This is a genomic window from Bradyrhizobium sp. LTSPM299, from assembly GCF_000938235.1.
Classification (GTDB): Bacteria; Pseudomonadota; Alphaproteobacteria; order Rhizobiales; family Xanthobacteraceae; genus Bradyrhizobium.
This window is the reverse complement of sequence record NZ_JYMU01000006.1, coordinates 225,077-450,293: the sequence shown is the minus strand read 5'-3', so window position 1 is coordinate 450,293 and position 225,217 is coordinate 225,077. Positions and strand designations below refer to the sequence as shown.

The window sequence follows — 225,217 nt, the reverse complement described above, 5'->3', positions numbered from 1 at the left end:
CGAGCGTGCCCACCGGCTCGCTTTGCTGCCAGCGCTCGGTCGAGGCCTTCGCGACCTTGCGTGCTCCGTCGGGGTCGTAGAGGTACAGCGCCTTGATGTGCGGCTCCCACGCCGCAACATGGGTGATGACCTCTTCCAGGACCTCCGACGGCGAGAACTGTTTGGCACGATAGCCGGCCAGAAGGTCGACGGCAGAGAGATCGTGCAGCGACGTGATGGTGTCCTGTTTGGCCTTATGCATGGGCACCTACCGGCATGCGTTTCTCGATGATGCGGGCGAACATGCTGGCGCCGATCGGCAGGATCTTGTCGTCGAGAACGTAACCGGGATTGTGCACGGGGACTGAGCCGTCATGGCCGACCCAGAAATAGGCGCCGGGAACGGCCTGCATCATGTCGGCGAAATCCTCGCTGCCCATCTTTGGGGTAGTGCGGGTCATCACCTTGGCGGGATCGACGACGGTGCGCGCGACTTCCTCGACCACGCGGGACTGCTCTTCCTGGTTCACCAGCACGCTGAACGTATCGCGGATGTCGACCTCGATCTCGACGTCGAAGGTCGCGGCGATGCCGGCGCAGACCGTACGCATCCGCTTGGCGATCAGCTTGCGGATATCGTCTGAGAAGGTGCGCACGGTGCCGCACAGCCAGGCTTCGCCGGGAATAACGTTATAGGCCGAGCCGGAGTGGATCTGCGTGATTGACAGCACCGCCGCCTGCAGCGGATCGACGTTGCGGCTGACGATGGTCTGCAGTGCCTGGGCGACGGTGGTCGCGATCACGACCGCGTCCTTGGAGCGCTCCGGCATCGCACCATGCGCGCCATAGCCGTGAATCTTGATATCGAAGAAGTCGGCGGCGGCCATCGCCGGGCCGGGCAGGATCGCGACCTCGCCGTGATTGAGGTCGGGGGCATTGTGCAGGCCGTAGACCTCGTCGCAGGGAAATTTCTCGAACAGGCCGTCCTTGATCATCTCCCGTGCGCCGCCGAGGCCTTCCTCGGCCGGCTGGAAGATGAAATGCACGGTGCCGTCGAAATTGCGGGTTTCGGCGAGATAGCGCGCCGTGCCGAGCAACATCGTGGTGTGACCGTCATGGCCGCAGCCGTGGAAGCGGCCGGGAATGGTCGAACGCCACTTCAGATTGGTGTTCTCCTCCATCGGCAGCGCGTCCATGTCGGCGCGCAGGCCGATCCGCTTGGTACCGTTGCCCTGGCCTTTCAGAACCCCGACCACGCCAGTGCGGCCGAGGCCGCGATGCACCTCGATGCCCCAACTCGTCAGCTTGTCGGCGACGATGCCCGAGGTACGAACCTCCTCAAACCCGATCTCCGGATGCGCATGCAGGTCCCGCCTGATGGCGGTGAGTTCGTCAGCAAAGCCGTCGATACGGTCAATGGTTGGCATGGTCTCTATCCGTTTGTGCGTGAGGAGGAGGTGGGTGTGAAAGCAGGGCCGTTCGGCTTGATGCGGATGCCTGGCCGCAAATGCTTCCAGGGCAGCGAGGCGGTATCCGCGGGCATGGCGCCGGGTGCGGCACAGATCAGGAGCTTTGCCGCGATCGGCTCGAAATCGGCGCGGAAATGCACCGAACTCTTGTTGACGAGGATTTTCTCAGTCGTGGGCTCGATGCCGACGTAACGATACATCGCCTGATCGGCGAGCTGGGCCTTGTAGGAGCCGACGACGACGCGCACGTCGCCGATGCGCAGGCAGGCTGATGGCCCCATATCCATGTCGCGCCCACCATAGAAGGGACCCGGCGCAAGGAACTTGCCGTCCGAAAGCTGTTCGACGACGAAGGTTTCCCGGTACGGCGCGTCGCCGGCAATGCCGGACTTGCCGCCGAGATCGAGCGTGACGGTGGCGCCGACGCCGGCCGCATGCGCCGCCTTCGCCGATTGCGGATCGAAGATTACGCCGGTGGCGGCGCTGGCCTTGTTGCGCACCAGCGCCCGCAGCATGCCCGTGGTGTCGGACGTGCCGCCGGCGCCGGGATTGTCCTGGGTGTCGGCGATGACGATCGGCTTCTTTGCCGATTTCGCCAGCTCCATCGCCAGCCGCACGCCCTCGTCGGGCGAATAAATCCGGCCATCGAAATCGTCTTCATGGCTTTCGACCAGCGCGACGACCTTGTCGGCGGCGGTATCAGCATCGACCTGGGTGCGGCCGTAGGCGAACACGCTCGGCCCGCAATCGCGGAAATCGGCGGCCGGGAATCCGAACGCAAACGACAGCGTCGGTACCGCGTCGCTCTCGAGCGCCGCAACCTTCTGGTAGATCTCCTTGGCTGGCTGGTCGTTGGTGCATTGCCAGCTGATCGGGATCAGGAACGGCAGTTGCCGGAAGGCTTTTGCCAGGCGCTGCCTGGTCTTCAGCAACAACGCCAGATGCCTCGCGCAGGCGCGGCCGGTGTCGGCCATGTCGACATGCGGATAGGTCCGATAGGCGATCAGCGCATCGGCATGCGCGATCATCTCGGGCGAGACATTGGCATGCAGGTCGAGGCTTGCGACCAGCAGCACGTCGTTGCCGATCACCTTGCGCACCCGGGCGAGGATTTCGCCTTCGCCATCGTTGAAGTGCTCCGTCACCATCGCGCCGTGCAGGTCGAGATAGACCGCATCGATCGGCCCGGCGGCGGCCAGACGATCGGCCATCTCCTTGACGATCCGCTCGAAAGCGTTCCTTGTCACATGCGCCGACGGGGTCGCGCCGGCCGCAACCGTCGGAACCAGATCCCAGCCATTGGCCTCGGCGGCCTCGACGAAACCGGCGAGGCCGGCATTGATCCGGCGCATGACCTTCAGCACGTCGGCGCCATGCGTCATCGATGGCCAGCCGCCGCCATGCACGAAATCGTCATAGGTCGCCTTCGTCGGCGCGAAGGTGTTGGTCTCGTGCAGGAAGCCGCCAACGGCGATGCGGGTCATCAAGTCGGTCTCGACGTGTTCTTAGCGCGCGACGTTAAGCGTGTCGTCGCGCCAAGCGCAAGCCATCGAGCACTTCCGGATTTGCATGCCCTCAACGCAGTCCGTCATTGCGAGCGGAGCGGCTGCGTAGCCCGGATGGAGCGAAGCGCAATCCGGGTCTCCGGGCGGCTGAGCTTCTCCCGGATTTCGCTTCGCTCCATCCGGGCTACGTATTTACGCGGTTGCCACAATGCCTTGCGAAACCGGGCGGAAATTCGCAAAGTCCCAGCCGCGTCCGGGGGCCGCTTCGAGAAGTGCGCGGGTGTAGGCCTGTTGTGGATTGGTCAGCACCTCGGCCGCCGGTCCCTGTTCCACGACACGGCCATGCTGCATCACGACGACCTCGTCGCAGATTTGCGCGGCGACGCGCAGATCGTGGGTGATGAACAAGAGCGCGATGCCGAGCCGCTTCTGGATTTCGTCGAGCAGGTCCAGCACCTGTGCCTGCACCGACACGTCGAGCGCGGACACCGCTTCGTCCGCGACCAGCACGTCCGGATCGAGCGCCAGGGCGCGGGCGATCGCGATGCGCTGGCGCTGGCCGCCGGAGAACTGGTGCGGAAAGCGCGAGATGGCGTCGGGCGGCAGGTGGACCAGCTCGAGCAGCTCGCGCGCCCTGGCCAACGCGTCCTTGCGCGGCGTGCCGTAGTTGATCGGGCCTTCCGCGATGCTCTCGCCGATCGTGACGCGGGGATTGAGGGAGCGGTAGGGGTCCTGGAAGATGATCTGGATCTTCTTGCGATGCGGCTGCAGCAGCCGCCGCGACAATTCGGAGATTTCGCGGCCGACCAGCCGCACGCCGCCGGAGGTCGGGTCGATCAGGCGGACGATGCAGCGCGCCACCGTCGATTTGCCGGAGCCGCTTTCGCCGACGATGCCGAGCGTGCGGCCCTTGCGCAAGGTGAGGGTGACGTTCTGCGCGGCGGCGACCTCGCGGGCTTTGCCGAACAGGGATCGCTCCCGGTAGACCTTGCCGAGCTCGTTGGCCTCCAGCACCACCGGCTCGCTCGTTGCCTGCCGCGGCGCGCGCGGCACGAGGCTCGGCACCGCGGACAGCAGGTTGCGGGTGTAATCCATCTGGGGCGTGCGCAAGATATCGTCGAGCCGGCCCGTCTCGACCAGCCGGCCATGCCGCATCACCGCGACGCGGTCGGCGATCTCGGCGACCACGCCCATGTCGTGGGTGATGAACAGCACCGCGGTACCGTGGTCACGCTGCAGGTCGCGGATCAAGGCGAGAATCTGCTTCTGCGTGGTGACGTCAAGCGCCGTGGTCGGTTCGTCCGCGATCAGGAGCTTTGGCTCCAGCACCAGCGCCATCGCAATCATGATGCGCTGGCGTTGCCCACCCGAGAGGCGGTGCGGGAACGAGGAGAAGATGCGCTCCACGTCCGGCAGCCGGACGTGCTCCATCATTGCCAGGATCTTCTGCCGCCGCGCGCGGGCATCGAGATCGGTGTGGGTGCGCAACACCTCGTCGATCTGGCGGCCGACCGGAACCACCGGATTGAGCGCGGTCATCGGCTCCTGGAAGATCATCGCCATCCGCGTGGCACGCAACTGGCGCAGCCGCCGGTCGTTGGCCCCTAACAGTTCTTCGCCGACCAGTTTGACGCTGCCGCCTAATGGCACCAGCATGCCCTTCTGCAGCAGGCCCATCACCGTCAGCGAGGTCACGGATTTGCCGGATCCGCTTTCACCGACGAGGCACAGCGTCTCGCCTTCGTGCACCTGCACCGAGAGATCGTCGATGATGCGCGGACTGCCCGACCTCTTGCCGAGACCGACGACGAGATTGTTGATGTCGAGGACGACGTTGTTCATCGGATCGGCTGCGGTCACTTGCCCTCACGCTGTTTCATACGGGGATCGAGCGCGTCGCGAGCGGCGTCGCCGATCAGGTTGATGCTGAGGATGGCGATCGAGAGCAGAAGCCCCGGCCAGAAGATCAGTGACGGCTTGATCTGAAAATAGGAGCGGCCTTCGGCCATGATGTTGCCCCAGGTCGGCGTTTCCGGCGAAATGCCGGCGCCGAGGAACGACAGGATCGCCTCGGTGAGGATCGCCGACGCGCAGACATAGGTGCCCTGCACAATCAGGGGCGCGATCGTGTTCGGCATCAGGTGCCGCCACATGATCTTGGGCAGGCTGGAGCCGACCGAGATCGCAGCCTCGACATAGGGCTCCTCGCGCGCGGTCAGCACCACCGAGCGCACCAGCCGCGCCACGCGCGGGATTTCGGGGATCGTGATCGCGATCATCACGGTCCAGATGCTGGCGCCCGACAGCGACACCACGGCGATCGCAAGCAGGACAGCGGGAATCGCCATCAAGCCGTCCATCACGCGCATCATCACGGCGTCGACCCATCTGAAGAAACCGGCGACGAGGCCGATCAGGAGTCCGACGCCGACCGAGCAGACGGCGCTGCCGAGCCCGATCAGGAGCGAAATCCGCGCGCCATAGATGATGCGCGACAGCACGTCGCGGCCATAGGCGTCGGTGCCGAGCAGGAATTGCGCGCTTGAGGGCTTCAGCCGCTGCGCCGGCGCCAGCAGCAGCGGATCGTGCGGGGCCAGCAGCGGCGCGAAGATCGCCATCAGGATGACGAGGGTGAGGCAGACCGTCGCAACCGCGATGATCGGCGTTGCCGTGAGGAAACCGAATTTCACCCGGAACGGACGGGTGACCGGAATCGAGGACTCGGGGAGGGTTTCGATCACCATCAATCAGTACCGGATACGAGGATCGAGCAGGACGTAGGAGAGGTCGATCAGGAGATTGACCGCGACATAGATACCTGATGTCAGCAGGATCATCGCCTGGATCACGGGATAATCGCGCGCCAGCACCGCATCGACGGTGAGGCGGCCGATGCCGGGCAAATTGAACACGCTCTCGGTGACGACGACGCCGGAGATCAGCAGCGCGAAGCCGGAGCCGATCACGGTGATGACGGGCACGGCGGCGTTGCGCAAGGCGTGACGTAGCAGCACGCCGGACTCGCCGATGCCCTTCGCGCGCGCAGTGCGCACATAGTCTTCGCCCAGCACGTCGAGCATCGAGGCTCGCGTCATGCGCGCGATCAGCGCGACATAGATGAAGGACAGCGTGCAGGTCGGCAGGATGATGCGCTCGAAGAACGGGCCGAAGCCGGCCGAGATGCTCTTGAAGCCCTGCACCGGCACCCAGCGCAGATCGATCGCAAAGACCTGGATCAGCACGTAGCCGATCACGAACACCGGCACGGAGAAGCCGAGCACCGACAGACCCATCACGAAGCGGTCGATCCAGGTGCCGTGCTTCCATGCCGCGATCACGCCAAGCGGCACCGCGACCAGGATCGACAGCACCATGGTGGTCAGCGCGACCGAGATCGACGGCTCGACGCGCTGGCTGATCATCTTCAGCACTGGCACGTTTGATATCAGCGAGACGCCGAGATCGCCGTGCAGCAGTTTGGCGACCCAGGTGTAGAACTGGATGTAGATCGGCTCGTTCAGCCCGAGCGAGGTCCTGATACGCTCGAGTTGCTCGGGCGTTGCATTGTCACCGGCGAGGATCGCGGCGGGATCGCCTGGCGTCAGCCGCAACAGGAGGAATACGAACAGCGCCACCACGCCCATCACGGGAATGGCAGCGAGAATACGGCGAATGAGATAGCCGAGCATCGAGCTATCTCCTGTCGACAGACGCTGCGAAGCGAAGGCTGGGCCGCATCATACTCATGGTGTCCCCGTGATGTGTGTCATGCGCTTCTGCGTCGTTGCGCTGGAGCCGAGCGCGGAAGTGATGAATTTGCAGGCAAATACTGTGCCAATGGCGGCGTTATATCAAGGTGCGGTTCAGGCCGCTTGAAGCCCGGCGAGGGCGAGGTGGCGCCCGTACCCAGGCCGTCTCGACGGGTGCTAATCGTGTTCTCCCTCCGATCTGAAGCTGCGCTCTCGCATTGCACATCCTGTATTGGACCATCTGTATTGGACCATCGACCTGAAACGATAGGCCCGTTCACATTCTCATCACGCCGCACCAGTTGGCGATGAATAGCGCGATGCTCTGCGTTGTCTTGCGAAGGCTATCGAGCTCGACACGTTCGTTGAACGCATGTGGGCCGATCCCGTAAGGACCATAGCAAAGTGCAGGGATGCCGTAGTCGACGCAATAGTAGCGCGTGTCGTTGACGGCTGTGGACAGGCGCTCCTGCATCGGAACCCGGAAGACGGACTGATGGGCGGCGGACAGAGCCGCTTCCGCCTCGCTGCCGGGTTCGCACACGGCTGGGTCTGCCTGAAAACCACTCCACACGAGTTCGGCCGGATTGTCGGACAGGAAGTCGTCGGCCTTGTGCGCCTCGACCAGGCATTCCTCGATGCCATGCATCGCCTCTCGCGGCGTCTCGCCCGGCAGGAGACCGAGCCGGCAATCCAGCTCGCACCAGGCCGCGGTCGAGCTTGCCCAGTCGCCGCCCTTGATGATGCCGACGTTGAACTTGATCGGATTTTTGACGCCGCGGAACCAGCTGTTGTCGAGCGCCCGCGCGTTGAGGGTTTTGGTGTAATCCTGGAACGCGCGCACCAGATGCATCGCCGACAGGATGGCGCTGGTGCCGTTCTCGGAATAGGCGACATGCACCGGCGTGCCGCGCACGCGCAGGCGAAACCAGATGGCGCCGACCTGGGCGCGTGTGATCGTGTGTCCGGTAGGTTCGGGAATCAGGCAGGCGTCGGCACGATAGCCGCGCATCAGGGTCGACAGTGCGCCGTTGCCGGTGCTCTCTTCCTCGGTCACGGTCTGCAGATGGACGCGCCCGTTTGGCGCATATCCGGCGCCTCTGATAGCATCGAGCGCGAAGATCATGGCCGAGACACCGGCCTTCATGTCCTGCGCGCCGCGCCCGAACATCCAGCCGTCGCGCACGGCGGCCGCGAACGGCGGCTGGTCCCAAAGGTCGGCGGGGCCTTCCGGCACCACGTCGATATGACCTTGCAGGATCAGGCTGCGCCCGCTGCCTTTACTGTTGATCGTAGCGACAACCTGCTGCGATCCGGTAAGATCGATGCCGTCCATCGGTGCAGCCTTCGGATGGCTCATCAGGTTGACGTCCGCGAGGCTGAACGTATCGACGTCGTAGCCGCGTTTTGCGAATTGCTCGGCCAGCCATCGCTGTTGCGGCGCTTCCTGTCCGCGCAAGCTGCGGAACTGCACCATGCGTGACAGGAACGCGATCTGATCGTCGAAGTTTTGGTCGACGGCTGCACTCAGTTCTCTGGCAATCTGATCCGACTTGGTCAACGTCTCAGTTGTCATGTCTTGCCTTTTCTGGAGCCCTGTACGGAAGCTTGGCGATCTCTGTATGGACGGCCATGTCATGCGCGTGCGCCAGCGCAATGCGCATTGTCCGCTCCTGAGATGGCTCGCTTCTCCCCAGCATAAAGCTAATCCTTGTCACGCGGTGGTTCTCGGCGAATCCTGACTTGGCCACATGCAACTACGCTCATATTCTTCCCCTTCGGCCGGATAATTAGAGGAAAGCAGCGTGGGTGGTCTCAGTCGTACCGACCTGCGACGGCACCATTGAGGGCGCGCTGAGGTCGCGCCAGCCATCAATGGCCTCGGCGATTATCTGCGCTGTTGCGGCCGACAGGGTCCAGCCGAGATGGCCGTGACCGGTGTTGTAGAACACGCCCGGAATCCGTCCGGCGCGCGCCACCGGCATCATGTTCGGCATCATCGGGCGCAGTCCCGCCCATGGCGTGACCTTCGACGTGTCGACCGCTGGGAAATGATGTCGCACCCAGTCCACCAACGGCTGGATACGGTCGGCGCGAATATCGCGGTTGAAGCCGTTGAACTCGGCCGTACCGGCGACGCGGAAGCGGTCGGCGCCGAGCCGGCTGGTGACGATCTTGGCGGCTTCATCGAGCAGGCTGACGGTCGGCGCAGCCTCCCGGCTTTGCGGCGCATCGAGCTGCACGGTGATCGAATAGCCCTTCACCGGATAGACGTTCACGCGCTCATTGAGCATCGCGGCGAGGTGGCGGCTCGCGACGCCGGCGCAGATGACGATGCCGTCCACCTGCAGGTCGTGTCGTGTCGGTGCCGCGGCATCCTGCGATGCGGTGTCGTTCCAGCCGATGCGGAAGCCCTCGCCGGTGCGGGAGATCGCATCGACATCGGCTTCGTGGATGAAGGTTGCGCCGCGGCGGATACAGGCGTCAGCCAGCCCGCGCGTGAACTTGTGGATATCGCCGGTCGCGTCCGACGGCGTGAAGAAACCGCCATAGCTGGCCGATTGCAGCGCAGGTTCGATGGCGCGGATTTCGTCTGATGTCACCGGCCGGCGGTCGAGGCCGCCTTGCTGGAGCAGCGTGTTGACACGCAGGCCCGCGTCGAAGCCGGCCTTGTCGTGATAGATGTGGAGAATACCGCGGCGCTCGAGATCGAAAGCGATGTTCTCGCGCTCGGCAATGGAAAACAGATGCTGCCGCGCTTCGATGGCGAGCCGCGTGGTCTCGATGGTGTTGGCGCGATAGCGGCCGATATTGCCGACGAACTCGCCGATCCAGGAATACTTGTGCCAGCTCGGCTTCGGATTCATCAACAGCGGCGCGTCGCTCCTGAGCATCCAGCGCAACCCCTTGAGGATGGTTGCGGCGCTGTTCCAGACTTCGGCGTTGCTGGCGGAGAGTTGTCCGCCATTGGCGAACGAGGTCTCCATCCCGGCGTAGCGATGCCTGTCGAGGACAGTCACCTGATAGCCGCGTTCGAGCAGGGCATAGGCCGTCGTCGCGCCGGTGATACCGGCGCCGATAATGGCAATGTGAGGCATGATGGTCTCTTGGCTCCCGTGCGTTAGAGTCGCCGATCCGCCGGTGAAAACCGGTGGCGGCGCCCCATCTGTCACGGTACCTGAGAGCTTGATCCGCATCGGGCCGAGACCCTACAACGGATTATCCCCTTCGGTGGACGTCACGGCCCACGATGTGCGGCCATGTCGCCTCTCTCCAGATCGTCCTGACGACACGGTTCTTTTGCCTGAGAGTTTCCGGGGCGGTTGCTCCGTCGGCGCCGAACACAAAAGCACGAATGCTCTTGCTTCAGTCTCTCCCGCATCATCGCGTTGGACGGCCGGACCCTAGGGTAAGCCTCAAAATTGGACAAGGCTAAATTTCGACCGGCTGTGCCAACGCGTTGTGCAGTGCAAATCAATGTCAGTTCAAGGTCGCCAGCAGTCCCGCCATCAGGCGGCCGCGCTCGGCGAGGCTGTCGACCTCGATATGTTCATTGAGCGTGTGCGCGTCAGCGCCGCGGACCCCGAGCCCATCGAGGGTGGGGATACCCATCGCGCCGGTGAAATTGCCGTCGGAGCCGCCGCCGGCGCTGCCATGCGGCAGATCGAGGCCCATCTCGCTCGCGATGCCCTTGGCCTTTTCATACAGCGCCATGGTGCCGGCATCCGGCTCCCAGACCGGGCGGGTGACGCCGCGCGTCACCTTGAACGTCACGTCGTTGGCCGTGCCCGACAGCGCCAGCATCCGCTCGACGCCACGGTCGAGATCGGCCTGGCGCTTGGCCATGCTGAGCGCTTCGCCGGTGCAGGTTGTGGCAACGCAATTGACCCATTGGCCGCCGTGGACGATGCCGACCGAGAACGTGCAATCCTCCGTGGTCATGCCGTCGATCGCGACGATTTGCCGTGCCATCTCGCGAATCGCGGAGCGTCCGGAGGACAGAGTCGCGCCAGCATGGCTCGGCTTGCCGGTTGCTTCAAGATTGAAGCGCGCGATCGCGTAGCGTCCGGTGACGACGCCGTTGTTCAGCCGGCCCGGCTCCGGCACCAGGACGTATTTGTTGCGCGCGGCTTCCGCTTCGATGATGTCGCGGGTCGACGGCGTGCCGACTTCCTCGTCGGGCGTGAACAGGACGGTGATCGGCAGCGGGGTCGTGAAGGAGGCGCGCGCCAGTTGCCGGATCGCCTCGATCGACAGATAGTTGCCGCCCTTCATGTCGAAGATGCCGGGGCCGAAGCATTTGTTGCCCTCGCGCCGCCATGTGAGCTTCTCGATGGTGCCGACCGGATGCACGGTGTCCAGATGTCCGGCGATCAGGATGCCGGGCTGGCCTTGCTTCGGGTGGGGAAAGCGGGCGCGGACGCAGCCGGCGAAACCTTGGCGCCCAGCGATGCGCTCAATCGTCGCGCCCATGATCGCCATCTCGCGCGCGGCGAGACCGAGCATCCGCTCGACGGCGACCGCATCCCAGGTCGGGCTTTCGCATTCCACCCAGCCGCGCAGGCCCTGGAGCATCGCTTCGGAGTCAAAGGGAAGATCGACTGGGTTCATGGCTTTCTCTCTTTGTTGTTTGTCCGCGCCGCGGGCCTACGAAAGTCGGTGGCGGCGATCTTGTAAGGTCAAACGCGCCGAGCCGCATCATTCATTTGCATACACTTGGTCTCGACCAAAACCGGATTGACGCGCATCGTGCTTGATGCAAGTCTCGATTTCGCACGCCGCACACCATGTTCGGTCGCCTAAATAACGAACCGCATGCATAACGAATAAGCCGGCTGTGATCAGTTACACGTCAGGAGAGATTGAATGTTCCACAAGTCGCGTTGGAAGCAACACACGATAGCGGCCGCGTTGTCGGCGCTCGCGCTGTCGTTTGCGCCGCAGGAATTATCCTTTGTGCCGCAGGCGCTGGCCGCGGGCAAGACCATCACCGCGGTGATGCATTCGGATCTGCGCATCATCGATCCGATCCTGACCACCGCCTACATCACGCGTGATCACGGCTACATGATCTACGACACGCTGATCGCGACGGATGCCAATTTCAAGATCCAGCCGCAGATGGCGGACTGGAAAGTCTCCGACGACAAGCTCACCTACACCTTCACGCTGCGCGACGGCCTGAAGTGGCATGACGGCACGCCGGTCACGGCGGAGGATTGCGTGGCCTCGCTCAAGCGCTGGGCCAAGGTCGACGGCATGGGCCAGAAGCTGATGGATTTCACCGCCAGCATCGAGGCCACCGACGCCAAGACCATCACGCTGAAGCTGAAGGAGCCCTACGGCCTCGTGCTCGATTCGATCGGCAAGCCGTCGTCGCGTGTGGCCTTCATGATGCCGAAGCGTCTTGCCGAGACGCCGCCGGACAAGCCGATTCCGGAGCAGATCGGATCCGGCCCCTTCAAGTTCGTCCAGGCCGAATTCCAGCCCGGCGTGAAGGCGGTATACGAGAAGAACAAGGACTACGTGCCGCGCAAGGAGCCGGCGAGCTGGACCGCGGGCGGCAAGGTCGTGAAGGTCGATCGCGTCGAGTGGGTCACGATGGCCGACGCGCAGACTGCGCTGAATGCGTTGCAGTCCGGCGATATCGATTTCCTGGAGAATCCGTCGTTCGACATGTTGCCGACCCTCGAAGGCGACAAGGACCTGAAGGTCGAGACGCTGAACAAGTTCGGCTTCCAGACGCTCGGCCGCATGAACTTCCTCTATCCGCCGTTCGACAACATCAAGGTTCGCCGCGCGGCGCTGCTGGCGATCAACCAGAAGGACGTGCTCGACGCGCTGGTCGGCAATCCCAAATATTACAAGGTCTGCGTCGCCTTCTTCATCTGCGACACGCCGTTCGCGACAGATGCCGGCGGAGAGACCTTGTTGAAGGGCGGCGACATGGCCGCGGCCAAGAAGGCGCTCGCTGAGTCCGGCTACGATGGCACGCCCGTCGTCATCATGGCGCCCGGCGACGTTACCACGCTGAAGGCGCAGCCGGTCGTCGTCGCCCAGCAGCTGCGCGATGCCGGCTTCAAGGTCGACCTGCAGGCGACCGACTGGCAGACCGTCGTGAGCCGGCGCGCCAGCCAGAAGCCACCGAAGGACGGCGGCTGGAACATGTTCTTCACCAACTGGGTGAGCGCCGACGTCTCCAACCCGATCACCAACCTCTCGATCGGCGGCCAGGGCAAGAACGGCGGCTGGTTCGGCTGGGCGGAAGACCCCAAGATCGAAGAGCTGAAGAATACCTTCGTTCATGCGACCTCGCTCGACGAGCAAAAGAAGATCGCGACCGAAATCCAGAAGGAAGCCTACGATCAGGTGATCTATGTCCCGCTCGGCCAGTATCAGGGACCGAGCGTGTGGCGGAAGTCGCTGACCGGCGTGCTCGATGGTCCGGCCACGCCGATCTTCTGGAATATCGACAAGTCGGAGTAAGGCAGCGTAACGGCGAACCTCTGTTCTCAACGCGCAAATGGCCGGGCTCAGTCCCGGCCATTTTTATGCATGCGTGCGAGCATTCGGCAGGTCTACCTTGCCTACAGGTCTGCCTTGCCTAGAAATGTGACTTTGCCCAATTGTCATCCGTCGATCTGGCCGGGCCGTGGGTCGACAGGCTGCTGAGTTCGACGGGACCGACGCGCGCGGTGCTGATCAGGGCAAGCGTGCCGGCGGCCAGCACCAGGACAGCGTACACGACAACCGTTCCGCGGATCCATCTCCGATAGGTCGTGCGCTCTTCCGGCGTGGCATCGCGGAATTTCTGCGCGTTCAATCCGTTGCTGCAGTGGCCAGCGTCGTCGCCGTAATCGCTCATGACGATCTCCGTGCGTTGCTTGGATGAAATGAGGCTTATGGAAACACGATCATCGACGCGATATCGCCGGATGCGGTGCCTGGCGACGTCGCGGCCCAATACAGCGCAAGCATGAAGATCGTCGAGGCGATCAGGTAGCCAGCCACGATCAGTGCATCGTGATCACGCGCATCGCCGCGCACGATCTGGGTTCGGTCGGTCATTGCCATGGTCTCATCTCCAAGTGAAAACAGGGACTGGGATGTGGCAGCCGCGCAATGTGCGGCCGTAGCTTCCGGCGTGCTGATGTTAGGATGAGAGGCCGCCGCGGCTTGTGAACCACGCCACAACCGGAAAACACGAGTCGGTGATGAATTCGCGATTGGAGCGCGCGAGTGCCCGCGTCGCAGGCAGCAGCGCGAGCGACTGGCATGCAAGCTCAACTGGGGTCGTTTGCCGCATTTCGACGTCGCTTGTATATTGTAAGCTTGATGTCAGCTTCGCGCCGTAATTTAGCTGGCCGCTTCAATGCACACCGCGACGAGTCGATGGAAGAAGACGATTTCAAGCCCGCGCCGATCGGCGCACCTCAGCCGTCAACCGAGGAGCAGCGTGCCGCGCCGCGCCGCCGGGTCCTCAAGAAGGGGACAATCGAGTTCGGCAGTGAAGCGATCCCATGCACGGTCCGAAGCGTCTCGGCCTCGGGGGCGGCCATCGAGGTCAATTCGCCGCTGTGGTTTCCCGACCGCTTCGTCCTCGCTGTGGATGGCGAGCGGCGTCCGTGCCGGATCGTGTGGAAAAAGGAGAGGCGGCTCGGACTGACGTTCGAGTGAAGCGGGTCGCCATCGCAGAGAGCCCGTGTTCGCCCGACGGGCTTCGGCGCGGCAGCCTTCGCTCACTTCGCTACGATCAGGTTTCCAGGCTTACCCAGCCGTAGCTCGCGAAGCGAGCGAAGGCTGGTGCGGGCGGTGGGACTCGAACCCACACGACGTTGCCATCGAGGGATTTTAAGTCCCTTGCGTCTACCAGTTCCGCCACGTCCGCATCTCGCCAGGCGCGCCGATATCTAGCGCGTTTGGTCGTTAAGTGGAATCCTCAATATTTCGCTCGAATAATTGCGCTTTCAATGGTTTAGCGCACCGGCCCACAATACCGTTTGATTTGTCCGCGGGGCGCGGATAAGGGCAGCGCGCCGCCGCGATCAAGCCTCAATCCGGACACCGGCGGCTGCTTTAGGCAATCTCAACACTGTCCGATTAAGAAAGCCGCATGTCCGCTCGTTTTTTACGCCGCCGAAACCCGTTACGCGCGGCCCTCGGCGTTGCGCTGCTCGCATTGGCGGCGGGCGCATCAGGCTGCGCGCAGATCGGCGAGAGCGTGCCGTCGGCATTCTCCGATCCCGCCAAATACGAGCTCTACGATTGCAAGCAGATCGAGACCGAGCGCAAGAGCCTCACCAGCCGCGCCGCGGAACAGGAGGGCTTGATGGCAAAGGCCCAAACCGGCGTCGGCGGCGCCGTGGTCTCCGAACTGGCCTATCGCAACGAGCTGATTTCGATCCGTTCCCAGCAGAAGCTCGCGGACGAAGCCTGGCGCCGCAACAAGTGCCATGAAGCGCCGCCGGCCAGCGCCGCCCCGGTGCCGGCGGCCACGCCCACACCCAGCCCGAAGGATTCGCGGCAGCCGCGTTCCCTGATCCACTGAAGATCGGTTGCGCTATCAGGCGCAAAGCGCTCACATCCGCCAGTCGTAGATCCAGTCCTGTCGCGCCAGCATGCGCTGCGGTCCGATCGCGCGGATAGCAAGATCGCGCGCGATCGCGGCCGGTCCGGTCAGGTGGTAGATGCGGCCCTGCTGCCGCGCCATGCGCTGCACCTTCAGCACGCGCGCGCGACGCATCCGCGTGTAGCGCTTCAGCGCGGCGGGAATCCCGGCATTGTTCTCGCCGGTGCTATCACTCAGGGCCTTTGCGAGCACGGCCGCATCCTCGATCGCCATGCCGGCGCCCTGCGCGGCAAATGGCAGCATCGCATGCGCGGCATCGCCGAGCAGCGCGACTGAGCCTGCGTTCCAGTCGCCGATATCGGGCAGGGTGAACAGCGCCCATTTGCGCCAGCCGTCGACCGCGCCGATCAGCATCCGCGCCGTCGCGGGCCAACTCGGCGTCGCGAATGCGGCCTTGATCTCGTTGGCGTCGCCGGGCGCGCTCCAGCCCGGCCTGTTCCAGGTGCCGGGTACGATCGCGACCACGTTGATCTGGCGCCCGGCCGAGATCGGGTAGGCCACCAGATGCGCATTCGGGCCCATCCAAAGCTGCACCCGCGGCGCGGTGTATTCGCGCGGCAACGCGTTGGCCTCGAGCGTGCCGCGCCAGGCGATCAGGCCGGAGAATTGCGGCTGCACATCCGGGAACAAGTGCCCGCGCACCGACGACCAGATGCCGTCGGCGCCGATCAGCGCCACCGCCAGTTCCTGCTGCCGCGTGGTGCCGCGGCGCTGGACCACGGTGAGTCCCTTGGCGTGCTTGGCCACGTCCTCGAACTGGCAGCCGAGGCGCAGATCGATGTCGGGATGGTCGTTGACCTCGGCCTGCAGTGCGGCCTGCAGGTCGGCGCGGTGGATCACCCAATAGGGTGCACCGGCCCGAAACGCTGCGGCCTCGCCGAGCGGCATCCGCGCGATCTCGCCGCCGGCCCGCGCGCTGATGATATTGACGGAGTCAGGCGTCACCGCCCGCGGCGCAAGCCGCGGCTTGAGCCCGAGCTCGACCAGGATCCGGCTGGCATTGGGGGAGAGCTGGATCCCGGCGCCGGCTTCCTCGAGCCGCTCGGCCTTCTCCAGCACAACGACGCGAAAGCCTTGCGCTGCCAGCGCCAGCGACGCGGTTAGTCCTCCGATCCCGGCGCCCGCAACGATGACGGTTCGCGTCAGCGCCACGGAGCGGTCAGGCGACCTTGTCTTTCAGGACGCATTCCGGCGGGCGCGCCTCGCCGGCGCCGAGGTCGGGCGCGAAGCGATAGAGCGTCGAGCAATACGGGCAGATGATTTCGTTGTCATTGCCAAGGTCGAGGAACACGTGCGGATGGTCGAACGGCGGGTTGGCGCCCACGCACATGAACTCCTGCGAGCCGATCTCGATCACCGAGACACCGGCATCGTTGTGGAAGTGCGGGACGACGTGGTCGGACATATTCTCACCTTGGATGGCAACGACGGGCGGACGCATTCAGCAGCGCGGCATCGCGAAATGCCGCGCACCATACTGGCGGGAACCATTGATTCCAAGTGGCCCCGACCGCGCATTTGCTCATGCAAATTCGACACAATGTTGTCGTCCCAGAGAAGCCCTCCTTTGGTCGCAGCCGTTGTGTCTCAAAAACGGCACACTATTTCCAAGGTGAAATTAAAAGGGCGAATTAGACTGGAGTTTTCGCGGAATGAACCGGGTGCGTCTCAGCCTCGCGGTGGCCGGCATGGCAGTAAGCGCTGCCGTGGCTGTGGCTGTTTGGCCGCACGCCCGTGATGCCGGCATTGTGCTGGCGGCGCGGGACGATCCGGCTGATCTAGCCGATATCAGGCTGAATTCGGTCCTGCGAAGCAACCCTGCGTTGCTATCTGACAATATCGAGGCGGCGCTTGCCTCTGGTGACGCCGACCTTGCGGAGAGTTTTGTGGCGCTCGCGCGTGCGAGGGACATCGCGCTCAGTGATGACCTCACAAAGCGCGTCAACGACGCGGTCACCGAGCAGGCGTCCACCGCACATTTTGCCAAAGGTTTCGCAACCGGCCTGGTGACCGGCAGTGCCGACGACGTCGCCAGCCTGTCGGGCACGGTTGCGGGTGATCTGTTCGTGTTCGGTGACGTCAGGGACGTCGTACGCGAGGGCAAGCACCTGGCGATGGGCGAGGAGACCGACCGTCTGGTGCTCGGACTTGCGGCTGCGGGGCTCGCGATAACCGCGGCGACCTATGTCTCGGTCGGCAGCGCCGGGCCGCTGCGCGCCGGACTGACGCTGGTCAAGGATACGCGCAAGGCGGGACGGCTCAGCGAAGGGCTGATCGAATGGGCCGGCCGCTCGACGCGCGACGTGGTCGACGGACCCGTCCTGCAAGAGGCTGTTGCAGCCGGCTCGGTGTTTCGGCCGGCGGAGACTGCAAGTGCGATCCGGGCCGCGTTCCGTGCCGACAAGGCCGGTGCGCTGGTTCGCGTCGCCAAGGACGTCGGACGCGTTGGCGAGGCGGCCGGTATTCGCGCCGCACGGGATACGCTGAAGGTCGCGGAGAATCCGACGGAGATTGCGCGCGCGGCCCGGATCGCGGAGGCGAAGGGCGGCCAGACCCGTGCGATCCTGAAGCTGCTCGGCCGCGGCGCGCTGTTGCTTGCGGCCGGCGCGTTCAACCTGTCGCTATGGCTGTTCGGCGCGCTGCTCACGCTGTTCGGCTTCCTGTCGTCGATCAAGGCGACCGCCGAGCGGGCGACCACATCATGGCTCGCGCGAAGCAAGGCGCGACGCCTGAAGCGGGCCGAGGTTGCGCTGGCAGGTCCTACCGCGCAGGGCTAAGCTTGCGATCGCCTTTCGATCGCCAATCCAAATCTCCCCAGAAGCAACGGAATTGAAGATGCCGAGTTTTCATCACGGCGATGTCCAGATTGCCTATCTCGACGAGGGCGAGGGCGAGCCGATCGTGCTCGTGCATGGATTTGCCTCCAGCAAGAACGTCAACTGGGTCTATCCAACCTGGGTGTCTGACCTGGTCAAGGCCGGCCGACGCGTCATCGCGCTCGACGATCGCGGCCACGGCGACTCCACGAAGCTCTATGATCCGGCTCAATACGAGATCGCGATCATGGCCAGCGACGTGATCGCGCTGATGGATCACCTCGGAATCGCGCGCGCGGACATCATGGGCTATTCGCTGGGCTCGCGGATGACGGCGGTCCTGGCACGTGAAGCGCCTGAGCGGCTGCGCTCGGCGATCCTGGGTGGCATCGGCATCGGATTGATCGAAGGCGGGGGGCCCGGCGAGAATGTCGCCGACGCGCTGGAGGCGGCCTCGCTCGACGACGTCACCGATCCGGTCGGCCGCACCTTCCGTGCCTTTGCCGACCAGACCCGTTCCGACCGCCGTGCGCTCGCTGCCTGCCTGCGCGGATCGCGGCGCCTGATGACGCGCGAGGAGGCTAGCCTCATTCGTGTGCCGGTTCTGATCGCGGTCGGCAGCAAGGATGAGATCGCTGGCTCGGCAGCCGCGCTTGGCGCAATCATTCCCGGCGCGGAAGTGCTCGATATCCCGAACCGGGATCATATGCGTGCGGTCGGCGACAAGGTCTACAAGACGGGCGTTGCCGACTTCCTCTCACGGCGCCCCTAGCTTGGTTCCGTTTGCCGCGAGCCCCCGTCTTGGGCCGGCCATGCCCAAAACCACCGTCGGGACGAAATTCGTCAATAGTTGCAGGTGCACGGCTTGATTTCGGCAAAATCCCGACCAATTGCCATAGACGCCCGCCGGGGGCGTTCGGTTGGGGTTTACCGTACCGAGCCGCTCCGGGACGCGTGCCATCCGCCGTGCTATAATGCACCACCGAACAACTGAATTGCGAGAGCAGCCCATGGCAGTTCATCAGGTCAACCCCCAGGGGGGAAAGCTTGCGGCGCTCGATCCGATCTGGGATCGCATCCGCGGCGAGGCCGAAGATATCGTCCGTCGCGAGCCCGAGCTTGCGTCCTTCATCTATGGGACCGTGCTGCATCATGAGCGCCTGGAAGATTCGGTGGTGCACCGCATCGCCGAACGGCTCGATCATGCCGCATTGTCGGGCGACCTGATCCGCCAGACCTATGACGAGGCGCTTCGCGACGCGCCCGATCTCGGCAACGCGTTCCGCGCCGATCTCGTCGCTGTCTACGATCGCGATCCCGCGACCGCGCGCTTCATCGATCCCTTGCTCTACTTCAAGGGCTTTCACGCGCTGCAGACCCATCGTCTCGCGCACTGGCTCTATCAGAAGGGCCGCAAGGATTTCGCCTATTACCTGCAGAGCCGCTCCTCGGCGGTGTTCCAGACCGACATCAACCCGGCCGCGAAGATCGGCCGCGGCATCTTCCTCGATCACGCCACCGGCTTCGTCTGCGGCGAGACCGCCGTGATCGAAGACGACGTCTCGATCCTGCACGGCGTGACCCTCGGCGGTACCGGCAAGGAGAACGAGGACCGCCATCCGAAGATCCGCCATGGCGTGCTGATCGGCGCTGGCGCCAAGATCCTCGGCAATATCGAGATCGGCCATTGCGCGCGCATTGCGGCGGGCTCCGTCGTGGTCAAGCCGGTGCCGCACAACGTCACGGTCGCAGGCGTGCCCGCAAAGATCGTCGGCGAGGCCGGCTGCGCCGAGCCGTCGCGCACCATGGACCAGATGATCAACGCCATCGGGCTTTGATTTCGTTCACTTTCTGACGGCGGTACGCTAACGGAAGGATCGCGTTGCCAGAGCCTGAAAAGGCGCTGGCGATCCTTGCCGTCTCGTTCTAAAACTTCTCGGAAAATCATCGACCCGATTGGAGAGTGCCGTGGACGTTCTGGAAGTCAGGAAGCTTGACGCGTATCTTAAGCGCGTATTTGGCAATCCCAAGATCCGCGTGTCGCCGCGGCCGAAGAAGGACGACTCAGCCGAGGTCTATATCGGCGACGAATTCATCGGTGTTTTGTTCGTCGATGACGAGGACGATGATCGCTCGTTCCAGTTCCAGATGGCGATCCTGGAAGAGGATCTGGCGGATCTGAGCGAGTAGCCGCTCGGCGGATTACCGTAGGCACGATGCCGTAGGATGGGCAAAGCGCAAGCGTGCGCACCATGGCAGGCGGAATCTAGATGGTGGGCACGGCGCTACGCGCCTTTGCCCACCCTAAGAAATCATCTCAGCCCTTCGCGCTGTGCATTTGCGCGGCGAGGCGATCCATTGCATTTGCGATGTCGCGCCATTGCGCGAGCCAGCTTCGTGGAAAACGGAACGTCAGGTCGGCGCCCTCGATGCGCCGCTCGCTCAGGCACATGCCGGGCGTGGTGGCGTCGCGGGTGCAGCGCGCGGCTAGCGCCGGCTCACCAGCGGTGACCAGGTCCTCGCCGGCATAGGGCGAGCCGTCGCGAAAGGCGCGCGTCGTCAGGCCGTCGTCGGTCGTTGCGGCCGCCTCGAGATAGCGCGGATAGATCGTGCGCAGCCGCATCTCGGGCGCGAGGGAATCGCGGTGCGCCGCGATCGACACGAAGATGCGGTCGATCGGCTGCACCTTGTCCTCGATCGTTTCGGCGCTGTAGTGCTTGGGCGCTGCGGGCGCCTCCAGCGACGGATAGAGGAAGTCGAGGTCGACGCGCTCCTGTGGCCCGGAATGGCGCTGGATCTTCATCCGCACCGCCAATGTCGGCACGTTGAACAGCGTGCCCCCGACGCTGACCGGCAGCCGTGACGGGTCGCTCGGCGGAGCCGTGGTGTAGGTCGGCCACAACAGATAGGCGACGAGCGTGATCGCGCCGGCCGCGATGACCGCTGACAGGATGATCGGGACCAGATGCGCGCGCGGGTTGCGGCGGGTGTCGCGTGCGAGATGCTGGGCCGTCGAGAGGAGCGTCATGGGCGAGGTGTCGGATCAGGGCAGAAGTGATCGAATCATCCGCCGAATATGCCACGCGGCGGCGGGTTTCCGTATGATTGCAAAGGAATCCGCAACCCGCGAGCCATGCGCAAACGAGGCGGCCGGCCCGGTGGATTAACCCTTTCTTAAGGATGATGTGGCGGCGAACCGGTAATTTTGCGATGCAGGGCAGCGGTTAGTTGCGTAGAGCGGAAGTTCCCATGTCGCCCGATACCCTCAATTCCCTGTTCTCGCTTTTCATTGGCTTTGCCTTCGCGGGCGCGTTGGCCAACGGCTATCAGGTGATGGCTGAGCGCCCGGCCGGGTTCGGGTTGCTGCAGGAGGGGGCGGTGCCGAAGACCTTCGCGGCGGTTCCGTTCCTGGTCTTCGCCGCGCCCTTCATCATTATGCGCAACACGCTGCGTGGCGCACGGATCGAGCGCCGCCGCTTCGAATTCGTAATGATGGCGACCGTGATCGCGGGCTTCTGGAGCCTGATGTCGGGCACCTTCTTCGTGATGACGCTGCGCGCCGCCGGCGTGCTGGCCTGACCCGATCATGATCCCTAGCTGATCATGATCTGCCTCGCTTGGGTGCTGGCCGCCGCAATGAAAATAGGCCGCCAACTGAGGCGGCCTTACTTCGACGGCAACTTCCGCAAGTCTCGATCTTTGGAAGGATAGTGGAATCCATCACCATGAGCCGCATGCAAGAATGGCTGGCACATGCTGCCCAGGAGCTTGGCGTTCGTGTAGTTATAGCTTATGTCGCCGTACTTTCTGACGGAAAGCAGATTTCGACTCAGGCACTATTTCCCGATCTTGGCGGTGCGTTCGGAACACTCGTATTTGCTTCAATGGATGTACTGGATCGGGAAGCGGAACGCGATTTGGTAGCCCACGGCTACTCAATATCGACGTTCTCCGAACCGCTACCGAAGGACGAGTTCGACCTTGAAAGCTATGCCGAAATGTTTTCGGAATGGGGTTGGACGAGCAACGAGATGCAGAAGCCTACCTGGATGTCTTGATCTCGTGTCGCATGGAGTGGGGGACGGCTTCTCTACCGCTTGACGCGCTCCCCATGTGCCGGGCGGGAGCGGAATAGCCACTGCAAATTAGGCCACTGAGGGTCGAAACAGGCCAGTACCCTCGCTTGAAACCACGTTGGCCGCTGTGCAAAGGTCGCCCCGACCAAGGAGACCTACATGGCGATCTATGAACTTGACGGGCAGGGACCCGATCTTCCCGCTGACGGCAATTACTTCATCGCTGACACCGCTGTTGTGATCGGCAAGGTGCGCCTTCAGCCTAAGGCGAGCGTCTGGTTCGGTGCCGTGCTGCGCGGCGACAATGAGTGGATCGAGGTCGGCGAGGGCTCCAACGTCCAGGACAATTCGACGCTCCACGTCGATCCCGGCTTTCCGCTCGTTATCGGCAAGGACGTCACCATCGGCCACAATGCGATCGTGCACGGTTGCACGCTGGAAGATGGCGTGCTGATCGGGATGGGATCGATCGTGATGAACGGCGCGCGTATCAGGCGCGGCAGCGTCGTCGGCGCCGGTTCGGTCATCACCGAAGGCAAGGAATTTCCGGAATACTCGCTGATCATCGGCGCGCCCGCGCGCGTGATCCGCACGCTCGAGGCCGCGCAGATCGAGACGATGACAAGGCCGGCCAAATCCTACGCCATCCGGGGACCGCAATACAAAGCCGGGCTGAAGAAGATCGGCTGATCCTGCGTCACGTCTTCCAGCCTCGCTTGCTTGCGCGCTTCGGCGTTGCGGGGCCTTGCTTCGGTGCGTGCTGAAACCTTGTGTCCTGAAGCCGTGTGCCCTGGAGTCTTGCGCTCTTGCGCAGCGCGTCCTTCAGGTCGATCGGGATACCGTGCTTCCTGAGCAGGTCGGCGAAGGCCTCGTCGGCTAGCTCCTGAAGGCTCGCCATCCGGTTGCGTCCAAGCTGCTTCAGCTTGCCGAAAGTGTCGTCGTCAAACTCGATCAGCTTGCGCAAATTGCATTGCTCCAATGCTGCCGGAACTGCGGCCTTGGGGAAATCGTTAGTCTCCGCAAGGGAGAACTTCCATGCGCAAATTATCCGCTACCACCGCACTCGCGACAATCACAATTCTGCTGGCGTCTCCGGCCGCCTTTGCCCAAGGCACGGGACAAGGCACCGGCAGCCCCTCGTCAGGCCGCACAGCATCTTCGCAACTCACGCCGCCGCCCGGCACCAACAGCGCCAGCACCGCGCAGCCCTCGGGAGGCAGGCTGAACACCGCTGAGGGCGTCACGACCGGCTCGGCGGCCAGCCTGAGCGTCGACCAGGCCATCGCCAACGAGAACAAGTCGATCGACAGTCGGCTGAAGGGCATCTGCCGCGGCTGCTAGAGTTTTCGGCCGCTGCCAGATGAACGCGGGTCGCGCAGAAGTGAGCGCGACACGCCGCGCGCGCGTGAAGTTGCGGTCCTACATTGGGTTAGCATGATCGGACGCAGGGACGCGTCGGAGGTATTTTTGAGAAGGAGTGACGGGTGATGTTGCGTAAAACGATGATTGCCTTGATGGCGACGGCCGCGGTCGGATTGCTTACGGTCGACGCCGCGTCCGCGCGCGGAGGTGGTGGCGGCGGAGGCGGCCACGGTGGTGGTGGCGGCTTCCATGGTGGCGGCGGTTTTGGCGGCGGCGGCTTTCGCGGTGGTGGCGGCTTCGGCGGCGCGGGCTTTCGGGCCGGAGGATTTGGCGGCGGCGTCCGATCGGCCGCGATCGGCGGTGGCGCGTTCGCCGGCCGCGGATGGCACGGCGGCTATTATCGCCATCGCGGCTATCCGTTCGCCGCAGCCGCGATCGGCTTCGGATTGGGCTACGGCGCCTACGGTTATTATGACGGCTACTATGGCGACCCCTACTACGCGGGCGCTGGCTACGATGACGGGTACGGCTATGGCGACGGCGGCTGCTACATCGTCCGCCACCGCATCATGACGCCGTATGGCTGGCAGGTCCGGCCTGTGCAAGTTTGCAACTGAGATCATCTTGCAAACGTCAGGATGCTCCGCCCAGGCTCTTGGACGACCCAACAAATAAACGCGCGCGACGAGGACGTCGCGTGCGTTTGTGTCGATGCATCTGGATGGGCCTCGTCAGCCCAGCACGCCGTATGTCTTCAGCCACGCCTGCATCCGGTTCCAGCCATCCTCGGCCGCTTCCTTGCGGTAGCTGGCGCGGTAGTCGGCGTGGAAGCCGTGCGGCGCGCCGGGATAGATCTTGAACTCGGCGGTCTTCTTGTTCGTAGCCAGCGCCTCCTTGAACGCTTCGACGCTCGCGACCGGAATGCCGGTATCGGCCTCGCCATAGAGGCCGAGCACGGGGGCCTTCATCTCGGGCGCGAGCTGCATCGGGCTCTTCGGCCAGAGCGGGTTCGGCGGATCGACCGGCGGGCCGTAAAAGGCGACGCCGGCTTTCAGCGTCGGAGAGTGCGCGGCGTATTCCCACACGGTGCGTCCGCCGCGGCAGAAGCCGATGATGCCGAGGCGGGAGGTGTCGCCGCCCTGCGATTTCGCCCAGGCCACTGTGCTGTCGAGGTCGCTCAAGAGCTCGGCATCGGGCTTTGCGTTGACGATCGGCAGCAGCTGCGGGATGTCGGTGATCTTGGTGAGGTCGGTGCCTTTGCGGAAATAGTAATCCGGGGCGACCGCCAAGGCGCCGAGCTTGGCAAGCCGCCGTGTCACGTCCTTGATGTATTCGTGCAGGCCGAAGATCTCCATCGCGACCAGCACGACCGGCGGATTGGTGACGCCGGCGGGCTTCGCGAAATAGCCGGGCATTTCACCGTCAGCGACCTTGATCTTGGTATCGCCGGCGGTGAGGCCGCCGGTGTCGGTTTTGATCACATCGGCCCGCACGGGGCCCGCGGCCAGCGTGTAGCCCGCGGCCACGGCGGCCGACGCCGTCATGAAGCCGCGGCGCGAAACCGGGGCGGGCTTGGTCAGTCCGACGACATCCTGGGTCAGAATCGGTTCGGCGCTCATCGACGTCCTCCTGTGGGATCAAGGAGGCGCATTCAGCAAACAAAGCCGGTGGGTGGCAAATCACCTGCCTGCGAGGGGGGCGAAGGAGCCAAAAAAACAAGGCCGTCGACGTAGTATACCGTCAACGACCTTGCCAGCCCCGGATATTGAAATCGGCTCACGCCATCCGGTGCTTGGAGGATGACTCGGATTCGAAGGCCGGTATGTGAACCAGTTCACATAGTCCGGGATTAATTCACGTTAGCGGGCGCTTGGGTTGGATCAAACGGCTTCTAACCCCGTGATTTCACGGGACTGCGCCGCCCGAACCCGCCGGATCAGCCGTGTGATCTGCCGCGCCTGCGGTGGGTGGTCCGCGTCGTGTCCGACCGCTTGCGCGGCGATGGCTCCGCGGCGGGGTCGCTGGTCTGGGAGCTCGCGAACGACTGCCGCAGGCTCTCGACCGCCTCGGTGAGCGCCGCGATCTGATCGGTGAGCTTCTTGGTGTCGGCCTGTTGCGCCGCGACTTGCCGGCGCATGGTCTGCAGTTGGTCCTGCACCTCCTGCAACTGATCGATCGATTCCTGCTGGGTCGTCTCGAGTCCCTTGGTCTTCTCGACCAAGGCCTCGGAGACCTGGGCGGTCCGCGCCTGCAACTGGCGCGTGGCGACGACGCGATCCGACTCGGGCGCGTTGCCGGTATAGCTGCGCCATAATGCGATCGAGCCGACCCCGAACACGATCAGCAGCAGCGCCACCGCACCCATCGCGATCGGCTGCACGCCCAGGACGCTGCTGGGTTCGGAATTCCGGGGAGCAAGTTCGATCATGCGACCAAAACCGGACATCAATGGAAAGGTTCCGCTTAGCACAACCTTGGCGGGGGAAAAACCCGGAGATTCAAGCAGATCGGGATAGAGGCAGCGAAAATTGCCGCAAAGTCGCGATTCCTGGGTCAAAATGGGACTGTTCGCAGGGTGTGGGCTGGCCGGGGTGGTCCGATCGCTTATCGGGAGGCAGGCGATGGCGTTCGCTATCAAGACCGAGGTTTCCGATGCGCGGGCGGTGGCGTTCACGTTCTCAGCCCAAAAGACCATGTATGGCGGCAAGCATATCGCGGCTGACGACGTCGTGTTCGTTTTCGCCAGCGAGAACGAGGGCGGCCTGGGCCTGATCGCGCGCGCGGTCGTCACGTCAGCCGAGCCGGTCGCGCGGAAGCCCGGCATCGCCAGGCAAACGCCGCGCGTAAGCATCAGTGTCAGGCGCGTTGCGTTGGCGCAGCGGCCGTTGGGGCGGGATCAACTCAAGCGCTTCAAGGACTGGAATGACGGCCGGCCCGAGACCGAGCTCAACTTCAAATTCTATCGCCAGGCCACCAACAAGATCGTCGGCATCTCGGGTGAGACCGCAGCATTTCTGGATGGCTTCTTCTAGCGCACTTCGCGTGACCGCTGCCGCTGCAAGAGCGAGCAATCACACTCCAATATTTCCGCGCCGAAACATTGCCGGAAAGTGATTCAAATCACGCGTTGGATGAGAGTTTAGTGATTGGATAATCGTCTCGGTCGATGTCAGAAGCGCGTGGCGCGGGGTTTGCATTACACAGCCAGCATCGCGATTGATCGAGAAGCTCAGGAATGAATGGGATTGTCAGAACTGCTTTGGCGCGGCCGTACACGTTTGTGGTGCTGGCCCTGTTGATTCTGATCATCGGGCCGCTCGCCGCGATGCGGACGCCGACCGACATCTTCCCGGAAATTCGCATTCCCGTGATCGGTGTGGTCTGGCAATACACCGGTCTGCCGCCGGATCAGATGTCCGGTCGCATCACGACGCCGTTCGAGCGCGCGCTGACCACCACGGTCAACGACGTCGAGCACATCGTCGCGAACTCCTATAACGGCATCGGCATCGTCAAGATCTTCTTCCAGCCCAATGTCGATATCCGCACCGCGAACGCCCAGGTCACAGCCATCTCGCAGACGCTGCTGAAGCAGCTGCCGCCCGGCGCCACTCCGCCGCTGATCCTGAACTACAACGCCTCGACCGTTCCGATCATCCAGCTCGCGCTGTCGGGGGAAGGGCTGACCGAACAAAACCTCGCCGATATCGGCATCAACCAGTTGCGCACGCCGCTGGTCACGGTGCCGGGTGCTGCGATCCCTTACCCCTATGGCGGCAAGCAGCGGCAGATCCAGATCGATCTCAATCCGACCGCGCTGCAGGCGCTCGGCCTGTCCGGCCAGGACGTCGCCAACACGCTGGCTGCGCAAAACCTGATCACGCCGGTGGGCACGGAAAAGATCGGCCAGTTCGAATATACCTTGCAGCTCAACAACTCGCCGCTGACGATCCAGGATTTCGGCGATCTCCCGATCAAGGCTGTCAATGGCGCGATGGTCTACCTGCGCGATGTCGCCACCATTCGCGACGGCAACCCGCCGCAGACCAACATCGTTCATGTCAACGGCAACCGCTCGGTGCTGATGATGGTGCTGAAGGCGGGCTCGATCTCGACGCTCGATATCATCGCCGGCATCAAGCAGAAGGTCGAGGAGTTCAAGTCGTCGCTGCCACCAGCGCTGAAGATCGATTTCGTCGGCGATCAGTCGGTCTTCGTCCGCGGCGCCATCACCGGCGTCGCCCGCGAAGGCATCATCGCGGCGTTGTTGACCAGCGTGATGATCCTCTTGTTCCTGGGCAGCTGGCGTTCGACCATCATCATCGCCACCTCGATTCCGCTCGCCGTGCTCGGCTCGATCATCATGCTGTCGATGATCGGCGAAACCCTGAACATCATGACGCTGGGTGGTCTTGCGCTCGCGGTCGGCATTCTCGTCGACGAAGCAACCGTCACGATCGAGAACATCAACTACCATCTCGAACAGGGCAAAGAAGTCGAACCCGCCATCCTCGATGGCGCCAACCAGATCGTGGTGCCGGCTTTCGTTTCGCTGTTGTGCATTTGCATCGTGTTCGTGCCGATGTTCTTCCTGCAGGGCGTGGCGCGCTTCCTGTTCGTGCCGATGGCGGAAGCGGTGATGTTTGCGATGGTGTGGTCGTTCATCCTGTCGCGCACGCTGGTGCCGACCATGGCGAAATACCTGCTGCATCCGCATGAGCACGGCGGGGTGCCGCCTTCGCGCAATCCGTTGGTGCGGTTTCAGCGCGGTTTCGAGGCCTCCTTCGAGCGCCTTCGCGCCAGCTACCGCGACCTGCTCGCGTTCGCGCTCGATCACAGGCCGACCTTCGTCACCGGCTTCATTTGCGTTGTCGCGCTGTCGTTCCTGCTGGTGCCCTATCTCGGCCGCAACTTCTTCCCTTCGGTGGATGCCGGCCAGATCCTGATGCATGTGCGAACCCAGGTCGGCACAAGGGTCGAGGACTCCGCCGATCAGTTCGCCCAGATTCAGAAAGCCATTCGCACGGTGATTCCGTCCGGCGAGATCGAGACCATGACCGACAACATCGGCGTGCCGATCAGCGGCATCAACATGACCTATAACAACACCGGCGTGATCGGCTCGCAAGACGGCGACATCCAGATCAAGCTGAAGGAGGGGCATGAACCGACCGATGCTTACGTCAAGCAACTGCGCGAAGAACTGCCGAGGCGCTTCCCCGGCGTGACCTTCGCGTTCCTGCCGGCCGACATCGTCAACCAGATCCTCAACTTCGGTGCTCCGGCGCCGATCGACATCGAGATTCGCGGCGCCAATCTGGGCGGCAATTTCACCTATGCCAACGGCTTGCTCGAAAAGCTTCGCCACATTCCCGGTGTTGCCGATGCCCGAATCCAGCAATCGGCGCGCAACCCGACCTTCAATGTCGATGTCGACCGCACGCGTGCCCAATATGTCGGTCTGACCGAGCGCGACGTCGCCAACAGCATGGTGGTGAATTTGGCGGGCAGCTCGCAAGTTGCGCCGACCTACTTCCTCGATCCGGGCAATGGCGTTTCCTATTCGATCGTGATGCAGACGCCGCAATATCAGCTCGACTCGCTCGGCTCGCTGGAAAACCTGCCGATGACCGGGCCCGGGACCGTCGGCCCAGTGCAACTCGGCGGTATCGCGAACATCACGCGGACGACGTCCAACGCCGTGGTGTCGCAGTACGACATCCAGTCGATGATCCAGATCTACGCCACGCCGCAGGGGCGCGACCTCGGCGCGCTTGCCGCTGATATCCGCGGATTATTGACGGAGACCGCCAGGGAGCTGCCGAAGGGCAGCACGGTTTCGCTGGTCGGCCAGGTGCAGACCATGGAGAGTGCGTTCTCCGGCTTGCTGTTCGGACTGCTCGGTGCGGTCGTGCTGATCTATCTGCTCATCGTGGTCAACTTCCAGTCCTGGTCGGATCCCTTCGTGATCATCACGGCTTTGCCGGCAGCATTGGCCGGCATTGTCTGGGTGCTGTTCACGACGCAGACCACGCTCTCGGTGCCGGCACTGACCGGCGCCATCATGTGCATGGGCGTCGCGACCGCCAACAGCGTGCTTGTGATCAGCTTCGCGCGCGAGCGCTATGAGGAACTCGGCGATCCCGTCGCGGCGGCGCTGGAGGCCGGCTTTGTCCGCATCCGTCCCGTCGTGATGACGGCGCTTGCGATGATCATCGGCATGCTGCCGATGGCGCTCGGCCTCGGCGAGGGCGGCGAGCAAAACGCGCCGCTCGGGCGCGCCGTGATCGGCGGCCTGATGTTCTCGACGATTGCCACCTTGATGTTCGTGCCTGTCGTCTTCAGCCTGGTGCACAAGAACCGGAATTCGTCGTCGGCTGAGCTGGTGGCGCTGGACGAGCACCGCGCGCAGGCCGCCGAGTAGGCGGACACACGCCTCTCGGCCGGCGCGTCGCGTCGGATCTACGACATCCTAGCCGGCTTTGCGCTTGACGATCCCGACAAGGGCTTTATCGATCCGGCTTTGCCATCCTGGTCCTGCCGCCTTGAAATGTTCGAGCACGGCAGGGCTAAGCCGCAGCGTCACCGAGGTCTTGGTCGGAGCCTTATTCGGGCCGCGTCCTTTGCGCATGGCGGGGAAGACCTCGTTGAACTGCTTTGCCTTCGCAAAATCGTTCTTGGTCCACTCGGGATTGTCGCTCACGGCGCGGATATCCTTTGCGGTATAGCCCTTCTTAGCGACGGTTCGCTTCATAGAGGACCCTTTCATCCTTGCTGGCGGGACGCATGCTGACGATGCTGATCGCTTCGTTGCCACGCGTGGCAAATATGACGGAGATGACGCCGCGAACGTTCACGCCGATCGCGCGCCATCTGTTGCGGTAGGTTGCGAGAACCAAAGCGGTGTCGAAGAACGTCTCATTCAGGTCAGCGAAGTCCATTCCGTGCTTCGCCAGATTGGCGAGACGCTTTGGTTCGTCCCAAATGATTTTCATCGATTATTTTGTAACTACAAAATATGGAAGTTCAAGGCCTTCCTTGCCTCAAAAAAAGTTGCGGCCACCCTTTGGGGGAAGGGTGGCCGCGCGCGAACCGGTCTGGGACGGGGAGGGGTGGGGATGTGACCGGGTCGCGGGTTCGAAAAATCCTTGTTGGCTCAGCGTGAGCTTGCGGTTGCAACGGCCGGGCGGTTGTCACCGAGCGAGACCCACACATTTGGATCGCTCTGCGACTGCCGCTTGACGAAGCGGTAGCCAGTCTCAGTCCAGGCGACGACGTTCTCGTTCTGGTTATCGAGCACGAACTCGCCCTTGTCGGTCTTCACCGTCAGCACCGCGTGGCCTTCGCCCTTCTTGTCGCGGACCACGGTGATCAACAGCGCCTCGCGCGGCCACCCGGCATCCATCAGCATCTTGCGCTTCAGGAGCACGTAGTCCTCGCAGTCGCCGTAGCCGTCTGTCGGCAACGACCATTTCTCGACAACGCCCCAATGATCCATATCGGTCATCGGCTTGATCGTCTCGTTGACCCACTTGTTGACCCGCGTGAGGTCTCGCCAAGCGGTCTGCGACAACACGATGTCGCGTGGTTGCGTCGCGCCGCCGCGGCACTCGCCCGGATTGTCGGCGCAGAATTCGACCCAGCCGATCGGTGAACGCGTGGTGTCACCCAGGCTGGCGTAGAGCACGTCGCCGGCCTTCGCCGAGACGCAAGTCGCAAACAGAATGGCGACAACCGCCAAACCTTTCCCCTGTCCCCTGAAACCAAACATTGTGGCCCCCGTTTTTCTTGTTGGGACCACCTTTGCCACAAAGGTTTTGCACCGCCGCTAAGTAGGCGAAGTAGATTTGACGCGAATACTGCTAAAAGCTGCGGCGAATTCAATCTATACTTGATTCAAACTCGCGTAAAATTTGAAACAACTGCAATTGACTCAAATTTTATGCATTAACGCGGCAAGCGCTGCTCCAGTGCGGTTTGCGCGCGCGAGTGTTCCCGCCGTTAACCGCGAAACGCGCGCGCCAAATGCATCAAAGGCGGCGTCCGGAGTACCGGAAGCCGCCTTTGAGGGCCGAAAATCGGGGGTTTTGAGCGGTCTGCCGCTTTACCTCGCGGTAACGCTCTCTTCGAGCGTTTCCGCGGACTGCTCGTGAACGAACTCGAGCGCGAAGCCTTCCTCGAGATTTCGCACCACGCGGGACTGCACCTTGCCGAGCATGACCAGCGATTTCAGCGGCGGGCGGTTCTCGGCGGCGATGGCCGCGCCCGACAGCGAGAGGTCCATGATCCGGCAGGTCATCCGCGTGCCGTCCTCCTGCGTGAGCAGGGCGATCGGGTTGCGCGGCACGATTCGGTCGTGGCGGCGATCCTCAGGCAGATTGAGGATGTCGCGGTTGGCGAGCCAGGTGAGCTGGGCGGCGAGCTTGTCGCGCTTGCGGGCGGTGGCGCCGACCGTCATCGCGAAGCCGTTGTCGATGATGCGGGTGATGCGGCCCTCGACCCGGCCGATATGGTCGAGATAGGCGATCACGCGGTCGCCGACATTGCCGATGCCCGGCGCCAGCAAGGCCAGCCCGCCTGGGGACATATTGATAATCTGGCAGGGAAACTCACGCCGATCGGGCAGCATGTAGCGGCCGAGCAGGTGGACTTTCACGCGCTGGAAGCGCCGCCGTTCCTCAGCAACCGGGACGACCGTAGTTCTCTTTTGTGCAAACGACATCACTGCAACCCGACAACCGGCCCTTCGGAGCTCGAATGACCCTAAGGCTGACAGGGTTAACGAGGCGTTAGCATAGGGTGCATGAAGAGTGGGCAGGGCGCTGCGGTTGAGCGACGCGGCGCAGTCCGGGCCGCGGCACCAGAGTCTCTGGCGTCTTGATGTTGCTTGCGAGCCCGGCGGCTTCGAACGTCCTGATCAGCCACCAGCCGAGATCGATCTGCCCCGGTGATAGACCCAGTTTCGCCGAACCGGGAAAGGCGTGGTGGTTGTTGTGCCAGCTTTCGCCCATGCTGATCAGTCCGGCGATGCCGACATTGAAACCTTGCGCGGCGACGCCCTCGATGATCCAGCTCTGCCCGCCCTTGCGATGCGAGTAATGGCCGATCAGCCAGTGGCCGGTCACGCAGACGCTGACCCGGACGGCAATGCCCCAGACCAGCCAGCTCCAGTCGCCGATCGCCAAAAACAAGACGGCCCAGGGCAGTTGCTGCCACATCCAGCTGCGTTCGATGAAGGCATAGAGGCGGTCGCCGGCCAGCCGCGGTTCAAACCTGAATTCCGGCGGATGCGTCAGCACGAGAGTACAGTGCAATTGCCACCAGGCATCGCGCCAGAAGCCGGCGCGGTGGCAGGAATAGTCGTGGCATGCCGCCTGGCGCTGAGCCCAGTCCCGAAAATCATGCAGCCGCACCATGCCGTAGGGGCCGGCCATGCCGACCAGCGTGCCAAGATAGACGCAGAGGTGCTCAAGCCACAGCGGACAGTCGAAGCTCGAATGGATCAGGCGCCGGTGCATGCCGACCGAGTGCCCGAAGCACAGCGTGGTCGCGCTGGTTACGATGAAGAGTGCGAAGGCACTCCACGAAAAGAATATTGGTCCGAGAATGATCGCGACCGCCGTCATGGTCCCGAGCCAGAGCGACTTTGCCGGCGCCCATTGCACGCGTCCGTCCAGCGGATTGGTCTTATCGTCCGCGAAGATACGCTCGGATCCGGGCTGCAGTTCCATTCCATCACCTGACGCCAGCGTCGCAGGCTGCGGTGGTTGTCGATTCCTGTCAATCGGTCGCGCGCCTCCGTCATGTCGCAGGTGACATTGGCATCGCCGTCCGCTTCACCTAGCCTGTCGCGGTGCTGGAACGGCTTGGTTCGAACGAGGCCGGCGGCGGGAGGATTTGGACGATGCACGCGAAACTGTGCCTTGCGCTGCTTGCAGCGGTCCTTGCCTGCGGCGGCCCCGCCGGTGCTGCCGAGATGCGGGTGACGCTGCTCGGCACGGGAACGCCGACGCCGCGGCTGTCCGCCTTCAGCGCCTCGACCCTGGTGGAAGCGGGGCCTGAGAAGCTGATCTTCGATTTCGGGCGCGGCTCCACGATCCGGCTGTTCCAGCAGAAGATCCCGATCGGCGCGATCACGGCGCATTTCATCACGCATCTGCATTCCGATCACGTCGTCGGCCTGCCGGACATGTGGCTCACGGGATGGATCGGCACGCCATACGGTTCGCGCAAGACGCCGATGCTGATCTTCGGGCCCAAAGGCACGGTGGCGATGACCGAAAACCTTACCAAGGCGTTTTCCGAGGACATCCGTATTCGAATCGCCGATGAGGATTATCCACCTGAGGGCGTCGCGTTTGCGGCAAAGGACATCGAGCCGGGCCCCGTCTACGAGAAGAACGGCGTCAAGGTCAGCGCGATCGAGGTCAATCACGGCGAGAAGATCAAGCCGGCGTTCGGCTATGTCGTCGAGTACGACGGGAAGAAGGTGGTGCTGTCCGGCGACACCAAGCCCGACGACCGCGTTGCGAAGGCGGCCGAGGGTGCAGACCTGCTGATCCACGAAGTCGCGGTCATCGACGCTGATTTGTTCAAGGCCTATCCGAACTATCGTGCGATCGAAAACCACCATACCTCGCCTGAAGAAACCGGCAAGATTTTCACGCAAGCCCGGCCGAAGCTTGCGGTCTATTCGCACATCGTGTTCGCAACGCAGCCGCCGACGCAGGACGTGCCCGAGGGTGCGCTGCTTCAGCGGACGCGCACGACCTATCAGGGCCCGCTGGTGATCGGGCGCGACCTGATGTCGTTTGTGATTTCCGATGAGGTCAATAGCTTTGCGCCCGACGGCAGCGCGATGAAGCCGTTCACGACGGACAAGTGAAGAGTACAGAAAACGCGATCAACAATAAGAACAGGGAGGACAGACCGATGCAGCAGATCCGCGTGTGCACCCATGAGGGGCCCGGCGCCAAGCCCGTGATCCGCACCGTGCCGTGGCCGAAGGTTGGCAACAAGGCGGCGCTGATCAAGGTCGGGGCCTGCGGCGTCTGCGGCACCGACCTGCATATCCTTAAGGGTCACTGGCCGAAGCCGCTCCCATGGCCGTTCACGCTTGGCCACGAACTCGGCGGCGTGATTGTCGAATGTGGGCCTGATTTCACCGAGGACTTCATGAGCAAGCCGCTTCAGGTCGGCTCGAAGGTGATGATTCCGCCGCTGATGCCGTGCGGCCGCTGCTACTACTGCATCCATTATCCGCAAAGCGCCAACAAGTGCCTGACGCCGGTCTATTACGGCCGCTATCTCGGCTTCGATAAACCTCCGCACATGTGGGGCGGCTGGGCTGAATATGTCTATGTCGATCTCGACATGCTGCCGGGCACCAAGATCTACAAGCTGCCCGACGACATGTCGCTGCGGTTAGGGGCGCTGTCGGAGCCGCTGACCTCCTGCATCCGCGCCTTCAACCGCGCGACGCGCGCCGGTGGCTTCACATGGGGCGACACCATCGTGATCCAGGGCTCAGGGCCGATCGGCATCCTCGCGGTCGCCGCCGCGCAGGAGATGGGGGCAGGGCGCGTGATCTGCGTTGGCGCGCCTGGAACGCCGCGGCTGGCGTTGGCGCGCAAATTCGGCGCGGAGGCGACCGTCGATATCGAGCAGCTCAAGACGCCGGAGGAGCGCATCGCAAAGGTCCGCGACATCGTCGGCGGCTTCGGCGCCGATCTGGTGATGGATTGCTCCGGTCATCCGACCGCGGGACCCGAAGGCATCGAGATGCTGCGCGACGGCGGCACCTATGTCGAGATGGGCCAGTTCACCGATGCCGGCTCGATCAACACGTCATGGCATCGCATCTGCACCAAGGACCTCAACGTGCTCGGCTCCTGGGGTTTTACCGGCAACGATCTGCCGCTCGGCGTCGACATGCTCTACCGCACCCGCGACAAATATCCTTGGCTCGACATGCAGACAATCTATCCTTTCACGGAGGAGGGCGTCGGTCAGGCGGTGGCCGACGCGATGGCGATGAAGACGGTGAAGTCGACCATCGTGCCGTGGCCTGAATTGGTGGAGTGAATCCCATCGACTGTGGCCCGGCAAATCGTGTTGCAGTGCGTCCAAAAATGAGTCGCTGCGGAAATGCCCCTTATATTACTCGCCGGGGCGGCTGCCCGGCGCTAACATCCGGGCATGTCATCGAACCGGGTGCCGCCCGCGCAGCCGACGAGCACGACATTTGCGTGGGGAAATGTGTCGGAGGACTTCGCGCTGTTCAAGACGCTCAGCGCGGAGCAGCGCCTGAGGGCCTTCGGTGCAATGACCCGCCAGGACCTCGTGCGCGGCCAGCTGCTGGTCGAGCAGGGCGGACCCTCGGACGCGTTGTTCCTGGTGCTGCACGGTGCGCTCGCAGTGCACCGGGCCGATCATCCTGAACCGATCAGCGAGCTTCGCGCCGGCGAACTGGTCGGCGAGATCGGATTCTTCGCCAACATCCCGCGCACCGCGAATGTGATTGCGATCAGAGATACCAGCGTGCTGGCGTTAACGCGTGCGGCCTACGCGACGCTTGCGCAGGAAGCGCCGGCCATTGTCGAGGCGTTGCTCGCCGCCCTTGCACGGCGATTTGCCCGCGAAACCGCGCGCCTGCTGCCCGTTCGCGCGTCGCCAAAGGCGCGGACCGTGGCCCTGATCGATGGCGGCGGCGAACCGGTGCCGTCAGCCTTTGAACAGCGGTTGCGCCAAGGTCTGGTTGCGGCCGGTGCCGAGATCGTCGACCTTGCGCGCCTTCAGGCGATCTTTCCCGGACGCACGCTGGACGCGTCCGAGATATCCGACTGGCTCAACCAGCTTGAATACAACGCGCCTCTGGTGGCTTATTTCGGCGGTCGTGACGCCTCGGAATGGGCGCGCAAGGCGGTCAGGCAGGCCGACCTCGTCGTGATCGTCTGCCGTGGCGATGCGCCCGCACCTGATCTGACTGACATCGAGAGCTTTGCCTGCAAGGTCCATCCCGTCTCGGCGCGGCGTCTCGTTCGCGTTCATGACCATCGACGCCATGAGGTCAGCGGCACCGCGGCGTGGCTCGCGCGGCTGCCCTGCTTCATGCATCACCACGTTGCACTTGAGGACCAGATCGATATCGACAGCATGATCCGCTTTCTGTGCGGTCGCGCCGTTGGATTTGTCGCCGGCGGCGGCGGCAGCCTCGGCACCGCGCATGTCGGAATCTACAAGGCCTTTCGCGAGCGCGGCGTGATGTTTGACATCTTTGTCGGCACCAGCGTCGGCTCAGCGATGGCGGCCGGCTTTGCCAAGAACTTCGATGCCGAGCATCTCGAACGGGGCACACATGATATCTTCGTCTCCAGCCGCAGCTTCCGCCGCCCGACCTGGCCGCGCTACGCCCTGCTGGATCATAAGGCCTTTGATGCCGCGCTTGCCGATCAATACGGCCACGACTGCCGGATCGAGGATTGCTGGCGGCCGTTCGCGGCGGTCGCGACCAACCTTTCGACGCATAGTCTCGAATTGATCCGGACCGGCCTGCTCTGGCAGGCGGTGCGCGCATCGAGCGCGATCCCAGGCCTGCTGCCGCCGTTCTACACGAAGGAGGGCGCGATGCTGGTCGATGGATGCCTCGTCGACAACGTTCCGCTGGCGCCGATGCAGCTGCTGAAGAGCGGTCCCAATCTGGTGGTCCATTTCGGCGAGCCGGCAACGGAGATGTTCGACGTCGACTATGCCGCGCTGCCCGGGCGTCTTGAACTGCTTGCGTCGATGCTGCTGCCGTTCCGCAAGACATTGCTCCCGGCCGCGCCCAGCGCCATTAACGTGTTGTGGCGAAGTCTCGTCGCACATCAACGCTACGACACCCTGCCGACCACGCCGCTCGATATGGTGATGCGCCCGCCAACGCCTGATGGCATCGACGTGACGGATTTCGACCGCCATCGGGAAATCTTCGAATCGTCCTACCTCTGGGCCCGCGAGACCATCGCGGCCCTGGAGGCCGCGCATCATCCGGCGGTTGCGGCCATCATCGGGCCGACCGATGGCGCGGACAGCGCGGCCGGGAGTGTCGCTTTCCCGCTCAGGGCTGGTGGCGCCGCGTGATTGCGACCTGTGCCGCCTGGCCGTAGAGACTCGTGACCATATCCATCTGGATGCTGGTCGTGGCCAGGTTCGCGGCACCGCCGTCGAGCGCGTCGAGCATCGGCGGCAGGGTTGTGGCGCGCAGTGCGGCATAGGCCTCGGTGACCTCGTGCCCGCTCTCGGTCGCGCGGTAGCGCGTCTCCTTGCGCGACGAGGAGCCCTCGGTCTCGATCAGGCCGGCGCGCACCAGCTTTCGCGTGGCGTATTGCATATTGGGGACATCGACGCGGTTGAGCAATTGTCCGATCTCGGACAGCCGCTTCGGCTCGTCACCCATCCGCACCACGTTGAGCACGGCAACATCGTCGCCGGTCAGCGGCACATCGCAGACGGCGGCAAGGCAGGCGGCCTTCCAGCGATAATAGGCCTGCGCCAGCCGCTCCAGCCTGAATTCGTAATCGGATAGCTGCCGCTCGGTCTCGGTGCGTGCGAGATGCCAGGATCCCGGCCGCTCGGCGGCCATTGGGCGCGTCTTGGGCTGCTTCTTTGGCTTGGCGGCGGCACCGCTTCGCCTCACGGCGGTCTTCCGGGTCGTCTTCAAAATGCTCTCCATATCAGGCCTGCGCCCAGGCTCTGGGCAAATTCTGCCCAATCTCTGCTATTTACAAGTTCGATTCTTACATTAAAAATACAATTAAGAACACATGATGAAAACGGCAAGCCCCCGGGCTCACAAGGGGCGTCCGATACGGAGGTCGATGCGATGACGGGCAAGTGGATCGACATTGCCGCAGCTGACGGCGGCACGTTCAAGGGATATCTCAGTGTCCCCGCGTCGGGTTCGGGCCCCGGCATCCTGCTGCTGCAGGAGATCTTCGGCGTCAACACATCGATGCGCGAGGTGGCCGACTATTACGCCGAGGAGGGCTACGTCGTGCTGGCGCCGGACTTGTTCTGGCGAATGGAGCCCGGCATCGAGCTCGGCTACAGCGAAGCCGATTTCGGCAAGGCGATGGGCTATTACCAGCGCTTCGATGCCGACCAGTCGATCAAGGATGCGGCCGATGCACTGAAGGTCCTGCGCGCGCGCCCCGAATGCAAGGGCAAGGTCGGCGCGCTGGGGTTCTGTCTGGGCGGCAAGCTCGCCTATCTCGTTGCCGCGCGCACCGACGTCGATTGCGCCGTCAGCTATTACGGTGTCGGCATCGAGGCCGATCTGGCTGAAGCCGGCAAGGTCAAGGGCCCGATGGTCCTCCACTTCGCCGAGCTCGACCGCTTCGCGCCGGCACCGGCGCGCGAGCAGATCAAGTCGGCCTTTGCCGGGCGTCCCGAGATCGAGTTCTATCTCTATCCCGGCTGCGACCACGCCTTCGCCGCGCCGGAGCGCGCCAGCTTCGACAAGCCGGCGACCCTGATGGCGCATAGCCGCTCGATCGCGCTGTTCCGCAAGGTGCTCGGTCCGCATTACGACCTCTCTACCCTGTGGGACCGGCATACCGAGCTGGAGTTCGGGACGCGCTCGGCAGAGCTGACTATGACGACGATGGTCGCCGAGCCCTATGTCAACCACATCCCGACCATGACCGGCGGTGTCGGTTATCGCGACCTGCTGCGGTTCTACAAAAACCACTTCATCCCGAAGACGCCACAGGACACCAAACTGGTGCCGATCTCGCGCACCATCGGCGCCGACCGCATCGTCGACGAGATGCTATTCTGCTTCACCCACGACATCGAGATCGACTGGATGCTGCCGGGCGTGGCGCCGACCGGCAAATATGTCGAGATCCCCTTGATCGCGATCGTCCGCTTCCGCGGCGACAAGCTCTACAACGAGCATATCTACTGGGATCAGGCCTCGGTGCTAGTGCAGGTCGGGTTGCTGGACCCGACAAAATTCCCGGTGGCGGGTATCGAGACCGCGAAAAAACTCGTCGATGAATCGCTGCCGTCGAACAGTTTGATGGCCCGCTGGTCCGAGAGCGCCGGCACATGATCTGAATTGGTGGACGGCGCCGCTTGCGGCGCCGTTCTCGCATCCGCTTTTCGCACGCTGCTTTTCGTACATGGCTCATCTGGTAGGGGTAATGAACATGTCTTCACTGTCTCGTCGTTCGATCCTGCAACTCGCCGGCGGTGCTGCGGCGCTGCCGCTCGCATCCGGTCTGCTCGGCGATGGTGCCGCGCAAGCGGCTGCGGCTGGCACGCTGACCATCGCCTACAACGTCAACCTGCCATCCTTCGATCCGACGATCGGCCTGTCGGCGGTCAATCCGACGATCCAGTCGATCTACCAGGCGATTTTTGATCCCTATATCGCCCAGGCGCCCGATCTCTCCTTCAAGCCCGGCCTGCTGACCAAATGGGGCTGGAACGAGGACCGCACCAAGGTCACGCTGGAGCTGCGCAAGGACGCAACCTGGCACGATGGTTCGCCAGTGACGCCGGAGGACGTGGTGTGGTCGTTGCAGCGAGCCGCCGATCCGCACAGCGGCAATCCGATTCAGTTCGTCTGGTCCAAGGTCGGCAACTACAAGATCGACGGCAACACCATCACCGGCGACGTGCTGGAGTTCGAGCCGACCCTGTTCAAGTGGATGGCGTTCCTCACCGGCTATGTGCTGCCGAAGGCCTATTACGAGAAGGTCGGTGCGGATGGGTTTGAGAAGGCGCCGATCGGCTCCGGCCCCTACAAGATCGACGCGTTCGAGCGCAACGCCTTCCTGCGGTTGAAGGCACATGCCGGCTATTGGGGCGGCAAGCCGGCCTTTGAGACCGTCGTTTTCAAGTTCGTCACCGATCCGACCAGCCGCGTCGCCGAGATGGAATCCGGCGGATCGGACCTCACCTTCGAAATCCCCTATGAGGAGTTCGATCGCCTGAAGGCCAAGCCGGGTCTGGTCGGTCAGACCAAGCCGGTGTCCGACATCGCGATGATCTTCATCACCGACGTCGATCCGATGCTCGACCGCAATGTCAGGCTGGCGGCCAGCCACGCCATCGACAAAAAGGCGATCGTCGATCGTCTGCTGAAGGGTTACGGCGTTCCGATCGCGACCCTGGAAGCGCCAGGCTATGCCGCCTTCGATCCGTCGATCAAGGTCGCCTACGATCCGGAACTGGCCAAGAGCCTGCTCGCCAAGAGCGGCTACTCGCCGGAGAAGCCGGTCAAGTTCACCATCCAGACCACGCGCGGCTTCAAGCCGAAGGATTACGAGATGATCCAGGCGATCGTCGGGATGTGGCGCAAGGTCGGAATCGAGGCGACGATCGAGGTGTACGAGATCGCGCAGCATTTCGAGCTGCGCGCACGCCATGCGCTGGCGCCGGCTGCGTTCTACAATTGGGGCAATGCGATCGGCGATCCCTCGACCTCGACCGGCTTTGCGATGTTCGGCCCATCGCCGCATTGCGCCTGGAAGGGCAAGGACCTCATCGAGCGCATCGGCCCGCTGTGGGGCGAGAAGGACGAAGCCAAGCGGATCGCCGGCTACAAGGCGGTCGACAAGTACATCGCCGAGGAGGGCGAGGTGATTCCGCTGTTCCAATATGTGCAGCCGATCATCCACAAGAAGGGGCTGAAGGTCGTGGCGCAGTCGAACGGCATGATCCTTCCGCAATTGATCACCCCGGTGTGAGGCGCATGCCTCATCACCCGGTCTGAGGCGCAGGCCTCATCACCCGGCGTGAGGCTCAAGCCGAGGCGAAACTTTGATGCGATGGGGCGAGATCATCAGGCGGCTGCTGCTGATTCCACCGACGCTGGCCGGCGTCGGCCTCATCGTGTTCGTCCTGCTGCGCGTCGTGCCCGGCGATCCCATCGCCATGATGATCCCGCCGGGTGCCTCGGCTGCCGATATCGCGCGGCTGCGCGCGCTGTACGGGCTCGATCAGCCCATCCTGCAACAGTTCGTCGCCTGGTCCGGCCAGGTGCTGACGGGTGATTTCGGCCGCTCGATCAGCCTGCACCAACGCGTCTTCGAGCTGGTGCTGGCGCGGTTGCCGGCGACGCTCGAATTGGCGCTGCTTGGGACGGTCATCGCCGTGCTGCTCGGAACATTCGTGGCGCTGATCGGCGCCTATCTGCGCGGCCGGCTTGCCGAATGGGCAATCGACGGCGGCGTCGGCCTGTTGCTCGCCATTCCCGATTTCCTCTGGGCGTTGATCCTGCTGTTGCTGCTCGGCGTGATATTGCCGATCTTGCCGATCTCGGGCCGCATCGATCCGCAGCTCGATATCGCCTTCGGGACCAACTTCTATCTGATCGAAAGCCTGCTGACCGGACGGCTCGACGTGGCGGTCGCGCTGCTGCAGCACATGATCCTGCCTGCACTGGCGCTCGCGCTGCCGTTTGCCGCCCTGGTGGCGCGGCTGTTGAAGGCGCAACTCACGGAAGCCGAGGATCAGGACTATGCGCAGGTCGCACGCGCCCGCGGGTTTTCGCGCCCGGCGATCCTGCTGCGCGACGTGCTGCCAAACGCGCTGATCCCGACCGTCGCGCTCGGCGGCGTCCAGATCACGCTGCTGCTCGGCGGCACCGTGCTGGTCGAGCGCATCTTCTCCTATGAGGGGATCGGCAACATGGCGATCGACGCGGTGATCAACCGCGACTTTCCGCTGATCCAGGGTCTTATCCTGACCTTTGCCGTCCTCTTCATCGCCCTCAATCTGGCGGTCGACCTGCTGGTCACGGTGCTCGACCCGAGGCTGCGCCATGGTTGACCTCGCGCTCAGTGGCGTGACCGAACGCCCCTCGCGCTGGCGTGTGGCGGTCGTCCGCGGCGGCGCGCGGCTCTGGCTCGGCGCCGGGCTGGTTGCCGTTCTGTTGTTGATCGCCATATTCGCCCCGCTGCTCGCCCCGCACGACCCCGTCGAGCAGGACCTGATGTCGGCGCAATTGCCGCCGGCATGGATGACGGGCGGCGAATGGGCCCATCCGCTCGGCACTGACAGTCTCGGCCGCTGCGTGCTGTCGCGCCTGATCTTCGCGGCACGGACGGCCGTCGAAGTGGCGGCGATCGCGGCCTCGCTTGCGGCGGCGATCGGGATCGCATTCGGTCTCCTCGCCGGCAGTTTCGGCGGCTGGATCGACCAAGGCGTGTCGCGCCTGATCGATGTCTGGATGGCATTTCCCCCGGTGTTGCTGTCGATCGTCTTGGCGGCGGTGATCGGTGCGGGACTGACCTCTGTTGTTGCCGCCATCGTCGTCGTCGACTGGACCCGCTTTGCGCGCGTGGTGCGCGCCGAGACGCTGTCGCAATTGCAACGCGACTACGCGGCGGCCGCGTGCGTGCTCGGCCTGACGCGGGGCCAGATCCTGCGGTTCGAGATCCTGCCCAATCTGGTTCCGCTGATCGTCACGCTGATCGCGGTCGAGATGGGAATAGCCGTTCTCGTCGAGGTGATCCTGTCCTTTGTCGGCATTTCGGTGGCCGGCGATACGCCGACCTGGGGCGGGATGATCGTCGAGGGGCGGCAGATCGTCTATCAGGCGCCGTGGATCATGGCGCTGCCGATTGTCTCGGTGATAGCAACCGTGATCGGCTTCAATCTCCTCGGCGACGGCCTGCGTGCCGCGCTCGACCCCGCGCACCGCCAATGACCGCGATCCTCGCCGTCCGCGATCTGCATGTTGCAATCATCAGGCGCGGCCACGCCGCCAATGTGTTGCGTGGCGCCAGCGTCGACGTCGAGCCAGGCGAGGTGAGGGGATTGGTCGGCGAATCCGGCGCCGGAAAATCGATGCTGGGACGCGCGATCCTCGGCCTGTTGCCGGCCAACGCGGTCATCACGGCGGGCACCATCGCGTTCGAAGGCCGCGATCTGCTGGCGATGCCGGAGCCGGAGCGGCGCAAGCTGCTCGGCCGCCGCATCGCGCTGATTCCGCAGGATCCGATGACCTCGCTCAACCCGGTCCGGCGCGTCGGCGTGCAGATCGCCGCCGTACTGTCGCATCACCTCGGGCTGTCGAAGCGCCAGGCGCGCGAGCGGGCGTGCGATCTGCTCGCCGAGGTCGCAATTCGCGAGCCGGGGCGCGTGCTCGATCTCTACCCGCACGAGATTTCCGGCGGCATGCGGCAGCGCGTCCTGATCGCGATGGCGTTCGCCTGCAATCCGAGCCTGATCATCGCCGACGAGCCGACCACCGCGCTCGACGTCACCGTGCAGCGCCAGGTCCTGCAGCTCGTCGAGCGGCTGCGGCAAAGCCACGGCGCGGCGATCCTGTTCGTCACGCACGATCTCGGCGTGGTTGCCAAGATCTGCCGGACCATGACCGTGCTGCACGCCGGCCGCGTGCTCGAGGACGGCATGACCGCCGACGTGCTGGCCAGGCCGCGCCATCCCTACACGCGCGCGCTGCTGTCAGCGACGCCGCGCGCCGACCGTCCCGCGGAAACGCTGCGTCCGGTGCCGCCGGCTCTGATCGAAAGCTTGTGGTCGGAGGCGCATCGGCTCGACCGGCTCGCCGACGCGGGGTTGCCGTCATGAGTGATATTCTGCTGCGAACCACCGGTCTGAGCTTCGCCTATCCGGAGCGCGGCTCGTCGCCGTTCGCCCGGCCGACGATGCGGCAGGTGGTCAAGGACGTCGACCTTGCCGTTCCGCGCGGCTCCGTGCTCGGCCTTGTCGGCGAATCCGGCTCGGGCAAGACCACGGTCGGCCGGCTGATAGTCCGCCTGCTGCAGCCGACCTCGGGCAGCATCCAGTTCGACGGCGCCGAGATCGGCCGTCTCGGCGAGGCCGAGATGCGGCCGTTGCGCGCGCGCATCCAGATGATTTTCCAGGATCCGCAATCCTCGCTGAATCCGCGCCTGCCGCTCGGCGTGACGCTGACGCGCCAGCTCAAGGTGTTCGGCCGCTTGAAGGGACGGCAGGACGCCCGCGATCGCGCAGCTGATCTGCTTGATCTGGTTGGGCTGCCGACGGACTTCGTCGACCGCTATCCGCATGAACTGTCCGGCGGCCAGCGCCAGCGCGCCGGCATTGCGCGTGCGCTGGCGTTGCAGCCGGATTTTATCGTCGCCGACGAGATCGTGTCCGGCCTCGACGTTTCGACACAGGCGCATGTCCTGCTGCTGCTCAAGGAATTGCGCGCGCGGCTCGGCCTCACCATGGTCTTCATCAGCCACGATCTCTCGGTCGTCCGCGTGCTCTGCGACGATGTTGCGATCCTAAAGGCTGGCGAGGTCGTTGAATCCGGGCCGGTCGAGCGGATATTCAGCGCGCCACAGCACGGTTACACGCGCAGCCTGCTCGCCGCGATTCCACTGCCCGACGTCGAGCCGGGCTGGCTGGACGACGCAGGCCCGGCGTCGATTCAGCACCTGCAGGGATCGGCCGCATGACCGGACGCATCAAGATATCTGCCGGAGTTTTCAGTTGTCGCGCACCAGAGGAAATGACCATGACAAAGTCCAGAGTCCTGCTTGCCTTCGCTGCATTGATGATCACTGCCTCCGTACCGCCGGCCTCGGCCGATTCCATCCCGGGGCTCCGCGGGCATGACCACACCGGCATCACGGTGCCCGATGTGAAGGCGGCGACGGCCTTCTTCACCGACGTGATCGGCTGCAAGCACGCGATGTCGTTCGGGCCGTTCTCGGATGACAAGGGGACGTTCATGCAGGACGTCGTCAACGTCAATCCGCGCGCGGTCATCGACGAGATCAGCATGGTCCGTTGCGGCTACGGCTCCAACATCGAGCTGTTCCAGTATCAATCGCCCGACCAGGCCAAGACGCTGCCGAAAAACAGCGATCTCGGCGGCCACCATATCGCGCTCTACGTCGACGACATCGACGCCGCGGCAGCCTATCTGAAATCGAAGGACGTCAAGACCATGCAAGGGCCGATTCCGCTCAAGGAAGGGCCTGCGGCCGGCCAGTCGATCCTTTATTTCCTGACGCCGTGGGGGTTGCAGATGGAGCTGATCAGCTACCCTAAGGGCATGGCCTACGAGAAGGGCGCCAGCACGGTGTTGTGGTCGACGACCGAGCCGACGAAATGAGGCGCGTGGCGCGGCTTCTAGCCCGCCAATTTGCGTAACCGGCGCAAAACTTGCTACAGGCGGCATCGTGTTTCGTACCATTCGGAGATGACGATGCCGTTTGAATTGATCCTGCGCGGCGGACGGGTGATCGACCCGTCCCAAAAACTCGACGCCGTGACGGATGTGGCTTTTGCGGGCGGCAAGGTGGCCGCGGTCGGACAGGGCCTGAAGGCCGATCCCGCGACCGAGGTCCGCGATGTGTCCAAATACATTGTCACACCGGGGATCATCGACCTGCACACCCATGTCTATTGGGGCGGCACCTCGCTCGGCATCGATGCCGAGGAGTTCTGCCGCGCTTCTGGCGTCACCACCTCGGTCGATACCGGTAGCGCCGGTCCCGGTAATTTTGCCGGCTTCCGCAAGCATGTGATCGAGCCGAGCCAGGTCCGCATCCTCGCCTATCTGCACGTCTCGCATGCCGGCATCTACGGCTTCTCCAACCGGGTGATGGTCGGCGAGAGCGAAGAGCTGCGGCTGATGAACCCGATCGACGCGGCGCGCGTCGCGGACGAGAACCGCGACCTCATCGTCGGGATCAAGGTGCGGGTCGGCCTCCACGCTTCGGGCAAATCGGGCATCGTGCCGCTCGAGATCGCGCTCGAGGTCGCCGAACAGGTCGGCATGCCCTTGATGGCGCATATCGACCACCCGCCGCCGAGCTATGAGGACGTGCTGTCGCGGTTGCGCCCGGGCGACGTGCTGACGCATGCGTTCCGCCCGTTCCCCAACACGCCGGCGACCGCGCAGGGCACGGTGAAGCAGGTCGTGCTGGAGGCGCGCGAGCGCGGCGTGCTGTTCGACATCGGTCACGGCAAGGGCTCGTTCGCCTTCAAGACCGCGCGCGCGATGCTCGCCAACGGCTTCTATCCGGACACCATCTCCTCCGACATCCATCTTCTGTGCATCGACGGTCCGGTCTTCGACCAGGTGACGACAATGTCGAAATTCCTCTGCATGGGGATGTCGCTGCCTGATGTCATCGCAGCCTCGACCGTCAATGCCGCGATGGCGCTACGGCGTCCGGAGCTGGGCAGCCTCAAGCCGGGCTGTGTCGGCGACGCCACGCTGATCTCGATTAGGGAAGGCCAGTTCGACTATGTCGACGTGGTCGGCGAGCACCTGATCGGCGATCGCAAGATCGTGTCCGAAGGCGTCGTGATCGGCGGCCGATGGTGGCATCCGAAATGATTGATGGGCTGCCGTCGCAGGGGCGCACTGCCAAAATATCGAAAACAACCCCATGCAAAGTAGCCGGCGGCTGCCGGCGCTCGATACGGCAACTTGACACGTCGGGCAACTCAGCGGCATTCTTCCATTATTCCGAAATCACGCAAGCGCTTTGCAAATGATGCGCAACTGCAGCAGCGCGATCGTCGCGCGATTCGTTGTGCGGTTCATCCTGTCATCAAAAAAAGATTGGCAGGGCGAACAATTTTCACCGCCTTGCGCCGCCACCGCCCCACACCACCTTTGTGCTCCGCAATTCTGGGATGTCGGTTTGGGCTCCCAAACCGCCCGGTTGCAAATTGTGGAGATGGACTATGGACTTCCTTGGTTTTCTTAATGGCTCTGGTTACCTCCAGCCCGCCATTTGGATCGCAGCAGCGGTCGCGTTTGTCATCCTGCTGCGGATATCGAACGTATTTCGTTACATTCCGAACAATCAGGTCGGCATCGTCGAAAAGCTGTGGACGACCAAAGGCTCGATCGAAGGTGGCTTCATCGCGCTGAACGGCGAGGCCGGCTACGAGCCCGAAGTGCTGCGCGGCGGCCTGCACGTGCTGTTCCCCTTCATGTACCGAATCCACAAATCGGATCTCGTCACCGTCGGCCAGGGCAAGATCGCCTATGTGTTCGCGCGCGACGGTGCGCCGCTCGAGCCATCGCAGGTGCTTGGCGCCAACGACAGCGAGGACAAGTCGGACTTCGGGAACGCGCGTCGCTTCCTGCTCGGCGGCGGCCAGAAGGGCCCGCAGCGCAAGGTCCTGCGCGAGGGCACCTATGCGATCAACACGACGCAGTTCGCCATCATCACCGACGATCGCGTCTTTGGCCACGCGCTGAGCCAGCAGGAGCGCGGCGTGCTCGAGGGCATGCAGCTCACGATCAGCGAACGCTGGGGCTTTGCACCGGTCGTGCTCGCGGCCGATCATGATCTGGTCGGTGTCGTCACCGTGCATGACGGTCCGTCGCTGCCATCGGGTGAAATCATCGCGCCCGAGGTCGGGACCGATCTCGGCGACGGGGCGGGCTTTCACAACAATTTCCAGGAGCCCGAGAAATTCCTGAGGGCTGGCGGCTATCGCGGCCGGCAGTTGCAGGTCATCGTCGAAGGCACCTGGTACATCAACCGTCTGTTCGCGACCGTCGAGGCGGTGCCGAAAACCGTGATCCCGGTCGGCAATGTCGGCGTCGTCATCTTCTACACCGGTCCGCGCACCGACGATGTGTCGGGTGAGCAGTATCGCCACGGCGAGCTCGTGCTCAACGGCAGCCGCGGCGTCTGGAAGGACCCGCTGTTGCCGGGCAAATACGCCTTCAATACCTATGCAGGCAAGATCGAGATCATCCCGACCGTCAACTTCATCCTGAAATGGGTGCGCGGCGAGGTCGGGTCGATGAAGCTCGACGAGAACCTGTCGGAGATATCGCTGATCACCAAGGACGCGTTTGAGCCGACGCTGCCGCTCTCGGTCGTGATGCATATCGACTACAAGAAGGCGCCGATGATCATCCAGCGCTTCGGCGACGTGAAGAAGCTGGTCGAGCAGACGCTCGACCCGATGGTCTCTGCGTTCTTCAAGAATATCGCCCAGAAGATGACGCTGATCGAATTGCTGCAGAACCGCGCCGCGATCCAGCAGGAATCGGCCGCCGAAATGAAGGCGAAATTCGAGGGTTATTCGCTCGACCTCCAGGAGGTCTTGATCGGCACGCCGCGGGCGGCGGCGGGCGACCATACGATCGAGAACATCCTGATCCAGCTCCGTTCGCGCCAGATCGCGCGCGAGCAGATCGAGACCTATCAGGAGCAGGAGAAGGCCGCGGTCCAGGAGCGCACGCTCAACGAGGCCAAGGCGACGGCGGCTGCGCAGTCGGCGCTGACGCAATCGCTGATCCAGGTCCGGGTCAACGAGAACGAGGGTGCCGCCGCGCTGGCGCGTGCGCAAAAGGACGCCGAGACCCGCAAGGTGACGGCAGCCGCGGTCGGCGAGCAGTCGCGGCTCGAGGGCCAGGGCGAAGCCGACCGGGTGCTGGCGATCGGTACTGCGAATGCGCAGGCGACCAAACTGTCGGTCGATGCCTATGGCGGACCGGAGTTCCGCCTGGCGGAGCAGAACTTCGCGAAGTTCGCGGATGCGCTGACCCGGATCAATCAGCCTCTGGTGCCGCAATTCCTGATGTCCGGCACGCAGGGGCAGGAGGGCAGCAACGCTGGCCTGATCCCGACCGCGATGCTGAGCTCGATGTTCGGGCAGATGATGCCCGGTGCGCTGGAGAAGCTGAAGGACGAGGCGCCGAAGGCCGCGCGCAGGCCCAACGGCCAGTGAAAACGCGATACTGCAAGGGGTGATCGGTGGCGCGTGAAAATCGCGCCGCCGTTTCTATTCGGTCTTGTCGACGTTCCAGAACACCGGCGGCGCCGGGCCCTCCAGCACCCCGGTCAGCGATTTGCGCCAGGCGCTCGGCGAGCGGAACTGGCCGAGCGGGATAAAGATCACCTGCTCGTAGGCTTCCTTCTGAATGTCGATCGCGAGCTTCTTCTGCTCCTCAGGCGAGGTCGCGCGCGCAAAGGCGTCGCGCATCTGCTCGAGCTTGGCATCCTCCGGCCAGCCGAACCAGGCACGCTTGCCGTTGGCTGCGATTTGGCCGTTGACGATCGGGTTCATCACTTCGGTGGCGCCCGTGAAGGTGAAGAACATGTTCCAGCCGCCTTCCTTCGGTGGCTTCATGCTGGCGCGGCGGCTGACCACGGTCTGCCAGTCGGTCACCTGCGCATCGACATTGAAGCCAGCGTCGCGCAGCCGCTGCGCCACGACGATCGGCGGCGACTTCAGGATCGCGTTATCGCCGGGAATCATGATCACGACGGGCGTGCCGTCATAGCCCGATTCAGCCAGCGCCTTCTTGGCCTCGGCCAAGCCGTTGCCCTTGATCAGCGTCTCGGCGCCGATGTCGCTGGCGAGTGGCGTGTCGCAGGCGAAATACGCGCCGCAGATCTCGTAATATTTCGGATTGCCGATGGTGGCGTCGAGCACATCCTTCTGGTTCAACGCGAGGAACGCCGCACGGCGGATTTTGACGTTGTCGAATGGCGGATGCAGGAAGTTCATCCGCCCCTCGATCTGGAAGCCGAACTTGTTCAGGACGGCGACGGTCAGATCGGGATTGGGCTCGAGCACCGGCAGCAGGTCGATCGGCGGCAGCTCGAGGAAATCGATATCGCCGGATTGCAGCGCGTTGACCGCGGTCTGCGCATCGGGCATCGTGATCCATTCGATGCGATCGACCTTCGCGACCTTGCCGCCGGAGGTCCAGTCCGGCTTCTCCTTGCGCGGGACGTAATCGGCATTCTTCTCGTAGATCGCCTTGACGCCCGGCTGGAATTCGGCCTGGACGAATTTGAACGGGCCCGAGCCGATCTGCTCGGCGATCTGCTTGCCCGGCGGGGTCTCCGCCAGCCGCTTCGGCATCATGAACGCGACATAGGAGGAGGGCTTTGCGATGCTCTCCAGCACGAGGCCATATGGCTCCTTGAGCTTGAGCACGATCGTCGTCGGTCCGGTGGCCTCGAGCGATGCCGTGAACTCGGCGAGCTTCTGCGCCATACCGTCGACTGTGCCCCAGCGCTTCAGCGAGGCGACGCAATCCTCTGCGGTGACGGGTGCGCCGTCATGCCATTTCAAGCCGTCGCGCAAGGTGAAGGTATAAGTGAGCTTGTCGTCGGAGATCGTCCACTCCGCCATCTGCGGCTGGACCTTGAAGCTGGCATCGATGCCGAGCAGCGTGTCGTAGACCATGTAGCCATGGTCGCGGGTGATGTAGGCCGTAGTGAAGACGGGATCGAGGATGCGCAGATCCGAGTGCATCACCGCGGTGATGGTCTTCCGCCCGCCGGCGGCGGAGGCCTGCGATGTCCATATCGCCGGGGCAGCGATCGCCGACGGCACTCCGGCCGCAAGCTTGAGCAGGGTCCGGCGCGAAACGTGGGGCATTCGCTGTCTCCTGATTGGCGCAGGCACGTCCTGCAGCGCGGGGCATGTTTCACCAATCCGATGCTTCAGGCAAGCGAGGGCTGCGCCGCCGCACAGGGAACACGCCTCACGGCTTCAGGGCGTAGCCGAGCAGGCGCTCGTTCGCGCCGAGCTTTTCGCAATCGGCCGCATTCGACGCGAAGTGCGATTGCTCACGCGCGTTGTAGCAGCGGTAGAGCGGAATCGTTCCGGGCTGCGCCTGCGCAGAGACCCAGCCAGCCGTGCGCAACCGCTGATAAGCGTGGGCTTCGCAAAATCCCTTCTCGGCGAGAAGATGATCGGGATGGCCGGGCCGCAGGCTGACGCAGTCTTCGAGCTCGACCGTGGGAGTCCCGGCGGTCGCGGCCGTCATCAGGTAGCCCGATTGCGCTTCGAGCCGGTAGGACGTGCCATTGCCGGGGACCGGCCCCGTCGTCGACCAGCGATCGTGCAGCGCTGAATTGTACCAGCGCGCGAGCTGCACGCCGACCTGCGGGGTCGCTTGCGTATCGCTGCGCGACACATCCACGGGCCGGACCACCAGATATTTGTCGGCGTGCCCACCGCCCGGCGGCCAGTAAGCGTAGACCAGCAGCCATGAATTCGACAGCTGGTTGCCGCCGGTCGCGGCGTCGAGCAGTACCGGATAGGTGACGAGTTCGGACGGTGCCGGGCGCTGCCAGACGCCGGGGTCGAGCACCAATAACGGCTCCGGCACTGCCTTGAGCGTCACGTGGTCGCGGGTCAGGAACAATCCAAGGCCGCCGGGCACCCAGCCCGTCAGCGCCAGCTCGCCGCTTGCCGTCCAGCGCGCGACGCTGCTGCCCGAGCCGTTCATCAAACGTGTGGCCTGGCCGCCGAGCCCGGGCTCGTCCCACTGCCCGTCGAAATATTTCTTCCATTGGCCGGGGCCGGGATCGGCGAGGGGCGCGCGCGCCGCGATCAGCGCCCCGTCCCGCGGACGGAAGCAGTAGAGGTAGTAGAAGCTGTCGCGACCATCGACGGCGGTGCAGTCACCTTCGCCGGTGTTCTTGCCCGGTGTCGGGCGGTCGGTGCCGGTGATGATCTGTCCGAGGTCGTGCCAGGTCAGGCCGTCGTCGGATGAGGTCGCAAGCGACATCGATTTGTGGGTCTGGCCCGCCGGATAGTTGCAGGCGGTCTCGTCATGGATGAAGCCGAGGAGCGTGGCGCCGGTGCGCTCCGCATGGTTCAGCCACTGGCCGCAGGAATCGACGCTGCCCGGCGGGCCCGGCCGCAGCACCACGCGGGCGGAGCCGCCCATGTCCGATGGCCTGATACCATCGATCGCCCGCGTCTCGGCATGGGCGTCGAAGCCGCGAAAGCGTCCGTTCGGAAGCGCGATCTCGCTGAACTTGTTGTCGGCAATGTCGGCGGCGGGTCCCCGCACGATGGTGGGAACGCCGACGCGAATGCGGATGCAGCTCGCGCAAACCTCGCCGTTGGCGGGCGCTGCGCCCGAGAATCCCGGCGCTGGCAACCAGAATGTCAGCGCCGCGGCGAGCGCCAGGACGCGGGATTTGTGACGATTGCGAACGAACGGCCGTCCGCCGCCCGAGGGACTATTCATCGTGCGATTATGGTTCGGAGCGGCGAGGGTTTTATGTAGCGCCGTCACACTATCGCGTGATTGCGCCGCCGCGGGGACTCTCACGATGTGAGATCGCCGGGTGCGGCAGACCCCACGCAAGTGCTTGTGCTGCATGGGAGCCCGCCGCTTCGCATGGGGCGGCGGAGGCTGTTCGGACCACCCTCCGCCGTGTAGGCTGTTGTTTCTGCCGGCCAAACCACAAGGTCACCCACGTACCAAGGGAACGAGCAGCCGAGGGAGAGCCAAACAACGACATGACCGATATCCGATACGTAGCACCGCGCTCGCTTGATGAAGCGATTGGCGCATTCGCTGCCGCCGGAAGTGCCGCCCGCATTATGGCAGGCGGCACCGATTTGTTGGTGCAAATGCGCTCCGGCCAGGTGCGGCCGGGATTGATCGTCGACATCAAGAAGATCGGCGAGCTGACTGAGATCGAGGAGACCGCCGATGGCGGCTTCCGCATCGGCGCCGCCGTTGCAGGCATGGCGCTGTTGGAACATAAGCGGTTCGGCAAGATCTGGCCCGGTGTGCTCGAAGCCGTCAACCTGATCGGCTCCAAGCAGGTGCAGGGCCGGGCGTCGGCCGGCGGCAATCTCTGCAACGGCTCGCCGGCGGGCGACAGCGTGCCGGCGATGATCGCGGCCGGTGCCGTCGTCACCGTGCAGGGCCCGAATGGCCGCCGCGAGATCAAGGTCGAGGACGTGCCGGCCGGACCCGGCCGCACCAATCTCAAGCCGGGCGAAATCCTCGTTAGTTTTGCGCTGCCGCCGCGCCCCGCGGGCTCCAGCGATGCTTATCTGCGGATGATCCCGCGCACCGAGATGGACATCGCGGTGGTCGGCCTCGCCGTCAGCCTCACCTTGAGGGACGGCGTCTGCACCGCGGCCCGTGTCGGGCTCGGCGCGGTGGCGCCGACCGCGCTGCTGGTCGAGCCGGCCGCAAAGGCGCTGATCGGCTCGAAGCTCGATGACACCGCGCTCGAAGCTGCCGCCGCTGCGTGCCGCGCGGCTTGCCGTCCGATCGACGACAAGCGCGGCACCATTGCCTACCGTACCAAAACCGCCGGCGTGCTGCTCAAGCGCACCGTTGCGATCGCAGCCCGGCGCGCCGGAGGAAACTGACACCATGGCGAAACTGCACGTCACCACCACAGTCAACGGCGAGCCGGTGGAATTCCTCTGCGAGCCCTACGAGACCATGCTCGACGCGCTGCGCGGGCAATTGGGCTTGACCGGCTCCAAGGAGGGCTGCTCCTCCGGCGATTGCGGCGCCTGTTCGATCACGCTCGACGATCGGCTGGTCTGCTCCTGCCTGATGCTCGCGGCCGAAGCCGAGGGACATGAGATCGGGACCATCGAGGGCATGGCCAGCGGCGAGAAGCTGCATCCCCTGCAACAGAAGTTTTTGGAACACGCTGCGCTCCAATGCGGCATCTGCACCTCGGGCATGCTGGTCGCATCCGCGGCCTTGCTGAAGAAGAGCCCCGATCCCAGCGAGGAGGAAGTCCGCTTCTGGCTCGCCGGCAACCTCTGCCGGTGCACCGGTTACGACAAGATCGTCCGCGCGGTGATGGAGACCGCAGCCGAAATGCGGCAAGGAATCCAGGAGGCAGCCCAATGAACGTCGTCGACAACAAATGGATCGGCCAGCGCACCATCAGGCCCGATGGCGTCGACAAGGTGACGGGCCGCGCAGCGTTCGCCGCCGACACCACCATGCCCGGCATGATCTGGGGCAAGGTGTTGCGCAGCCCGCATCCGCATGCGCGGATCAAGTCGATCGACACCGCGAAGGCTGAGGCCCTCCCCGGCGTCAAGGCGGTCGTCACCTCCAGCGACATCGTCGATTTCACGATTCCGAAGGGCGCGGTGATGCTCGGCATCCAGGACATGCGCTGGATGTGCCGCAACGTGATGGCGCGCGAGAAGGCGCTGTTCCCCGGCCACCCCATAGCTGCCGTGGCCGCGACCACGGAGGCGATCGCAGCCGAGGCCTGCAAGCTGATCGAGGTCGATTACGAGGTGCTGCCCTGGGCGATCGAGATCGACGACGCGCTGAAGGCCGACGCGCCGGTCCTGCATGAGTGGCACAAGTTCGACGGCAAGCCTTCGAACATCATGGCCCGGATCGAGGTCAAGAAGGGCGACATCACGCAAGGATTCAAGGACGCCGAGGTCGTGATCGAACGCTCCTTCGCCACGCGCCCGGTGCACCAGGGCTATATCGAGCCGCATGCCTGCCTGATCTCGGTCACAGCCGACGGCAAGACCACGATCTGGTCGTCGAGCCAGGGCCAGTTCATGGTCCGCGCGATGACCTCGATGCTGACGGGCATCCCGCAGAGCGACATCCGCGCCATCCCCGCCGAGATCGGCGGCGGCTTTGGCGGCAAGACCATCGTCTATCTCGAGCCGCTGGCGACGTTGCTGGCGAAGAAGTCCGGCCGCCCGGTGAAGATGGTGATGACGCGCGAGGAGGTGATGCGCGCGACCGGCCCGACCTCGGGCTCGAAGAGCACGGTGAAGATCGGCGCCCGGAAGGACGGCACCATCGTCGCCGCGCATGGCAGTTTCTATCTGCAGGCCGGCGCGTTCCCGGGCTCGCCGATCCGCGGCGCCGTCGGCTGCAGCTTTGCGCCCTACGATATCCCGCATGTGCTGTCGGAAGGCTTTGACGTCTGCTCCAACCGCTCCAAGGTCGCGGCCTATCGCGCCCCGGGCGCGCCGATCGGCGCCTATGCCGTGGAATGCGTGCTCGACGAACTCGCCGAGGCGCTGAAAATGGATCCACTGGAGCTGCGGCTGAAGAACGCGGCGAAGCAGGGGACCAAAGCCGCGCACGGCCCGGTATTCCCGCGCATCGGCTATATCGAGACGCTGGAGGCCGCGAAGACCCATCCGCATTACTCTGCGCCGCTCGGCAATTTGCAGGGCCGCGGCGTCGCATCCGGCTTCTGGTTCAACGCCGGCGGCGAATCCTCCGCCCAGCTCAACATCACCGAGGACGGCAACGTCGTCGTCACCACAGGCCATCCTGATATCGGTGGCTCCCGCGCCGGCATCGCCAATATCTGCGCCGAGCTGCTCGGCATCGACTACAAGCGCATCTCCGTGATCATCGGCGATACCCAGACGATCGGCTTCTCCAATCTCACCGGCGGCAGCCGCGTGCTGTTTGCGTCCGCGATGGTGGTGACGCAGGCCGCCGACAAGGTGATATCAACCTTGCGCGAGCGCGCCGCGAAAATCTGGGACATCGATCCCGACGCGGTGAAGTGGGAGAACGGCGCCGCGCACCCGGTGAGCCCGAATGCCGGCCAGTTCGAGCCGTTGACCTTGGCCGATCTGGCCGAAAAGGCGCCGTCGCAAGGCGGCCCGATCGGCGCCAGCGTGCAGCTCAACACCCAAGGTGCGGAAGGCGGCTTCGGCACGCACATCTGCGACGTCGAGGTCGACGTGGATCTCGGCATCGTGCGGGTGATCCGCTACACGGCGGTGCAGGATGTCGGCCGCGCCGTGCATCCGAGCTATGTCGAAGGCCAGCTCCAGGGCGGCGTCGCCCAGGGCATCGGCTGGGCGCTGAACGAGGAGTACATCTACAACAGGGATGGCAAGGTCGATAATCCCGGCTTCCTCGACTACCGCATGCCTGTCTGTTCCGACCTGCCGATGCTCGACACCGTGCTGGTCGAAGTGCCGAACCCGAAGCACCCGCAAGGCATCAAGGGCGTCGGCGAAGTGCCGCTGGTGCCGGTGATGGCGGCGGTTGCGAATGCCGTCCACAACGCGCTGGGCCGGCGCTTCTACAGCCTGCCGATGTCGCCGCCGAAGGTCTCGGCGGAGCTGGATGCGCCGGTGCAAAGGGCGGCGGAGTAGGGGCGTTCGACCGGTTCAGCCGTCATTGCGAGCCAACGGGTCGCGCGAATGCGCGCCCGATGACAGGCTCCGCGAAGCAATCCATCTTTCCACTTACGCGGAGTGATGGATTGCTTCGTCGCTTCGCTCCTCGCAATGACGGTTTGGCAGCCGAGCCAAGCGCCTCAGCGAAGCTCCTTCCCCAACGCCCGAAACACCGTCTCGCACGTCATCAAGTCCAGGTGCCCGCCACCGGCGTTCTTGAAGAAGGTGATATCGTCAGCTGACAGCCGGCCGGCGACCTTGCCGGTGGCGAGGTCGTAGTGATCGCCGAGCACGTCGTTTTCGCTGATCGCACCGCTTGCAATCGGCTGCAGGATGTCGCCGACGCCGTCGAAGGCGGATTCGCGGCGGTCGACGAAGATGCGCGAACATTTCGCCGCCTCGTCGTCGGCCTCGCGGGTCTCTGGCGTGAAGCCGCCGACGAGGTCGAGATGGCTGCCGGGGCGCAAGTTCGCGCCCTTGATCAGCGGCTGACGCGAGCGGGTGCAGGTGGTGATGATGTCGGCCTCGCCCGTGGCGGCGTCGAGATCGGTGACAACATCGGCGGCGATGCCTTCACGTTCCAGCACCGCGGCGAGTTCTTGTGCGCGCTCGATGGTCCGGTTCCAGATCTGCACGCGCCGCAGCGACGGCCGCACCGTGCGGTGCCCGCGCACCAGCCAATGCGCCATCTCGCCGGCGCCGACCACCAGCAGCGTCTCGGCGTCAGGCCGCGCGAGATGCTTGGCGCCGAGCGCGGAGTCCGCGGCCGTCTTCCAATGGGTGATCTCGGAGGCATCCATCACCGCCAGCGGCTGGCCGTTGGCGCCGTCGAACAGCACGCAGACCGCCTGCACGGCCGGCAGCTTGCCGTCGGCGAGATTGGCCGGGAAGCTGGTGTACAATTTGGTCATCATGAAGCGGCCGGCATCGACCGCGCTGCGGGTCACCAGCTGCTGGCCCTTGTCGTCGCCGAGATAGCCGTCGCGCACCGCGATCTTCGGCCGCCGGTGCGCGGCCTCGATCGCCTCGATCAGGATCGGGAAGGTCAGGACGCGGTTGACCTCGCTATCGTCGACAATATGCACGTCGTTCTCCTCATGGGCGCCCTTGCGCTCGGGGTGAACGCCTTCTCGCGAAGGCCTGTGACGCGATGGATAGCGTGTGGGGAGGGGTAGTCAACCGGGCATGCGCGCGCGGGCAGCTTGCTCAACGGAAGAGCCGCCGATAAATTCGGCGGCGCTTCGCTGCAATACCAGTTTAACCTAGCGGCCGCCGCCACCACCGCCGCCGCCACCACCACCTCCACCACCGCCACCACCTGCGTTCAGCATGCTCCCGCTGTAACGCGGATCGGACTGCTTCATGTAGGCCGGCGAGATGTCGCGGTTGCGCGCGCGCACCACATCGTTCGTCAGGGCAGGTTGCCCGCATCCTTCGTCGAAGAACGGGCTGCAGCGCTCGACAATGCGCGGCTGAAACGCATTGGCGGCTGTCGTCGTCAGGACCGTCGTTGCGATTGAAGTGACCAGCACTGCTGTGGTTGCGAGCGTGGTCGTGGTGGCGACAGCGATCAACGCTGCTGCTGATAATCTTGATCTGGTCGACATTGGAAATTCCATCCTTCGGTTGGCGAAACCGGAATGGCCCGCTCGCGAGATTGGACGGGGCCTGCTGGAAAGGGGTTCGAGCCGAAGGCAAGGATTTGGCAGCGCCCACACGACAACGTGAAGGCCCGGGCGGCCCGCGCCGGGCGTGAACCTGGCCCATGCCATAGGCGGGCGCCTCGACAAATACAGGCGCGGGGATGGCACCGAAGGCGACGCGGCACGTTAGCGTCCCGACGCCATCCCAGCGTCATCATCCAGGAGGTCACCATGCCCGCCAGCCACGACAAGGATCACGTCTACAAGATCCTGGAACTCGTCGGATCATCGGACAAGAGCATCGAAGCGGCGATCGACAACGCCGTCGTTCGCGCGTCAAAGACGATCCGGGACATGAAATGGTTCGAAGTCGTGCAGACGAGGGGCCACATCGAAGGCGGCAAGGTTGGCCACTATCAGGTGACGTTGCGGGTCGGGTTCACGCTGGAATAGGGGGGCTCCCCGAGCCAGCGACCAACAAACTCGGTGTCGTCCCGGCGAAAGCCGGGACGACAGTTGTGTGTGCGGCGATGCGAACCCATCACCGTCGCGACAGCGGTGCTGGCGGCGGCGGCTCGGTGGCCCCCGCGGCGAGCGAGCGTTGCATCATCACGCTGTCTGACCAGTGGCCGTGGCGATAGGCGACGCCGGGCAAATGGCCGACGCGGGCGAAGCCGAACCGCTCGTGCAGCGCCAGCGAGGCGGTATTGTCACTGTCGATATAGCCGATCATCTGGCGGAAGCCGGCCGCCGCACAGGTGTCGATCAATTCCTGCAGCAGCTTGCCGCCGACGCGCTGGCCGACATATTGGTGATGCACGTAGATCGAGTGCTTCACGGTGTAACGATAGGCCGGGCGCTTGCGGAACAGCACGACATAGGCGTAGCCGACCACCTCGCCATCGCAGATCGCGACCAGATGCGGCAGGCGGGTGTTGCGCAAATTCTTGCGGCGGTCGCGCAGATCGTCGGGCTCCGGCGTGCCGGAATCGTCGACGCTGTCCTCGACACCATGTCGGATGTGGCGGCGGTAGATCGCGAGCATCGCGTCGACGTCGCTGTCGCGCGAGGCGCGGACGGTGATCTCGGCGTGCGCTGCGCGCTTGGGATCATTCTCCATTGTGGGCAGTCCGTCCGCTTATGCCGCTACGACGTAAGTATAGAAGCGGACGCGGCCGGACGCATCGATTTCCTTGTAGACGCCCTGGATCTCGACCTCGAAGCCCGGGAACGTGTTGAAGCTCGCCTCGAACATCTTGAGATAATCGATCATCGGCTTGCTGCGTTCCGACAGCAGCTCGCCGGGCACGATGGTGGCGATGCCGGGCGGGTAGACCACGAACGGGGTTGCGGCGACGCGGCCAAAGATCTCGTCGATCGGCAGATAGTCGACGTCGTTGCGGATCAGGTAGCGCGCCGCCTCGCGCGGCGACATCGCGATCTCGGGCAGATGCTCCGGCAGGAATTGCTTGGCCTGCAACGTGCTGACGCCGGCGTCGCGGAAGAAGCGGTGCATGTCGCCGCAGAGATCGCGCAGCCGCACGCCGGCATAACGGCTCGGCCGCCGCCGGTAGAATTCGGGGATGGCGTCCTCGAGCAGCGCGTTCTCGTCATGCAGCTTCTTGAAAGCGACCAGCCCCGAGATCAACGTGCCGGCCTTGCTGGCCTCGACGCCCGGTGTCAGCAGGAACAGCAGCGAGTTGAGATCGTTCTTCTCGGCGACGATGCGGTTCTCGCGCAGATATTGCGCCACCACGGGCGCGGGGATGCCGTGGTCGGCATAAGCGCCGGTGGCATGATCGAAGCCCGGCGTCAGCAAGGTGAGCTTGTTCGGGTCGGTCATGGCAAAGCCCGCCGTCGTCTCGGCGAAGCCGTGCCAGGCCTCGCCGGGCTTGAGTTGCCAATAGGACGGGTTGGTCGCGAGCTGGTCGGTGGAGATGCTCTCCCAGGCGACATTGTGCACGCCGCCCTCGCGCGCGACATCCGGGATCATCACACGGTCAGGCACGAACGGCTCGAAGAACCAGCGCCGCTCAGCCCGCGTCTCCTTCTCCTCGAACTCGCGCTTGACCGCGCGGATCTTCTTGCGCAGTTCGATGCCGAGCCGGATCGTGTCGTCCCACAGGACTTCGCCGGAGCGGCCCTTCATCATCTGCGCGCCGACGTCGAGCGAGGCAAAGATCGGATAGAACGGCGAGGTCGAGGCGTGCTGCATGAAGCTTTCGTTGAAGCGGCGATGCTCGACGCGGCGCTTCTGGCCCTTGATGTGGCGGTCGCGGATGTGGATCTGCGAGGCCTGCGAGAAGCTCGCGAGCTGCTTGTGGGTCGATTGCGTTGCGATGATTCCGGGCGCCTCGGGGCCCAGATCAGAGAGGCCCATCGCGAAGCGGCCGGCATAAATCGGATGGAATTTCATGAAGCCGGCCCAGGCCTCGTCGAACAGGATGTAGTCGCAGAGATGGCCGATGCGCTTGAGGATCATCTCGGCAGAGTGGATGGTGCCGTCATAGGTGCACTGCTCGACCACCGCGACGCGGAACGGCCGCGGCTTCTTCCAGGCGTTCTCGTCCTTGACCAGCGGGTGCTTGCGGATGCCGTCGCGTAATGCGCCTTCCTCGAGCAGGTCCCAGCGCATCGGGCCGATCAGGCCCCAGGCGTTGCGCACCGTCGGCACATAGACCGGGATGCCGCCGCCGATCAGCAGCGCGCCATGGTGGGCGGCCTTGTGGTTGTTGCGGTCGAACAGTACGAGATCGCCGTCGGTGACCAGCGAGCCGAGCGCGACCTTGTTGGAGGTCGAGGTGCCGTTGAGCACAAAATAGGTCTTCTCGGCGCCGAAGATCTTGGCGGCCTCTTTTTGCGCCCGCAGCGCCGGCCCCTCATGGGTGAGGAGGTCGCCGAGGTCGAGCACGGAATTGTCGAGGTCGTCGCGAAAGACCGCTTCGCCGAGATGCTCAACGAACACCCGCCCGATCGGGCTGCGGCTGTAGAACACGCCGCCATTATGGCCCGGGCAGGTCCAGAGCTGGTTGCCTTCCTCGGCATAGTCGACCAGGGCGCCGAAGAACGGCGTCTTCAGATTCTCGGCATATTGCTTGAGCCTGGAGATCAGGTTCTTGGCGATGAAGGGCGGGGTCTCCTCGGACAGGAACACGTAGCCGTCGATGAAATCCAGCACCTCGACCGGCAAATCCTCGAACCGCTTGCGGCGGATCAAGAGGATGATCGGAAAATCGAGGCCGCGCCGCCGCATCAGATTGATCAGCGCCGCGGTCTTGCCCTCCAGTCCCTTCTTGCCCCAGTCGACCACCATGCAGCCGATCGCAGCATCGGTCTGCACGGCGATCTCGGCATCTTCCAGCTTGCGGGCCCGCACCACTTCGAAGCCGGAGCGCTCGATTTCGGCGATGATCTGGTTGAAGCGGATGCCTTCGAGGTCGTCGGATTCGAACACCGGCGCGGCGAACAGGAAGTTGAAGCGTTTGAAATAGTCCATGCGTGTTCTCGAACTGGTCCGGCAGAACCTGTCGGGATAATTCATGACAAAGAGATGACAGTGGAGGCGGGGCCGATGGTCGTCACCCCGAGCGGGATTTCGGGGCGGCGCGCGACGATTTTGGCAGCGGTCTCCACCCGAGAGCCTGAGGCGGCGCGGGAGAGACCGTTGCCTGCACCCCTGTGTTGCGTCCTGGCCGCCGCTGAGTGGCAGGTTCTGCCGGCAACGCACGACGGCCGACCCGGAGCCGTCCACGGCCTGGGGCCAAGCGCCGGAGGCGATAACGTGGTCGGTTTTTAACTTGAGTTTGAACGCAACCTGTTATTGTATCTCGCAATCGATGCTCGCTGGCCATTTGGCGGATCGTGCCGAAACCGCAGATTTTGAATTGCTGAAAACTCCATATACGAGGAGGGAGCCATGTCCCGCGCGTTCGGAGATCCCGATCTAACTCCTGATAATTTCAGCAGCTTCAGCAAGCAGCAAATCGACGCCGACTCGGCGGCCAAAGGCCTCGAGCAACTCGAACCATTCCCGGCGGCCAGAAGCACCACTCCGATGGAGCTGTCGTCGGTGATCGGTGCCGACCTCGTGCAGAAAATCGAGAAGGCCGGCAAGATCACCTTTCATTCGGTAGGTGATACCGGCGGAATTCACAGCCCGGAATTCCAGTTTGCCGTGGCCGACGCAATGGCCGAAGACCTCTCAGGCGGAGCCGCCTTCTGGTATCATTTGGGCGACGTGGTCTATTATTTCGGTGAGGACCAATACTACTTCTCGCAGTTCTACGATCCATACCGCAATTACAATGCGCCGATCTTTGCCGTTCCAGGCAATCACGATGGAGCCATCTACACGGGCGAAACCGCCAAGTCACTGGCGCCCTTCATCGCCAACTTCTGCACCAGCCAACCCACGCGAAGTTCGGATAGCCAGGGCGCGGTTCGAACCACCATGGATCAACCGGGGGTGTACTTCACCCTGAACGCTCCTTTCGTGAAGTTCATCGGTCTCTATTCGAATACGAGCGAGGGCGGCACCGAGGGCGTCATTGCAAATCCAAAGGTCGGCAACGCCCAGTTGACGTTCTTGAAGCAGCAGCTGGCCGCCGCGAAAGCCGAACGAGATAAAAACCAGGGGCGCGCGCTGGTCATCGTGACGCACCACCCACCATTTACAGGCAGTCCCACGCATGTGCCGAGTCCGGCCATGCTCAAGCAAATCGACGACGCCTGCGAGGCTGCCGGAATTCAGCCGGACTTGTATCTCTCCGGCCACGCCCATCTGTATGAGCGATACACCCGAACGGTTGGTAAGAAGCAGATCCCCTATCTCGTCGCCGGAATGGGGGGCTACTACAATTTACCGGGTTTGAAGCCGCCGAACCGTCGTCCGCCTTCACAGACGACTCCGCAATCCGGCACTGATGCGAGCGGCAATCCGCTCAGGCTGGACGTCTACAACGACAACACCTTCGGGTTTCTGCGTTTGACCGTGTCGCCGACCTCGATAGCCGGTGTGTTTGTGACCGTGGACCCGCCGTCAGGCAAAACCGGCGTTGGCGACAGCTTCACGGTCAACTTGCAGGCCAACACCGTTTCTAACGGTGGATCAAGCGGGACGTCGAGCACGCAAGCAGGAAAGCCTTCGGCATCCTCCAAGGCCAAACGCACTCCTGCCAAGCCAGCACGGAAGGCCGGCGTCAAAGCTGCGAAAGCGAAGCCCAAGCCGCACGCCGCGAAGAAACGGAGGCGCTGACGTCGCTTCTAAATCAGCGGAACCGGAGCGGCGAGGGTCAGATAGCCATTGTCACCCCGCCACCGGCACCAGCCCGTGGCGCAGCATCGTCTCCTTCATCCTGGCCGGACGGGCGCGCCGGCGGCCATCAGTGCCGCGATCTCCCTGAAGTATTGCGGCCCGAGCACTCCGGGGCTCAGCATGCACAGGCAGGTCGCCGGACCGTCCGAGCGGTTGGTGAAGCCATGGACGATGCCGCGCTTGATGAAGGCGGTTTCGCCGGGGCCGAGGTCGATGTCCTGGCCATCGACCCGCCAGGTCGAGACGCCGGATAGCCCATAGATCGTCTCATCCCAGCTCTCGTGATAATGCGGGATCGGCATCCGCGCATTCGGCTGCAGCGTCATCTCGAACAGATCGATGCTGCCGCCGGTCGTCTCCTTGCTCTGCAGGAATTTGAGTCGCAGGGTGGCGATTTCGATCAATTCGGACATGGTGGCCTCGCGAGATTCGCGTGCCACCGTAGCGGATGGCACGCGGCGAGGCCAACGGCTTAAGCAGCAGGGCTGCTGTCAGTAGACGAGCCCGGTGCCCGGCGGTTTTTCGAGCGCCGCCGCCAGCGTCCGATACTCGGTGCAGTCGGTGCCACAGATCGCAGCGATCCGGCTCAGATGGTATTGCGCCTGATCGCGGTTGCCCTGTTCGATCTGCCACAGGCCGTAATAGTTCCACGTCAGCACGTGGTTCGGATCGGCCTTCAGTGCGCGCTCGTACCAGACCTGCGACTGCTTGTAGTTGCCGAGCTTGCGATAGGAGTAGCCGATCAGATTGGCGACGTTCGGATGGTCGTCGTTCCCGAGCGCATGGAGCTGATCGATCCCGACGGCATAGTCGTTGCGCTCGTAGATCGTGGCATAGGCCGCGCGGTAGCCCTCGCGGAACGCCGGATCTGCCAAGCCCTGCTTGCTGGGCTTCTTCGTTCTTGTGATCCTCTTGTCCTTCTGCTGGGGCGGGGAGGGCGCCGGGGTGCTGTAGTCCGCGCCTCCACCTCCGCCTCCACCTCCACCTCCGCCTCCGGCCGCTATGGCGATCTGCGGTGAGGACAGGATGAGCGGCACCGCGAGGGTCGCCGCAAGCGTTGCAAGCTTCATCAGGGACTTGATCATGCAAACCTCTCGATTTCGAACCGGGGCAGTCGTGGGTCTGAAGCAATAACTCCCCGTCATCGCAGACATTCCCCTCGATCGGAAAAATTGTTTGCGGCAACGGGGTCGAAACCTAACTTTGGTGTCAGAATCGCGATGGGGGCGGACCAGCCGGACGGCACGGCGGCATCGGGGCGGGCGGGAACGGAGTCGATGTCCGGGATATTGTTTGGCTGGGCGGGAGCTGACTGCCCAGCTTGACGAAGGTCGCGGAAGCACAGGTGCAAGACCATGAACGAGACGGATCTCGCCGACATCTACCGACACTACATTGCCTGCCTGAATCGGCAGGACTGGCCGCGGCTTGGGCAGTTTGTTGACGCTGACGTGCACCACAACGGCCGGCCGCTCGGCCTGTCAGGTTATCGCGCAATGCTAGAGCAAGATTTTCGCGACATACCGGACCTTCGTTTCAACATCGATCTGTTGGTGTGCGATACGGCTCACGTCGCAAGCCGGCTCGCGTTCGACTGCTCGCCAAGGGACGAATTCCTCGGCCTCGATGTCAACGGGAGGCGGGTTTCGTTTACCGAGAACGTGTTCTACGAATTTCGCGGCGGCAAGATCGTGCAGGTATGGTCGGTAATCGACAAAGTGGCGATCGAAGCCCAGCTGTAGCGGGCCGTGAACCGTATCTACTTGTGCTCCAGATGCCAGGCGCCGTCCCAATCCGCCGCGGGAGGGGTCTCTCTGAATGCCTCGACGCGCGCCTTGAATGCGATCGACGGGCCATCGCCCGGCACAACGTTCAGCGCCGCCGCGAATGCACGCTCCGCATCGTCCCAGCGCTGCTCGCGATAGGCCGCGAGGCCAACGGCATAGTGCTGCCGCAACTCTGTCTGAACCGGCGTCAACGCGCCCGACGTGCCCATGATCTCGAACACTGTTTGCGGCTGGGACTGGCCGACCACGACCAGCCGGTCGATTTCGCGCAGCTCGATCGTATCAGCGCAGGATGCGGCGGTCGCCTCCGAGATCAGGGAGCGGCTGCCGTAGAACTTGTTGGCGCCCTCCAGCCGCGAGGCGAGGTTCACGGTGTCGCCGAGCACGGTGTAGCTCATCATGAATTCGGAGCCGATGCTGCCGACCAGCACCTCGCCGGTGGCGATACCGATGCGGATGTCGCAGTCGGCCGGGATCGCGCGCACGCCGAGCAGCTCGGGCAGGTCCTTGCGCAGCTGGGCGACGCGCCCGGTCATGTCGATCGCGGCCAGCGCCGCGAGATGGGTCTGCTCGGCCTCCTCGACAAAGGGCGCGCCCCAATAGGCCATGATGGCGTCGCCGATATATTTGTCGATGATTCCGTTATGGGTATGGACCGGCGCCGACATGGTCGAGAGATAGAGGTTCATGATCTTGACCAGGCCGCGCGGCGTCACGCCTTCGCTCAGGGACGTAAAGCCCTTCATGTCGCAGAACATCACCGTCATGACGCGGCGCTGCCCCTCGGTGGCGGCGAGCGCCGGCTGCTCCAGCAGGCCCTCGGCGATCCGCGGATTGATGTAGCGGCCGAAGGTTTCGCGGATCCGCTGATTGTGGCGCAGGGTCTCGATCATGCGGTTGAAGGCGGCCGAGAGCTGGCCGATTTCGTCCTGCGTCGTGATCGTGATCGCGCCGTCGAGGCGGCCGGCCTCGACCTCGCGGGTGCCTTCCAGCAGTCGCATCACCGGGCGCGTGATGCCGCTGCCGACCAGCATCGCGAACACGAAGCCCAGCACCGCGGCGATCACGGTGACGATGCCCGAGACGATGATGGCGCGCTGCTGGGCAGCCATCACGGTCTTGGCGCTGGCGCCGACCTGGGCCAGCATGTCGGCCCGAATGCCTTCGATCCTGGCATTGAAGTCGTCGCGCAGGGCCTCGGCGTGGAGCATCGTCTTTCTGGCGGAAGCGAAATCCTTGGCGTCGAGTTGATCGATGATGGTCTTGTTTTCGGTATTCAGCCGGACCAGCAGGTCGTTGAGGGCATTGTCGATCCGGTCGTCGATGCGGCCGAGGGCGGCGTTGTCGGAGGGGGTCGAGGCATCCTCGATGATCGCGCCGATCAATTTGCGCGCGGCATCGGCCTCCTGGTTGATCACCGGATTGATCTCGTCGAAGGTCTTGTGCGCGGCTGCGTAGTTTTCGTCTTCCGTCGGTCCCTGCATCTTCGCCATCATCATCCGCCGCATGGCGAGCGACCGCTCGAGCGAACGGACATTGACGCGGGCGAGATGGGCGTAGGCGGGGATGTAGCGGTTGGTGAGCTCGTCGAGCAGGTGACCGACCTGGCCCGCCATCACCATCGACAGCACAGACGTGATCACCGCGAGGACAATCAGTCCCGCAGCGATGCCGACGATCTTCTGCCTGATCGAGCTCCGAAACATGCCCTGTGCTCAGCCCCCGAAGCGGCAATCCGTCATCGCGGCGAAACAGCTAATAGAGTTCCATGGCGCCGGGCGCAAGCCGGGGAGGGCGGTCTGCGGCCAGGGGTTTTTCTCCCAACGCAGGCCTTCTTAAACTACCAGGCCGCGGGCAAGGGGTGCAGTCCAGCACTGTCACCGTAACTCACCGCATGCGCGGGTGATGACATTGAACAAGGTATGATGCTGACGTGCAGGCGGTTAGACTAACGCAGGCCTTCGTAGACCATCAGGCCGCGGGCGATTGCGAGCTTTCGCAGCGCACGCGGCACGAATCGCTCCGGCGGGTGCAGATAGCGCCACGAGGTCAGCGCCAGGTCGCTCAGTTTCGTGGCGTTGTCCTCGAAGGGGGCCAGCAGCCCGGTGAGGCTCGCGGGCACGTGCACGCGGGCCGTGAAGGGCAGCAGCAGCAGTTCGAGATGCGCGCGCTCGCCGGTCTCGGTGGTTGCGGTGACGCCTGCGATCGCAGGCAGCGTCTCCTCGGCGACGGCGCTCATGATCTCCTCGATCTCGCTGCGGCTTCCGCCGGTGAACAGCGCGGAAAAGCTCCGATCCTTAAGGTCGCAGCCGAGCAGGGCCGAGGTGCGGGTGCCGGCGACGCGGAAGGGATAGCCGGCCTCATTGTCATAGGACAGCACGAAAATGTCGGCCAGCAGCTCACGCACCGCGGACGGCTCGAACTCGCTCCGGTCAGGTGCGCGCGCATTGCCGCGCTTCGCATTCCAATAAGCGAAGAACTCGCGGCTCGACTTGTGTTTCATCCGAAGAACCCTGCCCGGCGCATGTTTCAGCGGGACACATCTGTCCCGGTTTCGTGCACGCGCCTTCCCTTTCTCTGTTGTGCAGGGAAGGCTTTGCAGCGTCCATGCCGGGGCCGCGTTTTGGGCGGTTTATCGACGTCTTTGCGTCGTTAACGTAAATTTAACTATACGCTTGGCAGCCGCGGCGGGTCCGCGTAAGGTTCCGCCATTCCCGTTTGCGCCGGTTGCCTCCAAGGGCCGGCGGCTTACGTCTACAGGTGGCGTCAAACAGTTTGGTCGTCGCGCGGGGAGGGGTGGGGATGAACCCCCGATCCTTCTGGGGCGCGAGAAGATCAGCCGAATGAGGGAGGGTGTTCTCAGCACCCTCCCTTTTTAGTTTAGAAATGTCTCGTGTCCCGGACGCGGTGCAGCGCGCAGCGGTGCACCGCAGAGCCGGACCCATGCCAGACCCGTTCACGAATTCAGCTGATCGGCCAGATCCCGCCAATCTGGATTGAGCTCTTCGATCAGCTTGATCTTCCATGCCCGCCGCCATCGCTTCAGGGAATGCTCCCGTGCGCGTGCTTCCAAGATGGAGTCGAGCGCCTCGAAATAGACCAGCTGGTCGACATTGTATTGTCGCGTGAAGCCTGGAACGAGCTTGGCCTTGTGCTCGGTTATCCGGCGCGCAAGGTTGTTGGTTACGCCGGCGTAGAGGGTCCCATTACGTCCGCTGGCGAGGATGTAAACGAAGAACTGCGTGCTCATTTCTGGATCAGACGGCTGCAGGAAGCCCTCAATTTCGCAAGTTCAGCAAGCGTTGCCAATTCCCGTGGGTCCCGGCTCTGCGACGCGTCCGGGACACGGAGAGTTGCCCGATCAGCCGATTGTGTACTTGCACTGTGCCGCGTAAGCCGCCTATCTGAGGCTCAACCGCCGTATTCGAGGTCGTCGACCCCCTTGGACTCCCCACCCGAATCCCCGCTCATGCCGCCGCCGGAGGCGCCGCGCGAGCCGATCCTGACGCTGCCGCCGGCGCTCACCGCCTACATCGTGCTGATCGCGGTGATCCACCTGCGGGTGCTGCTGCCGCCGGAGCTGGAAAACTGGACGGTCGACGTCTTCGGCTTCATCCCCAAGCGCTACGACTCGACGCTGCTCGACATCACCTTCCCGGGCGGGGCCGGCGCCAAGGTCTGGACCTTCGTCAGCTATTCGCTGCTGCACGCCAATCTCACCCATATCGGTTTCAACGTGCTGTGGCTGTTGCCGTTCGGCAGCGCGCTGGCGCGGCGCTTCGGTGCTATCAGGTTCTTTGTTTTCATGGCGGTGACGGCGGCCGCAGGCGCCCTCGCGCATCTCGTGACCCACGAGCACGCGATTGCGCCGATGATCGGTGCATCGGCGTCGGTGTCGGGGACGATGGCGGCGGCGATCCGCTTCGCTTTCGTGAAGGGCAGCTTCCTCTCGTTCAGCCGGGGCGACGCCGAGGCTGCGGCCAAGGTGCCGGCGCTGCCGCTGTTGCGCGCGCTGCGCGACCGGCGCGTGCTCGGATTCCTGGCGGTCTGGTTTGCCGTTAACATCGTGTTCGGGGTCGGCTCGCTTGCGATCGGTGTCGGCGATGCTCCGAGCGTTGCCTGGCAGGCCCATATCGGCGGCTTTCTCGCCGGCCTGCTGCTGTTCTCGCTGTTCGATCCGATCCCGCGCGCGCGAGACGATGCTGCAGATGCGTCGTCGGTGGACCAGTCCGGCCGCGTCTGATCGCCGCTTGCGGGAGGGGGCGAATTCCTCCATCATCTTCACGACGAAGGCAGCCGGGCTGACAAAATACAGCCGCGCTATTGTCCGCGCCCTGGAACCGAAATCGGCGCGGACCTGTTGATTGAAGGCTCAACGAACAGGCTCGATCCCCGTTCAAGGGGACGCGAACGGATTCAGGGAGGCGACAATGACGGTACGTTCCATTCTCGATGCCAAGGGCCACCAGATATTGAGCGTCGAGCCCGACGCGAAGCTGGCGGCCGCGGTCAAGCTGCTCGGCGAGCGCAAGATCGGCGCGGTGCTGGTGATGAGCCAGGGCCGGATGGAAGGCATCCTGTCGGAGCGCGACATCGTGCGCGTGATCGGTGAGCGCGGCGCTGCCGCGCTGGATGAGCCGATCAGCGCGGTGATGACCAAGAAGGTCGTCAGCTGCCGCCAGTCCGACACGGTCAGCGGGATCATGGAGATGATGACGACGGGCAAGTTCCGCCACCTGCCTGTTGTCGAGGACGGCAAGGTGGTCGGGTTGATCTCGATCGGCGATATCGTCAAGCGCCGCGTGCAGGAATACGAGCACGAGCAGGAAGCGCTGCGCGACTATATCAAGACGGCCTGAGCGCTATTTGCCCGTGGTGCCGTTGCCGGTCGACGGCACCAGGATATCGATCGCTTCCTCGATCGCGCCGATCGCGCGCTCGGCGGCACGGATGCCGTGTGCGATCAGGTCGTCGGCGCGGTGGAAGTCGAACCAGCCGATCTGGCCGACGCGCGGCGAAATCAGCATGTCCGGCGGATCGCCGGCGAGGCGCGCGCGGGTAATGCGGTCCTGCATGATGTTGAAAGCGTCCACCATGACGCTCGAGATGCCCGGCCGGGTCGCGCTGCCGAAGAATTCACGCTTCACGGTGCGCTCTGCGGAGAAGAAGCCACCGAAGCGGCGCTTCGGTGGCTCGGGGTCGGGCGCGGCCTCGGCGGTCACCGCCACCGTCACCTCGGGCGCGGCGGCTGCGCCATGATTGTAGATCGTGGTCGAGTGCGCGAACACATCGCTGGAGAGGTTGGCTGCAATCACGATCTCGGCGCCGAGCGCGCGCGCCGCCGACACCGGCACCGGGTTGACCAGCGCGCCGTCGACCAGCCAGCGATCGCCGATCAGGACCGGCGCGAAGATGCCTGGCAGGGCGTAGGAGGCGCGCATGGCGTCGACCATGCTGCCATGGGTCAGCCAGATCTCATGGCCGGTGCGCACTTCGGTCGCGACGCTGGCGAATTTGACCGCGAGGTCCTCGATCATGACCTTGCCCAGCGCTGCTTCGATCTCGGCGGCCAGCTTGGTGCCACCGATCAGGCCGGAACCGTTGAGGCGGATGTCGAGGTAGCTGAGCACGCTGCGCGGCTGCAGGCCGCGGGCCCATTGCTCCAGTGTCTCGATATGCCCGGCCGCATAGGCGCCACCGACCACGGCGCCGATCGAGGTGCCGACCACGACGTTGGGGACGATGCCGTGGGCCAGCAGGGTCTTGATGATGCCGATATGGGCAAAACCGCGTGCGGCCCCGCCACCCAGGGCAAGCCCGATCACGGGACGGCGAACCGTTCCCAATCCTACCTTGTCGGGTCCATCGGAGCCCCTATGGCCTCGACCCATCCAGCTATCCAGCACGACAGCATCTCCTTCGGGGCGGGAGACTAGGCCCCGTGGCACGGCTCCGCCAGAATCGTCATTATCCATGGTTTACATGCATGGTTTATGCCCGGCGGCGTCGCCGTAGCCAGAGATTACGACTTGACCGCGACGCTTTGACTAACGTCGGCTGGAACGGCCGGGTTCCAATCGGGGACGGTGCCGTCTTGAGCGATCGGAAGGCTTGAATTTGCCGCGGTTTCGTTGAAAAGCATGGCGATGACTTTGAGGCGCAATGGCATCGGCAGATGCGGGTGGGGCAGGTGCCTCCTCCCGCTGCTGGTGCTTGCCGCCATCGCAACCGCCGTGATTCCCGGTCCCGTCTCGGCCCAGTTGTTCGGCGATCGGCCGCCGCCGGTGCCGCCGGCCTCGGTCCCGGATGTACCGTCCGGCCCGGCGCTCAATCTGGCGCCGCCCTCCGGGGCTGGCTCCGGACCGGTCCTGCCAGGGCCGCTGACCCAGCCAACCATCGTCCAACCGTCGATCGCGACTGTTCCGCCGGTGGTGCCCCCGCCGGGCGCTTCGACCGCGGGTCAGGCGGTGCTCTCGCTGACGGCACGGTACGGCAAGGACCTTCCCGTCATCAACAGCGGGTTGGTGTGGCGGGTGTTTTCCGACAAGCCCGATGACAACGGCACGTTCAAGCTGGTCCGCGAGGAGCGCGGGCCGACCCCCAACATCGTGTTGCCGCCGGGCAATTATGTCGTCCACGTCGCGCTCGGCCTCGTTAGCGCAGTGCGCGCGGTCAATTTGAAATCGGAGACCGACCGTGAATCTTTCGTCCTGCCGGCCGGTGGCCTGCGGATCGAGGGCCGCGTCGGCACCAGCAAGATCCCCGCCAACCAGATTTCGTTCGGGATCTTCAAGGGCAGCCAGTTCGACGGCTCGGATCGCGGTGCGCTGGTGCCAAACGTCGCCGCCGGCGACGTCGCGCTGCTGCCGGAGGGGACCTATTACATCGTCTCCAACTATGGTGACGCCAACTCGGTGGTGCGCTCGGATATCCGCGTCCAGGCCGGCAAGCTGACCGACGTCACCGTCACCCATCGCGCCGCCGTGATCACGCTCAAGCTCGTCAGCGACAAGGGCGGCGAGGCGCTTGCCAACACCGCATGGTCGGTGATCACGCCGGGTGGCGACGTCATCAAGGAATCGATCGGCGCATTCCCGCGCGTCGTGCTCTCCGAAGGCGAATATCGTGCGATCGCCAAGAACGAGGGCAAGGTGTTCGAGCGCCCCTTCAACGTCGTCAACGGCGTCGATGGCGAGGTCGAGGTCGTCGCGCGCTGACGGCTGACGCAGTCGCGTTTCATGCAACCGTCATAGTCTCTAAATCGCACTAACCATCGCGCGACTTTAAGCCGTCATAATCGCCGCGACGGCTGGCCATTTCCGCATTTTTTACACGGCGTTAAGCGCCGCTGACTTGGATGCTCGCGGGGACAAGCGTTTGCGTGAGTGGGGCGTGCCGTGGTCGTGGCCAACAAAAAACCGGAAAAGACATCAGCCAAGTTCAGCAGCGAGATGTTCGCCGACGTTGCGGTCCTGCAGCGCAAATGGCAGGCGGCCGTCAGCCCGGGCGAAAAGCTGCCGCGCTATGAAGACGTGATGCTCGGCAGCCTCGGCCGGCTCGCGGATCACATCGCGCTGCTGCGCAATGACGATGGCGCGTTGCGTGTCTCCCACACCGGCCGCTACATCCAGACATGGCTGAACGATGAGCGCTGGGATATCCCGCTCAGCGCACTGCCGCCGGATTGCGCGACCGCGCTCGGCGAAGCCGCGGCGAGCGCGCACGCGAACGGCCGTCCCTATCTCGCGTCGGCACATTGCGTGCGTGACGGCCTGGTGCGAACCTATGACGTGCTGGCGCTGCCGACGCGATCGCGCTGGGGGGGCACGCTGGTCGGCGTCTACGTCAACGAACGCGATGCGCAGTACAATCTGCTGGATACGATTTTCTCCGCCACCGATGAGGGCGTGCTGTCGCTTGCCGCGATCCGCGATCCACGCGGCGAGCCGTCCGATTTCCAGGTCGTGCATCTCAACCAGGGGGCCGCAAGGCTCTTGATGCAGCCCGCGACCGACTTGCTGTGGCGCCGGCTCAGCGCGGGCGGCAACCCGCTTGCCGCGCCGGAGGTCATCGGCCGGCTGCGCGAATTCGTCAGACGAGTCGGCGGTGGGCAGTTCGAGATCGACAGCGGCGATCGCTGCCTTCGGCTCGGCGTCACGGCATTCGGCGATATGCTGTCGCTGACGGTCTCCGATGTCACCGCGATGAAGCGGCGCGAGGACTCATTCCGCCTGCTGTTCGAGAACAACCCGATGCCGATGTGGGTGTTCGACGCCGCCACGATGGAGTTCCTCAGCGTCAACGACGCCGCAGTTCAGCACTATGGATATGCCCGCAAAAAATTCCTCGGCATGACGCTGCGCGAGATCTGGCCGCAGGATGAATGGGCCCTCCACAGCGAGGCATTGCGCGAGATCGGCGACGTCTATCAATCCAGCCGTGACTGGCGGCACATCAAGGCCGACGGCAGCGAGATCCATGTGCTGACATTCGGACGCAAGGTGGCGTTCGATGGCCGCGACGGCTATCTGGTCGCGGTGGTCGACATCACGGAGCGCCGCGCCGCCGAGGCGCGGATCGCCCACATGGCGCACCATGATGGGCTCACCAACCTGCCGAACCGCGACTTCTACCAGGAACGCCTGCGCGAGGCGCTGGAGCGCAGCCGGTCCGGCAACAAGCGCGTCGCGGTGATGTGCGTCGATCTCGATTTGTTCAAGAACGTCAACGACTCCTTCGGTCACCCGATGGGCGACCGGCTGCTCAAGCTGGTGGCGGAGCGGCTGAGAGCGGCGGTCAGCGGCGACAATCTGGCGGCCCGTCTCGGCGGCGACGAGTTCGCGATCGTGCTGGCCGCCGACGTTTCGCCGAACGAAGCGAGCGCCTTTGCCGAGCAACTCATCGCGGTGCTGAGCGCGCCGTACGCCATCGACGGGCTCGACATCGTGGTCGGTGCCAGCATCGGCATTGCGCTGTCGCCGAGCGACGGCATGACGACGGAGGAGCTGATGCGCAACGCCGACATGGCGCTGTACCGCGCCAAGTCCGAGGGCGGCGGCGTGCATCATTTCTTCGAACCCGAGATGGATCAGCAGGCGCAGAAGCGCCGCGACATGGAGCGCGACCTGCGTGCGGCCATCGCCAATGGCGGGTTCGAGCTGCATTATCAGCCGCTGGTCGACATCGCGGCGGATCGCATCAGTGGCTTCGAGTCGCTGCTGCGGTGGCCGCACCCGCAGAAGGGCATGGTCTCGCCGGCGGAGTTCATTCCGGTTGCCGAGGACATTGGCCTGATCGTCGCGCTCGGTGAATGGGTGCTGCGCGAGGCCTGTTCGGAGGCAGTGAAATGGCCCACCAATGTCAAGGTCGCCGTCAATTTGTCGCCGGTGCAGTTCCGCAGCCGCAATCTGGTGCAGGCGGTGATTTCGGCGCTGGCACATTCCGGCCTGTCGCCGCGTCGGCTCGAACTCGAGATCACCGAGTCGGTGTTCCTGGCGGAGACCGAGGCCAACCTCGCGATCCTGCATCAACTGCGCGGGCTTGGCGTCAGCATCTCGATGGACGATTTCGGCACTGGCTATTCCAGCCTGAGCTATCTGCGCAGTTTTCCGTTCGACAAGATCAAGATCGACCGCTCCTTCGTCAAGGATCTGGCGCAGCGCTCCGATTGTCTCGCGATCGTGCGCGCGATCTCGGGCCTCGGCCGCAGCCTTAACATCACCACGACCGCGGAGGGGGTCGAAACCGTCGACCAGCTCGATTGGCTGCGCGCCGAAGGCTGCAACGAGGTGCAGGGCTTCCTGTTCAGCGCCGCGAGGCCGGCGCGCGAGATCGGGGCGCTGCTGGCGGGATTTGCCACGCGGGCGTCGAAGGCGGCGTAGGGGCCCCTGCGTCTCAGAACCGCGTCACGATATCCGACAGCGCAGGGCGTGGGCGATCTTCGCTCGGCCTGGTCGGGGTGCCGATATGGATCAGGCCGACGAGCTTTTCGTCCGCCTTCAAACCCAGGCCGTCGAGCACGTCGCGGTCGGAGACGTACCAGCCGGTCAGCCAGCAGGCGCCGTAGCCCAGCGCAGTTGCTGCGGTCACGAGGTTCATCGCGCTCGCGCCTGCCGACAGCTCCTGCTCCCACGCCGGCACTTTCGGGTGCGGCCTGGTGAAGGAGACCAGGCCGATCACCAGCGGCGCATCGGTCAGGCGCTTCTTCTCAATCTCGATATCGGATGCCGGCGCGCCGGGATGCTTCCTGGCAAAGACTTTGGCGATCACATCGCCGGCGCGGGTACGGGCCTCACCTTCGAACACGATGAAGCGCCAGGGGGCCAGCTTGCCGTGGTCGGGCACGCGCGCGCCGATGGTCAGGATGGTCTCGAGCTCAGCCGGCGAGGGGCCGGGCCCGGTCATCTCGCGCGGTTTCATCGAGCGGCGGGTCTTTAGCAGTTCAATCGCATCGGGCACGGATATGTCCTTGGCAGGGATATTTGGGAGCGTGTTGACCGTGCCACCGAGATAGGGGCACGGCCGGGCCTGCGAAAGCCAGTTTAGACCGATTGTGAAGATCAGGCCGCCGATTGCGCGCGCTTTACGTCGGGCGCCATCGCTTCATCGACGAGGGCTGCGATCGCCTCGGCGGTCGGCATCACGGTCTGGCGTTCGCTGCCGAGGCGGCGCACGGAGACCGAATGCGTCTCGGCCTCCTTCTTGCCGACGACGAGCAGCGCCGGGATCTTGGCCAGCGAATGCTCGCGGACCTTGTAGTTGATCTTCTCGTTGCGCAGGTCGATCTCGACCCGCAGGCCGGCACGGCGCGCCGCCGCGGCCACCACCTTGGCGTAGTCGTCGCCCTCGGAGGTGATGGTCGTCACCACCAGCTGGGTCGGCGCGAGCCAGAGCGGGAAGTTGCCGGCGTAGTGCTCGATCAGGATGCCGATGAAGCGCTCCATCGAGCCGCAGATCGCGCGATGCACCATCACGGGCACCTTCTTGCCGCCGTCATGGTCGATGTAGAACGCACCGAACCGTTCCGGCAGGTTGAAGTCGACCTGGGTCGTGCCGCATTGCCAATCGCGGCCGATGGCATCCCGCAGCACATATTCGAATTTCGGCCCGTAGAACGCGCCTTCGCCCGGATTGATCTCGGTCTTGATGCGGTTGCTGCCCTTGGCCTTGATCTCCGACAGCACGGTCGCCATCACGCGCTCGGCGTGATCCCACATCTCGTCGGTGCCGACACGTTTGTCAGGCCGGGTCGAGAGCTTCACCGTGAGCTCGCCGTCGAAGCCGAAATCGGCGTAGGTCGACAGGATCAAATCGTTGATCTTCAGGCACTCGTCGGCGAGTTGCGCTTCGGTGCAGAACACATGCGCGTCGTCTTGCGTAAAGCCGCGCACGCGCATCAAGCCATGCATTGCGCCGGACGGTTCGTAGCGGTGCACGACGCCGAATTCGGCGAGCCGCAGCGGCAGGTCGCGGTAGCTCTTCAGGCCATGCTTGAAGATCTGCACGTGTCCCGGGCAGTTCATCGGCTTCAGCGCGAACCAGCGCTTGTCCTCGGCTTCGTCGCCGGCCGACTGCGCCGCGAACATGTTCTCGCGATACCAGTCCCAGTGGCCGGAGGTTTCCCACAGCGACTTGTCGAGGATCTGCGGCGCATTGACCTCGCTATAGTCCTCGGCCAGCCGCCGCCGCATATAGGCGATCAGCTGCTGGAAGATGGTCCAGCCCTTGGCGTGCCAGAACACCACGCCCGGGCCTTCCTCCTGGAAGTGGAACAGGTCGAGTTCGCGGCCGAGCTTGCGGTGGTCGCGCTTCTCGGCTTCCTCGATCTGCTTCAGATAAGCGTCGAGATCTTCCTGCTTGGCGAAGGCCGTGCCGTAGATGCGGGTCAGCATCGGATTGTTGGAATCGCCGCGCCAATAGGCGCCGGCGACCTTCATTAATTTGAAGGCGGTGCCGATCTTGCCGGTCGAGGTCATGTGCGGGCCGCGGCACAGATCGAACCAGTCGCCCTGGAAATAGATCTTGATCGGCTCGTTGCCGGGAATGGCGTCGACCAGCTCGACCTTGAAGGTTTCGCCCTTGTCGCGGAACACCTGCTTGGTCTTCTCGCGGTCCCAAACTTCCCTGGTGAACGGCTTGTCGCGCGCGATGATCTCGCGCATCCGCTTCTCGATCGCGGCAAAGTCTTCCGGCGTGAACGGCTCGTTGCGGAAGAAGTCGTAATAGAAGCCGTTCTCAATCACGGGGCCGATCGTCACCTGGGTGCCCGGCCATAGCGACTGCACGGCTTCGGCCAGCACATGCGCGGCATCGTGCCGGATCAGCTCCAGCGCACGAGCGTCATCGCGTGCGACGAAATCGATCCGCGCATCCGCTTCGATCGGGTCGTTGAGATCGCTGAGCGAGCCGTTGAGCGCCATCGCCACGGTGCGCTTGGCCAGCGAGGGCGAGATGCCCCTGGCAATGTCGAGGCCGGTGGTGCCTTTGGGGAATTCGCGCTTTGCGCCGTCGGGGAAGGTGATCGCGATCTTGTGCAAGGGTTCGGCGGGTTTGAGGTTCGAGAGGCCGTACTGGAATCCGGATTCGGACTTGGGCGTGTCGGTCATTGATGTCTCCTGGGGCTCACTCCTGCGAACGAGCGCAGGTAAGCAGAAACAGCGGTATAGCAGGGGATTCGGGCAGAACAAGCTGGCAATATCAAGAAAAACGGAGCGCTGGGACTGGCGGAACAACCGGTGTCCGGCGTGCCACCGAACGTTGCGACCCCGCCGGTCATCGTCTAACGTCAGGAGCTATTGCCCTGCTGCGAGTGGTCGCGTCATTTCATGTTTGCCCGCATTCTGTTTCTCGTGGCCTCACTGTCGATCCCGAGCGCTTTGCGTGCGGAAGAAACACCGGCCGAGAAGGTCGGATTTGCGCCCAGGCTGACGATCTATCTTGCCAAGGGAGCGCCCGACGCGTGCGGGCCCGGCTGTCACAGCTGGATCGCCATCGAAGGTGAGATCGATCGGGACGCGGCGCCGCGCATCCGCCGTTTCCTCGCCGGCGTCAAGGACACGCAGCGCCCGATCTACCTGCATTCGCCCGGCGGCAACGTCGAGCAGTCCTACGCCATCGGACGGTTGCTGCGCGGCCGCAAGGCTGTCGCCCGGATCGGCCGGACCAACGCGACCGCGTGCGCCGCCGGCACGCAGGTCGACGCCGCATGCCTGAAGGTCAAGAACGCAAGCGGCGAGGTCGAGGCCGAGCTCACCACCCGCAATGCGATGTGCAATTCGGCCTGCGGCTACCTGTTCCTCGGGGCGACGTCTCGCGAGGTGGCGCCCGACGCAGCGATGGCCGTGCATAACTCCAAGCTGACATTCGTGGTCCACGGACATCCGCCTCCGCAGGCGGTCGCGGACTACAGGCAGCGCCAGATGGTGACAGCCGATCGGGATCGCGTGGCCTACTTCTCGGCAATGGGGATCAGCCGCGAGCTCAACGATCTGATCCGGACGGTGAAGTTCGAAAACCACCACGTGCTGACGCGGCCCGAGCTCTATCGCTTCGGGATCGATACGCGGCCGTTGCCCGAAACGACGTGGACGCTGGAGAAAGAGGCGCGGCCCTTCATCCGCAAGATCGCGCTGGAGAGGAAGGACAGCGGCGCCTCGTTTCGCACGATGGAGTGGCGCCTGTTCTGCGAGAACAAGGATCGCGCGCGGCTGATGTTCGTGCGGGAGTTCGACGAGGGGACCGCCGGCAAGAGCACGGTGGTGATGATGGCCGACGCCGACAAGTCGGTGGCGTTCGGGAGATATCCAGCGCGGGTCGGAAAATACGAGGTCTGGAGCGACGCGGTGAGGCCTGATACGCTCAAGGCGATGTTGGCGGCTCAGCATCTGCAGGTGGGCGAAAGCCCGTCGACGTCCGACGGCAAAGCCGGACCCACGACGTTCGACATCGGTACGACCGGTCTTGAGCCGGCGTGGACGCAGCTTCTGGCGTCGTGCCCGGCGCCCACTTCCGTCCCGAAGCCCGCGGGCCCGTTGCCGGCGGCCGCATTGCCAAGCGTAAGCGTAGCGCCCGCGCACTGAGCGCGAGGAAACGCGGCAAAACAAGATCTAGTCGGCGATAAGCGTCAGGACCGCCTTGAAGTGCACGCCCGGCATTTGCAGCGCCTCGCCCTCGAAGTCGACCATGTCGCCATTCTCGGTGCCCTTCAGCATCAGCGTGATCCTGTCGGTTCCGAACAGCGACTTGATGTCCGGATCGGGATTGTGACGCAGGGTCGAGATCTTGACCTGAATGCCATCGACCCGGTCATTGTAGTTGCCCACGAATGCGAAAGCCGAATTGCCGCCGCGCAGCTTGCCGCCGGTAGCGTAGAGTACGCCGGTGCCGGTGCCGTGAACGGTATGATATTCAACGCGATATAAGCCTTCCCTCACACCCATCCCCAGCCGCTATCCCCGGAGCAAGCCTATGGGAGGCGCAAGGCGCCAAATGTGAACTGGTTCACACTTCGCGCAGCCGTCAACATCGAAATTTGAAAGGCAGAGAGGCGCGTAGGGCGTCGCTTTAGCGGCTCGTTGGCGCGCTCGCCATGCGCGTCAACGCGGGCGTTGCCGCCATCTTGGTCAGCACGGCCTGGATCGGAAATTCGGTCCAGGCCTGCGTCACGTAGCTGCGATGGGTGATGCCGTCGCGCGTCTGCACGAATACCACGCTGCCGGGACGCAGCGGCCCGTCCATGCTCTCGCTCACGGGGATACCCTTGCCGCGAAGCATCGACATCAACTCGCGGTCGCGCGGCCTGGTGTAGTGGGTGTAGGAGCTGACGAAGAAGCCGGTGCGGTTGTTCTCGATCCAGGACGCGAACTTGTCGAGCTCGCCGTAGACCGCATCGAGCAGCAGCACGCCGCGGACGCGACCGGCGGCGCCGCCGACCTCGAGGCTCCAGGCGGTCGGCAGGAAACCGCCGCTGTAACCAACGATCACCACCGGCATGTTGGCGAACACTTGCGCGGATTTCGGGTCGCCGTAGAGACGGGCGAGATGGCTCGCGGACTCGTCGAGGAAGCGCTTGAAGCCGCCCGGTTGCCAGAACTTGCCGGCGCTGGAGTCGGCCGCATCAACAGCCATTTGCGGCGCAAGCAGCACCGCGTTGACGCCGGAATCGGTGATCTGCTGCGGCACCTGCTGGCGGTCGCGCACGTCGCGCTCAAGCGTCGCGCCGTTGCCGTGGAAGAACACCACGATTACGCCGGGCTTGTTGGCGTCGAAGCTCTCGGGCACGTGCACCAGCACGCGGTTGTCGTTGTAGGTTTCGCTCTGCCAGAAGACGCGGCCGCCATAGCTGCGATGGCCGCGGCGGTCGCCATTGCCGACATTGAGGAAGGGGGCGTCGGTGCGCGGGTTGTTGCCGAAATAGGGGAAGGCGGAGGATTTCATGCTGACCAGCGTCGTCATATCCTCGCGCTCGGTCGGTTGCGGCAGCGTCAAGGTCGGCGAGATCGAGGCGATGCGGACCGGCGAGGGCGCGGTTTTCGGCGCCATCTGAGCTGGTGCCGCGGCCGCGGTCCGCTGGTACGGAGCAAGGCTCTCCTTCTCGGTCGGGAAGCGGTCCTTGAACTGCGGGGCCGGGAAACGATCCTCGAACGTATCGCCGGTTGCCTGGGTGTTGGCCGCCAACATGCCGGCGTTCGGCGCCTTGCCGCATTGGGCGAGGGGCAGCGCCAGCGGGATCAGGATGCAGCCGGCTACGATCCAGCGGCCGCGCCGGCGAGACGATCGCGCATGCCGTGTCGCGCCAGGTGACATCGCCCGGCCCACACGATCATGACTGTCGAATTTCGGCTGCGCCCCGAACATCCACCCTTTGCCCCACACCCACCGGCAAACGACGTATTTTGGCTTGTCGGTGTTTAGGTCACGTTAAGCTTCCGGAGCGTTTCCCCACATCCGGAAGGCATCATGAGACCACTCAATCGTGTCCTGATTGTGGGAGGGACGCTGCGTTTGCGATTTCCGGCGGCGACCGGGTAAGCCGAAAGAGGTATTATAAAACCTTTTTGTGTCCCAGTTTAAACCATTGTTAACGCTGCTTGAATTGCACGCCGCGAGCCTGCACCATGGCGGCACTCCGGCGCACGGCGGCTGAAGGTACGGTCGAGATGGCGGCATCACCTACGGGAAGCGCGGCGTTGCGCGGCCCGCTCCCCGGCACTGGCTCGACCATTTCGGTCCTGACGGCGACCGCGATTGTCGTGGCCGACATGGTCGGCGTCGGCGTCTTCACCAGCCTCGGTTTCCAGGTCGAGGACATCCCGTCCGGCTTCTCCATCCTGCTGTTGTGGACCGTCGGCGGTATCGTCGCGCTGTGCGGCGTGTTCTCCTATGGCGAGCTCGGCGCCATGTTTCCGCGCTCGAGCGGCGAATACAATTTCCTCGGCCGGGCCTATCACCCCGCCTTTGGCTTCCTGGCAGGCTGGGTGTCGGCGACCGTCGGCTTTGCCGCGCCGGTTGCACTCGCGGCGATGGCGTTCGGCGAGTACGGCCGCGCGATCCTGCCTGGCGTGCCGCCGCTCGCGCTTGCGATCGGCGTGGTGTGGCTGGTGTCGATCGTACAACTCACCGGAGTCAGGCATTCCTCGACCTTCCAGCTGGTCGCGACCATCCTGAAGGTGGTCTTGATCGTCGCATTCCTGGTGGCGGGCTTCATGATCGCGACGCCGCAGCCGGTGTCGTTTGCGCCGTCGTCGTCGGACCCCACCCACGTGCTGAGCGCCCCGTTCGCCATCAGCCTGGTGTTCGTGATGTACTCGTTCTCCGGCTGGAACGCCGCGACCTACATCATCGGCGAGATGCAGCTGCCGGAACGCAACCTGCCGCGCGCGATGCTGTCGGGCACGCTGATCGTGCTGGTGCTCTATGTCGCGCTCAACGCGGTGTTCCTGCACACAGCGCCGATCGACAAGCTCGCCGGCCAGCTCGACGTCGCCCGGATTTCAGGCAGCTATATCTTCGGCGAGGTTGGCGGCCGCGTCGTCGGCGCGATGATCTGCGTCGGGCTGATCTCCTCGATCAGCGCGATGATGTGGATCGGCCCACGCGTGATGATGACAATGGGTGAGGATATTCCGGCGCTGAAGCTGTTCGCGCGGCGATCGGCCAGCGGCGCGCCGGCCTATGCCATCCTGTTCCAGGTCACGGTCGCAAGCCTCATGCTGTTCACCCGCAGCTTCGAGGCCGTGCTCGATTTCATCCAGTTCGCGCTGCTGTTCTGCTCGTTCTTCGCCGTGGCTGGCGTGATCAAGCTGCGCATCACGCATCCCGAATTGCCGCGGCCCTATCGTGCCTGGGGATACCCGATCACGCCGGTGGTTTTCCTGCTCGTGACCGGCTTCATGATGTACTATCTCTTGACGCAGCGCCCGCTGCAGTCGGCGCTCGGTATTTTGATCATGATTTCAGGCCTTTTGATCTACGCGATCTTCCGCAAGCGGCCCGATCATCCTGCGACCGAACACCCGGGTTACGAATGAAAATGTTGTTGTCCGCGAGAACGTTGGCCTTGGCGTTGACCTTGGCGGCGGCGATGCTGGTGGCGGCTGTCATGCCGGTGCGCGCCGCCGAGGTGACACCCGACGACACCGCGCGCTTCCTTGCCGGCATGCAGCCATCCGCCGATTCGCCGTTGCTGCCGTTGACCAAGGACCCCGCCTGGCAACGGCATGCGAAATTCTTCGACGGCGCCTTCGCCCAGCTCGAAGCGCGGCAATTGTCGAAGATCCGCGCCTGGTCCGACACCAATCTCGCCGCGCCCAAGCCGACCATGTTCTACATGTTCTCAGGGCCAGATTTTCTCTACGCCAACGCGTTCTACGGCAGGGCGACGACCTACGTACTGAGCGCGCTGGAGCCGCCCGGCGCCGTGCCCGACCTCACCAAGTTGCCGCGCGGCGCTGTTAACAACGCGCTCTACAGCGTCGAGCGCTCGCTCGGATCGATCCTGAGCTTCTCCTTCTTTATCACCAAGCAGATGAAGGTCGACCTGCACGCCGGCGAGGTCAGCGGCACCTTGCCAATCCTCTATGTTTTCCTTGCGCGTTCCGGCAAGACGGTTCGCGACGTCAAGCCGGTCACCATCGACGAGAACGGCACGCTCAACGTCGGCGCCGATGCAGCCGCGCGCAACGTGGTACATGGGACGAAGATCACTTTTGCAGGCTCCGACGGGGTTGAGAAGACGCTGTATTACTTCTCGACCGATCTCTCCAATTCCGGCGCGAAGGCGAGCGGCTTCCTGAAATTCTGTGCGACGCTTGCACCCGGCAACAGCCTGATCAAGAGCGCGTCCTATCTGCTGCATTCCGGCAACTTCTCTACGGTGCGCAGTTTCATCCTCGCCAACAGCGCGACGATCATCCAGGACGATTCCGGAGTTCCGCTTGGCTACTACGGCCCGAAGAAGTGGCGCTTCTTCCCGTTCGGCCGCTACCTTGGCCCGATCGGCGAATTCTCGGGGCGCTACCAGGAGTCTTACGCCGAGTTGTTTCGCCGTGCGCAGCCGATCGATTTCGGCATCGGCTATCGCTGGCGTACCCACGAGTCCAATCTGCTGCTGTCGGTGAGGGTGCCCGATGACGGCACGGGCACGGCGGAGACGACGTCATCGGCCGACGAGCCGCCGTCGGCACCGCCGCCAAGGCCGCGGCCACGCAAGCCGCGTCCACCGCCGCCGCCACAAGGCGGCTCCTGGTTCTGGCGTTAGCCCTGAACCAAGGTTCGCCGCATCACCAGTGCACGTTCTGGCTCGGCACGATGAACGCCGTGGTGCTCGGCGTCTGCGGTCGGTGCATGAAGTAGTCGTACGCGGCAACAATCAGAATGAGCAAGGCAAGCACGGCCAGCAGATCGATCTGCCGGGGATCGTGCGCGTTCTGGCTGATTTTCCAGCGCATTGTTGTTTCCTCCCAACCGGGGCAAACAAACAATGCGGCAAGTCAGCCACAGTTCCGCGTGTCAGCAATGCGCTGCGTGCTTGGAGGCGCTGCAGCAATCCGTCAATTCGGGTTGACGCCGCGCCAGCGGCCATACCGCCAGGGCAAGTACCAGCGCGCGCCGGGCGGTTTTGTCGGCGTCACATTGTCGATCCCGGACGTACCCCAGGGCTGGCAGCGCAGCAGCCGCGCCAATGTCATCCATCCGCCAGCCCAAAGCCCGAAGCGCTCGATCGCCTCATCGCCATAGACCGAGCAGGTCGGCAGGTGCCGGCAGTTGTAGCCGACCAGCGGCGATAGTGTGTGCCGGTAGATCCAGATCAGGCCGCGGCCGAAATTACGCGGCAACCGGCGCGTGATGCTGGCACACTCCGTGCATCTGTTTGGATGTGACGATGAATCATTTGTCGGCGGCATATCGCAACTATGTACGTAATCTTGCGGGGGTTCCAAGCCAAGGAACTGTGTTGCTGCAGATATTTACGCCACAGTTCGCAACTATCGCAGCGCGCGAATGGCGCTACAGCAAGGGTGCTATGGACGGTCCCGGTCAGCAAGGTTACCGTTTCGGCGACGCTGCAGTGACAGAATCATGGCGCGTCGACATGGGGCCGTTGCCACCGCTCGGATCTCGGGCTTGGGGGAAGGAACCAAATTGAGGCTTGTGAGGTCGCTTTCATTGCGCGGCTGGGCGCTTCTCGGCGCCGTCGGCCTTTGCATCGCAATTCCCGGCACCGTGACGACGCTGGGCACTTCGGCGCAGGCAAGCTCGACCCTCGAAGAACGCAAGCTGCCGATGAAGTTCAGTTGGATCGCGTGCCAGCCGAATTGCAGGGGCTGGGTGTCCGCGGTCGGCATCATCACCGTCGATAGCCCGAAGGATTTTGACGAGTTCGCGCGCGGCCGCCAGCTCAATGGCGCCACCATCGTGCTCGACTCGAGCGGTGGGTCGGTCAATGACGCGATCACGCTTGGCCGCCGGTTCCGCGGCCTCGGCGCGCTGACGACCGTCGGCACCAGTATCGTCAGCCAGACGCCGCAGGGCGAGCGCGCGAGCGTCGTGCCGGATGCCTATTGCGAGTCGATGTGCGTGTTCCTGCTGCTGTCGGGCCAAACCCGCTTTGTCCCGCAGGCCGCCCACATCCGCGTCCACCAGATCTGGATGGGCGACCGCGCCGATGATGCCAGGGCCGCGAGCTACAACGCGCAGGATCTGATGATTGTCGAGCGCGATATCGGCCGCCTCGCCAAATACACGTTCGACATGGGCGGTGCAGGCGACCTGCTGTCGCTGGCGCTCAGTGTGCCGCCATGGGAAGAGCTGCACGAATTGTCGCCGGCCGAACTGCGGCTGACCAATCTTGTGACCACCGATGCTGTCGCCGACGTGCTGCCGCGGCAGGACAGCGCCGTCCCGGTCGCGGAAGCCAAATCGGAAGCCAAGTCCAGGGATCGCTTCGTCAGCAGTGCGATGGACGGCGAGGCGCAATCGCAAACCGCGAAGGCGACCAAGACCGCGGAGGTTCTTGCTCCGACCGGTGGCGCAGCGGCGCCGACTCAGCCCGCACAATAACTCGACGTCGTTCCGGGGCGCGAGCGAACCTCAGATGCGCAATTGCGCATCGGGGAACCTCGAGATTCTCAGGTGCGCAACGCGCACCATAGTTCGATGCTGCGCATCGCCCCGGAATGACGTGTCAAGCTGGCTGCTTCGCTTTGGCCTCGATCTGGCCGATCGCATCGACCACGGCGTCAAACGTCAGCATGGTCGAGGCGTGGCGAGCCTTGTAATCGCGAACCGGCTCGAGCAGCGCGATATCGGCCCATTTGCCGCCCTGCGGCGGCTGGCCATTTTCCTTCAGCATCTTGCGGACGGTCTCGCGCAACTCGCGCAACTCGTCAGCGGTCGAGCCCACCACGTGGCTCGCCATGATCGAGGAGGAGGCCTGGCCGAGCGCGCAGGCCTTCACATCATGGGCGAAGTCGGTCACCACAGGACCGTCCATCTTGAGATCGACCTTCACGGTCGAACCGCACAGTTTGGAATGGGCCGTGGCGCTGGCATCGGGTTCGGCCAGTCTGCCGAGACGCGGAATATTGCCGGCCAACTCGATGATCCGCTTGTTGTAAATGTCGTTCAGCATGGGGGCAGATGCCTGGTTCCGGTGGTGCCGGGCGCTCTTGGCGGCTGGGTTTCACCGTCCTATATATGAACAGCAGTGGCGGAAGCATAGTCCGGCCATGCCAGCGTTGCGGTCTGATCAGGTCGTTGCGGTGCTTTAAGGATGGGACTCAGGCGCCCGGCGGTTTGTAAATCCGCCCCGTCTGCCCGGTGACACCTCCGGCCCAAGGGCAAATGCCTGGGCCGGTCGAACGGAGAAGACATGGACGCCTTGATCAAATCGATCCGCCCGAACAAGCCATCTGACGGCAAGAGTCCCGAGACTCGTCCGGGCGAGCTCGACCCTTCTGAATTCATGGCCGCGGCAGTAAGCGCCGACCAGCCGCGCCCGTCGCGGGCCGAGGCCGAGCAGGCGGTGCACACGTTGCTCAGCTATATCGGCGAGAATCCGGGCCGCGAAGGGTTGCTCGATACGCCGCGCCGTGTCGTCGAAGCCTATGACGAGCTCTATCAGGGCTACCACCAGTGCCCGGCCGAGGTGCTGAACCGCACCTTTGGCGAAACCGCTGGATACGACGACTTCGTCCTGATCCGCGACATCGAATTCACCTCTCAGTGCGAGCATCACATGATGCCGTTCTACGGCAAGGCACATATCGCCTATACGCCAGTGGAGCGGGTCGTGGGCCTGTCCAAGCTTGCGCGGCTGACCGACATCTTCGCCCGCCGCCTGCAGACCCAGGAGCATCTCACGGCCCAGATCGCGGCTGCGATCGACGAGGTCCTGAAACCACGTGGCGTTGCGGTGCTGATCGAGGCGGAGCATACCTGCATGTCGGTGCGCGGCGTCGCCAAACATGGCGCGACGACGTTCACCAGCCGCTTCACCGGCGTCTTCCGCGACAATCCGGCGGAGCAGCAGCGTTTCCTGTCCCTGGTGCGAGGACCGAACCGGTAACCTCGCATTTCCCTGAGCGAGGTTTGCCGTGTCCACATCGACCCACGATCACGATCACGATCGCGAAGACGGGCTGGCGTTCCAGCCCAAATTCGACGCGGCAGGTCTCGTGACCTGCGTCGCGACTGATGTCGCAACCGGCGACGTGCTGATGGTCGCACACATGAACGACGAAGCGCTGCGCAAGACCATCGCAACCGGCGAAGCCTGGTATTTCAGCCGCTCGCGCAATGCGCTCTGGCGCAAGGGTGAAAGCTCCGGGCAGACCCAGTGTGTGGTCGAGATGCGGATGGATTGCGATCAGGATGCGGTGTGGCTTCGTGTCGAGCAGACCGGCGCGGCCTGCCACACCGGGCGGCGCTCGTGCTTCTACCGCAGGGTGAATGGCGCGGGCGGTGACATCAGTTTGTCATTTGTCGATGCCGAGCGGTTGTTCGATCCGGCAAAAATCTATCGCAAATAGCTTCAACTGAACGGAAGCAATTGACTTATTGAACTGAGGCGCGCCTCCTGCCTCGCGATGTGACTATAGTCTCGCATCATCGCGCTGGAGGCCTAGAACGGTGATGCATCGTTTTCTGCGGCTGATCGCGGTTCTCGCGTTGGTCGCATCGCCAATCGATGGGGCGCAATCGCAAACGACGGAGCGCGCGCCCGATACGATGGCCGCCCGCGTCCTCGCCTGCGCGTCCTGTCACGGCGCCGAGGGCGAGGGCACCAGCGACGTCTATTTCCCGCGCCTTGCCGGCAAGCCGGCCGGCTATCTCTATAACCAGCTGATCGCCTTCAGGGACGGACGGCGGAGATATCCGCCGATGAACTTTCTCCTGGAGTTTCTGCCTGACGATTACCTGAAGAAGATCGCAGAGCATTTTGCCTCGCTTCGGCCGCCGTTTCCGGCGCCGGCTCCTCCGACAGACAGCAACGAGGTTCTGGCCCGCGGCGAGTCGATCGTGAAGAACGGAGACGCCCAGCATGCCGTTCCGCCCTGTTCGGCTTGCCACGGCCCGACCCTCGGCGGAATGGAACCGGGCATTCCGGGATTGCTCGGCCTGCGCGCGGCCTACATCAGCGGTCAGCTCGGCGGCTGGCGCTACGGCACGCGCACCGCGATTGCGCCCGACTGCATGCAAATCGTCGCGGGCCTTTTGACCGAGGACGACGTAAAGGCGGTCGCTGCCTATCTGTCGTCGCGCCCGGCGCCACCGGATCCATCCTTCGCGCCACGTGGGAGCCTCCCAATGCCGCTCGAATGCGGCAGCGAACCGCGTTGAAGGGATCGTACCGATGCCGCGAGGCTCAAAGGGAATGTTTGCCGCACTGATGCTGACGCTGTCGCCGATCGCGGTGCACGCGCAGCAGAAGCCGGTAGATCCAGTCGTGATTGCGAAGGGCGAATATCTCGCGCGCGCCGGCGATTGCATCGCCTGCCACACCGCGCGCGAGGGCAAGACCTTCGCCGGCGGCCTTGCGATGAAGACGCCGTTCGGCACGCTGTATACGTCCAACATCACGCCCGATCCGCAGACCGGCATCGGTACGTGGACGTCGGACCAGTTCTACCGGATGATGCACACCGGCCGCTTCCCGGATGGCGGCCTGGTCTATCCTGCCATGCCGTTTGCCTCCTACACCAAGGTGATGCGCGAGGATAGCGACGCGATTTACGCTTATCTGCGCACGGTGCCGCCGGTGACGCAGGTCAACAGGCCGCATGACCTGACCTTCCCGTTCAACAACCGCTCGCTGATCCTCGGATGGCGCACGCTGTTCTTCAAGGAAGGGGCGTTCGAACCCGACCCGAGCAAGTCGGCGGAGTGGAACAGGGGCGCCTACCTGGTTGAAGGCCTCGGCCATTGCGGCATGTGCCACACCGCGATCAACGCGCTCGGTGGCAGTTCCCAGTCGCAAGCGTTCGAGGGTGGCCTGATCCCGATGCAGAACTGGTACGCACCGTCGCTGACCTCGAACAAGGAGGCGGGACTCGGCGATTGGACGATCGAAGAGATCGTCGACTATCTGCGCAAGGGTGTCTCTGCCAAGGGCGCGGTGTACGGGCCGATGGCCGAGGTCGTTTACAACAGCCTGCAATATCTCAACGACGATGACGTCCGCGCGATGGCAGTTTATCTCAAGGGGCTTGCGCAGGGCGCGTCGCCGGAAAAGGCAGCGGCGCCGTTGCCGTCGGCGGAAAGCAGCCTGCTGCTCTCGTTCGGCAAGCAGCTCTATGACCGCGAATGCGCAACCTGCCATGGCGTGAACGGGCAGGGCATGCCGCCGGACTATCCGCCGCTCGCCGGCAACCAGTCGATCCAGATGGTTTCCGCAGTCAACGCCATCCGCATGGTGCTCAATGGCGGCTATCCGCCGGGCACGGCCGGCAATCCGATGCCCTATGGCATGCCGCCGTTCGCGCACAAGCTCTCGGACGATGAAGTCGCGGCCGTTGTGACCTACATCCGGGCGTCATGGGGTAACCGCGGCGAACCGGTCTCGGCGCGGCAGGCCAATGAGCTGCGCGCGGCAACGCTGAATTAGGGACCGATCATGATCAATTCATCTTCGCCGCAATCGTCGGTAACGGGTTCGGAAGACGAGGCGGTCGAAGTCATCGTGCGCGCTGGTCCTGGCGGCGCGGTCGCGGTGGCCGGCATTGCGACGGCCATCGTGATCGGGCTCTGGTTTGCGTTCTATCTGCTGGTGTTCCTGCCGCGGAGTGCGGGCTGATGGCAACCGAGACGGAGCACAGCCCCGGCGAAGCCGTCACGGCGCGGATCGAGCGCCGCTGGGCTACGCTGTCGATCATCATCGTCGGCCTGCTGGTCGGCATGGCGGCGTATATCGGCATCCATCAGGCGACGATGCCGCAGGGCCATGTCGAGACCGCCGATCCCAAGACGCTGCATCTTTCGGGCGAATTTATCGAGAGCAATCTCGGCAGCGCGGTGGAAGCCGACGGCTCCGTCACGGTGCGTGCGATCGGGCAGCAATATTCCTTTACGCCGCAATGCGTCGTGGTGCCGTCGGAGACGCCGGTCACCTTCCGCGCCACCAGCGCCGACGTCGTGCATGGCTTGCTGATCGAGGGTACCAACATCAACACCATGCTGGTGCCCGGTTATATCTCGGCGCTTCAGGTGCGCTTCAAGGCGTCCGGCGAGCATATGATGCCGTGTCAGGAATTCTGCGGCATCGGCCATCAGGGCATGTGGGGCAAGGTCAAGGTCGTCGACAAGGCCGCATTCCGCAACATGGTCGCGGCAAAGCGGAGGCTGACCTGTGTTGATTAACAAGCGGCTCATCCTCGCGCATTTCTGGCTCGCTTTCATCGTGTTTGCCGTGGCGCTGGTGCTCGGCGCCTGGCAGATGTTCGTGCGCAGTCCGCTGAATGCCTGGCACTTCAATCCCGAGCTCTACTATCGCTCGGTCACCGCGCATGGCTCGGCGATGGGCTATGTCTTTCCGACCTTGATCGCGATGGGGTTTGGTTACGCCATCACCGAGGCGTCGCTGGAGAAGCCGCTGGTCGGACGGCGCTGGGCCTGGGCCGGCTTCCTGCTGGTTGCCGTCGGCGCTGTTGTCGCGATGGTTCCGGTGTCGCTCGGACTCGCCTCAGTACTCTACACCTTCTATCCGCCGATGATCGGCAATCCCTTCTATTACATTGGCGTCGTGATGGTCGTGGTCGGCTCATGGATCTGGGTCGCGCTGACGTCGATCAATCTCACGATCTGGAAGCGCGACAACCCGGGCAAGCCGGTGCCGCTTCCGATGTTCGCCAATGTCGCGGGCTCCTATTTGTGGGGCTGGACCGCGGTTGGTGCGGCGCTGGAAATCCTGCTGCAGATCCTGCCGGTAGCGCTAGGGTTCAAGTCGACGATCGATGCCGGCCTGGCGCGCGTGTTCTTCTCGTGGACGCTGCACGCGATTGTCTATTTCTGGCTGATGCCGACCTATATTGCCTATTACACGATCTTCCCGCGCGCGATCGGCGGCAGGCTCTACAGTGATGCGATGGCGCGGGTTTCCTTCATCCTGTTTGTCGTGGTGGCGATGCCGATCGGCGTACATCACCTGTTCGCCGATCCGCAGGTGGGCGCCGGCTTCAAGTTCATGCATTCGGTGTTCACTGGACTCGTCGCGCTGCCGACGCTGCTCACGGTGTTCACGATCTGCGCGTCGGCGGAGATTGCAAGCCGGCTGCGCGGCGGGCGGGGCGCGTTCGGCTGGATCACGGCGTTGCCGTGGTCCAATCCGATCATGCTCGCGACCGCGCTGTCGCTGGTCATGCTCGGCTTCGGCGGTGCCGGCGGCCTCATCAACATGAGCTATCAGCTCGACGCCAGCGTGCATAACACGCAATGGATCACCGGCCATTTTCACCTGATCTTCGGCGGTGCCATCGTGATCATGTATTTCGCGATCGCCTATGATCTGTGGCCGCATCTGACCGGTCGCGCGTTCGAAAGCTTCGGCCTGATGCGCGCGCAGCTCTGGCTGTGGTTCATCGGCATGATCGTCACCACGTTCCCGTGGCACTATGTCGGCATTCTCGGCATGCCGCGCCGTATGGCCTTCTACGACTACGCCAATCCCGCGATCTCGCCGCAGGCCTTTTCGGTCGTGGTGTCGGCCATCGGCGGATTCATCCTGCTGGTATCCGGCATTCTCTTCATGCTCGTGCTGATCCGCGGACAATTCGACACGAGGGGGGAGGCGGGTGCGTACCGTTTTAGTGTGCCTCTGCACATGCCCGCGCGGATCCCGGTCGCACTCAATTCCTTCGGGCTGTGGCTTGCGCTGATGATCGGCCTCACCGTCGTGAATTACGGCTTTCCGATCGCGCAACTGATGGTGCTGAACGAGACCAGCGTGCCCGCGGTCTACGTCGGAGTTGGCCGATGAGCGACCAACCGCTGTTTTCACTCCGCAATCCATGGTTCAGCGCCAGCGTCGGCATCGTTGGCGGCATTGCGGTGCTGTCTGCGTTCGCGGGCTTGGTCTGGCTGCCTTTGGCGCAGCCCGAGTTGAAGCTTGCTGGCATCTGGGACGCGATCTGCAGCGCGGCCGGCGTGCCGCGCGCGACGGTGCAGGACGCCTCCGTCAAGCAGGAGTTCAAGACCTCGAACGTCGTGATGACCCCGGAAATGCTGACCAGGCCCGACCAGGTTTCGATCGGGCGAGGTGCGACGCTCGCGCAACGCTGCGCGATTTGCCACGGGCCGCAGGGCGTCAGCGACGCCAACTCGCCGAACCTCGCCGGGCAGTTCGCCGCGGTGACTTACAAGGAGCTCAGCGACTTCAAAGCCGGCGCGCGGGTCAGCGTTGTGATGAGCCCGTTCGCGGCAGCGATGAGCGACCAGGACATGAAGGACGTTGCGGCCTACTACGCCTATCTGCCGCGGGTGCCCTCGAAGAATCTCGACGCCGGGCTGCTGGCTCCTGCGATCGTGGTAACGGGCGCGCCAATGCGCAACATTCCGCCCTGCGGCTCCTGCCACGGCGACATCGACAGCAAAGCGGGTAGTCCTTGGCTCGGCGGCCAGTCGGCGGTTTACGTCAAGGCGCAGCTGCAGGCCTTAGCGTCGGGCGCGCGGCGCAACGACATCAGCCAGCAAATGCGCAACATCGCCCGCCAGATGACCCCCGATGAGATCGACCAGGCTGCGCGCTACTACGAGGCCCAGCCCTGAGGCGGCATGCCTTAACGCGCCATTAACCATAATTGCGGCAAGCTGACAGCATGTGGGTGCCGATTGCCGGCGCCTGGCAAGGCATCGGATAGATGGCGGTCGACACAATCAATGCCTCGGCTGCGGCAGGTGTCGATTCCTCACGCCTGCAGATCGCGAACTCGATCAAGCAGGCGGCCTCGACCACCGGCACGAGCTTCGAATATCTGCTCACCACCGCCAAGATGGAATCCAATTTCAACCCGCAGGCCGGCGCCTCGACGTCGTCGGCGCACGGGCTTTATCAATTCATCGACCAGACCTGGCTCGGCACCGTCAAGGAGGCCGGCAGCCAGCTCGGTTACGGCAAATATGCCGACGCCATCACCAGGAATTCCGACGGCAGCTATTCGGTCAGTGATCCCTCCGCGCGCAACGCAATCATGAAGTTGCGCGACAATGCCGATGCGTCGTCGTCGATGGCGGCGGCGCTGACCCAATCCAACAGCTTCAAGCTCACCGGCAAGCTCGGCCGCCGTCCGACCGACTCCGAGCTCTACATGGCCCACTTCATGGGGGTCGGCGGCGCCGCCAAGCTGATCTCGAGCGCCGAGGACAGCCCGAGCGCCAGTGCGGCCGCGATGTTTCCGAACGCCGCCGCCGCCAACCAGTCGATCTTCTACGACAAGTCGGGCAGCGCGCGCAGCGTCTCACAGGTCTATTCGGTCCTGACCACGCGCTATGCCGCGGCCGCGAACGCGAAGGATACGCGGACGGCGTTTGCCGCGGCGGGCGGCGGCGAGACGACGAATCCCTATGCGGTCGCAAGCGCAACGCCGACGCCTGCGCTGACCATGGACACCGCGTCCTATCTCTCGACCTTCCCGGCGGTCACGCCGGTGAGTGCGACCTCGCAGACGACGGCGTCCGCGCAGCAGGCGCCAAGCTTCCGCTCGCTGTTCCAGGGCGGCGAACGTTCAGAGCCGATTTCGCCTGTGGTGCAGGAGCTGTGGGGCAGTTCGTCGTCAACGACCGCATCGGCGGCGACCACCGGCCGCGCGACCGGTCGGCTCGACCTGTTCAGCGATCCCGCCGGCACCTACAGCAGCGGCTAGCGGGGCATTAGCCCGCGCGCGTCCTTCACGGGCCACGGGCGTCTTAACGAAACGTCAATAATCCCAAACGTTTATGGTGAACCCTTTGTTAAGCGTCATGGTTTATTTTTCCTTGTAGTGGCATCGCGTTGCCGATGCCGTCTCGTTGCGTAAGCCGGCAGGACCATGATCGTTCGGCAGTTCATTAGTTGGATTAGGACCGCTCCCGCAGGCGAGCGGGCAGAGGCAACCCGGGCGTTGGCGCGGGCCTGGCTCATTTCGGACCTCACCGAGGAGGATCGCATCGCAGCCGAAGGCGCGCTGCTGATGCTGCTCGACGATCCGTCGCCGTTGGTGCGGCAGGCGATGGCCGAGGTGTTCGCGCGCAGCGCCGAGGCGCCCGCGGCGATCGTGCAGGCCTTGTCGGTTGACCAGCCCTCGATCGCACTTCCGGTGCTGGAACATTCCCCACTTCTGATCGATGCCGACCTCGTCGACCTCGTCGCGACCGGCAATGACGACATGCAATGCGCGATCGCGCGCCGCATCAACCTGCCGGCCTCGGTTTCCGCCGCGATCGCCGAAGTCGGCTCGCCGGCGGCCGCGCTCGAGCTGATCGAGAATCCATACGCCGGCCTCGCGCCGTTCTCCTGGGACCGCATCGCCGAGCGCCACGGTCATCTCGCGGCGATCAGGGAATCGCTGCTGCAGCTCGAGGACCTGCCGTCGGCGACGCGCATGGTGCTGGTCGCCAAACTGTCCGACACGCTGGCGCAATTCGCGGTGGCGCGGAACTGGCTCGGCGCCGATCGGGCGGAACGGGTCACCGGCGAGGCGCGCGAACGCTCCACGGTGAACATCGCGGCACAATCGTTCGGCGAGGACATGCGCGGCCTGATCACCCATCTGCGCGCCACCGGCCAGCTCACCGCCGGACTGATCCTGCGTGCATTGTTGTCCGGCAACCTCGAGCTGTTCGGGGCGGCGCTCGCCGAACTGTCCGGCCTGCCACACGCCCGCGTCTCGGCGCTGCTCAACGATCGCGGCGGCAGCGGCCTGCAAGCGCTGCTGATCCGTGCCGGCCTGCCGGACTCTACTTTCGCGGCATTTCGTGTTGCGCTCGAGGCCACCCATGAGATGGGCTATGTCGACAGTGGCGACGGTGCGGCGCGGCTGCATCGCCGCATGGTGGAGCGGGTGCTGACGCATTGCGAGACCGACCATTCCGCCGCCGAACCCTTGCTGATCCTGCTGCGCCGCTTTGCGACGGAATCGGCGCGGGAGGATGCGCGGATGTTCTGCGATGAACTCGCCGCCGAGGACGCGATCGCGGCGCTGCCTTACGACGATCTCATCGCGGCTTAGGGCGCATTTCAGCGACAGATGGCGATTGAAGCGGCCGCCGCAACTGCGGTGACCAATCGCGCGCCACTATTCGTTCGGCACGATGCTCGGCGCCAGGATGGCCTCGAGATGCTCGGGCCGGTCGCGATTGGCGTAGGTCAGGAATTCGTCGGTGACGCCGCGCAGCTGCTTGCTCAGCACGCTTGATACAACAACGGTGTCGAGCTTGGTACGCTCGCGCACGATCGCCTGCACGGCATTGATGTGGTGCGCGATCAGCGCTGGCGGTACCGCCTTGAGATCCGGCGCGTGCTCGATGATGCGGCACAGGCTTTCCGCCGCCACGGCCGCCGACGGATAACCGAACGTCGCGGCATCGCCCTTGATGTCGTGGGCGGCGCGGAACAGCTCTTCACGCGTCTCACGGTTGAAGCCTGTGCGCTGCACCTCGGCATAAGCGGCGGAGAGGCGGTCGGCCTCAACCGTCATCCAGTCCTTGAATTCGCCCGAAAGCCCGGCCAGCGCCTTCTCCGCGCGCCCGACCGGATCGTCGAGATCGCTCTCCGGGACGCGCAGCAGCACCCTGCGCAGCGGGTTTGGCTGCGTGATCACGTGGTGCGTGCCGAAGCTCTTGACCTCGATCGTGCCGGGTTTTTCTTTGGCCATGACGGCTCCTAGATGCTCGTGCGCGCTTTATCGAGCAGCGACGGCTGTTGCATCACTTCGACCTCGCCACTGCCGCGGCGCTCGGGGCCGATATAGGCGTTGGTGGTGTTGCGGCGGCGGTCGGGGCCGAAATAGGTCTTGGTCTTGATGAACGGCCGCGGATTGGCGACCACGTTGAGGATCCGCTGGTAGAGCCCCTTGGCTGAGATTGGCTTGGCCAGGAATTCGGTGACGCCGGCGTCGCGCGCGACAGTCACGCGGCGCTTCTCGGAGTGCCCGGTCAGCATGATGATCGGCGCGTAGGGATTGCCCTTGGATTCCGGCTGCCGGATCATCTGCGCCAGCTCAAGCCCGTCGAAGATCGGCATCGACCAGTCGGTGATGACGATGTCGGGCACGTAATGGGTATACATTTCGAGCGCGGTGGCGCCGTCCTCGGATTCGTAGACTTCGCGTGCGCCGAACGAATGCAGCAGCGTCCGCAGGATGCGGCGCATGTGCGGATTGTCGTCGCAAATCAGAAATCGCAGCTTGTTGAAGTCGATGCGATACATGGTCCGGTCCTGAACGGGCATACCGGGCCAACGCGGTATTACCCGAAATTAACCATATCCTGCCCGAGGTTAATGATTGGTTGCCAGGAGGGGACGCCGCCTTCAATGCCCGAACTGCTCGCGCAGGATGCGCTCTTCGAGCGAGTGGCCGGGGTCGAACAGCATCCGCATCGCGATGGTCTTGTCGGACAGCACCTCGACGCGGCGGACGTCGCGAACCTCGTCGTGGTCGGCGACCGCGGCCACCGGGCGCTTGTCGCCCTCGATCACCTCGATCACCACGAAGGCGGAGTTCGGCAGCAGCGCGCCGCGCCAGCGCCGCGGCCGGAACGCGCTGATCGGGGTCAGCGCCAGCAGCGCCGCATTGAGCGGCAGGATCGGCCCACCGGCGGAGAGGTTGTAAGCGGTCGATCCGGCCGGCGTCGCCACCAGGATGCCGTCCGCCAACAGCTCCGGCAACTGCTCACGCTCGTCGATCAGGATGCGCAGTTTTGCCACTTGATAGGTCTGCCGGAACAGCGCGACCTCGTTGATGGCGTGATGCAGGTGCACGGCGCCGTGGATGTCGGTGGCGCGCATCAGCAGCGGATTGATCAGCGACTCCCGGGCTGCCTGAAGCCGCGTGCGCAAATCGTGCGTCGAATATTCGTTCATCAGGAAGCCGACCGTGCCGCGATGCATGCCGTAGATCGGCTTGCTGCTGCGCATCTGGGCGTGCAGCGTTTGCAGCATCAATCCGTCGCCGCCGAGTGCGACCACGACATCGGCGCTGTCGATCGGGTGGTTGCCATGCGCGGCGGTGAGCTGCTCGAGCGCCGCTTGCGCTTCCACGCTGGCGCTGGCGACGAAGGCGATCTTGTCATAGCGCTTGGGGCTAGCCATCGCTCACGAACTCGTTTGCCACTGATTACGCCGCGCTCGTCTATACATCCCCGGCGGCCTTGTCGAGATGGGGGCCGGATGGTCTCATGTCTTGCGGATGTCGCCAAGCTATCGCAGTTTGCGGGGAAATCCGTAAATCTGGGCGCAGGGAGTGAACGACATGGCTAACAGTTTTGCGACACGGCTCGCAGCTGCACTGCTGGTGGCCTGCCTTGTGACCGCGGCGCGCGCCGACGACGAGACCCCGCAGCCAACGCCATCGCCGAGCGCGCAGGCCCCGAGCACGCAGCCCCCGAGCGGCCAGAAAGGCCGGGCAGGGCGCGGCGGCGAGGCCGGCCCCAATGCCAGCGCCTCTGCCAACACGTCCACTGCCGAACCGCATCGCCTGCCGCCGGATTCCACCACCAAACAGTCGCTGGCATTGCCGGGCCGCACACTTGCGTTTACCGCCACGGCCGGCTCGATCCGCGTGTTCGACGACAAGGGCGAGCCGCTGGCCGACATCGCCTACACCTCCTACCAGCTCGACGGCGCCGACAAGGCGAACCGTCCCGTGACGTTCCTGTTCAACGGCGGACCCGGATCGGCATCGGCCTGGCTGCAATTCGGCAATGTCGGGCCGTGGCGGCTCCCGTTCGACGGTGATGCGGCGGTGTCGTCGGCCTCGCCCGAGCTGTCGCCGAATGCCGACACCTGGCTCGACTTCACCGATCTCGTGTTCATCGATCCGGTCGGCACCGGTTACAGCCGCTTCGTCACCACGGCTGAAGACGTCCGCAAGCGCTTCTTCAGCGTCGATGGCGACGTTAATTCGGTCGCGCTGGTGATCCGCCGCTGGCTGGAAAAATACGACCGGCTGACGTCGCCGAAATATGTCGCCGGCGAAAGCTATGGCGGCATTCGCGGGCCGAAAGTCGTGCACAATCTGCAGACCCAGCAGGGCGTCGGTGTGCGCGGCCTGGTCCTGATCTCGCCGGTGCTCGACTTCCGCGACTATTCCGGCTCCAGCATCCTGCAATATGTCGCGAGCCTGCCGACCATGACGGCGGTGGCGCGACAGGCCAAGGGGCCGGTGACGCGCGAAAATCTCGCCGACGTCGAAGCTTACGCGCGAAGCGATTTCCTGCTCGACCTCGTCAAGGGCCAGGCCGATACCGAGGCCACCACGCGGCTCTCCGACAAGGTCGCAGGCTTCACCGGCATCGACCAGGCGGTGAGCCGCAGGCTTGTCGGGCGTTTCGACATCGGCGAATTCCGCAGGGAGTTCGACCGCAAGAACGGCAAGGTGACGGGACGTTACGACGCCTCTGTCGAAGGCTTCGATCCCTATCCCGATTCCAGCTACTACCATTTCGGCGATCCCTCCGGCGATCCCCTGATGGCGCCCTTGACCAGCGCCGCCGTCGATCTCACCACGCGCAAGCTGAACTGGCGCCCCGATGGCTCCTATCAATTGCTCAGCGAGAGCGTGAACAAGGCCTGGGATTTCGGCCGCGGCACCGCGCCGGCGGAATCGGTGACGCAGCTGCGCCAGGCGCTGGCGCTCGACCCGAAACTGAAGCTCCTGATCGGGCACGGCCTGTTCGATCTCGCGACGCCGTATTTCGCCTCGAAGATCATCCTCGACCAGTTGCCGGCCTTCGTCGGCCGCGACCGCACCAAGCTCGTGGTCTATCCCGGCGGCCACATGTTCTACTCCCGCGACGGCTCGCGCCAGGCGTTCCGCAAGGAGGTCGAGGCGTTGATGAAGTGAGTGTGACGGGACGTGGATTGCGTTGCCCGCGGCAACACCAACTCGTCGTCCCGGCCTAGTGCGCAATTGCGCACGGGAGCCGGGACCCATAGCCACCGAATTGGGTTGTGAGAGAAGCCGACGCCGTTTGTGCCCTTTCCGCCGGCCGCGGCGTATGGGGTCCCGGCCTGCGCCGGGACGACAGCAAGTTTGTTGCACTGCCTGTGAGTCATACATCCGCGTTCTCGCGACATGATGCGCCGCCGAGAAGGCGGCGGCTCCGGCGGGGTTCAGCCCTCGTGCCGGAACTGGCCGAGCTCGTGCAACAATGCAGCCCCCGTTCGCACGCCGCTGTAGAAGCAGTCCAGCGTCATGTTCTCGTTCGGCGCATGGTTGGCTTCGTCCGGATTGGCATAGGGCGTGACGAAGGCGGGGATGCCCAGCAGCTTGGTGAAGACGTAGTTGGGCAGGCTGCCGAAGCCGGCTGGCACCAGCAGCGGCTCCTCGCCATGGGCGGCGACGAAGGCGCGGCGCAGCGGTGCGGTGTAGGGCGAGGCGATCGGCGTCTTCGAGGGCTGCATTCCCTTTTCTTCGGCGACGAACTCGACCTCGGGCGCATGCTTCGCCACATGGGCCTGGACCTTGCGCAGGATGTCCTCGGAATCCTGAGCCTCGACGAGCCGAATGTCGCATTTCACGAAGGCCTCGTTCGGCAGCACCGTCTTGGTGCCGGGGCCGGCATAGCCGCCGTGGAAACCGTTGATGGTCAGCGTCGGCTGGAAGCAGAGACGGTCGTAGAACGGACGGTCGGCAGGCGCGTCGAGGCGCTTCAGGGCGAGACTCTTCTTGATGGCCTCGATATCGAGCGGCAGACGCTCGATCGCCGCCAGTTCCTCTGATGCCGGCGGCTCGACGGCATCATGCAACCCCTCGATGGTGATCTCACCGGCCGCGTTCTTCATCGTGCCGAGCAGATGGACCAGCGTCCAGATCGGGTTCGGCACGACGCCGCCGAAATTGCCGGAATGGACGTCGCGGCTGGCATGGCGGCAGCGCAGCTCGAAGGAGACGACGCCGCGCGAGCCGAACTTGATCGTTGGCGCGCCGCTGGCATGGCGCGGGCCGTCGGCGGTGACGGCGAGATCGGCCTTCAACAGATGCGCGTTGGCACGCACGAAACCGGCGATATGCGGGCTGCCGATCTCCTCCTCGCCCTCCAGCAGCAGGATGACGTTGCAGGGCAGTTCGCCGTACACCTTGAGATGGGATTCGATCGCCAGGATCTGGGCGAAGTGCTGGCCCTTGTTGTCGCCGACGCCGCGCGCATAGAGCCTGCCGTCCCGGATCGTCGGCTCAAACGGCGGTGATATCCATCTCTCGATCGGGTCAGCCGGCTGCACGTCGTAATGTCCGTAGAGCAGGACGGTCGGCTTGCCCGGTGCCTTCTCCCAGCGCGCCACCACCATCGGATAACCCTCCGTGGCGACAAGGCCGGCTTCGAGACCGATCCCTGTGAGCATCTCGACAAGCAGGGCGCCGACCTCGGCGATGCCGATGTTCTCGGCGCTGATGCTCGGATGGCGCAGATAGGCGATCAGGCGCTGCAGGAAGCTGTCGCGGTTGGATTCGATATGCGTGAAGACGGCAGCCAATGCGTCTGAAGAAGCCATGATGAGCACCTGATACGGGAGTGAGCGGTCAGCGAGAGACGGGGGCGATAATGCGTCCGATTGCATGAGCGCTCTACGTCTCTCCTAAGGGACAATCAACAGGTGAGACGTCAATCGCGATCGTTCAGGCCTGACCGGACTTGTCGCAGCAGGTTCCGTCCACCTGGACCGGCGGGCAGGGCACCGACCCGTAGGAGCAGAACACGCAGCAATCGCCGGCCTTGGGCTTGAGACGGATGCCGCAACCCTGGCAGTCGTAGAAGAACTGGCAGGCGTCGGTCGGCATGGTTTCGGTGGCGGCAAATCCGCAAGCCGGGCAAATGAGGGTCGAGACGAGTTGCATGCGTCACTGATACGTTGGTTAACCGCTCATATCGTACGGTCATCGCGCGTATCAAGTATCCGTGGTCTGGCGAGATCGTGATCTCAGACGGATTTGCAGGTTGTACGCGAACATGCGACAAACTGGTATGCAAGTGAGGCGTCTCGCCAATCTCTGGATTCTGCTGCTCGTCGCGGCCGGGCTGTTGCTCGCGCCCGTGGCGCCGGCATTTGCCAGGATGATGCCGGATGCGGCGGCGGCCACGATGTCTGACGAGATGCAGGTCATGTCGGACGACATGCCGTGCTGTCCGGACCAGACCAAGAGCAAGACCTGCGATGGCTGTCCGTTCGCCGCGCTTTGCATGCTGAGCGTGCCGCTGCCGGTCCCAACAGGGGCTGCTACGCTCGTCGAGCGTCATCCGTTGCGGAGCCAGTTCGCCGCGCATGACGATCTCTTGCTTGACGGCCTCGGCGCCAAGCCACCGGACCAGCCACCTCGAACCAACGTCTGACGGGCGCGCAAGCGCCTGATCGCTGACGCGTGCGCCCGCTGGCGCGCGTGTCGTCGCATGCCGCTGACGCGGCCAATCAGACGTATCGAGGATAACAAACCATGACGACTTCCAACCTGGCGCGCGCCGCTGCCGCCGCGCTGATCGGTGCTGCCTTGAGTGCTTCCCTGGCGGGTTCGCCGGCGCACGCCGAGATCAAGAACTACGAATTCCAGCTCACGCAGCCGACCGTCCAGGTCGGAACTGACCGCATCGTCACGGTGCGGCTGGTCGACAGGACGACCGGAAAGTCAATCCCTGATGCGATCATCTTCGCAACGCGGCTCGACATGGCGCCTGACGCGATGCAGGAGATGGTCACCAAGGTGACGCCGATGCCGGGGACCGAGCCCGGCACCTACCGGTTCAAGGCCACCTTCGGCATGGCTGGACGCTGGCAGCTCTCGCTCGGTGCGAAGGTGCAGGGCGAGACCGGTTCGGTCGAAAACAAACTCGTCGTGACGGCCGAGAAATGAGCCGCCTCGCTTGGGCCGGCGCCGCCGCTGCGATCCTCGCAGCGGCAGGCGTCGCATGGACCGGTCACGGTCTGCCGCCGCGACCGGCGATCACCGCCATTGTACCGGCCGTGCGTGCGGCGGAGGCCGGCGCGCCGATCTATTTCCGGGATCCGGATGGCAAGCCGCTTTACTCGGCGACGCCGAAGCAGACGCCTGACGGCCGCGACTATCTGGCCGTATCAGGCGATGCCGATGTCGATTCTGGAGATCCCGCGCGATCTGCGGACATGAATCCCGCCAGCGCAAAGAGTGAGCGCAAGGTCAAATATTATCGCAATCCGATGGGGCTTCCCGACACCTCGCCGGTGCCGAAGAAGGATTCGATGGGGATGAATTACATCGCCGTCTATGACGGCGATGACAGCGACGATGGATCGGTCAAACTCTCGCCCGGCAAGATCCAGCGCACCGGCGCCAAATCCGAGCCGGTCGTGCGGCAGCCCGTCCGATCGATCATCCGGGCGCCGGGGACCATCCAGGAGGACGAGCGGCGCACTTCGGTCGTCGCACTGCGCTTCGAGGGCTTTGTGGAAAGCGTCGCCAACGTCACCACGGGTGATCACGTCCACAAGGGGCAGCCGCTCCTGAACGTGTACAGCCCCGCGCTGTCCAGCGCCGCTGCCGAATATCTGTCGGCGATCAATGCCGGTGCCACTGGAAAGGAGTTGAAGGGCGCGCGTCGCAGACTTGAGAATCTCGCAACGCCGGAGCCGGCGATCAAGGAGCTCGAACGTAACAGAGAGATTTCCCTCTCGATCCCATGGCTTGCCCCGCAGGACGGCGAGATTCTCGAGCGCAACGCCGTCAACGGGATGCGGGCGGGGCCGGGCGACGTGCTGTTCAGGATTTCCGACCATCGCCTGGTCTGGGTCCTCATCGACATCGCCGAGCGCGACCTCGCGCAGGTCGCCGTCGGGACCAGGGTCACGATCAAGCCGCGGGCCCTGGGCGGCCAGACCTTCACCGGGGAGGTGGCGCTGATCTATCCGCATTTGATGGCGCAGACCCGCACCGCGCGTATTCGCGTCGAAGTGCCCAATCCCGATGAGCTGCTGCGGCCGGAAATGTATGTCGATGCGGAAATCGAGACCGGGACGCCGGGCCCGGTGCTCGCGGTGCCGGAAAGCGCCGTACTCGACAGCGGTGCGCGGCAAGCTGTTCTTATCGACAAAGGCGAGGGCCACTTCGAGCCGCGTGAGGTCAAGCTTGGCCGTCGCGGCGGCGGATTTGTCGAGGTGACGGAAGGCGTCGCGGAAGGCGATGCCGTCGTGACCTCGGCCAACTTCCTGATCGACGCCGAGAGCAATCTGAAGGCGGCGTTGAAGGGATTCGCCGAGTCGGGCAGTGGGCAAGCAACTGAAACGCCGGGACATGCGGGAGCCAAGCCATGATCGCGCGCATCATCGCCTGGTCGGCGCGTAATTTGCTGCTGGTGCTGTTCGGCACCGGCTTTGCGGCGGCCGCCGGCCTCTACGCACTGCTCCATCTTCCGCTCGACGCGATACCCGATCTCTCCGACACCCAGGTGATCGTCTACACGGAATATCCGGGTCAGGCCCCGCAGGTGATCGAGGATCAGGTCACCTATCCGCTGACCACGGCGATGCTGACGGTGCCGAAATCGAAGGTCGTGCGCGGCTTCTCGTTCTTCGGCGTGTCTTTCGTTTACGTCATCTTCGAGGACGGCACCGACATCTACTGGGCGCGCTCGCGCGTGCTTGAATTCCTCAACGGCGCGGCGTCGCGGCTGCCGACCGGCGTGTCACCGACCATCGGGCCGGACGCGACCGGCGTCGGCTGGGTCTATCAGTACGCGGTGATGTCAAAGCAATTGAACCTCGCGGATACCCGCACGATCCAGGACTGGAACCTGAAATTCGCGCTCGCCAAGGCCGAGGGCGTCGCCGAGGTCGCCAGCGTCGGCGGCTTCGTCAAGCAATACAACGTCATCCTCGATCCGCAGCGGATGCGCGATCTCGGCATCACCATGCCGAAGATGCGCGACGCGATCCGTGCCGGCAATGCCGACGTCGGCGGCCGCACCGTCGAACTCTCCGAGTTCGAGTATGTGATCCGCGGCAAGGGCTATCTGAAGAACATCAACGATCTCGGCAACATCGTGCTCAAGACCGACAACGGAACGCCGGTGCTGCTCCGCGACGTCGCGCGCGTCGAGATCGGGCCGGACGAGCGGCGCGGCATCGGGGAACTGAACGGCGAGGGCGAGGTGGCCAGCGGCATCGTGCTGCAACGCTTCGGCATCAATGCCCTCGACGTGATCGACAACGTCAAGACACGTTTCAAGGAGATTGCGAGCAGCCTGCCGAAGTCGGTCGAGATCGTTGCGGTCTACGATCGCTCGAACCTGATCCATGCGGCGATCGAAACGCTGAAGCGCACTTTGGCGGAGGAAAGCATCGTCGTAGCCCTGGTATGCGTCGTGTTCCTGCTGCATGTCCGCAGCGCCCTGGTCGCGATCCTGATGCTGCCGGTCGGCGTGCTGATGGCGTTCGGCGCCATGAAGCTGCTCGGGATCGGCTCCAACATCATGAGCCTCGGCGGCATCGCGATCGCGATCGGCGCGATGATCGATGCGGCGATCGTGATGATCGAGAATGCGCACAAGCATCTGGAGCGCGCCGAGCCAGGCCGTCCGCGGGTCGTGATCCTGATCGAGGCCGCCGCCGAGGTCGGGCCCGCGCTGTTCTTCAGCCTGTTGATTATCACCGTGTCGTTCACGCCGATCTTCACGCTGGAATCCCAGGAGGGGCGGCTGTTCAGCCCGCTCGCGTTTACAAAAACGTTTGCGATGGCGGCGGCGGCGCTGTTGTCGGTGACGCTGGTCCCGGCGCTGATGGTGATCTTCGTCCGCGGCAAGATCGTGCCCGAGCACAAGAACCCGATCAATCGCTTCCTGATCTGGGTCTACCGTCCGGTGATCAAGGGCGTGTTGCGCGCCAAAACGCTGGTGATCCTGCTGGCGCTCGGGGTGCTCGCGGTCTCGATCTGGCCGGCGCGCCAGCTCGGCACCGAGTTCATGCCCAACCTCAACGAAGGCGCGCTGCTCTATATGCCGACGACGCTGCCCGGCATTTCCGTCACCAAGGCCGCCGAATTGATGCAGACCCAGGACCGCATCATCAAGAGCTTCCCCGAGGTCGCCTCGGTGTTCGGCAAGGCCGGCCGCGCAGCGACGGCGACGGACCCGGCGCCGCCGGAGATGTTCGAGACCATCGTCAACCTTAAGCCGAAGGACGAGTGGCGGGCAGGCGTGACCATCGACAGCCTGATCGCCGAGATGGACAAGGCGCTGCAATTCCCCGGCGTGTCCAACGCCTGGACGATGCCGATCAAGGCGCGCATCGACATGCTGTCGACCGGCATCCGCACCCCCGTTGGCGTCAAGGTGATCGGCCCCGATCTCGCCGGCATCGACAAGCTCGCCAGGCAAATCGAGCAGGTGCTGAAGGCCGTGCCCGGCACCTCGTCGGCCTATGCCGAGCGCGGCCTCGGCGGCTACTATCTCGAGATCACGCCGAACCGCGAGGCGCTGGCGCGCTACGGCATCGCGGTGCAGGACGTGCAGGACACGATCGCAACCGCGCTCGGCGGCCAGACCGTGACCACGACCGTGGAAGGACGGCAGCGCTTTACGGTCAACATGCGCTATCCGCGCGATCTCCGTGACAATCCGAAGGCGATCGCGAGCGATGTCCTGGTGCCGATGCCGGCCGGCGGCGCAGTCCCGCTCGGCGAGGTCGCCGACGTCACGCCGGCGCGCGGGCCGACCTCGATCAGGACCGAGAACGGGCAACTGGCTGGCTACATCTATGTCGACATCCGCGATCGCGATCTCGGCGGCTATGTCGCGGACGCGCAGCGCGCGGTGCAGGCGAGCATCCAGTTCCCCGCTGGCACTTACGTGGTCTGGAGCGGGCAATACGAATATCTTGAACGGGCCACCGAGCGGCTGAAGATCGTCGTGCCGGTGACGCTGTCGATCATCTTCCTGTTGCTCTACCTCAACTTCCGTTCGGTCACCGAGACCATGATCGTGATGCTGTCGCTGCCGTTCGCGCTGGTCGGCGGCTTCTGGCTGATGTGGGCGCTCGGCTTCAACATGTCGGTTGCGGTCGCGGTCGGCTTCATCGCGCTCGCCGGCGTCGCCGCCGAAACCGGCGTGGTGATGCTGATCTATCTCAACCAGGCGCTGGCGGAGATCAGGGCGCGCCGCGCCGCCGCAGGGGAGGCGTTGAGCCGCGCCGATCTCCACGAGGCGATCATGGAAGGTGCCGTCGAGCGCGTCCGGCCGAAGATGATGACCGTGGTCGCGATCATGGCGGGGCTGCTGCCGATCATGTGGAGCACCGGCACGGGCTCGGAGATCATGCAGCGGATCGCGGTGCCGATGATCGGCGGCATGATCTCGTCGACCTTGCTGACGCTGATCGTGATCCCTGCGATCTTCGGGCTGGTCAAGGGTTTCGGTTTGCCTCCGGGCAGATCGCGACCAGCGGCGCGGATGAGCGCGACAACGAAAGTGCGCGTCCCGGAGCCTGCCGAATGAGGTGAGCCATCATGATGCACCACGATAATTGCCGCTGATAAAACAACACGGAGACACCAATGAATCATCTCACCAAGATCGCGGTCGCACTCGCTGCTCTGTCCATCGTGGCTCCGGCCGCCAGTCACGAGAAGCACGGCCATGAATCCTTTTCGGCGGGCGAGCCGGGCGACCCCAACAAGCCGTCGCGCACCGTCGAGGTCCTGCTCAACGAGATGGATTTCACGCCGGCCCGTATCGAGGTGAAGCGCGGCGAACAGATCCGCTTCGTTCTCCGCAACGCCGGCACCGAGGATCATGAGTTCCTGCTCGCCACTACGGAAGAGAATTTGAAGCATGCCGAACTGATGAAGAAGCATCCGCACATGGAGCACGACGATCCGAACGGAGTGCGGCTGGCGCCGAAGAAGAGCGCCGAGATCCTCTGGAAGTTCACCAGGGCCGGAACGTTCGAATATTCCTGCCTGATCCCCAATCATCGCGACGACGGGATGATCGGGCACGTCGCCGTCAAGTGAGAGCAGCAATTGTGAAGGAAGCGAAAATGAACAGGATGATCCGGATGGCGGGCGCCGCCGTGCTCGCGCTGGCGCTGAGCGGAGCCGCAGCCCAAGCCGCGGATCGAGGCGCGGCCATCAATGGCGAGGTCAGGAAGATCGACGAGAGAACTGGCAAGATCACGCTCAAGCATGGTCCGGCCACGAGCCTCGGGATGGATGAGCCGATGACGATGGTCTACCGGGTCAAGGATCCGGCGATGCTCAAGCAGGTCAAGGTGGGCGACAAGGTTCAGTTCGACGTCGAGAGCGGCGACACGGGCTACACCGTGACCCGGATACAAACGTCGAAATGAGGTGAGGGAGAGCCTGAAGGGCTCCGGCGCCGATCGTTTGGGAACACGATCGGTGCCGGCGCGTTGGAGTGCATCTCGCGCGCAGAAGGATCTCGCCATGACACTCAACGCGGCAATGCTGATAGCGGCGCTGATGCTGTCGGGAACCGTGTTGGCGCAGAGTTCCGGCCCCTCGGCCGGCGGACAAGCGGAATCAGGCGTGACCACGACGGGGCAGGCGCCGGCCCCGAAGACCGGCGACAGCGGCCCGGCGGTCGCGCAGGCGAGCCGTCCGGCCAAGCCTGATACGGGCGCGGCGAGCAACACGGTAAGCGTGAACCGCGGGCCAAAGACCGACCGCCGCCGCGAGCATTTTCCGTAACGAGCGCGGTCTCCTGTCGCAGACCTGTCGATGAGGCATTCCAGCCATCCGGCAAGGCGCGATTGCCGCGTGGCCGCGCTTGGTGGATAACGGATTCGTAGTCGGGCCGATGCGGTAAGCCGTTCAATCGTTTTGCAATTGTCTCGCAATTGTCACGTGAAATCGGCCCGCCGAGGCATTTCGGTTGGGCGCGGTGGGCGGCATGGCGATGGAGAGCGGGGCAGGGTCCGGCGGACGATTTCTGGGGATGGACCGGGCGATCGCCCGCATCCTGCCGGTCCTCGCGGTCACCCAGCTGATCAGCTGGGGCACAATCGGGCTTCCAGCCATCGTCGGCAACCAGATTGCCGCCGATCTCCGCCTTGATCTCCCGACCGTCTTCGCCGGCACCTCGATCCTTTACGTGACGATGGGCCTGTGTGCCCCGCTGCTGGCAAAACCGTTCCAACGCTTCGGCGCCCGCTGCGTCATGATGGTGGGCGTCACGATCGCAGCCCTCGGTCTGGCCGTGCTGGCCTGCGCGCAGGGGGGCGTGCTCTATGTCGTCGCCTGGACGATCCTCGGCGTCGCCGGAAGTGCCACCCTGACCACGGCCGCCCATATCAAGCTCAACGAGGTGGCGGGACGGAAGGCGAAAGGCGCGATCGGGATCCTGATGCTGGTCACCGGGCTTTCCAGCACGATCTTCTGGCCGACGACGGCGTTTCTCGCCGCCCACGTCGGCTGGCGCGGCGCCTGCCTGGTCTATGCGGCGATGCTGCTGCTGATCTGCCTGCCGCTGCATACGTTCGGACTGCCGCGCCGGCCGATCGCTCCGGCTGCGACCGCAGAGTCGGCCGCTGGGTCCGAAGCGCCCCCGGTGCTGGAGAGGAGCACCTTCTTCCTGCTGGTGGCGTCGATCGCGCTCAATGCCTTCGTGACCTTCGGATTCAGCGCCGTGCTGGTCGAACTGCTGAAGGCCGAGGGGCTGTCGGCGCCCGAGGCGATCGCGTTCGGCTCGTCACTCGGCATCGTGCAGGTGACGGCGCGCGGGCTGGATTTCCTGGGCGGCGGGCGCTGGGACGGCATCACAACGGGCCTCGTCGCCGGCGCGCTGCTGCCGATCGCGATGCTGATCCTGCTGGTCGGCAACGGGTCCCATTGGGCGATCGCGGCCTTCATCGCACTCTACGGCCTCGGCAGCGGTGCGCTCGCGGTGTCGCGCGCGACCATTCCGCTGGTGTTCTATGACCAGACCGAGTTTGCCAAGGCGGTGTCGCACATCGCGCTGCCGCTGAACCTGATTTCGGCGGCGGCGCCGCCAATTTTGGTGGCGCTGCTCGCGCGGGTCGGCAGCGGCGCCTTGCTCGAGCTCGCGATGCTGTGCTCGGTCGGAGCGTTCCTGCTGCTGCTCGTTCTCGGCCGCCGCCGGCGCGTGGTCGGAATGCCCGCCGCCAGTTCGGGATAAGGAATCGCAGATTGCAGGATGGGTGGACAAAACCGACGCATGCGATGTTGGGCACGCTTCTTGCTTAACTGATTGCCATGACCCAAAAAACAATCGGCTTTGTCGGCTTCGGCGAGGCAGCGCAATGCTTCGCGGCACATCTCGCAGGCAAGGGCGTTGCAGCGCCGCTGGTGTTTTGCGAGGGAAAGACCAACCGCCACCTTACTCGGACGCGTTCCGCGGCATCGCCGCCACGCACGGCGTTGAGCTGGTGGATAGTCTGCACGCGCTGATGGCGCGCGCCGATATTGTGTTCTCGGCGGTCGTGGTCGCGACTGCCGTTTCGGTGGGCCAATCGATTGCCGCGCTGGTTCGCCCTCGCATGCTGGTGGTCGACGTCAACGCGTCGACGCCGAGGGCCAAGCGCGAGGTCGCTGATGCCGTGGCAGCGAATGGCGGCGCCTTTGTCGATGCCAATCTGATGGGCGCGGTCAGCATCTACGGTGCAACGGTGCCGCTATACTGTTCCGGCGATGGCGCCGCCCGCTTCGCCGAGCTGTTTGCGCCGCTCGGCTTCACGATCGAGCTCGCGGGCCCGCAGGCCGGCGCGGCAGCGGCGGTAAAGATGCTGCGCAGCGTGGTGACCAAGGGCATGGAGGCGCTGATCGTGGAGGCGCTCACCGCCGCCTCGCTGGCGGGCGTGCGCAGCGAAGCGCTGCGCGGTATTTGCGAGCCGATGGATGCGACGCGCTACAGCAAATTCGTCGACATGTGCGTGCGCACCGACGTGCTGCATGCCGAGCGACGCGCGGTGGAAATGGACGGCGTCGCGGAGGGGCTGCGTGAGATCGGACTGCAACCGATCATGACGGAAGCCACCGCCGCGCGGCTCCGGACATCGGCAGGACTCGGCCTGCGCGATGATTTCGCGGCGCGCCAGACCTTCAGCGCCGACGATGTGCTCGATGCCTATGCCGCAAGGATGGCCGAGCTTCCGCGCCCGTAGCGTGGCCAGAATCATAAAGCCGGCGCGGTCATTGCGACCGCGCCGGCTCGATGTGTAGAATTCTCTTCGCTCAGTAGACGAGGCCGGTGCCCGGGGGCTTCTCGAGCGCGGCGGCGAGCGAGCGGTATTCGTCGCTGTTGGTGCCGGCGAGCTGCGCGATCTTGTTCAGATGATACTGCGCCTGGTCGCGGTTGCCCTGTTCGAGCTGCCAGAGTCCGTAATACTGCCAGGTGCGCACATGATCCGGATCGGCCTTGAGCGCGCGCTCGTACCAGACCTGCGAGACCTTGTAGTCGCCGAGCTTGCGGTAGGAATAACCGATCAGATTGGCGACGTCGGCGCGGTCGTCCTGACCGAGCGCCTTCAACTGATCGATCGCGCCCGCATAGTCGTGGCGATCATAGATCGTGGTGTAGGCCGTGTGATAGCCGGCCAGGAACTTCTGGTCCTCGATCGAGGAGGTCTTGTCCTTCTTGGCTTTCTTGGGTGCCTTGGCCTTGCCGCTGTCGGATGCCGGCGGGGCCGGATCTTCGCCGCCCGCGGCGTAGGCCGAGATGACGGGGCCGGCGGCAAGTGCCATCGAGAGCACCGCAAGGGTCAAATACCGTGTCGTCTTGCTCATTCGTCGTCGCTCCTGATCGTTTCTGATCGTGCTCGGCAATCCTACACCGAACCCTGCTGACATGAATACCGGAAGCCCCGGAACATTCCCGGCTGATCCAGCAATTTTGCGTCAGCCGGTCGGGGACAGCCCGGGAAACGGCCGGCAGCGAACATGACAAAGATGTCATTCACATGAATGAACACCGTCAGCGTCCTTCAGAACGGGTTCAGCGCGCCACCCCTAAGGTCGCGTCATTGATCGGCGAGACCGACCATCCGGCCGGACACCCCGCGATCCCCGTGGAAGAGGAGACCACCATGTTGAAGACGATTTCCGCAGCGCTGATTGCCATGTCCGTCATCGCAGCTCCCGCGCTCGCCGCCGAGCAGGGCAAGACCGTCGCCCCTGCGCCTGTCACCAAGACCGCTCCCGTCATCAAGAGCGAGCAGATCCCGTCGAAGGTTCTGAACGCCAACGCGAAGATGGGCCGGCATCACGTCAAGCACTATCGCCATCATCGTCACCACAAGCACATGGGCGTGTTGAAGGTGAAGGCGCCGAAATTCGCGACCAGCCACGTCAAGCACATCAAGGCGAAGGTCGCGGTCAAGCACGTCGCGCCGGTCAAGCGCGGCTGAACCTGATCCGCCGGGCGTGGTTCGATCCACATTGCCCCGCCGCGCCCACGGATATCAGACCCGGCCCGCCCGCCATTGCTTCCCCAATGGCGGCGGGCCGGAGCGCGTTTTGCGTGTCAGGTGAGCCCGACGCTGCGCAAATAGCTTTCGAGGCTGTGCAGCTCGCGCGATGCGACGATCGCGCCGACATAGCCGTCGGGACGGACCAGCACCCAGTCACCGGAGTCCAGTGAATAATTCTTCTGCAGTTCGCCCGCGTCATCGCGAAGGTCGCCGCGCGGACCGGTGCTATGGATGTGCAAACCGCGGCGCGCCGGCACGAGGTCACGATCGACGTCATGGCCCAGTAACGTCCAGTGCGGGCCCTGGAACAGCTGGAATAGCCGCCACGCCTGACCGGCGGCGCCGCGAAGGCGCGCATCGGGCGCGCGGTCGCCGGCCAGCAGGCCGCCGTGCCGTTCCGGCCTCTCCAGTGCCAGCGCTGAACAGGGATAGCCGAGATCGAGCTGCTGCACCTCGCGGCCGCGCCGCATCTCGCCCCGCTTGCCGGCCTCGAGCAGCTTTGCCGAAAGACCAAGCATGTCGGCTGCGATCGGCCGGCGCTCGTCCTCGTAGCTGTCGAGCAGAGGAGCGGGCGCGCCGGCAATCACCGCGGCGAGCTTCCAGCCAAGATTGTAAGAATCCTGCACGCTGGTGTTGAGACCCTGGCCACCGGTCGGCGGATGGATATGGGCGGCGTCGCCGACCAGGACCACGCGACCAACCCGGTAGCGGTCCGCAAGCCGCGCGTTCATGCTGTAGGCCGACGCCCAGACGACGGAATGAATGCCGATGTCGTCGCGGCCGGTACGCTCGGCGACCATTCTGGAAAGCCCCTCCGCCGAGAGATCGACGTCACCTTCGAGCGGGACCGGCGCCTGCAACTGGAACAGCTCGGTGCTCGCGAGCGGGCACAGCGCGACCTGGTGCTCCATCGAGCCGTCGTGAAATCGGTGCCATGCATCGCGTCCCAGGCCTGTCAGCGCGAGATCGGCCACGACGGCGCGGACGCCGAGCGTCTTGCCGGGAAAGTCGATATCGAGCGCATGCCGCACAAAGCTGCGGCCGCCATCGGCGCCGACGAGATAGCGCACGCGGATCGTCGCGTCGCGGCCGTGGTGCGAAAGCCGTGCGGTGACGCCGTCGCCATCCTGAGTTATTCCAATCAGTTCACAGCCATACTCAACCTGATGTCCGAGCTCGCGCAGGCGTTCGCGCATCACGCCTTCGGTGAGGAATTGCGGCACCATCAACGGTGTCAAATAAGGCTCGGCCGGCGTCGGCACGGCAGCCGTGACCATGTCGGAATCAACGAAGCTGCCGTCGGGGCGGTGTTCGCGCTGTCGGGGATAGGGGCCGCCGGTCGCGGCCAGCCGGTCGATGATGCCGAGATCCTCGAAGATTTCCTGGGTTCGCGGCTGGATGCCCTTGCCGCGCGAGCCGTGGAATGGAGCCTCCAGCTTCTCGATCAGGCGGAACGAGATCCCCCGCCGCGCGAGGTCGATGGCGAGGGTGAGACCGGCGGCGCCGGCCCCGCTGATCAGCACGTCGCTTGCAAATTCCTGTGTCATGGCCGTCTCCGTATGTGTAATATGCACATAATTGGAGGGTGCAGATGACGTCAAGAAAATATGTGCAAAATACACATAATCGTGAGACGTTCCGTGCCCTGCACGAGGCACTGATCGACATTGTGAGCGTAATGAACCGCCCGCAGCGGGACGAAGCGATGGTGCGGGAGGCCGGGATATCGCTCGACCGGGCGCTGTTTCCGCTGCTTGTCGTCATTGAGCGGCGCGGCCCGATCGGGATCGTCGACCTCGCCGACGGGGTCGGGCGCGATTACACCACGGTCAGCCGGCAGGTCGCGAAACTCGAAAGCCTCGGCCTCGTCGGACGTCAGGCCGGTGCCGACCGCCGGGTCCGGCAGGCCGTCGTGACGCCGAAGGGCAAGACCATGACGGATGCCCTGGACGCCGCCCGCGAGCGGATGGGTCGGATCATTTTCGAGAGCTGGGCCGAGCGCGACGTCGACGAGTTGGCGCGGCTGATGCGCAAGTTTGCCGATGCGATCAGCCGTGACCCCTTCCACGATCCGAAGGGCGGCTCCTGACCGCTGAGATAACCGAGTTGCGAATTCCCTTGCCGCGCGAAGCGGTCTAGAGGCTTACCGGTCAGGAGACGCGGCGCCGGGGAATCATGGGACAGCGACGTTTGGGCATTTCAGTGAAACTGGCGGCGATGCTGCTGCTGGGAATCGGGCTGGTCGGCTGCGCCGGCGGCGACGATTCAGGGCCGATCACCTTTACCGACGATCGCGGCAACGCCGAGCAGCCGTTCCCGACCAGCTTTCGCCCCGAGATCCTGGCGTTCATGAAGACCTATCTGAACAATCCGGTCGGCGTGCACGAGGCCGGGATCGCCGAGCCGGTGCAGCGCACGGTCGGCGGCCGGCTGCGCTATGTGGTCTGCCTGCGCTACAGCCCGAAGGATACGGACGGCAGTTACCGGCCGGTTCGCGAGCGCGGCGTGCTGTTTGTCGACGGCCGGCTCGATCGCATCATCGAGAACGCCGCCGAGCCCTGCGCCGGCGTGTCCTATTCGCCGTTTCCAGATTTGGAAAAGATGACGCGCTGAGGGGCGGCCTGACAGAGTGTCGCAGCCATGACCGGATGATGCGCACAATCCGATCACTTTTCCCGGAGCGCTGAACCTTCTTTTAGCCTTCTGCGACATCCATTCAGCCGAAATGCGGCTGCTTAACGGGTGAAAAAACCTTCTGTGGCAAGGAACAAACGGGCGTTGTTGCGGCCCCGTCACAGTCCGGAAACATCACAGGTCTGGCATTGCCCCAAAGCAACCCAATTGAGGTCACGTTGTTTGGATTGATAGCGCAACGTAAGTCACGGGGATCGAAGATGAAGAAGTTTTTGCTTAGTACTGCGGCGCTGGCCGCTCTTGCGAGCCCGGCGTTTGCCGCTGACATGCCGGCCCGCGCCTATACCAAGGCACCGGCCTATACCGCGCCCGCGCTCGTTTACAACTGGACCGGTTTCTATATCGGCGGCCACGTCGGCGGCGCGTTCACGGACGGCAATAACCTGATGGGCAGCGACGCGCGCTTCATGGGTGGTGTGCAGGGCGGTTTCGACTACCAGTTCGCCCCCAACTGGGTGGCGGGTATCGAGGCGCAGTACTCTTGGCTGCCCAACTCGTCGAACAATGGCGTGCTGTTCCCGGCCGGTACGCTGGTGAGCGGCAACACCGACCAGATCGGTTCGGTCACCGGCCGCCTCGGCTACACTTGGGGTCCGGCGCTGCTCTACGCCAAGGGCGGTTATGCCTGGCGCGACAACAACAACATCAGCGCCTCGGTCGCCGGCGTGCCGGTCGGCTTCACCACCGACGGCAACCACCAGAACGGCTACACCGTCGGCGGCGGTCTCGAATACATGTTCGCCCCGAACTGGTCGGCCAAGGCCGAGTACCAGTACTACAATTTCGGCAAGACCACCTTCACGGGCGGTCCGGCCGACATCGTCGGCGCAAGCTTCCGCAACGACGAACACACCGTCAAGCTCGGCATCAACTACCGCTTCGGCTGGGGCGGACCGGTGGCTGCCAAATACTGATCGCCAATTTGGCTTGATCGACGCGAAAAGGCCGGCTTCAAGCCGGCCTTTTTGTTGGGTTGATGCCGCGTTAGGTGCGCATTGGCGGCACAAGTGCAATGCAAAAAATATTTCCTGCATTGCAAGGAACTTTCATCGTGATGCGCTATTATGCGTTCGCCGGGGCTGGTGGACAAACGAACATGCGTAGTTTCGCGTTAGGGCTGATCATATCTGCGGTCTCCATGCCGTGCCTTGCCCAGACCGTGCTGAAATCCGAACCCCTGATTCTCGCTCCCTATGAGGCTGTCCTCGTGCAGGACGCGTCCTGTCCGACCGGCAAAGTGCTCAAGGTGACCGGCGCGATCCGGGGTCTGCATCGGCGGAAGGTCTGTGTCTCGCTGGCAGCCGAGCAGGCTTCGCTGGTGACGGCGACGCCGTAAGGCTGGGGATGACGCACCACACGGCCCGGCTCGCTGATGCGCGCCGGGGCCATTGACGTCACGACTTCAACATCACGAATTCAGTTTGGGCTCCAATCGCGCTTGGAGATCGGCATCGGCCTTGTTCCTGGCGGGGTCCTCGTTTGGATCGAGCTGGCAGGGCCGGATCTCGTAGTCATTGTCGAGCACCGGGCGATGCGAGGCCTTTTCCTCTTCCGAAACGGCATCGACGACCAGGCCGGAATCCTTGGCCAGCTTCCAGACATCGGCCTCGGTCGGGTAAGCCTTGCTCAGCTTGGCATCCTGGTAGAACAGCGCGTAGGGCATTCATGGTCTCCCCCAAAAACCGACAACGCAGGCACCGGTTAAGAGGTTTCGGCTTCACGGAACGGTGAGCAACTAACTGAACAAGTACCTGAAAATATGAATCATTTCGGTCCTTTCGCGGGAGTCCCTGAGTCCCTAACGAGAGGTAAACCCCGAAAAAAAGAATCCCCGGGACTCCCCGGGTAGAATCGCCGGATGCTCCGTCTCATGAGAGCGATCCAGACCCCTCATGAACGTGTCCATGCCGCGCTGACGGTTGCGCTGCTGGCGGCCTGCGCGGCCAATCTGGCGCTGGTGTGGGCCTGGCTGTAGCCGGGGCTTCGCCTGAAAACGCCGTAGCCGCCCGACGTCAGCGCCGATTGACGGCCCGCGCATTCGCCCCATCATTGCCGACATAACAAGTGCCTGCCGCAATCAGCGGACGGGCCGTTCGTGGGTGGAGCGAGCATGATCGAAGCGCTGAGAGAGCGGGTCAATGTCGACGCTGGCCTCGTGCGGCGTGGACGGTATCTGTCGACCACATTCCTGCTTGAGATCGGCAACACGGCCTGGCTGATCGCAATCCATGAAGGCCGGATCAATTCGGTGACCAAGGGTCCGCTCGTGATGCCGTCATGGTCGTTTGCGCTGCGCACCTCGGACGAGGAATGGGACAAGTTTTCCGCGCGCCGGCCACCGCCCGGATCGAACGACCTGATGGCGCTGATCAAGCGGCGCGTGCTGAAAGCCGAGGGCGACCTGCAAATCTTCATGGCGAACCTGCGCTATTTCAAGGACGCGCTCGCCAAGCTGCGCGCGCCCGACGGAGTTGCGGCATGAGCGCAAGCTTCGAGCCGATCATCGGCCGCTACATGCATCTCGATTTGTTCGGCCGGGCGCACCGCGTCTATGTCGAGGAGGCAGGCTCGGGCACGCCGCTACTTTGTTTGCACACCGCGGGCGCCGACGGGCGGCAATATCGCGGCCTGATGAACGATCCGCGCGTCACGCGCCGTCACCGCGTCATTGCCTTCGATATGCCCTGGCACGGCAAGTCGTCGCCGCCTTCAGGCTGGCACGACGAGGAGTACCAGCTCACGTCAGTGCAATACACGACGATGATCCTGGCCGTGATCGACGCGCTCGATCTCGACCGGCCGATCCTGATCGGCTGCTCGATCGGCGGCCGGATTGCGCTGCATCTGGCGCTCGAGCACCCGGAAAGCTTCCGCGCCATCATCGGCCTGCAGGCCGGCGCGCATGTCGATCCCTATTACGACCTGAATTTCCTGCACCGGCCGGACGTGCATGGCGGCGAAGTCGCTGCCGCCATCGTCTCGGGCCTTGTCGGCCCCGATGCGCCCGAGGCGGAGAAATGGGAGACGCTGTGGCACTACGCGCAAAGCGGGCCCGGCGTGTTCAAGGGCGACCTCTATTTCTACAAGATCGACGGCGACATCCGCGCCCGCGTCGCCGAGATCGAGACCAAGCGATGCCCGCTGTTCTTGCTCTCCGGCGAGTACGACTATTCCTGCACGCCGGAGGAGACGCTGGCGGTCGCGCGCAGCATTCCCGGCAGCGAAGCCACCATCATGAAGGGGCTCGGGCACTTCCCGATGAGCGAGAATCCGGGTGAGTTCTTGAAGCACCTGCTGCCGGTGCTGGAGAAGATCGGCGGCCAAGGGAGCTAAAGACGGGAGAGGTGAAGCAGGGAGACGTAGAGTACCGCGCCTACTTGCCGGAGCGCGGCAGTTCGGCGTTGTCGCGAATCGCTGCGCGCACCTTGTCCATGGTGGAGCTGCAATACTCCTCGCGCTCACGCAGAAAGCGCTGCTGGTTGGCACGGAAATTCGCAACCCGCGCACGCACTTCCGAACCGAAGTCGCCACGGATGTCGAGCTTTACGAAACCCGGCAGCACCGGCGCCGGCGGGACCTCGACAACCATCACGGCGGCCGGAGCGGGCGCCGCGGCAGGCGGCACCTCGATGACGGTGGGCACCGGCAGGGGCGGTGCGACAGTGACCGACGTCGCTTCAGGTGCAACCACGGGCGGCGCAGCCATCAGCGCCTCGGCGTCAGGCCGCTTGGCCGTCACCGATTGCACGAAAGCCATGGTCTGCGCGATCAGGAGATCGCGTTCTTTCATCCACTTCATGGCGCACCCTCAGTGGGCCGGATTCCAGCAAAGCAACACTGCAGAATCAAGCGTTTACCACGAAGATGGTTGACGAGGGCGTCTGTTTTGCCCGCGAGGTGACAAAACGGCGACACCACCTGAGCGGGTGAGGGCTGGGGGTGGAGCAGAGTACCGACGAGGCCGGGCGCGTTCTGGAGAGCCGAAGCCCGACTTTGAGAGGTGCCGACCAGCAGCTTTAGTGAGCGACCGTCTCGACCTCCGGTTCGGTGGCGCGGGCCTCGATCAGGTCGGCATAGCGGCCGTATTCCTCGGCCATTTCGAGCAGCTTCTCGCGCACCGCAGCGTCGGTGACCTGGCGGGCCAGCCGCTTGGCCTGATCGGACTGGAAACGGTAATGCGCGGTGTCGGACATTGTGGCTCCTCACAAATATGTAAGGGCCGGTCCGCAAAGGTTCACTGCAGCGTTTGCGAGCGTTCCGTCAGCGCGGCCAGGCCCGCGCAGGGGTTGTCCTCGCGGATCTCGACGTCGAACCAGCCCATCTCCTTCAGCTCGCGTGCCTTCTTCTCGGCAGCGTCCTCGCTGTCGCGCTTCAGAACGATCTGGCTGGTGCCGTCCCGCGCAAGGATGAAATAGGTCATGGCTTTGAGTCCACCCGCCGCCAGCGTACACGGGTTTTGCGGGGAAGGACAAGAAACAATGCGAAATTTGCGTGGTCATACGGGAACGCTCCCGCGAATCCTGCCAAGGATGCGGGGCCAAGGACTGGTTCACATCCTTAAGCCGCGCCCGCCGCAAGGGGCGCAAACAGGCCGCCAACCGAGACGGCGGATTCCTTCAACGGAAGACAGATTGCAACGGAAGACAGATTGACATTGCAATGCAACCGTTGCCCGCTATGACCGCTCTCAGCCGGGATGAAAACATGAGTGCAAGTGCGCGAGAGTTCGTCGATTTCTGGATCGAGAACAGCGTTCACGCTGTCGAGCAGTATCGCGTGCCGGGCGCGTCGCAAGACGTGGCCGAGCTCACGCAGCGGTGCATCGAGATGGCCAAGGGCGAGGGCATTACCGAGCAGGCGCTGCGCGACGAGGTCGGTGACGTCGGCGAATATATCCGGGACAGACTGAAGGCGGCCAACAAGGCGGAGTCCGGTCGCAGCGAGTAGGTGTTTCGAACGCGGTGCCTCGACCGTAGCAGGTGAATTTGCCCCGATGAAATTCCGATCGGCTCCTCCGCGGAGCGTGAAAGTGCAACTAACCTTCCACCGCTCATCACCATTTTTCTCCTCGTGATCTTGAGGACCCGCTGATTGCGGGATTGACTCATTGTTCATGTTTTGTTCTTATGCTGCACGTTCAGCAAGGAGAGCATCATGGACAACCGCATCAACGAAATCCGCAGGCAGGTGAGAGCATTGAGGGTCAGCATGATGGAGGCCGAGGCCATCATGCGCGAGCAAATCAACCGGGGCGAGGATTGCGCCTTCGTGGCCAGGGACATGATCAAAATGCGCACGGTGATGAGCCGCCTTGTCGAGGAACGCGCCATGCTCGGCGACCGTGAGCCGATCCTGTTGAGCGGCGGTTTCATCTCGCGGCGCCCGAAAGCGGAAAGGCCCATTGCGCTTCCGCCGTTCAAGCGTCGCCTGATGCCCGTAGCGGTACGTGCCCGGTGAGGAGTTCGAGATCTGAAGCTGCGGGCGCGACTGCGTGACCCTGGTTCGAGCGCGAACCGGCTCGGGCAGCCGGTGCTCTGATCATTGATGGTGCCGGCTGAGGGGATTGAACCCCCGACCTTTGGTTTACAAAACCACTGCTCTACCGCTGAGCTAAGCCGGCGAATGGGTTGGATTGCGCGCTCGCATAGCAGACTTGCCGGGCGAGGGCCAGAAGCAGAAATGAGATCGGGGAGGCGGCGTGGCCGTCGGCCGGCAAGGAAAAGGCGGCCCTCGGGCCGCCTTTTCCTTCTCTTACGTACAGGTCGGGGTTACTGGCAGGGATGCTGCCGGCCGTCGTCGCCGCGGAACCAGGTGCCGGGGGTGCAGACGAAGCCGTTCTGCCGGGCGTATTCGGAGCCGCCGCGCGCATAGCCGCCGCCGGGGCCATTGCCAGGACCGCCGAAGGGGGCGGTGGCGATCGCGGTCGCCGTTCCGACCGCGCCGCCGACGACATCCGCCGCGATGTCGGCTGGACCGGGATCGTAGCGGTTGTAGCTGTCGTTATCCTGCCAGCCGCGATCCTGCCGATAGGCGCGGCGGTGATAGCTGGCATCGGCGCCATAGCCCGGTCGCATGGTCTGGCAATTCCCGTAGCTATCGACGTTCGAGCAGCGGGTGGGGCCGCCCATCATCTGCTGTGCCATTGCAGGGGTCGCCAGCGCCGAGGCGAGCAGGGCGGCGGCGCCGAGAATCTTGAGCTGCATGCGAAGTCTCCTCTGTCGTGATGTGCAGAGCTAATCTCGCTGGGCCGCGCCTGTTCCTGTTCCGCCTTGTCTTCTGTTCAAACCGATGTGAAGTTCCGCCTCGTTCCCTCTTGATGAGATTTGCATGCATCTTCGCGACATCGATTACCGCTGCGGCGACACCAATCTGCGCGGCTATCTCGCTTTCAACGAGTCGAGCGGAAAGCGGCCCGGCGTGCTGGTGTTCCATGAGGGGCTTGGGCTCGGCGATTTCGCGATGGAGCGGGCGCGCAGGCTTGCAGAGCATGGCTATGTCGCGTTCGCCGCCGACATGTTCGGCGAGCGGCGGCAAGCGGCCAATCTGGAGCAGGCGGCAGCCCTGATCGGCGTGCTTCGCACCGAGCCGGCGACGCTGCGCGCCCGTGCCCGCGCCGCGCTTGCGACGCTGGTCGCACTGCCCGAGGTCGATGCCACCAGATGCGCCGCGATCGGATTCTGCTTCGGCGGGATGGTCGCGCTCGAACTCGCGCGTGACGGCGCTGATCTCAGGGCCGTCGCCAGCTTCCACGGCGTGCTCTCGACCAAACTGCCGGCGGCAGCGGGCACGGTGAAGGCGAGCGTGCTGGTGTTGACCGGCGCCGAAGATCCGTTGGCGCCGCCCGACCAGGTCGCGGCCTTCGCGGACGAGATGCGCGCCGCCGAGGTCGCCGACTGGCAGGTGGTCAGCTACGGCAACGCGCTGCACGGCTTCGCCAACCCGGCCGCTGATGGCTCGATCATGAAGGCCGCACTCTACAATGCGCGGGCCGACCGTCGCTCCTGGGCGGCGATGCATGGCCTGTTTGACGACGTGCTGGCCTGACAAGATCAGCGATCTGGTGTTTGATCCGGTGTCAGGTGGGGCGGGGGATTGATGTTCGGAATTTTGAGTCTTGGTTTTCTGCTCGGTCTTCAGCACGCGCTCGAGCCCGATCACATCGCGGCCGTATCGAGCATTGCGGCGCGCCGTACCAGCATCAGTGACATCGTCAAGCACGGCCTGACCTGGGGACTCGGTCACACGCTGACGCTGTTCGTATTTGCGGGCGCCGCGATCCTGCTCGGACACGCGATTCCGGAATCGGTGGCGCAGCCGATCGAGACCGCGGTCGGCATCATGCTGGTCGGGCTCGGCGGGCATGTGCTGTGGCGGCTGTGGCGTGACCGCGTGCATTTCCACGGCCATGCCCATGCCGACGGCACCACGCATCTCCACGCTCACAGCCATGCGGGAGAGACCGCGGCGCTTGCGTCCACTTTGCCGCACGCGCGCGCCGCGCATATCCATGAGCACGGCTTCCGCTGGCGCACGCTGCTGGTCGGCCTGATGCACGGCATGGCGGGCTCGGCGGCGCTTTTGGTGCTGACGGTGTCGCAGGCCCCGAACCCGGTGATCGGGCTCGGCTATGTCGCGTTGTTCGGGGTCGGCTCGATGATCGGGATGGGCGTGCTGTCCAGCGTGATCGCGGTGCCGCTCGCGGCCTCCGCGCGCTGGCTGACCTGGGCCAATCGCGCGCTCCAGGTCACGGTCGGCCTTGTCACCATCGCGATCGGCATCCACGCGATCATCGAGAATGGCTTCGCCTGACGCACCGACACGTCGGGCATGGGCGTTAACGATTCCCGATCTTGTTCTCGCGCAATTGACCGAACGTTGATGCTTACGCGTTAGGCTTACCGGCAGTTCGACCCGCGGCCTTAACCCTTGCGCCGACGCCTTGGACTAGGTTGTGCCTGGAACAACGGGGCATTGCGTGACATGCGCTTTGGCGTAGCACTGGCGATATTGGCTGCCATGAGCTCGACGGCCATGACTTCTACAGCATGGGCCGGCGGCGGCTTCGACATCGTCGTGCCCAATCGCCCGGGCGTCCCCATCATCATCAACGGCGTCGATGCCTCCTATGCCGTGGTCGAAGGCGCAATCGGCCTCGGCCACAACGAGCCGATGCAGCCGACCGTCTATGGCGGGCGGTACATAGATCCGGAGCCGAATGTCGGCCATTACTATCCGAGCATGGGCCATATGCCCGGCTACGGCCGCCTCGAGATCGAGCCGCCGACCAACCGCCGCCTGCCGCAGCCGGCCGAGAGCTATCATCAGACATGGTCGGCGCAGTCGGCACCGCTGCCGGCGCAATCCAACGTTCCTGTCGATTCGCCACCGGTGATCTACGCACCGCAGTTCAACGGCAGGCCACCGGGAGGCCAGCGGTCGCCGCGACCGAGAATTCCGCAATAAACGTCGAGAAGCCCAAGAAGCCAAAAGAAACCTAAATCAACGAAAGACACCTACAGGAGAGAGTAATGCGTCAAATGATCACTGGACTGATTGCGGCCGTGGCCGTCATGGCGGCCGCGCCCGCGATGGCGTGCGGCTTCAACCCCTGTGGCGCGCCGGTCTATGCCCCGCCGGTCGTGAATTACTGCAACCCCTGCGGCGGCGGCGCGGCGGCCGAGCGGCTGCCTGACCCGGACGAGGCCTACCCGGACCAGGCGCAGCAGTACTACTACATCAACCAGGGCCCGACCTACACCGGTCCGGGCAACTGGGCGCCGCGTCCGTACTATCGTGAGGGCTATGGCCGCCCGTCTTATGGCTATCGCCACTATGGCTACGGCTATCGCCACCATGAGTACGGCTACCGCCACTACGGCTACGGCGCGTACCATCACTATCGCCCGTCGTATCACCGTCCGCACTACGGCTATCATGACGGCTACGCACCGCGTCACGCCTACGCGCCCGCGCCGTATCACTACGGCCACCACGTGCTGCGCCGCTACTACTGAGTCCTGCGATTCGCTGAAGAGATCAGCGCCCGTTCGCAACCTGCGAGCGGGCGTTTTTCGTTTTATTCGGGGGCGTTGTCCTGGATATCTTTCGCGCCACGCGAAGACGTCGATGCGTTACATCAGCCCCAGCCGGCTGGCGCCGATATAGAGCGCGAGCACTGCGGCATTCGAGACGTTGAGGCTCTTGATCTCGCCGGGCATGTCGAGGCGGGCGACGACGCGGCAGGTCTCGCGGGTCAACTGCCGCAAGCCCTTGCCTTCGGCGCCGAGCACCAGCGCGAGCGGCGGCTGCAATGCCACCTTGCCGAGATCCTCGGTGCCCTCGCTGTCGAGGCCGACGGTCATGAAACCGAGGTCGTTCAGCTCGTTCAGCGCGCGCGCCAGATTCTGCACCGTGACAACAGGCACCAGCTCGAGCGCGCCGGATGCGGATTTCGCCAACACGCCAGTGGCCTCCGGGCTGTGCCGCGCCGTGGTGACGATCGCCTTCACCGCAAAGGCCGCGGCCGAGCGCAGGATGGCGCCGACATTGTGCGGGTCCGTGATCTGGTCGAGCACCAGCACGATGCCTTCTTGCGCCAGCGTATCGAGATCAGGCGAGGGCAGCGGATCGGCTTCCGCCAGCAGCCCCTGGTGCACGGCATCGGGGCCGAGCCGTTGGTCGATCGCGCTGGGGCGGACGATCTCCGGCGCGACTTTGGTGTCGATATTCTCGTCCGCGAGCCGCTTGGCGGCGTTCTCGGTGAGGTAAAGCTTACGGATCTGGCGGTCCGGATTGGCAAGTGCGGCCGCCACCGTGTGCCAGCCATACAGAATCACCGGCCCGTCGGAACCGGATTCGCGCTCCTGCCGGCCAGGCGGACGGGCGAATTTCCGCCCTTTTTCGAAGGGTTTAGGCCCGCCGCGGCGGAAATTGGGCTTGCGGTCGCGATCGCTCATCTGAGGCTTGTCTCATGGCTCCGGAATATTGGCAATTTAGCCGGCAAATTGCCCGCCGGCTTGGTTGACTTTGGCCGGTCCCTTCGACCATAAACGGCCCCGATCGCGCACCCGTAACTGGGCCTGCGCGGTTATCAGCGTCATCGTAATGACCCGGTCCGCCACCACTCGTGCGGCTGGGATCTAGCGCTGTTGGACGGGGGAGTGTCCCGAGTGGCAAAGGGAGCTGACTGTAAATCAGCCGTCTTATGACTTCGAAGGTTCGAGTCCTTCTTCCCCCACCAGTCTTTTCAAGTACTTGGTCTGCTACTGCTTCCCAGCCCTCTGGGCGTTGGTTGAATTGGGAAGCGTATGGGAAGCACCGAAAAAATGTGCGCTACGCGGCGCGACTAGCGGCCCGCTGCGCGATCCACTCGTCGATTTCTGACTCGATCCAACCCACGCGATTCTCGCCAAGTGGCACGCGCCTAGGAAACCTGCGCTCGGCCTCCAGCTTGTAGAGATGACGGCGGGTGTAGGTGATGCCGCGAGTGTCATTCAGTTCGCAATATCGAAGCAGCTTGGCTGGCTTCCGATTGTCGTTATTGGGAGTCGGCAAATTCATCGCTGTTCCTCTGAAATGAAAACCCGCTCGCGCTAAATCGCACAACCGGGGTGTGTGGATGCTGGGCCTGGCTCTGTCAGCCCCCAGCGTGATCGACTCAGGAAGAAGCCGCGACCCGTCCCCGATCCGGAAACAACTTGCCCCTTTTTTGGAAGCTCTTTTCCGTTCTCGTTTCTTGATCCGTTCTCATTCGGGCGAAGGTACTGGCCTGTTTTATCCCTTAGTGGCCTAATTTGATTTTCGCAGTGGCCTGAATTGCTTAGGCCCGCGTTCTCAGTAGGACTACTGAGCGTATGCACGTTGCGTATTTTATAGGGGGATACAAAGTTGTTTCCTCCGGAGTTCTCCGGATTGGCCTGCCCATATTTGAAGCTGCCTAATTTTGACTTCGATGGTAAATTGATCCGCTCTTGATGGCTCATCTCAGTCTGAAACAAATTCTGGGGGAAATCATGAAGTCAATTTTGAAGCTCGTTTTGGCATTGGCCATTTTTGCTAGTTTTTCGGCGGCGTCAGACGCTCAAACGCCGGTTACTTCGAAATCCGCACCAAAGGCGGGCTCCGCCGCGAAAGGACAGCCTAGGCTTCCTAGCTGCCATAACAGGGCCGTTCAGGCGTCGGGTCGGCCCTGCCGTTAAGATGATAGCTCGTGAAGGACCGGAGGCCGCCTCAGTTGGCGGCCTCTTCGCACGCAAGAAAATGCAGTTGGAAATCTTACTGAATTATAGTGCAGTAGATTGCCTCAGTTGACGTTGACGACAAACGAGACATCAATCGCGCCGTCCAGATCAATCGCACCTTTGCCACGATCATCCGACCAAGGCGAGTGATGGATAGCAGCAATATGGGCGCTTGTGGCGCGGGTCAGTTCATCGACCGATTGGACGTACCGCTGCATATCTTTCGATTGATGTTGGTCACCATTTCCAAAGGTCCGAGTCACCGTATCCAAAATTACGAGGACACATTTGTGTCCGCTCTTCTCTTCAAGCCCCTTGATGGTCATGGCCAGTGCCTTGGCATCGATGCCGCCAGTTAGGTCAAGCTTGCCACCGACGACGACGAACGGAATGCCCTTCATCCCATGTTTTTTGCTCCATGCCGCGACTCGCCTTTCCGTGAGTTTCTTACGTTCTGCCGCAAAAAACACTACGAGCCCATGTTTCACCTTCCGGCCGTGCCATTCCATATTAGCCGCGATGTGACAACCGATGTCGCCGACAAGCACGCTCTTTGCGGTGCCTGGCTTTGCGACGAACAAGGAAAACTCGCCAGCGCCCAACACGCCCTGAACGATTTCTTCTAGCGGTTGATTGGTCCACGTCATCAAACCAAGTTATCTGGAAGCGCTCTTTCAGATCGGCCTTTACCTGATCGGGCAACTGCATGGTCTTCGGCCTGTTGCCGTTCGCAGCCTTGATCTTTTCGGCCCCGACAACAATGCTAGCGACCGTTTTTTCAACGAAGTCCGTACCTTCCTGGAAAACGTCTTTCAGATTGTGCTTCATGACAAGGCCCGCGCGAGATATGCCGTACGCCACCGAACTTCATCTTCGAAGTAGCTCCGAATCGCACCAGGCGAGTCATCGATATCGAACCGCGCTAGCTCGTCGTCATCGTCCGAAAAGCCCCATGACCACGCTTCAAGTGCGGTGTGGATACAATTGCCCTCGATTGTCGCGGCCAGTGAGAGTTCCTTGAGAGCCTTGCGGCTGATAGGCGCAATGTGGCAAACGCCTGTGCAGCCCGACTCAAGCCAATCCATTGGATGGGCATGAAGCCGTCCCACTGGCAAGCAAAGGTTTTCGCGACCTAGCCAAGGTGCACGGCCCGTAGCGCGAGCGAATGACATTTCGTCGCTGATAAAGAGCAAGTCAATAAATTTGCCCTCTTCGATGATCGGAGTGGCAAGTTCGGCGGGATATTTCGGCCCAACATGATCGGGCGCGTAAATCAAAAACCGATACCGGCTGGTTTCAGGATTCCAGACCATGCCGTACTGAATGAGGGCGACGTGTTGAGGGGCGGCGTCGATCCCGCGATCCGCAAGCCACACAACTGCAGTCAAATTATCACCGGCCTTGTCGAAGAATTCTTGCGCGACTTCGTGTGGCAAGGGCAAGGTGTCGTCAAAGTTAGAAATCGATTCCATAAAACGTCTTTCACTAATACTCTCCTCAAGCATTTAGGTTAGTAGGCTGGGTTCTGTTCGGACAAAACTCCGACTAGAGTTTCTGTAAATGCAGGAAAGGTATCGACGTTGTGGAATCCGACTTTTCGTGCTGCTGCTGATACGGCTTCGCTCCAGGTCGGTGAAGACCAATTGTAGAACGGTCGTAGCTTCGACCAAGCATGGTCGGTCAGACTACTCGTCTCACCGGCCAACCGAACAAGCAAACCGGAGGCTCTTCCGTTTCTTGGATCGTTGTATCGTGCATCCAATCCCCGCCGCCAATTGGCCGTGCGGGTCAGGCTTCCGCTAAGGCTGTCGATGCAATTCTGCTTTTTGTTGTCGATCATGCTTTGCTTCTAAATCGCCAGCGCAATTGCTGGCATTGTGCCCACGTCAAATAGCCGCCGTGAGCGGTGCGGTGTTCTTGTTGAAGAATTTCGGGCGATTGAGCGCCAGTGGCGCCAACTGAGGCGGCTCTACTTTGGGCGCGGAGGATGTGGCTGGCGCGTCGGAAGATTTGCTCGCGGTGGAACGTCGGTTCGAGTCGGCTCCGGCAATCGGGCAGATTCTTGCGCTCGATTGAATCTTGCGATCCAAGCCGCGAGCGATGCATAGCGCCGCCTCAGCGTTTGAGGGAACGTTTCCTCTGTCGGGTCGTGGAGGTCGTCCATCGTCAATCTTGCACACTTCCGAATTGAAGAATGATTGACGAGATGTGAGAACTTAATCCGTGCAACCACGGTGATGGGCCTGGGAACAACTGATGCCCGCATAAGAAGCTATGCACCTATCAGTGCATATAGAGGAACGAAGTCTCAGTAGTCCTACTGAGAACACGCCCTAACCAACCCAGGCCGCTGCAGAAATCAAATTAAGCCCCTGGGGGATGGAAAGGGGACAGCACCCCAAAAGGAATGGGAACGAAGCAGGAAATTGGGACCGGAACGCGAGGGCGGGCCGAGACGCAGCTGCACGGACGTTCAATTCAGAGCTGGTGACAGCACAAACTTTCCAATTTTCCGCGCGCCGTCCCAAAGCTCCACTGGTCGATCGGCACCAGCCAAATTCTGGGCTTGTTCCCGTGCGGCATCGTCATTGCCGCAGAAAAGATCAACCCGCCACAAGATGCGGTCGTCGGGACTGAGGACGTACGCGGTGTAGCCGTGCATAGAGCGCCTCTGTTGGGCCTGCCCCCATTCAAGAACGCCAGTTCTGAAAGGTTGTTCCAATAGGTCGAGCAGGCAATGCCTGCCTAACCCTGCTCGACAATCCTCATGAGGTGCTGTTCCCATGCCGTTAACGCCGCTAGTTTCTGCCTGAGATAGTTTGCGTTGTTGTAGACACGATCCATGTCCTTCTTTGAATGGTTCAGAATCGACTCGGAAACCTCGCCCATCACGTCAAGGTCTTCTGACACTCTGGTTTTACCAGTGCGTCGCAGATCGCGAAAAATCCAGGGTTCATTGAACTTCACGATCTCGTCTAGCTTCTCTTTCAGGTGAGTGTAGTTTGCGAAGCCGGTATCCGCGATTCCCTCTCGCTCCCCACCGTAGCTCGCCGAACAGGGTGTATCGGCCATTGGCCCAACTGCGCCCAATGGAACGGGGCGCAGCGAAAGCGTTCGCGACCGGACGTGAACGATCAGTGCGCGCTGTCGCCGCGACCGTCGTCGTCATCGTAGAAGTCGTGGTCACCGCCTGGCTTGAACTGGGGATCGACGCAGGCAAAGTTGCTCGCGTTATTGGTCATGCCGCTGCCCTTGTAGGATGGAATCTGCGGATAGGGGCACAGCGGTCGGGTGCCTCCGGTCGGGAAGTACATCGCGACCCGCGGGTCAAACGGCGCTCCGGTCGGGTAGGAGGAGGTCGTGTTGGTGTTCGCCGCCACGATGCGCTCCGGCGCGATGTCCTTTTCGACCCAGTTCGTGATGGCGTTGAGTTCGTTTCCGGCGAAGTCGGTGGTAGCAGCACCGCCGCCGCAATGGGCCATGTTCGGCACCATGAACAGCCGCGCGAAATCCCCGGCCTTGCCGCCCATCTGCTGGTTCATCTTGCGGTACCAGCGGGCGATCGCAGCACCTGAGAAGATGCCGTCATTGATCGACGAGGAGACGATCAGCTTGCCGCCGCGCTGCCTGAACGGCCGCAGGTCGGTCGACACCGCCGCCATGAAGTCCATCGAGCTCTCCGGATAGGCCTGGGTCCGGGTGAAGATCTTCGGCGCGTCGGTATCGAAGTTGAAATGGAACACGAACGCCTCCTGACCGGTCGGCCCGTTGACCGGCGTGACGACGGGAGGCGTCTGGAACACCATCGGGAGCGCACCTGCGCCGAGCGTCAGGTTGATCGCGGTGTTGACGTTTGGCACCGGTGCGGTGACGACGTTCCAAAAGCCCCAACCGGCGCCGGGCGCAGTCGGCGGCGTCCAGATCCCCGCGTCCCAGAACCAGTTCGAATAGAGCCGCTGGCCTTTTGAGTTGACCGGGCCGGTGTAGATTTTCTTCAGCGCATCGACTTGCGCGCCGGTCAGGCAGGTGCCGCCATGCGGCGTGCTGCCATGCGTGCCGGCGCCGCAAGTGTAGCTGGCGAGCGCCTTGTACACCTTCTTGGCCGTGCAAGCGTGGTAGTTGTCGATGATGCCGTCCACCAATCCGTCGAGCTCGTCGCAGGCGCTGAGGATTGCGGCCGAGGCCACCTCCATGTCCTGCGCGGGAAAGGTGCTCGGAATGAACGGCTGGCCGTTGATATCGGTGCCGGTGGCGAGCTTGCCCAACTGTTGCTCGTTCCAGGCCTCCGCAAGTCCTGCCTGTGGCAGGTTGAAGCCGGGATTTTGCGAAATCACGCCGTCGAACAGAAAGGGAAACTTCTGCGAGGCGACCATCGCGTCGCGGCCGCCATTCGAGCATCCCATGATGTAGGAATAGACGGTGTCGAGACTGTAATAATAGGAGATGATCTCTTTCGAGATGACAGCCGTTTTCTCGATGCCATTGTAGCCGTAGTCCCGGCGCGCCTGGGCGTCGATGGCGAAATGGGCCGAGCCTCCGGCATTCGCATCGTCGTCCTGATAGCCGCCGACCGCGTTGCTCGCGCTGTCTTCATGGCCGCCGTCATCGGCGGCGACCGCCCAGCCTTGTGTGAGCTCGACGCCGGCCGAGCCCTGCGGGTCGCTTTGCAGGCTGCCGTCGGTGCCGCCGCCGCCCATCATCTCGAAACGGCCGTGCCAGGTGTTTGGCAAATTGAGAGCAAAGCCGATGGCGTAGGTGAAATGATCGGGATCCTGCGTGCCGGTGCGCTTGTCGATGACGCCGACCACGTTGCAATAGCCCGACTTCTGCACAGCGCTCAGGATCTGCGTGTTCGCCAGCTTGAGGCCGGTGAGGCCGGTGCAGGACGAACGCGGGGCGACGCCGCCTGGCGGCAGGCCTTCCGATGCGTGTGCGCCGAGCGCGGCCCAGCCTGCAACAATCGTCGACGCCAACAAAAGTCGTTTCATGTCAGTCCCTCCCTGGTGATGAAGTGTGATGGCCGGACCAGCGGCGCGCCGCAGTGGTTCACGTCCTGCCGAGCGGATCGCAGTGCGCGCGTGGCGGCGCACGACATCATCTCGCCGCGGCGCGTCACAACGCGCTCACCGGCGCCCATCCTTGATGGAGGCACGGACGTTATCTCCCGTGGGAATCTTCCTTGGACCAGCTCGTATTGCGGCGGGTTTCCGCGATCCTTGCGCGGCGATGTTGTCTTGTCAACATGGATTCGAGATCGAGGACTGTTACGCAACCTCTCGTGGTACCTGCATTTGGAAAGGCCGGCGCCGCTCTGCGTCCCGTGCGGGGCGGGATAGACTCAAGCCCTCGAATCCCCGATCTTCGGCTCGCAGGCTTGGCGAACAGGCTTGGGAAAGATTGATATCGATGGAGCCAGGGAAGGCAGGAGTCAGCAAGCGGACCGCCAAGAAGCCGCGCCGCGCAGCACGCGTGGTGAAGTCGTCACGACCGCCGCGAGCGATGCAGTTGGACAAGCGGGCGCGCGCAAAACCGCCGGCCCTGAAACCGCTGGCCTTGGGCGACCTGTCGCAATTGCTCGGCTATAGGCTCCGCCGGGCCCAGCTTTGGGTGTTCAAGGAATTCGGCCGGCAATTGTCTGCCTTTGACATCAGCCCGGCCCAGTTCTCCGTTCTCTGCGTGATCGACGCCAATCCCGGCGTCAACCAGTTTGCGATTGCGCAACTGCTGTCGATCGAGCGGGCCGGCTTGGGCCGGCTGGCGGATCATCTGGAGGGTCGCGGCTTGGTGCGGCGCACCGCCTCCGCGATCAACCGGCGCTATTACGTGCTCTCACTGACCGACGAAGGCACAGCACTCTTGCGCCGGATCAGGCCCGCAGTGGCCGAAAGCGACAAGCGGCTCGCCGCAAAGATCGGACCGCGTGCCTACCGGGAATTGCAGCGGGCGTTGTCGATCTTTTTGCAGGAGTCCTGAGGCCGGAGAAAACATACTACGAAAATCGGATCAGGATATTTACATCATCCGAAAATCGGACTATGTTAATTGCCGTTGAAGGCGGGGCGAGTGCCGATGGCAAGGGTTCACACGATCGGCAAGACAATCATCACGGTCTACGCCAACGATCATCTGCCGCCGCACTTTCACATTGTCCATCCCGACTTCGAAGCGCTGATCGTTATCGAGGACTTCAGCGTCTATGCGGGGGACCTGAAGGGGCCTGCAGGAAGGTCTGCAATAGAGTGGGCAAGAGCCAATGTTGCGGAAATCAAAGCGGAATGGAACCGGGTTAATCCGAGGTACCCGGTCAAGTAGGAATTATTGAAGGGAAGAAGAATGGATAGGGAAATTCCGCGGGTCGAAGCTGTTAAGGTGGAAGTTCCGTCGTCATTGGTCGTCCGCTGGCGAGGGAGACGAGGCCGCGACGCTGTGAACTTGACCGGGTGGATTGCCACCGGTGGCGATATTCTTGCGCCACTAAAAGATGCTTCGACGTTCAGTCAAGCGCACGTTGCATCCTACGGATCGGCGGTCGCTTGGAATGACGAAGACCTTGCAATCGATGCCATGCATCTGAAGATGCTGGCTGATGAGCAGCGTCCATTCGGCAACGTTGAGATTCGTCGCTGGCAAGATCAGATGGGAATATCCAATGCTGAGGCCGCCGATCTGGTGAGCGTCAGTCTCAGCACCTGGAGTTCGTATCGTGCCGCGGGTACGGTGCCGGCACCCATTGGGATGTTGCTCCGGGCGATGCAGCGGGACCCGTTGATGATGCAGGCCCATCTGCGTCCGCGCACGGCGGGACGGCCAAGAAAGGCTGCGACAGGCTGAAATTCGTAACGGACCCTGAGAACGCGAATTCGCCCCTGTCACTCCATCCTTGCAAACAACTCCACCAGCGTCTCGCGCAGCCAGCGTTGCGCCGGGACGGTGTCGTTGCGCTGGTGCCAGAACAGGCTGACGACGCGCGGCGGCGCCTCCAGCGGAAGCGGCATCGCGTGCAGCGACGGGGCGTGTCGCGATTGGCCGCGGAGATCGCGCGGCAGCACGCCGATCAGGTCGGACTGACGCACGATCTCGTAGGCCGCACCGTAATGATTGACGATGGAGACGAGGTTGCGCGACAGCCCGCGCGAGGCGAGGAACTGGTCGTAGGTCGGCAACGTCCGGCCGGCCAGGCTCACATCGACATGCTTGGCGTTCAGGAAGCTGCGCGTGCTCAGCCGCTTGCCGGCCGCCAGCGGATGGTCCCGTCGCATGAAGCAGGCGTAGTCGACGGTCCAGAGCGAGCGTGAGCGGATCAGCGCCGGATGCTGCGCCTCGTTAACGTAGACGCTCAACACGCAATCGACCCGGTTGTCCTCGAGCTGATCGGCTATGCCGATGATGGTGTTGGGCACGGTGCGGAGCCGCGCGTTGGGGGCCACATCGCTGAATCGATTCAGGAGCCGCGGCATCACCAGCGAGGCGACGTAATCCGACATCGACAGGCTGAACTCGGTCTGGGCGCGCTGCGAATCGAAGACTTTCTCGTCGAGCGCGCCGCGCACGCTTTCCAGCGCTTCGCCGATCGGATCCCACAGCGCCACGGCGCGTTGGGTGGGGCGGATCCCGGTGCCTGACCGCACGAACAGCGGATCGCCGAGCGCGTCGCGCAATCGTGCCAGCGCGTTGCTGACCGCAGGCTGCGTCATCATCAGCGCGTTCGCGGCCCGCGTGACGCTGCCCTCGGTCATCAGCGCCTCGAACACCTTCAGCAGGTTCAGGTCAAGCGTCCGGAATGACATCGGCGACATTCACGCTGGTGATATATGAGATCATAACTATAAATTATTGGGATAATGGCGGTTTGTCTATCATCCCTCGGGAGCACGGGCGCCGGGCCGTGGGGCAGGGGGATTTCAGATGTCGATGATATCGGCGCGCATCGAGCGCCTTCCGTTCGCACGTTTTCATGTTCACCTGCTGCTGATGGGCGGCCTGGGCTACATGTTCGACGCGATGGACGCCGCCGTGCTGGCCTTCATCCTGCCGGTGCTGCGCACCGCCTGGAATCTCACGGCGGTCCAGACCGGCGTGCTCGGCAGCAGCACCTTTGTCGGCTTCCTGTTCGGCGCCCTGCTGGCCGGCACGCTCGGCGACCTGATCGGCCGCCGCGCGGTGATGATGTCGGCGCTCGCACTCTACTGTATGGCATCGGTGGTCAGCGCGACCGTGGATAGCTGGTCGTCGTTCTTCGCCGCCCGCGTGGCGGCGGGGATGGGCACCGGCGCCGAGAGCGCGATCATCGCGCCTTACCTCGCGGAGTTCGTGGCGCGGCGCTACCGCGGCAGTTTCACGGGCGCGCTGGCGGGCTTCTTCTCGTTCGGCTTCGTGGCAGCCGCCTTGCTCGGCTATTTCATCGTGCCGGCTTACGATAACGGCTGGCGCATCGTGCTTGTGATCACCGCCGTGCCGGTCGTCATGCTGCTGTGGTGGCGCCGAGCGCTGCCGGAATCGCCGCGCTGGCTGGAAAGCCGAGGACGCGAGAAGGAGGCCGAAACGGTGCTTGATAGAGTCGAGGCGGGCTTCGCGCGCGCCGGCCATGTCCTGCCGCAACCGGTCGTCGAGGTAACCGCGCCTCCGGCGCCGGCCGGAACGCTTGCGACCAATTTCGCGTCTCTGTTCGCCGGGCGGCAGGCCCGCATCACCACCATGACCTGGATCATGTGGCTGTCGATCACGTTCAGCTACTACTCCTTCTTCGTCTGGATTCCCGGCCTGCTGGTGCAGAACGGCATGAGCATCACGAAGAGTTTTGGCTATTCGCTGACGATGTATTGCGCGCAGGTGCCCGGCTATTTCAGCGCCGCCTGGTTCAACGAGCGGATCGGCCGGCAGGCCACGATCGCCTCCTACATGCTGCTCGGCGGCATCAGCGCATTCGGCCTCGCCCTCGCCACCAGCGACGGAGAGATCATGCTGGCCGGCATTTTGCTGTCGTTCTTCATGAACGGCACCTATGCCGGCGTCTATGCCTACACGGCCGAGGTGTTTCCGACGCCGATCCGGACCACCGGGGCAGGGCTTGCGTCGGCGATCGGCCGCATCGGGGCGATCGTCTCGCCGATCCTGGTCGGTTACCTCTATCCGAACTTCGGTTTCGCCGGCGTGTTCGGCGTCACCACGACGGTGCTCCTGATCGGCGCGCTGACCGTCGTGCTGATGGGCGTGCCGACCCGCGGGCGCTCGCTGGAAGAGATCGCAGCGAGCGAAGCCGCATGACGCCGCACCGCAGGGACGCGAAGCCGCATGCCGATCCGCTGTTGTGCGACGTCGCGATCGCGCACGGCAGGGTCGATCAGCCGAACGCGGTGTTCGCGGCGCTCGATAATGCCTTGCAGACGGCGATCGGACACAAGCTGTTCACCATCCTGGCCTATGACGGCGAAACCCGCGAGGCCGCGCGGCTCTATTCCAATTTGCCCGAATCCTATCCCGCAGGCGGGCGCAAGCGGCTCGCGGCGGGGCCTTGGACCGAGGCTGTCCTCGACCGGGGCGAGGCCTATATCGGCCGCACGCTCGATGATCTCAGCACGGTATTCTCCGACCACGCGCTGATCGCTTCGCTCGGTTGCGCGAGCGTGCTCAACATGCCCGTGCGCTGGTGCGGCCGCACGCTCGGCTCGCTCAATCTGCTCCATGAGGCGGGCTGGTACGACGACGATGACGTCGCCGCCTGCCGCCCCTTTGCCCAACTCGCGTTGCCGGCGTTGCTGACGCCGGCTGCGTCCTAACCCGACAGGACATCGCCAAGGATACCGCCATGCCCACAACGCTCTTCAAGAACGCCAATCTGCTCGATCCGCTTCAGCCCGATCTCCTGGAAGGGCATCACGTGCTGGTCGAGAATGACCTGATCAAGGAGGTGTCGGATCGGCCGCTGCTGGCATCCGCAGATCGCATCATCGATCTGAAGGGCAAGACGCTGATGCCCGGCCTGATCGACCTGCATGTGCATGCCATCGCCGTCGAGCTCGATCTGGCGGCGCAGGCGCGCATGGCGAATGTGCTTGTGACGCTACGCTCGACCATGCTGCTGCGGGGCATGCTGAAGCGGGGCTTTACCACCGTCCGCGATGCCGGCGGCGCGGGCTACGCGCTCAAGCAGGCGATCGAAACCGGCCTGACCGACGGTCCGCGGCTGTTCGTCTCCGGCCGTGCGTTGAGCCAGACCGGCGGGCATGGCGACGGGCGGGCGCGCTCGGACTATCTGGGCGATCCGACGTGCTCCTGCTGCGTGCGGGTCGGCGCATTGTCGCGTGTCGTCGACGGCGTCGATGCGCTGCGCAAGGCGGTGCGCGAGGAGCTGCAGATGGGCGCCGACCAGATCAAGATCATGGCGTCCGGCGGCGTTGCCTCGCCGACCGATCCGATCGGAGCTTTCGGCTATTCCGAGGATGAGATCCGCGCCGTCGTAGCTGAAGCGCGGGCGCGTCAGACCTATGTGCTCGCCCACGCCTACACTGCCGAGGCCATCGAGCGCGCGGTGCGCTGTGGCGTGCGCACCATCGAGCACGGCAATCTGGTCGACCTTCCGACCGCGCGCTTGATGGCCGAGCAAGGCGCCTATGCGGTCCCGACCCTGGTCACCTATGAGGCGCTGGCGAGCGAGGGCGCCCAATACGGCCTGCCTGCCGCAAGCGTCGCCAAGGTCGCCGACGTGCGCGATGCGGGGCTGCGCTCGCTTGGCATCCTGCGCGAGGCCGGCGTCAAGATCGGGTTTGGCACCGATCTGCTTGGACCATCGCAGCGTCTCCAGAGCAACGAATTCCGTATCCGCGCCGAGGTGCTCGGTCCGCAGGCGGTGATCGCGAGCGCGACCATTGTCGGCGCCGAAGTGCTGCGCATGGAAGGCAAGCTCGGCCGCATCGCGCCGGAGGCCTTTGCCGATCTGCTGGTGGTCGAAGGCAATCCGCTCCGCGACGTCGCGTGCCTGCTCGGCCAGGGCGAGCACATTCCGCTCGTCATAAAGGCCGGCAAGGTCCAGGTCGACAGGCTGGCGGCGTAGCGTCAGGGCGAGACCAGCGAAAGCGCCAGCAGCGCGAGCAGCAGCGCGGGCGGCATCACCACGATGCCGAGCCGCAGGAAGCGGAGCGCGCCGACATGCTCGCCCTCGCGGCGCAGTGCGATCAGCCACAGGATGGTCGCAAGCGAGCCGGTCACCGAAAGGTTCGGACCGAGGTCGACGCCGATCAGGATCGCGCCGGTGATCTGATGCGACGCCTGTGCGGGCTGGGTGGTCGTCGCTGCGATCAGTCCCATCGGCAAATTGTTGACCAGGTTCGAGCCGAACGCTGCGATGATGCCGGCGTCCCAGAAGGTGGCACGGGGCGAGGTGGCCGCCGCTTGCTTCAGAATGTCGGCCAATGCGGGCAGCACGCCGGTATGGTTGAGGCCCTCGACCAGGATGAAGAGGCCGGCCACCAGCGGCAGCACGGACCACGACACATCGCGCAGCACCGGCAGCGGCGACTTTCGCCCGAGCAGCAGCACGATCGCGGTGACGATGGCGCCGCAAGCAAAAGTGGGTAACCCGAGATCGCGGCCGAGCGCAGACGCGGCGAGCAGAACGATCGCGGTGGCCGCGATGCCGCCGGCGACGATACCAGCACCGCGCGTCAAAGCAATCGGGGTCTCGTCGCTGTCGACGCGTCCCGCGAGGCTGTTGCGCTGGCTGAAACGGAGCAGGGCAAAGGTCACGACGATCGCGACCACGGAGGGCAGTGCGAAGTAATGCAGCCATTCGAGCAGCGTCGGCATCCGCTCGCCGAACACGACGAGGTTGGCCGGGTTGGAGATCGGCAGCACGAAGCTCGCCGCGTTGGCAATGAACGCGCAGACGAACAGATAGGGCAGCGGCTCGACCCTGGCGGCGCGGGTCGCGGCATAGACCGCCGGCGTCAGCACCACCGCGGTGGCGTCGTTCGACAGGAAGATCGTCACCAGGGTGCCGACGGCGTAGACGATCGCGAACAGTCGCGACGCCGAGTGGTGCGACCGCCGTACGGCCTGGACGGCAAGCCAATCGAACAGCCCTTCCTTGCGGGCGACCTCGGCGAGCAGCATCATTCCGATCAGGAAGAAGTAGACATCGACGCCTTTGCCGGCGGCCGCAGCCGCATCGCGCCACGGCAGCAGGCCGAAGGCAACCAGCAGCACCGCGCCGGTCACCGCCCAGATATATTCGGGCAAATTCCAGGGCCGCGCGACGACGCCGAGCGTGGCGAGGCCGGCGATGCCCCAAGTCGCAGTTGCCGATCCCAGCATCAGGCAGCTCCCGCGCCGGCAATGGCGGCATCGCGTTGCGTCGGTGCGGATGCGCCCGCGCAGGCCGGCTTGAGCAGCGGGGCAAACACGACCCACAATGCGACCGATACGGCGGCGAAGGCACCGAGGATGATGAACATCGGGCCGTAGCCGAACTCCTGCGCGATCCAGCCGCCGATCGCCGGGCTGAGCGATGCGCCGATGCCCTGAACCGTCATGACAGCGCCCTGGCCGGCGTTGACGCGGCCGGTGCCGTTGAGAATCCGCGCCACGAGGCCGGGCACCGCGACGCTCTGCAACCCTGCGCCGACGCCGTCGAGAATCTGCACCGGATAGACTCCCCATTTGTTCAATAGCCACGCCGCGATCACGCCGCGAATCGGAAGCGCAGCGAACGATACCAGCAGCACCAGCCAGTAGCCTTCCTTCTCGACCATCCGCATCGCGGCCAGTGAGGTCAGGATCATCGTGCCCTGGGCGATCACGATGGTCATCGCGACGAAGCTTGCGGGGTCGGCCTGCTTGTCGGCGACCACGGCCAGTCCATACAGCGGCAGCATCGCGGCGTTGCCGAGATGGAAGAAGAGGAGCGCGGCAGCGAGGATCAGCAGCGGCTTCGTCTCCAGCAGCACCTGAAGCCCGCTGGCCTTGCCGTGATCCTTGTCCTGTTGCTCGAGGCCGCGCGCGGCGTCATCGTCGATGGCATCGCTCGGGATCATCAGCACCGAGATGAGGGAGAGCACGCCGAAGGCCGCGGCGAGCCAGAACACGGCCGAAAAGCCGTAGAGCCAGCCAAGCAGGCCGGAGAGCCCGGCGCCGACCATGTTGCCGGCATGATTGAGCGCCTGGTTCTTGCCGATCTGACGATTGAAGCCGGCCTGGCGGACGATGCCGAGCGTAATGCCGGCGACCGCGGGGCCGATCGCTGCACCCGCGATCGCGGTCGCGACCTGCGAGGCTGCGACGAGCCAGAATTGCTGCGACAGCAGCACGATACCCGTTGCGATGACGGTGCAGATCCCGGGGATGATAACGAACAGCTTCTTGCTGCGCGTCGCGTCGATCAGGGCGCCCGCCGGTGTCGTCATCAACATGCCGGCGATGCCGCCCGCGGTCATCACGGTGCCGATCCAGCCGCTCTGCCAGCCACGCGCGAGCAGGAACACGCCGAGGAACGGGCCGATGCCCGCCTGCATGTCCGCCATGAAGAAGTTCAGCGCCAGCAACGGCCTTAGCGCGCTTTGCTGTCTCGAAGCATCGTCCGCCACGTGCAGTCTCCTTTCAGAACTTCGAGATCAGGGCAATGCCGGCCACCATCAGCGCCGCACCCGCGATCCGGCCGAGGCTCAGTTCGTGCGCGGGCATGCCGAACATCCCGAATTTGTCCACGGCAAGCGACATCAGGATGTTGGCGGTGATCGTGAGTCCGGCGAACGCGCCCGCACCGACGGTTCCGACGAACAGCAGGCCGGCGATGACCGCAAACGCACCGATCACGCCGCCGAGCGGCGCCCACCACGGCATCGCCGCGAGGCCTTGCGCTGACGGCAATGGCGAAGGCAGGCAGAGCAACAGGCAGCTCAGCAGGGCAATGACCGGAAGGAACGACACCAGGCTGGCGAGCCAGGGATTTTCCAGCGCCCCGCGCAGTGCGTTGTTCATCGGTGGACCCCATGCCTGCAATGCGCCGGCAGCGAGGATGATCGGATAGAGCCAGAAAGCGCTAATATTCTGCATCGTCGTCCTCGCTCCCGTCACCACTTCCGACCATGACGGTTGGGGCCCAATTGCGTTCCGAACAAATGACGCTCGGGCCACGCTCCGATCGCGTTGCTGTCGCTTCCGGTCGATCTCCAGTCAAGGTCGCCAGCATCATCGTACGCAATGGTATCGGTGTCGCTCTCGTCACGCTGATCGGTTACGCACACTTCGATACGAAAACGCTGCCGGTCGACGTCAAGCGGAGCTGTGAACAGGCCGCGCTCGCCCATCGACATCGGCTGCCACGGACCTTCGTCGACGCGAAACTGCGCACGCACGACAGGCGCTGCACCCCATGCACAGGCGCGCACCTCGCGCGCCCTTTCGGTTTGATGGCCGCGCAGCGCCAGACGTCGGTCGGCAGGCGAGGTAATCATCACGAACGGCCATGATGATTCGAGCGGCTTGAAGCGCCAGCTCACCACGTTGCCGTCGACTGCGGCGAAGCTGAAGCCGACCGGGCCTTCCTCGATCTGACCGGTCGATCGCGTCGCCGCGTAGATGGTGCGCCCATCGTGGGCGATTTCGTTGTAGTGGGTGTGGCCCATGGCAACGAGAACGGTACTGCTCTGGTCCAGAAGCTGTGTCAGCTCCTCCGCCTCTTCGCCGAGATCGGCCGGATAGGCATGCATGAAGACCACGCAGGCGTTGCCGTCCTGCTTCGCGGCCTCGAGTTGATCTTTCAACCAGGCGAACTGGTCGGACCCGAGTTTGAAATCGGGGCCGCCGGTGCCCTGCGTGACGACATCGAGGAACAGGCAGCGGCAGCCGCGGACCTCCTCGACGTAGGGCAGTTTACGCGCGTTCAGGCCGCGGTAAAAACTCTCCAGCGACCGCGGCTTGAAATCGTGGTCACCGGGGATCGCATGCCAGTGCAGCCGAAGCTCGTTCAACCCGCCACGCACCAGGCTGAACTGATCGTCAGTTCCGTCGTCCGCGTTGTCGCCGGGCAGATAGACGAAGTCGAGCATGCTGCCGGCATGGCGATTGAGCTCGTGAACAATGCGTACGAAATCCTGGCGGTTCTGCAGGCCGTCCCCGGTCAGATGCAGGTCTCCGATCTGCACGAAACGCAGCGGCAGGTTGTTTGCGGCACTCGTCATGTCTCATCCTTACGTGTGATGGCCGCAGTCGCGCTTTTCGTGGTGCTTCGGTTTCTTGTGATCGGGACCATGCTTCGGCTTCTTGTGATCCGGTCCATGCTTGGGTTTCACCGCCTTGAGGGTGTCGGCGGACGGGCCGATCTCCTTCGCCTCGATCACGGTGCCGAATGACGTCGTCGCGCCTTCGCCCTTCGCCGCGATCTTGCGGCCGGCGACGAACAGGTCGGCCAGTCGCTCGGCCTCGTGCGGCGGCAGCCGGATGATACGGCCGTCTTCCAGCACCGCGCCGCGGGTCTCGCCCTTCGGTCCGTGGATCGGCTGCCGTACGATGCCTTGCACGGCCATCGGTGCGTGCTCGGCCGGTTCGAATTCATGGTCGCCGGGACGCTTGTCCGGACCCTCGTCGAGCAGGCGGCCCTTGGCGGTGTCGATCGCGACGGCGGAGATCATGCGCGTGGCGCGCGGACGGACGCCGCGAACCCGCACCTCGCTTCCCGGCCGCACGTCGCGCAGCAGGCGCGGCGAAAGATGCGGAGGCACGTGGACCTCGCAGCCGTCGGTCATCAGGAAGCCGTCGGCCTCGCCGTGCTTGTTGACGAGAAACAGATCGACGGTGCCTTTGACTTCCGGCAGGTGGTCGGGATCAATCCAGTGCATGTGCGCTCCTCGTCAGGTGATGATGTCGACGACCTCATCGCAAGGCGCGTGCCACTGGGCGCTGGATTGAATCTGCTCGGTTTTTTCGGATGTTACGGCGGCGGACCGCGTCGGATAACCGGACAGTCCGTCGTGAATGCGGACGTCACGACGTCGAGGGGACCAGCGCGGGCCGGACAATGCCCTAGGCGCGCCCGGTATCGCCCAGGCCGTATTTGGCGAGCTTGCTGTGCAGGAGCTGGCGATGGATGCCAAGCTTCCTTGCGGCTTCCGCGCGATTGCCGCGACTTTGCGCCAGCGCGTCCGCGATCATCTTACGCTCGAGCCCTTCGAGGGCGGAGGGAAGGTCGGCCGTTTCGGTGGTAATGGTTGGCTGCGAATCCCGGGCGCCGAGGAAATCGAGATCGTCAGATTCCAGAATGTCGCCGCGACAGAAGATGGCGGCGCGCTCCATGGCGTTGCGCAGTTCGCGGATATTGCCGGGCCAAGGATGGACCGCGATGCGTTGCACGGCCTGCGCCGACAGCGCGATCGGACGATCGGCGGAGAGGCGGAGGAAATGCTGTGCCAGAGGCAGAATGTCTTCGGCGCGGTCGCGCAGCGGCTGGAGCGCAATCGGCACCACATTCAGCCGATAGAACAGGTCCTCGCGGAATTTGCCCTGGCTGACCCATTGCGGGAGGTCACGGTGGGTTGCGGCGGCGATACGCACGTCGACCGGCTGTGGCCGTCCACCGACCGGCGTGACGACGCGTTCCTGGATGGCGCGGAGGATCTTCGCCTGCATGGCGAGGTCCATGTCGCCGATCTCGTCGAGAAACAGCGTGCCGCCGCCGGCATCGCGGAATGCGCCCTTGCGCTCGGTGACCGCCCCGGTGAAGGCGCCCCTGACGTGTCCGAACAGCTCGCTTTCGAGCAGATCGGCCGGAATCGCCGCGCAGTTCAGCGCAACGAAGGGCCCGTCCGATCGCGCGCCGGCATGATGGATCGTGCGGGCAACGACTTCCTTTCCGGTCCCGGTTTCGCCGGTGATCAGCACCGTGGTGTCACTGTCGGCGACGAGGCCGATGATCTTCTGCACAGCGCGCATGCTCGCGCTCGATCCGATCAGCTCGTCGCCCGATGAGAGGCGATCGGCCTGTTTCGGCATCGTGCTGGTGCTGGACCGCGACCGGACCATGCGCCGCAGCAGCGAGGCGAGGTCATCACGGCCGACCGGTTTCGTCACATGGTCGAATGCGCCAAGCCGCATCGCCTCGATGGTGTTCGCGGCGGTCGCATAGGCCGTCATGATCGCAACCGGCGGCGAAATTGTCTCAGCCTCACGCAATCGCTTGAGAACGTCGAGACCGCTGATGTCGGGCATCCGCAAATCGAGCAGCACGGCGTCGGGCCGGCTTGTTGCCGCGAGAGCCAGCGCTTCGTGTCCGGTGGAAGCCGTTGTTGTCCGATAGCCGAGGTCGCGCACGGTTTCACACAATGCGTCGCGAAGCGCCTTGTCGTCGTCGACGATCAGGACGTGGGTCATGTGGGCGCCTCGTTGGGAAGCTCGATCGAAAAGGTGGTTCCGTCTACTCGATGTGTCACCGTGACGCGACCGCCATGAGCCTCGGCGATCTCGCGAACGATGGCGAGGCCAAGTCCCGTTCCGTCGGGCCTGCCAGTTGCAAACGGCTCGAACAGATGATCGCGGACACCGGCTATCACGCCGCTGCCATGATCGGCGACCGAGATTACGAGCCCGGAGCCGTTCGCGGCGGCGGTGAGCATGATGGCCGTTCCGTCCGGCGAGTTCTGGATCGCATTCAGGATCAGATTGTCCAGGGCACGGCCGACCTGCGCGGCATCGAGGCAGGGCGCGGGATCGAGCATCGCCGGCGCATCGACCATGATCGGCCGCCGTCCGGCCTGTTCGGTGAACAGCGAGGCGTGCCGCGCCAGAAGGCCCTTGATGTCGGAGACCGTCGCGCGGCGGATCTCAGAGCGTTGCACCGATCGCAAAAGGTTTTGCAGCAACTGATCCATCCGTGCCACCTGGTCGATGACCACGCGCAAGGCATCCCTGGCGCGGGCCGGGTCGGCATGTTCGGTGAGCGCATTTTCGGCCTTTAGCCGCATCGCGGCCATCGGGTTCCGGATCTCGTGAGCGACACCGGCCGCGACGCGGCCGAGTGCCGCGAGTCGTTCGCCTTCGGCGGCACGCCGACGTGCATCGGCGGCCTTGGCGCCGGCGCCGTTGATCGCATCGACGATGCGGTCGAGGTCGCGCTGCCCGGTCAGCGCGAGTGTCGGCAAATCGGCCGATCCACCGGCAAGCGCCTGCTCGATCGACCGCAGCCTTCGCGACCAGCGCCAGAGCACGCGCGCGAGCAGCGCCGCCGATCCAAGCAGGACGACAAGCAGCAGGCCGAGGCCGGTGGTGGCAAGCAGGAAAGGCCGGCCACCGACGGTGACGACGCGCGTCATTGTCCACGCGGCGCGGCCGGACTTGTCCGCAAAGGGGCAGCCCTGGAGCAGCAGGACCTGTGACGGCGCATCGCGCTGCCATGCGACCGGGCGCTCGGCGGTCGCCGCGCGCTCGGCGACCTCGCGGATCGTGGGCTCCTCGGCCTTCGGCAGGTCGGTCTTCCGGCCGCTGCCTTCGTAGCTCGGGAATGCATAGGCGAGGGAGCCAGCGTTGACCTGCCAGACGCCTCCCTCGACGCCAGGGAAGCCGTCAAGCGCGTGGGACACCACTCCGGCCGTGTCACCGGCGGGAGCATTCGTGGGCAGGGCGCCGGCTTCGCGCAGGATCGAATCGCAGGCGCGGGCCAGCGTCGACGCGGCGCGATCGGTACGCTGGCTGCTGGTCTCCTTGTAGAGGGCGACCAGCATCGCCCCGACCACGATTGCCGCGATCAGGAACAGGCCCCAGCACAGGGCAAACCAGCCGACGATCGAGCGCGGAGAGAGCAGGGTGCGTGCCTAACCCAATGGTGTTGTGGATAAAACGCGTCGGGTTCCCTATGGTTCCCTGAATCGACGCCCGCTTTGCCGCCAACGACCGTGATACATCGCGCGGCCGTTTGAAATGGAGGAACGGTCGGCGGTCCGGATATGATGGCTCGCCGTTCATGATCGGGTCATATGTCGTCGGCCATCGTCAGCGCCGCCTCGCCGAGGCGAGAGGCACCAATGCGGAGGAGTTTTCGGATGACCAGCGGCAGACAGCTTGCGACGTCGGCGCTCGCGGCCATCGCGCTCGTTGCAGCGCTGGGCACACAAGGCCACGCCGCGCAGTGCGGCAACGGCCCGGGTGGCTTCGAGACCTGGAAGCGGCAGTTCGCCGAGGAAGCCGGCGCCAAGGGCGTCGGCCAGACCGCGATCGGCGCGTTGATGGGCGCGAACTACGCCAGTGCGACGATTGCCGCCGACCGCAGCCAGCACAGTTTCAGCCTGTCGCTCGAGGCGTTCATGGCCAAGCGGGGGGCTGCGACCATCGTGTCGCGCGGCCGCTCGCTCAAGCAGTCGCAGGCGGCGCTGTTCGCCTCGATCCAGCAGCGCACCGGCGTGCCGCCGGGGCCGCTGATCGCGATCTGGGGCATGGAAACCGGGTTCGGCAGCCAGCGCGGCAATCAGAACATGCTGTCGTCGATCGCGACGCTTGCCTATGACTGCCGCCGTCCGGAGTTCTTCACCGAGCAGCTCTATGCCGCGTTGAAGCTGATCGACCGCGGTTCGCTTTCCGGAGCCACGCGCGGCTCGATGCATGGCGAAGTCGGTCAGACCCAGTTCATGCCGAAGAACATCCTGGCCTACGGCAGCGGCAATCTCGACGTCGCCGCCAATGCGCTGAGCTCGACGGCGAATTTCCTGCGCGCCAATGGCTGGCGCGCCGGCGCGGGCTATCAGCCCGGGGAAGCCAACTTCGCGGCGATCGAGGCGTGGAACGCCGCGCAGGTCTACCAGAAGGCGATCGCCATCATGGGACGGCAGATCGACGGCCAGTAGGTTCCTTCACCGCTTGTTAACGCAACGGTGCCCTGATCGTCAGCGATCAAACGGAGCGGCCAGAGACCGGCGCCATGCTCAAGAACGGCACCTATGCGGCGTGGTTTCGGACGTCGCTCGCGGACGGCACAGGCGTCGTGCATGTGGCCGACGGCAAGCTGTGGGGCAGCGACAGCATCATGACTTATGACGGCACCGTCGAGGCCGATGGTGATCGCTTCTCCGTTGTTCTCACCGCCAAGCGGCACACCGCCGGGCACGCAACCGTGTTCGGCACCGACGACCTCGTGGTGCGGCTCGAGGGCGCCTGGAACGGTCCGATCGCGACCTGTACGGGACGGGCCGATGCGGTGCCCGATCTCGCCTTCGAGGTGACGCTGATCCCCAGTCACGAGGTGCCGCTCGCGCCGGAGGCGAACGGGCCAGCGCCGAAGTTCGACGCCAGCAAGCTTCCGAAGCTGCCGAGATTGCCCGGCGATCGCTGAGCGGCTTTCTTCACTGCGCCGGCCGACACGAAAGACGTGCCTGTTGCGCGCGTCGATCCGGTCGGTTCGTGCTTCAGATGCCGCGGGGGCGCGCAGTCTCTGGAAACGGCGAGCCCGGAACATAGAGCTTGATGGCGCGGATCTCATAGACCACCGTCGGATTGACGCTGCGCAGATCTCGCGCGACCGCGATCGCCGCGTCCATATCGGCACAATCGATCATGTGGATACCGAGCAACTGCTCCTTCGTTTCGGCGAACGGGCCATCGATCACCGTGCCGCTTCCGGGTCCGCGCAAAGTGCGGGCGTTGCGGGTATCGCCGAGCCGTGCGGCCGGGCCGAGTTGATCCTTCAGCCGTTCACGAACCGCCTGTACACGTGCGAAGGCGGAGGCGTCCTCTTCGGCGGTCCATGACCTGGTCTCGGCTTCGACGTGGTAGGCCAGAATGGCATAAAGCATCGGCAACGCTCCTCCGTGTTGATGCGGCTGGCCAAAGGACGGACCAAAGGCGGCCCAGCCGACATTTCATCCCTCACGGATCGAACAGTTTTTGTGTTGCGGCAAGCCCTCACGAAACCGTCCGGAAACACGATAGTGGCGCCTCACACTTGAACGCGCGGTTTGGCTTGCACGACTGATGGGCAGACGCGGCCACCGCGCAGGCTCAAACAGCAGTCTTGGAGAGCATCATGCCACGCAAGCCAGGGACCATCATCTGCGACGCCGAGAGGATGCCTGCATTGCAGGCCGCTGACTGGAACGAGGTTTCCGGCCATCACCGCTATTACGGCAGCACCGCCTTCAATGGCGGCGAGCCCTTGTCGTGAGGCGGCGCGGCTGGCTTCCGCGCTGGCTCCGCTCCTTCTTCCGGGCGGGTCGCTGAAGTCGGCCGAAAACAGCAGATGCGAATCGCCTGCGACCGCGCAGCAAAAAGCGCGGCGGGATTGCTCCCGCCGCGCCCTGTTATGTTGTCTCGCTGGTCCAGGGCTGAGAGCGCCCCGATGCCAGGCTCATAGCTCAAAGCCTAGCGGGCGATCCCAGCGAGGTGACAGCGCTTGAGTGAAGACACTGGATCACCTCCTTTCGTTGGTTACGGTGATTTCAATATAGACAGCGAATCTGCCGTTGTTAAGGCCACAAGTGGCCGGGCGGACGAGGGAACAGGGGTGGATTGCGCGGAAATGAGGGCCGTTCGCCGGGAATAAGACCTCCGCCGGGGCAGTTGAGGCGGCCGCCCGGCCGTGTTAGGTGATCGCGCGACGCGGGTGTAGCTCAATGGTAGAGCAGCAGCCTTCCAAGCTGAATACGAGGGTTCGATTCCCTTCACCCGCTCCAGCCTTTTCACCTGTGTTTCGGGCCGCTCACAAAGACTTAGCGCAGGGGTCGGGCTTCATTCTGACAAATGGGCTGCTTTTACACGTTCTGATACTCGCTTTCCGATCGAATGTTTCGCATGTCTCTTGATACCCTTCGTACTCCCCGTACTGTTCTAGACCAATGGTACGAGCTCATCAAAATCGAGTTTCTTGGTTTGGAGAAGAGGTGCTGAACGCGCGTGTGTAAATCGGCGACGGTGGCGTAGAACTAGGATAGGTCGAACGCAGGGCTTGCAAAAATTTGCGCAAATGAAGTGGTCAGACGATCGGTCGCGATCTGCCCGCCATTGGTCCAATGATGGATTGGACCGAGAGTTTAGGTTTTTCAATTGGTCAGAGGGTCACGCGTGCACAACGTGTGCACCGGGAGATCAGGAAAAATCTTGCAACATCCAACGTGAGCAAGCTTTCTGAAGTGAGCGGGGGCGGTCGCGGAAAGCGCCGCTTTTCGCCGTGCATTCGCGCAGCTAACGGCAACGCGGACGTCGTCAACGGCGACGTCACTGACGACAACGTGGGATAGTCAACAACACGCCGGCGACGATCAATGATCCTGCGCTAGTCTAGCGGCCACCAACCCTTGGTGCGGCGCAGCTGACTTCGTCCCTGTCGGATCGCTCTGATGGCCTTTTGCAGGAAACGCGCAAAGATCGACGTGGCCGGAGTGACCGCGCGCCCGGATCGCATGATCAGATGTCGCGTGAGATCGCCGCCTCGAGAGGCTCGCCCGCGATGTAGAGCGCCCGCCCACGCATAAGTCTTACCGAACCGGGCCAGAGCAGCAATTCAAGAAGTTACTGGGATAATATATGATATATTGGAGTCCACCGGCCGTGCCGCTGGCACGCTGACGACGCGCCATACGAGCCTGGAAGGGATTAATGGCAAACACGATCGATTTCAGCTCGAAGGATTATTTGCCGGATCTGGATAGCGCGGCGGTTGTGCCCGGGCTCTCCGCGGCTGTTGATCTCCGCCGCGACGCCTGGGGCATACCGCATATCCGCGCGGCCTCCACCACCGACGGTTTCGCCGGGCTCGGCTTCGCCCATGCGCAGGACCGGCTCTGGCAGATGGAAGCGCTGCTGCGTCGAGGTACCGGGCGCTATGCGGAGTGGGTCGGAAAGCCGGCCATTGCCGCTGACATCCTGGCGCGCCAGCTCAACACCACGGGCGCCTCGAAGCGCGATTTCACCCTGCTCAATGCCGAAACAAAGGCAATGCTTGAAGCCTATGCGCGCGGTGTTAATGCCTTCATCGCGCTTGGCACTTGGCCTGCGGAATACGCTCTTCTGGGCGCGAAGCCCTCGGCCTGGGAGCCGTGGCATTCGATGGCGGTGATGCGCCAGATCGGCTTCCTGATGGGGTCGGTGTGGTGGAAATTGTGGCGAGCGGCGGCGTTGCCCATCGTTGGCGCTGGCGAAATCGGAAAGCTGCGTTTTGACGACGGCGGCGACGACATGTTGTGCATTCCGCCGGGTGCGGAAGGCGAGCGGTATCTCGCGGCCTTGGCCGACCTCAAGCCCGGACTGGAGGCGATGCTGGCTACCGGCAACTATCAGGCGGAAGCCGAAGTCGCCGGCGGCAGCAACAACTGGGTGCTGTCGTCGCAGCGCACCGCCACCGGCCGTCCGCTGCTGGCGGGCGATCCGCACCGCGTGCTGGAAATGCCAAGCATGTACTATCAGGCGCATCTGGCCTGCGACGAGTTCGACGCCGTCGGCCTTTCCGTGCCGGGCGCGCCGGGCTTTCCCAATTTCGGTCATAACGGCAAGGTGGCGTGGTGCGTCACCCATGCCTTTGTCGACATTCATGATCTCTATATCGAGCGCTTCGATGCTGCGGTCGAAAACACCGCCTTCAAGGGCGGCTGGTCGCCGGTCACTCATCGTGCGGAGACCATTTCTGTGCGCGGCGAGGCTGATGTGGTGATCGACGTGGTGGAGACAATGCACGGTCCGGTCATAGTCGGCGACCCCAAGGCCGGCACTGCTTTAGTGCTGCGTTCCATGCAATTCGCAGAACCCGACACCTCGTTCGACTGCACATTGAAAGTGCTGCGTTCTAACACGGTCGAAGAGCTATACGAGGCCGGCGCTGAATGGGGCCTGATGGATCACAATCTGGTCGCCGCCGATATCAAGGGTCAGATCGGTAACCGCGTTCGCGCCAAGGTGCCTGTGCGCCCGCGCGCCAATGGCTGGCTGCCTGTGCCGGGCTGGACCGGCGAGCACGAGTGGAAGGGGATAATCCCGTTCGCAGACATGCCGTGCACCATTGATCCGGTCGAGCACGTCATCGTCACCGCGAACAACCGCGTGATCGAGAATGGCACTCATTATTTTTGCACCGACGCCATGCCGCCGCACCGCACGCGGCGGATCTGGCAGTGCCTCGCCGGGCTGACGAAAGCGACGGTGGAGGACATGGCGTCGATTCATCGCGATACGCTCAGCGTGGTGGCGATCGAGTTTCGCGACCGGATCCGCAACGTCGCAGTCACTGGAGAAGCTCTGGTCCTGCGCGACCGCATTCTCGACTGGGACGGCGCGATGGACGCACAGTCCAAGGCCGCGGTCGCCTATGTGGCCCTGCGCACCGCGCTGACCAAACTGGTCGCGGACAAAAGCGGCGTCCGTGCAGTGTCCGAGAGTCCGTACACCAAGGTGCCGCCGGGGATCTTTGGCGAGAGCCAGATATGGTGGACCGTGCCGCAGCTTTTGCGCGCGAACGATACCGGCCTGCTGAAGGGCGCCTCATGGGACGAGTTGCTGGCACAGGCGCTGGTTGACGCGGCGAGGGATTGCCCCGCGGAAGACTGGGCCGCGGTTCACCGGCCGATCCTGCGTCATCCGCTGTCGGCGATCCATCCGGAGTATGCCGCATCGCTCGACAAGCCCTGCGGATTGCTCGGCGGCGACAATGATACCCCGTTCGCCACCGGCTATATTGCTCGGCTTGGCGCCAAGGCGACCTATGCGGCATTGTCGCGCTACGTGTTCGACGTCGGCGCCTGGGACAATTGCCAGTGGATCGTGTTCCACGGCGCGTCCGGCCATACGGCCAGCCCGAGCTACGACAACCAGAATGCCGCTTGGGCAGAAGGAAAAATGGTCTCGATGCTATATGACTGGAAGCAGATCGAGTCGTCGGCCACGTCGCATCAGCAATTGCGCCCGGCGTGACGGCCGGAGATGATTTGGTGGGCGACGGCTTGTGGACGAGTCGCGATTTACTTCCTGAGGCACGATGCTCAAAGGCCTGAAAGTCAGCAACCGGGATAACCTCACTTCGCGGGTCTATGACCAGATGCGGATCGGGTTGATGTCTGGCAATTTCTGGCCTGGCCAGCGCCTGCGGGTGCGCGAGGTGGCGGCGGCCATGCAGGTCAGCGACACGCCGGTGCGCGAGGCGATGATGCAGCTGGTCCGCGAAGGCGGACTGGAAATGCGGTCGGGCGCGACCATCAACGTCGTCAAGCTGTCGCGCGCGCGCTATCTCGAACTGCGCGAAATCCGCTTCCTGCTGGAAGGCATGGCGACCGAGAAGGCGACGCCGCGGATGACCCCGGCCATGATCGCGCAACTGGAGATCCTGCACGCGCAGCTGATCGAGGCTGAGCAGACGGCGGACTATGAAGCAGCGACGCTCACCAACTACCAGTTCCATTTTCTGGTGTACCGCGCCTCGGGCATCGAGGACTTGGTCTCGATTCTGGAAAGCATCTGGCTGCGACACGGGCCGATGCTCAAGCTGTTGTATCCACACGCGCCGCCCGCCTATCCGGTGCGGCACCAGCATTTGAATTTGATGGACGCGCTGCGCAGCAACGACGCGGCGCTGGCGCGTCATGCGATCCTCGCCGACATTATCGAGGGCGGCAAAGCGATGGTCGACCTGCTCGAGCAGATCGAAGACGGCCGTGCCGTCATGGTGGAGACCGCGCAGGGCGTCGTCGAATTGCAATTTAGCCAGCGCGCGGCGTCTTCGGGCAAAACAAGCGCAGCTTGAGCGTCTTTTCATCCGGTTCTGCCGCCAATGACGTCAGGGTGATGCTTGCCGCCAAGAATATATCATATATCCTCGCGCTGACGATGGAGCATGGTAGCTGATGACGAGTGACCTCCGCCCGATCGACAAGAGCCTTCGTGACCGCGCCAGCCGCGTCGTGCCCGGTGGCATGTATGGCCATATGCGCGCCAGCGGTCTGCCGGACGGCTATCCGCAGTTCTTCGCCCGCGGCGAGGGCTGCCATATCTGGGATGTGGACGGTCGCAAATACCTCGATTTCATGTGCAGCTGGGGCCCGATCGTGCTCGGGCACCATCATCCGGTGGTGGACGCTGCGGCGCGCAGGCAGATGGAGCAGGGCGACGTCCTCAACGGACCATCCGAGCGCATGGTCGAGCTGGCGGAGCGCGTGGTTGGCCTCGTCACCCATGCCGACTGGGCACTATTTTCCAAGAACGGCACCGACGCCACAACCACCTGCGTGACGCTGGCGCGCGGAGCGACCGGCAAGCGCAAGGCGTTGCTGGCCAAGGGCGCCTATCACGGCGCCGTTCCGTGGTGCTCGCCGCATCCCTACGGCGTAATGTCCGAGGATCGTGCCCACATCCTGTATTTCGACTACAACGACGTGGCCAGCCTTGAGGCCGCGGTGACGCAGGCGGGCGATGATCTCGCGGCCATCGTGGTGTCGGCGTTCAAACATGACTACGGCCAGCATCAAGAATTGCCGGATCTGGCGTTCGCGCAGCGTGCACGGGCGTTGTGCGATGCCAACGATGCGGCTTTGATCCTCGATGACGTTCGCGCCGGCTTCCGGCTAACGCTGCATGGCAGTTGGGACCAGATCGGTGTGCAACCGGATCTCAGTGCCTGGAGCAAGGCGATCGCCAACGGTTACGCGCTTTCTGCAGTGATGGGCAACGACCGGTTTCGCGACGCGGCGGCGGCGCTGTTCGCGACCGGCTCGTTCTGGTGCGGTGCCGTCTCGATGGCCGCGTCACTGGCGACCCTGGATGTGCTGGAAGCGGAGAGCGGCCCCGAGCACATGCGCGCGATGGGACAGCGGCTGCGCGACGGCATCGCCGAGCAAGCACGGCGCTACAATCTCGGCGTCCGCCAGAGCGGTCCGGTGCAGATGCCGACCATCCTGTTCGAGGACGACGCCGATTACGCCAGAGGCAACCGCTTCACCCAGGAGACGCTGAAGCGTGGCGTCTATATGCACCCCAAGCACAACATGTTTCTCTCCGTCGCCCATACCGCAGCGGATATCGATCATGCGTTGTCGGTGACCGACGATGCCTTCAAGATCGTGGCGGGGCTCTAGATTGCAGGCGTAAACGGAATTTGCGGCGAACACTCGGGAGCAGGCGAATGAAGCAGAAACTCGCTCGACGCGGCGTTGCAGTGGCCCTGGCCGTGGTCCTCGGAGTTTCACTCGGCGCCGCCAACGCGCAAACGCCAAAGAAGGGCGGCACGCTGGTCTATGCCAGCGTATCCGGTCCGGGCACGCTGGATCCCTATATGGCCTCCAGCGCTGTCGAGCTCGAAGTCATCAATAACATCTTCGAAGGCCTGGTGACCCTCGACAACGCCAACGCCACCAAACCGATGCTGGCGTCGAAAGCCACCGCCTCCGCCGATTTCAAGACCTACTCGTTCGAACTGCGAAAAGGGGTCAAATTTCACAACGGCCAGGAGATGACGTCGGCCGACGTCAAGGCGTCGTTCGAGCGCTACAAGCGCATCAGTCCCAACGCCAAGAATCTCGATGCCGTCGATCATTTCGACACGCCGGATCCCTACAGCTTCGTGATCGTGCTGAAGGAGCCCAATGTCGTGCTGCTCGACATCATCAAGTCGCCGATCTATCCGTTGATGATCCTGCCGGCGTCGCAGAAGGACAAGCCGGCCCGCGATATCGAGGTGATCGGAACTGGCCCCTACAAGCTCGGCGAATGGGTCAAGGACAGCCACATCATCATCACCCGCTTTGACGACTACACCGCCGACACCAGCGCGCCGGGCCGCGACGGCTATGCCGGCCGCAAGACCGTCTATCTCGATGCGGTGCGCTACCGCTTCATGCCGGAGATCACGACGCGTATCGCCGCTTTGCAGAACGGCGAGGCGCAGCTGATCTCCAGCGTCCCGCCCGACCTCAGCGCCAAGATCACCGAGCGCAAGGATCTGGCGATCCGCGAAGTATTTCCGACACTCGGCAGCTACATCATCGTCAATTCGCAGAAGGGCCTTACCGCGAATGTGCTGATTCGCCAGGCGATTGCCGCGGCGATCAATGTCGATGAGATCATCGAAGGCGCCGGTGGGCTCAACAAGCGCAATCCCTGGATGTCGTTTCCCGGCACGCCTTACTTCCTCGGTGATACCGCGCCCACCCCCTGGTATGACATCAAGAATCCGGCCAAGGCCAAGGAATTGCTGAATCAGGCCGGCTACAAGGGTGAAAAGATCATCATCGAGACCAACAGCAACTATCAGTGGATGCGCGACACCATGCTGATCGTCGCCGAGCAGCTGAAGGCCGCCGGCATGACCGTCGATGTTCAGGTCACCGACTGGACCACAAACGCGTCGCACATGCAGCAAGGCACCGGTGACTGGAACCTGTCGACCACGGCGTTCGGCCCCGATCACATTCTCGGGCCGCAGCAGTGGCGGCCGATGCTCTACACGTTCCCGCACATCACCGGCAACGACGTCATCGACAAGGCCTATGCCGAGTTCTTCCAGGGTCCGACGCTGGAAGCGCGACGCGCCAGCTGGCTGACGATCCAGAAAGAAGTGTTGGGTGGCGGCTATCTCGTCAAGATCGCAGATACCGGCCGGCTGAGCGGCTATTCGAAGAAACTGCAGGGCCAGAACGACTACGCCGGCATCCTGCAGCTATGGGATCTGTGGCTCAATTGATGCGTAGCATCGGCCGGCTCCCGATGATCGGTCGGAGGAGGTCGTTCTGATACGCATCATTTCCGTCAAATTCCTTCAGGCTGTGCCGGTCATCCTGATCATCTCGATCCTGGCGTTTCTGCTGCTTAGCCTGCTGCCTGGCGATCCCGCGATGATCATTGCCGGCGAACAGGCCTCGCCTGCGGCGATCGAACAGGTGCGACGGCAACTCGGTCTCGATCGCTCGTTCCTGGAGCAGCTCGGCATCTGGCTGTTCAATCTGGCGCGCGGCAACTTTGGCTCATCGCTGATCCTCAACCAGAGCGTTTTGTCGGCGGTGGGGGAACGCCTGCCGGTGACCTTATCGCTGGCGGCATTGTCCATCGGTTTTACGATTCCGGTGGGCGTATTTCTCGGATCTCTGGCGGCGTATTTCCGGCGCACCTGGATTGACTCCGCGGTGATGACCGTGGCGCTGCTCGGCGTTTCCATCCCGGCATTCTGGATAGCGATCCTCGGCGTGATCCTGTTCAGCGTGCAACTGGGCTGGGTACCCTCGAGCGGTTTTGCGCCGATCTCGCAGGGCCTGGGCCGGTGGTTCGCCTCCATGGCGCTGCCGGCGTTGACACTGTCGTTGTTCCAGATCGGCTTCCTCGCCCGCATGACCCGTTCAGCGATGCTCGATGTGCTCAGCCAGGACTACATCCGGACCGCACGCGCCAAGGGGCTCAGCGAGTGGCGCACCGTCGGCAAGCACGCCCTGCGCAATGCGCTGATCCTGATCATCACCGCCACCGGCATTCTGCTGAGTGCGGCTATCGGCGGTTCGGTGATCATCGAGCAGGTGTTCGCACTGCCGGGCATCGGCCGCATGGTGGTGCAGGCCATCATGGCGCGTGATTATCCGCTGGTGCAGGGCACCATGCTCATTCTCGGCTTCACGTTCGTGATGATCAACCTGATCGTCGACATCCTCTACACTCTCGCCGATCCGCGTGTGCGCCATGACTGACGTCGGTATCGGAGCTCCGGCGACGGCGGTAGCGATCGCCGCACCGCGCGGCTACGGCACGCTGCGCCGGCTGCTGCGGCATCGCTCGTTCCTGATCGGATTCACCATCATCGCGCTGCTGGCGATTCTCGCGGTGCTGGCTCCGCTGATTACGCCGATCGATCCTTCCGCGATGCGGGTGCGTCTCCGTTTCCGGCCGCCGCAGGCCGCGTTCTGGTTCGGCACCGACCAGTTCGGCCGCGATGTCTTCACTCGCGTATTGTACGGCGCGCGTATTTCGCTGTTCGTCGGCTTCGCGGTCTGCATGGTCTCCGGTCTATGCAGCGCCATTCTTGGCGTGATCGCGGCGCAGCTGCGCCGGCTGGACAGCGTCATCATGCGGTTGATGGATGCGCTGATGTCGTTCCCCGCCATCCTGCTGGCGCTGGGTATCGCCGCGGCGCTGGGCCCGCGCGTCTCCAGCGTCATTATCGCTCTGACTGTTGCCTACATTCCCGCTGGCGTGCGCATTGTCCGCGCCGCCGCGCTGACCGTGCGCGAGATGGATTTCGTGCAGGCTGCGCAAGTGTCCGGCGCGTCGTCGCTGCGCATCGTGCTGCGCCACATCCTGCCGAACTGCCTCAGCCCGCTCTTGGTGCACCTCACCTTCATCTTCGCCTATGCGATGCTGGCTGAGGCGGCGCTCAGCTTTCTCGGCGTCGGCATCCAGCCGCCTATCGCGAGCTGGGGCAACATCATCGCCGAGGGCCGCGACTACGCCACCCAGGCCTGGTGGGTGATGTTGTTTCCCGGTATCGCCATCAGCCTCGCCGCGCTCAGCCTCAATCTGCTCGGCGACGCGTTGGGCGACATGCTCGACCCCCGCCTCAAGGGAGGCGAGTGATGGCCGCCCCGCTGCTCTCTATCCGCAACCTTACCGTCCAGTTTCGCGTCGATACCGGCTGGGTCACGGCCATCGACGACGTCTCGCTGGATGTTGGCGCCGGCGATTGCGTCGGCGTTGTGGGCGAATCCGGCAGTGGCAAGAGCGTCACCGCGCTGTCGGTCCTGCAGCTGCACGATCGCGTCAGCACGCGGATGCCGTCAGGCTCGATTCTGTACCAGGACGACGACCTGCTACGTGCCAAGAGTTCGACCATGCGGCGGATCCGCGGCAGCGAGATCGCGATGATCTTCCAGGACCCGATGTCATCGCTCAATCCTGTGCTGACCATTGCAGACCAGATTTCCGAGACGCTGCGCCAGCATCAGGGCCTCACCGGCGCCGCCGCGCGTAGGCGCGTGGTCGAGCTGCTCGGCCTGGTGCGGATTCCCGACGCCGCGCGTCGCGCTGACGACTATCCGCACCGCTTGTCCGGCGGCATGCGGCAGCGCGTGATGATCGCCATGGCCATCGCCTGCAAGCCGCGGCTGCTGATCGCCGATGAGCCGACCACCGCGCTGGACGTCACCATCCAGGCGCAGATCCTTGAATTGCTGCGCGACCTGCGCCGCGAATTGGGCATGTCGGTGATGCTGATCTCCCACGATCTCGGCGTGATCGCCGAATTCGCCCAGCGCGTCGTGGTGATGTATGCCGGCCGCGTCGTCGAGGACGCGCCGGTAACACAGCTTTTTCGCCGGCCGGTACATCCCTACACCATGGGTCTGATCGCTGCGGTGCCTGCGCTCGACAGTGAGGCACCGAGGCTGACCACGATCGCAGGGCGCATTCCCGGCCCGCAGGAGATCATCCCCGGTTGCCGTTTCAGCCCTCGCTGTGCGCTGGTGCAGCCGAGCTGCCTCGATGAGCCGCCATCCATGCAGATGGTCAGTGACGGCCAGTCGGCGCGCTGCCCGCCGCGCATCCAGGTTCTGGGTGTACGTCATGGTTGACCAGCCCATCGTTGAGGTCCGCGACCTTAGAAAGACCTTTTCCGTCAAGCATGCCGGCGGCGTCTCGACGCTGCACGCGTTGAGCGGTGTCAATTTCGAGATCATGCGCGGCGAGACCTTGGGACTGGTCGGCGAATCCGGCTCCGGCAAGACCACCGCCGGCCGCATCCTGGTCGGGCTGGTCCCGGCCGGCAGTGGCTGCGTGCGCCTGTTCGGCCACGACATCACCGGCGCCGATGGCAAGGCGCAGCTTGCAAAGGTGCGCGCGCGGCTCCAATTCGTGTTTCAGGATCCTTATGCTTCGCTCAATCCGCGAATGCGGATCGGCAGCGCTATCGCCGAGCCGCTGGATATCGCTGGCGGGTGGTCGCGAAAGGATCGCAATGGTCGCGTCGCCGAACTGCTCGATCTGGTCGGGTTGCCCAAGACCAGCATCGATCGCTATCCGCACGAGTTCTCAGGCGGCCAACGCCAGCGCATCGTCATCGCCCGCGCGTTGGCGCTCAATCCGCAGTTTGTGGTCTGCGACGAGCCGGTGTCTGCGCTCGACGTCTCCATGCAAGCCCAGGTTGTCAACCTGCTGCTTGATCTGCAGGACCGGCTCGGCCTCAGCTATTTGTTTATCGCGCATGATCTCGCGGTGGTTCGGGCAGTATCAACGCGGGTTGCGGTTATGTATGCCGGTTCAATTGTCGAGACGGCGCCGAAATCGCAGATCTACAGCGATCCGCAGCATCCCTATTCGCGCGCGCTGCTCGACGCGGTGCCGCGCGCTGATCCGAATTATGTCAGACGTCCGGTGGTGTCAGGCGAAGTGCCGAGCCTGCTCGATCCACCGCCGGGCTGCTGCTTTCATCCGCGCTGCCCGTTCGCATTCGAGCGCTGCCGGGTCGAGGTGCCAATCCTCAGGGAATCCGGGCCTGATCGGCGTGTCGCCTGTCATCTCTTCACATGACAGCAGTGAATCCGAAATGTCGAACTTGAAGAAGCCGGGCAATCGATGCCGATCCAGCGATCGCCATTTCGCTTCGTCTTAGAAAGATCAATCGAGGGAGGGCGCAAAACGGGTCTTGGCTGGGACCACGGGGCTCGCAACCACATTCCGACAACGAGAAATTCTGTAGCGACTTCAATGGGCCAAAAGCAGCGAAAATGTCAGAACGGTCGCTGAACACACTACAAGATTTCCCGACTTCCAAGCTGAATACGAGGGTTGGATTCCCTTCACCCGATCCAAAGCGATTTCAAAGACTTAGCCAGGAAGCTGAAGCTTCAGTTCTGGCGCCGTTCTGGAGTTAGTGCCTGCCGAAAGGCGAGCAGAAGCTTGCAAGTTAGTCCGCAATGAGCCGCGCAGGGACGATCTGCTCATTGGTGTCTTGGCGCGGGAGCGAGTGCACCCCGTGGGACTGTGGTCGGAGATAGGTGTCGGCTATTCGGACGCAAACGCGAAGAATGCGTTCCAGATTAGGCGCACGTTCCGAGCACTGCAGCTAGCTGTATTGCTTTACATCGCCGGGTTTCAACCCTTGGTCCTCAAGTTCATGGATTTCTAGTAGCTTTACGGCCTCAACCGTTTCGCCGGTTGTCGCGGCGATTGCTGTTCTGGCCAAATCAGCGGCTTTGTTATCTTCAAGTTCATAGACGTAAAAAGTCCGCGCCATGCCACCGAGCCGCGACGCGCGTACCATCCAGCCCCCGGCTTACTGCGATCGCTGATCCCTGCCATGAGTGTAGATGCTCCCCTTCAGCACGATTGCGCCATCGCTCGTCGCGAGCGTCAAAATCGGTTCAACTCGCTTGGCTGTCGCTCGTTGGCAAGCAGTTTCAATACGGATTGCCGGGTCGTCGCGTCGGTCGTCTCAGACAATAGTTTGCCGTAGTGAACCAGATACTGTTCGTGGACATACCAATCCAGCTCGTAGGTTTGAGGCAGCTGCGCTACCGAACTCTCAGTCACCGAAGATGTGACAGGTGGGCCGGCAATCCAGTCAGTATGCGCATTCGAGACCCGGACATTCTGATCACTATTGCTCACGCTGTCCGAAATAATGTCGCAACGAACGCGATCGATGTTGGAACTGTTCGTGTATTGGCGACTTGTAGCGCGCTAGGCCAAAGCGGCACCAAATCTGACGATTGGAGATCTACATGCGGCGGTTGACGTATTGTGTCCTGCCGGTGAAACCAGGGAGATCATGAATGCGAGCACATCAAGTAATGACAACTAAAGTGATTACGGTGGGTGCCGCTGACTCCGTCGTTGATGCCGCCAACATCATGCTGCAGAACCATGTGAGTGGGCTCCCTGTGATCGGCGAGGCGGGGAAATTGGTCGGGATCGTCTCGCAAGGCGATTTTATCCGCCGCGCAGAGATCGGGACCCAGCGAAAGCGCGGTCGGTGGCTGAAATTCCTGCTTGGTCCGGGCAAGGCGGCCGCCGACTTCGTCCGTGAAAGTGGACACAAGGTTGGTGAGATTATGACACTTGATCCTTTTACCGTGTCAGAGGACGCGACACTCGAAGATGTCGTGCAGCGGATGGAACACCACAACGTCAAGCGGCTGCCGGTTATGCGTGGAGATCAGCTCGTCGGCATCGTAACGCGCTCGAATCTGCTTCAGGCCGTTGCCGAACTGGCGCGGGAAGTGCCCGATCCGACCGCCGACGATGATCATATTCGGCACCATATCATTGCATCTATCGAGAAGGCCGAATGGGGGCCATTCGGGCTCGGCGTCATCGTGCGCAACGGCAATGTTCATCTTAGCGGCATTATTACCAATGAGAGTTCCCGCCAGGCTGCGATTGTGGCTGCGGAGAACGTTTCGGGTGTCACGAACGTTCACGACCACCTTTGCTGGGTCGAGCCGATGTCGGGAATGTACCTGAACTCTCCGGAGGATGAGGCGTTGTTGAGGGCGAACTGAGTTGATCCCGGCGGCGTTTGCCATTGGGACCGCCATGTCCGCGCGATCGCCAGAAAAGGACTTATTCCATGACCGAACATCATTATCATGCGGCGATCTGGATTGATCACCGTGAAGCGCGCGTGTTTCATTTCAGCCCGACCGATGTCGACACACTGGTGCTGCACCCGGACAATCCCACACAGCATATCCATCACAAGGCAAATTCCATCGGGGCCGGGCACGCATCGACGAGCCCTGACTATCTTCGTGCTGTCGCTGAATCGGTCTCGGACGCCGGCGCCGTTCTCATCACCGGGCCCGCGAACGCAAAGACCGAGTTGGTGGAGTACATTCGCCTGCATGAGCCGAAGCTCATGAAGGTGATCGCCGGCGTGGAAGCGGTCGACCATCCGACAGACGCGCAACTCGTTGCCTATGCCAGGAAATATCTTACCGCGACGGACCGGATGGTACCGTAGCCGATCATTCTTCGGTCGGCGTGAAAAGCAGCAAACGGACCAAATTGCCGGCCAGCCTGGATGATTGGATTGACCTTGCCCCTTCGCCCTTATCCGTCGCAATGGGAGCGACATATCGTCCTCGGAGAAAGCTGGCGCATATTTGTCCGGCCGATCAGGCCGGATGACGAGGACTTGATCCGCGATCTTCTCGTCCATGTGAACAAGGAAGATTTGCGGCTTCGCTTCTTCGATTCCATCAGGGAATTCTCGCACCAATTCATCGCCAGAATGACCGAACTCGATTACGCCCGCGCGATGGCGTTTATCGCCATCGATGAAGCCAGCAATGAGACGCTTGGCGTCGTGCAGCTCTACACCGACGCGACCCATGAGACCGGTGAATACGCGATCGTGCTGCGGTCGGATCTCAAGGGCAGGGGATTGGGCTGGTCCTTGATGCAGCTGATCATCGAGTACGCCAAATCGGAACGCTTGAAACGGATATCCGGCCAGATCCTCCAGGAAAATACGGTCATGCTGAAAATGTGCCGGGAATTGGGATTTGAGATCAAGACGGATGCCGAGGATTGCGGCTTGTGCGATGTCACGCTCACGCTCGAAAGCCGTTAGCTGACCGGCGATAATGCCCATGTATGACGGGCGATCTGCTCGTCTTCCTGCGACGCGAGGATATTCACCGGGATTCGCGATGCCGTCGGGTCCACCGTTTCGCCGATGCGGATACCGCACCAGGATAGGCCGGCGCAAATCGCCGCCCGCACCTCGTTGTCATTTTCCCCGATGCCGCCGGTAAATACGATCATGTCAGCTCCACCCAGAGCGACCATCATGGCGGCTATCTGTTTACGGACGGAATAGCAGAACATGTCGATCGCCAATCGTGCGTCGGGACTGGTCGATGCTGCATCATGCAGGCGCCGCATGTCGCTGCTGATCCCGGAAATACCGATCAGTCCCGATCGGTGATCGATCATGTCCTCCAGCGCGGCTGCGTCGTACTGCTTCTCGCGCATCAGATAGACGAGGATCCCCGGGTCCAGATCGCCGGTCCGGGTGCCCATGATGATCCCGCCGCTTGGCGTCAGTCCCATGCTGGTATCGACCGACTTGCCCGCCTTGACGGCAGTGACGCTGGCACCATTGCCGAGGTGAGCAATAACGAGACGGTCGGGGAGGTTGGTGCCAAGTTGATGCACGATCGACTCGCAGGAAAGTCCGTGAAAGCCGTAGCGTTCGATGCCTTCCGCCCGAAGCGCTTGGGGGATCGGGAGTAGGCGGGCGACATCAGGCATTCCGGCGTGAAATGTGGTGTCGAAACATGCCATTTGCGGGAGATCCGGAAAGTGCTCTTGCGCGAAGCGGATGACCGACAGGGCGGCCGGGATATGCAGCGGCGCAAACGCGGAAGCGGAGTCCAACTTCTGCATGACCTGTTCGTCGATCACGCAATGCTGCCGAAGCCCTGGTCCGCCATGGACGATGCGGTGCCCGATAGCTGCCGGCGTTGGCATTTGCGAGGCTTCGAGAAGCATTCCGATGCGGATAATCGCGTCGCGCTGGCTGGGAATGGGGGCGGTATCGCAGGTCAGCGCACCGCCCTGCGAATTCTGCACGCGAAATTTGCCGCCTGGCTCGCCGATCGACTCCGCCGCGCCTGATAGCAGCGCCCCGGTGCGTGAGGCGCTAACCCGGTACAGGCCGAACTTCAGCGAAGAGGAGCCGCTGTTCAGGGCCAGGATAGCGAGTTCGGACCGGGTATTCGTCACCGCGCCTCCGGGACCGATCGTGCTCACGCCTGCCAACACCAGTCGCGGATCTCTGGCATGTCGTCTCCGTGTTCGCTGATGTAGAGTTTGTGACGTTCCATCGATGTCCAGTAGCGCTCTGTCGCCTTTTTCACCTGGTCGCTGAACCTTGGGATGCGCCGGATGGCGTCTAATGCGAGCTGATAGCGGTCGAGATTATTCAGCACGACCATATCGAACGGTGTTGTGGTGGTGCCCTCATCCCGGAAGCCGCGAACGTGAATGTTGTCGTGATTATGCCGCCGGTAGGTCAGCTTGTGAATCAGCGCAGGATAGCCATGAAAGGCGAAGATGACCGGCTTGTCGGTCGTGAACAGGTCGTCGAAATCACGATCTTCAAGCCCGTGCGGGTGGGCGGACTGCGGCTCCAACACCATCAAATCGACCACGTTGACGACGCGAATTCGAATGTCCGGGACATATTCGCGCAAGAGGGTTACAGCGGCCATTGTTTCCAGGGTCGGCACATCCCCGGCACAGGCCATCACCACATCCGGATCGCCACCCTCATTGCTGGCCCAGTGCCAGATTCCAGCACCGGCCGTGCAATGGCGCGTTGCGGAATCGATATCGAGCCACTGCCACTCCGGCTGTTTGCCGGCGACGATCAGATTGATGTAGTTGCGGCTGCGCAGACAATGATCGGCCACCGACAGCAAGCAGTTGGCGTCCGGCGGCAAATAGATGCGGACCACATCGGCCTTCTTGTTGGCGACGTGATCCATGAAGCCGGGGTCTTGATGTGAGAAGCCGTTGTGATCCTGCCGCCAGACATGCGACGTCAGCAGATAATTGAGCGAGGCGATCGGCCTGCGCCACGGTATTTGCTTGCTGACCTTGAGCCATTTCGCATGCTGATTGAACATGGAATCGATAATGTGGATGAAGGCCTCATAGCACGAGAACAGGCCATGGCGTCCGGTGAGCAGATACCCCTCGAGCCAGCCTTCGCACATATGCTCGCTCAGCATTTCCATGACGCGGCCATCGGTGCTGAGATCGATATCGACCGCGTCCACGTCAGCCATCCACTCTTTCCCGGAGACTTCGTAAACAGCTTCCAGTCTGTTCGATGCGGTCTCGTCCGGACCAAACAGCCGGAAATTCTGCTTCCCGAGGCTGAGCTTCATCACGTCGCGCAGGAATGTTCCGAGCACGCGCGTTGCTTCGGCTCTCACGCTGCCGGGCCCAGGCACCGCCACGGCGTAGTCGTGGAAGTGGGGCATCGATAACGGCTGGAGCAATTCGCCGCCATTGGCGTGCGGGTTGGAGCCCATGCGGCGATGACCGGTCGGCGCCAGGTCAGCGAACTCCTCGCGGAATTTTCCGTGCTCGTCGAACAACTCCTGTGGCCGATAACTCCTCATCCAGTCTTCGAGTTGCTTCAAATGTTCAGGCGCCTTGAAGTCAGCGATTGGAACCTGATGGGCCCGCCACGTACCCTCGACCGGTTTGCCGTCGACGAATTTCGGCCCGGTCCAACCCTTGGGCGTGCGAAAGACGATCATTGGCCAGCGTGGGCGCTCCAGGCGAATTTCCCTCCCAGGGGTACGGGCCGCGCTCTGGATATCCCGAATCTGGAGCAGAACCCGGTCGAGCGTTCCCGCAAGGCCTTGGTGCACCAAGGCGGGATCGTCACCTTCGACGAAATGGGGGTCGTAGCCGTAGCCACGCAATAGCTCGGTCAGCTCTTGCCGGCTAATGCGGGCCAGCACGGTCGGGTTGGCGATCTTGAATCCGTTCAGATGAAGGATCGGAAGCACCGCGCCATCGCGGGCCGGATTGAGGAATTTGTTGGAGTGCCAACTGGTCGCGAGAGCACCGGTTTCGGCTTCCCCGTCGCCGACAATGCAACTGACGATCAGATCGGGGTTGTCGAAGGCTGCGCCATAGGCGTGGGCCAACGAATAGCCGAGTTCGCCACCTTCATGAATCGAGCCGGGCGTTTCCGGCGAGACGTGGCTGGGAATTCCATATGGCCAGGAGAATTGCCGAAACAACCGTTGCAGTCCGTTGCGACTGCGCTCGATGGCTGGATACCGCTCCGTGTATGAACCTTCGAGATAGCTGTGCGCGACGATGCCGGGACCGCCGTGGCCCGGACCGATCACGTAGATCATATTCAGATCATTGTCTTTGATCAGGCGGTTCAGATGCACGTACAGGAAATTCAGTCCGGTCGTGGTTCCCCAATGCCCGAGCAAGCGAGGCTTGATATGTTCGAGCCTGAGGGGCGTTTCCAGCAGCGGATTATCCTGCAGGTAGATTTGACCGACGGAGAGATAATTCGCCGCGCGCCAGTAGGCGTGCATTTTGCGAAGCAGTTCGGGTGACAATGGATCCGAAATTACATTGCCGAACGTCGGTTGCAGTGGCGTGGCCATCGGAGTTTCATATTGCATTGGCTGTCCATGTGATCAGTTCTGTCGCGATGCTTGCGAAAGCGTCGTTGAAGGCAGCGACGGCAGAGGCGGGGTCAGGCTTGTCGAGCTTTCGGCGTTGCTGAAACAGCCGCGAAGCCACGACTTGTCCGTCCTTGTTCAATATCCTTGCCGAAAACTCGATCTCTGCGGTCGGTTCAGGATCCGTGTTGATCTGGAAGCTTCTGACGTCGACGAGAAGCTGAGGATTTGTCCCCGGGTTGTCCGTTGAGCGAAGCGGGGCGTGGGCGACATCGTAATTTTCGAAGCTCTGAATGAGCTTTATCTGCAGCATCTTCGGAATGCTGTCGGCCCATTGGGCGTTCGAGAATCCCGGAAGCTCCTTGTTGGGCTCAAGCAGGAACCGCTGCGTGTCGAGCAGCAGGATCGCCGTCGGCGTCGGCATCACCAATTGCTCGTTGAGCGGCTTCTTCGGCGAATCAAATTCTGAGGGAATGCCGAGGTCGTAGATCGTCTTGGGGACCGCTTGCTCTCCACCTCCCGTCATCTTGACAAGGCCGGCTACGATCGAGTCCAGCCCGCCGGTATTCTTGGCAAGCCCTTCCGTAAATGTCTTCAGATTGGCGATCGTGCTTTTCAACGGCTCCGCGTTTTCGGCCAGCACGGAATCGACCCTGCCCAGTGCATTGCGCGCGGCTTGCGTGATGCTTTGACCCGCCTCCGGATCGGCGATGAGCGTCTGCATACCGATCGACGCCCCGACCTCCTTGCCGCCTTCCAGCGCGATCACCGGAACGCCTGTGAGGCCCTGAAAGTCGAGCCCAACTTTTGTGTCAGCGTGGACTGGTGTGCCTGTTACCACGGCGATAGTCGCATCTACTTGCCGCGGGCTGTCCGCGACCAATCCCAGATTGGTGACTTCTCCAACGCGGATTCCATTGAAGAGCACCGCGGCACCAACAAGCAGCCCCGAGACGGAACCTTCAAACTGGACATGGTGGACCGCCCGCGCACCGGTTCCGGCAGTGTTGTGCAGCCAATAGACGAATCCAAAGACGGCGCCGATGGCTGCCAGGACGAAGGCGCCGACGATGATGAAGGGAGCACGGGTTTCCATTGTCTCAGCTCGATTCTGGTTGCAGCATCAGGGAGCGCTTGCCATGGAAGTACGCCTTGACCCATGGGTGGTCGGAGCGAAGCAGTTCGCTCATCGGGCCGATCGCAACGATCTTGCCGTCCGCGAGCGCTGCGACGCGGTCGCACACGGTATTGAGGCTGGCAAGGTCATGGGTCACCATGAAGACCGTCAGTCCGAGCGTTTCCTGCAACGTCCTGATCAGATCGTCGAAGTCGCCCGCCGCTATCGGATCCAGCCCGGATGTCGGTTCGTCGAGAAAAACGATGGCCGGGTCCAGTGCGAGCGCACGCGCCAGCGCAACGCGCTTGGTCATACCACCCGAGAGTTCGGACGGAAACTTGCCGCCGTCCTCCGGCGTCAAGCCGACCATCTCGAGCTTGGCGGTCGCGATCTCGTTCAATAAGGATTCGGAGAGGACGAGGTTTTCGCGAAGCGGAAACTGAATATTCTGCAGTGCAGTCAGGGACGAAAACAGCGCGCCCTGTTGGAACAGGATGCCCCACATCGCAGCGGTGTGGACGTCCCGGCCGTGGCTGTCACAGATATCGACGCCCATGACTTCGATGTGGCCGCTCCGTTTTGGAATAAGCCCGATGATCGTCCGCATCAGCACGGATTTGCCGCCACCGGACGCGCCGACCAGACCGAGGATTTCGCCTTTTCGTACGTCCAGCGACAGATGGTCGATTACGGTTTGCTGACGGAACCCGACCACAAGATCGTTGACGCGAATGGCAAATTGCTCCGGTGATCCCTGCATCGTCACATTCCGATCGATGCAAAGAAAACGGCGAAAGCGCCGTCGAGTACGATGACGAGAAAGATCGATTTGACGACTGATATCGTCGTCTGCTTTCCCAGAGATTCGGCGCTTCCCTTGACCCTCAAACCCTCGCTGCTGGCGACGATGCCGATCACCAGCGCCATGAAGGGCGCCTTGATGATTCCAACCTCGAAATGCGTCACGGAAACCGCTTCGTGAAGCCGAGCAAGAAATATCGCCGGACTCATCCCGCCATAGAACCACGCGACCAGACCGCCGCCGTACAAAGCCGCCATCGATCCGATGAAGGCCAGGATCGGAAGCGCCAGGACCAGCGCGACGATGCGTGGAAGGATCAGGACTTCGACGGGGTCGAGCCCCATGGTGGATAGAGCGTCGATTTCCTCGCGCATTTTCATGGAGCCAAGTTCGGCGGTGTAAGCGCTTCCGGACCGTCCGGCGACCATAATGGCGACGATCAGGACGCCAATTTCGCGGAGCACGAGAATTCCGACCAGGTCGACGACGTAGGACTCCGCGCCGAACTTGCGAAAATGAAAGATGCCTTGCTGGGCAATGATGGCGCCGATCAGAAAGGTGACCAGGGCGATGATCGGTATGGCTCGCCATCCGACCTGATACAGGTGATAGACCAGAGACTTGAACCGAAGCGAGCGGGGCCTTTGCAGGACGCCGAGGCAGGCCGAACTCAGGGCCCCCAGCATTTGCAGAAAGACCGATACGTCTTCTGCGGCCCCGAACGTGGAACGGCCGACGGTCTCTAATCGCGCAAGGACGGGATTTTGCACCGGCAGGCTCGGAGGCTTGCGGCGGTTGACCTGCCGAACATCCTCGACAAGGCCCTCATATCGTCCCGCAACGCCAACAACTGACGCGGCATGACCGGATTCGGATGCACCGCGTGACATCCTCTCGAGCAACCATGCGCCAAGGGTGTCCAGTTCACGGACATCGGCCATGTCGATCTTCAGTTTCTGTGTCTCCCGCACTTGGGGCGAGACACGATTGACGAGATGTTCGAGAGTGGCCGCGTTTGCGGCGGTCCAGGAACCGCCTGGACTAAGCACCAACGTTTCGTCTTGGGTTGCCGCGCCCAGAAGGGGCCGCGTACTCAATACCCTTGCCGGTCAAGAACGTTCTGTCCGGCTCGTTGTCGACCGGCGGAGCATCCCTCGATCGCGCGCGGGAGTTCCTGGGCGCACGTCGTGCGATCCAGTTTGGCTCCGGAGGAGTTTTTGTTTAACACCTGTTCTCCTGTTCCAAGTCTTGTGTTCCAAGTCTTGTGTTCCAAGTCTTGTGTTCCAAGTCTTGTGTTCCACGTCTGGCCTTCCAAGACTTGGGGCGTGCGCGCAACCAGCGCAGCATTGGGGATCAAGTGATTGATTTTCGCGTTTTCGGAGCAACTGGGCCGGAGGCGAAGTGTGGGCGATGCTGCCGAAGAGCCGGTGTCGATGCCAGGCGTTCGCGAAGTCGTTTGATAAGTACTGAAGCAGGTTTCAGTTCCCATCGCGGGGATATGCAGGTGGCTCATCAAAACCGACATAGGCGCCCTGAGACCGGGAGGAAACGCTAGGTGCAACCGCTATTCCGCCCGAGAGAAATTCTGTAACGATCTCAATGGCCAAGAAACGCCGAGAACGTCAAAACGGTTATTGAACACACAACGAGAGTTCCCCGACTTCCAAGCTGAACACGGGGTTTGATTCCTTTCACCCGCTCCAGCGTTTTCATAGATTTAGCGAGAGGGTCGGATTTCATTCCGACAAGTGGGCTGCCTTGCACGCCCTTATGCTTGCTTTCGGTCGGCTGTTTTGCGTGTCTGATGGGCTCTCGTATTCCCGCGCTGCCCCAGCTACTGCCGCGACTGCGTGAGAAACGACGCGATCCGACTCTCTGCGGGGGCGGCCAGTAGTTCCGCCGGCGTGCCTACCGTCTGAATGCACCCGTCGTCGATGAACGCGACTCGATCCGAAATGCCGAGTGCAAAGCGCATCTCGTGCGTAACGATAACCATGGTCGTGCCTTCGTTCGCCAGCACCTCAATGACGCGCAGGACCTCGTTCACCAACTCCGGATCGAGGGCAGACGTCGGCTCGTCAAAGAGCATGATGTCCGGCTGCATCGCTAAGGCACGGGCGATTGCCACACGCTGCTGTTGCCCTCCCGAAAGTTGGAAGGGAAACTTGTGCGCGTGATCCAGCATGCCGACCTTGTCCAGCATCGCGAGAGCTGTCGCCTCGATGCTCTGGCGCGAACCACTGTGGTGATACCGAGGTCCAAGCCTGACGTTGTCCAGCACTGAAAGGTGCGGAAACAGGTTGAAACTTTGGAACACCATTCCAATTGCCGTGACCCGCTCATTGAAATGAGGGGCCAATCGATAGGAACCGCCTTTCGCTTCCACCCACGGTTCTCGGTCGAACAAAATCGTTCCTTCATCGACATTCTGAAGGGCATTGATGGTTCGTATGAGAGTGGTTTTTCCGGACCCGGAAGGTCCAATGATACTGACGACTTCCCCCCGGCGGACTTCCAGCGACACGCGATCCAGCACCCTCCGGTGCCCGAAGCTTTTGGTCACCTCTAGGATCTCGAGAATGGACTCGGCCGTGGCATCGATCGAGCGGCGCAACGGACGCTCGGTACGACCCAGAGGAACGACCTTGTTGTCGGTCGGACGTGGGGCTGGCGTCTTGCGAAGGGACACATCGAGGCGCCTTTCAAGGAAGTGGATCAGGAGACTAAAGACGCTGACGATCAGCACATAGTACACCGCGACCGCCAAGAGCGTGTCGATGACCTTGAAATTCCTGGTGTACAATCGCTGTCCGACCAGCAGGATCTCTGCCAGCGAAATCACCGATACCAGCGACGTCAGCTTCACGATCGTAATGAATTCATTGGCGAGCGAAGGCAAAGCTATTCTCAACGCCTGCGGAACCACGATCAGGCGAAGTCGGCCTATGTAGCGTATCCCCAGCGCTCGTCCCGCCTCGTGTTGACCTTGCGGTACCCCGAGCAGTCCGCCACGATGGATCTCGGCGATGTAGGCCGTTTCGCTCACGACCATCGCGAAGAGACCCGCCCAGAACGGCTCGGATGCGCCTGAGAGTTGTGGCACCAATTGGGGAAGGTTGTAGACGAAAATCAACAGGACGAGCAAAGGCAAGCTTCGGAAAAACCACACGTAGATCGAGGCCGCGGCTCGCAGCGGGGCGATCGTCGTATTCTTGGCCAGCGCAACGAGGAGCCCAAGCACGTTGCCGAGGCCCCAAGTCGATATGCTCAGGATGACGACGGTCCCCGTCGCCAGCCACAAGTCCCTGTTTCCAAACAGCGTGACGACATAGCGCCAGTCCACATCTCCCTCCGGCGTTCTCTGCAGCCGTCCGCCTTTCCTAATTTGTCCCAGACACAGCCTGCTTGAATTCACCGTCGGTCGCGCCCGAGACGTTGTACTTTGCCAAGAGCGCGTCATACTCGCCGTTCGCCTTGATCTTTTCGAAGGCGTCGGTGACTGTTTTCTTGACGTCGGCATTTCCCTTTTTGAAGCCGAGACCCACGATGACCGGATAAAGGGTCGAAGTGCTTGAAATCACAATCTTGCCGTTCGTGGCAGTGGCCGCCTGCTTGAGCACAGCGGAGTCTTCCATCTGTGCATCAACGCCTCCAGAGAGTACGGCCTGTGTGGCTTCGGGCGACGTCGGAAACTCGCGCACGTCGATTTGACCGAGCCCTTTTGTCGTGCACGTTGTCTGCGAGACCTCTTGCAGGTTTGCGGTCCATGCAGCGGACTTGATGGAGCTCACCTTCAGTCCGCAAAGGTCTTCCGGACTGACGGGTTTGCGCTTGGCGTTTGCTGACACCGCGATTGAAACGCCGGTCTTCATATAGGGGATGAAATCGATCTGTTGAGCGCGCGCGGGTTTGACATAGAGCGTTGATGCGATCACGTCGAACTTGTCGCCGCCGACTCCAATGATCAGGTTTTCGAACCTGGTATCGAGAAACTTCGCCGTCAGGCCAGCGGCCTTGGCGATGGCGGTCATGAACTCCACGTCGAAGCCGGCGGGCTTGTTGTCGCCGTCGATATAGTCGTACGGCGGATACGTTTGGTCGGAGCCCACCAGCAGCACTCCGCTGGCGATGGTGCCCGCCCGTGCCGTCGCACTCATCAGAAGAGCTGAGGTCGTCGAGGCAAGAAGCGCTGCGACGATACCGATTGTCTTGATCATGATGTCCTCATTTGGTTGTCGGCAGGCTCGATCGTCCGGTCAGTAGGCGGAGCTGGCGCCGGATTTCAGATCGTGTCGCTCGTGACCCTGGATCGGCGGATTGAATACGGAGACCAAGCGGAGATCGGTCTTGGCCCGCAGGTAGTGCCTGTCGTGCTTGTCGAGGGCGTACATCACGCCGGGGCGAATGACATGCCGCGTGCCCTCCATGTCCTCGATCTCGCCCTCGCCGGACATGCAGTAGCAGGCCTCGAAATGGTTTTTATATTCGAGGAACGACTCCGTCCCGGCGAGCACAAGCGTGTCCGCGACGGCGAAACCCATGCCGTCCGTGGCCAGTAGCAAGCGGCGGCTTTGACCGTTTCCCCACGCTACGTCGCAGTCACTTCCGGCGATCTCCTCAAAGGTACGTACGATCAATATTGCCTCCGCCTGTATCTGTGGTTTTGCGGCAAACCTCACAGCGAGGATTGTTGCCTAATGTGAGAAATGCTAACTTGCGGCGGCGCCTTCTTGCATCCAGCCTGCAAAATCGGGTGCCGTCGGTTGCCAAGCATTTGATATGAACTATGCTGCGCGAAACGACGCCGGACAAATGATCAAACCTGACATATATGTGAAAAAATCTTACAAATGATGCTTCCGCCACTGAATGCCTTGCGCGCGTTCGAAGCGGCCGCGCGGCTCACCAGCATCTCCCGCGCCGGCGACGAATTGCACGTCACACACGCGGCGATCAGTCATCAGATCCGTCATCTGGAGACTTGGCTGGAACGTCGTCTTATGCAGCGCTCGGGCCGTGGCATTTCACTCACGCCTGCCGGCCTCGACTACTATCGGATCGTGACGGGTGCGCTCGCGACAATTGCTACGGCGACCACGAATCTGCGTCGGGACCACGATCCTCGCGCCATCACCGTCGGATGTATCCCCTCGATCGCTGCGCGCTGGCTCGTCCCGGCGCTTCCAGACTTCTTCGCGGTTCATCCCGAAACAAATGTGCGGATCGTGTACGCCCGGGCCGAAGAGCGCTTCGACGAGGAGAACCTCGACGTGTTGATAACGCTCGGCGAGGATCATTCGGCCGGTCTGAATTGCGGGCTGCTGTTTTCCAGGGCCAACAAACCGGTGACGAGCCCTCACTATCTGGCAACGCATAGCGGTCTGCTTGCCAAGGAAGGCATCGCACGATCTGATTTATTGCATGATGAGACGACCGATGCGTGGAGCGAGTGGTTCAGGAAGGCGGAGGTAACGCCACCGAAGCGGCTGAGGGGTCCTGTCTTTCAGGACTTCAATATGCTCGCGACTGCACTGGTTGCCGGACATGGTGTTGCCCTTTGCCCGGTGCAGGTCTTTTCGCAAGAAATACGGCGCGGCGATCTTGTGGTGATGTCCGACATCGCGACGCTGGAGGACAAGGGCTACTACATCATCTCACGGACGCCGCGGCGCAAGACGGTTACGAGCTTCGTCGATTGGTTCAGCGGTCTTTGTGCTAGGGGCTCAATGTCGGTGACGACCTGACGGGCCGTCCGCTGACAAGAACGGCTAACCAACGAGAATCGAAACTTCGGCGTCGAGAACAGTCCGCGTGCAGACAAAAGGCAGAACGTCTGCAATCGACCAGGCTCAAACGTCGTTATGTCGACAATTCTTCCGCATCGGGGGCACCCGGTGCGGTCGCCCAGGCCAGTTCGACCAGCGTCACGATGCGGCGACCCGCACCATCGAGCTGGCAAACGATGAGGCCCTGCTCCTCGATATAGGTCAGCAGGCGCCGCGCGCGGCGGAACGAATGTGTGCCATAGGCGCGGGCGATCGCCGCATCGCTGGGGCAGGGCTGGCCCTCCTTCGCCGCGCGGGCGATCATCATGAACACACCTTGCATATCCTCAGGCAGGACGGCGGCACGGACTGAGACATCCTGCCATCCGTCATCCTCGGCCATGTCGGTGCCAAGCCCGGCGCGGGCCCGCGTCAGCATGCGGCGGAAGTCACCGAGGTCCGGCACGGTCAAACCGAGGCCCTCGATTCGGCAGCGGACCACGAACTCCTGATAGAGAACGCCGATGGCACGGAATCCGGCGTCGGGTTCCGCCAGGATGGCACAGAGGATGCGGTCCAGCCGTTCACGCCGCTCCGCCAGTTCCTCAGTGCTGAGTGGCTGCTCCACCGCCTCTGGTGGCGCCGGCGTCGCCGCCATCAGCTGGCCCAGCAGGTCTGGCGCTGCCCGGCGCTGAGGCCGGATGTTCTCGGGCGGTGGAGCTGCCAGGATAATGGCGCGCGCATCCTCGAGGGTCGTTCCAGGTAGCGGCATCAGTCGCGGCGTCCCACTGCGTGGCTGGGTCTCCGTTGGACCGATGCGCAACCCGAGGGGACGGCGGGAGAGGGCCGGGCCCAGGGCCATGAATTGACCACGTTCGAGGTCCCGGAAGGCCTCTGCCTGTCGCCGCTCCATGCCGAGAAGATCGGCGGCGCGCGCCATGTCGATGTCGAGGAAGGTTCGGCCCATCAGGAAATTGGAAGCCTCGGCCGCGACGTTCTTGGCAAGCTTTGCCAGCCGCTGGGTCGCGATGACCCCTGCAAGCCCGCGTTTGCGGCCACGGCACATCAGGTTCGTCATGGCTCCGAGAGAGAGTTTGCGCGCCTCGTCCGAAACCTCTCCGGCGACCGCCGGCGCAAAGAGCTGCGCTTCGTCGACCACCACCAGTACCGGGTACCAATGGTCGCGCGCCACCTCGAACAGCCCGCCAAGAAAGGCGGCTGCGCGCCGCATCTGGTTCTCGGCGTCGAGCCCTTCGAGATTGAGCACCGTGGAGACGCGATGGATGCGCGCCCGCTCGCCGGCGACCTGCAGGCCGCGCTCGGTATGGTCCTCGGCATTGATCACGAGATGGCCGAATCGTTCGGCCAGCGTTACGAAGTCACCTTCGGGGTCAACGATGGTCTGCTGCACCCATTGGGCACTCTGTTCCAGCAGCCGGCGCAGCAGATGGGATTTGCCGGAGCCCGAATTGCCTTGCACCAGCAGGCGGGTGGCCAGCAGTTCCTCGAGATCCAGGGTCGCCGAGCCGCCTGCCGTCGTATTCCCCATCTCGATCGCAACGGTCATGTCTCGACTCAAAAATTCCCTGCGGCATGGGGGCTTATCAACGTGACCGCAACCAGTCGAGCGCTGGCGATCTCAATGACTGAAATAGCCGTGTATTGTCGGAACGCCGGTTGAACGCCGAGGGAATTCGCAGCCTTCCCGGCTGAATATGAGGCGGCGATTCCCTTCACCCGCTCCTGCCTTTTCATAGACTTAGGTCATAGACTTGGCTGCTTTACGCGTTCTGATGCTCGCTCCCCGATCGAGTGTTTCGCGTGTCGCTTGACGTGGCGACGGTGGCGTAGGGATAGGACAGGTCGAACATAAGGCCTGCGAAGATTTGCGCAGAGAAGTCCTAGGCGTGCCCATCTGTTAGCCGGCGCTTTCGCGAAAGCACAGCCAGGGCCGCAACGCTCAGCGTCGCGCCAAACATGAGATAGAGAGCAGGCGCGGTCGGACGGCCTGTGGCTTCGATCAGCCACAGGCTGACGAAGGGTGTGGTCCCGCCAATCAGCATTTGCGTGAGCGCGTTGGCGAACGATAGGCCGGAGGTGCGCAGCCTTGCCGGAAACAGTCCTGCAACCAGCGCACCGAGGCAACCCAGATTGATCGCGTTGAGCACGCCGAGGAGGCCCTGGACGACCAGCAGCGCCGGGACGGACGGCACTGACACCAGAAAGGCAAACAGAGGATAAGCGAGGATCAGCACGGCCAGCGAGGCGACAAGTGAACGCGATATGCGGTCATGGCGGTCGGACAACAGCCCGACGATCGGCAATCAAAATGCCGTCGGCAACGCGATCGCCAACTCGTTCAACGCCAATGGCGGCATTTCGCTGGTCTATGGCGGCCTCACGGCCAACGGCCTGACGCAAGCCTCCGGCGAGACCGCTGCAGGATCGCAGCAAACCACGTTCCAGGCGATGGGCCAATTCATGGGCCTGCTGACCGATCCCTTCAGCGCCAGCCGCGAAACCGGCGCATCCACAGCGCCGGCCTATGCGGACAGCGCGCCGGCAGGCGCCGCGCGCGACGCCTACGCGATGTTCGCCGAGGTACCGCTCGCAAAGACCTACGAGCCGAGCTGGAGCGTCTGGGCCGCGGGCTTCGGCGGGTCGCAGACGACCGATGGCAACGCCGCACAAGGATCGAACAGTGCAACAAGCCGCCTGTTCGGAACCGCTGCCGGCGCCGAATATTGGTTCTCGGCGCAGACTCTCGCTGGCTTTGCGCTGGCCGGCGGCGGCACTAATTTCTCCGTCGCTGGTGGCAGCACCGGCCGCTCCGACCTGTTTCAAGCCGGCGCCTATCTCCGCCACACCAACGGTCCGTTCTACATCTCCGCCGTGCTGGCCTATGGCTGGCAGGACGTCACCACCGATCGCACGGTCACGCTCGCCGGCGTCGATCATCTGCGCGCCGAGTTCAACGCCAATGCGTGGTCCGGTCGGCTCGAAGGCGGCTATCGCTTCGTTGCGCCGTGGGTCGGCGGCATCGGCCTCACCCCCTATGCCGCGGGCCAATTCACGACGTTTAACCTGCCGGCCTATGCGGAACAGGTGGTCTCCGGCCTCAATACGTTTGCGCTAGCCTATGGCGCCAAGAGCGTCACCGACACCCGCAGCGAACTCGGCCTGCGCACCGACAAATCCTTCGCCGTGCAGACCGCCGTCCTCACCCTGCGCGACCGCGTCGCCTGGGCGCACGACTTCAATCCGGACCGCGCCATCGACGCCACCTTCCAGGCGTTGCCCGGCGCGAGCTTCGTCGTCAACGGCGCCCGGCAGGCCAGCGACTCCGCGCTGACCACTGCGTCGGCCGAAATGAAATGGCTGAACGGCTGGTCGGCCGCCGCAACCTTCGAAGGCGAGTTCTCCGACGTGACGCGCTCCTACGCGGGCAAGGGCGCGCTGCGCTACGCCTGGTGAGGTCCGCTTCTGGAGCTACGGAGACCTGCCTTAAGCGGCGAGCCAACTGTTCTGCGAACACGGGACTCGCAACCGCCATTCTGACAACGAGAAATTCCGCAATGATCTCAATGGGCCAAAAACACCGAAAATGTCAGAACGGCCGCTGAAAACACGACAATATTTCGAGACTTCCAAGCTGAATACGAGGGGTCGTTTCCCTTTATCCGCTCCAGATCGCTGCCTTGTCCGCGACGTCACCACGTGTGGGAGCCGACGAATTGCACCGATCCTCCAAGCAGGCAGCCGATCGGTCTGTCGCCGGCAAAGCCGAGCCGGATGCTGATTTCCGATAGGGAATTCATGGCCCGCCCTTGCAGGACGGTGATGCGCTCACTGTCGGCTTTGACGAGGCCGTTCTTCAGCAACCCGAATGCCAGCGCGGCTGCGGCAATTCCGGTCGCTGCGTCCTCGGGGTAGCCCGACGATTTTGGGAATTGTCTGGCTTCGAAACGACGATCGCCGTGATCGTTAATCGCATAGGGATAGAGTCCGGTCGATCCGATGCTTTGGCAACACTGCTCGGTCGTCGCCATGTTCGAGGTCAGCTTGTTCAGGAGATCGACGCTTTTCATCGGAATGAGCGTCTTCACGCGCGACGTGACGGCGTTCTGAATCGGCAGGTCGAGTAGGTCGGCGCGTGAGATGTGCAACGCCGCCAGCACCAGGTCTTCTTCTTCACGTGACAGAGCGACCACTTTCCCGACCGGCTGCGTGATCTCGACATAGGGATCATCGGGGCTGGTCATATCGACGAAACCGGTCACCGGTCCGCTGCGGGTCTCGATACGAACCTGTTCGGCTCGCAACTGTCCGGTCGTCGCCATCGCCCAAAGCGCGCCGATCGTGGCGTGGCCGCACATTTCCATCTCATGGCGGGGAACCCAGAACCGGAAGATGTAGTCGGCGTCGTCGTTGGCGGCCGGCAGGACGAATCCGGACTCGTGCCCGAAATGTCCGGCGATACCCTGCATCTCCTCGCTCGGCAGCGCCGAGGCGTTGATGACGATCGGGCAGGGATTGCCGCCGGCGCCCCTATGCGTGAAGACATTGACTAACTTGATCTCGGTCATCTCGATCGCTCGGCTCAATGACTTGTCGCGGTCCCTCCGTTCTAGCGAGAAAGTTGGGAGCAGCGCTAGCCGATAATCGCTGCAGCGGCGCGCTCGGCGATCAGGATCGTTGGCGTCTGGATGTTGCCCGAGATCATAATGGGAATCACAGAGGCGTCGGCGACGCGAAGCCCTTCGAGACCATGCACCTTGAAGCTCCTGGGATCGACCACCGCCATCTTGTCGGTGCCCATCCGGCAGGTCGAGGAAGCATGGTACAACGTCGTGCAGTGGCCGCGGACGTACTCGGCGATATCGGCTTCGCTGGTGGCCTCCGCGCTCGGCGTGATCTCGCCCTCGATCAGCTCCTTGAGCGGAGACTGTGCGGCGATGCGGCGGTTGATCCGCACGCCTTCCACCAGCGTCCGGACGTCCTGGCCGGTCGGGTCGGATGAGAAATAGCGCGGGTCGATCGATGGATATTCCAGCGGATCGGCCGAACGCAACGTCAGTTCGCCGCGGCTGTTCGGCCGCTGCAAGGTCGAGTGCAGCGTGATGCCCGGCTTCGACGACAGGAAGCGCACATAGTCGCGGTGCGGGCTTATCGCGCCATAGAGCTGCAGATCGGGCTCGACCTCGGGACGGCTGCGGACATGGGCGCCGGCTGCAACCCAGGGCGAGGAGCGGGGACCGCTGCGGCTGTCCTGCCATTCCTTCAGGCTGGCCTCAAGGCTCTCGTCGGTCCAGGCGCCGACGCCGATCTTTTCCCTGGTGTAGAAGGTGATCGGAATATTGATGTGATCCTGGAGATCCTTGCCGACGCCGGGCAGGTCAAGCGCCGGCGTCGCGCCGACCGCCTTGAGTTCGTCGGCCGGACCGATGCCAGACAGCAGCAATTGCTGGGCTGAGCCGATCGCACCGGAGGACATCACGACGTCGCTGTTCGCGTGCGCCGTCTTCAACTGGCCATTCTCGAGATATTCGACGCCGGTTGCGCGTCCTTTTTCGATGACGATGCGGATCACGCGGACGCCGGTCTTGACCGTGAGGTTGGGGCGCTCCAGCGCGGGCCGCCGATATGCCTTGCCGGTTCCGAACCGCTCGCCCTGCTTGATCACGAACTGGAAGAAGCCGGCGCCCTCCTGGCTCGCGCCGTTGAAATCGAGATTGTGCGTGAGCCCGGCAGCTTTCGCGGCCTGCAGCCACAGATGTTCGTTGGGATCCATGAAGGGAACGCTGGCGACATAAAGCGGACCCCTGGTGCCGTGCAGCGGGCTGTCGGTGAAGTCGGCGTTGTTCTCGAATGCGATGAAGTCCGGCAGCACGTCGCGCCAGCCCCAGCCGGCGCAGCCTGCCTTTTCCCAGCCGTCATAGTCCGACGCCAGGCCGCGGATATAGATCATCGCATTCATCGCGCCGGAGCCGCCGACCATCTTGCCGCGCGGCCAGAACACGCGGCGGCCGCGGCAACCCGCCTGCGGTTCGGTGTAGTAGCCCCAATCGACCGCGGTGTTGAACATCGTCGGCCAGTCCGACGGAATATCCGACGCCAGTGGCGCGGCGCGGCCGGCCTCCAGCACCAGCACCTTGCGGCCGGGATCGGCGGACAGCCGATTGGCCAGCACGCAGCCGGCCGAGCCGGCGCCCACGATGATCGTGTCAAACATCACTCACTCCATTGGTCACGCCGGCGTGTCGCCGGATACTTCTGCTGTCATCGTCGAGCTGCGCGTGCGCAGCCGGCGTAGTCGGTCAAAAATGCTCTCGCACAAGCCGATCAGGCCGTTCGGCATCAGCACCATGACGGCGGCGATGATGATGCCGAGCCCGAGCGAGCGGAATTCGCCGATTTCCCGCATCGCTTCATCGGCGGCGATGAGCACGATGGCGCCGACCAGCGGCCCCCAGAGCCGGCCGATGCCGCCCACGACCACCATCGCGATGATGAAGAACAGCGTCGAGAACGACAGGACACCGGGGCCGATCGCGTTGAAATGCGCGGCATAGAGTCCGCCGGCCAGGCCAGTGAAGAACGACGACAGGCCAAACACCAATAGCTGCATCTGGAAGCGGCTGATGCCACGGGCCATCGCGCAGCCGGGGTTGTCGCGCAACGCGCGGAACGCGAGCCCGATCGGGCTGCGGATGATGGCCCAGGTGAACAGCATGGTCGCCGTGAACAGGGCGACGACGAGCGCATAATCGGCCACGAGGAATTTGGCTTTGAACATCGCACGGGTGCCGAGATCGCCGAAACGCGCAAAGCCCACCGCGCCGCCGGTGAGCTGGCGGCACTGGGTGCCGATCATGACGAAACAATCGGTGTCGGTGACGATCAGCAGATACATGACCTGCGCGACGGCCAGTGTGAGAAGCGCGGTATAGGCGCCGCTGAGGCGCAGGCACGCCGCGCCGATCACCAGGCTGAACAGCACGGTCGCGATCCCTGCGAGCGGCATCGCGATCCAGACGCTGATGCCGAAGTAGAAACACAGCATCGCGGTGGCATAGCCGCCGAAGCCGAACAGCGCCATCTGCGCCAGCGAGAAGACGCCGGAAAAGCCGAACAGCAGATTCCACTGTGAGGCGACGATCGCATAGAACAGGCCGAGCGTGACCTGGCCGATCACATAGCGGCTGTCGACATAGAACGGAAGTGCTACGGCCGCGGCAAGGACGACGAGACCGATCAGGAGATTGGCGAGATCCTGGCGTTTCACACTGACCTCACAGACGTCGCACGTCGACCCGGCCGAACAGTCCGCCGGGCCGGCGAATGAGGACCAGGATGACGATGGCGAGCAGAGCCGGGAAACCCCATCGCGCGCCGGCCAGGAACTGGACCAGCGCTTCGACGATGGCGAGACCGAAGGACGTGATAATCGCGCCGGGCAAATTGCCGAGCCCCGCCACCACGCACATGATGAAGGCCTTCAGCATCGGGTCGGCGCCGAGCGAAGGCGAGAGCTGGGTGATCGATGACACCAGCACGCCGCAGACGCCGGCCAGCATGCCCGACAGGATCAGGACCTGAAGATAGACTTGCGCGACCGGTACGCCCATCAGTTTCGCCGCATCCGGATTCTGCGCGGTGGCGCGAATGGCCCGGCCCGTCTTGGTGCGGGTGAGGAATAAGGCGGTGGCACCCATCAGGGCGATGGCGCTCACGATGATGATGAGGTTTTGCCAGGGCAGAACGAAGGCACCGAGGCTGATCGCACCTGGGACCGAGAGCGGCTGCCCCAGCGGCTGGCCGCCATAGAGCCGCAACACGGTGTTCTCCAAGGTCAGTGCGACACCGAATGTCGCGATCATGATCGTGGTCTCGAAGGTCTCGGGGCTGCGGCGCGACAGCGGATAGGCGACCAGCACAAAGATCAAGGCGCCGATCAGGCCTCCGACAACAATCGCGGCGAGCACCGCAAGCGGGACCGGCAAACCAAGCTGGCTGGCGGCCGTGAACGCCGCGTAGCCACCTATCGTCAGCAGCGTGCCGTGCGCCATGTTGAGCATGCCGAGCGATCCCCAGACCAGCGAAAGGCCGAGGGTTGCCAGTGCGTAGAGCGCGCCGGTGGTAATTCCGGAGACGAGGACCGGTCCTATGATCTCCAAATCGTCAGCCTCCGAGATAGGTTGCGAGAAGCTCGTCGCGTTCGAGCAGGACGGCCGGTTCGCCCGACCAGACGAAGGCGCCGTTGTCGAGCAAATGAATGCGATCGGCGATATCGGCGACGCGTGCCGGATTTTCCTCGACCAGCAGGATGGTGCGGCCGCTTGCCTTGAGCCGCGTGATCACCTCGTAGATCTGCTCGATGATGATCGGGGCGAGGCCGAGCGACGGCTCATCGATCAGCATCACCGTGCCCTTCATCATCAGGCCGCGGCCGATGCCGACCATGCGTCGCTCGCCGCCGGAAAGACTGGCGGCAATCTGCCTCTGCCGCTCGGCAAGCTTGGGCAGCAGGTTGAACACCTCGTCGAGGCGTTTGGCCACCGCCGCGCGGTCGGAATCGAGATAGGCGCCCATCAGGAGATTCTCCAGCACGCTCATGCCTGAAAACAGCAGATCGCCCTGCGGTACATGGATCACGCCGTTCGCCGCGACGCGATGTGCCGGCAGCCCGGAGATCAATTTGCCATTCAGCGACACCGAACCCTTGCGAACCGGAAGCAGGCCGGAGATCGCACGCAGCAGTGTCGACTTGCCGTGTCCGTTCGGACCGACGACGGTCACGAGTTCGCCTGACTTGAGCGACAGCGACACGCCGGTGAGGACGTTGCGGGCATCGTAACCGGTGACCAGGCCGTTGACGGCAAGGCAGGGTGTATCCGGCGCCTCAGCCATGAGCGATCATCTCCGGCTGTTTGACGAAAAAGGCCTTGAGCCGTTTGGTCGCGGCCTTGCCGAGATAGGTCTCCACCACGGTCTGATCGTCGGCGACCGCCGATGGCGCGCCTTCGAAGATTGATTTGCCGTGGTGCATGATCACGACACGCGTCGAGAGCGAGAGCAGGAAGCGCATCACGTGCTCGATCATGAGGATCGCGATGCCCGATGCCGACAGCCGCTTCACCACCTCGCCGATCCGGTCGACCTCCGATGGGCTGAGACCGCCGACGGGTTCGTCGAGCAGGAGCAACTGGGGCGAGGTCGCGACCGCGCCTGCGATCATCAAGAGCTTGCGGTCCAGCACCGGCAGGTCCCGCGCGATGCGCTCGCGGCCCGGCAGGCCGACGAGATCGAGCGCCGCGGAGGCACGCTGCCGGGCTGCACGGCTGATCGCAAAGCCGGGGAAACGTCTGGCGTCGTGGCCGAAATGGGCGGCGACCTCGATGTTCTCCCGCACCGACAGGCTGTCGAAGGCTGCGTTGAGCTGGAACGTGCGGGCGATGCCGGCGCGGCACACTTCGTGGGCCGCAAGGCCGGTGATATCGCGTCCCGCGAACAGGATACGGCCCTCAGTGATCGGGGTGACGGCGGTGACGACGTCGAAGAACGTCGTCTTGCCCGCGCCGTTCGGACCACCGAGACCGACCACTTCGCCGGGGCGAACGGTCAGCGAAAGACCGTCCACCGCACGAAGCGAGCCAAAGGTCTTGGTCACGCCTTCGCAGACGAGCAGTGGACCGTTCGTCTGTTGAGAAGGAGTCACGTCTTGTCTCTTACACTTTGATCCAGGGCGGCAGCTTCATCGTATCCGTCGCGTAGAGCGGCGGCGCGATCAGCTTGGGATCGGTGCGGTAGTCCTGGTGCTGCAGGAACTGATGCGCCATGCCGAGCGAAGGGTCCTTGATCTGGGTCGGATAGCAATAGGCCGACTGGCCCTTCGGATCGGCATGGTAGATGCCGTTGACGCCGCGGTAGATCAGCCGCTTCATGGCTTCAGACACCTTGTGGGTTTGCTCCTTGTTGCCGGACTCGCCCGCACCGCCGGCGATCGACGCCGACAATGCGTAGTGCCAGAGACCGTCATAGGTCTGCGACCCCGTGATGTAGGCGGAGTTGGCGCCGAACTTCTCGCGATAAGTCTTGCGATAGGCCGCGGAGAAGTCGTCGGGCAGGCAGCCGATCACCGTGGAATAGATCACGCCGTTGATCGCTTCCTTGCCGATCTCGCGGAAGGCGGGCAGTGACGGCCCGTATTGCATATAAACAAGGCTCTGCGTTGGCTCCGGCAGGAACTGGGTCATGAACTGCGCCAGATCCTGCGGCAGGAAGTGCGTCACGGCGATCGCGGCCGGCGGATCCTGACGAAGTTTTGCAAGCGTCGGTCCCCATTGATTGGTCGGGAAGGGGACGGTCTCGTAGAGTCCGAGCTCGAAGCCGAATTCCTTGACGCGGTCGCGGATCGCGTTGGCGATCACGATCGAATACTCGTTCGCGGAGGGGATGATCGCGATCTTCTTGTTCGGCGGGTTCCACTGCTTGCTGTCGATCAGCGACTTCAGGAACAACAGGAAGCCCGGGCCGTAGTAGAACTCGGGCGGGTCGCCCTGGAAGCAGGAATAATAGCGCTGCGGATCGCTGAGGAATTTGGTGTTGTGCGAGATCAGCGTGTTGTAGTGAACGAAGATGACGTCGTTGTCGGCCGCGACGTCCATCTCCACCATGTTGGTGCCGACGTTGTAGCCGTTGATGATCGCGGTCGCCGAATGGCGATCGATCAGGCGCTGCATGGCCTGGGTCACGATATCGGCGCCCATCTCCTTGGTGTCCTCGATCTCGATCTGGATCGGACGTCCGAGGATGCCGCCGGCGGCGTTGATTTCTTCCGCGGCCAGAGTGAGGCCGTTCTTGAACTCGACGCCATCTGCGGCGGCAAATCCCGACATCGGCAGCGCCGAGCCGATCTTGATCGGGCCGCCCGCGGCCCGCGCGCCATTGTTGAGACTCGTCAGCATTGCAATCGAGCCTGCGCCGGCGGCAACGCCGCCAAGAAGTGAGCGTCGGTCAAGCATGATCGTCAGTACCCCTCGTTATGGCGCGGACAATCCGGCGCCTCTCTCGAAAGCGAGCGATGCGTGGCGGTTGTTGCAGGAACTATGCCATGACATCGAGAAAACTGGCATCGAACAAACTCATTCCGCGAACCGCATCGTCGACTCAACCCGCAGCAGGAAATCGAGTCACGAGCGCTGCGGCCGCATCGATCACTGCAGCCTGATGCGGTTGCAGATCGTTGCCGCCCCACGCCGCCATCAGTGGCTCCCAGGGGTCTGCGATATGTGTCTTGACGCCGGAGAGTTCCTCGAGAACGGCGAGCCCGCAATAGGGGGCATACATCTCCGAATAGCCGCCCTCATGCGTCATCAGGATACGGCCGCCGCACAGCGATCTTGCGGCTGCGAGCAGCATGCGTGTCATCTCGCGATAGGCCGCCGACGACAGCATCATGCGGCCGAGCGGATCGACCCCCGACGCATCGAAGCCTGACGCTACCACGATCATGTCAGGCCGGAAGCGATGGAGGGCAGGGAGCACCACGCGTTCGAACGCGCTGCGATAGGCGCCAATGCCCGATCCCGGCGGCAGCGGTACATTGATGTTGTAGCCTTCGCCCGCTCCGGCGCCGGTCTCGGCAAGCGAACCGGAGTTCGGCGGAAACAGATTGTCCTGATGCAGCGAGATCGTCAGCACGCTGGGGTCTTCGTAGAACACCGCCTGGGTGCCGTTGCCGTGGTGCACGTCCCAGTCGACCACGGCCACGCGCGAGACCTGGCCGGCCGCCTGCAGATGGCGGATCGCGATGCCGGCGTTGGAGAACAGGCAAAAGCCCATGCCGAGATCCGGCTTGGCATGATGTCCCGGCGGCCGGATCAGCGCATAGGCGGTCTCGACCGCGCCCGAGGCCACCGCTTCGCCTGCGACGATGGCGCCACCGGCCGCCAGCAGCGCGATCTCGTAGCTGCCGGCGCCGAGCGGCGTCAGTTCGCTCGCATCGCCGCCGCCGGCGTCGCTGAGGCGCTTGATATGCGCAATGTGGTCGGACGTGTGGACGCGGGCGACCTCCGACACAGTTGCCGGGCGCGGCTTGAACTGCACGAGATGATCGAGCAGGCCGCTCACCTCGACCAGGTTGCGGAAACGGCGCTTGGTCTCCGGATTCTCCGCATGGGTACCAGGCTGGATCGTCAATCCGGGAGGAAACACCTGCGCCCAGTTGCCGGTGTTGTGCCACATGTAAAGTTCATGGCAGACGAACCCAGTCACCATGCGAGCCATCCCTTCCTAAAGCGCGTGCCGGCCTTGTGCTGCTCTATTCGACCGCACTGATCGCCTCGTCGAAGGTGTCCGCGATCTTGTCGGCGTGCTCGGTCGTGAAGGTCAGCGGCGGCGAGATAATGAAGGTATCGGCAAGGTTGCGGATCAGGATGCCCTTGGCCACGCAGCGGTCCCAAATCCGCGCGCCGAAGTTTTCCGCGAGATCGAACGGACGCCTGGTCTCGGGATCGGCGACCAGCTCGATGCCGACCATCAGACCCTTGCCGCGCACGTCGCCGATGTTGGGATGGCGCGTCTGGATGTCCTTTAGGCGCGCCAGCAGATAGGCGCCAACCTTGCCGGCATTGGCCGGAAGCTCCTCCTGCTCGACGATGCGCAGGTTGGCGATCGCGGCGGCGCAGGCGAGGGGGTGGCCGGCATAGGTGTTGCCGTGCATGAAGGCGCGCGGCGTGAATTGCGATTTGTCGTCCGACTGGAAGGCGGCCGCCACCTTGGCATTGATCAGCGTGGCGCCGAGCGGGACGTAACCGCTGTTGATGCCCTTGGCGAACACCATGATATCGGGCTTCACGCCCCAAGCGCGGCTGCCGAACATGCTGCCGCAACGGCCGAAGCCGGTGACGACCTCGTCGGCGATCAGGAGCACACCATGCCGGTCGCAGACCTCGCGCAGCAGCGGCCAGAAGTTTGCCGGCGGCACGATCACGCCTCCGGCGCCCTGCACCGGCTCGGCCATGAAGGCTGCAACGCTGTCCGGCCCCTGATATATGATCTCGCGCTCAAGCAGTTCAGCGCAGAGACGGCCGAGCGCCTCCGGATCCGACGTGAACGGGTTGCGATAGACATGCGGCGTCTCGACCTGGAAGAATCCCGGCAGCAGCGGCGTGAACTGCTCCTTGTAGACATTGACGCCGCCGGCCGACAGCGCGCCGAGCGTCACGCCGTGATAGGCGCCGCGCAGCGAGATGATCTTGGTGCGCAGCGGCTGGCCGGCGAGGCGCCAGTATTGCTTGGCGAGCTTGATCGCGGCTTCGTTCGCCTCCGAGCCGCCGGACGAGAAGAACGTGCGGACCATGCCTTCCGGCGCAGCGAGCCGGCAGAGTTCTTCCGCCAGCGCCACCGACGGACTGTTGGTGGTGTTGCCGAAGGTCGAATAGAAGCTCAGCCTGTCCAGTTGCTCGATGATCGCTTGTTTGATCTCGGGCCGGCCATGCCCGACATTGACGTTCCAGAGCCCCGCCTGTCCGTCGAGATAGCGGCCACCCTGGCCGTCCGTGACGTAGACACCCTCGCCACCTTCGATGCAGATTGGCGGGTTCTCGGCGAGGAAATTGGCGTTGGCGAAGGGGTAGACGACGTGACGTGTCAGCGTGTCGTTGTTTCGAGCGGCTGCTACGGACATTTTCTGTTCCTCTGTTCCTTGTTCCCTCGGGGGCGCGGCGCTCACGGGGGCATCCTAGGCACAACGACCAAAATTGGTCAAATGACCAATTTTGTGCAACATGCAAATTTGTGCGGCACGGCATCGACAATCGCTGCGCGCATCGGAGTGGATGATGACAACTGTAGGACGTGAGCAGGTCGGCGCCAAAGGCGAGCGCACCCGCCGCCAGATCATCGAGGGGGCCTTGCAGGCGCTCGGAACCGGGGGCGTCGCCGCGACGACGACGCGGGATATCGCGGCCGGTGCCGGCGTCCGCCTCGCCACGCTGCACTATCATTTCGACAGCAAGAGCGCGCTGCTGCTGGCCGTTCTCGAACATCTGATCGACGAGACCACCGCAGCGCTGCGCGAGGAAACCGGCGACACCGCCGACATTGCCGCGTGCATCCGTGAATCCCTGCACGCCGGCTGGCGTTATCTGACGCTGACCCTCGATCTGCAAATCGTGCAGTATGAGCTTACGCTTTACGCGCTGCGGCGCGATGACGCGACCGGGCTCGCCACCTATCAGTATGACGCCTACATCAAGCTTTATCAGGACATCCTGCAAGGCGTCGCCGCGCGAACCGGCGAGCTCGATGCCGCCGGATGCGCCGATGTCGCGCGCTTCATGCTGGCCGGCATCGACGGGCTATTGCTGCAGGAACTGGCGAAGCCCAACAAGGCGAGGTCGTCGCGAGGGATCGAGGCGCTGATTGCGGCGACGCAGGGGTTCGCGAGCGGCCTTGCGAACGACCGCAAGACGCCGAAGGCAGGCACGCGCGCAACGCGGGGCTGAGCAACGACTTTGCAGTTCCGTAGTGTGGGTCAAGAATGTTGGCCGGTCGTGCTGTACGGGCGACGCGCTTGCTGTTGCGCGCCTACTGCGCTTCAGCTACCTTAAGATGCGTGCCTCATTTCTCTTCCCTCGGGCCGAGCTGACGACGCTGCGCCTTTTCCGCGAATGCGGATGGCAGCTACGCCTTGCGGGTTGCAGAGATGGGCATTCGCTAAGGATGACGAGTTGGCCGCATAGACGGCTAACCACAGGGAGGAATGTGATGCAGCGTCTTCTGCTCTCGGCGGCGTCGGTTGCGTTGGTAATGGCGTTTGGTCCAGGTTCCGCGAATGCGGCCGACAAGAAGGTTCTGGCCTTCGTCGTCAACGGCGCCTCCGATTTCTGGAAGATCGCCGAAGCCGGCGTGAAGAAGGCGCAGGGCGAGTTGCCCAAATACGACCTTCAGTTCAAATATCCGGAACAGGCGGCCGCTGCGGTGCAGCAGCGGGTGATGGACGATTTGGTGGCGGCAGGCGCCGCCGGAATCATGGTCAGCTCGGTTGATCCAAAGAACCAGACCGAGCAGTTGAACAAGGTCGCCTCCCAGACCGTGCTGTTCACCACCGACAGCGACGCCCCCCAATCGAAGCGCGTCGCCTATATCGGTTCGTCGAACACCGATCTCGGCAAGGAAGCCGGCAAGATGATGCTGAGGGCGTTGCCGAACGGCGGCAAGTGCGTCGGCTTCGTCGGCCTGCCCGGAGCCGACAACGCGCGTGAGCGCATCGAAGGCGTCAAGGAAACGATCAAGGGCTCGAAAGTCGAGCTTGTCGATGTCAGAGGCGACGAGATCGACCAGACCCGTGCCAAGCGCAATGTCGAAGACATTATCGCTGCCATGCCCGACGTGAGCTGCCTGGTCGGCTTCTACTCCTACAACACGCCGCGCATCTACGAGGCGTTGAAGGAGGCCGGCAAGCTCGACAAGATCAAGATCATCGGATTTGACGAGGATCCGATCACGCTCGGCGGCGTCAAGGAAGGCAGCATCGTCGGCACCGTCGTGCAGCAGCCGTTCGAGTGGGGCTATCAGGGCATGAAGCTGATGGCGAAATATCTCGAAGGTGACAAGTCGGGCATTCCAGCTGGTGGCATCATCATCGTTCCCGGCAAGGTCATCGACAAGTCGAACGTCGACGACTTCATGGGCCAGATGAAGCAGATGCTTCATAAGTAAAGTCGGGAATGTCAGCGCTGCTCCCGGTGCAGCCGCCAATGCCGGAGCCGTTCCTCGAACTGGTCGACATCAGCCAGATCTATCCCGGCGTGGTCGCGCTCGACCACGTCAGCTTGTCGGTGTCGCGCGGTGAGGTGATTGCCCTGATCGGCGAGAACGGCGCCGGCAAGTCGACGCTGATGCGCGTGCTTGGCGGTGTGGTCGAGCCGAGCGGCGGCATCATCCGGGTCGACGGCGTCGCGCGGCGGTCGCTCATGGTGGCTGATGCGATCAAGGCAGGTATCGCCTTCGTCCATCAGGAACTCAATCTGTTCGACAATCTCGACGTTGCCGGCAACGTCTATATCGGCCGCGAGCCGCTGCATGGTGGGCCGCTGAAACTGATCGACCGCAAGCGGCTGCATGCCCAGGTGCAGCCGCTGCTCGATCGCCTTGAAGTCGATTTCAGGCCCGATGCGCCGCTCGCCGAATTGTCGCTGGCCCAGCGCCAGCTCGTCGAGATCATCAAGGCGCTCTCGCTCGATGCGCGCCTTGTCATCATGGACGAGCCGACCTCCAGCCTGACCTTGACCGAGACCGACCGTCTGATGCGGGTCATCGCCGGGCTCCGGTCCGACGGTGTCAGCGTCATCTTCATCACGCACCGGCTGAATGAGGTGATGCAATGCGCCGACCGGGCGGTGGTGTTACGCGATGGGCACATGGTCGGCGCGCTGACCCGCGCCGAGCTTGCGCCGGCCGCGATGATCCGCCTGATGATCGGGCGTGACCTCAAATCCCTGTATGTCCCACCGGCGGCCCCGCCCGGCGACAGCGTGCTCGAAATCGTCGATGCCGTGACTGACACCTACCCGGGCCGCGCCGTAAGCCTGTCGGTCCGCCGCGGCGAGATCCTCGGTCTGGCCGGGCTGGTCGGCTCCGGACGCACCGAGCTTGCCCGCGCCATTTTCGGGATCGATCCGCTTCGCGGCGGTGCTATCAAGCTCAACGGTGAACCGATCCGCATCGCCGAGCCGCGCGCGGCGATCCAGCGTGGGATCTATCTGGTTCCCGAGGACCGCAAACGCTCGGGCCTGCTGCTCGACGTCTCGATTACCGAAAACATCTCGTTACCGAATCTCGCATCCTACCAGCGCTTCTGGTTGGTCACCACCGCGCGCGAGACCGAGAACGCACACCGCCAGTGCGAGCGCCTCAGGATCCGCACTCCTGATGTGACCAATGTCGCGGGCTCGTTGTCCGGCGGCAATCAGCAGAAGATCGTGCTCGCCAAATGGCTCTCGATGCGGCCGAAGGTGCTGATCTTCGACGAGCCGACGCGCGGTGTCGACGTCGGGGCCAAGCAGGAGATCTACGACATACTGCGCCGCCTTGCCGATTCCGGCGTCGCGATCCTGATGATCTCGAGCGACATGGAGGAGGTCATCGGGATCAGCGATCGCATCGCTGTCATGCGCGAGGGCGCAATCTCGGGGTTTCTTGATCGCAGCCAGTTCAGCGAGCACAATGTGCTGCAGCTCGCGGTCGGCCACACAATATAGGCGAGGGAACCTTGCGCAAGAAAGACCTGAGCCTCCTCGTCCTGATCCTGGTGGTCGGCGGCGTCGTCGCCTTGATCAATCCGCGCTTCGTGATGGTCGGCAATCTTTCCAACACCGCCAACCAGGTCGGGCTGTTCGGCATTTTCTCGATCGCCGAGGCCTTTGTCATCATCACCGGTGGAATCGAACTGTCGGTCGGATCGGTGATCGCGCTGCTTGGCGTTCTGTTCATCGACCTGATCGTCAATCGCGACGTCAACTGGATTGCAGCCGTGGCCATTGTCGTCGCCGGCGGGCTTGCGATTGGCGTGGTGCATGGCCTGCTCGTCACCAAGGCGCGCATCCAGCCCTTCGTGGTCACGCTGTGCGGCTTGCTGATCTACCGCGGCGCCGCGCGCTACTACACCGAGGATGCCACCGCCGGCTTTGGCTTCGGCGCGAGCTTTCCGACCCTGGAATGGTTGGCCGCGGGCCGCACCAATGTGCTGGGCTTTCCGCTGCCGCACAGCGTGGTGGCGCTGATCATCGTCACGGTGGTTGCCTGGGTGGTGCTGCACCGCTCCGTGTTCGGGCGTTACCTCTATGCGGTCGGCAAGAACGAGGAGGCGGCGCGCTATTCCGGCATCCGCGCCAACCGCGTCGTCATCTCCGCCTACATCATCTGCGGCGGACTGACGGCGTTCTCCGCGATCCTGATTGCGATGTACACGCGGTCGATCTCGCCGGCGGTCCACGGTTCCTTCTATGAGCTCTACGCCATCGCCGCCGCGGTGCTCGGCGGTTGCTCGCTGCGCGGCGGCGAGGGATCGATCATCGGCGTCGTGCTCGGCACCGTGTTGCTCCAGGTGCTGCAAAACCTCGTCAACCTGCTGGGCATCCCGAGTTCGCTCAACTTCGCGGTTATGGGGACGGTGATCCTGATCGGCGTGCTCGCCGACCAGTACCTGGCGCAGCGCAGCCGTCGCCCAACGACGGGCAGGGGACGGCCTCAGACGAGTGTCGACGCCGTGCCGCGGGAGCAGGCCAAGGCGGAGTGACGCCCCGGCGCGGTGCCATCAGGACCTGGCGACCCGGCCGTACATCCTCAGGCGGATGATGCACCGCGCATGCGTTTTCGACGCGGGCTTTCAGGCGCGTGAGCCTTGCCTGGTTTTGTCTTTGCGGATTTTGCAGTCGGCTCGCGCTCGAACGATACAGCGTCGAGGACGATTTTTGCGGTCAGTTGCAAGTGCGCGTTCATCAGTGCGACCGCGCGTTCGCCGTCCCGCGACAAAGCCGCCTCCGCAATCTCGCGATGTTCCTTATCGAGGTCTCGATCCACCTTGGACAAGGGACCGGTAAACCACCGGTAGCGTGCAGAGTGATTGAACAGCACCGCTCGCAAATGAAGAAGCCAGGGGCTGCCGCATCCTGCTGCGAGGATTTCGTGAAAGGTCTCGTGAGCCTTCGCATATTCGTTGCTATAGCGACGCGCAGCCTTGTCGGCCCATACCGGCGTATGCGTCAGACGGTGCAGGGCGGCGACGACCTGCGATTGCCACTCGAGTCCACCTTTCTCGATCGCACCTCGAAGGCACAGCGCCTCAATGCTGCATCTGACGTCGGTGAGATCGCGAAGGGCATCGACCGATAGCGGTGCGACACGGAATCCTCGCTGCGGTTCGCTGACGACAAACCCCTCCGATGCGAGGCGCGACAGCGCCTCACGCACGGCGCTCGAGCCGACCTCAAAGCGACGGCACAGATCGTCGATCTTCAGCTTCTCTCCGGGCGCGAAGTTGCACGCGAGCAGTTCGGAGCGAAGCTCCGCATAGGCGCCGTGGGTGAGGCTCGTGGGTGATTCCATGGTGCTCATAGCCATAGCGGACGCAATGACAGGAGTCACTTCTAAATGTGCATACTTCAGAAATAATGCATTTTATATTGTAATATGCATTTTGTGTGATATAGAAGATCGCACACGGAGGAAAACGCCCCATGCGCTTCATCGCCTATGAGAAAAACAGAACGCGCGGCCTCGCGGTGGCCGATCAGGCCGGTCGGCATTGGGGACTTGATGATGGCGGAGCACGTAGTCGGCTCGATATCGCGCTTGGCAGCGGACGGGACGGACTGAAGGATCTCGCGACCGCACTTCTCAAGGGGCAGCCGATCGATCCGGAAGCAGTGACGTTCCTTCCGCCGCTGTCCTCACCCGGCAAGATCATCTGTGTGGGATTGAACTACGCGGACCACACGGCCGAGAGCAGCATCCAGCAGCCTGACTACCCCACACTTTTTGCCCGGTTCTCGTCGAGCCTCATCGGACACGGCGCGCCGATCGTGCGACCGAATGTCTCGGAGGCGCTCGACTACGAAGGAGAGCTTGTCGCGGTGATCGGGCGCGGCGGCCGCCATATCGCCCAGTCGAAGGCTCTGGATCATGTCGCCGGATATTCGATTTTCAATGATGGTACGATCCGGGACTATCAGTTTCGTACGCCGCAATGGACCATCGGCAAGAATTTCGACGGCACCGGCGCGTTTGGGCCCGCGTTCGTGACTGCCGACGAACTTCCGTCCGGTGCCGGCGGCCTGAAACTCGAGACGAGATTGAACGGAATCGTGATGCAGAAGGCGTCGACCTCCGATCTCATCTTCGATGTCGCAACGTTGGTCGCGCTGATCAGCGTGGGCATCACGTTGTTCCCGGGAGACATCATCGTGACCGGCACGCCGTCCGGCGTCGGCGCTGCACGCAAGCCGCCTCTCTATATGAAGCCCGGCGACGTCTGTGAGATCGAGATCGAGGGATTGGGCGTTCTGCGCAATCCAATCGCGCAGGAAGCTGAAGGCGCGGCGCGCGCTGCGGCCTGACCCACGAGTGATTGTGTCACTCGCGGATTCAGGATTCAGTGTCGGCAGGACGACGTAGATCGTTCGCCGGTCGTAGTGGGAGGAAACAATGAAATCAGTTCCAGTTCTGATTGCAGGTGGTGGTCCCGTCGGGATGACGCTTGCGAACGTCCTGGCCCATTTCGGAATCCGCTCGATGTTGGTCGAGCGGAATGCGACGACGACCCGCCACCCGAAGATGGACATCACCAACAGCCGCAGCATGGAGCTTTTCCGTCGGTTCGGCCTGTCAGAGGCATTGCGAAAAGTCGCTGTGCCGGAAGATCATCCTTTCGACGTTTCCTGGATCACAAGTCTCGCCGGACATGAGCTGCATCGTTTTCGATACATGGCACCGAGCGAGTTTCGAAAGCAAATCCGCATCAAGAACGACGGCACCCAACCGCTCGAGCCTCCGATGCGCGTCTCACAGATCGAGATCGAGCCCGTTCTGAAGAAATCCATCGATGCTCGTCCGGAAGTCGAGGTGAGGTTCGGCGTCGCCTTCGAAAGCTTCGAGGAGAAGGATGATCGTGTCGTCGCGCATCTGCGGGAGCAGGGAAGTGGCGCCCAGGAGCAGGTCAGCTGTCAATATCTCATCGGTTGTGACGGCGGTACCAGCCGCGTTCGGGCGGGGCTGGGCATCCAGCTGGAGGGACAGGCGCGCGTCGGTGAACTCTATATGATCCACTTTCGATCGACCGAGCGAGATCTGCTGCAGCGCTGGGGCGTTGCCTGGCACTACCAGTCGCCGCTCGGAACGATGATCGCCCAGAATGACGATGACATCTGGACCGTTCACGTGCCTGTATTTCCCGGCCAGGACGCGACCAAGCTCGATCCACGCGCGCTCGTCGAGGCCTATGCCGGCCGACCATTCCCCTTTGAGATTCTGGTCGCGAACGTGTGGACGCCGCACCTGCTGGTCGCCGAAAGCTATGGCAAGGGACGCGTCCTGCTCGCAGGCGACTCCGCGCATCAGTTCATCCCGACAGGCGGCTATGGGATGAATTCCGGGGTCGGCGATGCCGTCGACCTCGGTTGGAAACTGGCGGCGACGCTCCAGGGCTTCGGTGGACCCGGCCTCCTCGCGTCGTATGAAATCGAGCGGCGCCCCGTCGCGGCACGAAATCGCGACGCATCCGGGCGCCACATGCAGGTGCGAATGCAGATTGCCGAAGCCTATGGAGGCCTGTTGGAAGGCGATAACAGCGAAGATCCCGGGCGCCGGGCGGAAGTCGGTGCAGGGATCGCCAAGCTTGGCAACGCGGAGAACGAATGGTTCGGGATCGAACACGGCTTTATCTATCAGGGATCGCCGATCGTCGCGGACGAGTCGGCGACACCCTTTGCGTTTGATCCGGCTATCTACAAGCCGACAACCACGCCTGGCGCCCGCTTGCCCAGCACGTTCCTGAAGGACGGGACGGTGCTCTATGATCGACTGGGCACATATTTCACGCTGATCGATTTCCGAAGGCGCGATCTGTCGCCCTTTGTCAACGCTGCGGCGCGACAGAAGATTCCGCTGTCGATCTTGCAACTCGACGAACCCGATCTGAAGGGCGTCTATGGACAGGACATGCTGCTCGTGCGGCCCGACCATCACATTGCGTGGCGCGGAACGGGCAGCAAGATGCCAAACGCCGACACGATCCTCGCGACGGCTCTCGGCTGGGGGGCGGAACGGTGAGGCCGCTTCATGCCCTGGTGATCGGCGCTGGTATCGGCGGTACGGCCGCCGCCATCGCGTTGCGCCGGGCCGGCCTCGACGTTTCCCTGTTCGAGCAGACGATGGCGCAACGCGAGGTTGGCGCGGGCATTCAGATCAGCCCCAATGTCTCCCGGCTGCTGGGCCGCTACGGGCTCGGCGACGCCATGGCGCGAGCCGCCGTTCGCCCTTCCTCGGTCGTGTTTCGTCGCTGGCAAGACGGTCGTGTCCTGGGGCGCGAAGGACTGGGCGATGCCATCGAGAACCGTTACGGGTCGCCTTACTACCATTTCCACAGAGCTGACCTCATCGCCCTTCTGGCGGACGCATTCGGTCGCAAGGAGATCAAGCTTGGACGGCGTCTGGTCGATGTCGAGCAAGATGAAGCGGGCGTGACCGCCCGCTTCGAGGATGGCACATCCGAGCGCGGCGATCTCCTCATCGGGGCGGACGGAATCCACTCCCAGGTTCGCGAGCGGCTATTCGGCGTGGAAAAGCCGCGGTTCTCGGGGCAGATCGCGTACAGGGGACTCGCGCCTGCCGAACGTGTCGCGCATCTCGGCCTTCCGCTCGATGTCACGAACTGGGTGGGTCCGGGCGGACACTTTGTCCACTACTTCGTTTCCTCAGGTCGATTCCTGAACTTTGTGGCGGTTAGCGAAGAGGCGACCTGGACGCGGGAACAATGGTCCGACCGCGGTTCGGTCTCCGATGCGGCGAGGAAGTATGAGGGGTGGCACAAGCAGATCGCGACGATCATCAACGCAGTCGACGAGACGTTCAAATGGGCGTTGTTCGATCGCGATCCGCTCCCGGCATGGACGCAGGGGCGTGTCGCGCTGCTGGGTGACGCGTGCCATCCCATGCTGCCTTACATGGCGCAGGGGGCAGCGCAGGCCATCGAGGACGGTGCCGCGCTGGCGGCCTGCCTGAAACACGTTGCCTTCGACATTCCGTCGGCGTTTCGGGCTTACGTCACATTGCGCAAGCCGCGTGCGACCGAGGTGCAGGAAAGGTCTCGTGCCAATTCCACGAGCTTCCACCTGCAGGACGGACCACAACAGCTCGAGAGGGACCACCTCTTCGCCACGCGAGGTGTGCGCGGCAGTTCTGAGGCTATGAACCGACTTTATGGCTACGACGCAGAAGCCGTCGTGGCGACGCTGGAGGAAAAACCATGACCCGCGCTTTCCAAATCGCCTACGTCGATCTCGATACGCCTGACGCGGAGCAGGAGGTCGTATATTACGACCGCGTGCTCGGAGCGACTCCTGCCGAGCGCGGATCCGACGGCCGCGCGTATTTCAGCCTCGGTCTCGATCACCACAACATCACCATCAAGCCGGCGCCCCAGAAGCGCCTCACGGCGCTCGGCCTGAGGATCGAACAAGAAGCGGCCGACGAGACTGTCCGGTCACTGCGCGGCCTCGGTCTCTCTCCGGAGAAGAAGAGCGACGCGCGGCCGGGCGTTCCGGCCCTGGTCGAGGTCGTCGTTGCGGGGCACACGCTCCATTTGTTGCCGGAGATGGCCATGCCTGGCCCCGGCTTCCGTACCTCGGGCGTCGTTCCAACGCGTCTTGGACACGTTGCCCTGATCACGCCGGAGGCCGACAAATTCGTGGAGTTCTGTTCGGCCATCGGGTTCCGCACCACCGATTGGTTCGAGGGGATCGCGACGTTCCTGACCTGTAACCACGATCATCACGTCCTCAACGTCATCGGTGCGCCAGAAACCAGGCTTCATCACCTTGCGTTTGAGCTGCGCAGCCGCGCCGCGCATCATGATGTGGCCGATTTTCTTGCAAAGGAAAACCATCCCATCCTCTGGGGGCCGTCGCGGCACACTGCGGGCCACAACCTCGCTTCCTATCATTACGACCCGAGCCGGTTTCTGATCGAGCTCTATTCCGACATGGACGTACTCGTTCCGGAGCTCAACATTTTCGAGCCGCGGCCCTGGCATGAGGCGTATCCCCAACGTCCTCGGGTGTGGACAATCGAGCAGTTGACGACGTGGGGAACTCGTTTCGACTTCGACTTGAAGACGGCTTAACGGCCTGGCCGATTGTCGATCGAACATCAAAAACTGCGAGGCGAGAGATGTCCAGACACGCGCGCGCTATCGCGCTGACGATCTTTATCGGATTGGCCCTTACAGCGCCTGGCAGCGCCCAAGAGAAGCGGTACGATCCCGGCGCATCCGATACGATCATCAAGATTGGCAATACGGCTCCCTACAGCGGGCCGCTCTCCTCGAATGGCATTATCGCCAGAACGGAAAGCGCCTACTTCAAGATGATCAACGAACAGGGTGGCGTTAACGGACGCAAGATCGAGTTCATTTCCTACGATGATGCCTATAGCCCTCCCAAGACGGTGGAGCAGACGCGCAAATTGATCGAAAGCGACGAGGTTCTGCTTCTCTTCAATCAACTCGGTACGCCGACCACCATGTCGGTCATCAAATATGTCAACGCCAAGAAGGTGCCACAACTGTTCATCGCGGCCGGAGGAACGATCTTCGGCGATCACAAGACATATCCCTGGTCGATGGGCTTGCAGCCAAGCTACCAGAGCGAGACACGCATCTATGGCAGGTACCTGCACGAAAATTATCCCGGCGGAAAGATTGCGGTTCTCTCGTCCAATGACGACTTCGGACGGGACAATATCAAGGGCTTGAAGGACGGTCTCGGCGACGCGGTCGGCAATATTGTCGCCGAAGTCACGTATGAGACGAGCGCGCCGACGATCGACTCCGAACTTGTGAAGCTGAAATTCTCGGGCGCCAGCATCTTCGTCAATTTCGCCTCGGCGAAGTTTGCGGCGCAAGCCATCAAGAAAGCGGCGGAGATCGGCTGGAAGCCGGTGCATATCCTGCATGGCAACTCGCAATCGATCAGCGCCGTCCTAAAACCCGCCGGCCTCGAAAACGCAAAGGACATCATCACCGCGAGTTACAGCAAGGATCCTGCCGATGCGGCCTGGAAAGACGACCCCGGTTTGAAGCGATTCTCCGAATTCATCGTCAAATACATGCCGGGAGAAGACAAAGACAATTTCTATGTGGTCTATGGATACAACGCCGCCCAGGCGCTGGTCGGAATACTCAAGCAGTGCAAGGATGACCTTACACGCGCCAACATCATGAGGCAGGCTGAGGCGTTGAACCAGGTTCATCTCGATATGCTGCTTCCGGACGTCACGCTGAGCACAACGTCAACCGACCACTACCCGATCGAGCAGATGCAATTGCAGAAGTTCGATGGTCAGAGCTGGGTGAGGTTTGGCTCTGCCATTGACGGGACGCTGAGCGAGAAATGAGAACCGCCGAAAGGCGTCACGTTGAGAAATCCTGGTCCTTCAGAAAGCGAGACAGCACGTTCCAGGTGATCCTGGAAATGTTGTTGTCATACTTATTGTGCGACAGCGACCCGCACCAGGCGATCGATGACGTGCAGAACAAGGCTCCGCCCGAAGCTGTTTCGCCGAAGGCGAGGTCGGCCTTGACGCGCGGGTTGACGTCGGCACCGAGGTTGGGCGGCACGACGCCGAACTCCTCGTTGACGAGCAGCATCATCGGGGAATGGCCGTCGGAGGAGGCGAGCCGCAGCATGTTGGGTGGGGAGCCGAGCTCGGTCGTCAGGCAGTCCAGCTCGATGCCCGCGGCGCCACCGCCGATCAAGCCGAAATCGCCGATGATCTCGTCCTCGACGCCCTCGAAGATGAAGGCGGCGCGCGGATCGGCGGCGTCGGGCGCGCGACGGTAGAAGCCGGAGACGTCGAAGCCTTGGGCGATGAACCCGACACCGCAGATCAGGTTCGGCGGCCGCCCGATGCGGCGCCACAATCCACCGAGCTCGCCGGTAAAGGAATGATGATATTCGCCCGGCTCGGCCATCCAGGTCCGGATGCCGTCCTCGGCGCGACGGACCTCGATGACGCCGGGCAGCGTCTTGTGGAACGCGATCCGCCAATACCAGCCGTTGCCGCCCATATACATCAGGCGGCCGCCGCGATCGATCCAGGCCTTCATGGCATCCCACATCGGCGTCGAATGGTATTCGGGATGGGTTCCCGTCAAGATGACCTGGTAGTCCTTGATCAGCGCGTAGCCGTCCTCATGCAAATCTTCGTCGGTGATGACGTCGTAGTCGACGCCCTTGTGCTCGAGCCAGTCGAACAAATGCGTGTCGGCGTTGTACTGGTACAGCGCCGAACCGTGGCCGCCGAGCCAGGAATGGTAACGTGCCGAGAAGTTCAGCACCGGGCGCAGCCGGCTTGAATAGCAGACGCCGGAGCCGTCGGCGTGGCAATCGTAGAGCGAGCCGCCGAGTTCGGGGTGATCGTAGAGATGGGCGTCCGCGTGTCCGAACGTCAGCAGGCGGTTCATCTGCAACTCGGCGCCGCGGGCGGTGATGTGCTCGCCATGGTTGGCGTAAGCGAGGTAGGAGGCGGTCGGCGCGAGGAATGCCACCTTCGGCCGCGCGCGGCCCAGACGCGCGCCGCGCGGCGGGCGAATGAAGAAGGCGAGATAATCCTCGCGCGTGGCGTTCTCGTCATTGTCGCCGCAGGACACATGCAGCGCGTAGGGCCCGCTGCGGATATCGTCGGGAAGCACGACCTCGACGCTGGTCTCCCATCCGAGGTCATAGACGTCGTCGTGATGGAAGTGGATGGCGCCGTATTGCTCCGGGCGTTGCCGGAAGTCGTGGATCTCGCCATCCCAGTTCGATCCCCTCATCGCCCGGGTCGGCAGATGGACGAGGCGGCCGTGCAGGCCGTCGGGCCCGATATCGATCGCACGGTCGGTCTCGATGTCGCGACCGAAATCCCAGCGCGCGATGATGGCCTCCGCGATATCAGGCGACACGGGATGCGCGCTCAATCGCTCGTGCGTTGCGATCGGATGTATGCCTGCCAGCAGGACCGGCCGTTCGATCTTGCCGTCGAAATGCGCGTCGACACGGCCATCGTGGTCCGGCTGTCCGGCAAGGTGGAAGGTTCGCGCCCAAAGCCGCGGAGACTGCTGAGGCATCGGAGCCGATATTTCGGCGTGTCCAGAATCGTCGACGTACGCGTAGCGCCGCAAATTGCGCTGGGCAAGCCGTAACTGGCCGGTGGCGGGATCGAACGAGACGGCGACCGCGTACCATTGCCGGGTGAGCATGGACTTGCCGGTCGACGCTTCCGCGACGGGCCCGGCATCTGCGGAAATTCTTGCTGTCAGGGAGCCCTGCGGCGAAAGTCCGATCCAGACGCCGCGCTGCGCCGCCGGATCCCATTGTGTAAACAGCGTTTGCTCGCCGCGCCCGGGGAGGGTGGGCCAAACGATTGCGAGAAAGGTAAAGGCGCGCGCGCCGAGGTCGGGCGCATCGTCGACGACCATATAGGAGCCGGCGTCGCCGGATTGCTTGCGTCCGGGATGTGGGCCGTCGAGCGCGGTGGGGACGTGGATGAACTTCAGTCCCGGCCCTTCCGGATTGCAATCGCCGTGCACGACACGAACGATGCGAGCCTCGAACTGGTCAGCGTCCTCAAGCGAAATCTTGAAGGCGATCTTCTCGCCGGGTGCCACGGAATAACGATCGGGATAACCCGTAACCTTCAGCATCCGCGACGCCCTTCCATTGAACCGGTGTGCATCTCAATCCTGCAATTTACCATCGAGGTTCTCGCCGGTCGCAGCGCGCCATCGGCGCCGAAACACTTCCCATTCCGCCTCTTCGCGGGTGGCAAAGCTGGTCTCGTCCTCGAAGCGGATCGGGTCCGCGCGCCGGGGCGGCATTGTTGCGAGCGTCCATTTGGCAAACGGCTTGCGGCAGACGATGATGACCTGATGGCCGGTCGGATCGACCCGCAGGATCGACAGCACGCGCGTCAGCCCCGGGCTGTGTCCACCGATCGGATGACGGCGAAATTCCTCGGCGAATGGACGGTCGTTGATGGGATCGATCTTGTACATGGCTCGCTCGATGGCTCCTTCGAACTACTCGCGTGCTTTGCCCGGCTGACTGCGTGCCGGGGACAGGACAATATCGACGACCTCCGTCAGGCTGTCGATCAGCCAGTCGGCATGATCAGCGGGTTCACCTCCGATCGCCACGGTGCGCAGGCCGGCAGCGGATGCCGATGCGAGGCCACTTTGGCTGTCCTCGACGGCGAGCAGGCGCTGCGGTTCGACGCCGAGGCGCTGCGCTGCCATCGTGTAGGGTTCGGGATGCGGCTTGCCGTTGGCGACGTCGTCCAGGCTGATCGAGAATTGCAGATAGGGCAGCAGTCCCAGGGTGGCGAGATTGGCGTCGACGATGCGCCGGCTGGAATTGGAGACGCAGACTTGCGGGATGCCGACGCGATCGAGCCGCTGGATCGCCTCCCGCGCGCCCGCCAGCGGGCGCAGCCGGTCGCTGCCTGCGATGTAGCGGCTTTCGATCGCATCGAGCCATTCGGCACGCGTCACTGTTGCGGGAAAACGGCTTCGGAGTTTTGACCAGACATCTTCCATGTGGACGCCGCGGAACGCGAGGGGCAGCAGGTCGCCGAGATCGACGTTGAACTTCGCCGAGGCGTCTAGAAGCGCCTGATGATGCAAGGGTTCGCTGTCGACCAGTGTCCCGTCGATGTCCCAGGCGACCGCGGAGATCATCACGCCCTTGCCCCGTGATCGAAACCGCGCATGCGACCATAGAATTCGCGGAAGGCGGCGTAACCGTCGGAATAGGCCTGGGCGTTGGCAGGATTGGGCTCGATGCGCCGGCTGTGGCCGGTGAGGTTTGTGATCGCTCCCCAATCGTCGGCGAGGCCGGTGCCGATGGCCGCGGTCCATGCGGCGCCGAGGCAAGAGCCGGGGTGCTGTGCAGACAATTGCAGCGGCTTCTGGATCACGTCGGCGACGATCTGCATCCAGGTCAGACTGTTCGAACCGCCGTCGGAGGCCCGAAACCGGACGGTCTCGGCCCCTGCCTCGGCAAACACCTCGAGGTGATGACGGATGGCGTAGGCATAGGATTCGAGCAGCGCGCGCCAGAGATGCGCGACGCCATGGCTGAAGCTGAGCCCGGAGATCATGCCTCTCGCGCCGGCGTCATGGATCGGGGTCTTCTCGCCCAGAAAATACGGCACGATGGCAACACCATCGGCGCGGGGCGGCACGCGCGCGGCCATACGATCGAGATATTGATGCGGGCTGAGGCCGGCCGCGCCGGCTTCCGCGGCTGCTCCACTGGCGAAATTGGCGATGAACCAGTTGAGGCCGGATCCGCCGGTCGACATGCAGCCGTTGGGGACATAGAGGCCCGGCATCAGATGATAGTCGAGGAACAGCCGCGGGTCCGGCCGCGCATTTTCGGAGATAGCGAGGACGTCGACCGAGCCGCCGAACTTCAACAGGCAGTCGCCGCGGCGCGACAGGCCGGACGCAAGCCCGGAGGCGATGAAATCAGCCGCGCCGCCCACCACAGGCGTGCCGGCGGCGAGGCCGCATTGCGCCGCTGCGGCCGGTGTCACGACGCCGATGATCTCGCTCGACATCGCCCGCCGCGGCACGGTGCGCTCGGGCAAATGGGTGTGGGCGATCAGCGACGCGCTCAATTTGGCAGCCCGCAAATCGGTCAACCCGGCCTCCAGCGCCCAGTTCTGCTCGATCCGCTTTTCGCCGGTGAGGCGGAAGTTGATGTAGTCGTAGGAGCCGAACACGGTTGCGATCTTGGCAAAGACCTCGGGCTCGTGCCGTTCGATCCATCGCGTCTTGGCGGCGAGCAATTGCTGATTGAGGCCGTTGCCGGCGTGCTGCGCAAACACGTGGTCGTCGATTTCGGCCCGCAACTCCTCGACTTCGGTGACGCAGCGCCCGTCGCTCTGCTGGATGCTTGGCCGCAGCAGCCGGTCATGTTCATCCAGCAGCACGATCGCCGGGAGCATGCCCGCCACGCCGATCGCGACGACATCGCTGGCCGCGACGCCACTCTTGGCGATCAGCGCGCGCGTGATGTCGCAGACGTTTCGCCACCATTGCTCGGGATCTTCCTCAGCCCACCCCGGACGGGGCGATTGGAGCTCGGCCGGTCGCGACTCCAGCGCCAGCGTGCGGTCGGGAAGCTGGATCAGAATTCCGATCGTCGAGGTGGTGCCGACATCGATGCCGATGACGCAGGACATGCTGCTATCAGATCCTTCAGCGCAGCTTCTCGACGGCATCCATGAAGCGGCGTACGCGCGCACCGTCGACCGCGTTCCAGGTATTGCCGTCGACCTTGAAATGCGTGCCTACGATCGCCCCATCGGCCACCGCAAGAACGTCGCGGACATTGTCGACGGTGACGCCGGTGTTGGCAAACACGGGGGCGTCGTGGATCGCCTCACAGACCTTGCGCAGGTCGGATTCGTCAGCCGGCTGGCCGGTGATCGGTCCGGAAACCAGGATTGCGTCGGCAAGCGACGAGAAGATCGCGCTCTTGGCGCGAAGCTCGATCGGCCGCGCATCGAGCGAATGGGCGAACTCCGCGTTGATATTGAAGAGCAGCTTCAGATCGGGACGGCCGAGGTTTCGACGCAGCCGCGATGCGCCGGCGCAGTCGGGCGCCCAAACGCCCATGTCGGAGGCGAACACGCCGGTGAATATCTCGCGGACGAACCGCGCGCCGGTTGCGGCCGCGATGGCCACGCTCGCCGACGGGTCCCAGAGGTAGTTGACGCCGAATGGCACATTCAGCGCAGGCTTGATCGCCTGAACGACGGCGGTCATCGCCGCGACTCCCTCGAGCGGAGCGGATCTGACGTAAGGGCGGTCGTTCTCGTTGCCGAACATGACAGCGTCGACGCCGCCCGATTGCAGGGCTTCGGCATCGCGCGCCGCGTCATCGATCAGTTTCGCGACGCCACCGTCGGCATCGTACAACGGTGTCCCCGGCAATGCTCCGATATGGATCATTGCAATAACGGCTTTCTTCTTGGGGGCGAAGAAATCGAACATCATCGTGAATACCTCTTTCGTTCCTCGTGTCCTGATCCAAGTGTGTCTTCAGGTCCAACGATACGGGTTTCGACGCCGGCGGCGTCGAGCGCCGCGGCGATATCTTCGGGCGGCGGCGCGTCGGTCACCAGCGTGTCGATGGTCGAGAAGTCGCTGACGTGAACCAGCGACATCCGATGGAATTTCGAGCTGTCGCAGACAACCACCTTCAGCGACGATCGACGCAAATAAAGCCGCTTCAACTCGCTGTCGTCGGGTGAGTAATCGAACAGACCATCGGCGGTGATGCCGGAGACGCCGATGAAGGCAATGTCGAACCAGAAACGTTCGAATTGTTCCAGCGCAGTACTGTCGCTCGCCGAGGGCTCTTCACCGCGCACCTGCCCGCCGGGCATGTGAACGTCGCGCTTTGCGATCGCCAGCAGGCTCGCGGCGCGCAGGCTCGATGTGAAAAAGCGCAGGTTGGCGCGCTCTCTCAGCAATTCGGCGAGCCGATAGGTCGTCGACCCGACGTCCAAAGCGATCGTCTGTCGCGCCCCGATCAGTTCGGCGGCGGCGATCGCGAGGCGGCGCTTGATCTCGTCATTGTGCCGCAATCGGGCATCGAATGCGGGTTCGTCGCGATCGATCGGAGTGAGCGCGGTGCCGTCAGGCGCCATCGCGCCGCCATGGGTTCTGATCAGCGTTCCGCTGCGCCCGAGCTCATCCAGGTCGCGCCGGATCGTCATTTCCGAAACGCCGAGTTCGGCTGCGACATCGGATACAGCCAGGACACCGCGTTTGCGTGCGGTGTCAACCAGGAAAGCCTGCCGCAACTGCGGCGGCTGCCTCGGGCCGGTGGGGCGATTAGCGGACACGTGCTGCTCCTTCGAGACGATTCGAACATTAGTCTATCGCACATGTTCGTTTCTCGCCTGTCGATACTGCAAAATAGGCAACAATCAAACACAGTCAACCAAATTTGAGGCTTGCAATGTTCAAATATGTGTAGTTTTGTTTGGTAACGTCCGAATGACGGTCTGAACGTGTGCAGATCCACGATCGGACGGGAGGGCCTCGGGGCATGGGCAAATTCGATGGCAAGCGTGTGATCGTCACCGGCGCAGGAGCCGGTATCGGACGCGCCATCGCGTTGGCCTTTGCCAATCATGGCGCGCGGGTCGCCGTCGGTGATCTCAATCTCGAAAGCGCGCAGGCGGTCGCCGGCGAAATCGGTAGCGGCGCAGACGCCTTCCATGTCGATGTCAGCCAGCGTGGCTCGGTCGAGCCGGCCTTCGCGCACGTGTTCGCACGCTTCGGCGGCTGCGACATTCTGGCATCCAACGCCGGCGTCTCCACCATGGCGCGCGCCGTGGACCTGACCGACGAGGATTGGGACTTCAATTTCAACGTCAACACCCGCGGTGTTTTTCTCACCAACCAGATCGTCGCACGCCGGCTGCTCGCCGATGGCGGCGGTGGCGTCATCATCAACACGGCGTCGCTCGCGGCAAAGGTGGGTGCGCCGTTGCTGGCACATTATTCCGCCAGTAAATTCGCCGTCCTCGGATGGACCCAGGCGCTCGCCCGCGAGCTCGCGCCGCACGGCGTGCGCGTCAACGCCGTCTGTCCGGGTTTCGTCAAGACATCGATGCAGTCGCGCGAAGTCGCGTGGGAAGCGCAACTGCGCGGCCTTACGCCGGAGGCGGTCATCGCCGACTACGTCGCGCAGACGCCGCTTGGGCGGCTCGAGGAGCCCGACGACGTCGCTGGCGTCGTGTTGTTTCTGGCGTCCGACGCCGCGCGCTTCATGACCGGCCAGGGGATCAACGTGACGGGCGGGGTCTACATGACTTAGCGAATTCCACAGCCGGACAACGCGTCCGGCTGTGGGCAACGGGATGCCGCGGGCCGCAGCGAATTGCGGCATCAGCGGAAAGGCCAGGACCATTCAGGGATCAGGAGCAAGGCTATGACGAACATCGATCGCCGAACGCTGCTCAAAGTGATGGGAGCAACGAGCTTAACGCCGCTGGTCATCGGTGGCGCTGCCAGCCGAGCCGCGGCTGAGGGTGCCGAACTGAAGCCCACCAGCACCGAAACCATCTATTTCCGCGGTTGGCCCTTTCAGCCCGAAGTGGTGGCCGACAATGTCAATCGCTACAACCGCGAGCAGGCCGGGCACGTCGACTATCAGACGGTTACGCATGGCGACTATCCGACCTTGATGGAAAAATCCCTGATCGCCGGCGACAAGCTCGACATCATCTACGGCAATCCGCCGACGGCGGTCCGCTTCCTCGAGGCCGGATGGATCGCCCCGGCCGACGATGTGCCGAACATCGAGCAGATCAAGGCGGACATGTACGACAACGCCCGCAACGCTTTCACCTACAAGGACAAGCTGCTCGGCCTGTCCTACTTCCTGGCGGTGCGCGGCCTGGTCGTCGTCAACACCGACAAGCAGAAAGAGTTCGGCGTCGATGGCGTCCAGCCCAAGAACTGGGACGAGTTCTATGCCCAGGTGCTGGATCTCGCCAAGAAGGGCGGCAAGGACCTCTATATGCCGCACTGGTTCAACGAATTCTACGGCATCAGCTGGGCCTTCATCTGGGAGGTCATCAACCGCGGTGGCGCGCAGATCGATCCCAAGACCTTTGCGCCGCAGCTCACGGTCGACGGTGCGGGTGGCAAGACGCTGACGGCCTGGAAGGCGATCTACAATGCCGGCCTCGTCAAGGAAGAGGTGCTGTCGTTTAACGAGGCGGCGATCGTCGACGCGTTCAGCTCCGGCCGCTATCTGTACTCGACGCAAGCCTCGTACAATCTTGCCGTCTTCAACGATCCCACCAAATCCAAGGTCGCTGGCAAGACGCGCTTCCTGCCCTATCAGGGCCAGAGTTGGGGCCTGCTCGATTCCGCGATGTACATCAAGTCGGCGCGCAAGCGGCCGGCTGCGCTCGATGTCGACGTGGCGCGATTCCAGAGCTGGTACGGCTACAAGGACCAGACTGGAAAGGTCGCTGTCGGCCAGCGTTGGGCCGAAAACGCCATGCTGTTCTCGGCCTACAAGACCGTCATGGAGAGCGAAGCAACCAAGGCCGCCTTCAAGAAGAACCTTGTCGCCGAGGGAGACTTCGACGCGCTGCTGGCAGTTTACTCAAAAGCACCGCACCCCGACACCTGGAAGACGATCTATGCCGAGGAATACAATACTTACCTTCGCAACCGGCTTGGTCAGTTCCTGAGAAACGACGAATCCGTCGAGAAAGTGATCGCGGAGATCAATGCCCAGATCGCGTCGCTCAACAAGAAGTACAAGCTCGGGTAAGGGGCGATGACGGGATCATCTCGAGGCAGGCCTCATGGTGATCCCGGAATGGGAAGGCAGACGATGACGACGTATCGACGGGAGTTGTCCAACGGGCAGTTCGCACTTCTCCTGTCGGTGCCTGTGATCGCTTTTCTGCTGATGGTCATGATCTACCCGATGACCTATGCGATCTGGCTGTCCTTCCAGGAGGTGAGTTTCTTTGGCGGGTTCAAGACCACTTACACCGGGTTCGCAAATTACCAGGAGGCCCTGCTGTCGCGCGACTTCTGGTGGTCCACGCTGGTTACGATCAGATTTGTGCTGCTGTCGGTCGTTCTTTCGATCGGGATCGGCCTCGCGCTGGCGATGCTGATGGATCGTGCCGGCAAATGGCGCTCGCTCCTGGGAACGATCATTATCCTGCCCTGGTCCGTTTCGCTCTATGGGGCGGGGGTGATGTGGGCCTATCTCGCGCGTGGCCAGACCGGCGTGGCGTCGTCCCTGGTCAACCTGATCCTGGGCACCAGCACGTCGGACAAGGCGATCGAAATCTCGCTGATTTCCGGCCGACATATTGTTGACCTGCTGGCGCTCGGAAATGCCTGGAACATCGCCCCGTTGGTCGCCTTCTTCCTTCTTGCCAGTCTCAAGACCATCCCGAGCCGGCTGTATGACCTTGCAGGGCTCGATCAGCTGACGGCCTGGGAGCGCTTCGTGCACGTGACGTTGCCGCCGCTGCACTACTCGCTGTTCGTGTTCACCAGCATTGCGATGATCCTCTCGATGAAGCAGCTCGACTTCATCTATGTGATGTCGGCCGGTGGCCCCGGCGACGCGTCATCGACCTTGACCTACCGGCTCTATGAACTGGCGTTCCGGCAATCGAACTACGGGCTCTCGGCGGCGATGTCGTTCTACCTTCTGTTTTTGACCATCGGATCGGCGCTTGCGCTGCATTTCCTTTGGGGCCGGAAGCTGGAGACCACGTGATGGGCCGCAAGCTCCTTCGTTGCGCCGGCTACGGCTTTGCGGTGACGGTCGCCGTGATCTGGACGATCCTGCCGATCTACTGGACGCTCAAGACCGCGCTGTTCTCGCCGGTTGAAGCCGTCGCGTTTCCCGCACCGATCTTTCCGCTCCACCCGCATCTGGCGGCGTTCTTTAATATTTTCGGATTCGGCTTCACCGATGCAAAGGGCCAATATTTCATGCCGGCCGGCCAGGCGCCGCAGGTCATCCACGGTCTGGTCAACAGTCTGATCGTGACCGCGGCCGTGACTGCGATCACCCTGGTGATCGTGGTTCCTCTGGCTTACGCGTTCGGGCGGTTTTCCTTCCGCGGCAAGACGGCGTTGCTGATGGCCATCCTGTTCTCCGTCGCGGTACCTCCGGTATCGACGCTGATCCCGTTCTACATCCTGTTTATCCAGCTCGGTCTGACCGGCACGAAGTTCGGGTTGGTCATCGTCAATCTCACCGTGACGGTGCCGTTCGTGACGTGGATGCTGATTGGGTACTTCCGCAATCTGCCTCCGGTCGAACGGCTGGCGCAGATCGACGGGTTTTCGCGGTTTGGAACGCTTCTCCTCGTGGTGATCCCGATGGCGCGAAGCGGCATCGCGGTCGCGGCGGTGGTTTCGTTCCTGTTCGCCTGGAATGAATTCGTGTTCGCGACCCAGCTGGTGAATGGCACTGATGCGGCGACGCTGCCGACAGCGGTCTCCGGTTTCCTGTTCCTCCAGCCGCAGCCGGGACTGCTCTCGGCCTCGCTGTGGATATCAATCGTTCCTGCAGCCCTCGTTGCCTACTATCTGCAGCGGCACATCGCATCGCTCGGCATGGTCGATGCGATTCACTGACCAGCACGTTCGCCAGGATTGCGCATGACCACGATCAAGCTCGAAGGATTGCGGAAGGTTTACGGCTCCGAGACGGTCGTCGACAACACCAATCTTGAATTCGAAAGCGGCAACTTCGTCGTCTTCCTCGGGCCGTCCGGCTGCGGCAAGACGACGACGTTGAACATGATCGCTGGATTCGAGACGCCGACCGAAGGGCGGGTGCTGTTCGACGGCCGGGCCGTGAACGACCTTCCTCCGCATGCGCGCAACGTCGCGATGGTGTTTCAATCGGCGCTGCTCTATCCGCATCTGACGGCGCTTGCCAATATTCAGATGAGTCTCAGGCATGCGGGGTTGTCCGCGGACGAAATCAAGGCGCGGATATTGTCGGCGGCGCAGTTCCTGAAGGTCGATCAGCTGCTGGCAAAGAAGCCGAGCGCGCTTTCCGGCGGGGAACGGCAGCGGGTGGCGCTGGCGAAGGCCATCGTCAGGCAACCATCGGTGTTCCTGATGGACGAGCCGTTCTCGGCGTTGGACGCGGCGCTGCGGAATTCGCTGCGAGCGGAGCTGGTCCATCTTCAGAAGACGCTTGGCGTCACGACCGTTTTCGTCACGCACGATCAGATCGAGGCGATGACGATGGGCGATGTCATCGTGGTGATGAACAAGGGAAAGGTTGAGCAGGTCGGCTCTCCGGATGAGATCTACAACAAGCCGAATACCCGTTTTGTAGCGGGTTTCATCGGATCGCCGGCGATGAACTTCATCGAGGGAGTCCTCGGGGAAGGTGACGGTTCGCTGCAGTTGAAGGCGAAGAATTCCTGCGTCCTGTTGCCGCAACGGCTGCGCGATCGGGCAGGGGAACGTGGTGCAACCCATTGGCTGGGCATTCGCCCCCAGCACATGCGGATATCGGACCCAGCGGTGGAGCATGCGATCCCGAGCGAAGTCTGGGCGGTCGAGCGCCATGGCAAGGAAAATGTTGTCATCGTCCAGACGATTGACGGCGGCTCCATGCGAATTCTGACGACGCCGGACGTGAACCTGTCCGTCGGGGAGAAGATCGCGCTGACGTTCGACCCTGATAGGGCCTATCTGTTCGCCCGGTAGCGATCAGATCGTCGGACATTTGCGCAATCACCTTGAGTTATGTTCATTGGAGAAGATCATGACGGCGATCGACCGATTCAAGCTCGATGGCAGAACTGTCGTCGTGACCGGCGGAGCTCGCGGCATCGGCTATGCCGTCGCCGAACTCAGCGCATCCGTCGGGGCCGATGTCGCGATCATCGACATCCTCGAAGAGGCCGGTGTCGAAGCCACTCAGCGGCTTGCGGCATCATCGGGCCGCAAGGTCCGGTTCTACGGGGTCGATTTGCGGGAGCCGCGCAACGTCGAGGGGGCGGCGGCAGCGGTCGAGGCGGATTTCGGGCGCGTTCAGGTTCTTTTCAACTGCATCGGCGTCAACCCCAACACGCCCGTTCTCGAGATCCCCGCCGAGGAATGGCGGAACGTGATTGATGTCAACGTGAACGGGCAGTTTTTCGCGGCTCAGGCATTCGGCAGGCAGATGGCGCGCCATGGCGGCGGCAGCATCGTCGCGATCGGCTCGAACTCCGGTTTCATCGTCGACAAGCCCCAGCCGCAAGCCCACTACAACACAAGCAAGGCGGCCGTTCATCAGATGGTGAAGTCGCTCGCCGTGGAGCTCGCGCCGCACAACATCCGCGTCAACGCGGTTGCGCCGGGCTACGTTTTGACGGAGATGACGAAACGCGGTCTCAGCACATCGGAATGGGTGAAGCAGTGGGAAGAGATGACGCCGATGCGTCGTTTCGCCGAGCCTTCCGAAATCGCCTACACGATGCTGTTCCTCGCCAGCGACGCCGCGAGCTATGTGACGGGATCCATTCTCCTGGTCGATGGCGGATACACCTGCTGGTGACGGAAAGCGTCCGCCACCCGACAGATCCGGGCTAACGTTCGATCCGAACGCCGCCGCTCAGGGTTTTCCTAAAAACCTCTGGTTGCATTCGAGCGAATGACGTGCAATCATCCAGCCATTGGTCGCATTTGAAGATTTTCCGTTATTCGATTTTTGCGGACGCATTTTGACTGTTGATCCGCCATTCATTTCAGGAGCGGAGGCCGAGCATGGCAATGCGTCCCAACGCGGAAGGCCGCGCAGTATGTCCCAACGCAGTATGTCCCAAAGAGGGCCCTGCCCACGACACCGTTGAAGTCACTTTCTGAACCGCCCGGGCGAGCCCGGCGGTTGACGGGCTCCGGCGTCCCGCTTGTGTAGGGAGATGTCGATGCGATGCAGCCAGATTTTTGCTGTCGGTCTCGCGACTGCGGTCTGCCTGATCCCCAGTGCGCCGACGTCGGCGGCGGAAGCGGGTGCGCCCGCGAGCGCCGCCAAGGCGCCAAGCCTGGGCTGCGTGCCCACGGCAAGCCCGGATCCGTTTCTGCCGGATCCCTTCAAGTTCAAGCTGGCCGGCGACTTCCCGTCGGGGCTCCTTCCGATCGACGGCAAGGTCAGCGACAGCATCATGCTGTCCGGCCTGCCATGTCAGGAGCACGTCAACCCGAACGCCGGTGAAGAGGATGAGGGGTTGGAGAACCTTCAGCGCAGCTTCGATTTCTATTCGTGGCGCACCTTCCTTGCGCTCAATGCGCCCACCGACGGAACCCGTGTCGACCACGCGAAGGCGCGCATGCCCGCGCGCTGGGAGGACATGGCCAATTTCAAGCCGCTGCTCGACGTCATGCTGCCGCCCGCCTTGCAGCCGCCGAACTGGCCTGCCGACAAGGCCGGGATCGAGGCCGAGCGCGAGCGCTTGATCCCGGAGCAATGCCAGGTGCTGCACAAGCAGATGCCTGAGCGGATGGTCGTGAAGATGATCGAGGAGAGCTTCAACGAGCCGTTCAAGACCGGCCCGTTGATCGACCAGCACGGGCACTATGCGATCTTCGACATCCTGATGAACCGGCAGATGTTCGACTACATCAAGGCCAACGGTCTCTACAGCAAAGCCGGGCAGCGGGCCGCGGTCGACCTTTTCGTGGACTTCCCGCCCGGCAACGACCATCCGCCGGGCGATAACCCATCCCCCACATTGGGCGCCTTCATGCTCAAGGTGTCCTGGAAGATTCTGGTGCCGAGTGAAATCGAGGCCGGAAACTTCCATACGGTGGACGCGCTCGTCCTGATGCCGCCGGGCGATCCGAAGGTGAAGCGGCCGTGCCTGCCCGAAACCCTCGGACTGATCGGATACCATGCCGTCCACAAGACCGCAGGCCGTCCGCAGTGGATATGGACCTCGTTCGAGCACGTCAAGAACGTGCCTGATAACGACGAGGTCACGGCCAAGACCTTCGATGGTCCGTACAGCTTCTTCAGCACCAGCTGCACCAATTGTCCTGTTGTGAACGCGACGCCGCCGCGGCCCTGGGATCCCGATCCGGCGCTGCATCTGAAGTTCCGAAAGGACGATTCGTTCAAGAGTCAGATCGTGCGCGAAACGCCGCTGACGCATGCAACCAGGAATATGAACAGGATCTTCCACAGCATGCTGCAGGACAGCGTCTGGAAGCACTACATGCTGATCAACACGCAATGGCCGAGCACGTTTTCCTGCACGTCGCTGCATTCGCTCAGCTTCCAGGCTGCCGACCCCGCGACCGACTTCCTGAAGCAGCCGGACATGACGTGCTCGCCGGCACCGACATTCATGGCGAATTCGACGCTGGAGACCTACAGCCAGGGAGAGGTGCCGCTGGCGTCGTCAAGCTGCATCGCCTGCCACGGCAACGCGGTGAGCTTTCAAAGGCGGCCGTCGAATCCGAAGCCCGGCGCGCTTCATCTGAACCAGTCGGATTTCACGTTCATGCTGGAGAAGGCGCAGTAGGCGAAGTCTTCCATGAGTCCGGCGTCATTGTGACTTGGATTTTGCAGGAGTTGAGGATAGCCATGGCATCATCACCGCATCATCGGCAGGGCGATGTCGCGACGGCGGGTACGCCGCGCGAACCGGCCGCCGACGTGTCGCGCCGTTCGCTGCTGGCAGGCTCGGTCGCGGCAACGGCGGTGGCGAGTGTTTTGCCGATCTCCGGGTCGGCCTATGCGGATGCGCCCGATCCGAAGAAGCATCCGGACATGATGGCGTTCCTGGTGCTGTCCGCGGCGCTCACCGGCGTTCACGTGGCCACGCTGGCGCCCGAGTTCACGATGGACGGTAGCAAGGACATCCTGGACCAGAAGCCGACCACCGATCCGTTCAACATCAAGGACGATTACTTCAAGTTCATTGGCGCCGCAGACAAGACGTCCTCATTCGGCAAACTGTTGCAGATTGCCAGGGATCATCGCACCTCTGCGACCGACATCATTGCGGCCGTCAACAAGAGCGACGACGACAGCAAGTTCCTCGCGCGCAGCATCGTGCTGCTCTGGTACCTCGGCTCGTGGTACGAACCTGATGACCTGAAGAGCAACGCGACGCCCCCCGGAAAGCCCGGAAACCGGGCCTTCGTCGGCTCCCAAGTCGTTTCGGCAAAAGCCTACACGCAGGGGCTGGCTTGGCAGATCGCGCAGGCCCACCCGATGGGCTACAGCAATCTGCAGTTCGGCTACTGGTCGCGCGATCCGAACGATCCGAACGATTCAGGTGACCGGTCCAATCTCGGCCTGATCACGTCGACGATTCCCTGACGGAGCGCGCCATGGCCGATAACTGCATCAAATGCGATGTCGCGATCGTCGGCTCCGGCTTTGCCGGCGCAATCATCGCCAATGAGCTCAGCCAGAAGGGCATCAGTGTCGTCGTCCTCGAGGCCGGCGCGGGCGTTCAACCGAATATCAACGGATACATGGCGCACTTCTACAAGGCCAACGCCAAGGTTCCGGAAAGCGCCTATCCGCCGGAGTTCGTCGATTCGAAGGACAACATCATTGATCCGGCCAACGTGGCGGCCGGCCGCCCCACGGTTCTCAGCCTGCTGCCCTCCAGGTGGAACAAGCCCGAGCAGAGTTATCTCGTGCAGACGGGGCACGCGCCGTTTCCCAGTACTTACGAGCGCGTTGCCGGCGGCACCTCGCATTGGCTCGGCACCTCGTTGCGGCTCGTTCCCGGAGATTTTCGCTCCAAGACCACTTACGGAAAGGACCAGAAGGACTTTCCGCTGCCGGATTGGCCGGATGCCATCAGCGCCGACAAGCTGAGCCCGTATTACGCGAGGGCGGAGGCCGAACTCGGCGTATCGGCTGATGTGAACGAGCAAAGCTTTCTCGGCGTCAGTTTCACCAAGGACTACAGGTACCCGATGCCGCGGATTCCGCCGTCGCTGCTCGACCGGCGCGTTGGCGAGGCGTTGACGCAATTGACTGACAAGGAGACGAGCTTTCTCGGGATGGGCAAGCCCGTGAGCGAGATCAAGGTGCGAAGCCTGCCGGCGGCCCGCAACTCGCAGCCGTACCGCAATCGCCGCGCCTGCGCCGGCAATACCAATTGCATTCCAATCTGCCCGATCCAGGCCAAGTATGACCCGACCATCACGCTGAACGAGGCGACCAATCGTGGCGCGCAACTGATCGACCATGCGGTCGCCAGCGCGATCATTCTCGAGGATGAGCCCGTCAGCCGCGTCAGCCAGATCAATTTCATCAGATACAGCTCGGAGTCCGGGCCGAAGACCGGAGAGGGGTGCGTAAAGGCGAAGGTCTACGTCATCGCGGCCAACGCCATAGAGACGCCGCGGCTGCTGTTGATGTCGAAGAACAACGGCCGCACGGAGAAGGGCGTGGCCAACAGGAGCGAGCTGGTCGGCTGCAATCTGATGGATCACCCCTATTATGTCGCCTGGGGTTTGCTGCCGATGACCGCGAAGCCGGTGTTCCCCTATCGCGGCCCGCTGATCACGTCCGGCATTGGTGATCTCTGCGACGGTCCGTTCCGCGCCAAGCGTGCCGCCTTCCGGGTCGATATCGGCAATGAAGGCTGGAACTACGTGATCGGCGGCGGCGCGTTCGGCGCCGATCCGCTCGTGACCACCGTCGATTTCGTCAACGGCATGAACTCCAGCGGCCTCAACAAGCGCAAATTCACCCAGCTCTCCCAGGACAATGCCGCGATGTTCGGCGCAGGCCTCGCCCAGAAGCTGAACGACCTGATCTCGCGCCAGTTCAGGATCGGATTCCTGGTCGAGCAGCCGCCGGACCCGAAGAACCGGGTGACGCTGTCGAAGTTCACCGATGCGTTGAAACTTCCCCGCCCGGAGATTCGCTACGACATCTCCGAGTACACCAAGCAGGGCATCATCGCCGCCTATCGCATGAAGAATCTGATCTTCGACAGGCTTGGCGCAGAGGACTTCACCGAAACGGCCGATGGCGATCCTGCAGCTTTCGAAAAGATGATTGACGATGAGAAGATCAAGCTGACCTATGGCGGCGCTGGTCACATCATGGGCACCTATCGCATGGGCGACGACTGGAAGACCTCGGTCGTCGATTCATTCCAGCGCACGCATGATCACAACAACCTCTATCTGGTCGGAAGTGGTACGTTCCCGACCGGCGGCACCGCCAATCCAACGCTGACGATCTCAGCGCTGGCGATGCGGACCGCCGACAGTATCGCCGGCGATCTCAGGTCGCAGGGATAAACGCGGTGTTGGATCGTCGCGTCGTTCAACCAACCCGGAGGGCGGACATGAGGCGTTGGGATAACAGGCGCAAGCGGCTGGCCGTTGCAGCCGTTCTCGGCATGCTGGCGATTTCGCCATGCGCCGCGGCCGCGGACGATTGCCCGGTGATGCCGCCCAATCATATTCCCGACGCTCCGCTGCCGCCGCTCAATATCGACAAGATCAAGGATCGGCTGACGGACTATCACGACAATTTCTACCTCGCCGACGTCGCAGCGGTGTTCGGCCTGGCTCAGAAATTTGTCGAGAACTACTCCGGGCAGGCGCCGTTGCCTGCGATCGTGTTCGACATCGACGAGACGTCGCTGACCAACTGGCCGAACCTGGCTGCGGACAATTTCGGATTCATTGCGGGCGGTGCGTGCGATGTGCTGCCCGCGGGGCCTTGCGGCTTCAACAAGTGGATCGCCTTGGCGCAGGCCGAACCATTCAAGCCGGCGCAGGATCTGTTCAAGGCGGCCAAGTTCAAGCGGATCGCGGTGATCTTCATCACCGGGCGTCGCGATTCGCAGCGTGACGCAACTGTGATCAATCTCGATCACGCCGGCTACGCCTGGACTGAGCTCCGCACGCGTCCCGACCGGGACGAGCGGACCGTGCAACAGTTCAAAACGGATGAGCGCGCCAAGGTCGCGGGCGAGGGCTATACGATCGTCGCCAATATCGGCGACCAGATGAGCGACATCGACGGCGATAATTCCGGATGCCGCTTCAAGGTGCCGAATCCGTACTACTTCATCAAGTAGCTGATACGGCAGTCACCAGCGGCCGGTGGGCAGTGTATCCTTTATCAGTGACGAAGTGTCCGGGATGCATTATGCGTCCTGTCCAGCTGATCGTGCCTGAAGGATACCCAATGACCGCGTCTTCGATCGAGATCCGGCGTCTGACGGCTGCGGACGCCGCCGTGTATCGCGACATCCGGCTTGAGGCGCTGCGATTGAGCCCCGAGGCATTCGGCAGTGCGTTCGAGACTGAAAGCGTCCAGCCCGTCGGTTGGTTCGCGCAGCGGCTCGACGGCGGCGCGGCGATACTCGGGGCATTTCGCGGCGGGGAACTTGTCGGGATCGTGGGATTGATGGTGGCCGACGGACCGAAGCGCCAGCACAAGGGCACGCTTGTGGGAATGTACGTGCGGCAGGCCGCACGGCGCGTCGGCGCCGGCCGCCGGCTGGTCGATGCCGCACTCGATCTCGCTGCGCAGTCCGTCGAGCTGGTCCAGCTGATCGTGGTTGATGGCAATGACCCGGCGCTGCGGCTCTACCAAAGCGCAGGCTTCGTGGAGTACGGCCTGGAGCGGCATGCGCTGAAGATCGACGGCCGCTACTACGACGATATCCTGATGGCGAAGGATCTGGTCGGGCGCGCGTGACCCCGCCACGGGCGCGGGTGTTGCGAATGTGCCGGCGAAGCACCAATTGTCCCGCGTGGTGGTCTTCGGACGCGTGTCATGGCGGAATGGTACTTCATCTGGGTCGAAGGTCTGCGCGGTCCTGAACCGCAGAAATGGTCGTCGGAGGCGCTGTGGGGGCAGCTCGCCCGCCAGGACGTGATTGTCCGCTTCCCGTTGACGGATCCGGAAGCCGGCCTGTCGATCGACCAACTGGTGAAGCTGCATCCGATTCCTCATTAAGGGAACGCCGCGGGCGGACAAGCCTCAGACCGTGACGTCGAATCCGGGGAGGGGGCGTCCGCCACGCCTGGCTCAGAACTGTGTGTGCAGCCGTGTTGCGAACACCGACACCGGTCCACGATCCCGGTTGTATCCGGGATTGACGATGAGCTGATAGTCGAGCGTCACCCGCGCAAAGGACACCGGGAAACTGTAATAGGTCTCGAGGATCTGTTCCGATCCCGGATGCGGAAGCTGACCGTCGCCGACGAGGATACCGAGGCCGCCGGCGTTGAGATACTCCTGGTGGACCTTGCTGATGCCGTTGATGACCCCGGCAATTCCGAACGTATCGTCGGGCCGTCCCCATCGCTTGCCCTGCACCGAAAGGCCCCCGGACACGGTGCGGTCGATGTCGGTGAATTCATAGGGCTCGACGTCGCCATTGGCCCAGCCGGCGCGGCCGAACAATCCGACCCCATCGGCGATCTGTTGCTCGAGATTGAGGCTGACCCCGCCGCGGCTGCGATATTCGCGCACCGCGCTGATATTGATGGGATCGCCGGTCGACGCCGCAAGCGCGAGGGCATCCTGGAATGTGCCCATCCGGCCGCGCGACAGGAAACCGGTCACCGCAATTTTGCCCGGCTGGCCCCACAATTCGTGGCGGTGCTCGATCTCTCCGATCCACTGGAACTGTCCGAACTGCGGATCGAGATCGGTGCTGTTCGGCACGATCGACATGTCGAACAGGCCGCCGCGGAAGCTCCAGTCGCCCTGGTACCACTCGACGGCGCCGCCCAGCGTATAGCCCCAGGCTTCCGCGGCGTAGTCGAAAGTGCCGGCGCCGATGATCGACCAGTTCAGGAAATCGCTGCGCGGATCGTGGGCGTATTTGTTGGTGTCGAAGATATCGCCGACCCCGAACTTTCCGACCGTGAACACCAGCCGGTCGGCGGTCTGGGTGGCTGCGAATTGATTGATTCCGGCGTCCACCGTCTGGGTTTCACCGCCGAGATCGATGGTCTGGCGGATGAAGGCGCGATGCAGGCGCGTGTAGGGATAGTCTGCACCCTTCTTGTAGGCTTCGCCGCTGGTGAAGCCGGCGACGCCGAGCGTTCCGCTGAGGCCGTACCCTTGATCGATCTCCGGATTGAACCATGTCTCGGCGCCTTTCCACAGACGCAGGCCGACATAGGCGGTGGCGTCCCAGGTTTCGCGCCCGGCGTTTGCGGCAAGGCTGTTTGGGCCGCTGTAGGGCGCACGAAAGGGAGCCGCATACTGACTGACGAAGGTGGTCTGGCCATGGACGGCCCAGATATCTTCGGTGGCCACGGCGGGCGCCTTGGTGATGAGCGCCGGACTAGTCACCGCGTCGTCTCCAAACAGCTTGTAGTTCAGGCCGAACCTGACCTGATGCAGCGACAGGTTTGAAGAGAATAGCTCTGGTGTGCCGGCGAACGCTCGGCTGCTGCTATCGAAGCCGGTGTAGAGATACTCGCCGCGTGCGCTCCAGTTCGGCGCAACCGGAATTTCGACACCGGCGCCGGCGGCCCAGCCAAACCGCCACGGGAAGGCACCTTCATTGGTACCTGATGGCAGCACGCCGCCGGCAAGTTGCGTGCGGGACAGTTGGTCGTAGCACCAGGCAAATCCGCCCGTTCCGTATGCCAGCCAATTGTTGTCGAAGACGTAGCCGAGGCGTCCGCGTACCGTGCCGGAATAGAGCTGGGTGTCGCCGTAACTCACGGTGCCCGTGCTCGTCGTGCCCGCAATCAGATTGGGAAACGAGATGTCCGATTCAACACCGAGCAGAACACAGGACGGCAACGTCAGATTGTAGCCACTCTGAAGACCACCGAAGAAACTGCCAGAGCCTTTGAAGAGGTCGAAACCGTTGGTGAGAACGGTCGTGCCGGAGGAGGAGACTCCGCCGACCGGATCGGCCGACCAGTCGGATTGGCCTGCCGCGTAACCGACATGTCCCCCGACATACCAGCCTGACCAATCGAACGGCGTGCCTGGTCCGATCGCCTGCTTGGGCAAATCGGCAGTGTTTGCCGCTTTGGTCGCCGCAAATGCCGCCAGGCAGCCCACCACGCAGTAGATCCGTACCATCGTTCGCCCAGATTCGCTATTGCAAGTCAATTGCAACAAGGTTGCCCGGCGCGCGGCAGGCTGTCAAGATAGTTGCAATTGATTGTCAATTGCAAGATTGGCACATGGGGGATGACGGTGGTGGTGGCGAGCAGGGCACGGCCAGGCTGTTGATCCTCATCCAGGTGTTGTTGTCGAACCAATTGCCGTTCGCCGGTCGCCCTGGTGCAGTTCGTCTCGGATCGCAGGAAGATGGGCGAGTTTGCCATCTCGAAGCCGATTGCGATCGTGTGCTGGATCGTGGCCGCCATCATCCTGCTGTTGAATTTCAAGCTGCTGTTCGACGTCGTCACCGGAACGGGCTGAGCGGGCATTGCGCTTGAAGATGGAGCGGCAGGATCGAGTGACGCCGTCCTTGCGTGTCTAAGCCGATCGCCGTGGGCGCGACGTGACTCGGCTCGGGACACACATGTCCGAGAACGCGGCACCGCCGTGACGGCGAAGCGCCCCGTTCCGAGATGCCGGCCGCATTAAGGTTGATTGGTTAGATTAAGCGACAGCGTTCGTTGTCAATTGCTGCCGCGACGCTAACTTGCAGTCGATCGAAGGCGCATTTTGGCCTTCGACATTGCGTCTTGGCAGGGAGAAGCGGCTTGTGAAGGGTGCGAGTGCGGTCCGCATCGCCGGGTCAACAACCGAGATACTGCCTTCGGTCCAGTGGCTGCGCGGCATCGCGGCTGTCACGGTCGTGACCCATCATCTCAACTTCCACACCGAGTTTCTGCGCGAGAAGGCAGGCCTCGCGCCGTCGTGGTTTGCGCACATTCCGTGGTCGTTCGGGATCCACATCTTTTTCGTGATCTCGGGCTTCATCATGATCGTGACCACGAAGAGTTTCGGCGAGGCGGGCGCGTGGAAAGCGTTCCTGGTCCGCCGCGTCATTCGCATCGTGCCGCTGTACTGGGTGCTGACGACGGTGATGGTTGCAGGCGTGCTGATGGCGCCGCATTCGCTCGAGCTGCCCGCTGACAAATGGCACTATATCGTCAGCTCGTATCTCTTCATTCCAGTGCTGCGCGCGGCCGATGATTTGCGCCCGATCCTAGGGCAGGGCTGGACGCTCGATTACGAGATGTTCTTCTACGCCGCCTTCGCGTTCGCCATCCTGTGGCCACGGCGCATCGGCATCGCGATCCTGACCACAGGCTTCCTTACGCTCGCGATCCTCGGGCGCAACCTCGATATCTCCACGCCAAAGCTGTTCACCTGGACCGACGGCCTGATCCTGGAGTTCATCCTCGGCATGTATCTCGGCCTGATCTACCAGAGCGGTTTTCGCGTCGGCCGGATCGCCGCCATCGCTCTTGTGCTGTCAGGCATGGCGCTCGGCTATCCCGAGTTCAACTGGCCCGCGGTGTTCTCGGCCGGGCTTCCCGCGATGCTGATCGTCGGAGGTCTCGTGCTTTGCCCGCCGCTGAAGGAGTCCGGCGCGACGCTCTGGCTGACGATCCTGGGCGATGCGTCCTACAGCATCTATCTCAGCCACACGTTGGTGCTGCGGCCGTTCCGCGACGTCTGGGCACGGCTGGTCGACGGCGCGTGGTCGCCGGTCCTGTTCTTCATTGCCGGCGTTCTGGTCTCGATCGCGGTCGGCTGCGCCATCCACTACGCCATCGAGCGGCCGATGCTGCGGTTCTTCAGCCGCCGGCTGCGCAGGCCCGCAGGCGCGCAGCGACCGACTGCGCCGCTGGTCGCTGCGAAGGCCTAACAGCCGCGGCAGATGCTTTTCAGCTTGTTGTTGAGCAGGCGATCCTCCTCCTCGGAGGCCGCCTTGGTGTAGGGATCGTCGGCGTGACGCTTGTCGGCCGCCAATCCGCCGGCGCCGTCTGCGCCACCGGTGCGCATGCCGTGCATATGGAAGCCGCCATGCCCGCCGTGTCCGCCACGGGCGTCTGCTCCCGCCATGGTGGCAGCGATCATGGCGAGAGCTATTCCCGCCGCAAATATCGTCCGCATATCCTCGCGCATGTTCTGGCCTCCTCGCGCCACGCTACCGTTGCCGCGGCGTCAAATTGATGTCGGCCGCTTCACAATCGCGCGGGGGAACGGTCCGGCTGGTTCCGGCAAAAATCCGCGGGCGCACCGCACATAGGCCGCAGGCGGATGGTGTCATGCCGACAACGCAGTGCTCGCTCCGCGAAAATGGTGTATCGGCAAGGCCTGCCGCGCCGGGACATGCCCCGGCGCCGTATAATCAAGATTTTGTAAGTTATCGGAGGAAGGTTCATGTCGGCTCTGCCACTCTCGGGCATCAAAATTCTCGACCTGACGCGGGTGCTTGCGGGCCCGCTGTCGGCCCAGATGCTGGCGGATCTCGGCGCCGAGGTGATCAAGATCGAGCGCCCCGGCGGCGGTGACGACGCCCGGGCCTTCGGCCCGCCCTACCTGACGGACCCGGACGGCAAGCAGAACAACAACAACTCGTTCTACCTCTGCGCCAACCGCAACAAGAAGTCGGTCACCGTCAACATCGCCAAGCCCGAAGGGCAGGCGATCATCCGCGAGCTCGCCAAGTCGGTCGACGTGATGATGGAGAACTACAAGGTCGGCGACCTCAAGCGCTATGGGCTCGATTACGAAACCATCAAGCAGCTCAACCCCGGCATCATCTATTGCTCGGTGACCGGCTTCGGCCAGACCGGGCCCTATGCGGGGCGCGCCGGCTACGACGCGATCCTGCAGGCGATGGGCGGGTTGATGAGCGTCACCGGTCATATCGACGGCGAGCCTGGCGAGGGCCCGATGAAGGTCGGCCCCTCAATCGTCGATTACATGACCGGCATGAACACCTCGATCGGGATTCTCTCGGCGCTCTACCATCGCGACGCCAATAATGGCGAAGGGCAGCATGTCGACGTCTGCCTGTTCGACACCGTGATAGCCTCGCTGTCGCATTGGCTGCAGATCTACCTCGTCAACGGCAAGATGCCGCCGCGCCGCGGCACCTGGGGCAATGGCGGCATGCCCGCCGGCGTGTTCCGCTGCACCGACGGCGAGCTGATGCTGGTGGTCGGCAATGACGGCCAGTTCCAGCGCACCTGCGCCGTGCTCGGCGAGCCCGAACTCGCCAACGACAAGCGCTTCGTCAAGAACAACGACCGTGTCGTGCACGGCAAGGAGATCATGGCGATCTTCGCCGGGCTGTTCCTGAAGCAACCGGTCGCGTACTGGCTGGACAGACTGGAGGAGGCCGGCGTGCCGTCAGGTCCGATCAACAATTTCGAGCAGGTGTTCAACGACCCGCACGTCCAGTCGCGCGGCATGCGGGTCAAGGTCGATCATCCCTACGAACCTGATTTGTCGCTGATCCGCAATGCGCTGACCTTTTCTGGTACCCCGATCACCGACTACCGCGCCCCGCCACTGCTCGGCGCCGACACCAAGGACGTGCTGGCGACAATCGGCTACGACGAGGCCAAGGTCGACGGACTGAAGGCGCAGGGGATCGTATAGTGGGCAGGGTAGAGCGGCGGTGACATTCCATCGCCGCTGAACTACCGTGATGCGATTGATCGCCGCGTCAAGCAAAGCTGGGGCGTGACCGCAGATGATTGTTCAGGCCTGCCTCAACGGCGCGCGCCTCACTGATTTTCACCCGCACCTTCCGCTGTCCGCGGACGCGATGGCGGGCGATGGGGCAGCCTGTGTCGCGGCAGGTGCCGCCGAACTGCATATCCATCCGCGCGGCGTCGAACGCCGCGAAAGCCTGAATGCCGTCGATGAGACGGTTCTGGCCGTTCGGCAAAGCTGTCCCGGCACCCTGATCGGCGTCTCCACCGGGGCGTGGATCGAGAACGATGTGGAGCGGACGCGGGCTGCGATCGCGAATTGGCGGCAGTTGCCGGATTACGCGTCGGTCAATCTGTCCGAGCCCGACGCGCCGGCGGTGATGGACGTGCTGCGCGGTCGCCATGTCGGCATCGAGGCCGGCCTCGCATCGGCCGCCGACGCCGAGCGCTTTGTCCGGCTTCCCGGGCATCAGCACGTGTTTCGGGTCCTGATCGAAATCGACGTGCAGGACCTCCGCAAGGCGCTGCGGATCGCGGATGACGTCGCCTCGGTGCTCGATCGCGCCAATGTCCGGCGTCAGATATTGCTGCATGGCTTCGACGCCACGGTCTGGCCGTTCGTCGCGGAGGCGCGCCGGCGGCGCTGGTCGACGCGGATCGGCCTCGAAGATGGCAAGGCGTTACCCGACGGGACCGAGGCAGCCGACAATGCGGAGCTGGCTGCGGCGGCTGTTGCGATCTATCGCGGGGCATGAGACCGTCGCGATCATCATCCACACTTCGACCGGCATCGAAGCATTGTTGACACGAGCCTGCTAGTTTGGTGCCATCGATCCTCCCATCGAAGGTGGCACCATGAAACGAGAAGTCGTTCGCGTCGAGCCGATCTCAAGCTGGCTGGAGCGCTGGAAGGCGCCGGCGTCGCCCGTGACCCGTGCCGGCAACATGATCTTCGTGTCCGGTTTGCCACCATTCGATCCCGCAACCGGCGAGTTCGCCGCCGGCGCGTCGATCGAACGGCAGAGCGAATTGGTCATGGCACAGCTCAAGCAGTGTCTCGAAGCCGCCGGCGCCACGCTCGACAATGTCATGAAGTGCAACGTGTTCTGCACGTCCGCCAAGCACTTCACCACGTTCAACGCGGTCTATGCAAAGTATTTCCCGCACGAACCGCCGGCGCGGATCTTTGTCTGTATCCCGGAATGGACCGGGCCGTTCGACATCGAGGTCGACTGTATCGCGATGATGTGAGGGCAGGGGCGTTTCACAAATCCTGCCGCGTCAGCCGCCCGTGCACCACAGCCGGCCGCGCGGGCGGCTTGCTGGCGGCTTCGCCCATCGTCAGCGCCATCACCGAGACCGTCACTACGCGATCAATGATCCCGGCGACGTCGTCGAGATCGCATTTGCCTTCCGAGAGCCGGATCAGCCGTTCCTTCTCGCGGATGGTGTGGTGCGCCATCGCAAGCGCAAAGTTCAGGCCCCAATAGAGTTCGGTGTCGTCGCGGCCAGGCATCGCGCGGCGCATCGCGGCGGCGAATTTGCGCAAATGATCGACCTCGCGGTTCTTGATGCGGCGGATCGGCGGCACCGATTCGATCGAGGCGCGGATCATGAAGCGCGCGGCCGTGGAGCCTTCGCGGTCGGGGCCGAGGCAGCCGCGCAACGTCGGGCCGACCAAAGCGCGCATGATGTCCTCGATTGAAGCGCGGCCGCCGCCTTTTTCCTCCGCCGCCTTCAATTCATTGAGACGCTCGCGGTTGGTCTGGATGCTGCGGGTCACGAACAGCTCCGCGATCAACTCGTCCTTGGAGCCGAAATGGTAGTTCACGGCCGCGAGGTTGACGTTCGCCTCCGCGACGATGTCGCGCAGCGTGACGTCGCCGAAGCCGCGGTCGGCATAGAGGCGTTCGGCGGCGGCAAGAATGGCGGATCGGGTCTGGTCGCTCGGCATGGGTTACCCCCGATGCTGCGGTTGCATTTCAAACATATGTATGAAACTATCGTTTGAACAGCCGGAAATGTCAATCTGCATCTCGCGGGGCGGCGTTCTGGCACACCACGTCAGCTGTCCCTTCGAACGGCCCTTGCGGTGCGCGGGCGCGAGGTGGACAGTGCGGCCCAAGTCTAGAAAAATGAGGAGCGTCCCATGGATTTCACTTTGTCGGAGCGGCAGAAGGAATGGCTCGAGCGCGTTCAGGCGTTCATGACAACGCATGTTCGTCCCGCGGTGCCGATCTACGACAAGCAGGACGCCGAAGGCCCGCGCTGGAAGGTGATCCCGATCCTCGAGGACCTGAAGAAGAAGGCGAAGGCCGAAGGTCTCTGGAACATGTTCATGCCGCCGTCCTCGCATGAGGACGATGAATTCCACGGCGCGGGATTGACCAATCTTGAATATGCGCTGCTGTCGGAAGAGATGGGCCACATCTCCTGGGCTTCAGAAGTTTTCAACTGCTCGGCACCGGATACCGGCAACATGGAAGTGTTCATCCGTTACGGCACCAAGGAGCAGAAGCGCAAATGGCTGCGGCCGCTGATGGACGGCGAGATTCGTTCCGCCTTCCTGATGACCGAGCCGGCAGTAGCCTCGTCTGACGCCACCAACATCGAGACCCGGATCGAGAAGGACGGCGATCACTACGTCATCAACGGCCGCAAATGGTGGTCGTCGGGCGTCGGCGATCCCCGCTGCAAGGTCGCGATCCTGATGGGCAAGACCGATTTCAACGCTGCCAAGCATCAGCAGC

At 63.3% G+C, this 225,217-nt stretch carries 219 protein-coding genes, 4 tRNA genes, 4 pseudogenes and 2 riboswitches (2 of these 229 cut by a window edge); of the genes and pseudogenes, 124 read left to right on the top strand and 103 right to left on the bottom strand.

What is annotated here, in order from left to right; all coding sequences use genetic code 11:
- The 9 genes from UP10_RS03260 to UP10_RS03220 form a co-directional block, all read right to left on the bottom strand.
- Window positions 1–241, bottom strand: partial view of an amidase gene (locus tag UP10_RS03260; RefSeq protein ID WP_044585922.1) — the 5' portion only. Its footprint begins 1,178 nt before the window's first position; 241 of the gene's 1,419 nt are visible here — the first part of the coding sequence; the start codon lies at window positions 239–241; its stop codon lies beyond the left edge, outside the window.
- Window positions 234–1,406 carry a M20 aminoacylase family protein gene (locus UP10_RS03255; RefSeq protein WP_044585921.1) on the bottom strand — a complete coding sequence of 391 codons (1,173 nt, stop codon included), beginning with the start codon at window positions 1,404–1,406 and terminating at the stop codon, window positions 234–236. The genes UP10_RS03260 and UP10_RS03255 overlap by 8 nt, the downstream gene beginning before the upstream one ends.
- A 5-nt stretch (window positions 1,407–1,411) precedes the next feature.
- Window positions 1,412–2,932, bottom strand: coding sequence for a M81 family metallopeptidase (locus UP10_RS03250; RefSeq protein WP_044585920.1), 1,521 nt, complete (start codon window positions 2,930–2,932; stop codon window positions 1,412–1,414).
- Window positions 2,933–3,145: 213 nt separating this feature from the next.
- Window positions 3,146–4,795 (bottom strand): ABC transporter ATP-binding protein, encoded by a 1,650-nt coding sequence (locus UP10_RS03245; protein WP_044586162.1) that lies wholly within the window; start codon window positions 4,793–4,795, stop codon window positions 3,146–3,148.
- A gap of 14 nt (window positions 4,796–4,809) precedes the next feature.
- Complete coding sequence (locus tag UP10_RS03240; RefSeq protein WP_044585919.1) at window positions 4,810–5,697, bottom strand: ABC transporter permease; 888 nt, start codon at window positions 5,695–5,697, stop codon at window positions 4,810–4,812.
- Between the two features lie 3 nt (window positions 5,698–5,700).
- Window positions 5,701–6,642, bottom strand: coding sequence for an ABC transporter permease (locus UP10_RS03235; protein WP_044585918.1), 942 nt, complete (start codon window positions 6,640–6,642; stop codon window positions 5,701–5,703).
- A gap of 337 nt (window positions 6,643–6,979) precedes the next feature.
- Window positions 6,980–8,278 carry an ArgE/DapE family deacylase gene (locus tag UP10_RS03230; protein WP_044585917.1) on the bottom strand — a complete coding sequence of 433 codons (1,299 nt, stop codon included), beginning with the start codon at window positions 8,276–8,278 and terminating at the stop codon, window positions 6,980–6,982.
- A 214-nt stretch (window positions 8,279–8,492) separates the two neighbouring features.
- Window positions 8,493–9,800 carry a D-amino acid dehydrogenase gene (locus UP10_RS03225; protein WP_044585916.1) on the bottom strand — a complete coding sequence of 436 codons (1,308 nt, stop codon included), beginning with the start codon at window positions 9,798–9,800 and terminating at the stop codon, window positions 8,493–8,495.
- A gap of 66 nt (window positions 9,801–9,866) precedes the next feature.
- Window positions 9,867–9,981, bottom strand: a riboswitch (glycine riboswitch).
- A gap of 3 nt (window positions 9,982–9,984) precedes the next feature.
- A riboswitch (glycine riboswitch) is annotated at window positions 9,985–10,091 on the bottom strand.
- Between the two features lie 91 nt (window positions 10,092–10,182).
- The gene (locus UP10_RS03220) at window positions 10,183–11,313 is read right to left on the bottom strand and encodes a M20/M25/M40 family metallo-hydrolase (RefSeq protein ID WP_044585915.1); all 1,131 of its coding nucleotides are present in this window, start codon (window positions 11,311–11,313) and stop codon (window positions 10,183–10,185) included.
- Window positions 11,314–11,568: 255 nt separating this feature from the next.
- On the opposite strand from UP10_RS03220, the gene UP10_RS03215 reads away from it, so the two are divergent.
- A complete protein-coding gene (locus UP10_RS03215) occupies window positions 11,569–13,188 on the top strand; it encodes an ABC transporter substrate-binding protein (RefSeq protein WP_044585914.1) in 1,620 nt (539 codons plus the stop codon).
- Between the two features lie 118 nt (window positions 13,189–13,306).
- Here the strand turns inward: UP10_RS03215 and UP10_RS03210 are convergent, their stop codons facing one another.
- Together UP10_RS03210 and UP10_RS43925 are read right to left on the bottom strand one after the other, a co-directional pair.
- Window positions 13,307–13,567 (bottom strand): hypothetical protein, encoded by a 261-nt coding sequence (locus UP10_RS03210; RefSeq protein ID WP_044585913.1) that lies wholly within the window; start codon window positions 13,565–13,567, stop codon window positions 13,307–13,309.
- A 35-nt stretch (window positions 13,568–13,602) separates the two neighbouring features.
- Entirely contained in the window at window positions 13,603–13,776 is a 174-nt protein-coding gene (locus UP10_RS43925) for a hypothetical protein (protein WP_156179631.1), read from the bottom strand.
- 201 nt (window positions 13,777–13,977) lie between these two features.
- Between UP10_RS43925 and UP10_RS03205 the strand changes: the two genes are divergently transcribed.
- Complete coding sequence (locus UP10_RS03205; protein WP_349643954.1) at window positions 13,978–14,379, top strand: PilZ domain-containing protein; 402 nt, start codon at window positions 13,978–13,980, stop codon at window positions 14,377–14,379.
- Between the two features lie 124 nt (window positions 14,380–14,503).
- Here UP10_RS03205 and UP10_RS03200 read toward each other — a convergent pair.
- Window positions 14,504–14,590: transfer RNA gene (locus UP10_RS03200), tRNA-Leu, on the bottom strand.
- A 225-nt stretch (window positions 14,591–14,815) separates the two neighbouring features.
- Between UP10_RS03200 and UP10_RS03195 the strand changes: the two genes are divergently transcribed.
- The gene (locus UP10_RS03195; protein WP_044585911.1) at window positions 14,816–15,250 is read left to right on the top strand and encodes a hypothetical protein; all 435 of its coding nucleotides are present in this window, start codon (window positions 14,816–14,818) and stop codon (window positions 15,248–15,250) included.
- Between the two features lie 30 nt (window positions 15,251–15,280).
- Here UP10_RS03195 and UP10_RS03190 read toward each other — a convergent pair whose 3' ends face one another.
- Together UP10_RS03190 and UP10_RS03185 are read right to left on the bottom strand one after the other, a co-directional pair.
- The gene (locus UP10_RS03190) at window positions 15,281–16,483 is read right to left on the bottom strand and encodes an FAD-dependent monooxygenase (protein WP_044585910.1); all 1,203 of its coding nucleotides are present in this window, start codon (window positions 16,481–16,483) and stop codon (window positions 15,281–15,283) included.
- A gap of 7 nt (window positions 16,484–16,490) precedes the next feature.
- A complete protein-coding gene (locus tag UP10_RS03185; RefSeq protein ID WP_044541387.1) occupies window positions 16,491–16,736 on the bottom strand; it encodes a zinc-finger domain-containing protein in 246 nt (81 codons plus the stop codon).
- Window positions 16,737–16,983: 247 nt separating this feature from the next.
- On the opposite strand from UP10_RS03185, the gene UP10_RS03180 reads away from it, so the two are divergent.
- The 4 genes from UP10_RS03180 to UP10_RS03165 all read left to right on the top strand — a co-directional run bounded on the left by UP10_RS03180 (window position 16,984) and on the right by UP10_RS03165 (window position 20,337).
- The gene (locus UP10_RS03180) at window positions 16,984–18,108 is read left to right on the top strand and encodes a hypothetical protein (RefSeq protein ID WP_044585909.1); all 1,125 of its coding nucleotides are present in this window, start codon (window positions 16,984–16,986) and stop codon (window positions 18,106–18,108) included.
- Between the two features lie 58 nt (window positions 18,109–18,166).
- The gene (locus tag UP10_RS03175; RefSeq protein ID WP_044586161.1) at window positions 18,167–18,919 is read left to right on the top strand and encodes an alpha/beta fold hydrolase; all 753 of its coding nucleotides are present in this window, start codon (window positions 18,167–18,169) and stop codon (window positions 18,917–18,919) included.
- A gap of 238 nt (window positions 18,920–19,157) precedes the next feature.
- A complete protein-coding gene (cysE, locus tag UP10_RS03170) occupies window positions 19,158–19,985 on the top strand; it encodes a serine O-acetyltransferase (RefSeq protein WP_044585908.1) in 828 nt (275 codons plus the stop codon).
- Between the two features lie 130 nt (window positions 19,986–20,115).
- Window positions 20,116–20,337 carry a DUF3126 family protein gene (locus UP10_RS03165; protein ID WP_044541286.1) on the top strand — a complete coding sequence of 74 codons (222 nt, stop codon included), beginning with the start codon at window positions 20,116–20,118 and terminating at the stop codon, window positions 20,335–20,337.
- A gap of 127 nt (window positions 20,338–20,464) precedes the next feature.
- Here UP10_RS03165 and UP10_RS03160 read toward each other — a convergent pair whose 3' ends face one another.
- The gene (locus UP10_RS03160; protein ID WP_044585907.1) at window positions 20,465–21,175 is read right to left on the bottom strand and encodes a hypothetical protein; all 711 of its coding nucleotides are present in this window, start codon (window positions 21,173–21,175) and stop codon (window positions 20,465–20,467) included.
- Between the two features lie 221 nt (window positions 21,176–21,396).
- Here UP10_RS03160 and UP10_RS03155 point away from each other — a divergent pair, with 221 nt between their 5' ends.
- The 3 genes from UP10_RS03155 (at window position 21,397) to UP10_RS03145 (ending at window position 22,913) form a co-directional block, all read left to right on the top strand.
- Window positions 21,397–21,726 (top strand): DUF6949 family protein, encoded by a 330-nt coding sequence (locus UP10_RS03155; protein WP_044541289.1) that lies wholly within the window; start codon window positions 21,397–21,399, stop codon window positions 21,724–21,726.
- A 131-nt stretch (window positions 21,727–21,857) separates the two neighbouring features.
- Window positions 21,858–22,205, top strand: coding sequence for a hypothetical protein (locus UP10_RS03150; protein ID WP_156179630.1), 348 nt, complete (start codon window positions 21,858–21,860; stop codon window positions 22,203–22,205).
- Between the two features lie 177 nt (window positions 22,206–22,382).
- A complete protein-coding gene (locus UP10_RS03145; RefSeq protein ID WP_044585905.1) occupies window positions 22,383–22,913 on the top strand; it encodes a gamma carbonic anhydrase family protein in 531 nt (176 codons plus the stop codon).
- A gap of 7 nt (window positions 22,914–22,920) precedes the next feature.
- Here the strand turns inward: UP10_RS03145 and UP10_RS03140 are convergent, their stop codons facing one another.
- Complete coding sequence (locus tag UP10_RS03140) at window positions 22,921–23,187, bottom strand: hypothetical protein (protein WP_044586160.1); 267 nt, start codon at window positions 23,185–23,187, stop codon at window positions 22,921–22,923.
- Between the two features lie 71 nt (window positions 23,188–23,258).
- On the opposite strand from UP10_RS03140, the gene UP10_RS03135 reads away from it, so the two are divergent.
- Together UP10_RS03135 and UP10_RS03130 are read left to right on the top strand one after the other, a co-directional pair.
- A complete protein-coding gene (locus UP10_RS03135) occupies window positions 23,259–23,564 on the top strand; it encodes a hypothetical protein (RefSeq protein WP_044585904.1) in 306 nt (101 codons plus the stop codon).
- Between the two features lie 146 nt (window positions 23,565–23,710).
- Window positions 23,711–24,202: a hypothetical protein gene (locus UP10_RS03130; RefSeq protein WP_044585903.1), complete on the top strand. Its 492-nt coding sequence runs from the start codon at window positions 23,711–23,713 to the stop codon at window positions 24,200–24,202.
- A 114-nt stretch (window positions 24,203–24,316) separates the two neighbouring features.
- Here the strand turns inward: UP10_RS03130 and UP10_RS03125 are convergent, their stop codons facing one another.
- The gene (locus tag UP10_RS03125) at window positions 24,317–25,129 is read right to left on the bottom strand and encodes a dienelactone hydrolase family protein (RefSeq protein ID WP_502692158.1); all 813 of its coding nucleotides are present in this window, start codon (window positions 25,127–25,129) and stop codon (window positions 24,317–24,319) included.
- Window positions 25,130–25,521: 392 nt separating this feature from the next.
- The gene (locus UP10_RS03120; RefSeq protein WP_044541293.1) at window positions 25,522–26,013 is read right to left on the bottom strand and encodes a hypothetical protein; all 492 of its coding nucleotides are present in this window, start codon (window positions 26,011–26,013) and stop codon (window positions 25,522–25,524) included.
- 193 nt (window positions 26,014–26,206) lie between these two features.
- Between UP10_RS03120 and UP10_RS03115 the strand changes: the two genes are divergently transcribed.
- Together UP10_RS03115 and UP10_RS03110 are read left to right on the top strand one after the other, a co-directional pair.
- Window positions 26,207–26,617, top strand: coding sequence for a hypothetical protein (locus tag UP10_RS03115; RefSeq protein ID WP_044585901.1), 411 nt, complete (start codon window positions 26,207–26,209; stop codon window positions 26,615–26,617).
- 203 nt (window positions 26,618–26,820) lie between these two features.
- Window positions 26,821–30,009: an efflux RND transporter permease subunit gene (locus UP10_RS03110; RefSeq protein ID WP_044585900.1), complete on the top strand. Its 3,189-nt coding sequence runs from the start codon at window positions 26,821–26,823 to the stop codon at window positions 30,007–30,009.
- A 48-nt stretch (window positions 30,010–30,057) separates the two neighbouring features.
- On the opposite strand, the gene UP10_RS03105 is transcribed toward UP10_RS03110, so the two are convergent.
- The 5 genes from UP10_RS03105 to UP10_RS03085 all read right to left on the bottom strand — a co-directional run bounded on the left by UP10_RS03105 (window position 30,058) and on the right by UP10_RS03085 (window position 33,316).
- A complete protein-coding gene (locus UP10_RS03105; protein WP_044585899.1) occupies window positions 30,058–30,339 on the bottom strand; it encodes a BrnA antitoxin family protein in 282 nt (93 codons plus the stop codon).
- On the bottom strand, window positions 30,320–30,580 hold the full coding sequence (locus UP10_RS03100) for a BrnT family toxin (RefSeq protein WP_044585898.1): 261 nt from the start codon (window positions 30,578–30,580) through the stop codon (window positions 30,320–30,322). The genes UP10_RS03105 and UP10_RS03100 overlap by 20 nt, the downstream gene beginning before the upstream one ends.
- Window positions 30,581–30,741: 161 nt before the next feature.
- Window positions 30,742–31,356, bottom strand: a complete 615-nt coding sequence (locus UP10_RS03095; protein WP_044585897.1) for a transglutaminase-like cysteine peptidase — start codon at window positions 31,354–31,356, stop codon at window positions 30,742–30,744.
- A 333-nt stretch (window positions 31,357–31,689) separates the two neighbouring features.
- Window positions 31,690–32,307 carry a PilZ domain-containing protein gene (locus UP10_RS03090; protein WP_044541298.1) on the bottom strand — a complete coding sequence of 206 codons (618 nt, stop codon included), beginning with the start codon at window positions 32,305–32,307 and terminating at the stop codon, window positions 31,690–31,692.
- Between the two features lie 67 nt (window positions 32,308–32,374).
- Window positions 32,375–33,316: an acyl-CoA desaturase gene (locus UP10_RS03085; protein WP_044585896.1), complete on the bottom strand. Its 942-nt coding sequence runs from the start codon at window positions 33,314–33,316 to the stop codon at window positions 32,375–32,377.
- A gap of 173 nt (window positions 33,317–33,489) precedes the next feature.
- Between UP10_RS03085 and UP10_RS03080 the strand changes: the two genes are divergently transcribed.
- From UP10_RS03080 to UP10_RS03070, 3 genes are all read left to right on the top strand, one after another.
- Window positions 33,490–34,470 (top strand): MBL fold metallo-hydrolase, encoded by a 981-nt coding sequence (locus UP10_RS03080; protein WP_044586159.1) that lies wholly within the window; start codon window positions 33,490–33,492, stop codon window positions 34,468–34,470.
- A gap of 47 nt (window positions 34,471–34,517) precedes the next feature.
- On the top strand, window positions 34,518–35,669 hold the full coding sequence (locus tag UP10_RS03075; RefSeq protein WP_044585895.1) for a zinc-binding dehydrogenase: 1,152 nt from the start codon (window positions 34,518–34,520) through the stop codon (window positions 35,667–35,669).
- 114 nt (window positions 35,670–35,783) lie between these two features.
- Window positions 35,784–37,706: a cyclic nucleotide-binding and patatin-like phospholipase domain-containing protein gene (locus tag UP10_RS03070; RefSeq protein ID WP_044585894.1), complete on the top strand. Its 1,923-nt coding sequence runs from the start codon at window positions 35,784–35,786 to the stop codon at window positions 37,704–37,706.
- On the opposite strand, the gene UP10_RS03065 is transcribed toward UP10_RS03070, so the two are convergent.
- A complete protein-coding gene (locus tag UP10_RS03065) occupies window positions 37,684–38,286 on the bottom strand; it encodes a helix-turn-helix domain-containing protein (RefSeq protein WP_245302227.1) in 603 nt (200 codons plus the stop codon). The genes UP10_RS03070 and UP10_RS03065 overlap by 23 nt on opposite strands.
- 162 nt (window positions 38,287–38,448) lie before the next feature.
- On the opposite strand from UP10_RS03065, the gene UP10_RS03060 reads away from it, so the two are divergent.
- The 9 genes from UP10_RS03060 (at window position 38,449) to UP10_RS03020 (ending at window position 49,289) form a co-directional block, all read left to right on the top strand.
- Entirely contained in the window at window positions 38,449–39,681 is a 1,233-nt protein-coding gene (locus tag UP10_RS03060) for a dienelactone hydrolase family protein (RefSeq protein ID WP_044585893.1), read from the top strand.
- A 97-nt stretch (window positions 39,682–39,778) separates the two neighbouring features.
- Window positions 39,779–41,323: an ABC transporter substrate-binding protein gene (locus UP10_RS03055; RefSeq protein ID WP_156179628.1), complete on the top strand. Its 1,545-nt coding sequence runs from the start codon at window positions 39,779–39,781 to the stop codon at window positions 41,321–41,323.
- Window positions 41,324–41,399: 76 nt separating this feature from the next.
- The gene (locus UP10_RS03050) at window positions 41,400–42,407 is read left to right on the top strand and encodes an ABC transporter permease (protein WP_044585891.1); all 1,008 of its coding nucleotides are present in this window, start codon (window positions 41,400–41,402) and stop codon (window positions 42,405–42,407) included.
- Entirely contained in the window at window positions 42,400–43,287 is an 888-nt protein-coding gene (locus UP10_RS03045; protein ID WP_044585890.1) for an ABC transporter permease, read from the top strand. The genes UP10_RS03050 and UP10_RS03045 overlap by 8 nt, the downstream gene beginning before the upstream one ends.
- Window positions 43,284–44,174, top strand: a complete 891-nt coding sequence (locus tag UP10_RS03040) for an ABC transporter ATP-binding protein (protein ID WP_044585889.1) — start codon at window positions 43,284–43,286, stop codon at window positions 44,172–44,174. Before UP10_RS03045 ends, UP10_RS03040 begins: the two co-directional genes overlap by 4 nt.
- Complete coding sequence (locus UP10_RS03035) at window positions 44,171–45,031, top strand: ATP-binding cassette domain-containing protein (RefSeq protein WP_044585888.1); 861 nt, start codon at window positions 44,171–44,173, stop codon at window positions 45,029–45,031. The genes UP10_RS03040 and UP10_RS03035 overlap by 4 nt, the downstream gene beginning before the upstream one ends.
- Window positions 45,032–45,129: 98 nt before the next feature.
- Entirely contained in the window at window positions 45,130–45,693 is a 564-nt protein-coding gene (locus tag UP10_RS03030) for a VOC family protein (RefSeq protein ID WP_050043563.1), read from the top strand.
- Window positions 45,694–45,786: 93 nt separating this feature from the next.
- Window positions 45,787–46,926: an amidohydrolase/deacetylase family metallohydrolase gene (locus tag UP10_RS03025; protein WP_044586158.1), complete on the top strand. Its 1,140-nt coding sequence runs from the start codon at window positions 45,787–45,789 to the stop codon at window positions 46,924–46,926.
- A gap of 353 nt (window positions 46,927–47,279) precedes the next feature.
- Window positions 47,280–49,289 (top strand): SPFH domain-containing protein, encoded by a 2,010-nt coding sequence (locus tag UP10_RS03020; protein WP_044585886.1) that lies wholly within the window; start codon window positions 47,280–47,282, stop codon window positions 49,287–49,289.
- Window positions 49,290–49,343: 54 nt separating this feature from the next.
- Here UP10_RS03020 and UP10_RS03015 read toward each other — a convergent pair whose 3' ends face one another.
- Both UP10_RS03015 and UP10_RS03010 read right to left on the bottom strand, forming a co-directional pair.
- Entirely contained in the window at window positions 49,344–50,828 is a 1,485-nt protein-coding gene (locus UP10_RS03015) for an ABC transporter substrate-binding protein (protein WP_245321658.1), read from the bottom strand.
- 232 nt (window positions 50,829–51,060) lie between these two features.
- Window positions 51,061–52,560: a hypothetical protein gene (locus UP10_RS03010; RefSeq protein ID WP_044585884.1), complete on the bottom strand. Its 1,500-nt coding sequence runs from the start codon at window positions 52,558–52,560 to the stop codon at window positions 51,061–51,063.
- A gap of 284 nt (window positions 52,561–52,844) precedes the next feature.
- On the opposite strand from UP10_RS03010, the gene UP10_RS03005 reads away from it, so the two are divergent.
- The 3 genes from UP10_RS03005 to UP10_RS02995 are packed head-to-tail and all read left to right on the top strand — an operon-like array spanning window position 52,845 to window position 56,459.
- A complete protein-coding gene (locus UP10_RS03005; RefSeq protein WP_044586157.1) occupies window positions 52,845–53,705 on the top strand; it encodes an FAD binding domain-containing protein in 861 nt (286 codons plus the stop codon).
- A 4-nt stretch (window positions 53,706–53,709) separates the two neighbouring features.
- Complete coding sequence (locus UP10_RS03000) at window positions 53,710–54,204, top strand: (2Fe-2S)-binding protein (protein WP_044585883.1); 495 nt, start codon at window positions 53,710–53,712, stop codon at window positions 54,202–54,204.
- Window positions 54,201–56,459: a xanthine dehydrogenase family protein molybdopterin-binding subunit gene (locus UP10_RS02995; protein ID WP_044585882.1), complete on the top strand. Its 2,259-nt coding sequence runs from the start codon at window positions 54,201–54,203 to the stop codon at window positions 56,457–56,459. The genes UP10_RS03000 and UP10_RS02995 overlap by 4 nt, the downstream gene beginning before the upstream one ends.
- Window positions 56,460–56,623: 164 nt before the next feature.
- Here the strand turns inward: UP10_RS02995 and UP10_RS02990 are convergent, their stop codons facing one another.
- Window positions 56,624–57,568, bottom strand: coding sequence for an ornithine cyclodeaminase family protein (locus UP10_RS02990; protein WP_044585881.1), 945 nt, complete (start codon window positions 57,566–57,568; stop codon window positions 56,624–56,626).
- Window positions 57,569–57,745: 177 nt separating this feature from the next.
- Window positions 57,746–58,090, bottom strand: a complete 345-nt coding sequence (locus UP10_RS02985) for a hypothetical protein (RefSeq protein ID WP_044585880.1) — start codon at window positions 58,088–58,090, stop codon at window positions 57,746–57,748.
- 267 nt (window positions 58,091–58,357) lie between these two features.
- Here UP10_RS02985 and UP10_RS02980 point away from each other — a divergent pair, with 267 nt between their 5' ends.
- Window positions 58,358–58,579, top strand: a complete 222-nt coding sequence (locus tag UP10_RS02980; RefSeq protein ID WP_044541395.1) for a dodecin — start codon at window positions 58,358–58,360, stop codon at window positions 58,577–58,579.
- 88 nt (window positions 58,580–58,667) lie between these two features.
- On the opposite strand, the gene UP10_RS02975 is transcribed toward UP10_RS02980, so the two are convergent.
- Both UP10_RS02975 and UP10_RS02970 read right to left on the bottom strand, forming a co-directional pair.
- Entirely contained in the window at window positions 58,668–59,246 is a 579-nt protein-coding gene (locus UP10_RS02975) for a GNAT family N-acetyltransferase (protein WP_044585879.1), read from the bottom strand.
- 18 nt (window positions 59,247–59,264) lie between these two features.
- Window positions 59,265–61,622 (bottom strand): Orn/Lys/Arg family decarboxylase, encoded by a 2,358-nt coding sequence (locus UP10_RS02970; protein ID WP_044585878.1) that lies wholly within the window; start codon window positions 61,620–61,622, stop codon window positions 59,265–59,267.
- Between the two features lie 420 nt (window positions 61,623–62,042).
- Between UP10_RS02970 and UP10_RS02965 the strand changes: the two genes are divergently transcribed.
- Window positions 62,043–63,380: a metallophosphoesterase family protein gene (locus UP10_RS02965; RefSeq protein ID WP_050043551.1), complete on the top strand. Its 1,338-nt coding sequence runs from the start codon at window positions 62,043–62,045 to the stop codon at window positions 63,378–63,380.
- A gap of 95 nt (window positions 63,381–63,475) precedes the next feature.
- On the opposite strand, the gene UP10_RS02960 is transcribed toward UP10_RS02965, so the two are convergent.
- Window positions 63,476–63,853, bottom strand: coding sequence for a cupin domain-containing protein (locus UP10_RS02960; protein ID WP_245321646.1), 378 nt, complete (start codon window positions 63,851–63,853; stop codon window positions 63,476–63,478).
- Between the two features lie 78 nt (window positions 63,854–63,931).
- A complete protein-coding gene (locus tag UP10_RS02955) occupies window positions 63,932–64,525 on the bottom strand; it encodes a tetratricopeptide repeat protein (protein WP_050043550.1) in 594 nt (197 codons plus the stop codon).
- Window positions 64,526–64,795: 270 nt separating this feature from the next.
- Between UP10_RS02955 and UP10_RS02950 the strand changes: the two genes are divergently transcribed.
- Window positions 64,796–65,182 carry an ester cyclase gene (locus UP10_RS02950; protein ID WP_044585877.1) on the top strand — a complete coding sequence of 129 codons (387 nt, stop codon included), beginning with the start codon at window positions 64,796–64,798 and terminating at the stop codon, window positions 65,180–65,182.
- 17 nt (window positions 65,183–65,199) lie between these two features.
- Here UP10_RS02950 and UP10_RS02945 read toward each other — a convergent pair whose 3' ends face one another.
- The 3 genes from UP10_RS02945 to UP10_RS02935 form a co-directional block, all read right to left on the bottom strand.
- Window positions 65,200–66,933, bottom strand: a complete 1,734-nt coding sequence (locus UP10_RS02945; RefSeq protein ID WP_044585876.1) for an adenylate/guanylate cyclase domain-containing protein — start codon at window positions 66,931–66,933, stop codon at window positions 65,200–65,202.
- A gap of 242 nt (window positions 66,934–67,175) precedes the next feature.
- Window positions 67,176–67,730 (bottom strand): PAS domain-containing protein, encoded by a 555-nt coding sequence (locus tag UP10_RS02940; RefSeq protein ID WP_044585875.1) that lies wholly within the window; start codon window positions 67,728–67,730, stop codon window positions 67,176–67,178.
- Window positions 67,731–68,183: 453 nt separating this feature from the next.
- Window positions 68,184–68,477, bottom strand: coding sequence for a GIY-YIG nuclease family protein (locus UP10_RS02935; protein WP_044585874.1), 294 nt, complete (start codon window positions 68,475–68,477; stop codon window positions 68,184–68,186).
- Window positions 68,478–68,696: 219 nt separating this feature from the next.
- Here UP10_RS02935 and UP10_RS02930 point away from each other — a divergent pair, with 219 nt between their 5' ends.
- Together UP10_RS02930 and UP10_RS02925 are read left to right on the top strand one after the other, a co-directional pair.
- On the top strand, window positions 68,697–69,470 hold the full coding sequence (locus tag UP10_RS02930) for a rhomboid family intramembrane serine protease (protein ID WP_044585873.1): 774 nt from the start codon (window positions 68,697–68,699) through the stop codon (window positions 69,468–69,470).
- A 187-nt stretch (window positions 69,471–69,657) separates the two neighbouring features.
- Complete coding sequence (locus tag UP10_RS02925; protein ID WP_044585872.1) at window positions 69,658–70,086, top strand: CBS domain-containing protein; 429 nt, start codon at window positions 69,658–69,660, stop codon at window positions 70,084–70,086.
- 3 nt (window positions 70,087–70,089) lie between these two features.
- Here the strand turns inward: UP10_RS02925 and UP10_RS02920 are convergent, their stop codons facing one another.
- Window positions 70,090–71,133 (bottom strand): patatin-like phospholipase family protein, encoded by a 1,044-nt coding sequence (locus tag UP10_RS02920; RefSeq protein WP_044585871.1) that lies wholly within the window; start codon window positions 71,131–71,133, stop codon window positions 70,090–70,092.
- Between the two features lie 240 nt (window positions 71,134–71,373).
- On the opposite strand from UP10_RS02920, the gene UP10_RS02915 reads away from it, so the two are divergent.
- Together UP10_RS02915 and UP10_RS02910 are read left to right on the top strand one after the other, a co-directional pair.
- On the top strand, window positions 71,374–72,444 hold the full coding sequence (locus UP10_RS02915; RefSeq protein WP_044586154.1) for an RgsD C-terminal domain-containing protein: 1,071 nt from the start codon (window positions 71,374–71,376) through the stop codon (window positions 72,442–72,444).
- A gap of 234 nt (window positions 72,445–72,678) precedes the next feature.
- A complete protein-coding gene (locus UP10_RS02910; RefSeq protein ID WP_044586153.1) occupies window positions 72,679–75,108 on the top strand; it encodes a putative bifunctional diguanylate cyclase/phosphodiesterase in 2,430 nt (809 codons plus the stop codon).
- 13 nt (window positions 75,109–75,121) lie between these two features.
- Here the strand turns inward: UP10_RS02910 and UP10_RS02905 are convergent, their stop codons facing one another.
- Together UP10_RS02905 and thrS are read right to left on the bottom strand one after the other, a co-directional pair.
- Complete coding sequence (locus UP10_RS02905; protein WP_044585870.1) at window positions 75,122–75,685, bottom strand: nitroreductase family protein; 564 nt, start codon at window positions 75,683–75,685, stop codon at window positions 75,122–75,124.
- Window positions 75,686–75,786: 101 nt separating this feature from the next.
- The gene (gene thrS / locus UP10_RS02900; protein ID WP_044585869.1) at window positions 75,787–77,832 is read right to left on the bottom strand and encodes a threonine--tRNA ligase; all 2,046 of its coding nucleotides are present in this window, start codon (window positions 77,830–77,832) and stop codon (window positions 75,787–75,789) included.
- A 219-nt stretch (window positions 77,833–78,051) separates the two neighbouring features.
- Here thrS and UP10_RS02895 point away from each other — a divergent pair, with 219 nt between their 5' ends.
- Window positions 78,052–79,305 carry a hypothetical protein gene (locus UP10_RS02895; RefSeq protein ID WP_044585868.1) on the top strand — a complete coding sequence of 418 codons (1,254 nt, stop codon included), beginning with the start codon at window positions 78,052–78,054 and terminating at the stop codon, window positions 79,303–79,305.
- A 27-nt stretch (window positions 79,306–79,332) separates the two neighbouring features.
- On the opposite strand, the gene UP10_RS02890 is transcribed toward UP10_RS02895, so the two are convergent.
- On the bottom strand, window positions 79,333–79,665 hold the full coding sequence (locus UP10_RS02890; RefSeq protein ID WP_156179625.1) for a GrlR family regulatory protein: 333 nt from the start codon (window positions 79,663–79,665) through the stop codon (window positions 79,333–79,335).
- Between the two features lie 124 nt (window positions 79,666–79,789).
- Window positions 79,790–81,082, bottom strand: a complete 1,293-nt coding sequence (locus UP10_RS02885) for an alpha/beta hydrolase (protein ID WP_349643953.1) — start codon at window positions 81,080–81,082, stop codon at window positions 79,790–79,792.
- 302 nt (window positions 81,083–81,384) lie between these two features.
- On the opposite strand from UP10_RS02885, the gene UP10_RS02880 reads away from it, so the two are divergent.
- Window positions 81,385–82,755 carry an APC family permease gene (locus tag UP10_RS02880; protein ID WP_044586150.1) on the top strand — a complete coding sequence of 457 codons (1,371 nt, stop codon included), beginning with the start codon at window positions 81,385–81,387 and terminating at the stop codon, window positions 82,753–82,755.
- A 2-nt stretch (window positions 82,756–82,757) separates the two neighbouring features.
- Window positions 82,758–83,984: a hypothetical protein gene (locus UP10_RS02875; RefSeq protein WP_044585867.1), complete on the top strand. Its 1,227-nt coding sequence runs from the start codon at window positions 82,758–82,760 to the stop codon at window positions 83,982–83,984.
- 22 nt (window positions 83,985–84,006) lie between these two features.
- Here UP10_RS02875 and UP10_RS45125 read toward each other — a convergent pair whose 3' ends face one another.
- Both UP10_RS45125 and yidD read right to left on the bottom strand, forming a co-directional pair.
- Window positions 84,007–84,174, bottom strand: coding sequence for a hypothetical protein (locus UP10_RS45125; protein ID WP_197086730.1), 168 nt, complete (start codon window positions 84,172–84,174; stop codon window positions 84,007–84,009).
- Window positions 84,175–84,276: 102 nt separating this feature from the next.
- A complete protein-coding gene (gene yidD / locus UP10_RS02870) occupies window positions 84,277–84,630 on the bottom strand; it encodes a membrane protein insertion efficiency factor YidD (protein WP_082076962.1) in 354 nt (117 codons plus the stop codon).
- A 238-nt stretch (window positions 84,631–84,868) separates the two neighbouring features.
- On the opposite strand from yidD, the gene UP10_RS02865 reads away from it, so the two are divergent.
- Window positions 84,869–85,786: a COG3904 family protein gene (locus UP10_RS02865; protein WP_044585866.1), complete on the top strand. Its 918-nt coding sequence runs from the start codon at window positions 84,869–84,871 to the stop codon at window positions 85,784–85,786.
- A 124-nt stretch (window positions 85,787–85,910) separates the two neighbouring features.
- Here the strand turns inward: UP10_RS02865 and UP10_RS02860 are convergent, their stop codons facing one another.
- Window positions 85,911–86,357 (bottom strand): iron-sulfur cluster assembly scaffold protein, encoded by a 447-nt coding sequence (locus UP10_RS02860; RefSeq protein ID WP_044585865.1) that lies wholly within the window; start codon window positions 86,355–86,357, stop codon window positions 85,911–85,913.
- Between the two features lie 240 nt (window positions 86,358–86,597).
- Here UP10_RS02860 and folE point away from each other — a divergent pair, with 240 nt between their 5' ends.
- The 10 genes from folE to UP10_RS02810 all read left to right on the top strand — a co-directional run bounded on the left by folE (window position 86,598) and on the right by UP10_RS02810 (window position 95,424).
- Window positions 86,598–87,293 (top strand): GTP cyclohydrolase I FolE, encoded by a 696-nt coding sequence (gene folE / locus UP10_RS02855; protein WP_044585864.1) that lies wholly within the window; start codon window positions 86,598–86,600, stop codon window positions 87,291–87,293.
- A 28-nt stretch (window positions 87,294–87,321) separates the two neighbouring features.
- The gene (hisI, locus tag UP10_RS02850) at window positions 87,322–87,756 is read left to right on the top strand and encodes a phosphoribosyl-AMP cyclohydrolase (RefSeq protein ID WP_044585863.1); all 435 of its coding nucleotides are present in this window, start codon (window positions 87,322–87,324) and stop codon (window positions 87,754–87,756) included.
- Between the two features lie 103 nt (window positions 87,757–87,859).
- Window positions 87,860–88,567: a c-type cytochrome gene (locus tag UP10_RS02845; protein WP_044585862.1), complete on the top strand. Its 708-nt coding sequence runs from the start codon at window positions 87,860–87,862 to the stop codon at window positions 88,565–88,567.
- A 49-nt stretch (window positions 88,568–88,616) separates the two neighbouring features.
- Window positions 88,617–89,831: a c-type cytochrome gene (locus UP10_RS02840; protein WP_044586149.1), complete on the top strand. Its 1,215-nt coding sequence runs from the start codon at window positions 88,617–88,619 to the stop codon at window positions 89,829–89,831.
- A 9-nt stretch (window positions 89,832–89,840) separates the two neighbouring features.
- The gene (locus tag UP10_RS02835) at window positions 89,841–90,020 is read left to right on the top strand and encodes a membrane protein (protein WP_044585861.1); all 180 of its coding nucleotides are present in this window, start codon (window positions 89,841–89,843) and stop codon (window positions 90,018–90,020) included.
- Window positions 90,020–90,583 (top strand): cupredoxin domain-containing protein, encoded by a 564-nt coding sequence (locus tag UP10_RS02830; protein ID WP_044585860.1) that lies wholly within the window; start codon window positions 90,020–90,022, stop codon window positions 90,581–90,583. Before UP10_RS02835 ends, UP10_RS02830 begins: the two co-directional genes overlap by 1 nt.
- Entirely contained in the window at window positions 90,573–92,198 is a 1,626-nt protein-coding gene (locus UP10_RS02825) for a b(o/a)3-type cytochrome-c oxidase subunit 1 (protein WP_044585859.1), read from the top strand. Before UP10_RS02830 ends, UP10_RS02825 begins: the two co-directional genes overlap by 11 nt.
- Complete coding sequence (locus tag UP10_RS02820) at window positions 92,195–92,986, top strand: c-type cytochrome (RefSeq protein ID WP_044585858.1); 792 nt, start codon at window positions 92,195–92,197, stop codon at window positions 92,984–92,986. The genes UP10_RS02825 and UP10_RS02820 overlap by 4 nt, the downstream gene beginning before the upstream one ends.
- A gap of 92 nt (window positions 92,987–93,078) precedes the next feature.
- A complete protein-coding gene (locus UP10_RS02815; protein WP_044585857.1) occupies window positions 93,079–94,080 on the top strand; it encodes a transglycosylase SLT domain-containing protein in 1,002 nt (333 codons plus the stop codon).
- A 165-nt stretch (window positions 94,081–94,245) separates the two neighbouring features.
- Window positions 94,246–95,424: a DUF2336 domain-containing protein gene (locus UP10_RS02810; RefSeq protein ID WP_044585856.1), complete on the top strand. Its 1,179-nt coding sequence runs from the start codon at window positions 94,246–94,248 to the stop codon at window positions 95,422–95,424.
- A gap of 66 nt (window positions 95,425–95,490) precedes the next feature.
- Here UP10_RS02810 and UP10_RS02805 read toward each other — a convergent pair whose 3' ends face one another.
- The 3 genes from UP10_RS02805 to UP10_RS02795 all read right to left on the bottom strand — a co-directional run bounded on the left by UP10_RS02805 (window position 95,491) and on the right by UP10_RS02795 (window position 97,505).
- Window positions 95,491–96,069, bottom strand: a complete 579-nt coding sequence (locus UP10_RS02805; RefSeq protein ID WP_044585855.1) for an Hpt domain-containing protein — start codon at window positions 96,067–96,069, stop codon at window positions 95,491–95,493.
- An 8-nt stretch (window positions 96,070–96,077) separates the two neighbouring features.
- Complete coding sequence (locus tag UP10_RS02800) at window positions 96,078–96,623, bottom strand: response regulator (protein ID WP_044541409.1); 546 nt, start codon at window positions 96,621–96,623, stop codon at window positions 96,078–96,080.
- Window positions 96,624–96,725: 102 nt separating this feature from the next.
- Entirely contained in the window at window positions 96,726–97,505 is a 780-nt protein-coding gene (locus UP10_RS02795; protein ID WP_044541344.1) for an NAD kinase, read from the bottom strand.
- A gap of 160 nt (window positions 97,506–97,665) precedes the next feature.
- Here UP10_RS02795 and UP10_RS02790 point away from each other — a divergent pair, with 160 nt between their 5' ends.
- Window positions 97,666–99,258 carry a S10 family peptidase gene (locus UP10_RS02790; RefSeq protein WP_044585854.1) on the top strand — a complete coding sequence of 531 codons (1,593 nt, stop codon included), beginning with the start codon at window positions 97,666–97,668 and terminating at the stop codon, window positions 99,256–99,258.
- A gap of 269 nt (window positions 99,259–99,527) precedes the next feature.
- On the opposite strand, the gene UP10_RS02785 is transcribed toward UP10_RS02790, so the two are convergent.
- Entirely contained in the window at window positions 99,528–100,907 is a 1,380-nt protein-coding gene (locus UP10_RS02785) for a M20/M25/M40 family metallo-hydrolase (RefSeq protein ID WP_044586148.1), read from the bottom strand.
- A 124-nt stretch (window positions 100,908–101,031) separates the two neighbouring features.
- The gene (locus tag UP10_RS02780; RefSeq protein WP_044585853.1) at window positions 101,032–101,250 is read right to left on the bottom strand and encodes a GDCCVxC domain-containing (seleno)protein; all 219 of its coding nucleotides are present in this window, start codon (window positions 101,248–101,250) and stop codon (window positions 101,032–101,034) included.
- Window positions 101,251–101,377: 127 nt separating this feature from the next.
- On the opposite strand from UP10_RS02780, the gene UP10_RS02775 reads away from it, so the two are divergent.
- The 9 genes from UP10_RS02775 (at window position 101,378) to UP10_RS41960 (ending at window position 110,513) form a co-directional block, all read left to right on the top strand.
- Window positions 101,378–101,743: a hypothetical protein gene (locus tag UP10_RS02775; protein WP_044585852.1), complete on the top strand. Its 366-nt coding sequence runs from the start codon at window positions 101,378–101,380 to the stop codon at window positions 101,741–101,743.
- Between the two features lie 101 nt (window positions 101,744–101,844).
- Complete coding sequence (locus tag UP10_RS02770; protein ID WP_044585851.1) at window positions 101,845–102,258, top strand: FixH family protein; 414 nt, start codon at window positions 101,845–101,847, stop codon at window positions 102,256–102,258.
- On the top strand, window positions 102,255–103,691 hold the full coding sequence (locus tag UP10_RS02765; protein ID WP_044585850.1) for an efflux RND transporter periplasmic adaptor subunit: 1,437 nt from the start codon (window positions 102,255–102,257) through the stop codon (window positions 103,689–103,691). Before UP10_RS02770 ends, UP10_RS02765 begins: the two co-directional genes overlap by 4 nt.
- Window positions 103,688–106,867, top strand: a complete 3,180-nt coding sequence (locus UP10_RS02760; RefSeq protein WP_044585849.1) for an efflux RND transporter permease subunit — start codon at window positions 103,688–103,690, stop codon at window positions 106,865–106,867. The genes UP10_RS02765 and UP10_RS02760 overlap by 4 nt, the downstream gene beginning before the upstream one ends.
- Window positions 106,868–106,926: 59 nt before the next feature.
- Window positions 106,927–107,385, top strand: a complete 459-nt coding sequence (locus tag UP10_RS02755) for a cupredoxin domain-containing protein (protein WP_044585848.1) — start codon at window positions 106,927–106,929, stop codon at window positions 107,383–107,385.
- Between the two features lie 26 nt (window positions 107,386–107,411).
- Window positions 107,412–107,720 (top strand): copper-binding protein, encoded by a 309-nt coding sequence (locus UP10_RS02750; protein WP_044585847.1) that lies wholly within the window; start codon window positions 107,412–107,414, stop codon window positions 107,718–107,720.
- Between the two features lie 97 nt (window positions 107,721–107,817).
- Window positions 107,818–108,081, top strand: a complete 264-nt coding sequence (locus UP10_RS02745) for a hypothetical protein (RefSeq protein WP_044585846.1) — start codon at window positions 107,818–107,820, stop codon at window positions 108,079–108,081.
- A gap of 247 nt (window positions 108,082–108,328) precedes the next feature.
- A complete protein-coding gene (locus UP10_RS02740) occupies window positions 108,329–109,528 on the top strand; it encodes an MFS transporter (RefSeq protein WP_082076960.1) in 1,200 nt (399 codons plus the stop codon).
- Between the two features lie 250 nt (window positions 109,529–109,778).
- Window positions 109,779–110,513 carry a DUF1932 domain-containing protein gene (locus UP10_RS41960; RefSeq protein ID WP_245321645.1) on the top strand — a complete coding sequence of 245 codons (735 nt, stop codon included), beginning with the start codon at window positions 109,779–109,781 and terminating at the stop codon, window positions 110,511–110,513.
- Window positions 110,514–110,583: 70 nt separating this feature from the next.
- Here the strand turns inward: UP10_RS41960 and UP10_RS02725 are convergent, their stop codons facing one another.
- Window positions 110,584–111,135, bottom strand: coding sequence for a tetratricopeptide repeat protein (locus tag UP10_RS02725; protein WP_044585844.1), 552 nt, complete (start codon window positions 111,133–111,135; stop codon window positions 110,584–110,586).
- A 173-nt stretch (window positions 111,136–111,308) separates the two neighbouring features.
- Here UP10_RS02725 and UP10_RS02720 point away from each other — a divergent pair, with 173 nt between their 5' ends.
- On the top strand, window positions 111,309–111,755 hold the full coding sequence (locus tag UP10_RS02720) for a His-rich protein BRANT (protein ID WP_245321644.1): 447 nt from the start codon (window positions 111,309–111,311) through the stop codon (window positions 111,753–111,755).
- Window positions 111,756–111,871: 116 nt separating this feature from the next.
- Here UP10_RS02720 and UP10_RS02715 read toward each other — a convergent pair whose 3' ends face one another.
- Window positions 111,872–113,365, bottom strand: coding sequence for an FAD-dependent oxidoreductase (locus UP10_RS02715; RefSeq protein WP_044585843.1), 1,494 nt, complete (start codon window positions 113,363–113,365; stop codon window positions 111,872–111,874).
- A gap of 44 nt (window positions 113,366–113,409) precedes the next feature.
- Between UP10_RS02715 and UP10_RS02710 the strand changes: the two genes are divergently transcribed.
- The 4 genes from UP10_RS02710 (at window position 113,410) to UP10_RS02695 (ending at window position 115,848) form a co-directional block, all read left to right on the top strand.
- The gene (locus tag UP10_RS02710; RefSeq protein ID WP_044585842.1) at window positions 113,410–113,907 is read left to right on the top strand and encodes a MarR family winged helix-turn-helix transcriptional regulator; all 498 of its coding nucleotides are present in this window, start codon (window positions 113,410–113,412) and stop codon (window positions 113,905–113,907) included.
- A gap of 101 nt (window positions 113,908–114,008) precedes the next feature.
- Window positions 114,009–114,431 (top strand): hypothetical protein, encoded by a 423-nt coding sequence (locus UP10_RS02705; RefSeq protein WP_044585841.1) that lies wholly within the window; start codon window positions 114,009–114,011, stop codon window positions 114,429–114,431.
- A gap of 281 nt (window positions 114,432–114,712) precedes the next feature.
- Window positions 114,713–115,426, top strand: a complete 714-nt coding sequence (locus tag UP10_RS02700) for an outer membrane protein (RefSeq protein WP_044585840.1) — start codon at window positions 114,713–114,715, stop codon at window positions 115,424–115,426.
- A gap of 182 nt (window positions 115,427–115,608) precedes the next feature.
- Window positions 115,609–115,848, top strand: a complete 240-nt coding sequence (locus UP10_RS02695) for a DUF6719 family protein (protein ID WP_044541414.1) — start codon at window positions 115,609–115,611, stop codon at window positions 115,846–115,848.
- 72 nt (window positions 115,849–115,920) lie between these two features.
- On the opposite strand, the gene UP10_RS02690 is transcribed toward UP10_RS02695, so the two are convergent.
- Window positions 115,921–116,175, bottom strand: coding sequence for a hypothetical protein (locus UP10_RS02690; protein ID WP_044585839.1), 255 nt, complete (start codon window positions 116,173–116,175; stop codon window positions 115,921–115,923).
- Window positions 116,176–116,622: 447 nt separating this feature from the next.
- Between UP10_RS02690 and UP10_RS02685 the strand changes: the two genes are divergently transcribed.
- On the top strand, window positions 116,623–116,994 hold the full coding sequence (locus UP10_RS02685; protein WP_044585838.1) for a hypothetical protein: 372 nt from the start codon (window positions 116,623–116,625) through the stop codon (window positions 116,992–116,994).
- Window positions 116,991–117,845 (top strand): alpha/beta fold hydrolase, encoded by an 855-nt coding sequence (locus UP10_RS02680; protein ID WP_044585837.1) that lies wholly within the window; start codon window positions 116,991–116,993, stop codon window positions 117,843–117,845. Before UP10_RS02685 ends, UP10_RS02680 begins: the two co-directional genes overlap by 4 nt.
- 40 nt (window positions 117,846–117,885) lie before the next feature.
- Here UP10_RS02680 and UP10_RS02675 read toward each other — a convergent pair whose 3' ends face one another.
- From UP10_RS02675 to UP10_RS02670, 3 genes are all read right to left on the bottom strand, one after another.
- Entirely contained in the window at window positions 117,886–118,311 is a 426-nt protein-coding gene (locus UP10_RS02675) for a hypothetical protein (protein WP_044585836.1), read from the bottom strand.
- A gap of 217 nt (window positions 118,312–118,528) precedes the next feature.
- A complete protein-coding gene (locus UP10_RS45120) occupies window positions 118,529–118,705 on the bottom strand; it encodes a hypothetical protein (protein WP_197082746.1) in 177 nt (58 codons plus the stop codon).
- Between the two features lie 41 nt (window positions 118,706–118,746).
- Window positions 118,747–118,932 carry a hypothetical protein gene (locus tag UP10_RS02670; RefSeq protein WP_044541363.1) on the bottom strand — a complete coding sequence of 62 codons (186 nt, stop codon included), beginning with the start codon at window positions 118,930–118,932 and terminating at the stop codon, window positions 118,747–118,749.
- A gap of 284 nt (window positions 118,933–119,216) precedes the next feature.
- Between UP10_RS02670 and UP10_RS02665 the strand changes: the two genes are divergently transcribed.
- Entirely contained in the window at window positions 119,217–119,459 is a 243-nt protein-coding gene (locus UP10_RS02665; protein WP_044586144.1) for a DUF768 domain-containing protein, read from the top strand.
- A 207-nt stretch (window positions 119,460–119,666) separates the two neighbouring features.
- Window positions 119,667–119,969, top strand: coding sequence for a hypothetical protein (locus UP10_RS02660; RefSeq protein WP_044586143.1), 303 nt, complete (start codon window positions 119,667–119,669; stop codon window positions 119,967–119,969).
- A gap of 88 nt (window positions 119,970–120,057) precedes the next feature.
- On the opposite strand, the gene UP10_RS02655 is transcribed toward UP10_RS02660, so the two are convergent.
- Window positions 120,058–120,132, bottom strand: a tRNA-Thr gene (locus UP10_RS02655).
- 148 nt (window positions 120,133–120,280) lie between these two features.
- Window positions 120,281–120,715, bottom strand: coding sequence for a hypothetical protein (locus tag UP10_RS02650; RefSeq protein WP_044585835.1), 435 nt, complete (start codon window positions 120,713–120,715; stop codon window positions 120,281–120,283).
- A 124-nt stretch (window positions 120,716–120,839) separates the two neighbouring features.
- Between UP10_RS02650 and UP10_RS02645 the strand changes: the two genes are divergently transcribed.
- The 4 genes from UP10_RS02645 (at window position 120,840) to UP10_RS02630 (ending at window position 123,526) form a co-directional block, all read left to right on the top strand.
- Window positions 120,840–121,556 (top strand): dienelactone hydrolase family protein, encoded by a 717-nt coding sequence (locus tag UP10_RS02645; protein ID WP_044585834.1) that lies wholly within the window; start codon window positions 120,840–120,842, stop codon window positions 121,554–121,556.
- Between the two features lie 51 nt (window positions 121,557–121,607).
- Complete coding sequence (locus UP10_RS02640) at window positions 121,608–122,321, top strand: HoxN/HupN/NixA family nickel/cobalt transporter (RefSeq protein ID WP_044585833.1); 714 nt, start codon at window positions 121,608–121,610, stop codon at window positions 122,319–122,321.
- Between the two features lie 171 nt (window positions 122,322–122,492).
- Window positions 122,493–122,975 (top strand): hypothetical protein, encoded by a 483-nt coding sequence (locus tag UP10_RS02635; protein WP_044585832.1) that lies wholly within the window; start codon window positions 122,493–122,495, stop codon window positions 122,973–122,975.
- Window positions 122,976–123,040: 65 nt separating this feature from the next.
- Window positions 123,041–123,526, top strand: coding sequence for a hypothetical protein (locus UP10_RS02630; protein ID WP_044585831.1), 486 nt, complete (start codon window positions 123,041–123,043; stop codon window positions 123,524–123,526).
- A gap of 117 nt (window positions 123,527–123,643) precedes the next feature.
- Here UP10_RS02630 and rlmB read toward each other — a convergent pair whose 3' ends face one another.
- Window positions 123,644–124,468, bottom strand: coding sequence for a 23S rRNA (guanosine(2251)-2'-O)-methyltransferase RlmB (gene rlmB, locus UP10_RS02625; protein ID WP_044585830.1), 825 nt, complete (start codon window positions 124,466–124,468; stop codon window positions 123,644–123,646).
- 198 nt (window positions 124,469–124,666) lie between these two features.
- On the opposite strand from rlmB, the gene UP10_RS02620 reads away from it, so the two are divergent.
- A tRNA-Tyr gene (locus UP10_RS02620) sits at window positions 124,667–124,752 on the top strand.
- Window positions 124,753–124,844: 92 nt separating this feature from the next.
- Here the strand turns inward: UP10_RS02620 and UP10_RS02615 are convergent.
- The 7 genes from UP10_RS02615 to UP10_RS02595 form a co-directional block, all read right to left on the bottom strand.
- Entirely contained in the window at window positions 124,845–125,072 is a 228-nt protein-coding gene (locus UP10_RS02615) for a helix-turn-helix transcriptional regulator (protein WP_044585829.1), read from the bottom strand.
- Between the two features lie 742 nt (window positions 125,073–125,814).
- Window positions 125,815–126,399, bottom strand: a complete 585-nt coding sequence (locus UP10_RS02610; protein ID WP_044585828.1) for an AAA family ATPase — start codon at window positions 126,397–126,399, stop codon at window positions 125,815–125,817.
- Window positions 126,400–126,576: 177 nt separating this feature from the next.
- Window positions 126,577–127,224, bottom strand: a complete 648-nt coding sequence (locus tag UP10_RS02605; RefSeq protein WP_044585827.1) for a hypothetical protein — start codon at window positions 127,222–127,224, stop codon at window positions 126,577–126,579.
- A gap of 38 nt (window positions 127,225–127,262) precedes the next feature.
- A complete protein-coding gene (locus tag UP10_RS43920) occupies window positions 127,263–127,592 on the bottom strand; it encodes a hypothetical protein (RefSeq protein ID WP_156179624.1) in 330 nt (109 codons plus the stop codon).
- Between the two features lie 633 nt (window positions 127,593–128,225).
- Window positions 128,226–128,414, bottom strand: coding sequence for a hypothetical protein (locus UP10_RS43915; protein WP_156179623.1), 189 nt, complete (start codon window positions 128,412–128,414; stop codon window positions 128,226–128,228).
- 83 nt (window positions 128,415–128,497) lie between these two features.
- Window positions 128,498–128,824 (bottom strand): site-specific integrase, encoded by a 327-nt coding sequence (locus tag UP10_RS02600; RefSeq protein WP_044585826.1) that lies wholly within the window; start codon window positions 128,822–128,824, stop codon window positions 128,498–128,500.
- Between the two features lie 62 nt (window positions 128,825–128,886).
- Entirely contained in the window at window positions 128,887–130,740 is a 1,854-nt protein-coding gene (locus UP10_RS02595; RefSeq protein WP_044585825.1) for a tannase/feruloyl esterase family alpha/beta hydrolase, read from the bottom strand.
- A gap of 418 nt (window positions 130,741–131,158) precedes the next feature.
- Here UP10_RS02595 and UP10_RS02590 point away from each other — a divergent pair, with 418 nt between their 5' ends.
- From UP10_RS02590 to UP10_RS02580, 3 genes are all read left to right on the top strand, one after another.
- Window positions 131,159–131,725, top strand: a complete 567-nt coding sequence (locus UP10_RS02590; RefSeq protein WP_044585824.1) for a MarR family winged helix-turn-helix transcriptional regulator — start codon at window positions 131,159–131,161, stop codon at window positions 131,723–131,725.
- A gap of 96 nt (window positions 131,726–131,821) precedes the next feature.
- Window positions 131,822–132,064 carry a DUF4160 domain-containing protein gene (locus tag UP10_RS02585; protein ID WP_044585823.1) on the top strand — a complete coding sequence of 81 codons (243 nt, stop codon included), beginning with the start codon at window positions 131,822–131,824 and terminating at the stop codon, window positions 132,062–132,064.
- A 21-nt stretch (window positions 132,065–132,085) separates the two neighbouring features.
- Window positions 132,086–132,583: a hypothetical protein gene (locus UP10_RS02580; protein WP_044585822.1), complete on the top strand. Its 498-nt coding sequence runs from the start codon at window positions 132,086–132,088 to the stop codon at window positions 132,581–132,583.
- A 38-nt stretch (window positions 132,584–132,621) separates the two neighbouring features.
- On the opposite strand, the gene UP10_RS02575 is transcribed toward UP10_RS02580, so the two are convergent.
- A complete protein-coding gene (locus UP10_RS02575; RefSeq protein ID WP_197086729.1) occupies window positions 132,622–133,548 on the bottom strand; it encodes a LysR family transcriptional regulator in 927 nt (308 codons plus the stop codon).
- 109 nt (window positions 133,549–133,657) lie between these two features.
- On the opposite strand from UP10_RS02575, the gene UP10_RS02570 reads away from it, so the two are divergent.
- From UP10_RS02570 to UP10_RS02560, 3 genes are read left to right on the top strand one after another with little or no spacing between them, the layout of a single operon-like run.
- Window positions 133,658–135,016, top strand: a complete 1,359-nt coding sequence (locus UP10_RS02570) for an MFS transporter (protein ID WP_044585821.1) — start codon at window positions 133,658–133,660, stop codon at window positions 135,014–135,016.
- Window positions 135,013–135,528: a GAF domain-containing protein gene (locus tag UP10_RS02565; RefSeq protein WP_044585820.1), complete on the top strand. Its 516-nt coding sequence runs from the start codon at window positions 135,013–135,015 to the stop codon at window positions 135,526–135,528. Before UP10_RS02570 ends, UP10_RS02565 begins: the two co-directional genes overlap by 4 nt.
- Window positions 135,529–135,557: 29 nt before the next feature.
- A complete protein-coding gene (locus UP10_RS02560) occupies window positions 135,558–136,802 on the top strand; it encodes a metal-dependent hydrolase family protein (protein WP_044585819.1) in 1,245 nt (414 codons plus the stop codon).
- Between the two features lie 2 nt (window positions 136,803–136,804).
- On the opposite strand, the gene UP10_RS02555 is transcribed toward UP10_RS02560, so the two are convergent.
- The 7 genes from UP10_RS02555 to UP10_RS02525 form a co-directional block, all read right to left on the bottom strand.
- Window positions 136,805–138,061: an arsenic transporter gene (locus UP10_RS02555; RefSeq protein ID WP_044585818.1), complete on the bottom strand. Its 1,257-nt coding sequence runs from the start codon at window positions 138,059–138,061 to the stop codon at window positions 136,805–136,807.
- On the bottom strand, window positions 138,061–139,329 hold the full coding sequence (locus UP10_RS02550) for an MFS transporter (protein WP_349643952.1): 1,269 nt from the start codon (window positions 139,327–139,329) through the stop codon (window positions 138,061–138,063). Before UP10_RS02550 ends, UP10_RS02555 begins: the two co-directional genes overlap by 1 nt.
- A gap of 13 nt (window positions 139,330–139,342) precedes the next feature.
- The gene (locus UP10_RS02545; RefSeq protein ID WP_082076980.1) at window positions 139,343–139,798 is read right to left on the bottom strand and encodes a DMT family transporter; all 456 of its coding nucleotides are present in this window, start codon (window positions 139,796–139,798) and stop codon (window positions 139,343–139,345) included.
- A gap of 17 nt (window positions 139,799–139,815) precedes the next feature.
- Complete coding sequence (locus UP10_RS02540) at window positions 139,816–140,925, bottom strand: metallophosphoesterase family protein (protein ID WP_044585816.1); 1,110 nt, start codon at window positions 140,923–140,925, stop codon at window positions 139,816–139,818.
- A 9-nt stretch (window positions 140,926–140,934) separates the two neighbouring features.
- On the bottom strand, window positions 140,935–141,582 hold the full coding sequence (locus UP10_RS02535) for a hypothetical protein (RefSeq protein ID WP_044585815.1): 648 nt from the start codon (window positions 141,580–141,582) through the stop codon (window positions 140,935–140,937).
- Window positions 141,583–141,766: 184 nt separating this feature from the next.
- Window positions 141,767–143,110, bottom strand: a complete 1,344-nt coding sequence (locus UP10_RS02530) for a sigma-54-dependent transcriptional regulator (RefSeq protein ID WP_044585814.1) — start codon at window positions 143,108–143,110, stop codon at window positions 141,767–141,769.
- Window positions 143,107–144,456: a sensor histidine kinase gene (locus tag UP10_RS02525; protein ID WP_050043548.1), complete on the bottom strand. Its 1,350-nt coding sequence runs from the start codon at window positions 144,454–144,456 to the stop codon at window positions 143,107–143,109. The genes UP10_RS02530 and UP10_RS02525 overlap by 4 nt, the downstream gene beginning before the upstream one ends.
- Window positions 144,457–144,774: 318 nt before the next feature.
- Here UP10_RS02525 and UP10_RS02520 point away from each other — a divergent pair, with 318 nt between their 5' ends.
- A complete protein-coding gene (locus tag UP10_RS02520) occupies window positions 144,775–145,572 on the top strand; it encodes a lytic murein transglycosylase (RefSeq protein ID WP_044585812.1) in 798 nt (265 codons plus the stop codon).
- Window positions 145,573–145,646: 74 nt separating this feature from the next.
- Window positions 145,647–146,057 (top strand): hypothetical protein, encoded by a 411-nt coding sequence (locus UP10_RS02515; RefSeq protein ID WP_044585811.1) that lies wholly within the window; start codon window positions 145,647–145,649, stop codon window positions 146,055–146,057.
- 73 nt (window positions 146,058–146,130) lie between these two features.
- Here UP10_RS02515 and UP10_RS02510 read toward each other — a convergent pair whose 3' ends face one another.
- On the bottom strand, window positions 146,131–146,517 hold the full coding sequence (locus UP10_RS02510) for a YciI family protein (protein WP_044585810.1): 387 nt from the start codon (window positions 146,515–146,517) through the stop codon (window positions 146,131–146,133).
- Between the two features lie 230 nt (window positions 146,518–146,747).
- Here UP10_RS02510 and UP10_RS45115 point away from each other — a divergent pair, with 230 nt between their 5' ends.
- From UP10_RS45115 to UP10_RS02465, 10 genes are all read left to right on the top strand, one after another.
- Window positions 146,748–146,885, top strand: coding sequence for a hypothetical protein (locus tag UP10_RS45115; RefSeq protein WP_197086728.1), 138 nt, complete (start codon window positions 146,748–146,750; stop codon window positions 146,883–146,885).
- A gap of 434 nt (window positions 146,886–147,319) precedes the next feature.
- Window positions 147,320–147,393, top strand: a tRNA-Gly gene (locus UP10_RS02505).
- A gap of 922 nt (window positions 147,394–148,315) precedes the next feature.
- The gene (locus UP10_RS42510; protein ID WP_082076959.1) at window positions 148,316–150,619 is read left to right on the top strand and encodes a penicillin acylase family protein; all 2,304 of its coding nucleotides are present in this window, start codon (window positions 148,316–148,318) and stop codon (window positions 150,617–150,619) included.
- A 64-nt stretch (window positions 150,620–150,683) separates the two neighbouring features.
- Window positions 150,684–151,445: a GntR family transcriptional regulator gene (locus UP10_RS02495; RefSeq protein ID WP_044585809.1), complete on the top strand. Its 762-nt coding sequence runs from the start codon at window positions 150,684–150,686 to the stop codon at window positions 151,443–151,445.
- A gap of 100 nt (window positions 151,446–151,545) precedes the next feature.
- On the top strand, window positions 151,546–152,772 hold the full coding sequence (locus tag UP10_RS02490) for an aminotransferase class III-fold pyridoxal phosphate-dependent enzyme (protein ID WP_044585808.1): 1,227 nt from the start codon (window positions 151,546–151,548) through the stop codon (window positions 152,770–152,772).
- Between the two features lie 47 nt (window positions 152,773–152,819).
- Entirely contained in the window at window positions 152,820–154,376 is a 1,557-nt protein-coding gene (locus UP10_RS02485; RefSeq protein WP_044585807.1) for an ABC transporter substrate-binding protein, read from the top strand.
- A 46-nt stretch (window positions 154,377–154,422) separates the two neighbouring features.
- The gene (locus tag UP10_RS02480) at window positions 154,423–155,367 is read left to right on the top strand and encodes an ABC transporter permease (protein WP_283807620.1); all 945 of its coding nucleotides are present in this window, start codon (window positions 154,423–154,425) and stop codon (window positions 155,365–155,367) included.
- Window positions 155,360–156,250: an ABC transporter permease gene (locus tag UP10_RS02475; RefSeq protein WP_082076958.1), complete on the top strand. Its 891-nt coding sequence runs from the start codon at window positions 155,360–155,362 to the stop codon at window positions 156,248–156,250. The genes UP10_RS02480 and UP10_RS02475 overlap by 8 nt, the downstream gene beginning before the upstream one ends.
- Entirely contained in the window at window positions 156,250–157,242 is a 993-nt protein-coding gene (locus UP10_RS02470) for an ABC transporter ATP-binding protein (RefSeq protein ID WP_044585806.1), read from the top strand. The genes UP10_RS02475 and UP10_RS02470 overlap by 1 nt, the downstream gene beginning before the upstream one ends.
- Window positions 157,235–158,197 (top strand): ABC transporter ATP-binding protein, encoded by a 963-nt coding sequence (locus tag UP10_RS02465; RefSeq protein ID WP_082076957.1) that lies wholly within the window; start codon window positions 157,235–157,237, stop codon window positions 158,195–158,197. The genes UP10_RS02470 and UP10_RS02465 overlap by 8 nt, the downstream gene beginning before the upstream one ends.
- 535 nt (window positions 158,198–158,732) lie before the next feature.
- On the opposite strand, the gene UP10_RS43910 is transcribed toward UP10_RS02465, so the two are convergent.
- Window positions 158,733–158,930, bottom strand: coding sequence for a hypothetical protein (locus tag UP10_RS43910; RefSeq protein WP_156179622.1), 198 nt, complete (start codon window positions 158,928–158,930; stop codon window positions 158,733–158,735).
- A gap of 511 nt (window positions 158,931–159,441) precedes the next feature.
- Between UP10_RS43910 and UP10_RS02455 the strand changes: the two genes are divergently transcribed.
- From UP10_RS02455 to UP10_RS02445, 3 genes and pseudogenes are all read left to right on the top strand, one after another.
- Complete coding sequence (locus UP10_RS02455; RefSeq protein ID WP_044585803.1) at window positions 159,442–160,170, top strand: CBS domain-containing protein; 729 nt, start codon at window positions 159,442–159,444, stop codon at window positions 160,168–160,170.
- 68 nt (window positions 160,171–160,238) lie between these two features.
- Complete coding sequence (locus UP10_RS02450; protein WP_044585802.1) at window positions 160,239–160,631, top strand: translational machinery protein; 393 nt, start codon at window positions 160,239–160,241, stop codon at window positions 160,629–160,631.
- An 81-nt stretch (window positions 160,632–160,712) separates the two neighbouring features.
- Window positions 160,713–161,243, top strand: a pseudogene (locus tag UP10_RS02445) (GNAT family N-acetyltransferase); the annotation flags it as partial.
- Here the strand turns inward: UP10_RS02445 and UP10_RS02440 are convergent.
- From UP10_RS02440 to UP10_RS02405, 8 genes are all read right to left on the bottom strand, one after another.
- Window positions 161,240–162,427 (bottom strand): acetate/propionate family kinase, encoded by a 1,188-nt coding sequence (locus tag UP10_RS02440; RefSeq protein ID WP_197086727.1) that lies wholly within the window; start codon window positions 162,425–162,427, stop codon window positions 161,240–161,242. The pseudogene UP10_RS02445 and the gene UP10_RS02440 sit on opposite strands and share 4 nt — an antisense overlap.
- Entirely contained in the window at window positions 162,424–164,787 is a 2,364-nt protein-coding gene (locus tag UP10_RS02435; protein ID WP_197086737.1) for a phosphoketolase family protein, read from the bottom strand. Before UP10_RS02435 ends, UP10_RS02440 begins: the two co-directional genes overlap by 4 nt.
- 43 nt (window positions 164,788–164,830) lie before the next feature.
- Entirely contained in the window at window positions 164,831–165,937 is a 1,107-nt protein-coding gene (locus UP10_RS02430; protein WP_044585799.1) for an ABC-type transport auxiliary lipoprotein family protein, read from the bottom strand.
- Window positions 165,938–165,941: 4 nt separating this feature from the next.
- A complete protein-coding gene (locus tag UP10_RS02425; protein ID WP_044585798.1) occupies window positions 165,942–166,718 on the bottom strand; it encodes an ABC transporter ATP-binding protein in 777 nt (258 codons plus the stop codon).
- 2 nt (window positions 166,719–166,720) lie between these two features.
- Window positions 166,721–167,857, bottom strand: coding sequence for an ABC transporter permease (locus UP10_RS02420; RefSeq protein WP_044585797.1), 1,137 nt, complete (start codon window positions 167,855–167,857; stop codon window positions 166,721–166,723).
- A 737-nt stretch (window positions 167,858–168,594) separates the two neighbouring features.
- Complete coding sequence (locus UP10_RS02415) at window positions 168,595–170,103, bottom strand: amino acid ABC transporter permease/ATP-binding protein (RefSeq protein ID WP_044585796.1); 1,509 nt, start codon at window positions 170,101–170,103, stop codon at window positions 168,595–168,597.
- 37 nt (window positions 170,104–170,140) lie between these two features.
- Window positions 170,141–170,977: an ABC transporter substrate-binding protein gene (locus UP10_RS02410; RefSeq protein ID WP_044585795.1), complete on the bottom strand. Its 837-nt coding sequence runs from the start codon at window positions 170,975–170,977 to the stop codon at window positions 170,141–170,143.
- Between the two features lie 39 nt (window positions 170,978–171,016).
- Complete coding sequence (locus UP10_RS02405; protein ID WP_044586136.1) at window positions 171,017–171,397, bottom strand: ectoine synthase; 381 nt, start codon at window positions 171,395–171,397, stop codon at window positions 171,017–171,019.
- A gap of 213 nt (window positions 171,398–171,610) precedes the next feature.
- Here UP10_RS02405 and UP10_RS02400 point away from each other — a divergent pair, with 213 nt between their 5' ends.
- On the top strand, window positions 171,611–172,504 hold the full coding sequence (locus UP10_RS02400) for a LysR substrate-binding domain-containing protein (protein ID WP_044585794.1): 894 nt from the start codon (window positions 171,611–171,613) through the stop codon (window positions 172,502–172,504).
- A gap of 115 nt (window positions 172,505–172,619) precedes the next feature.
- Here UP10_RS02400 and UP10_RS02395 read toward each other — a convergent pair whose 3' ends face one another.
- Entirely contained in the window at window positions 172,620–174,092 is a 1,473-nt protein-coding gene (locus tag UP10_RS02395) for a helicase HerA domain-containing protein (RefSeq protein WP_044585793.1), read from the bottom strand.
- A 334-nt stretch (window positions 174,093–174,426) separates the two neighbouring features.
- Window positions 174,427–174,843 (bottom strand): MFS transporter, encoded by a 417-nt coding sequence (locus UP10_RS02390; RefSeq protein ID WP_245321656.1) that lies wholly within the window; start codon window positions 174,841–174,843, stop codon window positions 174,427–174,429.
- Between the two features lies 1 nt (window position 174,844).
- Between UP10_RS02390 and UP10_RS02385 the strand changes: the two are divergent.
- Window positions 174,845–175,999, top strand: a pseudogene (locus UP10_RS02385) (autotransporter outer membrane beta-barrel domain-containing protein); the annotation flags it as partial.
- Window positions 176,000–176,235: 236 nt separating this feature from the next.
- On the opposite strand, the gene UP10_RS02380 reads toward UP10_RS02385, so the two are convergent.
- The 9 genes and pseudogenes from UP10_RS02380 to UP10_RS02340 all read right to left on the bottom strand — a co-directional run bounded on the left by UP10_RS02380 (window position 176,236) and on the right by UP10_RS02340 (window position 186,215).
- On the bottom strand, window positions 176,236–177,111 hold the full coding sequence (locus UP10_RS02380) for a PhzF family phenazine biosynthesis protein (RefSeq protein WP_044585791.1): 876 nt from the start codon (window positions 177,109–177,111) through the stop codon (window positions 176,236–176,238).
- Window positions 177,112–177,176: 65 nt separating this feature from the next.
- The gene (locus UP10_RS02375; protein ID WP_044585790.1) at window positions 177,177–178,757 is read right to left on the bottom strand and encodes a GMC family oxidoreductase; all 1,581 of its coding nucleotides are present in this window, start codon (window positions 178,755–178,757) and stop codon (window positions 177,177–177,179) included.
- A gap of 15 nt (window positions 178,758–178,772) precedes the next feature.
- Window positions 178,773–179,810 (bottom strand): branched-chain amino acid ABC transporter permease, encoded by a 1,038-nt coding sequence (locus UP10_RS02370; protein WP_044585789.1) that lies wholly within the window; start codon window positions 179,808–179,810, stop codon window positions 178,773–178,775.
- Between the two features lie 7 nt (window positions 179,811–179,817).
- Window positions 179,818–180,702: a branched-chain amino acid ABC transporter permease gene (locus UP10_RS02365; protein WP_044585788.1), complete on the bottom strand. Its 885-nt coding sequence runs from the start codon at window positions 180,700–180,702 to the stop codon at window positions 179,818–179,820.
- A gap of 4 nt (window positions 180,703–180,706) precedes the next feature.
- Window positions 180,707–181,435, bottom strand: a complete 729-nt coding sequence (locus UP10_RS02360) for an ABC transporter ATP-binding protein (protein WP_044585787.1) — start codon at window positions 181,433–181,435, stop codon at window positions 180,707–180,709.
- Window positions 181,428–182,168, bottom strand: a pseudogene (locus UP10_RS02355) (ABC transporter ATP-binding protein); the annotation flags it as partial. The pseudogene UP10_RS02355 and the gene UP10_RS02360, both read right to left, overlap by 8 nt.
- A gap of 85 nt (window positions 182,169–182,253) precedes the next feature.
- Complete coding sequence (locus UP10_RS02350; protein ID WP_044585786.1) at window positions 182,254–183,549, bottom strand: ABC transporter substrate-binding protein; 1,296 nt, start codon at window positions 183,547–183,549, stop codon at window positions 182,254–182,256.
- A 145-nt stretch (window positions 183,550–183,694) separates the two neighbouring features.
- Complete coding sequence (locus tag UP10_RS02345; protein WP_044585785.1) at window positions 183,695–184,804, bottom strand: histone deacetylase-like amidohydrolase; 1,110 nt, start codon at window positions 184,802–184,804, stop codon at window positions 183,695–183,697.
- A gap of 43 nt (window positions 184,805–184,847) precedes the next feature.
- A complete protein-coding gene (locus tag UP10_RS02340; RefSeq protein WP_082076955.1) occupies window positions 184,848–186,215 on the bottom strand; it encodes an aminotransferase class III-fold pyridoxal phosphate-dependent enzyme in 1,368 nt (455 codons plus the stop codon).
- Window positions 186,216–186,369: 154 nt separating this feature from the next.
- On the opposite strand from UP10_RS02340, the gene UP10_RS02335 reads away from it, so the two are divergent.
- From UP10_RS02335 to UP10_RS02320, 4 genes are all read left to right on the top strand, one after another.
- Window positions 186,370–187,035 carry a TetR/AcrR family transcriptional regulator gene (locus tag UP10_RS02335; protein ID WP_197086726.1) on the top strand — a complete coding sequence of 222 codons (666 nt, stop codon included), beginning with the start codon at window positions 186,370–186,372 and terminating at the stop codon, window positions 187,033–187,035.
- Between the two features lie 262 nt (window positions 187,036–187,297).
- The gene (locus UP10_RS02330; protein WP_044585784.1) at window positions 187,298–188,251 is read left to right on the top strand and encodes a sugar-binding protein; all 954 of its coding nucleotides are present in this window, start codon (window positions 187,298–187,300) and stop codon (window positions 188,249–188,251) included.
- Window positions 188,252–188,289: 38 nt separating this feature from the next.
- Complete coding sequence (locus tag UP10_RS02325; protein WP_044586131.1) at window positions 188,290–189,792, top strand: sugar ABC transporter ATP-binding protein; 1,503 nt, start codon at window positions 188,290–188,292, stop codon at window positions 189,790–189,792.
- A gap of 11 nt (window positions 189,793–189,803) precedes the next feature.
- Window positions 189,804–190,829: an ABC transporter permease gene (locus UP10_RS02320; RefSeq protein ID WP_044585783.1), complete on the top strand. Its 1,026-nt coding sequence runs from the start codon at window positions 189,804–189,806 to the stop codon at window positions 190,827–190,829.
- Window positions 190,830–190,876: 47 nt separating this feature from the next.
- Here the strand turns inward: UP10_RS02320 and UP10_RS02315 are convergent, their stop codons facing one another.
- Entirely contained in the window at window positions 190,877–191,647 is a 771-nt protein-coding gene (locus UP10_RS02315) for a GntR family transcriptional regulator (protein ID WP_044585782.1), read from the bottom strand.
- A gap of 122 nt (window positions 191,648–191,769) precedes the next feature.
- On the opposite strand from UP10_RS02315, the gene UP10_RS02310 reads away from it, so the two are divergent.
- From UP10_RS02310 to UP10_RS02290, 5 genes are all read left to right on the top strand, one after another.
- On the top strand, window positions 191,770–192,648 hold the full coding sequence (locus UP10_RS02310) for a fumarylacetoacetate hydrolase family protein (RefSeq protein WP_044585781.1): 879 nt from the start codon (window positions 191,770–191,772) through the stop codon (window positions 192,646–192,648).
- Between the two features lie 88 nt (window positions 192,649–192,736).
- Window positions 192,737–194,359, top strand: a complete 1,623-nt coding sequence (locus tag UP10_RS02305) for an FAD-dependent monooxygenase (RefSeq protein WP_044585780.1) — start codon at window positions 192,737–192,739, stop codon at window positions 194,357–194,359.
- Entirely contained in the window at window positions 194,356–195,558 is a 1,203-nt protein-coding gene (locus UP10_RS02300) for an FAD-dependent monooxygenase (protein ID WP_044585779.1), read from the top strand. Before UP10_RS02305 ends, UP10_RS02300 begins: the two co-directional genes overlap by 4 nt.
- Window positions 195,555–196,430, top strand: coding sequence for a VOC family protein (locus UP10_RS02295; RefSeq protein ID WP_044585778.1), 876 nt, complete (start codon window positions 195,555–195,557; stop codon window positions 196,428–196,430). Before UP10_RS02300 ends, UP10_RS02295 begins: the two co-directional genes overlap by 4 nt.
- Window positions 196,431–196,477: 47 nt before the next feature.
- Window positions 196,478–197,701: an ABC transporter substrate-binding protein gene (locus UP10_RS02290; protein ID WP_044585777.1), complete on the top strand. Its 1,224-nt coding sequence runs from the start codon at window positions 196,478–196,480 to the stop codon at window positions 197,699–197,701.
- Between the two features lie 16 nt (window positions 197,702–197,717).
- Here UP10_RS02290 and UP10_RS02285 read toward each other — a convergent pair whose 3' ends face one another.
- Genes UP10_RS02285 through UP10_RS02260 form a run of 6 tightly spaced genes read right to left on the bottom strand, consistent with a single transcriptional unit; the run spans window position 197,718 to window position 204,205 of the window.
- Window positions 197,718–199,991: a N,N-dimethylformamidase beta subunit family domain-containing protein gene (locus tag UP10_RS02285; protein ID WP_044585776.1), complete on the bottom strand. Its 2,274-nt coding sequence runs from the start codon at window positions 199,989–199,991 to the stop codon at window positions 197,718–197,720.
- A gap of 33 nt (window positions 199,992–200,024) precedes the next feature.
- Complete coding sequence (locus UP10_RS02280; protein WP_044585775.1) at window positions 200,025–200,342, bottom strand: N,N-dimethylformamidase alpha subunit family protein; 318 nt, start codon at window positions 200,340–200,342, stop codon at window positions 200,025–200,027.
- A gap of 24 nt (window positions 200,343–200,366) precedes the next feature.
- Complete coding sequence (locus UP10_RS02275; protein WP_044585774.1) at window positions 200,367–201,023, bottom strand: HAD family hydrolase; 657 nt, start codon at window positions 201,021–201,023, stop codon at window positions 200,367–200,369.
- Window positions 201,023–202,534, bottom strand: a complete 1,512-nt coding sequence (locus UP10_RS02270; RefSeq protein ID WP_044585773.1) for an FGGY-family carbohydrate kinase — start codon at window positions 202,532–202,534, stop codon at window positions 201,023–201,025. The genes UP10_RS02275 and UP10_RS02270 overlap by 1 nt, the downstream gene beginning before the upstream one ends.
- 16 nt (window positions 202,535–202,550) lie before the next feature.
- Window positions 202,551–203,351 carry a BtpA/SgcQ family protein gene (locus UP10_RS02265; RefSeq protein WP_044585772.1) on the bottom strand — a complete coding sequence of 267 codons (801 nt, stop codon included), beginning with the start codon at window positions 203,349–203,351 and terminating at the stop codon, window positions 202,551–202,553.
- Window positions 203,348–204,205 (bottom strand): DeoR/GlpR family DNA-binding transcription regulator, encoded by an 858-nt coding sequence (locus UP10_RS02260; RefSeq protein ID WP_044585771.1) that lies wholly within the window; start codon window positions 204,203–204,205, stop codon window positions 203,348–203,350. The genes UP10_RS02265 and UP10_RS02260 overlap by 4 nt, the downstream gene beginning before the upstream one ends.
- Window positions 204,206–204,411: 206 nt before the next feature.
- Here UP10_RS02260 and UP10_RS02255 point away from each other — a divergent pair, with 206 nt between their 5' ends.
- From UP10_RS02255 to UP10_RS02200, 12 genes are all read left to right on the top strand, one after another.
- On the top strand, window positions 204,412–205,185 hold the full coding sequence (locus UP10_RS02255; RefSeq protein WP_044585770.1) for an SDR family NAD(P)-dependent oxidoreductase: 774 nt from the start codon (window positions 204,412–204,414) through the stop codon (window positions 205,183–205,185).
- Window positions 205,186–205,299: 114 nt separating this feature from the next.
- Window positions 205,300–206,658 (top strand): ABC transporter substrate-binding protein, encoded by a 1,359-nt coding sequence (locus UP10_RS02250; RefSeq protein WP_044585769.1) that lies wholly within the window; start codon window positions 205,300–205,302, stop codon window positions 206,656–206,658.
- Window positions 206,659–206,721: 63 nt separating this feature from the next.
- Window positions 206,722–207,630, top strand: coding sequence for a carbohydrate ABC transporter permease (locus tag UP10_RS02245; protein WP_197086725.1), 909 nt, complete (start codon window positions 206,722–206,724; stop codon window positions 207,628–207,630).
- A complete protein-coding gene (locus UP10_RS02240) occupies window positions 207,630–208,499 on the top strand; it encodes a carbohydrate ABC transporter permease (protein WP_050043543.1) in 870 nt (289 codons plus the stop codon). Before UP10_RS02245 ends, UP10_RS02240 begins: the two co-directional genes overlap by 1 nt.
- A 24-nt stretch (window positions 208,500–208,523) precedes the next feature.
- Window positions 208,524–209,591, top strand: a complete 1,068-nt coding sequence (locus UP10_RS02235) for an ABC transporter ATP-binding protein (protein ID WP_044585767.1) — start codon at window positions 208,524–208,526, stop codon at window positions 209,589–209,591.
- Between the two features lie 58 nt (window positions 209,592–209,649).
- Window positions 209,650–210,426: an SDR family oxidoreductase gene (locus UP10_RS02230; protein ID WP_044586129.1), complete on the top strand. Its 777-nt coding sequence runs from the start codon at window positions 209,650–209,652 to the stop codon at window positions 210,424–210,426.
- Window positions 210,427–210,796: 370 nt separating this feature from the next.
- Window positions 210,797–212,392, top strand: a complete 1,596-nt coding sequence (locus UP10_RS02225) for a hypothetical protein (RefSeq protein WP_156179620.1) — start codon at window positions 210,797–210,799, stop codon at window positions 212,390–212,392.
- A 62-nt stretch (window positions 212,393–212,454) separates the two neighbouring features.
- Window positions 212,455–213,195, top strand: a complete 741-nt coding sequence (locus UP10_RS41950) for a hypothetical protein (RefSeq protein WP_050043542.1) — start codon at window positions 212,455–212,457, stop codon at window positions 213,193–213,195.
- Between the two features lie 11 nt (window positions 213,196–213,206).
- Window positions 213,207–215,147, top strand: coding sequence for a GMC family oxidoreductase (locus UP10_RS02215; RefSeq protein ID WP_044585765.1), 1,941 nt, complete (start codon window positions 213,207–213,209; stop codon window positions 215,145–215,147).
- 47 nt (window positions 215,148–215,194) lie between these two features.
- Complete coding sequence (locus UP10_RS02210) at window positions 215,195–215,935, top strand: HAD family acid phosphatase (RefSeq protein ID WP_050043541.1); 741 nt, start codon at window positions 215,195–215,197, stop codon at window positions 215,933–215,935.
- 110 nt (window positions 215,936–216,045) lie between these two features.
- A complete protein-coding gene (locus UP10_RS02205; RefSeq protein WP_197086724.1) occupies window positions 216,046–216,561 on the top strand; it encodes a GNAT family N-acetyltransferase in 516 nt (171 codons plus the stop codon).
- Window positions 216,562–216,639: 78 nt separating this feature from the next.
- On the top strand, window positions 216,640–216,822 hold the full coding sequence (locus UP10_RS02200) for a hypothetical protein (protein ID WP_044585763.1): 183 nt from the start codon (window positions 216,640–216,642) through the stop codon (window positions 216,820–216,822).
- 72 nt (window positions 216,823–216,894) lie between these two features.
- Here UP10_RS02200 and UP10_RS02195 read toward each other — a convergent pair whose 3' ends face one another.
- Window positions 216,895–218,919, bottom strand: a complete 2,025-nt coding sequence (locus UP10_RS02195) for a carbohydrate porin (RefSeq protein WP_044585762.1) — start codon at window positions 218,917–218,919, stop codon at window positions 216,895–216,897.
- Between the two features lie 125 nt (window positions 218,920–219,044).
- Here UP10_RS02195 and UP10_RS45700 point away from each other — a divergent pair.
- Together UP10_RS45700 and UP10_RS02190 are read left to right on the top strand one after the other, a co-directional pair.
- Window positions 219,045–219,264: pseudogene (locus tag UP10_RS45700) on the top strand (divalent metal cation transporter); the annotation flags it as partial.
- A gap of 289 nt (window positions 219,265–219,553) precedes the next feature.
- Window positions 219,554–220,666, top strand: coding sequence for an acyltransferase family protein (locus UP10_RS02190; protein ID WP_197086723.1), 1,113 nt, complete (start codon window positions 219,554–219,556; stop codon window positions 220,664–220,666).
- Here UP10_RS02190 and UP10_RS02185 read toward each other — a convergent pair.
- Entirely contained in the window at window positions 220,663–220,926 is a 264-nt protein-coding gene (locus UP10_RS02185; protein ID WP_156179619.1) for a hypothetical protein, read from the bottom strand. The two genes, UP10_RS02190 and UP10_RS02185, sit on opposite strands and share 4 nt — an antisense overlap.
- A gap of 258 nt (window positions 220,927–221,184) precedes the next feature.
- On the opposite strand from UP10_RS02185, the gene UP10_RS02180 reads away from it, so the two are divergent.
- The 3 genes from UP10_RS02180 (at window position 221,185) to UP10_RS02170 (ending at window position 223,718) form a co-directional block, all read left to right on the top strand.
- Window positions 221,185–222,411: a CaiB/BaiF CoA transferase family protein gene (locus tag UP10_RS02180; RefSeq protein WP_044585760.1), complete on the top strand. Its 1,227-nt coding sequence runs from the start codon at window positions 221,185–221,187 to the stop codon at window positions 222,409–222,411.
- A 94-nt stretch (window positions 222,412–222,505) separates the two neighbouring features.
- A complete protein-coding gene (locus UP10_RS02175) occupies window positions 222,506–223,222 on the top strand; it encodes a 3-keto-5-aminohexanoate cleavage protein (RefSeq protein ID WP_044585759.1) in 717 nt (238 codons plus the stop codon).
- 100 nt (window positions 223,223–223,322) lie between these two features.
- Window positions 223,323–223,718, top strand: a complete 396-nt coding sequence (locus tag UP10_RS02170) for a RidA family protein (protein ID WP_044585758.1) — start codon at window positions 223,323–223,325, stop codon at window positions 223,716–223,718.
- Window positions 223,719–223,731: 13 nt separating this feature from the next.
- Here the strand turns inward: UP10_RS02170 and UP10_RS02165 are convergent, their stop codons facing one another.
- Complete coding sequence (locus UP10_RS02165) at window positions 223,732–224,421, bottom strand: TetR/AcrR family transcriptional regulator (RefSeq protein ID WP_044585757.1); 690 nt, start codon at window positions 224,419–224,421, stop codon at window positions 223,732–223,734.
- A gap of 195 nt (window positions 224,422–224,616) precedes the next feature.
- On the opposite strand from UP10_RS02165, the gene UP10_RS02160 reads away from it, so the two are divergent.
- A protein-coding gene (locus UP10_RS02160; RefSeq protein WP_044585756.1) for an acyl-CoA dehydrogenase family protein crosses the window boundary here: on the top strand, window positions 224,617–225,217 show its 5' portion. Its footprint extends 632 nt past the window's final position; the window shows 601 of its 1,233 coding nt (coding positions 1–601); its start codon is at window positions 224,617–224,619; the stop codon falls past the right edge of the window.

Excerpts from the sequence above, each read along its gene's own strand:
- UP10_RS02755 (WP_044585848.1), top strand. The coding sequence starts at position 106,927 with ATGAATCATCTCACCAAGATCGCGGTCGCACTCGCTGCTCTGTCCATC.
- UP10_RS02950 (WP_044585877.1), top strand. The coding sequence starts at position 64,796 with ATGAACGAGACGGATCTCGCCGACATCTACCGACACTACATTGCCTGC.
- UP10_RS03045 (WP_044585890.1), top strand. The coding sequence starts at position 42,400 with ATGGTTGACCTCGCGCTCAGTGGCGTGACCGAACGCCCCTCGCGCTGG.
- UP10_RS02210 (WP_050043541.1), top strand. The coding sequence starts at position 215,195 with ATGAGGCGTTGGGATAACAGGCGCAAGCGGCTGGCCGTTGCAGCCGTT.
- UP10_RS02840 (WP_044586149.1), top strand. The coding sequence starts at position 88,617 with ATGCTGACGCTGTCGCCGATCGCGGTGCACGCGCAGCAGAAGCCGGTA.
- UP10_RS02310 (WP_044585781.1), top strand. The coding sequence starts at position 191,770 with ATGCGCTTCATCGCCTATGAGAAAAACAGAACGCGCGGCCTCGCGGTG.
- folE (WP_044585864.1), top strand. The coding sequence starts at position 86,598 with ATGGACGCCTTGATCAAATCGATCCGCCCGAACAAGCCATCTGACGGC.
- UP10_RS02930 (WP_044585873.1), top strand. The coding sequence starts at position 68,697 with ATGCCGCCGCCGGAGGCGCCGCGCGAGCCGATCCTGACGCTGCCGCCG.
- UP10_RS03060 (WP_044585893.1), top strand. The coding sequence starts at position 38,449 with ATGACGGGCAAGTGGATCGACATTGCCGCAGCTGACGGCGGCACGTTC.
- UP10_RS03050 (WP_044585891.1), top strand. The coding sequence starts at position 41,400 with ATGCGATGGGGCGAGATCATCAGGCGGCTGCTGCTGATTCCACCGACG.
- UP10_RS02215 (WP_044585765.1), top strand. The coding sequence starts at position 213,207 with ATGGCCGATAACTGCATCAAATGCGATGTCGCGATCGTCGGCTCCGGC.
- UP10_RS02450 (WP_044585802.1), top strand. The coding sequence starts at position 160,239 with ATGACCGAACATCATTATCATGCGGCGATCTGGATTGATCACCGTGAA.
- UP10_RS02630 (WP_044585831.1), top strand. The coding sequence starts at position 123,041 with ATGCGTCAAATGATCACTGGACTGATTGCGGCCGTGGCCGTCATGGCG.
- UP10_RS02820 (WP_044585858.1), top strand. The coding sequence starts at position 92,195 with ATGAGCGACCAACCGCTGTTTTCACTCCGCAATCCATGGTTCAGCGCC.
- UP10_RS02960 (WP_245321646.1), bottom strand. The coding sequence starts at position 63,853 with ATGTCCGAATTGATCGAAATCGCCACCCTGCGACTCAAATTCCTGCAG.
- UP10_RS02975 (WP_044585879.1), bottom strand. The coding sequence starts at position 59,246 with ATGGAGAATGATCCCAAGCGCGCAGCGCACGCCGAGATCACCGTCCGC.
- UP10_RS03120 (WP_044541293.1), bottom strand. The coding sequence starts at position 26,013 with ATGATCGAACTTGCTCCCCGGAATTCCGAACCCAGCAGCGTCCTGGGC.
- UP10_RS02180 (WP_044585760.1), top strand. The coding sequence starts at position 221,185 with ATGTCGGCTCTGCCACTCTCGGGCATCAAAATTCTCGACCTGACGCGG.
- UP10_RS02395 (WP_044585793.1), bottom strand. The coding sequence starts at position 174,092 with ATGACCGTTGCGATCGAGATGGGGAATACGACGGCAGGCGGCTCGGCG.
- UP10_RS02485 (WP_044585807.1), top strand. The coding sequence starts at position 152,820 with ATGAAGCAGAAACTCGCTCGACGCGGCGTTGCAGTGGCCCTGGCCGTG.
- UP10_RS03070 (WP_044585894.1), top strand. The coding sequence starts at position 35,784 with ATGTCATCGAACCGGGTGCCGCCCGCGCAGCCGACGAGCACGACATTT.
- UP10_RS02970 (WP_044585878.1), bottom strand. The coding sequence starts at position 61,622 with ATGGACTATTTCAAACGCTTCAACTTCCTGTTCGCCGCGCCGGTGTTC.
- UP10_RS03160 (WP_044585907.1), bottom strand. The coding sequence starts at position 21,175 with ATGACGCTCCTCTCGACGGCCCAGCATCTCGCACGCGACACCCGCCGC.
- UP10_RS03035 (WP_044585888.1), top strand. The coding sequence starts at position 44,171 with ATGAGTGATATTCTGCTGCGAACCACCGGTCTGAGCTTCGCCTATCCG.
- UP10_RS02750 (WP_044585847.1), top strand. The coding sequence starts at position 107,412 with ATGAACAGGATGATCCGGATGGCGGGCGCCGCCGTGCTCGCGCTGGCG.
- UP10_RS03040 (WP_044585889.1), top strand. The coding sequence starts at position 43,284 with ATGACCGCGATCCTCGCCGTCCGCGATCTGCATGTTGCAATCATCAGG.
- UP10_RS02660 (WP_044586143.1), top strand. The coding sequence starts at position 119,667 with ATGGACAACCGCATCAACGAAATCCGCAGGCAGGTGAGAGCATTGAGG.
- UP10_RS03075 (WP_044585895.1), top strand. The coding sequence starts at position 34,518 with ATGCAGCAGATCCGCGTGTGCACCCATGAGGGGCCCGGCGCCAAGCCC.
- UP10_RS02995 (WP_044585882.1), top strand. The coding sequence starts at position 54,201 with ATGAACGTCGTCGACAACAAATGGATCGGCCAGCGCACCATCAGGCCC.
- UP10_RS02475 (WP_082076958.1), top strand. The coding sequence starts at position 155,360 with ATGACTGACGTCGGTATCGGAGCTCCGGCGACGGCGGTAGCGATCGCC.
- yidD (WP_082076962.1), bottom strand. The coding sequence starts at position 84,630 with ATGCCGCCGACAAATGATTCATCGTCACATCCAAACAGATGCACGGAG.
- UP10_RS02845 (WP_044585862.1), top strand. The coding sequence starts at position 87,860 with ATGCATCGTTTTCTGCGGCTGATCGCGGTTCTCGCGTTGGTCGCATCG.
- UP10_RS02980 (WP_044541395.1), top strand. The coding sequence starts at position 58,358 with ATGCCCGCCAGCCACGACAAGGATCACGTCTACAAGATCCTGGAACTC.
- UP10_RS02595 (WP_044585825.1), bottom strand. The coding sequence starts at position 130,740 with ATGAAACGACTTTTGTTGGCGTCGACGATTGTTGCAGGCTGGGCCGCG.
- UP10_RS02330 (WP_044585784.1), top strand. The coding sequence starts at position 187,298 with ATGCAGCGTCTTCTGCTCTCGGCGGCGTCGGTTGCGTTGGTAATGGCG.
- UP10_RS02285 (WP_044585776.1), bottom strand. The coding sequence starts at position 199,991 with ATGCTGAAGGTTACGGGTTATCCCGATCGTTATTCCGTGGCACCCGGC.
- UP10_RS02350 (WP_044585786.1), bottom strand. The coding sequence starts at position 183,549 with ATGCTTGACCGACGCTCACTTCTTGGCGGCGTTGCCGCCGGCGCAGGC.
- UP10_RS03115 (WP_044585901.1), top strand. The coding sequence starts at position 26,207 with ATGGCGTTCGCTATCAAGACCGAGGTTTCCGATGCGCGGGCGGTGGCG.
- UP10_RS45120 (WP_197082746.1), bottom strand. The coding sequence starts at position 118,705 with ATGTCCGACACCGCGCATTACCGTTTCCAGTCCGATCAGGCCAAGCGG.
- UP10_RS02170 (WP_044585758.1), top strand. The coding sequence starts at position 223,323 with ATGAAACGAGAAGTCGTTCGCGTCGAGCCGATCTCAAGCTGGCTGGAG.
- UP10_RS03185 (WP_044541387.1), bottom strand. The coding sequence starts at position 16,736 with ATGTCCGACCACGTCGTCCCGCACTTCCACAACGATGCCGGTGTCTCG.
- UP10_RS02345 (WP_044585785.1), bottom strand. The coding sequence starts at position 184,804 with ATGGTGACTGGGTTCGTCTGCCATGAACTTTACATGTGGCACAACACC.
- rlmB (WP_044585830.1), bottom strand. The coding sequence starts at position 124,468 with ATGAGCGATCGCGACCGCAAGCCCAATTTCCGCCGCGGCGGGCCTAAA.
- UP10_RS03205 (WP_349643954.1), top strand. The coding sequence starts at position 13,978 with ATGCAAGCTCAACTGGGGTCGTTTGCCGCATTTCGACGTCGCTTGTAT.
- UP10_RS02910 (WP_044586153.1), top strand. The coding sequence starts at position 72,679 with ATGTTCGCCGACGTTGCGGTCCTGCAGCGCAAATGGCAGGCGGCCGTC.
- UP10_RS03015 (WP_245321658.1), bottom strand. The coding sequence starts at position 50,828 with ATGCACTCGGATCTGCGCATCCTCGATCCCGTCTTCACTACGGCCTAC.
- UP10_RS03250 (WP_044585920.1), bottom strand. The coding sequence starts at position 2,932 with ATGACCCGCATCGCCGTTGGCGGCTTCCTGCACGAGACCAACACCTTC.
- UP10_RS02805 (WP_044585855.1), bottom strand. The coding sequence starts at position 96,069 with ATGGCCAAAGAAAAACCCGGCACGATCGAGGTCAAGAGCTTCGGCACG.
- UP10_RS02885 (WP_349643953.1), bottom strand. The coding sequence starts at position 81,082 with ATGTTCGGGGCGCAGCCGAAATTCGACAGTCATGATCGTGTGGGCCGG.
- UP10_RS02565 (WP_044585820.1), top strand. The coding sequence starts at position 135,013 with ATGACGCCGCACCGCAGGGACGCGAAGCCGCATGCCGATCCGCTGTTG.
- UP10_RS03135 (WP_044585904.1), top strand. The coding sequence starts at position 23,259 with ATGCGCAAATTATCCGCTACCACCGCACTCGCGACAATCACAATTCTG.
- UP10_RS02400 (WP_044585794.1), top strand. The coding sequence starts at position 171,611 with ATGATGCTTCCGCCACTGAATGCCTTGCGCGCGTTCGAAGCGGCCGCG.
- UP10_RS02765 (WP_044585850.1), top strand. The coding sequence starts at position 102,255 with ATGAGCCGCCTCGCTTGGGCCGGCGCCGCCGCTGCGATCCTCGCAGCG.
- thrS (WP_044585869.1), bottom strand. The coding sequence starts at position 77,832 with ATGACCGACACGCCCAAGTCCGAATCCGGATTCCAGTACGGCCTCTCG.
- UP10_RS02600 (WP_044585826.1), bottom strand. The coding sequence starts at position 128,824 with ATGGCCGATACACCCTGTTCGGCGAGCTACGGTGGGGAGCGAGAGGGA.
- UP10_RS02685 (WP_044585838.1), top strand. The coding sequence starts at position 116,623 with ATGATCGAAGCGCTGAGAGAGCGGGTCAATGTCGACGCTGGCCTCGTG.
- UP10_RS02195 (WP_044585762.1), bottom strand. The coding sequence starts at position 218,919 with ATGGTACGGATCTACTGCGTGGTGGGCTGCCTGGCGGCATTTGCGGCG.
- UP10_RS03100 (WP_044585898.1), bottom strand. The coding sequence starts at position 30,580 with ATGAAAATCATTTGGGACGAACCAAAGCGTCTCGCCAATCTGGCGAAG.
- UP10_RS02880 (WP_044586150.1), top strand. The coding sequence starts at position 81,385 with ATGGCGGCATCACCTACGGGAAGCGCGGCGTTGCGCGGCCCGCTCCCC.
- UP10_RS03080 (WP_044586159.1), top strand. The coding sequence starts at position 33,490 with ATGCACGCGAAACTGTGCCTTGCGCTGCTTGCAGCGGTCCTTGCCTGC.
- UP10_RS02295 (WP_044585778.1), top strand. The coding sequence starts at position 195,555 with ATGACCCGCGCTTTCCAAATCGCCTACGTCGATCTCGATACGCCTGAC.
- UP10_RS02945 (WP_044585876.1), bottom strand. The coding sequence starts at position 66,933 with ATGTTTCGGAGCTCGATCAGGCAGAAGATCGTCGGCATCGCTGCGGGA.
- UP10_RS02745 (WP_044585846.1), top strand. The coding sequence starts at position 107,818 with ATGACACTCAACGCGGCAATGCTGATAGCGGCGCTGATGCTGTCGGGA.
- UP10_RS02555 (WP_044585818.1), bottom strand. The coding sequence starts at position 138,061 with ATGCTGGGATCGGCAACTGCGACTTGGGGCATCGCCGGCCTCGCCACG.
- UP10_RS02800 (WP_044541409.1), bottom strand. The coding sequence starts at position 96,623 with ATGTATCGCATCGACTTCAACAAGCTGCGATTTCTGATTTGCGACGAC.
- UP10_RS02380 (WP_044585791.1), bottom strand. The coding sequence starts at position 177,111 with ATGACCGAGATCAAGTTAGTCAATGTCTTCACGCATAGGGGCGCCGGC.
- UP10_RS03095 (WP_044585897.1), bottom strand. The coding sequence starts at position 31,356 with ATGTTTGGTTTCAGGGGACAGGGGAAAGGTTTGGCGGTTGTCGCCATT.
- UP10_RS03055 (WP_156179628.1), top strand. The coding sequence starts at position 39,779 with ATGTCTTCACTGTCTCGTCGTTCGATCCTGCAACTCGCCGGCGGTGCT.
- UP10_RS02790 (WP_044585854.1), top strand. The coding sequence starts at position 97,666 with ATGGCTAACAGTTTTGCGACACGGCTCGCAGCTGCACTGCTGGTGGCC.
- UP10_RS03245 (WP_044586162.1), bottom strand. The coding sequence starts at position 4,795 with ATGAACAACGTCGTCCTCGACATCAACAATCTCGTCGTCGGTCTCGGC.
- UP10_RS02770 (WP_044585851.1), top strand. The coding sequence starts at position 101,845 with ATGACGACTTCCAACCTGGCGCGCGCCGCTGCCGCCGCGCTGATCGGT.
- UP10_RS02240 (WP_050043543.1), top strand. The coding sequence starts at position 207,630 with ATGGGCCGCAAGCTCCTTCGTTGCGCCGGCTACGGCTTTGCGGTGACG.
- UP10_RS02175 (WP_044585759.1), top strand. The coding sequence starts at position 222,506 with ATGATTGTTCAGGCCTGCCTCAACGGCGCGCGCCTCACTGATTTTCAC.
- UP10_RS02680 (WP_044585837.1), top strand. The coding sequence starts at position 116,991 with ATGAGCGCAAGCTTCGAGCCGATCATCGGCCGCTACATGCATCTCGAT.
- UP10_RS03225 (WP_044585916.1), bottom strand. The coding sequence starts at position 9,800 with ATGCCTCACATTGCCATTATCGGCGCCGGTATCACCGGCGCGACGACG.
- UP10_RS02515 (WP_044585811.1), top strand. The coding sequence starts at position 145,647 with ATGCTCAAGAACGGCACCTATGCGGCGTGGTTTCGGACGTCGCTCGCG.
- UP10_RS02665 (WP_044586144.1), top strand. The coding sequence starts at position 119,217 with ATGAGTGCAAGTGCGCGAGAGTTCGTCGATTTCTGGATCGAGAACAGC.
- UP10_RS03180 (WP_044585909.1), top strand. The coding sequence starts at position 16,984 with ATGAACCGGGTGCGTCTCAGCCTCGCGGTGGCCGGCATGGCAGTAAGC.
- UP10_RS03175 (WP_044586161.1), top strand. The coding sequence starts at position 18,167 with ATGCCGAGTTTTCATCACGGCGATGTCCAGATTGCCTATCTCGACGAG.
- UP10_RS02340 (WP_082076955.1), bottom strand. The coding sequence starts at position 186,215 with ATGTCCGTAGCAGCCGCTCGAAACAACGACACGCTGACACGTCACGTC.
- UP10_RS02935 (WP_044585874.1), bottom strand. The coding sequence starts at position 68,477 with ATGAGCACGCAGTTCTTCGTTTACATCCTCGCCAGCGGACGTAATGGG.
- UP10_RS02230 (WP_044586129.1), top strand. The coding sequence starts at position 209,650 with ATGACGGCGATCGACCGATTCAAGCTCGATGGCAGAACTGTCGTCGTG.
- UP10_RS02775 (WP_044585852.1), top strand. The coding sequence starts at position 101,378 with ATGCAAGTGAGGCGTCTCGCCAATCTCTGGATTCTGCTGCTCGTCGCG.
- UP10_RS02360 (WP_044585787.1), bottom strand. The coding sequence starts at position 181,435 with ATGGCTGAGGCGCCGGATACACCCTGCCTTGCCGTCAACGGCCTGGTC.
- UP10_RS03030 (WP_050043563.1), top strand. The coding sequence starts at position 45,130 with ATGATCACTGCCTCCGTACCGCCGGCCTCGGCCGATTCCATCCCGGGG.
- UP10_RS03105 (WP_044585899.1), bottom strand. The coding sequence starts at position 30,339 with ATGAAGCGAACCGTCGCTAAGAAGGGCTATACCGCAAAGGATATCCGC.
- UP10_RS02275 (WP_044585774.1), bottom strand. The coding sequence starts at position 201,023 with ATGATCTCCGCGGTCGCCTGGGACATCGACGGGACACTGGTCGACAGC.
- UP10_RS02720 (WP_245321644.1), top strand. The coding sequence starts at position 111,309 with ATGAATGAACACCGTCAGCGTCCTTCAGAACGGGTTCAGCGCGCCACC.
- UP10_RS02225 (WP_156179620.1), top strand. The coding sequence starts at position 210,797 with ATGCGATGCAGCCAGATTTTTGCTGTCGGTCTCGCGACTGCGGTCTGC.
- UP10_RS02205 (WP_197086724.1), top strand. The coding sequence starts at position 216,046 with ATGACCGCGTCTTCGATCGAGATCCGGCGTCTGACGGCTGCGGACGCC.
- UP10_RS02580 (WP_044585822.1), top strand. The coding sequence starts at position 132,086 with ATGGATAGGGAAATTCCGCGGGTCGAAGCTGTTAAGGTGGAAGTTCCG.
- UP10_RS02430 (WP_044585799.1), bottom strand. The coding sequence starts at position 165,937 with ATGGAAACCCGTGCTCCCTTCATCATCGTCGGCGCCTTCGTCCTGGCA.
- UP10_RS03210 (WP_044585913.1), bottom strand. The coding sequence starts at position 13,567 with ATGAGCGATTACGGCGACGACGCTGGCCACTGCAGCAACGGATTGAAC.
- UP10_RS02810 (WP_044585856.1), top strand. The coding sequence starts at position 94,246 with ATGATCGTTCGGCAGTTCATTAGTTGGATTAGGACCGCTCCCGCAGGC.
- UP10_RS02605 (WP_044585827.1), bottom strand. The coding sequence starts at position 127,224 with ATGGAATCGATTTCTAACTTTGACGACACCTTGCCCTTGCCACACGAA.
- UP10_RS03090 (WP_044541298.1), bottom strand. The coding sequence starts at position 32,307 with ATGTCGTTTGCACAAAAGAGAACTACGGTCGTCCCGGTTGCTGAGGAA.
- UP10_RS02270 (WP_044585773.1), bottom strand. The coding sequence starts at position 202,534 with ATGTCCTGCGTCATCGGCATCGATGTCGGCACCACCTCGACGATCGGA.
- UP10_RS03240 (WP_044585919.1), bottom strand. The coding sequence starts at position 5,697 with ATGGTGATCGAAACCCTCCCCGAGTCCTCGATTCCGGTCACCCGTCCG.
- UP10_RS02725 (WP_044585844.1), bottom strand. The coding sequence starts at position 111,135 with ATGAGCAAGACGACACGGTATTTGACCCTTGCGGTGCTCTCGATGGCA.
- UP10_RS02650 (WP_044585835.1), bottom strand. The coding sequence starts at position 120,715 with ATGCAGCTCAAGATTCTCGGCGCCGCCGCCCTGCTCGCCTCGGCGCTG.
- UP10_RS02375 (WP_044585790.1), bottom strand. The coding sequence starts at position 178,757 with ATGTTTGACACGATCATCGTGGGCGCCGGCTCGGCCGGCTGCGTGCTG.
- UP10_RS02465 (WP_082076957.1), top strand. The coding sequence starts at position 157,235 with ATGGTTGACCAGCCCATCGTTGAGGTCCGCGACCTTAGAAAGACCTTT.
- UP10_RS02455 (WP_044585803.1), top strand. The coding sequence starts at position 159,442 with ATGCGAGCACATCAAGTAATGACAACTAAAGTGATTACGGTGGGTGCC.
- UP10_RS02520 (WP_044585812.1), top strand. The coding sequence starts at position 144,775 with ATGACCAGCGGCAGACAGCTTGCGACGTCGGCGCTCGCGGCCATCGCG.
- UP10_RS03195 (WP_044585911.1), top strand. The coding sequence starts at position 14,816 with ATGTCCGCTCGTTTTTTACGCCGCCGAAACCCGTTACGCGCGGCCCTC.
- UP10_RS03010 (WP_044585884.1), bottom strand. The coding sequence starts at position 52,560 with ATGAATAGTCCCTCGGGCGGCGGACGGCCGTTCGTTCGCAATCGTCAC.
- UP10_RS02315 (WP_044585782.1), bottom strand. The coding sequence starts at position 191,647 with ATGAGCACCATGGAATCACCCACGAGCCTCACCCACGGCGCCTATGCG.
- UP10_RS02760 (WP_044585849.1), top strand. The coding sequence starts at position 103,688 with ATGATCGCGCGCATCATCGCCTGGTCGGCGCGTAATTTGCTGCTGGTG.
- UP10_RS02305 (WP_044585780.1), top strand. The coding sequence starts at position 192,737 with ATGAAATCAGTTCCAGTTCTGATTGCAGGTGGTGGTCCCGTCGGGATG.
- UP10_RS02895 (WP_044585868.1), top strand. The coding sequence starts at position 78,052 with ATGTTTGCCCGCATTCTGTTTCTCGTGGCCTCACTGTCGATCCCGAGC.
- UP10_RS02530 (WP_044585814.1), bottom strand. The coding sequence starts at position 143,110 with ATGACCCACGTCCTGATCGTCGACGACGACAAGGCGCTTCGCGACGCA.
- UP10_RS02875 (WP_044585867.1), top strand. The coding sequence starts at position 82,758 with ATGTTGTTGTCCGCGAGAACGTTGGCCTTGGCGTTGACCTTGGCGGCG.
- UP10_RS43920 (WP_156179624.1), bottom strand. The coding sequence starts at position 127,592 with ATGATCGACAACAAAAAGCAGAATTGCATCGACAGCCTTAGCGGAAGC.
- UP10_RS45125 (WP_197086730.1), bottom strand. The coding sequence starts at position 84,174 with ATGCGCTGGAAAATCAGCCAGAACGCGCACGATCCCCGGCAGATCGAT.
- UP10_RS02915 (WP_044586154.1), top strand. The coding sequence starts at position 71,374 with ATGACTTTGAGGCGCAATGGCATCGGCAGATGCGGGTGGGGCAGGTGC.
- UP10_RS43925 (WP_156179631.1), bottom strand. The coding sequence starts at position 13,776 with ATGGCAATGACCGACCGAACCCAGATCGTGCGCGGCGATGCGCGTGAT.
- UP10_RS02740 (WP_082076960.1), top strand. The coding sequence starts at position 108,329 with ATGGACCGGGCGATCGCCCGCATCCTGCCGGTCCTCGCGGTCACCCAG.
- UP10_RS02710 (WP_044585842.1), top strand. The coding sequence starts at position 113,410 with ATGACGTCAAGAAAATATGTGCAAAATACACATAATCGTGAGACGTTC.
- UP10_RS02410 (WP_044585795.1), bottom strand. The coding sequence starts at position 170,977 with ATGATCAAGACAATCGGTATCGTCGCAGCGCTTCTTGCCTCGACGACC.
- UP10_RS02965 (WP_050043551.1), top strand. The coding sequence starts at position 62,043 with ATGTCCCGCGCGTTCGGAGATCCCGATCTAACTCCTGATAATTTCAGC.
- UP10_RS02325 (WP_044586131.1), top strand. The coding sequence starts at position 188,290 with ATGCCGGAGCCGTTCCTCGAACTGGTCGACATCAGCCAGATCTATCCC.
- UP10_RS02640 (WP_044585833.1), top strand. The coding sequence starts at position 121,608 with ATGTTCGGAATTTTGAGTCTTGGTTTTCTGCTCGGTCTTCAGCACGCG.
- UP10_RS02490 (WP_044585808.1), top strand. The coding sequence starts at position 151,546 with ATGACGAGTGACCTCCGCCCGATCGACAAGAGCCTTCGTGACCGCGCC.
- UP10_RS02165 (WP_044585757.1), bottom strand. The coding sequence starts at position 224,421 with ATGCCGAGCGACCAGACCCGATCCGCCATTCTTGCCGCCGCCGAACGC.
- UP10_RS03130 (WP_044585903.1), top strand. The coding sequence starts at position 23,711 with ATGTTGCGTAAAACGATGATTGCCTTGATGGCGACGGCCGCGGTCGGA.
- UP10_RS02585 (WP_044585823.1), top strand. The coding sequence starts at position 131,822 with ATGGCAAGGGTTCACACGATCGGCAAGACAATCATCACGGTCTACGCC.
- UP10_RS02715 (WP_044585843.1), bottom strand. The coding sequence starts at position 113,365 with ATGACACAGGAATTTGCAAGCGACGTGCTGATCAGCGGGGCCGGCGCC.
- UP10_RS02425 (WP_044585798.1), bottom strand. The coding sequence starts at position 166,718 with ATGCAGGGATCACCGGAGCAATTTGCCATTCGCGTCAACGATCTTGTG.
- UP10_RS02470 (WP_044585806.1), top strand. The coding sequence starts at position 156,250 with ATGGCCGCCCCGCTGCTCTCTATCCGCAACCTTACCGTCCAGTTTCGC.
- UP10_RS43910 (WP_156179622.1), bottom strand. The coding sequence starts at position 158,930 with ATGGTACGCGCGTCGCGGCTCGGTGGCATGGCGCGGACTTTTTACGTC.
- UP10_RS03155 (WP_044541289.1), top strand. The coding sequence starts at position 21,397 with ATGTCGCCCGATACCCTCAATTCCCTGTTCTCGCTTTTCATTGGCTTT.
- UP10_RS45115 (WP_197086728.1), top strand. The coding sequence starts at position 146,748 with ATGCCACGCAAGCCAGGGACCATCATCTGCGACGCCGAGAGGATGCCT.
- UP10_RS02590 (WP_044585824.1), top strand. The coding sequence starts at position 131,159 with ATGGAGCCAGGGAAGGCAGGAGTCAGCAAGCGGACCGCCAAGAAGCCG.
- UP10_RS02545 (WP_082076980.1), bottom strand. The coding sequence starts at position 139,798 with ATGCAGAATATTAGCGCTTTCTGGCTCTATCCGATCATCCTCGCTGCC.
- UP10_RS03230 (WP_044585917.1), bottom strand. The coding sequence starts at position 8,278 with ATGACAACTGAGACGTTGACCAAGTCGGATCAGATTGCCAGAGAACTG.
- UP10_RS03110 (WP_044585900.1), top strand. The coding sequence starts at position 26,821 with ATGAATGGGATTGTCAGAACTGCTTTGGCGCGGCCGTACACGTTTGTG.
- UP10_RS02185 (WP_156179619.1), bottom strand. The coding sequence starts at position 220,926 with ATGCGCGAGGATATGCGGACGATATTTGCGGCGGGAATAGCTCTCGCC.
- UP10_RS02335 (WP_197086726.1), top strand. The coding sequence starts at position 186,370 with ATGACAACTGTAGGACGTGAGCAGGTCGGCGCCAAAGGCGAGCGCACC.
- UP10_RS03020 (WP_044585886.1), top strand. The coding sequence starts at position 47,280 with ATGGACTTCCTTGGTTTTCTTAATGGCTCTGGTTACCTCCAGCCCGCC.
- UP10_RS02635 (WP_044585832.1), top strand. The coding sequence starts at position 122,493 with ATGCGCTTTGGCGTAGCACTGGCGATATTGGCTGCCATGAGCTCGACG.
- UP10_RS02235 (WP_044585767.1), top strand. The coding sequence starts at position 208,524 with ATGACCACGATCAAGCTCGAAGGATTGCGGAAGGTTTACGGCTCCGAG.
- UP10_RS02925 (WP_044585872.1), top strand. The coding sequence starts at position 69,658 with ATGACGGTACGTTCCATTCTCGATGCCAAGGGCCACCAGATATTGAGC.
- UP10_RS02675 (WP_044585836.1), bottom strand. The coding sequence starts at position 118,311 with ATGAAGTGGATGAAAGAACGCGATCTCCTGATCGCGCAGACCATGGCT.
- cysE (WP_044585908.1), top strand. The coding sequence starts at position 19,158 with ATGGCAGTTCATCAGGTCAACCCCCAGGGGGGAAAGCTTGCGGCGCTC.
- UP10_RS02830 (WP_044585860.1), top strand. The coding sequence starts at position 90,020 with ATGGCAACCGAGACGGAGCACAGCCCCGGCGAAGCCGTCACGGCGCGG.
- UP10_RS02265 (WP_044585772.1), bottom strand. The coding sequence starts at position 203,351 with ATGATGTTCGATTTCTTCGCCCCCAAGAAGAAAGCCGTTATTGCAATG.
- UP10_RS43915 (WP_156179623.1), bottom strand. The coding sequence starts at position 128,414 with ATGCACGGCTACACCGCGTACGTCCTCAGTCCCGACGACCGCATCTTG.
- UP10_RS03235 (WP_044585918.1), bottom strand. The coding sequence starts at position 6,642 with ATGCTCGGCTATCTCATTCGCCGTATTCTCGCTGCCATTCCCGTGATG.
- UP10_RS42510 (WP_082076959.1), top strand. The coding sequence starts at position 148,316 with ATGGCAAACACGATCGATTTCAGCTCGAAGGATTATTTGCCGGATCTG.
- UP10_RS41950 (WP_050043542.1), top strand. The coding sequence starts at position 212,455 with ATGGCATCATCACCGCATCATCGGCAGGGCGATGTCGCGACGGCGGGT.
- UP10_RS02575 (WP_197086729.1), bottom strand. The coding sequence starts at position 133,548 with ATGTCGCCGATGTCATTCCGGACGCTTGACCTGAACCTGCTGAAGGTG.
- UP10_RS02610 (WP_044585828.1), bottom strand. The coding sequence starts at position 126,399 with ATGACGTGGACCAATCAACCGCTAGAAGAAATCGTTCAGGGCGTGTTG.
- UP10_RS02525 (WP_050043548.1), bottom strand. The coding sequence starts at position 144,456 with ATGCTGGTCGCCCTCTACAAGGAGACCAGCAGCCAGCGTACCGATCGC.
- UP10_RS02985 (WP_044585880.1), bottom strand. The coding sequence starts at position 58,090 with ATGTCGACCAGATCAAGATTATCAGCAGCAGCGTTGATCGCTGTCGCC.
- UP10_RS02955 (WP_050043550.1), bottom strand. The coding sequence starts at position 64,525 with ATGATCAAGTCCCTGATGAAGCTTGCAACGCTTGCGGCGACCCTCGCG.
- UP10_RS02695 (WP_044541414.1), top strand. The coding sequence starts at position 115,609 with ATGCGTAGTTTCGCGTTAGGGCTGATCATATCTGCGGTCTCCATGCCG.
- UP10_RS02570 (WP_044585821.1), top strand. The coding sequence starts at position 133,658 with ATGTCGATGATATCGGCGCGCATCGAGCGCCTTCCGTTCGCACGTTTT.
- UP10_RS02690 (WP_044585839.1), bottom strand. The coding sequence starts at position 116,175 with ATGCCCTACGCGCTGTTCTACCAGGATGCCAAGCTGAGCAAGGCTTAC.
- UP10_RS02495 (WP_044585809.1), top strand. The coding sequence starts at position 150,684 with ATGCTCAAAGGCCTGAAAGTCAGCAACCGGGATAACCTCACTTCGCGG.
- UP10_RS02255 (WP_044585770.1), top strand. The coding sequence starts at position 204,412 with ATGGGCAAATTCGATGGCAAGCGTGTGATCGTCACCGGCGCAGGAGCC.
- UP10_RS03255 (WP_044585921.1), bottom strand. The coding sequence starts at position 1,406 with ATGCCAACCATTGACCGTATCGACGGCTTTGCTGACGAACTCACCGCC.
- UP10_RS03025 (WP_044586158.1), top strand. The coding sequence starts at position 45,787 with ATGCCGTTTGAATTGATCCTGCGCGGCGGACGGGTGATCGACCCGTCC.
- UP10_RS03085 (WP_044585896.1), bottom strand. The coding sequence starts at position 33,316 with ATGGAACTGCAGCCCGGATCCGAGCGTATCTTCGCGGACGATAAGACC.
- UP10_RS03000 (WP_044585883.1), top strand. The coding sequence starts at position 53,710 with ATGGCGAAACTGCACGTCACCACCACAGTCAACGGCGAGCCGGTGGAA.
- UP10_RS02245 (WP_197086725.1), top strand. The coding sequence starts at position 206,722 with ATGACGACGTATCGACGGGAGTTGTCCAACGGGCAGTTCGCACTTCTC.
- UP10_RS02290 (WP_044585777.1), top strand. The coding sequence starts at position 196,478 with ATGTCCAGACACGCGCGCGCTATCGCGCTGACGATCTTTATCGGATTG.
- UP10_RS02795 (WP_044541344.1), bottom strand. The coding sequence starts at position 97,505 with ATGGCTAGCCCCAAGCGCTATGACAAGATCGCCTTCGTCGCCAGCGCC.
- UP10_RS02890 (WP_156179625.1), bottom strand. The coding sequence starts at position 79,665 with ATGGGTGTGAGGGAAGGCTTATATCGCGTTGAATATCATACCGTTCAC.
- UP10_RS02250 (WP_044585769.1), top strand. The coding sequence starts at position 205,300 with ATGACGAACATCGATCGCCGAACGCTGCTCAAAGTGATGGGAGCAACG.
- UP10_RS02560 (WP_044585819.1), top strand. The coding sequence starts at position 135,558 with ATGCCCACAACGCTCTTCAAGAACGCCAATCTGCTCGATCCGCTTCAG.
- UP10_RS02670 (WP_044541363.1), bottom strand. The coding sequence starts at position 118,932 with ATGACCTATTTCATCCTTGCGCGGGACGGCACCAGCCAGATCGTTCTG.
- UP10_RS02510 (WP_044585810.1), bottom strand. The coding sequence starts at position 146,517 with ATGCTTTATGCCATTCTGGCCTACCACGTCGAAGCCGAGACCAGGTCA.
- UP10_RS02535 (WP_044585815.1), bottom strand. The coding sequence starts at position 141,582 with ATGCACTGGATTGATCCCGACCACCTGCCGGAAGTCAAAGGCACCGTC.
- UP10_RS02860 (WP_044585865.1), bottom strand. The coding sequence starts at position 86,357 with ATGCTGAACGACATTTACAACAAGCGGATCATCGAGTTGGCCGGCAAT.
- UP10_RS02615 (WP_044585829.1), bottom strand. The coding sequence starts at position 125,072 with ATGAATTTGCCGACTCCCAATAACGACAATCGGAAGCCAGCCAAGCTG.
- UP10_RS02815 (WP_044585857.1), top strand. The coding sequence starts at position 93,079 with ATGGCGGTCGACACAATCAATGCCTCGGCTGCGGCAGGTGTCGATTCC.
- UP10_RS02785 (WP_044586148.1), bottom strand. The coding sequence starts at position 100,907 with ATGGCTTCTTCAGACGCATTGGCTGCCGTCTTCACGCATATCGAATCC.
- UP10_RS02645 (WP_044585834.1), top strand. The coding sequence starts at position 120,840 with ATGCATCTTCGCGACATCGATTACCGCTGCGGCGACACCAATCTGCGC.
- UP10_RS02700 (WP_044585840.1), top strand. The coding sequence starts at position 114,713 with ATGAAGAAGTTTTTGCTTAGTACTGCGGCGCTGGCCGCTCTTGCGAGC.
- UP10_RS02780 (WP_044585853.1), bottom strand. The coding sequence starts at position 101,250 with ATGCAACTCGTCTCGACCCTCATTTGCCCGGCTTGCGGATTTGCCGCC.
- UP10_RS03215 (WP_044585914.1), top strand. The coding sequence starts at position 11,569 with ATGTTCCACAAGTCGCGTTGGAAGCAACACACGATAGCGGCCGCGTTG.
- UP10_RS03220 (WP_044585915.1), bottom strand. The coding sequence starts at position 11,313 with ATGAACCCAGTCGATCTTCCCTTTGACTCCGAAGCGATGCTCCAGGGC.
- UP10_RS02200 (WP_044585763.1), top strand. The coding sequence starts at position 216,640 with ATGGCGGAATGGTACTTCATCTGGGTCGAAGGTCTGCGCGGTCCTGAA.
- UP10_RS03125 (WP_502692158.1), bottom strand. The coding sequence starts at position 25,129 with ATGACGGCGTCGGCCGCCGTGGCCGCGGGCTACACGCTGGCCGCGGGC.
- UP10_RS02280 (WP_044585775.1), bottom strand. The coding sequence starts at position 200,342 with ATGTACAAGATCGATCCCATCAACGACCGTCCATTCGCCGAGGAATTT.
- UP10_RS02540 (WP_044585816.1), bottom strand. The coding sequence starts at position 140,925 with ATGACGAGTGCCGCAAACAACCTGCCGCTGCGTTTCGTGCAGATCGGA.
- UP10_RS02940 (WP_044585875.1), bottom strand. The coding sequence starts at position 67,730 with ATGAAACACAAGTCGAGCCGCGAGTTCTTCGCTTATTGGAATGCGAAG.
- UP10_RS03145 (WP_044585905.1), top strand. The coding sequence starts at position 22,383 with ATGGCGATCTATGAACTTGACGGGCAGGGACCCGATCTTCCCGCTGAC.
- UP10_RS02835 (WP_044585861.1), top strand. The coding sequence starts at position 89,841 with ATGATCAATTCATCTTCGCCGCAATCGTCGGTAACGGGTTCGGAAGAC.